We start from the raw sequence: 176,210 nt of genomic DNA, 5'->3' as shown, positions 1-176,210 counted from the left end.
GCTTCGGCGGACCGCAAGGCGCGCTCGTGATGGAGGTGCTGCTCGACGGCATCGCGCGCGAGCTGCGGCTCGATCCGCTCGACGTGCGGCTCGCGAATTACTACGGCGTCGGCGAACGGGATACGACGCCGTACGGACAACGCGTCGAAGACAACATCATCGCGCCGCTGACCGACGCGCTGCTAGATTCGTGTGACTACCGCGCGCGTCGCGCGGCACTCGCCGAATTCAATGCGAAGAGTCCCGTGCTCAAACGCGGCCTCGCGTTTTCGCCGGTCAAGTTCGGCATCTCGTTCAACGTGCCGTTCCTGAATCAGGCCGGCGCGCTCGTGCACGTGTACAAGGACGGCTCCGTGCTCGTCAATCACGGCGGCACCGAGATGGGCCAGGGGCTCAACACGAAAGTCGCGCAGGTGGTCGCGAATCAGTTCGGCTTGCCGTTATCGCGCGTCCGGGTGACCGCGACCGATACCTCGAAGGTCGCCAACACGTCGGCGACCGCGGCCTCGACCGGCAGCGACCTGAACGGCATGGCCGCCGAAGCCGCCGCGCGGACGATCCGCGCGCGGCTCGCCGAACTCGCGGTGCGCCAGCTCGGTGGCGACGCCAACGACGTGCAATTCGCGCGCGGCAGCGTGTCGGTGAACGGCGGCGCGCTGCCGTTCGAACAGCTCGTCAACGCCGCGTATCTCGCGCGCGTGCAGTTGTGGTCGGACGGCTTCTACGCGACGCCGAAAGTGCATTGGGATGCGAAGTCGCTGACCGGTCATCCGTTCTATTACTTCGCGTATGGTGCGGCGGTGTCGGAGGTCGTCGTCGATACGCTGACCGGCGAGTGGAAGCTCCTGCGCGCGGACGTGCTGCACGACGCGGGCCAGTCGATCAATCCGGCGATCGATCTCGGCCAGATCGAAGGCGGCTTCATTCAGGGCATGGGCTGGCTCACCACTGAAGAGCTATGGTGGAGCCGCGACGGCCGCCTGATGACGCACGCGCCGTCGACGTACAAGATTCCCGCGGTCAGCGACACGCCCGCCGCGTTCCACGTTCGGCTCTACGACAACAGCAACGCCGAGCCGACCGTGTTCCGCTCGAAGGCGGTCGGCGAGCCGCCGTTGCTGCTGCCGTTTTCGGTGTTTCTCGCGATTCGCGACGCGATCGCGGCCGCAGTGCCGGGCGCGCGACATGCTCCGCCGTTGCGCGCGCCGGCGACGCCCGAGGCGATAGTCGATGCGCTGGACACGTTGAGTGCGATGAACGCGTCGCAGACCGCAGATCCGACCGAAGCCGCCGCGCACCCCGATAGCACCGACACAAACACGCAACCCGCCGCGGAAACGCCCCACGCGGCCCCCCACGGAGAATCGCCGGATGCAAGCCTGGCTCACTGACCTGCAACATCTTGTCGCGCATGGCGACGCCGCCGTGCTGGTGACGGTCGCGCGCGTCGAAGGTTCGGCGCCGCGCGAAGCCGGCACGAAGATGATCGTCACGCGCGAGGCGGCCAGGCATACGATTGGCGGCGGCCACCTCGAATGGAAGGCGATCGAGACCGCGCGCCAGGTGCTGCGCGACGGCATGCGCGCGCCGCACATGCGCCGGCTCGAACGCTTCGCGCTGGGGCCGAGCCTCGGCCAGTGCTGCGGCGGCGCCGTGATCCTCGCTTTCGAGCGGCTCGACGTCGGCGATCTCGGCTGGCTCACGTCGCTCGCCAAGCGCCTCGCGGCGGGGCAATCGACGGTGCGTAGCGTATCATTCGGCCCCGCGCCGGATGCGGTGATGCTGTCCGAGCCCGAGCCCGGCATCGACGGCGCCGACTGTCTGCTGTGGGACGGCGCCGGTTTCGACGACAGCAGCGCGCTCCTGACCGAAACCATCGCGCCGGGCGAATTCGCCGTCGTGCTGTTCGGCGCCGGTCACGTCGGCGCGGCGCTCGTGCGCGTGCTGGCGACACTGCCTTGCACGGTGCGCTGGGTCGACGAGCGCGACGCGCAGTTTCCGTCGCTCGATGCGCTGCACGCGCCGAACGTGACGATCGACGCGAACGACGCACCCGACGAGGCGATCGATCAGGCCACGCCGAGCACGTACTTCGTCGTGATGACGCACAACCACGCGCGCGATCTCGAACTGGCCGAGCGCATCCTGCGGCGCGGCGACTTCGCGTTCTTCGGCATGATCGGCTCGCATACCAAGCGCAAGCAGTTCGAGCATCGGCTCGCGGCTCGCGGCATCGATCCGGCGCGGATCACGCGGATGAAGTGTCCGCTCGGTGTCGACGGCATCGTCGACAAGTCGCCCGAGGTCATCGCGATCTCGGCGGCCGCGCAGGTGTTGCAGGCCGTCGAAGCGAACGCGGGTGCGCGCCACCCGACGCAGGCGGTTTGATACGCGGCCGGAGCCGCTCGTTACCCAACACACAATTCCAAACCACGATGAACCCGACAACCGCTACCCCTGTTTTCCCCGTTACGCTCGCCGACAAAACCGCGCGCGCACCGAAGGCCGAGCTGCATATCCACATCGAAGGCTCGCTCGAACCCGAGCTGATTTTCGCGCTCGCGCAACGCAACGGCGTGAAGCTCGCCTACGACTCGGTGGAAGCCTTGCGCGCCGCCTATGCGTTCACCGACCTGCAATCGTTCCTCGACATCTACTACGCGGGCGCGAGCGTGCTGCTGCACGAGCAGGACTTCTACGACATGACGATGGCCTACGTCGAGCGCTGTCTCGCCGACAACGTCGTGCATAGCGAAATCTTCTTCGACCCGCAGACGCATACCGAGCGTGGCGTGCGGATCGCGACCGTCGTGGCCGGCATCGAACGCGCGCTCGCCGACGCGGAGAAGCGCGGCATGTCGAGCAAGCTGATCCTGTGTTTCCTGCGCCATCTGTCCGAGGACGATGCGCTCGCCACCTTCGACGAAGCGCTGCCGCTGTTCGAGCAGTACGAGCATCGGCTGATCGGCGTGGGGCTCGATTCGTCGGAACGCGGCCATCCGCCGTCGAAGTTCGAGCGCGTGTTCGCGAAGGCGCGCGCGCTCGGTCTGAAGCTCGTCGCGCATGCGGGCGAGGAAGGCCCGCCGTCCTACATCTACGAAGCGCTCGACGTCCTGAAGGTCGACCGCGTCGATCACGGCGTGCGCAGCATCGAGGACCCGGCGCTCGTCACGCGTCTCGCCGATACGCGCGTCGCGCTGACCGTGTGCCCGCTGTCGAACCTGAAGCTGTGCGTGTTCGACGACCTGACCAGGCACACGCTGAAAGACCTGCTCGATCGCGGCGTCGCGGTGACCGTCAATTCCGACGATCCGGCCTATTTCGGCGGCTACGTGAACGCGAACTATCTGGCGACGATCGACGCGCTGAAGCTCGACGACGCCGAGGTCTACACGATCATCCGCAACGGCTTCGAGGCGTCGTTCGTGACGCCCGAGGAACGCGCGATGCTGATCGGTAAGCTCGACGAGCATTGGCGGCACTGAGTGGCGGCACGGAGCCGCGCGCCGACGGATTTCAACTGACGGGCCTCGACCGACGTCGGCGGCCGGCGGCTTCGCTTCGTTCGGGCAAACGGCAACGACCCGAACCGGGAAGCCGCTGCCGCTGCCTGCGCCGCCCAGCTTTCAACATTCGGAGACAGCTTTTCCATGACTGAATCGGCTCATACCGCGCAAGCGGCGCAAGCGGCATTCCGCGCTCCTCTGCTGACCTTCAACGGCGATCCGGCGCACGCGCCGAACGCCGTGGTGTTTCACGAGGACGGTCTCCTGATCGTGGAAGACGGCCGCGTCGTCGCGGCGGACGCGTATGCGGCGCTCGCGTCGCGGCTCGCGCCCGGCACGCAGGTCGTGGAGCGGCGCGACAAGCTGATCGTGCCGGGCTTCATCGATACCCACATCCACTATCCGCAGACCGACATGATCGCGTCGCCGGCGCCGGGTCTGCTGCCGTGGCTCGACACGTACACGTTCCCAACCGAGCGCCGCTTCGCCGACATCGCGCACGCCCGCGACACGGCGAGCTTTTTCCTCGACGAACTGCTCGCCTGCGGCACGACGACCGCGCTCGTGTACTGCACGGTGCACAAGGAATCCGCCGACGCCCTCTTCGCCGAGAGCGAAGCGCGCAATCTGCGCATGGTCGCGGGCAAGGTGCTGATGGACCGCCACTGCCCCGCGTTCCTGCGCGACACCGCGCAATCGGGCTACGACGACAGCGCCGAGCTGATCGGCCGCTGGCACGATCGCGGCCGCCAGATGTACGCGCTGACGCCGCGCTTCGCGCCGACCTCGACCGAAGCGCAGCTCGAAGCATGCGGCGCGCTCGCGCGGCTGCATCCGGACGTGTTCGTTCAGAGCCACGTCGCCGAGAACACCGACGAGGTGAAATGGGTCGCCGAGCTGTTCCCCGGCCACCGCAGCTATCTCGACATCTACGATCACTATGGGCTCTTGCGCCGTCGCGCGGTGTACGGCCATTGCATCTACCTCGACGACGAGGACCGCAAGCGCATGGCGCAAACCGGCGCGCTCGCCTCGCACTGTCCGACCTCGAACCTGTTCCTCGGCAGCGGCCTGTTCGACTTCGACAAGGCCGACTCGGCCGGCATGCCGATCGCGCTCGCGACCGACGTCGGCGGCGGCACGTCGTTCTCGATGCTGCAGACGATGAACGAAGCGCACAAGGTCGCGCGCCTCGGCGGCCATCATCTGACGGCGACGCGCATGTTCTATCTCGCGACCGCCGGCGCGGCCGAAGCGCTCGATCTCGGCGACAAGATCGGCACGCTGAGGGACGGCTCGGAAGCGGACTTCGTCGTGCTCGATCCGCAGGCGACGCCGCTGCTCGCGCGCCGCACCGCGCGGCGCGAATCGCTCGAGGCGCTGCTGTTCGCATTCGCGCTGCTCGGTGACGATCGCGCCGTGTATGAAACGTATGCGGCCGGCAAGTGCGTGCATCGCCGCGACGACGCGCGCCAGCGCGTGCCGGGGCGCGCGAAGATCGCGGCTTGACACCAGCTTCGGTTGAGACGCCCCAGTCGCAGAAGAAACGCTAGGGTCTGTTTACATATTGAACGCACGTGCGAATGCCCGCTATCGGCCGCAGGGCAAGGAGTAAGGAGCGCTGCGTGGCCGCGCCACGTGAGCGACGCGCGACGCCGCCATGCGGCCGATAGCGGGCATTCCCCTGGAATGAAATTCAGAACTGGGGTTGCCGCGAGAAGGGCCGCTCGCTGCGTCATGCTCCTTGCGAATACGTCGAGTATTCGCGGCGTCGCAATCCTTGCGAGCGGCCCTTCTCGCGGCAACGCACGTGCGTTCCATATGTAAACAGACCCTAGTGCGCGTCTTGGTCCGCGAGTGCTCACAAATTGGCTATTCAGTGTCAATTTCGAGCGTCTCAAATTCGACGGCAATCTCAGCGCCAACTGTTGAGAAAACGTATGCGATATGGTCGGCACGGCGCTTTCCAAAATGCGCGGATTTCTTGAGTACCTCGATTGCCGCGGCATATGCCTCGTCACCGGGTTTCAACACCTCAATCGAATTGACGATGTTCAACAATCCACCGTCAATGATGCTCGCGCGCGTCACTCCAAGAAAGGTAACGGTCGCGCGCCGGCTCTCCTCGTACAACCCAAGTGTTAGTACGTTTGGTGTATTGGCGCCACCTTCCTTGCTGGTCGCAATCGCATCCAGGTACCAGTCATGAAAACCGCCGAACTGTTCCAGTGCATCTGTGATGGTCATGGTGGCTTGTCCTATGGAAGTATGGAGACCGGCCAGCCGTGATCGCGGCCCTGGTCGTCCCAGTTGTGGGCGTGCGGATTTGGCTGGCCATGATGGTTGTCGAAGTCAATATCAACGGTCGGGGTGCCTTGTGAACCGTACATCCGCCATTGCTTCTTTTTCCCCGGCGCGTTCGCAACCCACGTGTTGGGCATACCCTCAAACGGGATTCCAGCCAGTTCCGTCGAGTCCCCCGACAAGTCGTTGGCGTAGTATGCGAACGGCTGGGCATCGCCGAGCAGCGTTGAGGCGCCCGCATCGTGGGCCAGATCGCCGTCGCTGCTGCTGGCTGCCGTGGCTGCGCGTGCAGCGATCAGCCCGGTTTGCGGGGTGGCTGGATCAGCCCGGCCGGACAGCATGGGTTCCCCGTTCGGGAGACCGACGGCCCTCGCCGCGAGATTGCTCAACGGCGTGCTGTGGGGGGATGGAAACAGGTCAGCCCGCGGGCCTTTAATGACAAGACGAGCACCTCGGCGCAGATCGTCGAGAAGCGCATTAATGATCCACCAGCCATCGATGTTGGGGTTCCAGTTTCGCACACCATCAAACGCCAGCAACTGACGATCAATGAGACGCCTGACCAGCGTTAGGTCCTCCTCCCACTTTCTCTGATTCAATCTGACAATACTGAGAAATTCCTGGGTCTCCGCCTTGGCCTTCTGAAGGTCTGCGGCCCTTCCGAGGCACGCCTTGTAGTGCCGCTCATCGCAGATGACATAACAGGCACCAAGGGGCCTTTGACAGCGCAGCTCCACGGAGTGCATTTCAAATACGGACAAGGACATAGGCGTGTCGACGATCTATTTGAAGTTGCTGCCCGGATTGGCAGCATCCAGATAGATACCGTGCTCGGGGTTGTCCATATATGGGCGACAGCCCAAAACCTCAACTGCCCTCGATCCCCTGGGACACGCCCAAAGCGCCGGCCCGCCTCAGCCCGCCTTGCACACCTCGTGCAACGCGTTGAGGCGCCGCACCGGATCCGCGACATACGGATTCGACTCGTCCCACGCGTAACCGGCGAGCACCGCGCAGATCATGCGGCGGATCGGCGTCACCTGTTCCGGGTAGTAGATGATGTCCTGCAGCTCGCCCGTGTACCAGCGCTCGACGAACGCCCGGAACGTATCGATGCCCTTGCGCAACGGCACGTCGTAATCGGCTGACCAGTCGACCGTCGCGCCGTCGAGCTGCCGGTTCAGCGCGCGCGCCGCCAGATGCGCGGAGCGCAGCGCGATCGTCACGCCCGACGAAAACACCGGATCGAGAAACTCGCCCGCATTGCCGAGCAGCGCATAGCCCGGCCCATGCAGACTCGCGACATTCGCCGCGTAGCCGCCGATCTGCCGCACCGGCATCAGGAACGGCGCCTGCCCGATCAGCCGGTTCAGCGTTGGCTCCTGCCGGGTCAGCGCGCGCAGCGCCGCCTCGCGCTGTGTTTCGGGCACCTCGAGAAAACTCGCCTCGGCGACACATCCCACCGAACAACGGCCGCCCGCGAGCGGAATCATCCAGAACCACACGTCGCGACGCTCGGGATGCGTCGCGATGCAGATCTTGTTGCGATCGATGGCGTCGAGCGCGAGCCCGTCGCGCACGTGCGTGAACAATGCGGCGCGCGTCGGCATGCGCGTCGGCGCCTCCAGCTTCAGCAGGCGCGGCAGCACGCGCCCGAAGCCGCTCGCATCGAGCACGAAACGCGCTTCGACCCGATACGCGCCGGCACTTTCATCGACGACGTCGAGCACCGGTGCCGCGCCCGTGCGCACCGCGCTCACGGTGTGGCCGAACCGCACGTCGGCACCCTGCGCGGCCGCGCAGCGAATCAGCACGTCGTCGAACAGCGCGCGCTCGACCTGGTACGTGGTGCCCCAGCCCGGCGAATGCTTGTCGCGAAAGTCGAACGACGAGCTCTGGTCGCGATATACGAAGTGCGCGCCGTTCTTGTACTGGAAGCCCGCCTCGACGACGGCCTGCAGCATGCCGGCCTCTTCGAGGTACGCCATGCTTTGCGGCAACAGGCTCTCGCCGATCGAAAAGCGCGGAAAGTGCTGACGCTCCAGCACCAGCACCGAGCGGCCCACCTTACGCAGCAGCGCGGCGGCCACCGCGCCGGCGGGACCCGCGCCGATGATCGCGACGTCGACCACGGTCCGCTTTGAAGAATCGCTGTTCAAATCACTCCTCCAACGGTTTGCGTGCGTTGCCGCGCCGTATGCGAGCCTCGCCACGCTTCGAACATCAGGCTTGCGCAGCTCCCGCCGAACCCGAAAGAAACCGACATCGCCGTGTCGATGCGCGCGTCGCGCGGCAAGCGCACGAGCGGCATGTCCCGCACTTGCGGCTCCGGCGTATCGACCAGCGCGGTCGCCGCGATAAAGCCGTCGCGCATCATCAACAGCGTATAGATCGCTTCGTGCGCGCCGCACGCGCCGAGCGAATGCCCGGTCATGCCCTTGGTCGACGAAAACGCGGGCAACCCTTGCACCGATGCACCGAACACCTCGCGCAACGCGTGCAGCTCTTCGAGATCGCCGAGCGGTGTGGACGGCGCATGCGTGTTCACGTAGTCGGGACGCCGGCCCGCCTGCTCGAGCGCGCCGCGCATCGCGCGCGCGATGCCGGCCGCACGCGGCGCGACCATGCCCGCGCGATCGGTGCAATCGCCGAAGCCGCTCAGCTCCGCGTAGATGCGCGCGCCGCGCGCGAGCGCATGATCGAGCGCTTCGAGCACGAGCACGCCGCCGCCCGACGCGATCACGAAACCGTCGCGCTGCGTGTCGTACGGTCGCGACGCGCTCCGGGGCGTGTCGTTGAAGCGGCGCGACAGCGCGCCCATCGCGTCGAACATCAGCGTCGTGTTGTCGTGCAGCGCTTCGCTGCCGCCCGCGAGCACGATCTGCTGGCGGCCGGTCTGGACCAGCTGCATCGCCTGCCCGATCGCGAGCGCCGACGTCGTGCATGCCGATGACGGCGAATAGCTGACGCCTTCGAGCCCGAACATCTGCGCGACGTTCGCCGACGCGGTGCTGCTCATCACATGCGGCACCGTGAACGGCGGCACCTTGTCGACGCCGCGCGAGTGCGCGATCGCGAGCGCCGCGTCGTAGCTCGCCATCGTGCCGACGCCCGAGCCGATCACGACACCCGCGCGCGGCGACTGCAATGAAGCGGGGTCGAGCCTTGCATCGTCGATCGCGCGTCGCGCCGCGTGGCACGCAAAGCGCGCGGTGTCGCCCATGAAGCGTTCGAGCTTGCGCTCGAACGGCGCCTCGTGCGCGACCGACGCCACGCCCGCGACTTGCGATGCAAGCCCGCGCTCGCGCCATGCATCGATACGTTCGATTCGCGAGTGCCCCGCGCGCAACGCCGCGCAGACCTGGTCGAGCGTATTGCCGAAACACGACACGATGCCCATGCCGGTCACGACCACGCGTTGCAGGCCTGTGCTCATCGAACGCGCCGGAAAATCAGCGACGTGTTGATGCCGCCGAACGCGAAGTTGTTGCTCATCACGTACTCGGCGTCGATCTCGCGCGCGCCGCCGACGATGTAATCCAGCGGCGCGCAAGCCGGATCGAGGTGGTCGAGATTCAGGGTGGGCACGTACCAGTTGCGCTTCATCATCTCGATCGTCCACCACGCCTCGGTCGCGCCGCACGCGCCTAGCGTATGGCCCACATAGCTTTTCAGCGAGCTGATCGGCATGCGCGCGCCGAAGGTCTGCGCGGTCGCATGGCTTTCGGCGATGTCGCCGCGATCGGTCGACGTACCGTGCGCGTTCACGTAGGCAATCGCTTCGGGCGGCAATTGCGCGTCGCGCAGCGCGAGTTGCATCGCGAGCGCCATCGTGTCGGCGGTGGGTTGCGTCATGTGCGCGCCGTCCGAGTTGCAGCCGAAGCCGACCACTTCCGCGTGAATCCGCGCGCCGCGCGCCAGCGCATGCTCGTACTCTTCGAGGACGAGCGTCGCCGCGCCCTCGCCGACCACGAGGCCGTCGCGCGCGGCATCGAACGGACGCGGCGTCAGATGCGGCTCGTCGTTGCGCGTGCTGGTCGCGTACAGCGTGTCGAACACGGCGACCGCGGGACCCGACAGCTCTTCCGCGCCGCCCGCGAGCATCAGCGTCTGTTTGCCGGACTGGATCGCCTCGTACGCATAGCCGATCGCCTGGCTGCCCGACGCGCACGCGCACGAGGTCGGGATGATGCGGCCTTTGAGGTCCCAGAACAGGCTCACGTTGACGGCCGTCGTGTGCGGCATCATCTGCACGTAGCTGTTCGACGTGACGTTGCTCATCAAACCGGTTTCGAGCATCGTGCCGAACGCGCGGATCGGCTGCACCGAGCCCGACGACGAACCGTACGCGACGCCCATGCGGCCATCCGCGATGCTCGTGTCGTCGGCGAGGCCCGCGTCGGCGAGCGCGAGTTCGCTCGCGCGCACCGAGTACAGCGACACCGGGCCCATCGAACGCACTTTCTTGCGCGGGTAATGCGCGGGGATCGTGAACCCGAGCAGCGGACACGCGAGCCGCGTATGCAGCGACTCGAAGTAATCCCACTCGGAGATGCGCCGCACCGCGTTCTCGCCGCGCTTCAGGCGCGCTTGAACCGCGTCCCAGCTATCGCCGAACGCGGTCACGCCGCCCATGCCGGTGATGACGACGCGCTTCATCAGACCATCCCGCCGTTCACGCCGATCACCTGGCGCGTCACATACGACGCGCCATCCGACATCAGAAAGCTCACCACCGACGCGACCTCCGCCGGCTGGCCGACGCGGTTCATCGGCACGGTCTTCAGCGCGTGATCGAGCGTCACCTGTTCGAGCATGCCGGTTTCGATCAACCCCGGCGCGACGCAATTGACGGTGATGTTGCGCGACGCGAGTTCGACCGCGAGCGCCTTGGTCGCGCCGATCAGTCCCGCTTTCGCGGCGCTGTAATTGACCTGGCCGCGATTGCCCATCACGCCCGACACCGACGCGATCGTGACGATACGGCCGCCCTGGCGCGCGCGCACCATCGGCATGGTCAGCGGATGCACGACGTTGTAGAAGGCATCGAGGCCGGTTTCGATCACGACGTCCCAGTCTTCTTCGGTGAGCGCCGGAAACGCCGCGTCGCGCGTGACACCCGCGCTGCACACAATGCCGTAGTAAGGACCGTGCGCGGCGACGTCGGCTTCGAGCGCCTCGCGGCACACCGCGCGCTCGCGCACGTCGAATTGCAGCACGCGCGCCGTGCCGCCCTGCGCGGCGATGCCCGTCGCGACCGCGTCGGCTTCGCTGCGTCCGGTGCGGCAATGCACGGTCACGGCGAACCCGTCGACGGCCAACTTGTACGCAATCGCGCGGCCGATGCCGCGGCTTGCGCCGGTAACGAGAACTCGCCGGCTCATGAACTCATACTCCCTTCGATGAATGACTGAAAATCGGGCGGTTGAAACACCTTGATCACCGCTTCGGCACAGCGCGCGTCGCCGTCGTCGATCGTGCATTCGTAGGCACTGTGGCCTGCGTCGCTGCGCAGCAGCTCGCTCACGTGAACGCGCAAACGCGCGCCGCTTTGGAACACCGGCTGCAGCGCCTGATAGCTGCGCGAGCCGAGCAGCACGCCGGGACGCGCATGGCCGCCGCCGCGCATCGCGACGAGCGCGATGTGCGCGGCGATCGCCTGCGCCATCAGTTCGATGCCGATCCAGGCGGGCATCGCGCCGGCGGCGTCGGCATACCATGCGTGCGGGTCGACGTCGGCGAAGGCGCTCAGCGTGGTGTCGGCGAACGTGTCGATCGCATCGAGCAGCAGCATGCTGCCGCGATGCGGGATGATCGCTTCGATCGGCTGACGCACGAGTTGCTCGACAGTGAGTGGCGGAGTCGTCATGCGCTTTACCGGGCGAGAATCAGGCTGACATTGCTGCCGCCGAACGCGAACGAATTGCTCATCGCGTACTGCGTGCCCGTGCCGCGCGGCAGATGGCGCGCGCCCGCGACGAGATCGAGCGCGGGCAGCGCGGGATCGGCCTCGCCGTCCCATAGATGCGGCGGCAACGTCGCGTTCTCGCGCGCGAGCGTGAGCCACGCGAAGCCGAGTTCGGTCGCGCCGGCCGCGCCGAGCTGGTGGCCGGTCAACGGCTTGGTGCCGCTCGCGGCGACGCCGCCGGGGAACACGCGCGCCATCAGATGCGCTTCCATTTCGTCGTTCTTCTGCGTGGCGGTCGCGTGCAGATTCACATAGCCGACCGCCGAGGCCGCGATGCCCGCGTCCCCGAGCGCTTCGCGAAGCGCGAGTTCGCCACCGACGCCCTGCGGGTCCGGCGCCGAAATATGATGCGCGTCGCTCGATTCGCCGAGGCCCGCGAGCCGCACCGCCGCTTCGTCGCGGCTCATCAGGAACACGGCCGCGCCCTCGCCGACGTTGATGCCGCGGCGATTGCGGCTCATCGGATTGGTGCGCGCGCTGCTGGTCGATTCGAGCGACGCAAAGCCCTGCACCGTCAATTCGCATAGCGAATCGACACCACCGACGACGACCGCATCGCATAGCTGCAATTGCAGCAGCCGACGCGCCGACGCGAACGCCTTCGCGCTCGACGTACACGCGGTCGAAATCGTAAACGCCGGCCCGTGCACGCCGAGCGCGGCGGCAGCGAACGGCGCGGCGGTGCCGATTTCCATCTGCCGATAGTTGAAGTTGGCCGGCAACTCGCCGGCTCGTGCGTGATAGACGAACGCGGTTTCGGCCGCCTCGATGCCCGACGTGCTGGTGCCGAGCACGACGCCGATGCGCTGCGGGCCGTAGCGCTCGCGCGCGGCTTCGAACGCGGGCGCGATCTGCGCGAGCGCCGCGAGCAGCAGCCGGTTGTTGCGGCAGTCGTAGCGCGCGAGGTCGGCGCGCGGCGCGAGATCGAGCGGCGCGAGCACGCTGCCGACGAACGCGTCGCCGATGCCGGTATGCACGTTGCCCATGCCGGGCGAGCGCGCGGCGGCGAGCGCCGGCACGATCTCGTCGACGTCGCCGCCGAGCGCGTTGATCATGCCTAGCGCGTGCAAATAAACTGTTGGCGCTTTCATGCCGCCCTCCGTGGTTCCGATGACTTGCCCGAGCGCGCTGCCGATGGCATGCCGAGAGGCGCGAGCAGCACCGCCACCGCGATGCCGAGCGCGAGCGTGGTGCCGAAGCTTTTGAGCGCGGGCATCGCGCTCACGCCGAGCATGCCGAACGACAACAACGTGGTCGCCGCCGACAGCAGCACGCCGGTCCACACCGCGCCGAGATCCGCCTCTGCGCGCACGCAGCCTTCGCGCAGGAACACCGCATAGTTTGCGCCGACGCCAAGCACCAGCATCAGCGCGAGCCAGTTGAACAGATTGAGCGGCACGCCCGCGTAGCCGAACACCGCCAGCGCGACGCCGACCGCGAACAGCACCGGCAAGGTCGTGGCGATACCCCCGCGCGCCCCGTAGCGCAGCATCAGCAGCACGCACACGAGCACGAGCGCGCCGCCGAGCCACCAGCCGCTATCCACGCGATACGCGCCGAACAGCCTCGACACGCTCGCGGCCTTATCGACGAACACGACGCCGGGCAGGCCGCGCGCGAGCGCGATCAGCGCGGGCTCGTTGCGCGGCGTCACGCCTTGCGGGATCACGACGGCCGCGTAGCCAGATTGATGAGCCCGATTCTTGTCATTCGATCCCGCCGCGCCGAGCCACAGATGCCGATACGGCTGCGACCACGGCGCCGCGAGCCAGCGCTCGACGGTCAGCGGCGCGGGCGGCTGAGCGAAGCCGGCGAGCCACGCATCGGCGACTTCGTCCTTGAAGCCCGCTTGCAGCAGCGTCGCACGCAACGCGGCGAAGTCGCCGAACACATGCCGCGCGAGCAGCGCGCGATCCTCGCGCTGACGTTGCGCGGACGGCACGAACTGCGCGACCGACTGGTAGCCGCCGACGCTATCGGCGCTGCCGTTCAGCGCATCGAGCTTCGCACCGAGCGCTTCGGCGCGTTGCAGCACCGCTTCCTGGGTCGCGCCGCGCACGACGAAAAACTGCGCGCTGTTATCGACGCCGACCGCCTCGCGCACCGTGTCTTCCTGCGCGGCCAGCGACGCATCGCGCTGGATCAGCAGATGGATGTCGTCGTCGCTGCTCAGACGCAGCCAACCGGGCACCGACGCGATCAGCAGCAGCGCGGCGACCAGCCAGGCGCGCTTGCCGCCGAGCGCATGCTGCCAGCGCGCGAGCAGCCGCGCCGCGCTCGCGAACAGGCGCCGAGGGCTGTGCTTCGGCGCGCGCGTGAGCAGCGCGGGCAGCAGCGACAGTACCGACGCGAACGCGGTCGTAATGCCCACCATCGCGAAGCACGCGATCTGCTTCAACGCGGGGAACGGCACCCACATCAGGATCGCGTAGCCGAGCAGGCTCGTCGCCAGCGCAACGCCCAGCGCGGGCCGTACCCTCCGCGCGCCGAGCCGCGCATCCCAGTCGCGGCCCGCGCCGAGATAGACGACGAAATACTGGATCGAGTAATCGACAGCCTCGCCGATCAGGCTCGCGCCGAACACGAGCGTCAACAGATGCAGCTTGCCGAAGATCAGCAGCGTCGCCGCGAGCGCGCAGACGATGCCGAGCGCGGTCGATACGAAGCCGAGCAGCAACAGACGCGGCGAGCGGAACACCCACATCATCAGCAGCGCGATGCCGGCGAGCGACGCGATGCCGATCACGTGCACCTCGTGTTCGGAAGCGCTGCGCGCGGCCTCGGCGTAGAACACGGCGCCCGTGCGTGCAACCGATACGTCGGGAAACGTCTGACGCAACGCGCTTTGCGCATCGGCGAGCGCCGCGTGTACCGCGCGCTGCGTCTTCGTTTCGTAGGCGGAGCCCGGCAGGGTCGCGATGACCAGCACGCTGGTCATGTCGCCATGCGCGTCGTGACGATGCGACACCAGCAGGTTGTCCTCGACTTCCAGATTCGACGTCGCGAGCGGCAGATTGCCGAGCCAGCGTTCGAGCCAGCCGAACGGATCGTCGGCGAGTTGCGTACTGAGGCCGCCTTGCAGCGGGCTGTAGATGCGCTGCGCGAGCATGTCGTGCAGCGTCGTCGCGCGCGCGGTCGCGAGCGCGGTGCGATCGGCCGGCGCGAGCAGGCCGAAGCGGTATGGCAGATACAGCGCCGAGATCTGCGACAGGTCGAACGGCGGCAGTTCGGCCGTCACCGATGCGAATGCGCCGCTCTTTTGCAGCGACGCGCCCAGCTGCTTCGCGGCCGCTTTCGCGTGCGCATCGTCGCGGCTCGTGACGAGCAGCACGGTGCGATCGCCGAGCGCGCTCGCGAGCGTGTCGACCGCTTTCTCGGCGACCGGGTCCGCTTCGGTCGCGGGCAGCAGCGCGAGCAGATTGGTTTCGAGCGGCGACGCTCCGGCGAAGCGCCAGCCGCAATACAGCGCCGCCAGCAGCGCGAGCACGAGCCATGCGGCGCGCACGCCCCACGCATGTTTCGCGGTTCGCTGCTGCGGCATGTCCATCACGGCGCTCCAAACAGGCTGCGCTCGTCCGGCGTCGGCTCGGCAACGGCCATGCTGTTCGCGAACTCGAGCTTCGTCACGTCGCCGTTCGCGAGCGTGATGCGCAGGTTTTGCAGATAATCGCCGCCGCTCATGTCGAGGCCCTTGATCGATTGCGCGAGCTGCGGTTGATTCGGCGTGAGTCGCATGCGCCATTGCGCAGCGCTGCCTTCGGCGCTCACGTCGAACTGCGAGTACAGCGCCGACAGATCGCCGCCGAGCATCGCGCGCATCATCTTCGACACTTGCGCGACGCCGCGGCTGCCCTGCGCGCTATGCGTGCTCACGCGGCGGCCGCTGGCGTCGAGTTGCGCGACGCCAGCGTCGGTGATCACGTAGGTGGCCTTGTACGGCGTGTCGATCCGCCAGATCACGCCGCGCTCGCGGAAGAACAGCAAGGTGCCGTTGCTGACGAGCGGCTGCTTCATCGCGGCAAGCGTCTGCGTCTGCGTGAACTGCGCGCGCACGCCCTTGGGCTGCGCGAGACGCGCGGCGATCTGCGAGACGAGCGCGGCGTTGGCGTTGCTGGCGGCGTTGGCGGCTGGAGCCGTATTGCTGGCGGTGGCCGCATCGGCCGACGCCGCTGCCAATGCAAGCGCCCCGATTGCGACGATCGCCCCCGCCAGCCGCAACACGAGCGCTCCCAGCGCGCACCGGTTCACCGTCCCCATACGCGCTCCAGCTTTTCGAATACGACCGGCGGCGACACGAACTGCAATTCCTCGGTGGCGGCATCGACGGCGACCTGGACCGTATAGCCCTTCGTGAGCCGCGCGCCCGATGCGCAATCGACGATTTCATAGCCTATTTTCAGGCGGTTTTCGTATTCGAGCAGTTGCGCGCGCACCTCGATCTTCTGTCCGTACACGGCGGCCCGCACGTACCTCAGATGCGCCTCGACGATCGGCCACAGATAGCCGGACGCCCGCATCTCGCGATAGTCGTAGTCGAACGCGCGCAACAGCGCCGCGCGGCCCAACTCGAAGTACTTCAGATAATTGCCGTGCCAGCACACGTTCATTGCGTCGACGTCGTGAAACGGCACTTCGACGGTCGCGCTCGCGGCGAGCACGTGCTGCGTTTTCGCGGGCTCGCTCATGCGTTGACTCCTTGGCGATCGGCAGCGGCACCGGCATCCACATGCGCCGCGGCACTCGTAACAGCGCGTGCGTGCCGCACATCGTTCAGATCATGGTCGGCCATTTGCGCCTCGCTCGGGGCTGGCCCAGAAATCGAAGAAATTGAACCATTGGTAAGGGGCCTTGCGGCAATAGTGTTCGAGGCGCAGCGCGTAGCGTTGCGCCCACGCTGCCAGATGCTGCGCGCGTTCGCGGCGCGGCAGCTCGATGCGCTCGGCGAACGGCTCGAAATACATGCGGTAACCGTCGCGTTCCTTCAGGCAGAAGAACAGGTAGACCGGACAGCCGAGCGCATGCGCGAGCACGTAGGGTCCTTGCGCGAACCGCGCGCTCGCGCCGAGAAATTGCGCGTCGGTGGTGCGTCCCGCCTCGCGCGCCGGCACCCGATCGCCGACGATCACCAGCAGCTCGCCCGCATCGATGCGCTGCTGCATCAGCACCGCCGTCTCGGGACCGAAGTCGCCGACTTCGAGCAGATGCCGCGCGAAGTCGCGATTCGACGACGCCAGCACCTCATTGAAGCGGCGCGCGTGCCCGGTGTAGACGACCGCCGTGACCTTCGCGTGTTCGCCGCGGATGGCGAGCGCGCGCATCATCTCCAGATTGCCGAGGTGCGCGCCGATCACGAGCGCGCCCTTGCCGCTCGCGATCAGTGCTTCGAACGCCGCAGGATCGTCGAACGTGACGTCGGTGTCGTCGACGCGGCCGGTCCATGCGGCGAGCTTGTCGAAGCCCGATTGCGCGAACGCGAGCATATGGCGATACGCGGACAGCCAGCCCGGGCGCGGCGTATCCGCCGACGGCGCGACCGCGCTCAGATGCGCGAAGTAGTTGTCCGACGCGGCGCGCGCCGCGCGGCCCGTCAGCAGAAAATACGCGACGACCGGATGCAGCCACAGCGCCGTGAAGCGGCGGCCGAACAGCTTGCAGCTCAGCGCGAGCAGGCTCATGCCGAGGCGGCTGCCGCGTTCGGCGATGCGCCACCAGGCTTCGGGCCGGGCTTCATCGGCGGCGTCGGCCAGCGCGCCGCGGCGCGGCATCAGCTTGTGCGCGAGCAGCATCGGCAGACGCCACAGCATCCCGAACACGAGCCGCGTATGGCTGCGGCTGATTCGGACGTTGTCCCACAGCACGTCGAAATGCGACACGCCGTCGGCCGCGTAGGTCACGCGCGTCGGGATCGAGCGGAACGCGGCGCGGCGCCAGTAGAGACGCACGAGGATCTCGATGTCGAAGTCCATGCGCGTGGGCAGTCGCACGCTGTCGATCAGCTCGCACGCGAGCGCGAGCGGATACAGACGAAAGCCGCACATCGAATCGCGAATCGTCAGCGACAGCGTCTCGATCCACACCCACACGTGGGTCAGATAGCGGCCGTACAGACGTGCCTTCGGCACGCTGTCGTCGTAGACCGGACGGCCGAGAATCACCGCGCCGGGTTCGACGCGCGCGGCATCGATGAAGCGCGGCACGTCGGTCGCATCGTGCTGGCCGTCGGCGTCGATCTGCAGCGCGTGCGTGTAGCCCGCGGCGCGCGCGGCGCGCAGGCCCGCCATCACTGCCGCGCCCTTGCCGCCGTTTGCCGGCAGACGCAGCAGCGTCATCTGCTGTGCGTATTGCAGCGCGAGCGCGGCGAGTACCCGCCGGGTCGGCGCGTCGCTGCCGTCGTCGACGACGAAGATCGGCAGGCCGTGCACCGCGAGATGCGCGACGCTCGCACCGATCGCGTCCTTGTGGTTGTAGATCGGAATGACGATGCAGGGCGCGAACGTCATCACGCGTCCTCCCGATGCACGAGCAAGCCCGACGCGCATTCGCGTCCGTCGAGCCGGTACGCGAACTGCACACGCCGGCGCGCGGCATCATAGGCGAGCGTGAGCTCGAGCACCGCACCGGGCGACACCGGCGCCATGAACTTCAGGCGGTCGACCGATGCCACCTCTCGCACGCGCGGCCAATGCCCGGCCGCGAGCCGCGCTGCCCAGTCGACCTGCACGACGCCCGGCAGAATCGGCAGACCCGGAAAGTGGCCGGCGAAATGCTGGAGTGACTGCGGCACGCGCAGCACGTAGTGCAGCGTGTCGCCGACGCGCATGTCGCCGACGCGCATGTCGCCGACGCGCGTTTCGGCGACGCGCGTTTCGGCGAGCACTTCCATGCCCTCGGCGAGCGGCGCGAACGCGGCCGCAACCGCGCTCGCGGGCAGCTTGCCGCGCGCGTCGAATGGCAGGCTCACGCGAAAACGCCAATGACGCGGCAGCACGACCGCATCGAAGTAATCGGCCAGATGCCGGCGCAGCGTTTTCGCCAGCGCGACGCGGCCTTCGTCGCGCAACGCAGCGCCGCCCGCTTCGGTCAGCGCGACCACCGCGCCGACGCGTTCGCGCGACGCGCCTATGAGCGGCACCAGCGCCGCCTGCGCGACATACGGATGCAGCGCGAGACGCGCCTCGAGTTCCGGCAGCGAGACGCGCTTGCCGCCGAGCTTCAGCACGCGGTCGAGGCGCCCTTGCAAGCGGAAGCGCCCGTCGGCATCGAACGCGATGCGATCGCCGGTGCGATGCCAGCCGTCGTGGTCGAGATGCGGCGAGCGCACGCACAGCGCGCCGTCGTCGTCGCGGCGCACCTCGGCGCCGGCGACCGGCTGCCACGCGTCGCCCTGATCCTGACGCCGCCACGCGATCCCGCCGGTTTCCGTGCTGCCGTAGATTTCGAGCGGCGCCGCGCCGTAGCTCGCCGCATAGGCCTGCGCGGCGTCGGCAGCGAGCGGGCCACCCGACGAAAAGAACGCGCGCGGCGCGGGCGTAAGCGCGGCGAAGCCCGGCAACGCGGGCCAACGCGACAGCTGCGCGGGCGTCGACACGACCGCCGTCGCGCCGCATTGCGCGATGCGCGCCTGCAGCTGCAGCGGCTCGACGCCGATCGCGCGATCGAAGGCGCGACCGGCCGCGAGCGGCCACAACACGCGAAACAGCAAACCGTAGATGTGGTGATGCGGCACGCTCGCGAGCATCGTCGCGTCGCCGAGCAATGCGCCCCATTGCCGTTCAAGCGTGCGGACTTCGGCGTTGAATTGCGCGAGCGTCTTGCGGATCGGCTTCGGCGTGCCGCTGCTGCCGGATGTGTAGAGCGTCATCGGCGCATGGGCGTCGATCGGGTGGGCGGTGTGAGCCGTGCGATGCGTCGCTGCGACGAACGGCGGCAGATCCGCATCCGTCAGCAGGAAGTCGTAGGCGTGCGCGAGATCGGCGAGATAGCCCGGCGTTGCATTGGCCGGAATCACCGGCTCCTTGCCGCACGCGAACAGCGCGAACAATGCGCAGGCGAACTCGAACGGATCGTCGATGCAGAGCGCGCAGCGCCGCGCGTCGGGCGTTCGCACGAGCTCGATCAAGCCCTCGACGCGCGCGCGAAACGCCGCGCGATCGAGCAGCACGGCGCCATCGCGGCACACCGGTGCGGCGGACGTCGCAAGGGCGGCATCGGCCGACAACAGATCATGCAATGCGAGCATCAGGCGGCCTCCGAATCCGCTCGCGCGGCGCGCGGCATCACGAACAGACGTCGCCATACGTATTCGCCCGCCAGCAGCGCGCCGATCAGTCCATAGGCGATCGCGCCGTTGTACAGCGACCAGGCCGCGCGGCTCCAATAGAGCGCGGTGTAGACGGAAAACGCGCCGTTCAGCACGAAGAAAACGCACCAGACCTGAGTCACGCGCCGCGTATAGCGCACCGCACCCGGCGGCAGATCGGGACTGCCGAGGCGCGCAAATTTTTCGATCATCGACGGCCCGCGCACGAGCGTCGCGCCGAACGCGATCAGCAAACCGAGATTGACGAGCGACGGATAGAAGCGCAGCAGCAGCTCGCTATCGGTGACGACGATGGTCGCCGATGCGCAGCTCAGCATCGCCACCACGCTCCAGTCGAGCGTGGAAAGCTGCCGCAGCGACATCGCAACCGGACCGCCGCCGGCCCAGCGCTGCAGCCATAAAGTCACGAGCAGCATGCCGCCGACGAGACGCGGCGCGTCCCAGCGCCATGCGCACAAGATCAGCGCGGGGTAAGCGAGTTTCAGCAGCACCTGCAGGACGGTCCTGCTCCAGTGAGGCCGCGCGCCGGATTCGCTTGCGGCGGGACGTGGCTGCGACATCTGCGTGCGCGGGTGCGCGACCGGCATCAGCCTTGCGCCGCGAGCAACGATTCGACCGCGCCGATCACGTCGCCGACCGTGCGCACGGATTTGAAGTTCTCCGGCTTGATGCGGCGGCCGGTCATCTCCTGCAGCTTGATCGCGAGATCGACCGCGTCGATGCTGTCGAGATCGAGGTCTTCGAACAGGTTTGCGTCGGGCGTCACGCGCTGCGGCTCGATCGCGAAGTTTTCCTGAAAGATCGCGCGGATGCGCCCAAGAATCTCAGTCTCGGTCACGATTAAACCCCCTTCCTTGCGGTTTCGTTCGCAGTGTGCGCCGCTTCGCGCTGACTCTCGACCAACGCGGCAAGCGTGTTGATCGAGCGAAAGTGCTCGCGCGTGCGTTCGTCGTTCGCCACGATGGTCAATTGGTATTGTTTGCGCAGCACGATGCCGATTTCGAGCGCGTCGATCGAATCGAGACCGATGCCGTCGGAACCGAACAACGGGGCGTCGTCGTCGATATCGGCGGGGCTCAGGTCTTCGAGATCGAGGGCTTCGATCAGAAGCTTTTTAATTTCCAGTTTTAAAGAATCCATAGTCGAACAGGTGCTGGGTAATGTGGGCTTCTACGGCATTCGTCACGCTGCGCGCCGCGATGGCCGCGGTGGTGTCGTGCGCGGCCAGCTCGTCGACGCCAAGCGGCGCGAGCACGTTCACGCGCATCCGGAAAGCGCGCGCCGGCACGTCGTACCAGCGCATCTGCCGCGTGAACGCGGGCGGATCGCAATCCATCAATACCGGCACGATCGGCGCGCCGGCCTTCAGCGCCATGTGCGCGAATCCGCGCGAGAACGCGTGCAGCCGGTTCGGCGCCGGGCTGCGCGTGCCTTCCGGAAAAATGATCATCGTATAGCCGGCCGCGAGCTGCTTCGCGCCGGCCTCGACGAGCGCGATCGCGTCCGCGTTGCTCACGTATTCGGCCGCGCGCACGATGCCCCAGAAACACGGGTTGTGCCAGTGCGTGTGCTTCACGACGCAGCACGCGCGCGGCGTCAACGACAGCAGAACCATCACGTCGAGGTAAGTCGGGTGATTCGCGACGACGATCGCCGGCCCGCCCGCGCACAACGCCTCGGCGCCGGACACCTCGAGTTCCATCACGCCGAGACCGCGCAGCATCGCGACGAGCGCGCGGAAAAACCGCTGAATCACGACGGTCACCGCGCGCTGCCGCGAGGCGCGATGCGGCCACAGCCACGCGAGCGGAAACACGAGCACCGAAAACAGCACGCCGCACACGCCGAACGCGACGAAAGCGAGGCCAGTCGCGCAAAAACGCCACGCGTAATCAAGCCGCGCGCTCATCCCACCTCCAGTGCCACAGCGCGCCGGCGCGCTGCCAGCGCGCGGGCCGGCCGGTTTCGAGGCAGTGCAGCAGCGCCTCGCTCTGGGTCGCAAAGCTCGGGGCGGCGCTCAACGCGGATCGCGGGTCGCCGCGTTGCTCGGCCACCTCCTCGTCAGCGCGGGTCAAAGAGCAAACAACGTGCCCAGCCGACGCATCTTTGTCGAGCAACACCGCGATCGCACCGCCGTGCACTTCGTCTTCGATCGTGCCGTACGCGAGATCGGCCGGTTCGTCGGCATACACGAGCAGCACCGGCGCATCCGGTTGCGTCGCGTATTGCGCATACGCTTCGAGCAGTGCATAGCCGAGCGTCTGCGCGCCAGCCGATACCGCGCTCGCGGCCGAGCGGTCGCCGCGCGCAATCCCGAACACGCCGGTCATCGCGTTCAACACCGACAGGCTGAAGGCGGTCGGCGATACCGGCTCGCCGGCGCTGATGCTGCGCAGGATGTCGGTGGTACGCCGCAACTCCCCGTGCCGCGAAGCGAACACCACGCGCGCGGGTTCCTGCGCGACGCAGTCGTGCGCGACCTTGAGCGCCACCTTGGACAGCGTGCTGAGACGCCGCCGCACGATCGGCTCGATGAAGCCGATATCGGGTGCGGCAGACGAGGTAGCCGGCCAGCTAGACCAGCGACCGACCGGAATGGTCCAGTGCAGATCGGGCATATTGGTGTTCGCGCGTGGAAACGGGGAAGGGGCTCAAGCGCCTGACGGAATACACAGCCGTCACGGCGAGCGCCGCCGCGCGGATCGGGAAGTTCCAACCCGGGACCGACCAGTCTGCCTGTCAGGGAATGCAGCACCGGCGATCGGGCCCGATTTGTCAGGCGCCCCTGACAATCGGTGTAGTGGATAGCGGCTCAGGCTCCGTTTGTGGCCGAATAGTACCGGGTATTTTGAATCAGATCGGCGAGGAAAGACGTATCCATCTGTATCCGCGCCTGTCACGCAACACATTGTTAGACGATTTGACAAGACCGGCCGCGACGACGCACCGGAAGGCGATCTCGTGCGTCGGCGCTGGCGCGACAATGCCGCCGGAACCGACGAAAAACCTTTCATTCGTCTTTCTTCGAATGCACCGCAGAGCGAAAACACCGACGCCGCGTCGTCCGTGCAAACAACATTCGTGGCAACGATGCGTCCGCGCCTGCTATACTCCGGCCCTCATTGGGGAGTAGCCGCCCCGCGGCACGTCCGCACCGCTTCGCCGGTGCGTCGCACGTGTGGTTCGCGGGGGCGCCTGTCAACAGACTTGGCCTGCACGGCCATGGCAGTCGCAGCCTCTGGCCTGGCGAGACCGATGATCCACACGCGCCGCAACAGGGCCCGGCGTGTCGTGGGTCGTCGCTCGTTCATCTTCGGCCCGAGGAATCCATTCAACGTGAATCAAGCTTTTCTGATTTCGACCGGAGCGGTCGCGCTCGCCGAGATCGGCGACAAGACGCAACTGCTCTCGCTCGTGCTGGCCGCGCGCTATCGCAAGCCCGTGCCGATCATTCTCGGCGTGCTCACGGCGACGCTGATCAATCACGCAGGAGCCGGCGCGCTCGGCGCGTGGCTCGGCTCGATGCTGACGCCGACCATCATGCGCTGGGCGCTGGCGGTGTCGTTTATCGGCATGGGGCTGTGGATTCTCGTGCCCGACAAGCTCGACGACGAGGAAGCCAACACGAACCGCACGCACTTCGGGGTGTTCGGCGCGACGGTCGTCACGTTCTTCCTCGCGGAAATGGGCGACAAGACACAGATTGCGACGGTCGCCCTCGCCGCGCGCTTTCACGATTTCTTCGGCGTGGTGGCCGGCACGACGCTCGGCATGATGATCGCGAACGTGCCGGCGATCCTGCTCGGCGACCGCTTCGCGCATCGTCTGCCGACCAGGCTCGTGCACGGCATCGCCGCGGTGATGTTCGTCGTGCTGGGCGCGATGGCGTTGTTCGGGGTCGGGGTCTGAGCTACTGCGCGGCCTTCGGCGCCGACGCCGCGCCCGCGGGGGGCGTGGCCGCCGGCAGCGACACTTCGTTGGCGTCGGCACCGCCACCGCCGCCGAGCGGAATCTTCACGGTGCGCACCGCGCCGTTGGCCAGCGGGAAATCAGCCAGCGCGCTACGCGCCAGATATGGCATTGCCCGCACCAGCGACGACTCCTCGCCGACATTGCGCGCCGTGACGTTGTAGACCTCCCGGCCGCTCGCGCGCTCGGTGATCCGGATGCCGAGCAGATGCGTGAACACCGGATAGCTCTGGTTCACGTACGTCGCCGGGAAAGGTCCCCACGGTCCCCACGGATCGAACGGCCGGCCCCAGTAAGGACCGGGCCACGGGTTGTAGTAGACCGGCTGCGCGACGGTCACGATGTCCGAGCGGATGCCATAGGCGAGCTCGACCAGATAGCGCGCGTCGTCGTGCGAGACTTCGCGGAACGCGTGCAAGGCGAGCTCGTTCGCGACGATCCGCTCGTACGCGCTCAGCTCGAGATTGTTCTTCTGATCCTCGTGCCGCGTGAACGCATAGGTGCGCGTCGCGTCGCTTCCGCTCCAGTCCGAGAACGCCGTGACCTGCGTGGTCACGTAGGTCGTGCAGCCGGACAGCAGCGCCGTCAGCGCGATGAACAGCAGCGCGACGCGGCGGGTCCATCGATCGATGTTCATGGTCTGCCTCGTGATGCCTCTGATTGCATCTATTCTGCTTCAGTTAAAACTCTGCTTCAGTCGAGATTATTCCGTCGCGCGATCCGCTGCCCGGCGGACGATGCCGGCGCTCCGCCACGCGTGGCGCCCGATAATACGCTGACCTCGCCAGCCGGTAAAAGGTTCTTCCCCGGTCCGTCGAAAGCGGCAGCGCTACCCGGCGCCGAGACTCGGCCCCCTTCCCTTCCGCACGATTGCCCGAGGCTTTGTACAATGAGTCGACCAAGCCCGGCTCGCGCGCCGTTTGCGCGCCCGACCGCTCAAGTACACCACCACAGAACGCCATGGCCGATACCGCAACGCCCAATGTGATCCGCCGCGCCGATTACGCGCCGCCCGCCTTCCTGATCGACACCGTCGCACTGGAGTTCGATCTGGTCCCCGAACGCACGGTCGTCAGGAACACGATGCGTGTTCGCCGCAACCCGGATGCGTCGCGCGCCGCGCATCTCGAACTGATGGGCGAGCAACTGGAGTTCGTCAGCGCCGCGATCGACGGCAAGCCATTCCCGAACGCGCACCCCCACGAGCACGGCCTGCTGCTCGACGAGGTGCCGGACAGCTTCGAGCTGACCCTCACCAGCATCTGCAATCCCGCGGAAAACACCACGCTGTCGGGGCTGTATGTGTCGAGCGGCAACTTCTTCACGCAGTGCGAGGCCGAGGGCTTTCGCCGCATCACCTATTTCCTCGACCGCCCCGACGTGATGGCGAGCTTCACGGTCACGCTGCGCGCGAGCAAGGCCGACTATCCGGTGCTGCTGTCGAACGGCAATCTTCTGGAACAAGGCGAGTTGCCCGACGGCCGCCATTTCGCGCGCTGGGAGGACCCGTTCAGGAAGCCGAGCTATCTGTTCGCGCTCGTCGCGGGCAAGCTCGTCGCGCTCGAAGAACGCGTGAAGACCGGCTCAGGCAAGGAAAAGCTGCTGCAGGTCTGGGTCGAGCCGCACGATCTCGACAAGACCCGTCACGCGATGGATTCGCTGATCCACTCGATCCGCTGGGACGAACAGCGCTTCGGGCTCGAGCTCGATCTGGACCGCTTCATGATCGTCGCGGTCAGCGACTTCAACATGGGCGCGATGGAGAACAAGGGGCTCAACATCTTCAACACGAAGTACGTGCTCGCGAACCCCGAAACGGCCACCGACACCGACTTCTCGAACATCGAGGCGGTGGTCGGTCACGAGTACTTCCACAACTGGACCGGCAATCGCGTGACCTGCCGCGACTGGTTCCAGCTGAGCCTGAAGGAAGGCCTGACGGTGTTCCGCGACCAGGAGTTCTCGGCCGACATGGCGGGCGGCGCCACCGACGAAGCCGCGCGCGCGACCAAGCGCATCGAGGACGTGCGGGTGCTGCGCCAGATGCAGTTCGCCGAGGACGCGGGCCCGATGGCGCATCCGGTGCGCCCGGAAAGCTACGTCGAGATCAACAACTTCTACACGATGACCGTCTACGAGAAAGGCTCGGAAGTCGTGCGGATGTATCAGACGCTGTTCGGCCGCGACGGCTTTCGCCACGGCATGGACCTGTACTTCAAGCGTCACGACGGCCAGGCCGTGACCTGCGACGACTTCCGTCACGCGCTCGCCGACGCGAACGGCCGCGACCTCGCGCAGTTCGAGCGCTGGTATAGCCAGGCCGGCACGCCGCGCGTGTCGGTGCGCACGCGCTACGACGCCGCGCAGCAGCGCTACGGCGTGACACTGCGCCAGGGCTACGGCGATGCCGTGCCGGCCGCGCGCGAAACGCAGAAGGGGCCGCTGCTGATTCCGTTCGCGATCGGTCTGATCGGCAAGGACGGCCGCGATCTGCCGCTGCAGCTCGACGGCGAGGCGAAGGCGTCGGAGTCGACCACGCGCGTGCTCGAATTCACGCAGACCGAGCAGACCTTCACGTTCGTCAACGTCGGGCAGGAACCGCTGCCGTCGCTGCTGCGCAATTTCTCGGCGCCGGTGATCGTCGAATACGACTACACGGGCGAACAGCTCGCGTTCCTGCTCGCGCACGACAGCGATCCGTTCAACCGCTGGGAAGCCGGCCAGCGGCTTGCCACGCGCGAGTTGCTCGCGCTGGCCGCGCGCGCGGCCACGGGCGCGGCGCTGCAGTTCGACGACTCGGTGGTCGCCGCGTTCGCGCGCGTTTTGACCGACGAGACGCTCTCGCCGGCGTTCCGCGAGCTCGCACTGATGCTGCCGTCCGAAGCGTATCTCGCCGAGCAGATGGCCGAATCGAATCCGGCCGCGGTGCACGCGGCACGGCAGTTCGTGCGCAAGCGCCTCGCGAATGCGCTGCGTGACGACTGGCTGAAGGTCTACGAGCAGCATCGCACGCCGGGCGCCTATGAAACGACGCCCGAGGCCGCCGGTCATCGCGCGCTGAAGAATCTGGCGCTGTCGTATCTGACCGAACTCGACGACTCCGCGGACGCCGTGCGTCTCGCGGCCGCGCAATATGAAACCGCGAACAACATGACCGACCGCGCGGCCGCGCTGTCGGCACTGCTCAACGCGGCCGCGCCGCAAGGCGGCAGCCCCGAGGCGCAGCACGCGCTCGACGACTTCTATCGACGCTTCGAGAAGGAGCCGCTCGTCATCGACAAATGGTTCGCGTTGCAGGCCACCCAGCGCGGCGGCGCACGACATCCGGTGATCGATACGGTGCGCAAGCTGATGACGCATCCGGCCTTCAACCTGAAGAACCCGAACCGGGCGCGTTCGCTGATTTTCAGCTTCTGCGCGGCCAACCCCGCACAGTTCCACGCGGCAGATGGCTCCGGCTACGCATTCTGGGCCGAGCAGGTGATCGCGCTCGACGCGCTCAATCCGCAGGTGGCCGCGCGCCTCGCGCGCTCGCTCGAACTGTGGCGACGCTTCACGCCGGCGCTGCGCGACAGCATGCGCGCGGCGCTCGAGAAAGTGGCCGCACAGGTCAAGTCGCGCGACGTGCGCGAGATCGTCGAGAAGGCGTTGGCGTGATGCCTCTCTGAGTTCCCGGGTCACATCGGAAAGCCGGCACGCGTTGCCGGCTTTTTTTTTCGCGCTGTTTTCAGCTGCGTTCACGCGCTCGTGTCGCGCCGTTAGCCGTTTGGCCGACTGTTCATCGGACCTCGCCGGGCAGAAAGTATACGTACAGGTTTGATGGTTTACATTTAACGCAGCACGTTATACGATTCGATGATCACGACATTCGCAGACAAGGCCACCGCAAGAATTTTCCAGGGCAGGTTCGTGCATTCGTTGCCACGCTCGATCCAGGCGCTAGCGCATCGCAAGTGGCTGATGATCGACGCCGCGAGCTCCGTCTCGAATTTGCACGCGCCGCCCGGAAACCGGCTCGAAGCCTTGCAAGGCCAGCGCAGCGGGCAATGGAGCATCCGCATCAATGCGCAGTGGCGCATCTGTTTTCACTTCGTCGGCGAGAACGCGCTGAATGTCGTGATCATCGACTATCACTGACTACTGGGAGACCGACATGGTCATCAAACGCTCGGCGCTCAACAGCATCGATTTCTCCGACATCGATACGGGCGCGGCCATTGCCGAGATCCATCCGGGCGAAATTCTGCGCAGCGAGTTCCTCGAGCCGCTCGGCATGTCCGTCAACGCGCTCGCGCTCGCGCTGCGGGTGCCGGCGCCGCGCATCAACGACGTCGTGCGCGGCCGCCGCGCAATCTCCGCCGATACCGCGCTGCGGCTCGAGCGCTACTTCGGCGCCAGCGCGCAGTTCTGGCTCAATCTGCAAATCGCCTACGACCTGCGTGTCGCCACCGCCGCCGCCGGCGAGCAGATCGAACGGGAAATCGAACCGATGCCGCGCGCCGAGCGCCCGAAACTGCCCCGCGTGCCGGCCGGACACGCCCGGGCCGCAGCCCTCGCAGCCAGCGTCAGCGGCACCGTCTCGGCCAAGGCGCGCCGCAAGACCTGAAGCCGGTCGTGCAACCAAAAGCACGGAGCCGACACAAACGAGCGGTTAAAATCCCATCATTCTTCTAGCCTTCCGGAGTACAGCAATGTCTTTGCAACGTCGTACCACTCTCACGAAGTACCTGATCGAGCAGCAGCGCGAAACCAACAACCTGCCCGCCGACCTGCGCCTGCTGATCGAAGTCGTCGCGCGCGCGTGCAAGGCGATCAGCTACCACGTCAGCAAGGGCGCGCTCGGCGATGCGCTCGGCTCGGCGGGCAGCGAAAACGTCCAGGGAGAAGTGCAGAAGAAGCTCGACATCCTCTCGAACGAAATTCTGCTCGAGGCGAACGAATGGGGCGGCAACCTCGCGGGCATGGCCTCCGAGGAAATGGAACAATTCTTCCCGATTCCGGCCAACTATCCGAAGGGCGAATATCTGCTCGTGTTCGATCCGCTCGACGGCTCGTCGAACATCGACGTGAACGTGTCGATCGGTACGATCTTCTCGGTGCTGCGCTGCCCGGACGGCCATCAGGCCACCGAGCAATCGTTCCTGCAGCCGGGCACGCAGCAGGTCGCCGCGGGCTATGCGGTGTACGGCCCGCAAACGGTGCTCGTGCTGACCACCGGTAACGGCGTGAACTGCTTCACGCTCGATCGCGAGCTCGGCTCGTGGGTGCTCACGCAAAGCGACATGCGCATTCCCGTCGAAACGCGCGAGTACGCGATCAACGCGTCGAACGAACGCCACTGGTATCCGCCGGTTCAGCAATACATCGGCGAGCTGAAGGCGGGTAAGGACGGCTCGCGTCAGGCCGACTTCAACATGCGCTGGATCGCGTCGATGGTCTCCGACGTGCATCGCATCCTGAGTCGCGGCGGCATCTTCATGTACCCGGCCGACAAGCGCACGCCGGACAAGCCGGGCAAGCTGCGTCTGATGTACGAAGCGAATCCGATGGCGTTCATCGTCGAGCAGGCGGGCGGCGCCGCAACCAACGGCGAGAAGCGCATTCTCGACATCCAGCCGAAGAGCCTGCACGAGCGCGTCGCGGTGTTTCTCGGCTCGAAGAACGAGGTCGATCGCGTGACCCGCTATCACCTCGAAGCGAAGAAGTGATCTCGAAAGAAAAAAATGCCTCAAGGGGCTTGTCAAGGCACTAAAGTAGTCCCTATAATTTCGGCTCTCCTGATGCCGGAATAGCTCAGACGGTAGAGCAGCGCATTCGTAATGCGAAGGTCGGGGGTTCGATTCCTCTTTCCGGCACCATCAAGTTTCAAGCAAAAAGCCCAGTCCTCGCGACTGGGCTTTTTGTTTTCTGGCGTCTGTGTAGGCGCTGTGTAGGCATTTCACGTCAACTAGATGTGTTTTCGGACGGCCAGGTTCTCGAATATTTCACGAACTGTCGGTCGAGCCTAGCCTGGTGCATCTGGCCGAGTTCGACCCTGCTCTGCCGTTTGCTTGTCCGTCGGCTGAATGGCCGCCTTGAGATGGGGATGCGACACGGCGTCCTGCCGGCAGGATCGGGAAATCTGCCAGTGCCGACAAGTGGGGCCAAGCCGATTTCTATCGAGCATGCACGCTGCTCGCCCGAGGCCATCGTTGACGCGTCCGTGCATTGAAGTCATTGATTAATCGGCTGATCCAGTCGTGCAGTAGTGAGCAAACTTTTCTGCGGAGAGCGCGAAACCCTTCTGCCTGGCGAGTTCCCAAGGACGTTCGCATTGGTGCGTGGATTCACACCAGGAATACCCAGCCGATCCAATACAACCATGTGCATCGCGATCTGCACCGACAACGGGTGACGGGCTGCTGGGCGGCGAGGCCGCGCAAGCGCTTAGCAAGCATGTCATCGTGACAGTGGCCCAGCAAAGAGAAAAGTAGTCTCGGCGCATAAAATGAGTCCCAGATTTGTGTGACGTCGGATTTTGGTCTTTTTGCCGTTTCGCTTGTGGGCTAACCGGGCAGCGAGCCGCTGCCGGTTCCGACCGCGCTCGATGCTAACGGCCAATCTGCTGTATCCCCGCCAGTCGCCAGGCCGGGTCGCCATGTCCGTGGCCCACGATGTTCCAGACCTCCTCGAACGGCTGCGCCGTCTGCGCGTCCTCGTCTTCCCGCATCTGGCCGTGAAAGCGAAGGCTAACCAGTGTTTCGCTGCCATTGTGTTCCGTGCTCAACAATTCCACGTCCAGCTGCGTGATTTCCGTATGGCTCGGCTGGTTGCCCCGATCTTCCAGGTCCCGCTTGATCACCGCGAACATTTCCGGGGTTGTCAGTTCGAAAAGGTCGCCTTGTTCGTTCTGGTCCCAGGCGCGTTGCAGACGCAGGAACAAGGTCCTGGCCGATGCCAGCAAGACCGCCTGATCGAGCCCGACAGGCAGCCCCGGCACTGTCGTTGTTTGTGCCGCTGCGGCGGAATTCATCGCTGTGCGCGGCCAGGCACCGAAATTCGTCTCAGGCGCCGCCTGCCTGCTCTGATTCATGAGCCAGGAGCCGTTCATGCGCTGCCCGTTCGCCGCGTCGTGCCCATAAGCGAGATCCGGACGGCGCCGGTTGGCAATGAAGCGGAACAGCATGATGCCGGCGACAATCACGAGGCCGATCACCACTACGTTCGACAGCATCTGGGCCAGCCCTTCACCCAGCCCCAACGACGACATCAGCGCGGCAATGCCGAGTCCTGCGGCCAGGCCGGCGAGCGGGCCCATCCAGCGGTTGGCTGGCTTCGCGGCAGCGGCCGCCGGCGCGGCCTGCTGCGCCGGTTGAGCTTGCTGGCTCCGTTGGCCTTGCCCGGAGGGCGACGCCGTCTGCGACTGGCGGCCGACACTACTACCACCGCCAATACGCTTCGCTTCGGCATGGTTGGATGCGACAGTGCCCGCGACGAGCACTAGCGCCATGGCCAGTACAGCGGTACCGCGCGTCACGACACGCGCAAGGCGTCGCAACTGATTGATTGTGTGCGAATACATAAGAATCTCTTTCGTGTAGGACAGAAACTCGCGAAGGTCGCCCGAACGCGTCTTTCCATCGCGGACCGCAAATAGCGAGCAATACCGCTCGTACGATGCCACCGTAGCCGTGCATGCATGGCTTGCTTAGACGGCATCAGGCTCAGCGCTCCAGGTGCACTCGCGTTGACTCGCGCGGCGCTTCGCGAGGCGCGCCTGGCGTCTGCGGACGATCGAAGAAACGGCACGGGCAAGCGCGAGATCGAGGGCGCCGCGCCAGTCTTTCGCAATCGACGTCACCACGACCGGATTCGCACCGGGCACCTGCACCTGCACCTGGCAACGCTTATCGAGTCCGCGGCGCGGGCCGTTGACGTCGGAGAGATTGACGGTGGCCCGGGAAACCAGCCAGGCCATCCGGCGGAACACAAACTGGGTGCGTTGGCGCGCGAAGCTGCGCAAGCGTGCAGCTTCAATGTCGCAGGACTTGAACAGGACTTGCATGAGACCTCCATCAGAAACAGAAAGAAAAGACGGGTTAGCGAAACAACGACCGCCGGGGCGGAAGCCTGTGTGCTTAGTCGTTGAAACCAGTTTATCGGTTTAACGCGCCATTACAATCCCCTTTCACCCAATAAATACTTGTCGCGTCTGCAACGTCACCCCAGTGGGCGCAAAGCAATTACAAACGACAAAACGCCGGAGCGAATGACGAATTCGCGCCGGCGCAAAAATGCAATGAAACGCTAATACTGGAACGGGATGGAATGCCGGTCTGCGCGGCTGAATGCAGGCCCGGGTGCAGACGATGAAGCGGCGACGATGCCGCTCGCCGGAGCTCACCGGGCCGGGCAGTTGAAAGCGCCCGGCCATCCGGCTGATAGCCCATCAACTTCCTTTGTAGATCGAATGATCCGAGGCCACCTGGGTCGGTGCGCCGGAAGCGGCCGAGCCCGATTTCACGCCACCGTGGCCACTGAGTGCCTGCTGAGCCGCCACGCTTTTCAGCGCGCCCTGGAGGTGCGCCGGGTAGTGCGCGTCACTGTGGTTGCGGTCGTAGCCCGCCTGCTGCAACTGGACCAGTTCCGCGCGCACCTGCTCACGGGTGAGGGGGCCGTTGCTGTTAGCGGATGCAATCGTCGGCAGAGCGAGGACCGAAACGAGTGCGATAACCGGAATGAATGTTTTAGTCATGGTTAATTCTCCAATTTAAATTTCAGAAACAGAAAATACTGGGTTAGCGAAACAACGACCGCCGGGGGCGGAAGCCTGTGTGCTTAGTCGTTGAAGCCAGTTTATCGGTTTAACGCACCATTACAATCACCTTTCACCAAACAGATACTTTCCGCATCTGCAACGTCATCGGGGTGCCTCGCGGCGCAAAGCAATTACAAACGACGAAACGCCGGAGCGAAACGAATTCGCCCCGGCGCAAGAATGCAATGAAACTGTCGCTAATACTGGAAGGGGGATGGAATGCCGGTCTGCGCGGCTAAGTGCAGGCTGCCGTCACGCGCGTTCGTCAGGCCGCTGGCCGCGACCTGCGCAGTCGTGGTGGTCTCGTGCAAAATCCAGGCCGGTGTTGGTTATCGCCGCAAGACGTTATTCATCGTGGCCCGGCGTCCTGCAACTACGCGCCATCGAATCGCACCCAGTTGGGCGCACTGCCGGACAGCGGTGCGGCAGCCTACAGCAAAAGCAGCGTTGCCGAGACGACGCACGTCGGCACGATGGCAGCGAGCAACAGGCCGAGCAGGCTGACTGACTCATCATGGAATCCCTTGTGCACGATGGCGAGTCCTGCGGGATTCGGCGCGTTGGCGATCACTGTGAGACCGCCTCCAGCCACTGCGCCGGCCAGCAGCATGTACTTCGCCTGGTCCGGAAGGCCCGCGATCAGCGAGCCGAGATAGGTAATCGCCGCGTTGTCCATGATCGCCGTCAGGCCAAGCGCGCCCGCATAAAGTGCGTAAGCATCGAGCGATGCGACGACCGGCTGCAGCCACCATCGCTGCAAACCCCCGAGCACGACCAGGCCTCCGAGAAAGAATGCTACCAGCAGGCTCTCGCGCAACATCAGCGGCGACTGGTACTGCTCGTATGCCTGCGTGAAGCCCAAAAAGAAAAGCAGGAGGCCGATGAAGATAACCGGGTGATGGGCCGACAGCACCACCGCGACGAGAAAACCGGTGTGTATCAGCGTGACGCCCGTCGGAACGGGAACCGCGGCGGCGGGCGCGTCGTTGCGCTCTGCGTGCTTCGGGAGCTTGCGGTGCATGAATAGCAGCAAGCCTGTTGCGTTGACCAGCACGGCGATGGCGGCCTTCCAGCCGAACTGCGCCGCCATGAACGCGCTGTCCCATCCCCAGGCGGCGGCAACCATCAGCACCGGAGGCGCGGCATAGGCGGTCAGCATGCCGCCGACCGACACGTTGACAAACAGCACCGCGAGCGTGAGATATTTCCAGTGTTCGGCGATCGGCGACCTGAAAAGCCGGTCTCGCAGGATCAGCGCTGCCAGCGTCATTGCGGCCGGCTCCGTGATGAACGAGCCGAGCAACGGAACGAGGGTCAGGGAAAGCCAGATGACGCCTGTTTCCGTCTTGACGGGAAGGACACGCGCGATGTGCGACACGAGCGTCGTGACCGCGTCGAGAATGGGCCGGCTCGCGGCGATCACCATGATCACGAAGACAAACAGGGCTTCGGTGAAGGAGCGCGATTCAGCATAGGCCACCGCCTGCGCCGAACCGGCCAGCGCGACGATAGCCAGACACAGGATCAGGGCCCAGAGGCCGAAGACGACTTCCACTTCGCCGAGAAAGTGAAACAGGCCCGCGTGGTGCGGGTGCCGGTGGGCCAGAACCTCGAAGCGTTTCGCAAGGAGCGTATGGAGCAGGGCCAGTCCGAAGATGACTGTGCCGGCGATTTCAACTGAATGTGGCATGTGTTCGCTTTGAATGGCGATGGAACGGACTCTGGAACGCACGCGGTTGGTGTTGCCGCCGGCCGGATCGCTGGCCTCGCTTTTAGGCAGCTCTCAGCGTAGCCACGACATCGTGCCGCGTATCGGTATCGACGCGGGCAAGCAGCCTGACCGTGTGGAGGCCGATCCTGAGCGCGTCGACTTCGAGAAAGTTTCCGGAGGCCGCCATGAGGTTTGTAGTGCAAATTAATTGTGTCAATCCAGAATTCTGGCGACAGGGCCGAGCGGCGCCTGGAATTCGTTGAACTCAAATTCTTATCGAGGGGCTAGCCGGACTCGATCGCCAGTTGACAGTTTCATTTGATCTATGAGGGTTGGCGGCCGAAATTCCCCTCGATTCTGCGCGTGAAGCATGCGCGGCAGCAATTGGCGTGAGGCGTCTAACACGCTCAGCCATTCACATCTGATCGCCTGGCACGGACCCGTTGTTCAATGGAGTGTTACTCCGGCATCGCCGACGAATGGTGATTGAGGATCTTCCACTCCCCATCAACCTTCTTGTACACGAATGTATAGCGCGCATGCACCTTCTGATGCTTGCCGTTCTTCACCAGGTCGAACGTATAGACGCCCGTGTCCAGCGCCGAATCGTCGCTCAGCAAGCGGATCTCGCGGAGGTTGATCGTACCGTGCGGTTTCAGCTTCAGAAACTTCACGAAATAGTCCTTGATGCTGGCGGGAGTCGTGCGGACTTCATTGGAAACCGTTGGCTCCAGTACGGCATCGGGTGCGTACAGCCTGGCAACGGAGTCGGCGTCGCCCGTTGCGAGCGCCTCATTCCACCGATCGAACAGCGACGCGATTTCAGCTTCGCGCTGATTCGTCGGCGCCACGGCGATTTCGCGATAGACCTGCGGTACGAGGACTTCGCCTGCAAACACGCTAGTGCTGAAAACAACTGCGGCGGCGATCAAAATCTTCTTCATTTTTTGCGTTCAATCCATTTAAATGAGAACCAACGAGGAGTCGGGAAACTACAGCCACCAGGCGCCTTAGGCTACAAGGGAACCTTTCAGGTATCGCCGCCTGCCAACGGCCAGCCAGCTATGTCGTCAGTCGACCTGTCCGGGACGTATTGTGATATTACACCCAAAATTGATGCATTCGTCAACTATGACGTTAGAGGAAAGTTTTAGCCTCGTTGTTCGCAAACGCTTCGCGCGAACAGACGCCTGACGACGTTGCAAGCGCGGAAACTCACGCGTCGACGCGCACGACGCAACGCTACGACCAACATTCGAGCGCGATCCAGTTTGAAGAGGTTGAGCGGATTTCTTTATAGAAGTGGACAGATATTCAGCGTCAAATCCACGCCGGACTTCCGCCATTCGATCGTGCAAATCGAATGTCTCTTGATGGCCGGACGCGGCCGATGTGACAGGCCGCATTCCTCGAAAGGTCGCGAAACAAGCCCTCTACGACATGACAGATCGCGCTTCTCATTCGGATCGCCGCTGCTCTTCGAGAATCGCCTGAATGCGCCGGTGCGGTGGTTGTGGGGTCGTTTGCAAAGGACAGCGCAGACCGTCTCTCTGATATCGACCTGGTAGTCTTTTGTCTGGAAGGCGCAGGACATTCGTTACTTCAAACGATAATCAAGCAATTCGCGCCGTCGAAAATTCTTTTCACGTTCGACGGCATGCACGATTTGGACAGAGTGATAGATCGCCTCGCTAATGCGTTCCAGAACGCATTGTTGACAATCCAGCCCGCTGTGTCGAACGACCGAAAGGGCCGGGCCCGGACGGTCGACCTGTGTTGCTGCGGTTGCGCCGCAGCATCGCCGCCAACTTCCGTAGCCGACCCACTTCCGACGTCAGGTCCGGCGTTGCGCCAGTGGCCGTTTCCACGTGGACAAGCGGCGGTCAAACTCTTTGTTCGACCATCGGCGGTCGGTACGTTCTACTCCTGTAGACTGCCGCAATGACCCAAGAAATCGATTACCTCAATCCCAGCCTTCCTTCTGGCCTTCGGCGCGTGTCAATGCCCGTGGTCGATGCGACCCCCACAACGCTTGATGGATTCGGCAGGCTTGTAGCAGACCCGAGCGAGTGTTCGATCGAGATTGTGCAGTGGCCGGCAGTGGGTGCAAGGCCCGTTGACCCTGGAACCGGTGATGAGGCAGGCACGACCGAAGGCACATTTGTGAGCGAATGGCGCGGGGACATTCTGTACGGTCGAAACGAGGCTGTGGGCGGCAACTACATCCTTGCGTACGCAGTGGAGCCCGAAGCAGCCCGTGACGACAACACCAATGTACCGGAGCGCATGTTGCTTTGGCACGCGAACTACCACCCAGACGGTGGACAACTGTTCTTTCCTCTCGACCATCGCCCGTTCTACGTTCCCCTGGCGCTGCCCGGGGACGACATAGCGCCAGAGAAGTTCGTGTGCTTTCGCTTTGATGGACAGCAGGGCCTCTACATCCATCCAAACATCTGGCATGAAGGTGTGTTCACTCTCGAAGGAACCCAGCGGTTCTTTGACAAGCAGGGCGCCGTCCACGCGCGCGTCTCTGTCGACTTTGCCCGCGAGTTTGGTTGTCTCCTCGAGGCACCGATTGCCCGCGACGCCCAACCCCTTCGAGGCGGCGGCCTACAGCTGTAGCGCGAAGGGAACACCCGCTCCCGACGGCGGACATACGTCCTCGGTTCGCCAGTATCGCATCCCTTTATGAGAGTAATGAGGCGCGCGCCACGCGCACGAAGTATCCCTGAAATTAACGGACGTCACCGACAGGCGAACAACGTTAGTCATCGTTCGTCAGGAAAACTGCGAAACGACGTGTCGATTCGAACGTGGAAAACGCAATGACCAGGCCGACGGTGATCGGCACTGCGAGGAAGGCGCCCGCGATGCCCCAGATCGACGACCACACCGCCAGACTGATCAGGATCACCGCGGGGCTCAGGTTCAGTGAGCCGCCCATCAGCCACGGGTCGAGGAGATGGCCGACCACGAAGTTCGCGAGCGTGAGCGAGATAAACAGCACGATCGCCGCGTTCCACTGGCCGAACTGCAGCGCGACGAGCAGCGTCGGCACCGCGACCGAGATCCACGAGCCCGCATACGGGATGAAGTTCAGCAGGCCGGCCAGCACCGCCCACAGCTCCGCGAATTCGAGTCCGACGAGCCGCATGCAGATCCAGCTCGCGATGCCAAGGATCGCGCCGAGCAGGGTCTTCATTGCGAGATAGACGCCGATCTTCGAGTTGATCTCGTCGATTACCGACACGATCCGCGTCGAGTCGCCCGCGAAGTTCACGAGCTTGCGGCGGTATTTCGCGTGCTCGATGAGAAAGAACGTCGCATAAAGCAGCACGACGATGATCGCCGCGAGCAGCGACGACACCGACGACAGCGTGGCGGTTATGATCGCCTGCACGTTGACGCTCGCTAACAGGTCGCGGCGGATCGCAGCCCAGTTGGCCTCCGTTTCGATGTGCAGCAGCGCGGCGAACTTCGTAAACAGTACGAGCAGCGTCGCCTCGTACTTCGGCGCGACGGCCATCAGCCGGTCCCTGTCGGACAGCAGCAGGTCGACCGACAGGTAGACCGTGAAGAGCATCAGCGTCGCAGCGATCGCGTGGCGCAGGCCGTCCCGCAGGCGTGCACCGAGGTAGGGAATGCGGCGCAGCAGGTTGGCGAGACCGAAGACCACGTACGTCGCGATGATGCCGAACGCAATTGGCACCAGCACGGGGCGGCCGACATACAGTCCCCACCCGAGCAGTGTGGCGAGCACGGCCGCACATGTGCATTTCAGCAGACCCGGGTTCATGCGTTTCCTCGCGAGCAGCGCTGCCTGGCGGGTTGTGGGCCGCCGCGTCAGTCGCAGCGGGACTTTTCGTCGGGTAGCGTCGGGTCGGTGGTGCGGCGCTTGCGCCGTCCTCGCCACAGCAGGCTGACGACGAGCGCGACGACACCCGCGCCGATCACGATCGCCATCGCAGCCGGCAGGTGCGAGCGGACCCACGGCACGTTGCCGAAAAAATACCCGGGACCCGCAAGTGAGCATATCCAGATCACCGCGCCGCCGGTCGCGAAGCGCACGAAGCGGCGAAACGGCATCTTCGTCGCGCCGGCGAGCGCGGGCGCGACCGCCCGGACGATTGCGATGAACGGAGAGTACAGCAGCAGCGCGGCGCCGTGACGTACGTAGAGCGCGCGCGTTCGCGCAGTCACCTTGTCGATCCAGCCGCTGCGCTTCGGGTTCCATACCGACGCGACGGCACGTGCCAGCGCATAGTTGAACACTTTTCCTGCAACCGCGGCCGCGACCAGCAACGGCGCGAGCCACACAGGCTGCAGCACGCCGACGGCAGCGAGCGCGCCGGACAGGAACAGGAGCATGTCCGCGGGCAGAATGACGAGCGGCAGTACGCCGACACTGCAGAAGACGATCGCCCCGAGGATTGCGTAGGCCAACGGCCCATGCTGGACCAGCAGCGCTTCGAGGTCCTGGTCCAGTTGCAAGACGAATTGCACGAACGTGGCCATGTGTGCCGGCTACGTGTCCGTTGGTGGAGGGGGAAGTATAGCGGCAAGCGCGCAGCAGTCCCGCGCCGTGTGGCTGGCGGGCGCAATCGCGTTGCGCATCTTGACGTCGCGAGCAGCCGGCCACGCCGTCGCGTGTCTGATCGTGTTCGCAGGAATCGCCATCTTGCAGGATCGTTTTCTCTACTTCCCTGAGAAAGCCGCAATCGAGGAGTTCACCTCCGGTGGACTGCGCGCCTGGCCGACACCTGAGGCGTTCAGGGGCCTCGTGGCGGAGCCGGCCGGGTCCGCGCGCGCCACGGTCATCGTCTTTCATGGCAACGCGGGGCATGCCGGACACCGCTCATTCTATGCCGCAGCGCTCACCCGGCTCGGGCTGCGCGTGATTCTCGCCGAATATCCAGGCTACGGGCCGCGCACCGGTGCATTAGGCGAAGCGAGTCTGGTCGACGATGCTCAACAAACCATCGCGCTCGCACATCGCCTCTATGGAGCGTCGCTGCTGCTCATCACGCCATGGGATCGGCTCGAGCACGTCGCCGCTTACCACTATCCGTGGCTGCCCGTGAAGTGGCTGCTGCGCGACCGATACGACAGCGTGACCCACCTGGCGTCGTTAGGCCGCCCTGTTCTCGTCGTGGTTGCTGAACGCGACAGCATAGTCCCCCCCGCGCTTCGGCGAAGCGCTCTACAACTCGCTGGCCGCGTCGACGAAACCTGGTGGCGGGAGGCGATCGGCTTCCTGCTCACGCCTTCGCATTGAAATATGAAAGCACGCTCCGTCCCGTCGAGCTGGAAACGCTTCTATGTCCTCGATGCGAAGAGCAGGCCTGTCGAGGTGTTCGACCGCGGCGGGTGGTCGCGCTGGATGACTGAGAACGAACTGATCTTCCGCCGCACGCTGCTGGACGAATCCGGCGTGACGGTCACGACCCGCTTCCGCGGTGTGTCCGAACCGAAAACCGGGGAGGTTTCGCTATTCGTGACGCGCATCGCCGGAATGGAAGCGCGAGACAACACGAGCTACGGAGCACGTATGTTCGATGAGGCGCTGGAGCAGCATGAGCGCATCGTGCAGAAAATCCTCCGGATGCTGACCGCGCGGTGATCGCCACAGCGCGACGATTCTCCGCGAGACGCAAATGCCACAGAAGGCACAAGGGCGTGTAGATTAGGATCTTGTTGCGACCCGCCACTGTGTCTTCGAATCGGTCGCCATCCGAACCAGTCCTGAAGTTGCACAGGAGCCGGCATGAACACGAAGCACAGCAAGAAAGGTCATCTCGAAGCCGCGGCGTCACACCACGAGCAGGCCGCGCGACATCACCGCGAGGCGTCGCGGCATTTCGATGACGGTCAAGACTTTGCCCACGCCGCACATCAGGCGATGATGGCCCATGGCCATACGTTGCATGCGATCGATCAGGCACACGACGCTGGCGCGCACAGCGCCAATACGCCATCAATAACGCCTCCATCGACCGGCTCAGGCGCAAGTGCCGCGGACGTGGCAAAACATCATGCGGCGGCCGTGGAGCTTCACACGCAGGCGGCGCAGCATATGCGCCACGCCGTCAAGCTCTTCGATCAGGATCGTAGCGCGGCCTCCCACGACGCACAGCTAGCGCTCTCCCTTGCACTGCGCGCTTTGTCCCTTGGCAACGAAGCAGCCAGACTATTTGTCAAGCTCGCTGCCAGTGGTGCATCGTGAGTTAAGGCCGGTTGAATTCAAGCCAGTCACAACTTATTTGGTGGAGTATTCGGAGTGGTGCGGTATCCGCTTATACCGATTCTTGAGCGCACCGAAAGCTGAATCGCTTTCTGCACGGCATGCACGCCGTACAGCACCAGGTTGTCGCGCGGATCTACGGTCGTGGGCCTGCCGCAAAGATCCGCGCATTGATAGGTATGGCGCAATCCAGCGCGCCACTCGCGACTAGGCCTTTCGCTCCACTCAGGTGAAGCCGGTAAGGAAAGGTGCTCAACCCGCGTAGCGCTGAAACTGGCTCGTTCAACTACACTTCGTCGCCTGAGCGGACGGGCAAGGAGGAACGCGCTGGTCATCTGGGAACGAGCTGTAGATGCGGTGCTGTACGCGCTTAAACCGAGACCGCTAAAAGAGCCGCTGATGGATGTTGGATTCGCTCGTTGACAATGAGCTCAGGACTCAACTCTTGTTTGTTGAACGACCCAAACTGGGCCGAAACCAGAAGTTCCTCTCCCTGCTCGCGCGAGGCCACGCAAGTACTAGTGCATGGTATGCGTGACGTGGAAATAGATTTCAGGCGCCTCATCGCGCCCCGCCCTGCGCTTCGCTGTCCGACGCATCAATGCACGCATATGCGACCCACGTACGAGATTTGCCGAAACCGCCGCATTGGCATCGCGGAGCGCAGTGGCCAGTTCGTGCGCAAATACGCGTTACGCGTTGAAACACCGCCAGCGCTCCTTCGTTTCCTCTACCACCCGTTGCGAATAGCCAGCGAGCGAGTCACGACAACCATTTGCGGTATCGCGCTCGAACAACTCATCCGCTATCCGCTGCGCCGCCGTTTGCCAGTTATCCCGATTCGCCGGTTCACCAGCCTCGGTGGGTAGTTTCGCATCGCACACTGGGAGCGCCATTTCGTCGGGCAAAGTCATCCCAGATGTCCCGCGCCACGCCTGCAACACGATCCGTAGCACACCGAAAGTCACGCGCGACAGCCGGCTCAGCACTCTCGCGCACCGCGAAAACAGAAACAGAACGGCAAACCATTCGGCGCTGATCGACCACGACACGAAGTTCCAGCTTGCTTCGCGACGAAACATCGGCCGACGAACACCAGAAACGTCACCAGATACAGCGGATACACGCGCGCAAACCGCTTGACGATAAACGATCGATAGTCGACCCAGCCGAACGCGGTCGCTCGCGAAGGAAGATACGTATAGGCAAGGATGAAGCCGCGCAGCATGAAAAAGATGTCAACACCCCAGACCCGGTTATCGACGAGTTGCACAATGCCCCGTGGCAGCCCCCTTCGTTGTCGGCAAAGTGATGAACGACGGCGAGCAACGCCGCGAACGCACGCAGTCCAGTCAGGCCGTAGATCTTTCGCATTGAATTGCCCGGCGATCACGCAAGTGAGCACGACGCAGCGCCAGGTAAAAGAGGTGCGGCCACGCGATGCGCGGCTCCCAGCGGCAAATAGTGTTGATGCAACGATGTTGCGAGACAGACCTACCCGCCTCGCGCAGCCGGCCTTCGGTATCGGCTGTTTGCAGACTGATGCGGGTGTGGTTGCCGGTTCGCCCGACAACGGGTGAGAGGCCGACGGCAGCACGGCAATTGCATCGTATAAGTTCGCCGCAACGCGGTGTGTGCGCTAACACCCCACTTGATCGGTAAGGTCTCGAGGGTGCGCCGACGAGTCGCTTCGGGCCTGATACAGCCGTGTGCGGTCAGCGTTGCGCCGCGTCCGGCGCGACGTCGTGGCGCAACGCATGGCCAGCCTGGTCGGGAACGTGGAGCGGGTCGTACGACCGTGGCATCGCGAGGTTGCGCGCAACGACGGTATCGGCCTGTGCGCTCGGCTGCTGGCGTGGCGCGCCGTATGCGGCTATCGCTTGCGCGGGTGCCGACGCGAACCACAGGATCCTGCCGGCGCATTCGATGCCAACCTGACGTCCGTTCCAGTAGACAGCGTTTTCCATCGCGACCTCTCCCCGAACATGAAGAACGTCATCATCCGCGCTGCGCCTCGCGTGTCCGTCTGCCAGCGCACGTCGAGCCATCAGTAGTCGCTTCAATCATAGGTGGCCCGGTGCGCTGCGCATGACTTGTCACCAAATGAGGTCCTTTTGTCACAGCAATGCGGGAATGAGTTTGCCAACCCCTGTCAGTCAGTTGATTAACGACCAGATCTTTAAATAGTGTTTTGCGCGGTCAACGCGATGGGGAATGGGTCGTTTACCAAGAATTAGACTGCGAGTTATGCAATCGGCAAATTGCGTCCGTTCAGTTCAGGAAAAGCGAAAAACCTGTCGATGCGGCAATGCACAAGTTTGTCACGTTTTAGTCATGCGACAACGTTAGATGCAGCGCGGCGACAATATCGATCGGTCGTGCTGAAGCCTACGCTGGGCAAGGCTCAGAGGGACTGGCAGAAGGAGCGGGAAGGAGATGATTTCGCGCTGGCAATTAAGCGGATCAAGCAGACCGCGAAACGCAGGCAATAGTCAGACGATAAATTTTATTCAATCCCTCCGCTGGTGTGTCGGCTTGTGCCGTTAAAGCAACAGAGTGTGTATGACTCGCATCGGACACTGGTGCGATGCAGGGAACGAGGCCGATAATCGATTCGCAAAGGAGAAAGATCATGGATGCCAAACCACCGAAGATTCCGACCCCGGACAAAGTTCTTTACCCGGATCCGGAACCTGTGGCCGTCGAGTTTTTGGGAGCCGAGCTGCCCGAGCATGTTCGCGCTTTCTTTGACGAACAACGCAAGTCGTGCGATCCGAAGTAACGGACCCTTGGCGCGGTGCAGCATTCGCGCTCGCTGATTTCACGTGCGGCGAATACTCGCGCCCTCATTACGCGTCCGACATCTCCGTCATGACGTTGGATCAGCTCGCCTGAGCACAGCAGTTGCACGGGCCACGCGGCTCGAGCGCCTTCATACGCGCGTCCTCCTCTCGCCCACTTCGCCCCGACGATCCGTGTGAATCGACCCGGTGCTCGCAGGTTGTGGCGCATCATTTATTCTTCTGTTTTTCCGTCAACGGCCGCCCGGCCACGTCCACCTCATGAATCATTTGCATCGCTTCGGCGCGTCATGCGCGCTCGTCATCGCCGCCGCCTTCGCCTTCTCGCCCGTCCCCGCCCTCGCCGACGGCGACGACACCGCGCTCACGAGCCTGATCGCGCTGGTTTCGCAGCGCCTTGCACTCGCGGAACCGGTCGCACGCTGGAAGTGGGCGAACCACCGGCCGATCACCGATACGCCGCGTGAAAACGCGCTGCTCGCCGAGGTGGAAAAGCGCGCCGCGGCGGCAAACGTCGACCCGGCGTTCGCCCGCGCGTTCTTCCAGGATCAGATCGATGCGAGCAAAGACGTGCAGAACGCGCTCTTCGCGAACTGGCGTCGCACCCAGCCACCGCAAGGTCCCGCACCCGATCTCGCAACCAGCACCCGACCGCAGCTCGACAAGCTGACACAGTCGTTGATGGCGAGTCTGGCGCGCGTGCAGCCGCTGCGCGCGGCGGACGATTGCCCGTCGCGGGTCGCGCAATCGCTGGCTAACTGGAAGGCGCTGACGCGCTATGACTCTGCGCATTCGAGCGCGTTGACGCACGCACTAGGTCACGTGTGCGAGACGGGCGGAGTCGGCGCCACCGGCTGATTCCGGTAACGCCACGGCGCGCGCACGTCGCATAAGCGTCACGCGACGATGCTCGACTCAGGGCTGTCACGCGACACGCTCAACGGCGTCACGCGCAGGCCTCGCGCCAGATGGCTTTGCAGGATACGGTACGTCGAGAGTTCGAACGACCCAGCCAGCGTCGACGCATGCAGCTGCGCCGCCGCGACGAGCGACGGCGCGTGTCCGAGGTAGCGCCAGCGATCGACCACGTGGAAGATACCCTGCGCGTCCTCACGCTCCTCGAACACGATGGGCCCCTCGAACGGCCACGGCGCGTTCGCGGGATCGCTCTTCGTCACGCGCGGCAAGCGGTTGTGGCCCGGCCGCAGCGTTGCGATCCACTGCGCCTCCGCGAGCATCGCGCCGAGTTCGCCGCCAGTCGCGTGCCATTCGACGCGTCGCACGAGCTGCGCTAGCCGCATATCCTTCGACGAACGCCGCTCGCCAGTCAGATGCGAGCGCAGCCGCTGACGCACGCGCACGCTGCGACCGACATACAGCGGCGCATCGTCTTCGCCATAAAACGCATACACGCCACAGCCAGCCGGCGCGGTGTCGAGCAAATCCTCGGTGATGTCGCCGGCGAGCCGGTAGCGACGCGTCGTGCGCTCGATCTGCGCGCGCAGCGCTTCCAGCGGCACGAGCGTCGGCAGACGCTGCCAGAACTGCCAGATCAGATCGGCGTCGGCGAGCGCGCGGTGGCGGTCGGACGGCACCAGCGCATGGCGTTCGACCAGCGCATCGAGACCGTGGCGCTTTTCGCCGGGAAACAGCGCGCGCGACAGCCGCACCGTGCACAGCACGTCCGGATCGAACGCGATTCCCGCGCGACGAAATTCGCTGCGTAAAAATCCGCGATCGAAACTCGCGTTGTGCGCGACGAACAGCTTGCCGTTCAAACGCTCGAACAACGCGGGCGCGATCGACTCGAACGTCGGTGCGCCGCGCACCATGTCGTTCGTGATGCCGGTCAGCTGCTGGATGAACGACGGAATCGGCTGCTGCGGGTCGATCAGGCTGCTCCAGCGCGAGACGCTAGCCAGCCCGACTTCGACGACGCCAACCTCAGTAATGCGGTGCTCGCTCGTGGAGCCGCCGGTCGTTTCGAGATCTACGAAAACGATGGGTGCATCGAGTGCCGGTTCCGGCGAAAGCAGTTCAGACATGGGACAAGGGATTCGGGCGCATGAATTTGCGGCAAGTATGCACCAGTTGGACGTTGCGCATCCAGACAGCGCCGCGTGCGCAGCTGGAAACTGCGTCCGCACAGGCCGTCGATTTTGCGCTGAAATCCCGCAGACGCTTAAACCAGACCATTAATCCAGACGTAGTCAATTCGTTTCGATGGATTATCTTCCGACAATAATGCGTATTGTTGAACCACGCAGTTACCGAAGATCCGACCTCGGAGACATCTAGATAAAAATAAAAACCCTCGCGCGACGGCGAGGGTTTTTCGCTCCCGACTGGGTGGGCGGCGCGCCCAGCCCAGCGCATTTACAGCGGCTGAATGTTGGCCGCCTGCTTGCCCTTCGGGCTGGTCTTGATTTCAAAAGACACGCGCTGATTTTCCTTCAACGACTTGAAGCCCTCGCTGCGGATCTCCGAAAAGTGCGCGAACAGATCCTCGCCACCCGCGTCCGACGTGATGAAGCCAAAACCCTTAGCATCGTTGAACCATTTGACGACACCAGTTTCCATTTCCTGTTTTCCCTCTGTGATTAATCCAAAGCGGGCGTTGCCCTCGAATCGATCTAACCCCGATTCAGGTGCCTATATCTGATCAAGACAGAAACAGCCAATCAAATTCGGCTTTGCCGTTATACGGGGAACAGAGAATGACCGTCAAGTAAACTTTTCATATGCGTTTAGCGTATAAAAAGATAAGACTTCAAACTACACGGATATAGGTCGGCGCGTCGAATTTACCTGAACGAAAATAATCCGAGTCCGCAAACGGAAAAATTTGCGAAAATATGCAACACGAATGTAACAAAGTCTATCTTTGCGTAAGTGTTTGTCCGACTTGTTGCGGCGCCGCCTCACTCGCATGATGCAAGTCAGTTGTAGCGATGCGCTTCAGGAGGTTGCCATGCTGTCCAAGGAAATTCACCGTCTCTTCACCTGGCTCACTCATTCGCACGCAAAGGTCATATCAGACCAGCCCGCACAGACTGGGGATTCATGCACCGTTTTCGACTTCGATCCGATGTGGCACGGAGACCACTGGCAGAACCTGCTCTCCTCGCCAATGGATGCGCGCCGTTATGTGATGGAAGACTGGAGCGTGCCCGCGCAGGCGGACTGGGACGACGCGGAAGGTACTGCGCCCGCTCATTAGAGACATTCGCGAAACTCGTCCGCCATAAAAAAAGCGCGACTGGAAGGTCGCGCTGACAAAGGTTTGGAGATCTTTTTCGTCAACGAAAAAGTCTGCTTCGGAAAGCAGAAATTACAGTATAGCGGTCATATGCAAGTTCGATTATTCACACGATTAACAATCGTCTATTGCCGCAACAACAACAATCGTTTTCCCGCATTTCTGCCCGTTGTTTTTCCGCATCATTCGGTGTCGCGAATCAGCAACGCGCTTTAGGAAAATTCAGACGCCGAATCCGCCCAGTCGCCGCAAAGCCTTTATCCGTAAGGCTCGAATGGCGATTAACGATCGTTTCTCCTCGCGTAATACTTTATTGCGAGAATCGGAACGCCAACTCCAGGAAGTGTCTATCTACACTCTGCCTAATCGGAAACCGGCGCGGATCTGGTCAACGCGCTTCTCACGCGGATTCCGCTTCTCGCAGCGCTCGCGTGAAGGTCTCCCAAGCCAGGGTTTTATACCTCTCTCGCTCTTGGAGTTATATCAATGAAGAAGACACTCATGGTCGCTGCCCTGTCGGGCGTTTTCGTAACGGCAGCGCACGCGCAAAGTAGCGTCACCCTATATGGCCTGATCGACGCCGGTATCACTTATACGAACAACCAGCATCCGAATCCGAGTAGTAACCAGCACGGCGCCAACGTGGCGATGACGAGCGGCTCGGTGAACGGCAGCCGTTTCGGCCTGCGTGGCGCTGAAGATCTGGGCGGTGGTCTGAAGGCCATCTTCACGTTGGAGAACGGCTTCGGCATCAATGACGGCACGCTCAAGCAGAACAGCCGTCTGTTCGGCCGTCAGGCCTTCGTCGGTCTGTCGAGCGACCAGTTCGGTGCCGTGACCCTCGGCCGTCAATACGACAGCATGGTCGACTACGTCGGCCCGCTGGCACTGACCGGCACGCAGTACGGCGGCACGCAGTTCGCGCACCCGTTCGACAACGACAACTTGAACAACTCGTTCCGTATCAACAATTCGGCCAAATTCCAGAGCGCGAACTACGGCGGCTTCAAGTTTGGCGGCTTGTACGGCTTCTCGAACCAGGCTGCCGGCTTCGCCAACAACCGCGCTTACAGTGCGGGCGCGTCGTATAACTGGGGCGGCCTGAACGTTGCCGCTGCGTACATGCAACTGAACAGCAATGGCGCGAACAGCGCAGCCGCTGCGTTCAACTCGGGTGGCGCGGTGTCGGGCGACAACACGTTCTTCGCTCAGCGTCAGCAAACGTGGGGCGCAGGCGCCAACTACGCGTTCGGCCCGGCAACCGTCGGCCTCGTGTACTCGCAGACGAACCTGCATGGCTTGGCAGGTATCAGCGCGGCCAATTCGGGCATAACGGGCGGCATCGGCTTCCCGACCAACAGCGCTCAGTTCCAGAACTTTGAAGCCAACGCCCGTTACGCGCTGACGCCGGCAATCAGCATCGCTGGCGCGTACACGTACACGCGCGCGAACCTGTCGAGCTCGCACGTGCACTGGAACCAGGTCAACCTGCAAACCGCGTACGCATTGTCCAAGCGTACCGACGTGTATCTGCAAGGCGTGTATCAGGCAGCAAACGAAGACTCGATCGTTAACGCCTACATCAATGGCGTGGGCGGTGCTTCGGGCAACAACAAGCAAGTCGCTGTGACCGCAGGTCTGCGTCACCGCTTCTAAGCACTGCGCAAGGACTGGCAGTAGAGAAGGCGCCGTTCGCGGCGCCTTTTTTATGTCCGTGCCGACGTGGGTTTTTGCCGCTTTGTGCGCAGGCCTGCGTGCGTGCACGTGAGCCCACGTCCTCGCCAGAGGCCTAGCGGCCGCTATCAGGCAGCGGATACTTGACGTCGAGAATATCGATCGGCTGCGGACCGGCCGGCGTGAACAGCGTGACCGTATCGCCGACTTTAGCCTTCAGCAGCGCACGCGCAATGGGCGAAATCCAGCTCACGTGCCCGATGTCCAGGTCCACCTCGTCGACACCGACGATCGTCACCTGATGCTCTTCGCCGTCCTCGGTCGCATAGTCGACCGTCGCGCCGAAAAACACCTGGTCGACGTTTTCCTGCCGGCTGCTATCGACGACCTCGGCTAGATCGAGCCGCTTGGTCAGAAAACGGATGCGCCGGTCGATTTCCCGCAGACGGCGTTTGCCGTAGATGTAGTCGCCATTCTCCGAGCGGTCGCCGTTCGACGCCGCCCACGACACGAGCTTGACAACCTCGGGCCGCTCGACATCGATCAGATGCAGCAATTCATCACGCATACGCCGATGACCGGCGGGAGTCATGTAGTTTTTGGTGCCGGCGGGCACGTCGGGCTGGGCGATGTCGAGATCGTCATCGTTGTCTTCGCTCGACTCTTTGACAAAGGCCTTGTTCATAATCATCCATTAACAGCAACTAGCAACAATCTCATAAAAGGTTACACGATCGGGCCGGCAACACAAATCGCCGTGATGGGCTTCCGTTTTTCAAATCTGTTGGCTATAATCTCGTTTCTGTGTGCGGCTGTAGCTCAGTTGGATAGAGTACTTGGCTACGAACCAAGGGGTCGTGGGTTCGAATCCTGCCAGCCGCGCCACCTTATTCGAGAGCGCCCTTACAGGGAGCTCTCAGGTTTCATCAGTTTTTACAGTAAGCATCACCGTTTTGCGTGCGGCTGTAGCTCAGTTGGATAGAGTACTTGGCTACGAACCAAGGGGTCGTGGGTTCGAATCCTGCCAGCCGCACCACCTATGAAGGGCCTTCCAACCGGAAGGCCCTTTGTTTTTTCTGGCGCACCATGCCGTGCCCGTGCGCCAGCAACTCATCGCGGCGGCGACTGGATATCCCCAATTTGTCCATCCGGGTGCGGCAAGTCCTCGACGACCTCGCCCACCGTTTGCTCGCTGATCGTCTCGGTCCGCATGCCGGTCAGTGCCTGGCGCTCGAGCAGCACGTCGTCGACGGTATCGCCAAAACGGCTCACGACAAACGCCCGCAGCAAAGCAATGCGCAGCGAGTCGCCCATTCCCTCCGAGGCTCGCTGCCCGCCCTTGAACTCAGCGACGCATACCGCGCCTTTATCGCTCTGCTCGCGCACGTCGAGCCGCATCGCGCGCTCGAGCACAACGGCAGCCGCCTCCCATGACGCGGAAGGCGTGAAACGCCCGTCCCACGGACGACCACGATCGTTGCCGCGGATCGCAACAGTCTCGCCGCTATCGGTAAAGTAGATTTCGCGCACGAAGTCGTGCAGGCTGCGCGCCACCCAGTAATCGAGCGCCACGTCAGCGAGGTCGGACACGTTCATCTGCGTTCCCCCTGGAGTTCAGGTGAGACCTGCCTTGAGTTGTATCCTGAGCCGCCGCACGAAAGATGCCTGACTGGCGAGAAGCGCCAGTCCAAGCCGCGCCGACGCCCAGCCGGAAGCCGTTCAGTAGTCCGCGCGCTCGCGGTCGATGCGCATGCCGCCGTCGTGGCGGTGATGCCCCTCTTCGCTCGGCCGCTCACGCGTGATGCGCATCACATCGGGATTCGTGCGCACGCGCCGCATCACATTGGCCAGATGCACCCGATCGCTGACCTGGATCACGAAGCGCAGAATCGTGGATTCCTGCGACAGATCTTCGTCCATCGCGATATGGACGATGTTCGCGTCCGCCGATGTGATGTCGGCCGCTACGCGGGCGAACACGCCCTTGGTGTTCTTGACCAGTACCTTGACCGCGACATCGAACAACCGCCCCGGCTGCGGTGCCCACGCGACGTCGATCCAGCGGCCCGGATCGCGCCGGTGGATACGCTGCGCGACGCGGCAGTCGGTGGTATGAATCGCCATGCCGAGACCGATGCCGATATAGCCCATGATGTCGTCGCCCGGAATCGGACGGCAACACGCGGACAGCTGCACCGACATGCCCTCGGTACCGGTGATGACGACCGGCGGCGCGTGCGGCGTCGAACCGGACTCGGAGCGCGAGCCGTCGTCGTCGGCGTCGCGCCCGCTCATCAGCACTTCGATGCGCTTGGCCATCACCGCGGCGACCCGCCGGCCGAGACCGATGTCCGCGAAAATTTCCTGACGGTTCTTGTTGCCCGTCCACTGCACGAGCTTTTCCCACGCCTCCGGCGTCACATCCGATAGCGCAAGGCCATAGCCCTTCAACGCCTGATCGACGAGACGCTCGCCGAGCTGCACCGACTCGTTCAGACGCATCGTCTTCAGATAATGACGGATCGCCGAGCGCGCCTTGCCGCTGCGCACGAAGCCGAGCCATGCGGGGTTCGGCTTCGAATACGGCGCCGTGATGACTTCGACGATGTCGCCGCTCTTCAGCTCGGTACGCAACGGCAACAGCTCGTTGTTGATCTTCACCGCGACGCACTGGTTGCCGAGGTCGCTGTGGATCGAGTACGCGAAGTCGAGCGCGGTGGCGCCGCGCGGCAGCGCCATGATCTTCGACTTCGGCGTGAACACGTAGACCGCATCCGGGAACAGGTCGATCTTCACGTGCTCGAGAAATTCGCTCGAATCGCCCGCTTCGCTCTGAATGTCGAGCAGCGACTTCAGCCACTGGTGCGCACGCTTCTGCACGTCGTTCAGATCCGCGCTGCCGTTCTTGTACAGCCAGTGCGCGGCAACGCCCGCCTCGGCGATCTCGTGCATCTTGCGCGTGCGCACCTGAAACTCGATCGGTGCGCCGAACGGGCCGACGAGCGTGGTGTGCAGCGACTGATAGCCGTTCACCTTCGGGATCGCGATGTAATCCTTGAACTTGCCCGGAACAGGCTTGAAAAGCGCATGCAACGCGCCGATGCAGGTATAACACTCGAGCGCGCTCTCGACGACCACGCGAAAACCATACACGTCGAGCACCTGCGAAAACGACAGCTGCTTGTCGCGCATCTTCTTGTAAATGCTGAAGATGGTTTTCTCGCGACCGGTGACTTCGGCGTCGAGCTTCGCGTCCGCAATCGCGCGCTGCACCGATTCGAGAATCTTGCCGACCACCTCGCGACGATTGCCGCGCGCCGCCTTCACGGCTTTTTCGAGTGTCGCGTAACGGTGCGGGTTAAAGTTCGCGAAACTCAGGTCCTGCAGCTCGCGATAGGTATTATTCAGGCCGAGCCGGTGAGCGATCGGCGCGTAAATGTCTAGCGTTTCGCGCGCGACACGGCGACGTTTCTCCGACGGCACCGCGCCGAGCGTGCGCATGTTGTGCAGCCGGTCGGCGAGCTTCACGAGGATCACGCGCACGTCGCGCGCCATCGCGAGCAGCATCTTGCGGAAGTTCTCCGCTTGCGCTTCCTCGCGATTGCGAAACTCCATCTTGTCCAGCTTGGACAACCCGTCGACCAGCTCCGCGACCTTCGCGCCGAAGCGCTCGGCGAGCTCCGCCTTGGTCACGCCCTGGTCTTCCATCACGTCGTGCAGCAGCGCCGCCATGATCGCCTGGGCGTCGAGATTCCAGCCCGCGCAGATTTCCGCGACGGCGACCGGATGCGTGATGTAGGGCTCGCCGCTCTGGCGATACTGGCCGAGGTGGGCTTCGTCGCTGAAGTGGAACGCCGCCTTGATGTCCTTGATCTCTTCCGGCTGCAGATAGCCGGACAGCGCAGACGTCAGATTGGCGATGGAGACGACGTCATGCCGGCGCGGCTGCTCCGGCGTGGCGGTCGGCCCGAACAGATGGCGAAACGATTGCTCGAGGACCGCGTCGATGTACTTGCGTGCAGAGGACGGCGAGTCGGTGTCGTGCTCCGCTTCCGTGGCGGTGGGCGGGGTAGCACTCATGGTCGCCTCCGGTAGCGGTCAGGGTTGGACGCAGTTCTGCACGTTGAGCAATCCGGTGTGGCGAATACCGGCAAGTCGAAAACGAAAATCCGTGGGCCTTAGACCGGCACCTTCTTCAGCATTTCGACGCCGACCTGACCCGATGCGATTTCACGCAGGGCGAGGACGGTGGGCTTGTCGCGGCTTTCGATTTTCGGCGTGTGGCCTTGAGCGAGCTGACGCGCGCGATAGGTTGCGGCAAGCGCGAGTTCGAAACGGTTCGGGATCTGTTTGAGGCAGTCTTCGACGGTAATGCGGGCCATGTTGGGTTCCTTCTCAGTATGTTGCTTATTCTACCTTATGTGCTTGACACCACGCCGCGCTCACGCATGCGGCAGGTGGATGCCGAGCTGCATGAAAAGCTGCGTGTGACGCGCGTACTGCGACGCGAAGCGCGAGCGCGTCGCGCCGACGAGGCACTGCAACTCCGCCAGCGCGCGATCGAAGTTCTCGTTGATCACGACGTACTCCGCTTCGGCCGCGTGCGCGATCTCGCCGCCCGCCGCGAGCAAGCGTCGCGTGATTACGTTCGGCTCGTCCTGGCCGCGCTTTTTCAGACGCTCTTCGAGCGCTTCGAGCGACGGCGGCAGAATGAAAATCTCCACCGCGTTGTTGAATTGCTTCTTCACCTGCTGCGCACCCTGCCAGTCGATTTCGAGCAGCACGTCATGGCCGTTTTTCATCTGCTCCTCGATCCACACGCGCGACGTGCCGTAATAGTTGCCGTGCACTTCCGCGCTTTCGAGAAACTCGCCCGCGTCGTGACGCTGCATGAAATCTTCGACGCTCGTGAAGTGATAGTGCTCGCCGTCCTGCTCCTTCGGACGCGGCGGGCGCGTCGTGTAGGAGATCGACAGACGGATCGCGTCGTCGCTCGCGAGCAACGCGTTCACGAGCGTCGACTTGCCCGCGCCCGACGGCGCGACGACCATGAACAGGTTGCCGGGATAAGCGCCGGCGTACGAATGGCGCGCCGCGCCGGTTTCGCGTGGATGGTGGTCGGTCATGATGTGTGGTGCTCCAGCCTTATTCGAGATTCTGTACCTGCTCGCGCATCTGTTCGATCAAGAGCTTCAGCGTCATCGACGAATCCGCGAGTTCCTTCGCCGCCGCCTTCGAACCGAGCGTGTTCGCTTCGCGGTTCAGCTCCTGCATCATGAAGTCGAGCCGCTTGCCGACCTTGCCGCCCTTCTCGATCACGTGACGCGTTTCGTTCAGGTGCGCGGTGAGGCGCGACAGCTCTTCGGCGATGTCGATGCGAATGCCGTACATCGTCACTTCCTGGCGAATCCGCTCGTTGATCTCTTCGCGCGACACGATCGTCGCGGCCGCATCCGGCGCGGCGATGCCGAGCGCTTCCTGCAGACGCTCGACGATTTTCTGCTGATGTCGCGCAATCAGCTCGGGCACGAGCGGGGTGATCTTCACGACGATCGTCTCCATTTCGGTGACGTTGGCGAGCAGCATCGTCGCGAGTTGCGCGCCTTCACGCGCGCGCACGTCGATCAGGTCCGCGATCGCCTGCTTGCCGCATCCGAGCACCGCTTCGCGCAGCGTCTCGGGCGCGATGCCGCTTTCGGCGAGCACGCCCGGCCAGCGCAGAATTTCGCCGGTGCGCAGACGGCCGGCTTCAGGAAACGTGCCGAGCACCGTGCGTTCCAGCTGCGCGAGTTGCGCGAGCGCGTCGCGGTTGATCGCGCCCGCGTTCGCCGACTGCTCGCTGCGCTGCAGATTCACGCGAATGTCGACCTTGCCGCGCGACAGCTTGTTCATCAGCATCTCGCGCAGCGTCGGTTCGACGACGCGCACGTCTTCCGGCATGCGGAAGTTCAGATCGAGAAAGCGCGAGTTCACCGTGCGCAATTCGACCGACACGCTGACGCCACCCGTGCCCGAGGCTGCCACGAGTTCGCGCGTGGCGCTCGCATAGCCAGTCATGCTGTAGATCATCGTATTTCTCGCGATTGCGGCCATGCGGTAGACGATGGCCTGAGAAGCGGATCGCCCGGCGTGTACGAGACGCGGGGCGGGGAATCGGCATTATCCCATTTTTGTCGCAGCCATCCGTATGGGCAACCGCCCTATCCGATCGGCGGTAAAATTAGGGTTTTTCCTCCGCCCTCCTCCAGCCCATCCCGACCCATTCCGACATGAGCAACGACACCCAACGCCCCAGCGGCCGCCAGCCCCACCAGTTGCGCGACGTGCGCATCACGCGTCACTACACGAAGCATGCGGAGGGCTCGGTGCTGGTCGAATTCGGCGACACCAAGGTGATCTGCACCGCGAGCGTCAGCGAGAGCGTACCGCCGTTTCTGCGCGATCGCGGCCAGGGCTGGCTCACCGCCGAATACGGCATGCTGCCGCGCGCCACGCATACCCGCAGCGACCGCGAAGCCGCGCGCGGCAAACAAACCGGCCGCACGCAGGAAATCCAGCGGCTGATCGGCCGCGCGCTGCGCTCGGTGTTCGATCTCGAGAAGCTCGGCGCGCGCACGCTCAATCTCGACTGCGACGTGATCCAGGCCGATGGCGGCACACGCACCGCGAGCATTACCGGCGCGTTCGTCGCCGCGCATGATGCGGTCGCCAGATTGCTTGCCACGGGCCGCATCGAAAGCTCGCCGATCCTGGATTACGTCGCCGCGATTTCGGTCGGCGTGTACGACGGCGTGCCGGTGCTCGACCTCGACTACGACGAAGACTCGCAGTGCGACACCGACATGAACGTCGTAATGACGGGGGCGGGCGGCTTCGTCGAAATTCAGGGCACTGCGGAAGGCGTGCCGTTCTCGCGCGAAGAAATGAATGCGCTGCTCGATCTCGCGAGCGACGGCATCAGCACGCTGATCGCGAAGCAGAAAGAGGCGCTGGGAGTGCAGCAGTGAATGAGGTTCGTCAGGACGGTGGCGGGAACAATGCTCACGGCGTAACGTCGGGAATGCCGCTGAAAAAGGTTGTGCTCGCGTCGAACAACGCGGGCAAGCTGCGCGAATTTGCGGCGCTGCTCGGCGCGGCCGGCATCGAGTTGATCGCGCAAGGCGAGCTCAACGTGCCGGAAGCGGAAGAACCGCATCCCACCTTCGTCGAAAACGCGCTGACGAAGGCCCGTCACGCTGCGCGGCTCACCGGCCTGCCCGCGCTCGCCGACGACTCGGGCCTTTGCGTGCGCGCGCTGCGCGGCGCGCCGGGCGTCTACTCGGCCCGCTTCGCGCAACTCGCCGGCGGCGAGAAAAGCGACGCGGCGAACAACGCGCGCCTCGTCGACGACCTGCGGGACGTGAGCGACCGCCGCGGCTATTACTACTGCGTGCTCGCACTCGTGCGTCACGCGGACGATCCCGAACCGCTGATCGCCGAAGGCCGCTGGCATGGCGAAATCCTGGACGCGCCGCGCGGCGAGCATGGCTTCGGTTACGACCCGTACTTCTATCTGCCGTCGCTGAACGCGAGCGCCGCCGAACTCGAGCCGGCGCTCAAGAACGCGAGCAGCCATCGCGCGATCGCGTTGCGGCAACTGCTCGCGCGTCTGTCGGAGGAAGCGTGATTCCGATCCGATCGACGCCGGCGGACCTCGGCAAGGGTGTCGTCAGTGCGTTCACGTCGCCGGGCAGCATCCGTTTGACGTCGCTGCCGCCACTTGCGCTGTACGTGCATTTCCCGTGGTGCGTGCGCAAGTGCCCGTACTGCGACTTCAATTCGCACGAGTGGAAAGGCGAGACGTTCCCGGAGAACGACTACCTCGACGCGCTGCGCGCCGATCTGGAAATGGCGTTGCCGCTGATCTGGGGGCGCCAGGTGCATACGGTGTTCATCGGCGGGGGCACGCCTAGTTTGCTGTCGGCGGCGGGGCTCGATCGCATGCTGTCGGATATACGCGCGCTGCTGCCGCTCGACGCCGACGCGGAAATCACGCTCGAAGCGAACCCCGGCACGTTCGAAGCCGACAAGTTCGCGCAGTTTCGCGCGAGCGGCGTGAACCGGCTGTCGGTCGGCATCCAGAGTTTCAACGAAACGCATCTGAAGGCGCTCGGCCGCATTCACGACGCGGCGCAGGCACGCCACGCGGTCGAAGTCGCCGCGACCACGTTCGACAACTTCAACCTCGACCTGATGTTCGCGCTGCCCAAGCAAACGCTCGCCGAATGTCAGGCCGACGTGGAAACGGCGTTGTCGTTTGCCCCGCCGCATCTGTCGCTGTATCACCTGACGCTCGAACCGAACACGCTATTCGCCAGGTTTCCGCCCGCGTTGCCCGACGATGACGCGTCCGCAGACATGCAGGACTGGATTCATCAACGCACCGCCGAGGCCGGCTACGGGCGCTACGAGGTGTCCGCGTATGCGCAGCCGCATCGGCAGAGCAAACACAATCTGAACTACTGGCGCTTCGGCGACTATCTCGGCATCGGCGCGGGCGCGCATACGAAGCTGTCGTTTCCTAATCGCATCGTGCGCCAGGCGCGCTACAAGCATCCGACCACGTTCATCGAGCAGGCCAGGGCTGGTGCAAGCGTGCAGGAAGAGCATGAGGTCGGGCCGCGCGATCTGCCGTTCGAGTTCATGCTGAACGCGCTGCGCCTGGTAGAAGGATTTCCGGTGCATCGGTTCATCGAGCGCACGGGCCTGTCGATCACGACGATCGAGCCGGCGTTGCAGGAAGCGGAACAGCGCAAGCTGATCACACGCGACCACGAACGGATCGCGCCGACGCCGCTTGGGCAGGCGTTCCTGAACGACTTGCAGGCGCTGTTCCTGAAAGATCCGCAGTGATGGCGGGTCGGCCGGACTCGCAACGAGGTCTTTTCAGGTTACAATTTGCAGCTTGGAGGTGTGGCCGAGTGGTTTAAGGCACCGGTCTTGAAAACCGGCGAAGGAGCAATCCTTCCGTGAGTTCGAATCTCACCGCCTCCGCCACCTCTCTCCAGGGCGTTGATTTCCCGTATAATCCTGCTCCTTCAACGAGTTAGGGTTAAAAGGTGTGCCGGTTATGTGTGCCGATACCTCACGGGATGACGACGTGTCCGTCAAGCTGATTCCCCATTCCAACGGCCGGAGCCGCAACTGGTACGTCGACATTTCTGTCCCGGCCTCGCTGCAGGATATCGCCGGCACCGACCGTACCCGACGCAGCACGGGCACCCCCGACCGCGTCAAAGCGCTCGCTGAAGGTGCGCGCATCGAAGCGGAACTCCGCGCCGAATGGGCGGAGGATGCCGAGAAAAAGAAAAAGAAAGAGGAACAGACGCAGACGCCTGCGAGACCGCCCCTTCCCGAGGGCTCACTCATTGCCGACCTGGAGCCTCCTCTCGTCTACGACTCTCCCGGGAAACCCACCGCGCTCTCGCCTTCCCTCATCAAGCGAATCTGCGCGATGCGCATGGCCGACTGGGAAAAGACCCTGCACGATGACCGGAACATCAACACCGGGGACAAGCAGAAGGACCGCATCGCGGCGAAAGCACTCGCGCGCGAGATGAGGCCGTTCAGCCGGAGAGTCGACCGCATGACGCGGACGGTGATTGCCCGGGGCAACGTCGCCCGCGCGTGGGATATTGTTGCGGAACAGGCGCTCGAATATGCGGAAGACGCCGCATACCTCGTTGCGCCAGACGACCCGCTCCTGCACGATTTCGTCCTTGCCTTTGCCGAAACCGAACGGGTCGCGCACGAAGTTATCACAACGGTACTCAACGGAAAGGGGTCCGAATTTCCGGTACCTGCATCATCCGGAGCGCTACTTTCCGCCGTCATCCCTGAATATGAAGCCCACAAGCGTGGCTCCATCGAAAAAAAATCAATCTCGAAAAGCGTGTCGGTCTGGGAACGCCTGATTGCGTTCGTTGGCGACGTGCCGGTCAACGACGTAACTGCGCACGACATTTACCGGTTCCTAGAAGACCGCCTTCACGCGAAGGTCAAGCCCTGGTCGCAGTCCTATGCCGACGGATTCGTGCGACGGGCTCTGCGCGAATTTTTTGCACTCGCGCGCACGCAGGGCCACATGCACGCCGACAATCCCATGAATCACCTCGAGACCACGCCGAAAATCTCGAAGCAGGAGGAGAAGGCGCGGAAGAAGCCCCGGAAACCCTTCACAGTCGCCCAGGTCAACGCGGTTTTTGCATCGGACTGGTATGACCCGGATGCCAGACACTGGACCGGAAAAATGTCGACGGACCTGGCCGGTCGCTACTGGTGCCCGCTCATTTCCACCTGCCACGGCATGCGTGTGCGCGAAGTCGTCCAGTTGGTCAACAGCGATTTCAGCTTCATCGACGCTGTCCTTCTGGTCAGGGTCCAGACCGACCTGAACGAGGTTGACGACACGGCCAGTCTGCCTGAACGCAGACTGAAAAATGAGGCGACGTTCCGGACGGTTCCGGTTCACCCGAGACTCTGCACCCTCGGGCTCGCGGATTTCATCCGGGACATGCAGGTCACCCACCCGCCAGGCACGCCGCTGTTCCCGTCAGCGATTCCCAACCCGGGAGGCGAGGCACCGTTGTGGGGACGCGCCTATGAGCAAGCCTTCCTGCGTCATGTCCGCGACCGCCTCGGGTTTGGTCACGGGTTTGGCAATCACAGTTTCCGTCATCAGCACGAAGACCGCGTGCGGGACGCACAAGCCATCAATGGTGCTTGGCCTGCAGGACTGGGCGAGTTCCTTACCGGCCGCCGGTTGCCGCGTGCGTCGGACCAGGAGATTTTCCGCGCGCTGAGCAGCGCTATCGACTATGGCAACGGCTACATGCCAGCGCACATCCAGCGCTTTGTCGCGCAGATTGACTTCGAGGGAGTCGTTTTTCCCCCGGTCTACAGAGAATGGCTGGCGGGCCAGCTCTCGTAAGTCGGGCGGGTCCACCGTCGCACAGCCAGAGACCGTCAGCAATCCGCGACCCGTGTTCTTCCGGTTGCACCGCCCTGCCCTGCCGCAGCATGCGGGACCGGGTGACACACCGACCGGCCATTTGGCCTGACTCAGGTCCGGGTTCGATGTCGTCGCCGGCGCTGCCCAGCGCGATGGCCGCTGTGGTTATCCACACCGGGTCGGCCGGACGTCGCCTTCCCCGGTGCCCATTGCCCGAGCTCGCCCGCACGCGATTACAGCATCCCGGGCGCACCCCGACTGGGCCGCCACGGAGAATGCCTCGCGCAACGCGAGCAGGCACCCGGCGCTTTGCTGACCTCGTCCTGCCTGTAGAGCCTGCCTGCCAGAAAATAAAACCGTCGTCTACACGTTGCCAGAATGACGCGTCTCGCCTCGTTCTGCCATGTACCGTCGTCCTGAGCCCCACACGGCCACATGGCTAGCGACCCTGGGGCAGGGAAACACCATGCAGTTGCTCGATTTGCACGACCTGGCGGCGCTTCTGAAACGCGCGCCGCACACCATCAAACGGGATTTGCGCCGCAATCCGCTGGCCGTTCCGCCCCGGCTCCCTAGGTTCGACGCCGCAATGACCACGGAAGCGTCGGACAGGGCATGGGGTTCAAGGAGCGGCTGAAACAGACAACCAGCGCGGAGAAATCGTGAAGACACCTGGATTGGCGTCACTGACCGCGACGCGCGCGCCGGCGGCGGTCGCGGCTAGCGCTCTTTAGCGCTATTCTTCGATGCAGAGCCTGTGCCACTTTCTCGCGTTCCAATATTGGTTTTCGACAAAGCACAAATTTCTTCTAAAGCTAGAGGTTGAAAAAAATAATATGTCACCAGATGGTGTAAAAAACAGCATCTTCGAACTTGTCACCGACTCTAACAACGCAGTGGTAGCGATGTCCGGGAAATGGGGAACCGGAAAGACGTGGCTATGGCGGTCGATTAAGAAAGACGTCGAGGACAAAATCGGTCGGCCCACGCTGTATGTGTCGCTTTTTGGCATTCGTTCAGCCGACGAGATGAAGCTACGCCTTCTAGCCGATGCAGCGTTGCACGGAGACGAGAGCAAGCTGAAACGAGAGACCATAAAAACCCTATCGACGGGCATGCGGGTTCTACGAAGGCTGCATCCGGGCGCGGCACTCCTAAACGACCTTGCCTTGCTTTCGATGGATGCCGTACTTAAAGACCGATTTGTCGTTATTGATGATATTGAGCGTGCACAATCATCTTTTGCGCTAGATGAACTGCTCGGCTTCATCAATCAATTTGCCGAACATATCAACACTCGATTTCTGCTAATTCTCAATATCGGCGAGCTCAAAGACGTTGAGAGATGGGACGCCCTGCGTGAAAAGGTCATTCAGCATGAAATATCCCTTGAGCCAAGCGCCATCAACGCGTTTGATATCGCTCTCCGTGAGGTACCCTGTCGTTACGCGGAGGAACTTCGCGCGGTAGTTTCGAGGATAAATGTCACTAATATCCGTGTCCTGCATCGTTTGCTGCGCACCGTGAATTCGACCGTGGGTCGATATCCAAATCTGTCGACCGAGATAGCAAGCCGCATGGTCCCTTCTACTGCGCTGCTCGCAGCCATTCATTACAAGGCGCTCGCAGATGGGCCTTCGAAGGAGTTCGTTCTTAGCTTCAATTCCTTCATTGCAGCATTTCACAGGATTGAAGGGCAAAACAATGAACAGACCGGCTGGGAATCATTGCTTGGAGACCTTGGAATCATGGTATCGGATGAATACGAAGTCCTTGTAGCCAGATACCTTGACACCGGACTGCTGGACCGCGAAGGCCTCGATGCCATCGTCTCAAAGTACCAATCGGAGACGGATGTCCAGACACTCCATAGTGAATTCCAGAGCCTAATTGGCGACTATTGGGGCGACCCCGCCGCCTCCTGTTGACGGCGGCGTAAATCCGCACATAAATGGCGGCACAAGGTTCACCAGGACCGTCAACAATGAAGCGCCGTTGACGGCCTCGGTCGGGGTGGCCGGTCCCAATCAGAATGGATCGCCGATGTCGTTGAGATTGGGATCCTCGGGAGGGGAATGCTGTTCGTGCAGCAGGTCATGCAGGGCGAGGTCATAGTGCATGCAGATCCGGGCACGCAGATCCCCGATGAGTTCGACGACGGCGAGCGCCTGTTCCGGCGACCAGTTGTCCGGTATCAGGAAGTCGAGCCCACGGGTGATGCCCGAAGGCAGGTGTGCCAGGCGCTTCATGATTTCTTCTCCGCACGCGCGCTACTGCGTCTGCTGGCGCGTTGCTCGGCCCTCTCGCGCGCTTCCTTGACCCGGTAGGACTCGCCCTCGATGGCAATGACTTCGGCGCGATGGACCAGCCGGTCAACGAGCGAGACGACACAGGCGGCGTTCGGGAACACCTCGTGCCATTCGGAGAACGGTCTGTTGGTTGTGACCACGGTACTTGCCGATCCGTACCTGCGGCTGACCAGTTCGAACAGCAGATCGGCGTGGCGGTTTGAGTACGAGAGGTAACCGACCTCATCAATCACCAGGACGTCAGGGGATGCATAGCGGCGCAGGCGTCGACGCAGCGCCGAATCGCTGTCCAGTGCGGCCAGTTCGCCGAGCATCTGACCGGCGGTAGTGAACAGCGCGGTGTGACCGTGCACGAGCGCCTGATAGGCGAGATTGAGCGCGAGGGTTGACTTGCCGACACCATTCGGGCCGATCAACACGACGTTGGCGGTATCCCTGACGAACCCGAGCGACATCAACTCTTCAACGGCAAGCCGGTCGCAGCGCGTGGGCCAGCTCCAGTCGAAGTCGCACAGCGGCTTGAAGTTGCCCAGGCGGGCATCGCGGATACGTCGCTCCAGTGATCGGCGGGCGCGCTCATCCTCTTCCCACTGCAACAGCGGCGCGACCCACTGTTCGGCGGCCACATCGGTCCAATGCGCGAGCAGTCCGTACAGACGCAGGGCGTTCGCGCGCCCATGAAGGTTCTCAGGCGTGTTCATCGGCGCCTCCCGCAAGCTGGTCGTAGATGTCGAGCCGGTGTGGTGTCACCAGCGTGTCCTTGTTGCGCACGTGTTCGGGCAGGATGAGGGTGACTGGCGGCGGGGCCTGCCGTGCCTCGCGCCGGCGCTCAAGCGCCAGACGTACCGGATTGGGATGAGGCGCCGCGTCGCTGGCAAGGGTTTCCTCGATCGCGGCCTGCAGTTCGGCCGGGCCATAGCGGTCGAGCAGTCGCAGCAGGTGCGTGGTGATATTGCCCAGATTGCCGCCACGCTCAGCGGCGTGCAGCATCAGGGTCCGGCTGGCCGGCGCAGCCCGGGCCAGATGATCAAGACCGCGATGGTGACGGGCCTCGTGCTTCCTTGCGACGAGCGCATCGATGTGTGCGGCAATCTCGATCTGCGCGCCGCGATCGTAACTGCGTTCATGGGTGGCGAGCAGATCGGCGCCGTCGAGAATGCGTACGCGCCGGGGATCAGCTCGTACCGTGAGCGTGCGTCGCACATGGGTATACGGGATCGTATAGTCGTTCAGGTCGAAGCGCACGTAGGGCGTCTTGCCGACCTTCACGGCGAGAAGCAGCTCACACGGGTACGGATTCTCCGGCAACGTGAGCAGGCTGGGCTGTTCGCGCCCGAAGGCCTCGCGCACGGTGATCATGGGTTCTTCGCGGCAGGGCCGCTCAGCAGCGGGTCCCGCGCACCAGATTGCCGCCTGGGCGTTGAGATCGTCGAGGTCCGTGAATCTGCGAGCGGCAAAGAAGCTCTCGCGTACAAAGCGGATTGCCCGTTCAACGCGCCCCTTCTCGTTGCCCCGTGCGACAGCCACCGGACGAGGCTCATAACGATGATGCGCGGCGAACGCGAGCAATGTCGGGTGGAAGCGGATCGCATCGCCCTGACGCTCAAGCACGGCGCTACGCAGGTTATCGTAAAGCAGAACCCTGGGGACCCCGGACCATGCTTCGAAGGCGCCGGCATGTCCTGCCAGGAAACTGTCCATACGGGCATCGAGGAAGAAGCGCAGATAGATCTGCCGTGACCACGACAGCACCATCACGAAGGCCATCAGCGGTCGTCGTGCCCGACCGATCTGCAGGTGACCGAAGCTGGCCCAATCGACCTGCGCCTGTTCCCCGGGCAGCGTGCGCAGGCGCAGGTAAGCCTCAGGTACCGGGCGTGGCCGGTGCAGCGAGATCAGGTGCCGGAAGTGGTGGTGACTGCCCCGGTAGCCGCGCTCATACACCATCGCATACAGGCGACTGGCCGTGAGCGAGGGAAACTTCTTTAGCGTCTCGTGGATGAACGGCAGGTAAGCATCGATCTGTGAGGCTCGCTGCACGGCGCCAATCCTGGGCAGGCCGGCCTGGGCCAGCACGCGCTGGACGGTGCCGCGGTGCACGCGCAACTGGCGCGCGATGGTGCCGCAACGCCACTTCTCCACGTGGTAATAGCGCAGGATCTGCGCCTCGAGTTCAGCTCCAATGGTCATGGGTCGTTTCCTGTTCTGTCAGTAGTAGTACGAACATCACGGAAGACCCGACGGCGCAGTGGCCCGATGCGTACAAGGCCCGAACAGATGCGGCGACAGAAGCAGCAAGGCGTCGATCCGGGCGCGGCGACAGTGGATGTCGATGCGGTGGCCGTCGTCGTCGAAGTCAGTGGCAGTAGAGCATTGGCGACGGGTGTCGGGGAACGCTGATGCGTCACTTTATTGAGGCGCTGACGATAGCGACGCATCCGTTCGGCATGTGCAAAGCGGCCACGACGACTGAGTTGATAGCGTTGGCCAGCCTCGCGCAGGCGGGCGCGGCGCGAGGCCTGTGAGCAGTCGCCACCGCAGTAAATCTGGCCGCGATCGCAACGGCGGCACACGACGACCTGCGCCCGGCAGCGGGCGCACAGAAAGAGGCGGCCAGTGGCCGGCATCGGCAGTCCCCGTCAATGCCGAAGCGGAATCGACGAGGCGGATCAGCCGTGCCATACTGGCCCGGCACCCGTACCCCGTTGTGCGCGTGTGGGGCTCGACACTGGAATGAACTTGGCGGTTAGGACCGGTGTCGGGCCTGTTTCTTCGGCGGTCAGTTGTAGTCGTTCTTCTACCGCATCCCGATTCCCGCGTCATCCCCCTGCCGAACCGAACATCCCCGGTGCGTCTGCGCTCGCCCTACGGGCTCCCTCCGACGCACCCGAATGTGAGCCTCATGAAACGTCCCAGAGTCGCCGGGCTGAACAGCAATCGCGTCGCCCGGCTGTCCGACGCCGCCATCCAATGTCGGATTCCGACCGCCATTCACACCTCCAATTCCGAACTTCGGGAACGCGCCGTAACCCTGTCCCGAAATGTCGCGAAGCTCGATATGTACTCAGTCACGTCATTTAGTAATCTCGCAATCCGGTTGGGAGACCAGGGGTTGGCCAATACGACAATTGACAGTTGGATTCGCGACTTCCAGCAACGCGAAAGCAGCTTGCAGTTTTCACGGTCAGGTGCTGTCGAAACACATGGTCGGGACTTACATCCCCGTATACGCCTAGCGGTCGAGGACGCTTGGCGACGGGCGTTCCCTCGCCCGGAACTCATTGAAATCGGCACTCGCGACGAGAGCGATGGTTTAAGGGAGAGCGACCTAGTCGCCTTGCGAACGGTGACTCTCGACGAGTTTTTGCAGACTCTCCACGCTCTCCGGGGCGACAATGCACGCACATTTCTTCGAGCCGGGATTCGCTGGTTTCATACGGGTGGCCTGCCCGAAATCCCAGCCGCCGGCCGACTCTTCGTAGAGGCTTGTCGCGCGGTAATCCGTGACCAGCCTCAAGCTCGACTCACCTTTGTTATCCAGTCGGTATTCGCAGACAACGGAATGGCAGAGTTGCTAGTAACACAATAGCAATTCCATTTTCGCAACGCGTTGAAGGGCGCAAGCAGGCGCTGCTGCCCCGATTGCAACGTCGTAGTCTTCCGCAATGAGGCGTGCTATCCGCTTCTCGATGTGCCACTTAGGTCGCGCGCGGAAAGCGCTCTAGGAAGCTGGTTAAACATGCCCCTGATTCAGGAACGGCTACACGAAATCTTTGGAGCACGAAGGGTAAAAATCGCGGAACGCGGCAATACGATTATTTCCGAGGGCGCGGCGTGGATTGCGCACGACCGCGCCCGCCTGATGCTGGCCAAGAATGTCGAGGTTATGGTCGCAAGGTCAGACCACTTTCCCGTCCTTAAGCCCGGTACGTTGATGCCCCGCGAAGGCGAATTTCAGGGTTTGCGCGACCCGTTGACTTTGTATTGCAGCGACCCCACCGACGGCGTCGCAAAATTCAGATTGACTGCGCCCATGCGGACCGGAAGAAGCGTTCAGAAAACCGACGAGCGGAATTCGCTGGGTATGCTCGCGGTGGCCGTTGACGCCAGCAAGCCGCCTCTGCTTGAACGTCTCCTTCTGAATGTCTCCATCGATGAAGACCTCGTGCTAAGGGCGACAGCCAATTCGACAATCGCGGGGGAGTCTGACTCCCTAGAACTGCACAACCTCGAATTCGGCCTCAACTTCTGTGCTGAACTGCCGGATGACGGTGCGAAAAACCTTGACGATGAATCGCAGCATACCAGCAGAGAACATGACGCCGGCTCAATTCAATTGCGACCCAATATCGCCGTTCGACCAGACGACCTGAAGGTGGTACCGGGCGAGGTACTTTACCGTTGGAACTCCCACTACTTTGAGTTGAGAAACTCACCCCCGCGCGAACAGGATTACGAGAAGACGAATATACGGGCCGTGCGGTGCGTGTCGGAAAGTCTACTGCGAATGCGCTGCTCTTCGTGCCAGAGCCGCAAAGGGGAACAACGTCGACGCCGGGACTCATGGTGATTTCCAGAAGGGGCGGAGCCGTCTTCCGTAAATGCTCTGCCCCCTGCGTCATCGGAGTAGCGCCAAGGCAAATCGGCCTGCTCGCGAGCCATTTCGCGCTCCGGTTCGGTTCCCATCTTCGAGGCTGCTTGTTACGCGACGCGACTTGACCGGAACCGGAGGATTTAGTCGTTATTTACGAGCTTGCCGAGCATGGCTGGCACCGCACATTCAGCCATTGCGACTTGCGCGGCGCTGACGAAATATCGACTAGCCCAAAACCGCCAACATGGCACCGCACTTAGCTCTAGTAAGAGCCACGTACAGTAGCTTTCTCTGCGTCTCGGTTTCTTCGACGTCGCCCAAATAGCTTTTTGGGGCAACTACCACCACACAATCAAATTCTAACCCTTTGGCCCGGTGCATCGTGGCCAAATGAATCGAATCTAGTGCATCGGCGTGGTTGCTTTGCGCTGTAATCGCGACACATGCGAGCCCCGCTGCCTGTAGCTGAATGGCCATGGACTCTCTCGCCTTTTCGCTCGCGGTAATCACGCAGAACGTCAATGACACGCCGTCGGTCTGCGATGCTGTCCATTGACGAATAAACTCGACGGCCTCCTGGGCCGCGCTCTCCAGTCCGTCCGCTGCTATCACTTCGGGATTCGGTCCGTGCGAAACCGATTTATAGCGTTTCGTCTCGTCATGACCGTCATCCAAATCATCCACGTCGCACCCCTCCAGCAAGGCGACTGCTTTACGCCTGATTTCGTCGGTGGTGCGGTAGTTAAGGTAGAGTTTCTTAGAACGTCCCCGAATATCAATACCGCAGCGACTCATGGCTGCTTTATTTCTGCTGTAGATGCGCTGATGGCCGTCGCCGACAAAGAACAGGTCATTGTTCCCGACGGCTATCAAGGCACGCAAAAGGCGCAAGGCTTGCGGCCCGAGGTCTTGAGTCTCGTCTACCACGATGGCACTGTAAGGTGCTGTAGAGGCGGGTTCGCAGCGCAATATGTCCGCGACCTCGCGATAAGCATCATCTACTTCCTTCAGCTTTCTCGAGGACAGCTGACCTCGGTACTCCTCGAACACAGGCCAAACAGCATCGCGTTTGGCGCGACCAAGAATCACGCCCCTGCCGGTTCTTCGGGCCGTACGGTATTGGTCCAAAGTTGTGATTCCCTGGGCCAGAATCACCTGTTCAAGCTCGTGTTCATAGAAGTTATCGGGTAGGTCAAGGGTCGAGTCTTTGGCCGCCAGGGCCGCTTGCCAGGCCTGGAATGCTGCATCCTGTTTGCGGTCGTAGACAATACGGTGTTCCAGCTTGCGGCTGCGCATGAACGCATTGACCCACGCGTCGAGGTTACGCACTTCCAGCTTCGACATGGTTTCACTACTGCAAAGCGTACGAAGGTTTTGCTCGATGTCGGCCGCAAGATTCTTCGTGAACGTGGTGAACAGCACCTTTTTGCCCACCGGCGTTCTTTCCTCGGCCAACCACTTGGCCCGGTGCATGGCCAGCACCGTCTTTCCTGTACCTGCCCCGCCGAGCACCCGCACGGCGCCGCTACGGTCCCCCACGGCCAGCTTTTGCTGCGTGGGATGCAGAAACACCCGCCACTGTGCCAATGGGGCATTCATGATGGCCAGCATCGTCTCATCATCGTTGACAACCACAAACCTGGACTGTGATTCCGGCGCCGCCAGCGCTGTCGCAAAGTCCGCAGTGTCAATTGTTCGGTCTACCCGAGTTTCGCGAGCAGTGAGTACCTCGCTCACGGTGTCGCCGGCGGCAACCAGGAACAGGCCTTCGTAAGCCTCCATTGGCAGCTTCACCTGGACGGAGTCCAGTTGAGCTTCAGAGTCAATGGAACGCACTGTTGCCAATAGCTCCTCCGGAACCCCGAGACTCATCAACTCGCGGTCGGCGAGATGCGCAAACAACTGCTGGACAGCTGTCGCCTCCGCAGCCGTGGCATCCGCTGCCGCCGATTCACCCAAAAGCGCGACACCCGGTGCCGGAACGGTGGCCTCTTGCGCCAGGTTCTCGACGCTCACCAGCTGCATGGCACCCGTGACCGGATTGATGGTCAGTTTCCGGTTTTCCGCCCAGCGGTAAGCGTCGTCATGGTGGTCAACGTACAGCAGCACGTACACATCTCCCATACTGGGCTTGAAGACGATGCCACGCCAGTCTCTGTCTAGGCGCACCGACTTCAGGTTCGGGTCACGTGCGCTGTTGATGTTCTCGTAGTTGATACCAGGACTTTTCGGGTCTGCCTGGAACTGGATAGCCCATTTCATTACCTTGGAATGCACGCTGACCGGCAACCTCGCCAGCTGCAGAAGGAAATCTTGCGACAGGGCAACCTTGGGTTTCAAGCTCACGAAATCACTCCTGGTTGATTCAATTCAAGCCCCAACGAGGGGGCGACGGCTAACGGCCATGATTGACCGGACACCAACGCGTGGGTGTCATCAAGCAGAACCACTTGCCATTGCGCATGTTGCCAAGTCTCGGCCATATCCTCCTGGTCAGGTCTGAGGACGACCAGCTTGGCATGCGACCACGCGAGCTCGGCATCAGCCAAAACGCGTCCTTTTTCATCGGCGAGTTCAAGGCCAACTTCTGGGGTTAAGGCTCCAGCGTGAGCCAGTTGCGTGAGCCCTGGTTTCAACTCGCTCAAGACCTGGCCCAACACCTCCACCCAGGCATGATGCAACGCTGCCTGGTCACCCGCCTGCGCCGGGGCGGTATCCAGGCTTGCCTGCGTGGTGCTCAGCACGTCGTAATCCCGCGCGCCCAGCCCATCGACTGTCGTCAACAACATGGCCGGCAAACACTGGACCGCGTTGAACACCATCAGCCACCTGCGCCAAGCCAGGTGCAACGCTTCCTCGTCACCGGCGGCCGACTCATCCAGCACCACCACGCCCGGCGCTGACCAGGCCTGCGCAGATAATTGCCCCTTGGCCAGGGCCAAAGGCCACCAACCGACTTGGCTGCAGGCGCCTTGCGGTCTGGACACGCTGGGCGCAAAGCCCTTGCCCGGCTCCCGGACTCCCTCGGGCAGACGCGGCAACCACTGGCCCATCTGGTGGGCACACGCCGACTTGTCCTGCTCCGTGGCCGGCACCATCAAAAAGCCCAGCCACAAGGCATTACGCTGCAATTGCTCCAGCGCAGCATCCTGCCCCTGTGCATCGTTTCCGGCGGCGAGCCACTGCAGCAAACGCGCCACAGCGTGTTGTGTGTAGGCCTTTTCCTGCGCCCGTGGTACGGTGGGCAAGGCTCCATTGCCGTCATGGCGAGACATGGCGACGAGGGGTGACTCCAGGTCGGTATCCAGACTGCCGTCCAATGCAGTCATCACATCGTTGTGCGTCACCGACCAGACCCAAAAGCGCCCACTCGCCACGATGGCGCTGCGTTTTCGGGCATCTTCGCGCAAGCATTGCTTGTGGTATGCCCAGCCGTCGCAAAACACCGCAATGGGTTTGCGTCCGGACGTGACGGACCACGGCCAGATTACGAAATCCGGCTTGCTCGGAATCAACACCCCTTGGTCCTTGCCCAGCTCGCACTGGGGCTCGACGTGGTATCTCTGCTGTCCCACTTCGAGCGTATAGCCGGACTTGCCGTTGACAATGTCCTGCACCAGCTTGACCATCGGAATACCAGCCACGCCCCCCAGGCGCTTGAGGCTCTCAATGAACCGTGCTTCCAGTACCGAATCGAAGTTGGGGTTGATGTAGATGTCGGAGATGGTCTGGACCCGCTCCAGCTTGTCGAGCGAGCCAACCAGTTCGGTTAGCACCGACTTCGCCATATCGCGGGAAACGAGCCCCATGCTGCGCCCGAGGCGGTACTGGTACAGACAGCGGTAACAACCGTCCTTATCCGGGTCATCGTTGCATTGGCAATTGGTCACGGCCCCCAGCGCCAGGCGCAGCACGTCAGCGAGAGTGCCCGCGTCCTGCGCCAGCAACTGGTGGAGATAACCCGTTCCACCCGGCACCGAGTCGTAGAGCATCACGTAGTGCTTGCGCGGTCCACCGTCCTTGCCGGGCTCGTCTTGCAGCACCATCCGCAGATGGTCCACCTTGCCCCCAAAGCGCTTTTTCAGGCCCAACTGCATGGCGGCCATGAAGGACTGCACCACCCGCTCATCGACCCCGTTCTTGGTGTAAGGCACCAGGACGCGCAGCGCCTCTGACTCAAACTCCCGGTACAGGTACAGGCACTCCAGCACGTTCGCTGGGTCCTCGTTCCCATGCTTGGGGCAATCGAAACTGTGGTTTTGCCCAATTGGGTCGCTGTTGCGACGGGCCGGCTTTTGCACCTTGCCACAGTGCCGGCACAACTTGAATCCAGGACGTGAGGTGTCCTTGTCAGCAACCTTGAAAGGCTCGCCCGCCTTTGCCAGCTCCCCAAAGTTCACGTCCCGGAACGTTACCCTCGAGATAAACTCAAAGCCGAAAGGCAACGCCCCCGTGGAGATTTGCCACGCCTCGCGCACGTGCGACGGCGAGAAATCAGCCAGCAACTGCCGGACGTAATACTTGGGCTCCCGGTCCTCGGCGCTGTCATCGATGCGTACGTCGGTGTCGTTGCTGTTGGCAATCGCCTGCCTGAAGCGCAGCAAAGTCCGCTTTTGCGCGGCGTCGGACCACATGGCGTCAGCGCAACGGGGGCACGCCATGTGCAGGTCTGGCTCGACAGCCACGTTTTGCATATGGTGACAGCTCGGGCAGAAGCGCCAGTCCTCGGTCTTGGCCAGATTCATGTTTATCTGGTCCACTTCGACTCGCCGCTGGTTGGCATAGAAGCGGTTCTCCGGCGCGAACTCCGACAGTGCCGAGTTGGCTGGCCGTTCGTACTTGAGGGTCTTAAGCGTGACATACGCGCCCTGCCCTGGTTCGTCAGCACCTCGCTTCCGCCACAGCACCGATTTGAGCTCTACACCTGCCTCGGGGAAGGCATAGTTGGGAATCAGCCCCGCGTCGGTCAGCGTGTTGAGCAAATCTCGGGTGTTGATTTCCTTTATCAGCTCCAGCATCGTGTCGCGCTCGCGCAGCAGGTTATCGATTTCAGCCTGGGTAGCCTCGTCTTTGGGTTTTTGCTGGAGTTTGGTTTTAGCCTTGTCGAGCTCATCCTTACGCTTTTTGTAGGCGCGACGCTCATCCAGCAACTCTCCTAGCGCCTTCATCAACCGGGTGCGCAGTCCATCGACGTCGGTCTGCCCTTGCATGTAATCCCACAAACGGGCGCGTACGACGTCGTCCATGTCTTCGGCCAGCAACTGGACAAAGCCGTCGAATAGCCGTTCCTCGTGGGCCAAAACATAGTCGCAAAAGATATTCGGGAAGCGGTCCTGTTTTGACTGCTCCATTGCGTCGAGAGCTTGCGAGGTCTTGTCGGGCAACGCGGTCAGATTGGTGAGACTGGCGACCCAGTCGTCCATGCAGAATGCAAATAACTGCCGACGCAACACCTCTGCTGCACGCAAGAAGACTCCTGGGGGCGCTACCTCACCGGCAATCATCTCCTCAGTCTCGGCGAAGAAGTAGAGGTCGTGCGGGCTGTTGCCGTCTGCCAGGGTGGTGGTCATGGCGTTGCCGTCGCGTCGCCCCGCCCGACCCGTACGCTGCAGAAAACTGGCCTGGTTGGGCGGGACAGAGCACAGCAACACTGATGAAAGGTCACCGATGTCCACACCCATCTCGAGTGTCGGTGTGGCCGAGAGCAGGTTCTCATACCAAGGCTTTGGGCTTCTGTCCTTGAAGCGACTTTCCAGAGCCTCGCGCACCGGACGCTCGAGCAAACCGGTGTGCTCAGCGGCAATCACACGACGCAGGTCTCCTTCGCTGAAGCGTTGAGCCCACCAGTCGGCGGCGGTCGGGATGAGAGCCTCATAGTGGGACTCCACAGCGTCAAGGCACGGCATGCCGAGAAGAAATTCAGCGTCTCGGCGCGGTACCGCCAGTTTGCGCTTGCTGCCGGAAGTAGCCAGAAAGGCTACGTCGGTGTCGAGCAGCAAGGCGTCGGGGTTGAGCGCCAAAGTGTCGCCCTGTTGGTGCGGAGTCTGGAGCAGGAAGCCCTCTTCGAGCAAGACGGCAAACGCGGCTCGGTACATGTCCGCCGCCATGCCTTTGGCCAGCAGGGTTTGCTGCCCTAGCACCGCTGCTGCCCAGCGGTCGTACCAGGTAGCGCGGGAAGTGCCGGACAACTTGTCGAAGTCGCGCTGCTTTCCGAGCGTCAAAAACACCGGTCGGGGGGTATTTTCGCCCATCTTGGGCATCCATTCGCCACGCCCACCTGTTCTCAGCAAGGCATACACGTTGCCGTCACCTGCATACAGAGCCAACTCCGGGTGCATGACGCCACCCCGCCTGCGCATGTGTGTGAGCGTACCCCACAGCCATTGCGCCACAGTCTTATGTTCGAGCTCGTGGGCGCCGAAGTGTTCGCGCAAAGATGGCAGCAATCGCTGAGCCACCTTATCCACCCCCTCCCAGGGCACGGAAAGCGTCGCCTTGCCAATGCGCTCCAGCGTGCGCCCCCTCTGCCCGAAATAGGTCAGTTCGCTGACCGCCTGCCACAGCAGCCGTTTTTTCACCTTGGCGGGCAACCGGCTCGTGGTCGGCAAGCGATGGTGCTGCATGAGCTCCACCGCCCAGTCGCGCTGCCAGGCCATGTTGGGCCCCAGGAACTCCGAGACCAGGGTCTCCGGGCTCATGTGAAGAATCGAACCGGGCTTGTCGAACTGGTCCTCGGCCCGGGCCAGAAACTGCGACCAGCTCAGACCCGGCTGAGCCAGTTCATCCATCACGTGGGCCAATGCGGTACGCACATTGTTCAGGTATGAACGCGCCCCAAAGAAGCCCGCACGGTGAGCGGCATCCTGCACCGAATCCGAAAACGCAATCAACTTCTTGTCGTCGTTGAAGATGCTCGCCCAACTGCTTTCAACCACCTGCGAGCCCAGAGTGGCAGTGCGCGCACCAAGCAATCGCAACTCCCCCCTTTCGCCACAGGCAGGACAGGTATCGTCATGCCGTGTGTACTGGGCCTGGCCGATGACCTGGGTACGTTGCGCCGTCACGCGAAACACTGACAACAGCTCCTGATGCCCGCATGCCAGACAGGCCGCATCCCCTTGCTGAACATTGCCGCAAGCCACGCATACCTGTTGATTGATGCCTTCGACGTGGGACCGACCGATGCTTTCGGCCGCATACAGCCGGGCGACTTCCGGTCGCCTCGCAAACCAGGTGTTGTAAATCTCGTCGAGCTGAGTAGACGGTTTGCTGCTGCCTTGAACAATCCGAGACAGCCACCCCGTAGTTCGACACTGGCTGCACTGTACCAGGGGCAAATACACTCCGTCGCGCTCTGCCGGAAGGTCACGCTCGCTGCGCAAACAGACCTCTTCCCGGTCGGCACTGAGCTTGCTCACCATGCGCCGCAGCTCCCGCACCCACAACTGGAGGCGCAGGGTCACCAGGGGCTGCTCACCCTCGCGGAGTGCCCATGCAACCATTACCAGCAGGGCGTCCAGCACCAGGTGAACATGTGCCGCGTTAGCGGCGGGCATGCTGCGGGCAAATGCATCACCCAGTTCGCCATAGCTCACCACCGCGCCCTTGAGCAGCTTCAGCAGGTTGACGAAGAGCTGGTGACGTTTAAGCAGCTGCCCCAAGCCCTTGCGCCAGACAGGGTCCGTCACATCGACAGGCTGCGGCTCGTCAGGAAAGAGCAGCCTGAACCAGGCTTGCACCGCCGCCTTAGGAGACGCATATCCAGACGGCTCGAGTACCTCGGCAAGCTCGGGCCGGAACAGGAACATGAAGTCCACCGTGGCGTCTTCCAAGAACACGCCCACGGACTGGCGGTTTTCTGTCACGACCGAATCGGGCGCAAATGGCACCCCAAAAATCTGTCGGGCATACTCGCGCAAGGGGGCGGTATTCGTCGCCCCGCCGAGAGTGGCAGAGGTCCCGGCGCAAATGAGGTGTTCCGGAGGCACCTGCAGGCGGGCCCGCAAGCGTCGCAGCAGCAAGGCCAAATCGGTACCTTGTGCTCCATCGAAGGTGTGCAACTCGTCCACCACCACGTAACGCAAGGTCGTCGGGGTGTTGCCAGACCACAGCTGCCGGTCCTTCGGGCGGAGCATCAGATAGTCCAACATCTTGTAGTTGGTCAGCAGGATGTCCGGCGCGTGTTTGCGCAGCGTGTCCCGGTCCGTGATGACGCTGTGTGGGGTCATCACCATGCCGTCGCCGGGTGTCCCCGCTTGACCGCCCACGTACAAACCAACTCGAAGGCCTGCGAACGCGGGTACCGTGGCTACCTGTTGGGCTATGCGTCGTGCCTGGTCGGTGGCTAGGGCGTTCATGGGATAAATCACCAGCGCCTTGATGCCCGCTTCGCCCGCAGCACGAGCCCGTGCGCAGTGGTCTAGCACGGGGTACAAAAAGCATTCCGTCTTACCGCTGCCTGTCCCTGTGGCCACCAAAGTGTTGGCTGCCAGATGCCGGCTAGACAGGCGGTTCCATGCCTGTTCCTGGTGGCTGTAGCCCGCGTAAGCTGTCTCGAACGCCGAAAAGAAATTCTTGCCCGCCGCCCCCGGCGCGAAGGGCAGCCCCACCTGTACATAAGGTCCCTTCAGCCATGCTGCTTCATCTTCAACGAATCGGCTCATCAAACCGTGCATGAAGGTGTCAGCGGGCTCGAAGCCAGCTACGAGAAACTGTTTCAGGCCAGTCTGGATGTCTTTGGCCAGTAGAGATGGAAGCATGTTGTCCTATTCGATTTTTCTACCCTGACGGAGCCTCCCAAACGGACATCCATGCTGCGGGAGGCCCCGGCTGAGCTATACGCACGACTCAGTCGCTGGCTAGAGAGCCAGGTCGTATTCGATTGGCAGGCCTTGGTTTGACATTCTTTCTGCTCTAACCTGGCTGCCTTGATGCTATGGGTTCGTCGACACTACTGGTTCTTGGCCTGGCTCATTTCTTTTTTCGCCGCGCATCTGCCACCACAGGCCGCCACCCCAACGCTTCCTCCACCTGCTTCCACACAACATTGATGAGTTGACGCTCCGCTTGTACCCGTACACCTGCGCGCAAGTCAGCCAAGGGGTACCAGCGCTGATTCGTCTCTTGGTAAAAGTACTGGGTGTAGACATTCCCCGTATTGGAGATACGGTGTGTTTTCGTACGCGCGAGACAGCAGCGTGAACGCCTGGTTCAGGCTGAGCGCAGTTTTTTTAGGGAAGCCGCTTGGCATCAGTAACGTGCTGCACACGAGCTCCGAACGCTCCAGCCCCTTAAGTCGCAACCACAGCCCCCCTTTATCTGACGCGCCGGCCAACTCCAGTTGTTTTGCACCGAGTTTGCGCGGGCCAATGTGGACCGGTTCAAAGCGGGTGGTCCCGGCGGGCACATTTTCCAGTGAGACGTCCGGCCATGCCCCTAGCCGCGCGCCGCCCTTGCTACGGTCATTCAGCGCTACCATCAAACAAGTGCCTTCCTCCAGGATTTTCACTACTGTTTCCTGGCTAACGAGTTTAAGAAACCGTTCGTCGTTAATTCGGTCGGCATTGATAGTCAACTCGCCCAGCGTGCCGTCTCTAACCGGCACGTCGCCACCACAGAAGAACTCCCAGCGGTCGCCTACCCGCTTTACAGGAATCGTGACCTTTTCGGTCCATTCGGGCTCGAAATAGTTCTCACTCGGCATGAGCGCTCCTTCCTTTATGCTGCAATACGCAGCCCGCGCCCCGACAGTGCAAAGAGCGGCCGATGCTAACAAGCTCGAAGCAATTTATATTTTTGTATCTCAAACTACACTGCATGAACGTGCTCATACCTCGGCACCCTCAAAGAATGCCCATGCCGTTCTATAGTCATCCTCACGATTGGCACGCGTGAACGGGGCTGTGTAGGTACGCTCAACCGTCGTTGCCCCTCCCGGCAAGGTGTTGTCAGTCACCCATTGCGTGATGACGGTACCGTCGGGCACTTTTGGGGTGCCGCCTTGCTTGACGATGGCCTTGCTATCGCCCGTCGTGGGACTGGCATAGGCCCACAGTTCTTCCCAGCCAAAGTTGCCTTCGCGGATTTTGCTGTCTGGCGTCTGAATGCGGGTGCGCGGCGTGCTGCGGCCCCCCTTGCGCGGTAGCCCTACGCCCACCAGCCCCTTACTGTTGGTAAAGACAATGCGACCGTTAATATCGTACCAGGTGTCACGCTCGTTTTGTTGTATCACTGGGAACTGCACGCGGTAAATGAGCAGCAGCTCGTCGAGCTTGAGGCCCAGTGCTTGAGCCACCAGCACGTCAATTTCAACCAGCGCCATGCGGCGAGCGTAATCGCTGCGTAATGCGCAGTTGCGCGTCCATGTTCCGGTGAGGTTTTGCCAGAAATCGTGCGGCAATCGGGGATTATCGGGATGGCTCCAGCACTCATCGGCAAACGCTACGTCGTAGAGTTCTTCCCACAGGGGCGCGTAGTAACAGGTCAGACAGGATAACGCCAAATATCGCAGATTCAGACTGTTGTTCTCGACGATTGGCAAACGGTCAGTAGAATCACTCCGCATATGACCCTTGCCGGTAGTCTTAATAAAAAAGTCCGCAGGAATCGAACTAACACCAGCGGAAAACGAAATCATCGCGCGGTAATCTCTAAAAGATATAGAAAATCCCCCGTCAATGTGCGCGACTTGGGGCGGGATAATTGCTCCTATCGCTGTTCGTTCCATCGATGGACTAATCATCGTCCGGTGAATGTGGCGAAAGAAATCTGTCACCTTCTTTGCATGCGGTCTTTGTGTCGTTACTAAATCACTCCAAGGCACAGACGGAGTACGGCGCAAGTATTCGGCACGGTCGGCCATCGGGCGATAGTTGGTGCGTGGCAGGTAGTCCTCGGGTAAGGTCACGAGGTCGATGGCGTCGTAAGCGAGTGGTGTGTCGCACAGTTGGCGAGGCGATTTATAAAAGGGATTCGCCACAAAGAAATGCGGACCCGAGAGCACCCAATCCGTCGGGCTCATGGCAAACCCAGAGTCAGTGGCGGGGCGGCGACTCATGGTGCCGTCTTTCTGTGCGGCTGTTTCGTGCCACATTTCAGTCGGGAAATAACCGTCCCCCAAATCTGCCAATCTGCGCGGATAGGAAGCCAACTTTGCCAGCACGCTGCTCAAGGTCCCAGCATGTAACGCGGGCAGACGGGCGCGGCGCGGCCGGGTGCCTGGTTCATCGTAAAGTTGGGCGAAAGTCGCCAAAGAGGCATCGTCTACCCTCACGATGCGGTCACGGTGCCCGTCAGTGTTCCACTGACCTTGGTCATTCTTGATGCCACCGGGTAAGCCTGCGCCATCGTGCTGGTAGCTCGCATCCACCGTTGAAGGCAAAAACAAATTGGCTAGGTTGTCAAACGCAACGACACCTCGAATAGGCCCATAGACATTGATACTGTATTTGGCCCGGTGCCCAATGGGGAAAAGCATTTCTTGGTTTTGAAATTGGAAATGTCGCCGCAGTCGTAAGTACATCGCCTCTCGCAGATAACCCCCCTTGGGGTCGTCATACGGTCCTTCCGGGTGTAACAGTGCGCTCACCCCTTGCGGGCTTGAAATTCTCCATGCCAGCGGCATGAAACACTTGTACAAATTCGCCGACATTCCCTTAAGCAGTGGATAGTTCTGCACCCCTGTCAGGAAGTTCTGCGTGCCTTCAGCCTCTTGCAACTCTTCAGTCCAAGCGTCAAGCAAGCCTGCGAAGTCGTTGAATGCCTCACTGCGCAGCTTCGCCAGGTCACTCGCGCTGATTTTACGAATCGCAAAAACCGGGTTGCGTTCTCCGAGAATTCCCGCCTCGTTCCACTCCACCTTTAACCAGGGCGGGTTCCCGAGAATCAGGTCGAAGCCGCCACTTTTGAGCAACACATCAGCAAAGCACAAGTCCCAATGCATGAAGCGACGAGCCTCGGCCACCGCCTCCACCTCGGCCACGCGCGGGAAATGTTGCCGCAGCTTGCTGATGCGCAATTGCCCAAACTTGTCGTGCAGGTTAGGTACCCCCGTCGCCTGACTCAGCGGAAGCTGGTCCTCGAAACCCATCAAGGTGCCCTGCACTTCAGGAATGAGGACCTGTGGCTCTTCCGGCCCGGTCGGTTGCAGGTCCAGTCCCGGCTGGGGGCCGATGTCGATGACGTTACCCTCCAGGATGGCGCCCACTTCCATCCACCACTCCTCGCGGCTGGGCAGATACTGGCTATGCGTGATAGGCCAGAACCACAGCGCGCACCAGTAATCCATGACCAGCTTGAGACGGCGAAACGGCGTCGCGAGGTCGCCGTCTTCATTGAGCAGGCCCTGCCTGCGAATAGCCTCTTTCTGGGCGCGGGAGAAGTTGTGGGCGCCGTCTTCATTCAGACCGCCCTCGTAGGGCCAGACGGACATCGAGTCTTCTGTGCGCGCCCGGTCGCGTGCCAGCGCGGCGGCGTGTTCCTCCCAGAGTTCCTCCACGCGGTGGCTGAGCTGCTGCAGGCGCGCCGTTTCATAGTGGGTCAGCGCCGCCGTCATGGTCTTGCGCCATGCTTTCAGACGCTCAAAATCCTGCGGGTACAGGGCTTTGGCCACCTTGTCGGTGTAATTCGCCATGCCGGGGTCGGGCAGCAAAAAGTGCCAGATTTCGTCCATCCGACGCGGCTCACTCGCGGTGACGCGGCGCGGTGGCTCTTCGTGCCAGGCGGGTTTGGCTCCCTTTTTGAGGGAGGCGGCGCTGTAAACCTGATGGCGCGCGCCGATGAGGCTGTTGCCCGCGAACAGCTGATAGCCAAACCAGGGCACGCGGGCCGGCAAGGGGCGGCCGTTCTCGTCGGTTTCGCCATAGATGGCGTTCAGCCAGATGGAGACTTCCGCGAGTTCCACCGCGACGGGATTCAGGTCCACGCCAAACACGTTGCGGTCAGCCAGATACATGCGCACCTTTTGCAGCTCCTGCGGGTAGTCGTCGTGGGGTACGCGGCGACCCAGCTCGGCCTGTTTGCGCTCCAAGTAAGCTTCGGATAGCTGATTGACCGCCTCGTTCAGAAACGCGGCGCTACCCATTGCTGGCTCGCACACGGTGAGCGTGAGGATGTCATCGGCTTCGTTGACGCGGTCGCTGTCCAGCAACTCCTTGAGGGCGTATTTCACCAGGCAGCTGGTGAGCACTTGGGGGGTGTAGTAGCTGGCGGATTTTTGCCGGTCGCGCCCTGCGAGGCGGTAAATGAAGTTGCCGCGCCCGTGCTTGCGCAGCACCTGGTGACCGGCGTCGTTTGTGTCATAAACACGCTCATCTTCCCTGTAGTCTGACAGGCGGCCGGCAGGTACAAACCAAGCATTTTCGAGCAAATCTGCGTCGTTGCCTTCAGTGCGGCCACGGCGACCCGAGGTCGCTTCCTCGTCGTTGTCGTCGCCCTCTTCTCCATCCTCCCCGCCGCCATCATCGCCAGCGGAGGCACGGCCTTTTTTGGGCGCGGGTTTGACTTCGTACAGGTCTTCGGCGGCAAAGAACCCCCGGTAGCTGAGCAGCGCCTCGTACACCGCACCCAGCTGGTTGATGGACAGCAACTGGTAGCTGACACGACCGCTGCGTTTGCCCTTGCCCTGACCACGGCTGAGGGACATCAGGCGGATGATGCGTTGCCAGACATGGTTGGGAAAGCGCACCTTGACCAGCAACGGCATGGTGCTGTCGTCAAACAGACGGCTGTCCAGCGGTGCCAGGGCAAAAGTATCTTTGGCGCCAGCTACAGTGTCACCAAGCTGGTGCTGGACGGAGTCGACCTGGCCGCACCCCTCCGCCACCAGCCTGAACAGGCGGCGCAGCGTGGCGTCGAAATACAGGCCATCGCGGGCATGCGGGGTGGGCAGAGGCTGCATTTCCAGGTCGCGCAGGCTCTCAAGACTGTAACCTTTGAGGTAGACCTCGCTCTTGCTGATGGGCACATAGCCCAGTTCGGGCCTTGCCTCGATGTAGAACATGAACAGCAGCCGGTACACCATCCGCAGGCATTCGAGGCTGAGGTCGGTGTCGACGAGCTGGTCTTTGCCGCTGAAGAACCCCTTCCTGGCGTCAGCCGCCTGTTGGCGCAGCTGGTTGGCGGCTTCGTTGCCAAGCAGCTCAATGGCTTCACGGAGCGCATATTTAAGGTCTTCGCTCACGCCAAAAGCATGCTTGTGGGCGTTTTCGTCGAGGGATTCAAGCAGGCTGCTGCCCTCGCCCGGAGCCAGGCTGGTTTTGTGCAGCAATGCGGCAGCGGCCTTGAGGGTGTCGGTATCCTTGCGGTCGAGGATGTCCGCCCAGTCAAAGCGCAGGGCACGGTTGTTGGGCCACTTGTACCGGTCCAACAGCAGCCATTGGTCCAGTCCCACCAGCAGCACGTAGCGGGGCGCGGTTTCAGCGCCAAAGACGGCGTCTGACAGCATCTCCGCCCAGGTTTCGCCGTGCAGAGGATTCGGCACAGTTTCGCCGCCGTAGTGCAGGGTGCTCAGGGCATGGTCGAGCAGGTCTTCGCCTTCGGCACCGGGCTTGTAGGCAGGGACAACGGCCAGTTGTGGCAGTTGCAGGTACCAAAACGGAATGGGCGAGCCTAGCACCAGCTCGTAGCTAGTGGGTAGATTGGCGGGTCCGGTGTACCCCAACGCTTGTAACAAGCCCGTCTGGATTTGGGTGAAAACCTGCCAGCGTTCGGCATCGTCACGGGCCCGGTTGATTTGGCTGCGCAAAGCAAACCAGCGCTGTGCCCAGGCAGACAGTCGTTTCGGAGGCGCCCGGTGAGCCTCTTCGCCGGGGTGGACGACTTCGTCAGCGTCCCAAGCGTCGAGACGGGCTTTGATGTCACCCTTGAATACCTCAGCCAGATAGTGGTGGCTGTAAAACTCGTTTTCGTTGGCAATGCCAGCGAAAGTTTGAACGGCTTCCAATACGGGCATCGTCAGGCTCCGACATTCGATGAGGACACCGGGCCAGGATGGCAGACACCGGCAAGCACCTGAATCCAAGGCTGGGGCTCGGTAGTCAGGGTATCGTGCACCCACTGGCGGTAGTCGTCAAAGACGCGGTTGATTTGCTGGCTGCGCTGCTCAAAACGACCTCGCTTGACCGTTTCTAGTTGGCGTTCCAGGTCGAGCGTGAGCTGCTCCATCTGGCGAGCTTGCAGCCGCTGCAGTTCGGTCAACGTACCCGCCAGTCGTCGCTCAAGCTGGCTGGCAAAGGCAGTTTGTTTTTGCAGCATATAAGCGTGCATAGCTTTGACCGCTTCGGGTAAGACGGCTTGCATGGAGGGGATGGCATCTACGAACTCAGGCGTGTGGCCCCGATTGGGCAGGCCGCCAGCTTTGAGGCCGGCACGGGCCACGAAGGCATCGAAGGACTCCAGCGCAAAAGCGCACTGCTCCGCTCCATTGACAATTCGGCTGGCCACCTGCCACTCCACCAGCAAAGGCTGTCCCTTGCGGTTGGGCACCAGGCTCATCAGGATGAACGCCTGTTCGCCCGGTTGCAGCTTGTGACTTTGCAGCAAAGGAGCGCGGTGCCGCCCAAAGTGGGTAAGCACACGGTCACCCAGCCAGTCCATGATTGGGTGCTGCGGCCACAGGTAGTGCAATAGAGGCCAGGTGTCATCTTCGGCCCGAGCTTGACGAGCGGTTTCAATTGCCGCGTCCATGCGCTTCGCGTCGGCACACAGGGAGTAGTGGTCGTTGCTCGCTTGCACCTCACGCGGTAGCTGGCGCAAGCGTTCCTGCAGGTCCGGAGGCGCAGTAATGGCGATGATTTGCTCATCGTCGTCGGGAGCCCACTGGCACAGGGTCCCGCCGTGGTTAAGTTGGGTGAGCGCTGTCTTGGCGTAGTGGAAGTCACTGGCGAACAAGGACGCAGGCTCGTCGATATGGTCCAGGCTGTTGCCTGGCTGTTCCGCAGGGTCAGGGGCGGTGCCTTCGGTCGGGGTAGCGACTGCACCACCGCCAAAGAGCTGCATCAGCCAGTCGCCGTCGTTGTCGTCTTCGACAGCGGCGGCCTGGTCCAACGTGGCTTCGACCTGTTCAGGGCTTAGGCCATCGGCCATGAAGCCTGCGACTTTCTCAGTTTCCTTGTCAGGGTCGTAGACGTTGAGGAAAGCGGATGGGTCACCCAGGTTGAAGTTGGCTTGCTCGTCCTTTTGTTCAAGGATTTCGAGAATACGCAGGTCGCCCTTGATTTTTTCGTTCGCGGTTTCGGTGAACAGGTAAACGATATGCGGCTGCTGTTTTTGCCCGTAACGGTCTACCCGGCCGTTGCGCTGCTGGAAGACCATGAGCGACCACGGCAAATCGAAGTGCACCAGGCGGTGGCAGAAGTAGTGCAGGTTCAGGCCTTCGCTGGCTACGTCCGAGCACAGCAGCACGCGCAGCGGGTCTTCGAGGCGGCAAAAGCGCTCCACCAGTTCCTGCTGTTCGGTGTCGGCCATCTGGCCGTGCAACACCTCGATTTGATTGGGCCTGAGTTTGAGGTCGGTGATGAGCTGCGCTTGCAGCCAGCGCAGAGTTTCAATGCGCTCCGAAAAGATGACCAGGCGGTCAGAAGCGTCCTGCACCTTCCAGCCAAAATCGGCCGAACGCAGTTGCCGCAGGAGACGCTGATATTTGCTGAATCCACTCGCTGTCGAGTCCTGGGTCAAGGCCTGCAGGGCATCAGCCAGCAGTTGCAGGCCTTGCACCTCAGTGGCCTCGTCTGCAGTCGGGCTGGATTTGCTTTGCAGCAGGTCCATGCGCTTTAGTGTGGACTCCAGAGCCGCCGCCGGGCTGGAGAACAAGGCCTTCTGCAGGCCAATGCGCTGAAGCTCGGACTGGCGACCGGCCTTGTGCTGCCCCCCCTGTGTGAAGGACACATCCAGCAAGGCGCGGTAAACCGCTTCTTCGTACGCACTGGCAGGTTGACGCAGGCAGGTGGTCTGGCGCTCCTGGAAGTCGGCGGTCACCTGGTCACGGATGTCCTTTTTGAAGCGGCGAATCACTAGGCCCTTGCTTCGGAAATCGTCCGGGGTATAGTCGTCAGGGTCCGAGATGGCGGTAGGGTCCAGCAAGCTCATCAACGAGGCGAAGCTGCGGGCTGAACCGTCGTGTGGTGTTGCAGACAGGAGGATGAGCGTGTCCGAGCGCGTCGCCAGCAGCCTGGCCAGCCGGGCGCGGCGGGACAGGCCGGTCTCCCCTGCACGGGCGGCCACGTTGTGGCATTCGTCAATGACGATGATGTCCCACCACGCGTTTTCCAGATAGTTGCGGTACTCCAGATTGCTTTTGAGCGTATCGATGGAGATGATGCTGCGGTCAAAGTAATTGAACGGATTGTGATTGGCCGGAATGCGGTTGCGCACCCGTGCCAGACCAACAGAGTCCAGCCGCACCAGCGGGATGGAGAAGCGGCTCCACCACTCCTTCTGGAACTGGGTGAGCATGGCCTTCTGGGTGACCACCAGGATGCGCTTGCCCCGGCCTCGCTGAATCAGCTCAGTGGTAAGCACGCCTGCTTCCATCGTCTTGCCCAGACCAACAGCGTCCGCAATCAGGATGCGCGAACGGGGCTGACGCAGGGCTTGCAGAGCTGGGTCCAGCTGGTAAGGGACCAGATTCATCACGCCCCGGTGCCCCAGGTGAATGCGCTCGTCATTGGCTACGCTGCGACGGCGCAGGCTCTCCAGATACAGGACCGTGGCGTTGTACGTGGGGCTGGCGTCTGGCACCAGCTCAGTCTTCGCCGGGTCGAGGATTTCGATGGCGTCTTCGAGGCTGGTCAGAAACAGCGCTGACTGACCGCGAACCAGGTCAGAGATACCATCGCAGGTGAGGAGCCATCCTCCATCTGCGGCGGGGTCCACGCGGCGAATGAGCCACTCTTCATCACGTATAACGGCGCGTGCACCGGGGGCAAACGGGAGCATATTAATCAGGCCATTTTTATAGTCGTCGCAAATACTAACAAAGAAGTGCTAGTTCCCGAAATTGGACAAGCTGACAAGTAACGTCCACCAACTAACACGCGCGAGGTTGTCGAGGAGGCAGAGCGCCTGCGCCCCGTCGTCACTCTAGGTACCCGATTGTGATGCCCACGTGAGCCTGTCGAAATCGCTTCGGAGGTTCCATTTCGATTTCGTGCTCTGTTGGGGTATCTCGGATGCGTCGTGGAACTCATAGGGGACGCCAAGGGCGTCGCCCACAAGGAGCCCGTACAGTCCGCCACGGATACGGTGGCCTCGCGAGAGCTCCTTGGGAGTTCATTTTTCTGACCTCTTCTGGATAATTGTTGTTCTGCCCGCGCGCCACGTGCTACCCGTCTGAAGCGTCACACGGCCAGGCTACCGATATGCGGACGACTACGTTCTTTAGCTGCGTTATCCGGCGACTATGCCGTAACAGGCCTGGCTTCGTATGCTTCGTCAAAAATGCGTTCGAGCGTAGGACTAACTCCCCGAAGACCGTCCACCACAGCCTTTGCCCAGTCGAAATACTCGCGCTTGCGCTCCGCCGTCCAGTCTGCTGGCGGGCTGCCTGAAATATCGCGGAGATTGCAGATTTTGTCGGCAAGCTTTACCAGCTTTGCCTGACCGCTGATATGTGATGCATGCTCAACCTGCAGGCGCTTCCTTTCCCCCTTCGGCAGAGATTTGTCGTCCGTTACCTCCAGCACAATACCCGCGACCGTATGCCCGAACTGTTCAGCGAGTTCGGACAGGGTTGTCTCAGTGTCTTCGATTGTGTCGTGAAGAATAGCGGCGACCAGCACGTCCTCGTCTTCAATATCGCCCTCGTTTGCGAGCACATCGGCCAGCGCTATAGGGTGATTTATGTACGGCGACGCATCCGCATCTTTCCGGCGTTGATTGCGATGCTTGTCGGCGGCAAAAGCTATGGCGTTGATGACAATGTTCACGAGTAGTTCCTTGATTGGTTGACAAACGCCAGCTTCACTTCCAGCACACAATTCACGGCAATTGGGTCCCGTAAGCCCTCATCTCTGGGCACGGTCGGGACGGAGCTCATTTCTAGCTCGCGATTCTTATCACGCGCAGCTCCGCTATTGAACCCAGCTTTACGATTTATCTCCATTCCAAACCGGTACGGTGTCCCCGCATCCGCGTAGTCTCGCTGGTACGGCGGCATTCCCAAGCTTTTGCCAGTGAAGAAGTGTTCGATTTTTCATGTACTCACATTTGTCTCGGGATTTTCTTTCGACGGGGGCGCTTACTCGAACCAGTGAATTCGGGGAGTTATCGCGTACCTCATGCCGCCCGAGAGGTGCGAAACACGTAAGGTATAACTCCGCTTCACAGCGGGATATCGGCCTGCAGGAAGCGAACTTTAGACCATCATCGTAATTTGACTATTGGCGGCCACAGCGGCGGACCAGTGACTGACCGTATTTTCACGGTAAGGCGCGTCTCCACCATTCCAGTTGCAAGCGTAGACACGTTATGGGACATTTCTTGTCCTGACACAACGCCCACAAAAGTCGATGGCCAAAATCGATTCTGAAATCCTCGCCGTGCTGCCAACCCCACGGTCGCAACAACGCTGGCTGACGACGCCGGGCGTGGCTGAAGCGCTGAGGCGTAAAGGCCAGACAAGACATGCCGCCAAACAGCAATTATTGTGTTTAAATTCCAGTACTCACAAAATAAACTCCTAGGGCCGTCATGCGCATTGAATCAGTTCGCATCAAAAACCTGAGAACAATCAAGGATGCAGTTGTTGCCATTGACCCGTACAACTGCTTCGTCGGGCCGAATGGCGCGGGCAAATCAACCTTTCTGTTTGCGTTGAACGTCTTCTTCCGCGAGACCGACGGCGTATCTACCGATGTCACGGCTCTGTCCGCCGAGGACTTTCACCGAAAGGATACGTCAGAACCAATCGAAATCACGGTCACGTTTTGCGAGTTGGACGACAACGCCAAGCAGGAGTTCAAAGAGTATTTTAGGCAAGACAGGTTGATTGTCACAGCGAAAGCAATCTTTGACCCAGTTACCGGCCGCGCCGAAGTGCGACAGTTCGGCGAACGATTGGGAATGTCGGAGTTCATGACCTTCTTCCGACGTCAGGGCGACAAGGCCAAGGCTGACGAGCTGAAGCAGATATACATGGCTCTCCAGGATAAATTCGAGCTGCCAAAACCTGGCAGCGTAGCTGCGATGGCCGACGCCCTAAAGACCTTTGAGGCGGACCGCCCAGACCAATGCGTACTGATTCCTAGCGAGGACCAGTTTTACGGCGTCAGCAAAGGTGCGAACCGGCTCCAGAAATATTTGCAGTGGGTCTACATTCCCGCTGTCAAGGATGCGACAGCTGAACAATCCGAAGGAAAGGCCACTGCTCTGGGAAGATTGCTTGCGAGAACGGTACGGTCTAAAGTCAATTTCGCTGAGCGCCTGAACGCTCTGGCCCAGCAGGCGCGCGACGAATACCAGAAACTGCTGGATGAGAGTCAGGGCGCACTCGAAGGCATCTCCGATTCGCTACAGAACCGGTTAATGCAGTGGGCGCATCCGGACACCAGTCTGCGGGTAAGTTGGCAGCAGGACCCGGACAAGTCAGTCAAGGTTGAGGAGCCGTTCGCGAAGATTATCGCCGGCGAAGGCACGTTCGAAGGCGAGTTGGCTCGCTTTGGCCACGGTTTCCAACGCTCCTTCCTCCTTGCTCTGCTGCAGGAACTAGCAAGCCAAGGAGAGTCCACCGAACCACGACTCATACTCGGCTGCGAAGAGCCAGAACTCTACCAGCATCCTCCTCAGGCGCGACACCTCGCGGGCGTCCTGCACAGTCTGGCCACCGGTGGCTCTCAGGTGTTGGTAACGACCCACAGCCCGCTGTTTGTTTCGGGCGACTCCTTCGAAAGCGTACGGCTCGTACGTCGCGATTCAGCCACGAAAGCATCGTGCGCCACGCGGCCGTCGCCGACCGAAATCGGACGTCACTATGCGGAACTGACTGGTGAGGCCCCTCTCGCCGCAAGGGGGAGCCTCGCAAGAATCGCGCAGATATTGCAGCCAACACTTTCCGAGATTTTCTTCGCCCAGAAGCTCATTTTGGTCGAGGGAATTGAAGACGTTGCCTATATTCACTCGTGGCTGACACTGACCGACCGCATGCATGAATTCCGGAAAGCCGGTTGCCACATCGTCCCGGTCGACGGCAAGAGCCATCTGCTCCGTCCCGCAATCATCGCTCGGCAGCTGGCGATTCCTCTTTATGTCATTTTCGACGGCGACGCTGATTGCGAAGATAAGCACAAGGCGCACCATCAGAAAGACAACACGGCTCTGCTCAAACTACTGGGCGGCGATGAGAAGACGCCGCTCCCAACCGACACGGTTTGGACCAAAGACTTCACCATGTGGCGCACAAATCTTGGTCAAACCGTTGACTCAGAACTCACAGCGTTCGTGGGAGCTGCTCAGTACGAGCAGGTAAAGAACAGGGCGCACGCGTTCTACGGCAACGCAAAGGGTATACATAAGAATCCCCTGCTTATCGGTGCAAAGCTCGCCTTCTCACTCGACGACGGAGCGAAATCGGCGTCGCTCGACAAACTCTGCGTCCAGATTCTCGAATTCGGGAACAGGTAAATCTCGGTCGGTCAGCCTTGCAAGCCGCCCACTGGCCGATGACTACCAGGCTAGGGGCGCGTCCTCGTATCACAGAATCGTTGTTCCACACTGTCGTCCCTATGCGCATCCTTCATACCTCAGACTGGCATTTGGGCCAGCACTTCATTGGCAAGAGTCGCCAATCCGAGCATCAGGCGCTCATCGACTGGCTTCTCGTGCAGGTGGATGAGCACGCAGTAGACGCAGTGTTGATAGCGGGAGACATCTTCGATACCGGAACACCGCCGAGCTATGCGCGCGAGCTTTACAGCCAGCTGGTCGTACGGCTGCACGCGGCGGGCGTGAGCTTGTTGTTGCTTGGGGGCAACCACGACTCCGTGGCTACATTACGCGAAAGCAGTGCCCTGCTCGCACAGTTGAGTGCGACCGTCGTTCCTTCGACTGAGGACTCGACTTCGCAAGTTCAGGTCTTGCTTAAACACAGTGACAACGGGAGCCGTGAACCCGGGTGTGTCGTGTGCGCCATTCCGTTCATTCGTGCGCGTGACGTTCAGCAAAGTCAGGCAGGGCAAAGCGCGGAGGACAAGCAGCAATCTCTGCAGACCGCGATTCAGGAACATTACCGCGCAGTGTTTGACGCTGCCAACAAGCGGCGAGCCGAACTGGCGGCACAGCTGGGTCGCTCTCTGCCGTTGATTGCGACCGGCCATCTAACGACCGTAGGAGCCGTAACCAGCGAATCGGTACGCGAAATCTATGTAGGTTCGCTTGAGGCTTTTCCCACGTCAGCCTTTCCACCGGTTGATTACATTGCCCTGGGTCACATTCATCGACCACAGAAAGTTGGAGGACTGGACCACATCCGATACAGCGGGTCGCCAATCCCCCTAAGCTTCGATGAGGCAAAACAGCAGAAGGAGGTGCTGCTCGTTGACGTGAATGCCGATGGGTTAGCGGCGGTGACACCCTTGCGGGTGCCCCGGTTCCAGCCACTTATGGCGATTACCGGTAACCTCTCCACGCTCGCGAAGACATTCGCCGAACTCGCCAGTGAAGCTACGGCTGAGCGGCCCGTGTGGGCTAGAAGTGACTGTGGCTGAGGATGACTACCTCGTCGATTTGCCAGCACGCATCCAGACCCTAGCCGAGGGGTTACCGGTGGAAATCTTACGCATTCGGCGCGACCGTGGGAACTCCGCCCCACATCTCGTTTCCCAAAGCCATGAAACGCTTGATGAGTTGAGTCCTCACGACGTGTTTGCGCGCCGGCTTAAGCAAGAGGAACTGACAGACGAATTACGGTTGAAGTTGACGGAACATTATCGCGACGTTGTTGCAACTGTGACGGAGGGAAAAGCATGAAAATCCTGACCCTTCGACTCAAAAACCTTAATTCGCTGAAAGGCGAGTGGCATATCGACTTCACCAAACCGCCCTTCTCCAACAATGGCCTTTTCGCCATTACCGGGCCAACCGGCGCAGGCAAGTCGACGCTTCTCGATGCTATCTGCCTCGCGCTCTATCACGAGACTCCACGGTTGAAGAACGTATCCGCATCGTCCAACGACATCATGACGCGACACACAGCCGAGTGTCTGGCAGAGGTCGAGTTCGAGGTGAAAGGGACGGCCTACCGCGCCTTTTGGAGTCAGCGACGCTCCCGGGATAAGGTCGACGGCGCGCTGCAGCAACCGAGAGTCGAACTTGCGTCCTCTGATGGCACCATCATCACGACGCAAAGCAACGAAAAGGTGAAGCGCGTCGAGTCCATCACCGGTCTCGATTTTCCACGCTTTACTAAGTCGATGTTGCTTGCACAAGGTGGATTTGCTGCGTTTCTAAACGCAAATGCCAATGACCGCGCCGAGCTTCTTGAAGAGCTGACCGGCACGGTTATTTACGGCGAAATTTCACGTACCGTGTTCGAACAGACGCGGGAAGCAAAGCAAATACTCGACCAGTTCAAGGCACGCGCGGACGGAGTCGAACTTCTGACCGACGAGCAGCGCCAGAGCGTGCAGGAAGATATCAAAGGCCTCGAAGTCCAGCTGATAGACGTACAACAACAGCAACAGGTCTTGCAAACTCGTCGTCAATGGAGAGCCGACCTGACAAAGTCAGAGCAGGAGCTGAAGACGGCAGAGGCGAGGTCGACCGGAGCCAATGAGGCGCTCCGGGCGTCATCGAGCGACCTGCGGCGCCTAGAGGAAAGCGAGCCGGCTGAAGCCCTGCGGCCGCTATATCAAAACCAACAGAGGGCCGAGGCCGAGTACCGTAAAACCGATGAAGCCATCAAGAACGCTTCGCGAGAATATGAAGAATTTCTACGCAAACAGCATCGGTGCCACCGTGCAGCTCGAGCCTTCGCTGACCAGGTTCGCGATAATGCTCAAGCCGCGCTGCAGCGGCTTGAACGTGAACGAGAGCAGCTCGACGATTTCTGTGCAGCCAATCCAAAACGGGCTGCATTGGGAGAGCGCTTGGGAGTGTGGCACGGACAAATCGCGCGTCGGGCGCAGCTCGCATCGGAAATCACGGTGTTGCGAAAAGCGCAGCAACAGCTGGACCAAGAGCAACTCAAACGCAACAGTGACCTGACCACGCGTGCCGCCGAACTCCTGCGCGCCCAGACGTCGAAAGCTGCATCAGACGCCAGGCTGCAGACAGCGCAGTCGGAGCAGCAGCAGCGAATGGACGGCCGCACCCTAGCCGAAATGCGTCACCGATGGCAGACCGAACAAGCGGCGGTTAGTCGCTGGCAGCAGTTAGAGACGCTCGGGCAGCGCCTGCGTGAGCTCACCGAACATCGCGCCGAGCTTTTCCGCCAGATAACCGAGGGACGAGCCACAATTGTAGAGCAGGAAACGGCAATCAAACGTCTGCGCGAGCAGCACGAAGACCTACAAAAGCAGGTGGCCGATAAGCAGAAGCTGCTGGAGCAGGAGCAGCTCATCCGTAGCCTCGACGACCATCGCCAACGTCTTCAGCCCGGCGCGGCCTGCCCCCTTTGCGGCTCGCTGGAGCATCCAGCGGTTGCCAGATACCAAAGCCTCGACGTCTCGCTCACCGAAGCCAGCCTGAGACAAAAGACCGTCGAGCTTAATGCCCATGGGGCCCAGATTCAACGTGCCGCCGATGAGCAATCCGCACGACGCGCAACACAGACGCAATGGGAACTCCAGCACGAGAAGGTCGAGTCTGACGCAGCGAAAATGCAAACGCAATGGGACGCCGACATTCACGCCGACATTCTCGACTTGCGCACGGAAAACACGCTCCGTGCAGATAACTGGCGGTTTCCGGAAACCCTAACTGCCGGGCGCCAGATTGCCGAGCAAGCCGTTGCACGTGTCAAGCAGGAACTCGACGTCGTAGACGGGTGCGAATTGTTGCTTGGGCAACTTCGCCAAGTCAACCATAAGGATGGCGAAGCCGTCCAGGCCGCGCAAAGCCGAGTTGATTTGCTGAAACAGTGGATTCAGGCCGGAGATATTCGGCAGGCTGAGTTGCTGCGGGATGTTCAGACGCGCGATATTGAACTGCGCGACGTTTGCGACGCATTAGAAAATTCACTCCTTGACGGTGGATTTGCCCTCCATGACCTGCCGGAGGATACGGCGGCGTGGTTGCAGGAACGCGCCGGCGAATGGCAGGGCTGGCAACAAACGCAGCGCCGACTGCAGCAACTTGCGGAAGAACTGACGCGCCAGAGGGCTTTATGCAGGACGGCGGAAGTCGAGGCTGAGCAATGGCACGACAGATGGCTCGCTCTCTCGTCGACGGACGAAGGGGAAGCTGACGACATCGTGCTACCTGGCGACATCTCCGACCCTGCAGTGTCGCTGTCGCGCTGTGCCGCAGAAATCGGCGAACTGAAAGACTATCTTGCGTCGCTGCGTGGGCGGCAGACGCAGTTAGCGACAAACCTTGCTGCGCAGCAAAAAGCGATGGATGAGACATCGTCCGCGTGGCAGACTGCATTGACCGAGAGTCCCTTTGTCGACCTTCCCGCGTTTTTGGCAGCGCTACTACCGGTTGAAGAGCGCCAGCGCCTTAGGCATCTTAAGGAGCAGCTGCATCGGGCGAAACAGCAGGCAGATGCCGTGCTCACCACCACTCGTGAAAAGCACAATCACCTGGTGTCGCTCGCTCACACCACGGCCCTCCTCGGTGAACTTGACGCCCAATTGATGGAAATAGATACCCAACGCCGGACACTAAGCGAAAAGATTGGTGGAAAGCGGGCGACTTTAACCAGCGATGAGCAGCGGCGGCAGAATCAGCAGGCTCTGTTTTCCGAGATTGACGAGCGCACGAGAGAAGTTGATGTCTGGCAGCGCCTCGACGGCCTGATAGGCTCTGCGAAGGGTGACAAGTTTCGCAAATTCGCACAAGGGCTCACTCTCGACCATTTGCTGGCGCTCGCCAACCGCCACCTAGACCGATTGCACGCGCGTTACCTTTTGAAACGGAAGGCGACCGGAGAGCTCGAGTTAGAGATTGTCGACGGCTGGCAAGGCGATGTTACGCGCGACACCCGCACCCTCTCTGGAGGCGAAAGCTTCCTCGTTAGCCTGGCATTGGCATTGGCCCTGTCCGACCTCGTCAGCCATAAGACCTCCATTGACTCTCTCTTCCTCGACGAGGGATTTGGGACGCTCGATGGCGACACGCTGGAGGTTGCGCTTGATGCTCTGGATACGTTGAACGCGAGCGGCAAGATGATTGGTGTCATCAGCCACGTTGAAGGTCTGAAGGACCGCGTCGCCACGCAAATTCGGGTCGAAAAAGGCGGTGGTGTCGGACACTCCCGACTTTTTTGGTGAGTTGGTGGGCACCCACTATGGGTTGGCTGAATCCGACCACTTAATCAAAACAAAACATGCTCACTGCGATACTCGGGGGAAAGCGTCGGGGCTCAGGGCTCGACGGGCAGTCTCTCCAAATGGAGGCCGCCGTCGGCTCGGAAGACCTTCTCACATCCATCGTCTTCGAGCGGATAGCGTACTTGGATGCAGAGAGCTTTAAGGCCCTCTTCGCTCAGCTGTGTCCTCGTGTGCCGTCTCCTGGCCGCCTCGACTCAATCGACTTTTGGCCGCGACTTGAACTTGCGGAACACATTGTCGAACCCGACGTCGTCATGACCTGCGAGTCCGCCGTTGTGCTGGTGGAAGCGAAACGTTGGGACACAGCAGACATGCAGTCCGTCACGCAGGTGGCGAGCGAACTGTGCGCGCTGCGTGAGAACGAGCCATCCGCGACCAAACTGCCGCTCATTGCACTGCTGGTCGGAGGGCGGCAAGACATTTCGGAACGGGCGACGCATGCATTCCAAACAAATGTCGAGACCGTTCTCGCCGAGCAAGGAGTCGCACTCAATTTTTCGCTCGTCGCCGTACGCTGGACGAATGTCCTCGCGGCCCTGCGCCGAATACCGAACTCGCAAGAGGGCTCGCGGCGGCTCGTCGACGATATCGAACGAGGTATGGCGTTCCACGGCGTAGCCGGCAATGGTAACACTAGGCTCTTCGACCTTCAGCCCTGCGGCATTGAGTCGGCGCGGTGTCCGCTTCTTGTTGAAAGCAGCTTGGTCAACAGGTCTATTGTCCCGGCCGCAATGCGAACGAGCGCCGCATGTGGACACCTGTGGCAGCTGTCGCCTCTCTCCATTGATTCCAGTTCCTTCCAGCTCTGCACAAGATGACGACAAACGAAAACCTCGGCGCCGCGCTACTCGATGTCCGAAAAGCGTATCGCCTCATTGCTGATTATCAGACGTCGATGCTCAATCTGGTCAATGACGTCGCGAGCAATCTCGACGTCCAGTACTACAGCGCCCACCATAGGTACACGCCGCCTCGGAACTACAACAACCCGCCTTTTGGGCTCCGTACCGGCGTTGACTATCTTCCGCTGCTCGATGTCACATATCTCTATCTCAACCGGGAGGCGTACGAGCAAGGGAGAATCAATGGGCCGCAGGCGGGTGACTACCTAATCGACTTCCGCCTCGTGTCGGACTCGAAGTTGCTTGACGAAGAGCAAGGCCGCGAACCCTCTCCACCGGAGAAATCGGCAAGCCTCCTGATTACTTACCTGTTTCTGGCACGCGAGTCCTTTCCTCAAGACACGAACTGGTACCACAAGATATGGGACAACGCCCGCTACCCAGTGAGCGACGGAATATGGGAGTCCGAGGGCAACATGCCCTTGGCTGTCTGTCGCATCCCGATTCAGCTGGAGCGCTTCGTCGACGCGTCACAGCCAGCAATGGCAGCGGCGGAAATAAGGAACGCTCTGACGTCCGGCCAGCATCTTGTGGCGGACCATTGATGGCAAGCCTGAAATGCTACGTCGGCGCGCACATGCGCGCCAAATGCCTGATACGGAAGAATTATTCGCTATGTGCCGAAATGCAGGCACGAAGACCTGCATCTCGACAGTAATCCCGCGTTACGAATCTCGCAGGGCCGTTTCACCTGTGTCCAACATTGCCTCCTACACTCCGAACCGTACTCACTGACATTGCACGCAACGTGCGAGGAGAAGGGAAGATGAACAAGACAATCCTTGGTGCGGCTCTCGGTCTGGCAGTGCTGGCAGCATCAACAGCGGCATCGGCCCACGTCGACGTCGGCATCGGTATCGGCATCCCGGTCGGAGTCTATGCGCCGGCTGAGCCAGTGTACGCGCCCCCTCCTCCCGTCGCGTATGCTCCCGCACCGGTCGCCGTTGCCTACGGTGGCTACGACGATTGGCGCGCGCGCGAATGGCGCGAGCGTCGCGAATGGCGCGAACGTGAGTGGCGTCGCGACCAATGGCGTGAACACGAGTGGCACGACCGGGGCCGCTGGGGCGGCGATTGAATCGGCGCCGAACGGCACCACATCTGGAAAACACAACCTGAGCCTATCCGTCGTCATCCCTTGAACTCGTCAACCGCAAGCTCAACGGGCTCACCGTCTCCGACTCTCTTGTCGGTGTACATAGAAACGTCACTGCGGTGCAGCAGAGAGTCGATTGTGTCGCCTTCTTTGGCTTCGGCGACGCCCACGCTGATTGACACGCGAAGGTCGGCTGCGATTGGCTCCCAGTCGAAGTTGCGCACTTCCAAAACAATGCGCTTGCAAATCTTCACGGCCGGCTCTTTATCAATACGAGTGAGCATTACGACAAATTCGTCGCCGGCGAGGCGAGCGGGCAGGTCGTGTTCGCGCACATGTGCCGATAAAATGACTGCCAGCGTTTTGAGAACGCGGTCTCCAACAGCGTGACCAAAGGTGTCATTGATGGACTTGAATCCGTCAATGTCGATGAACGCGATGCTTAGACTTTGCCCCGTCTCGGATGTCAGCCGCAGTTCGGTCGACAGACGCTGCTCGAAGCAGCGCCTGTTCGCGATGCCAGTCAACGTGTCTTCAAGGGACCAACGTTCGAACTGCCGGGAACTCTCCCTTAGCTTGTGGAGGTGCGCTTCCGATTCGCGTGCCGTCAATTGCCATTCGACCACGCGCGCACGGCTGGCGAGACTGTCCGCACGCACCCGCCTTTCGAGCAGTCGTAGGTTGCATAGCGCTTGGCGCGCAAGATGACGCTCCCCTTGTCTTTCGTATATGTGATGCAAGAACAGGTAGCCGACCTTGGCCAGCTGTTCGTGGTCGCCCCTACTCGATACGTCGGTCATACGCTCGAGTAATGCATATGCGCTCGAATAGTCCCGTCCAGCACAAGAAATCTCGGCCTCAAGCCAGTTGGCGTAGGCGTCCAGCCAAGTTGTGAAGCCAAGCCTGATTAGATACTTTCGAGCAGACTGCAGTTCGGCTTCCGCCGCATCTACATCGCCGCGCCAGCACTCCATGAACCCTGCAACGAGGCAGGCCAGAATTAGCCCGGTCAGATGGAACCCTTGCGCAAGGAATAATGCCGTGCCGGTTTCTTCCTTCTCCCGATATTTCTCGACCAGACGGGCCAGTTGCCCGACATCAGGCGTCAATCCCAGTTCGTAGCGGTCGCGCGCGAGACGTATTTTCTCGGCCCACGCCTGGTTCAGGCGCGGCTGGTAGGTGCTGAGCTGCCGGCCTGAACGAATTGCCGCCTCAGTAGAGTGCACATAGGCGTCATCCGCCTCTGAGAAATTTCCGCTCCACGTAAATGCGACCCCAAGATAGTTGTACGCCAGAACCACTTGCTGATTTGACCCGTGCCGCTCAGCCAGTTTGACGCCTAACAACGCCGCCTCGACCGCCTCGATTTCGCGGCCGAGCATGATGGATGAGTGCGCGAGCGTATTCAGCGCGTCTATCTCGCCCGTGACGTCGCCCGCTTCCTGATAAAGATGGACAGCGCGCTGGCTCGTGTCCGCAGCGCGTCGCATGCGAAATGACAGACGGTCGCAATGTGCGAGGCACGCTAGCGCCTGCGCCTCCATGGGGGTATTTTCTGTGGCCTTTGCGAGGCCCAGCAGCGATTGGGCAAGCTCGTTTGCCCGTCCGAATTCCCCGGCGTCGAGCGCGGCTCGCACGCCTCGTAGAATTAGCTCGGGGTCGTGACCGAGCGTTTCGGAAGTCGCGACGATGCTCATCGGCCTATACCCCGGGTCATGACGCTTCTTGAAAGCAGATGTTTCCGATTCGGCTCGTGCTCTGGCACGGCGGCGAATATCCCGCACTGCATCCGACTTACCCCTAGGAATAACTATGGACCCAAGTAGGCGGGGTGCGTCCACCGCTACCTCGTCTCATCTCTTTTTTGAAATAATATCAGGGCAGCGTCCTTTTCGAGGCGACAGAAGTCATCGAGTCGCCGCTGGGTACTCACCAGATTGCGGTGTCTACGGGCACTTGACAGACGAGCACAGTGCATAACGGCATCTGTAATTGAAACTTTAGAATCTCGCCGCGAACAACGAGTGCGCGGTGGTCCCGTGCGTAACAGCAATTTCCCAGTCGGCGTTTCCTTCCGGTTGTCAGCCGCGCGCCCATCATCGGAAGACAACGATTCGTTTGGCAAGCGAAACCGCGCTCGTGCCGGACGCGAGCTATCGCAACACGTTTCGCAAGCTTGTACGAAATCTGAGTCCAACGGGAAAGGAGTTCGAGAGCCTTGAGTTCTATTCGGCCGGGTCGAGGAGATGGCGTGCATCAACGCCATTGCGCGGACGAAAATTTCAAGGGTAATTCGCGCCGAGCAACCGAAGCCCGCTGCCGGCGAATATTCCATCGAGCTTACAGGGAGTTTGCGCGCAGTCGACCTCAACGACGACTGGTTGAAAATCCATGTGCCTGACCAAGGTGAAGAGAAAGTAGCCACTCGGAGACACAGGTTGCCCAAGTCTTCCGGTCGTATCACTGGGACGTCGCGTGTATCGCCGCACGGGGTGTCGCGATGCTGAAGTTTGCTGAAGAGCGTTGGGATTTCCGCCGCACCGACAAGCCAGGCGACTACAACTCGTATCTGCCATTCCTGTTCGGTGAGAAGGCAGATGAGAATCGCCAAGGTTACGCAAGTTCGGGCAAGAAAATCGACGGACGCAACATCAATGCGTTGGTTGACAGTCTGCTTGCCTGAAGTCCGTGCAGCGGTGGGCAACTTGCGACTGCAGTTGCCCACGGTTTTTGCGACACCCAACAGCTTGGGCACCGCTGCACAAAGCAAAGCAGGTTAGTCGTTAAGAACGTTCCACTTTTTCGCGACTTTGACGTACGCACTTGCGACGAGGACAGTCACTGCACCCGCTACAAAAGCGATGGCATGTGACTTGAGGTATTCCATAGGGCCAGGAAACATTTCACGCTCCTTGAAATGAGTGCCCGCACTCGGCACAAAAGCGAGACGCCCGCTCATTCCTTGCGCCGCAGGATGGGCAAGCCTTGGTGTGAGCCTCTACGATGGCCTTTTGGCGCATGTAGGCGATTTGAATGACGCATGGCACAGTGACCCGATAGGCCGGACTCGCCATGTCTGCTAGCGTCCATACGCCTGTAACGACCCAGCCAATGGGGCCGAGCAGCACGCCGATTGTGCGCGCGACCGTCGCGTTCACAACAAGGGGAAGCCCCCGACCAAGCAGCGCCTTCGATACGGCATTGGCCACGATTAGTGAGAGCTTGTAGGTGGCGAACCCACCCACGCGGCCCGCCGCAATGAACGCAGCACCCGCCGCAGGCCCAAGCATTGAAAGGTCGGACACGTTCAGCTCTTTCAACACCGCAGCCCTTTCATCCGGGGACATTTTCTCGAACGAGTCCCGGAGAATTTTGCGAAGAATTCCGTCCTCGATTACGAGGATGTCATCGCTCTTGTCGAACGGGACCTTCAGGTGTGAGGCCACGTCCTTGACGACCTCGTCATAGGTGATAGTCGCATCCACGTCCGGAAGAACCTTGTCCAGTAGCGAGCCAAATGGAATGCTGCTGCGGACATCACGGTACACATTTGTCAGCGTGTTGCCACCGAACGCGCGTATTTCCTGGGACACAAGTTTTCGGTCGAGTTCTGTATAGGCCTTCCGAGCCTTACACTTGACCAGTCTCTCGCAAACGTCATTATTCAAAGAGATGCGGCCTTTGCCGCTATCAGTAATGTAGTCTCCAAGAATATCTAGGTCGGCGATGTCCGCCTGCGCGAGCAAGTGTGAGAGGTTGCCGGGGTTCTTGATGAAGTCGTCGCTCATTGGGTTAGCCTAGCGTTTGTAGTTCCAAGAATGCTGCAGATGGTCAGCAGCGCAGGGAGATGAGAGGTGGTGACTCCGTCCATTCGGAATGGAATCGATGCAGCGGTCGTCGATATGGACACTTTTGTAGCGTGCCGGAAATCCCTTACCTCCTGAGAAACTTTGGAGTCACGTTCGTCCTCGACGGTATTGAGCAGTCTGCCAATGCGCAAGGCGGCTTCCGCCACGCGCTGAGAAGTTGTCGAATCCATGCCCTGAAGCTCCGCTGCCAACGCGGTGAAAGTCGAATCCCTCATAGCCTGCTGAAACGTCAACATCCCGCTTCCCAAGCTGGCCCAGTCTTGAGGCCTCATCAGCAAGATTGCTGGCGGGACTCCGACTGCCTCCGCGAGTCGGCAGATAATGTCCAAATCAGGATTCGCTGGCGTTTCGTCAGAGCGACCACCAAGGTACTTTGCCAAGGTTGACCTGCCCATTCCCGCGCGCTCGGCCAACTGCGTTTGCGACAGAGCATCCAGGGCTCCGTCTTCATCTTCCGACGCAACCCGCATGCTGCGTCGCAGAGCTTCCACGAAGCATCGCGAGACGTCGCGGAAGGTGGTGCTTTCTTCTATTTCGTCGCTCACATCGTCCTCCGTCTTGTTGGATGGGAGTCTAGGGGAAAGAAGTTTCTTGCTCCAACAAAACTTGTCTGCGGCGGTGAACACCACTTGGTTGCATAATGTCGTCCGGAATGGTAGACCGCAGGCGAAAATGCAGTGAGCCTCGAGGCGCTGCAGGTCGGGACTGCACATGTCTATGCACGTAGACAAGCTCGCGGAACCAGCGTGTGTGTGTAAGTTTGTCGTGGCATAGTAGGCCGACTATCTGTGGATGAGCTGTCCAATGCCAGACTTACGCAACGTTGGCGAGCATCCTTACCGATAGCGCAGCGCGAGGGATGAGTCGTCTATTCACTATATCTCGCGATTCGGCATTGCCGTAATTCTGGCCGGCGGAGGTCTCCGATGTTTTTCGCCAGGAGCTCACGTCGCTGGATTGGATTGGCCAGGCGGCGCTCGAACATCCTCAGTTTCAAGGACACGCTTATGTTTCAAGACTCACAGAGTACGGTGCCTCAAGCAAAGCCGTCGTTGCCACATGCCATCGTTCTTGGCGACGATACCCAACGACCCGCAATCCGCATCGCCCCCCTTTCGGACGAAGAGCGATATCGCACGGCGAACGCGTTGCCAGGGGATTCAATGTTGACGTCCAAGCTGAGCGCGGGACTTCAGGGCGTTCCCTCGCTGCTCGTGGAAGAGGGGCATCGCGGCAAACGCCTGATGGAGGTTGTCATCAACGGTGACCTCGTTCGGGCGAAAGACGGCGTCGGTCTCCGGGCATGGACGGTGGATGCGAATAACAAAATCTCGGAACACGCAAAGCTTTTCGAGGCCGATAAGTTGCAGACGATGGTCAATGCTGCTGCGGTCTGGCAAGTGGCATCGGTCGTGGTAGCTCAGAAGCACCTGGCTGATATCTCCGCCAAGTTGGACGACATTCGCAAGGGTGTGCAAGGCGTGTCAGATTTCCTCAGTGAGGAGCGCCGCGCCAAGGTCACAGGAACTTACGAATATCTCGAAGTGGCTGTCTCCGCCATCAGCAAGGGCGAGCTGTCACCAGCAGTCCGTACGCAGCTTGAGAGTCGCGACCTGGAGCTCATTCAGGTGCAACACCATCTTCAGCAGGAGTTGCTCCGGCGGTGCAGTCAACCGGTCGAGCACAAGGAGATGTTCGGAACCGACGACCTTCAGATGGATACGGTGACCAAGTATGAGAACCTCACAGACCTTGCGAAAGATATGCGTCTCACCCTGAAGACGCGAGCGCTGGCTTGGTACGTGCTGTCACTCTACCCCGGGGAAGCGGCGCTAAAGCAGGCCCGCATGGAGCGCCTGCTGCGCAGTGTTGAAGAGGTTGAGGCTCACCTGCAAACCATCGAAACGAGTGCAGAGCGTGACTGCCAGAACTTCTCCTCTATCTGGAACAACGGTACCACGCTGGCCATTCGCAAGACCAATGTGCGTGAAGCGGCGCAAGCGCTGTCTGAGGACCTGGTTAGCGGAACCCACGAGGCCAAGAAAGATGTCAAAACGTCTAACGCTTTGCTCTTGACGCATGACGCACCTACATACCTCGTGTTCGAAGTTGAGGATGGATGCATCGGCGAGCTTCGAATGTGTGTGAGCTAACAAAAACACAAACGACCGAACACAGGTCCACTCTCCGCCCTCCCGCACGGATTCGAAATTTAATCGGTCATCTGAGGTGCATCCGTGCTGGTTGTTCCGCGTCGATGCGGTTGCGGGGCCAGCCCGTAACAGTCAGCACATGGGCCCGGCGTACGCAAGCAACCGACTATGCCATCTCATCACGCCCGGTTACTCAGGTGACTGCGAGAGTTCCAGGAGCACGCAAGGAGTTGTTTGGTCTTGGCGTCAGCGTATCCGACCGTTGAGCCATAGAGGCAAGCCAAGTTGGAAAGTGTCTCGCGTCATTGCTTCCGAGTGTACAACGCTTCGCTTAGTTCGTCCGCCTTCGAAAAAAGAACCATCTCGACCATTTGGTTCGACACGCCTTGGCCAAGACTCGTCGCAATGTGGGCCAACATATCCCTGTACGTGCTGTAGCAAGACCTATTATCAATTTTGGCCGACGCCTGTTGACGAGCCATCGATGCGACTACCTTCTGCGCAGCTACAACCCGCCCATTCCGGCTTGGTAGCTTTGGGAAAAATACTGGAGCGCTCACCCCGTTCAGAATCTGTATCGCGTTGAGTGATATCGACGTTCGCGCGTCGAATATCGCAAACCTGTAGGGGTCGCGAACGGTTAGAGCCTTCGACCAGGAAGCAATGCCCGTGATTCCCCGCGACATAATTTCGTCTTCGTCACCGACGGAATAGAATGTAATATTCTGCTCACTATTCGTATGAATTCCGCCCCAATCGGCGATATACCAATTACACAGTCGCACGCGCTCAAGCGGCGACCCAACCAACCAGGCATCATGCAGTCGCGTTTTCAAAGACAGATTTTTGTCCATCAAAGATGTTTCGCCTTCTGTCCATTCAAACTTACAGGGGACGCTATCGGGAATGCTCCAACCATAAGTCTCGGGAAGTGAAGGAAGGTTTTTCTCGACGTACTCGAGGATGGCTTTGTGCATATTCTATATTTCCACATGGTGTTGAGCCAGCATCACCGCGATGCTTCGCCAATTCTTTCAACCTGATGTTGAGCAATCTATTTCGTCTCGCGGCCATCAACTTAACGGCAGTAAAGAGACTTTCTTTAGAGCGCGACGTTGGGAGGTCATCACCCTGCACTTAGTCACGTTGTGCGCCCGGAAGACGTTTCTTCGGTGATGCCGGTATCAGCCGCCATGTTCTCGTTGCTCGCAACTGTCACTCTCCCTGGAGCGCTCTGCTGATGCCCGTTCTGCACCACAGCACTGCCGGCAGCTAGAATAAGGTCAATGATATGTTCGAGAGGGGTTACAAGACGCCTCTCCGCCTCGGCAAGAAACATCTCTTTTGTGATTGGCGGAAACTTTCCTTTATGATTAACAAATTGCCTCGTAGGGTTCTCAGCCGATTTCCAATTCCAGGTCTTCGGGTCCGTGCCGAAAAAGAGTGGATATATGTGCGCGAAAAGCCCTTCCGTCGGCCTCGGAAGCTTGCGCTGTCCTGGTGCGGACTTACCATCAACACGGTTGACTTTGCCTTTAGTCCAATACCTCTGCTCGACTCCATTCCCGTTGTTTGACGGTTCTTCAAATATGTAGATTGCGTGTTTGTCGAGAATGCCGAAGTTCTTCGCTGCGTCGCTCAGCCGTCTAAGATAGACAGCCTCGTTTCCATGAATCCGTTTGTAGCCGACAGTCGTTTTCACTTCAATGATAAAAAATGGTGTCACGGCACCTGACGCCAATTTTTTCGATATCAGAATGTCGACTCGAGTGGGCTGTCCGCCGCCCGGTGGCTCTCTGGATGCCTCAAGCGCTACATCGTATCCCTCGGCGCCGAGTACTTTCCGCAAGTAGTATGCGAGAAGGTCCTGGAAGACATCGGCCAATCCATGTCTGCGCTCTCGCTGAAATTCCACTGCGTGTTTCCAGCCCACGTAGCGCAAATATGCCAGGTGGTAGAAGAGAGCCTTGCTGAGGGCGTATTTATCGCCGGGTGGTAGTCTTAGGGGCGTGCGGCACGTGAGGTCCTCATACATCCTTGCGTAATGGTCAGAGAAGCTACAAGCTTCTATAGCTTGGTCGATAGCCGATTTGGTCATTTTCATGTGAGTCGCCGTTTCTTCGTCCTCGGGCCATGCGCCATACGTGACAACCACAGGGTACGGGCGGTGCAGTGACGGGCAGCGGAGTTTGCTTAGTAGATTATGAGAAAATTCAATGTGAGAGTAGCACGCTGAAGCTCATTGCCAAACACGTCCGTTCATTGCGTGAACAAGCCAGGCGGCACGGGCAACACCTCTACGCAATCGAAATGTATAACGCCATTGAACCATATGGCGCGCGCCTCAGGCCGCAAGTTGGGCCCGCGTGCATAAGAGCGCATCACTCCATTCACTTCCAGATACGGCGCAGCGAGCAGAGAGAAAAATCCGTCCTCAATTGGGGGTTTCGTACGAATACGGAGCAAGTACGACGGGGAATCCGAAAGCTCGTTCAGGGTGTTCAAGGCGTGGACCGTATCTCTGTCATACATCTGCATCACCGTCTCGAAAACGAGGGGAGCAAACTGCCGAGCGAAATCCACCAAAGCTTGAGCCTTACGGTTCGGCTCAGACCCAGCCTCTGCACCGAGACACGCGTCCTCCTGCGTAAGTGTGAGAAGTACCGCGCTGAAATGAGAGGGGGCAACCGCGAGCTGTTCCCACAGGCTGAGCTCAAGGGGGAAGTAGGATTCCTGAGTGCGGTCGTACCGATTACGTGCCGCCTCCAGCACTGGCGCCAGATGTCTCTGGAGCCTCTCGATAAGCCGGTGAACGGAGTACGTTCCAAGCGCATTCGCACGCAGCCCCTTCGCACGCAGCTTTTCGACCGGTGTTCTAGTTGCATGGAACAGGCCGTAGGGCGATTCCTCACCCGCGATAATTTGTGCAATCGCGACCATAGCGTCCTCTTATGTCGTTAGGCACTATGCAGATGAGCGTCCAGCTCTGCCACCAACGTTTTGACATGGGCTGGCGATATCCGAACCGGACCGTGCCATGGAAAAACCTTCGGCAAAAGTTGGCTGAGCGCGAAGCTCCACTGCTCGAGCGAGCCGAATAGGAACGCCTCACCGCTTTTTTGGGCTTCAAACGCTTCGGTCAGCAGCCCCATCACGCTTGTAAAGCAGCTGCTAACGCTTATCGGACTATTGAGTAGTTGGTCAATCCTCTCTTCCTCGGGACTGTCGCACGAGTTAAGAACCGCAGCCGTTCTCTTCGTTGAGTACTCGTCCGTAGTCAGCACCACATCGACCTCGCAGCAAAAGCGCCTTGCGACGATAGTCGCTAGGACCTGCTTCCCGTCTCTTTCGTGGCTTTCCCAAACCAGTTCACCCTGCTCGACGGTGACGCCAGGCAGCGAGCCTTGATAGACAGCAATTGACGACATCGCGTTTCCTTTGATTCACCTAGACCTCACCGCAACGTCGTTATCAGACGCTTAAGGAGAGCCGCTCATCGATAAGTTTCAGCGCCTCTTGTGCTCCGCACGGGATTCCTAGGCCGAACTTTGGAGAAATCTCATCCTCGCGGGGATTGATGCGGATGACCCTCGGCCCATGTTGCTCACTGAAGTGGCGAACTGTTGGTAGAGCGCGCCCGGCGCCGAGTTCGATAACAACCAGTCTCTCGACAGCGGGTACCCACGACGTGAGCCTTGCCAGTTGACGCTCGGAGTATTTCTCGACCCATGCATGGTCCCAGAACATCAGGATATTTGGCCGCGCGAGCTTGCCACAGTTAGGACAGACCGGCAACGCGTTGACGAGTCGGCCCGACTGTTCGTCGACCATTGGTTCAAAATCGCTCGAATCCCAAGCCGTTTCCTCGCAAGGCGCCGTGCACTGAAGCGAGTGAATCGTCCCGTGCACTTCCGCCACCCTGTCCAGCGCGAAGCCCGCTTTCTGAAACTGACCGTCCACGTTGCTGGTAAATACAAACGCTCCATGCTCCATCTTGTCAGTCCAACCACGAAGAATCTTGAACCCTTCATGCGGGACGGTTTCGCGGTAAAGCGCGAGGCGGTGTCCGTAGAAACCCCATGCAAGAGTCGGGGTGGCGGTGAAACTCATCGGATTTGCCATATCTTCGAACGAAAGCTTTGCCCTCTTGAGCGCAGGATAGGCTCGCCACAAGCCTTCCGTACCACGGAAGTCAGGCAATCCGGAATCCACGCCCATGCCAGCCCCAGCCGTAACGAGCAGACCATCGGCTGCGCGCAACCAGTTCGCGGCCGCGTCAATCTTGTCCTTGAAATCCACTCCCGTTCTCCGTTTTCGAGGCGTTACTTTTGAGCGCGCCAAATCAGAGCAGACAACTGATTATCGGTGCCGACCTTGCGCATGATGCTGTCCCGAGTCAGGTCCGGTTCTGGGTCGTATTCGCCTAGAAGATGCGACGTCGCATTATAGGCAACCTGCTTGCCTCGGCAATCTGTGTCAATGCTGCCAATGATGCGGTACCTGCCATCTCGAATATATTCTTTGCTCATGCGAAAGTTTTCCTGACTAAATCGACGTTTTCCCCGTCACTGGGCCTAGGCGGATGTGCTGCGATTGCTTGACACGTTGCTCTTTGTATCGACGCTCCGCTCTCAACCGCAAAGCCATGTTAAATGCTCCGTGAGACAAAAACTGTCCCACGCTGAACGACTGTCGGTTGGCGAGTCAGAAGTTACAATTTTGGTCGCAACTCCGGATACTTCCGAGTACATCAACTTGAAAGCGGGCACACACGATGGCATCAAAGGTTCCACTGGACGAGGCAATCCTCTCGATATTGCACGATGAAAGGCACCCAGAGCCATGGATGTCGACATCGGAAGTCGTGCAGCAGCTCAGGGAGCGCGGCCACGCGATTAAGTGGACCAAACTTGTGCTCCGCCATTTGAAAAGCCTTGAGAATGAGCACGGGTACGTGCTCTCGCGGGAGGATGACGCCGGCCGATTGTTGTTGTGGCAGAGACGACCGTGGCTTTATGGTGCCCGCCGTGACGCCAACTTGATGACTGCGTCGGAGGCAGTGGCGTTCTCTGTATTTGGCAGGTTCGCGGGCAACAAGCTGCCGGAAACCATTACCCAAGAAATCGCACCACTCTTCAAAGCGGCCGACATCAGGCTGTCACAGGACAGGCGCGACAGCCGTATCTATCGAGCGTGGCCGGATAAGGTCGCCTCCGTGGATGGCACTTTTGCTCTGGTGCGGCCCAAACCCGCGCCTGATATCGTGCAGGTGGTAGCAACAGCAACGTTTTACGAGCGCGAGCTTTTGGTGACTTACCGCGCCGCCTACAAAAGAGAAAACGCCGAGGAAGCGCCACCCAAGCGTCTCTGCCCGCTGGGTCTTGTCGAATCAGCAGGCGTGATGTTCATGGTCGCACAAGACCCGACGCGCCCCCCCCGGCCGGAGGCTGGCAAGCCCAACTGGCTGCGGACACTTTACCGTCTAGACCGCATCAGCAAAGCCGTCGACACCGGGCAGTCGTTCTCATATCCAGCCGATTTCAAGCTGACTCGGTATATCGAAACCGAGCAGGCATTCGACTTCGTCACTGAGGAGCCGGTCTGGCTCGAACTCGCATTCGAAGGCAACGCGGGAAACCACCTGAAGGAATCGAAGATGGCAAGGGACCAGGTGGTAGAGGAACTGCCAGATGGCCGACTCAAGGTCTCAGGGACCGTGATTCCGAGTCTGAAGCTTAGGTGGTGGATTCGGTCTATCGGCTCAGGCGTGGAAATACTCGCGCCGGCTGAGCTTCGGAACGAGTTTGCAGCCGAGTTCAAAAAACTTGCGGTGCGCTATCGCTGAGTCTCGGCGCCACCAACTTAGCCGTCACGCTGTCTTGCGGGGCAGCGCGGCCTCCCCCGACGGGGGACTAATCTGCAGCAGAATTCGCGCTACGCGCGCGCGTTGCGTAGGCGTAAGCGTGGGAATGGCCGCAAGTTCCGAGGCACGCACACGCCAGTACGCCGGCGTCAACACAGTGGTCGCGCCATCGACCGACAGGACGTACTCGAGATGAGCAATCGCCGAATCTGCGGTTTTGCCGGTGTACGCGCCCGCTAAAGACTTTTCGGGTTTGCCGCCATCGGCTGTCGGGTGTTCCGACCGCAATGTTTTCTTGGCCCTCAGGGTCATTCATTCGCTTCCGTGAACGCAACCCGTTCATTCTCAGAGGTGTAATGGACATTTTGTGTCCCATGACCATCCGGTCGCACGGGTACTCGCCAATCCAGCGTTTGCCAACTGACTACACGGCCCATTTCGGCGAACCTAGTCTTTGATTCGAGCACATTTCCGAACTAGGCGGGAATCCACGCCTGCGTGCAGTCGCGTCGACTATGGTTGACGGCGTTAGCGCATCCTCCCGCCGTGGGGAAACTGACCTTGCCGGCCAAAAGCGCGGGACGAAGACGCTGCGTAGGCAGCATCGGAGCCCGTAATCCTCCGTGACCAATCTCGCACGGCCGTTTCACCTGTGTCCAATATCCCCTCATCCCGCCGGAGATGCCGTGCTGAGAACCGTCGCACAGCGCCTGAAGAAGACGCTACGCCACGGCGAGACCATAGTCCGGCTCGGCGGCGACGAATTCGCCGTCATTTTTGAGCACGCGACGCGTGCTGCCGGTGCCGAACTTGCCCAGCGCATTATCCATTTCCTGTCCGAACCGTATCCTCTGTCAAAGGGCGCAAGCGCAACGATTGGCGCGAGTGTCGGCATTGCCCTGGCAATAGCAGGCGAAACTTTGAAATCGCTGATGAAGCGGGCCGACGCGGCGCTCTACGAGGCGAAAGCGGAGGGTAAGGGCACGTTTCGCTTCGCGACTATGGACATTGCGTGCAGGGACGCCGCCGAAAGCTGCGACAACCCATCTTCGCCGCAAATGTCTGAATAGGGTCGAGGGCAAACGTCACAGAAAGCCTTGCAGACCGCCCGTATGTTCTTTGCCCCTTCATCCGGCCACAAATGCGGCGCTCACGAAGAGCAACTGCACGCCACGCGGCCGTGGCTCATTGACGACCGAGCGCTGTCAACGCGGCGGCGTTCGACGGCCGGACGCCAGGACCTTCGAAATAGCACAAGTCGCATCCGGCATGCGGGTCATATTCCGACAACTGGCCGACCGGGGACGACGTGTCCGGTACTGATGCATCAAGAAGCAATTGGGACACGTGGGTCTCGCCGATAGCGGGTAGAGACCTGCCCCGCGCCAACGTGCCGCCGACCACCGACCAGGACAGCGCAGACAGGACGAGTCATTGCCGCCGCTTCTGCGAAAGCAGACGGTCGAATTCCTCACGTGCATCGCGCAGTTCCTGCATGGCGGCGGCAAACCGTGCGAGTTCAAGCGTCGACGGCTGCGCGCCTCCATTGCCATCAAAATGCTTTTCCAGCGCTGCTGACGCTGCCTGCACTTCCCGTGCGGCACCAGCGATGCGCTCAAGTGCTGCGGCCTCCGGCGAGGCCTTGATTTCTGCCATCATGTCCAGGTGGCCCGCGCGGCTAATACCGCAAAGTCATGTTTGATTGGACATCACAGTTGCCCGACTTCTTCTCGCTCGGGCACTCGCCCGCTGCCGGGACGCGCTATTTCCTCGGGTCGAAGTCATCGACGGTCAGCACGATGCGCTCGCCCGGCCGCGCGCGGGCCTTTCGTTCCGCCAAAGCCACGATGCGCCTGCGGCCTTCGGAGAAGGCCTTGAGAACGCGTGCATCAGTTGCTCCGGGTTGCACCCAGAAATGCTGCTCGAGTGTCTCACGCGTCACGACGCACGCGATGTCGCGACCACCGAGTGACAGCGCGAAAACGACGCCGTCCGTTGAAACACTGGGTTCAAGTTCAAGGGCTTCCACGATAAGCGCTCAAAAGGTTGTTTCCACGTATTGCCCTATCGTACGGGCGAAGCGGCAGAAGTTTCAACAAAACCTGAGCGGCACTCGTCGCTTTTGCCCAGCATTGAGCGTTGTGGGACCGGACACGGCATCTCGACGTTGCTTGCCAGAAAAAAAAGGCCGGCACAGCGGGAAAGGAGAAATCGCCGCGCCGTGTTCGACGGATACTGTCGAACACCCGCAGGAAAAACCAGGGCAAGCCGCTAGTGTCGCGTGCGGTCTGGCAGGGACTGAAGTAGAGCGGTGACGTCCATCTCTTCATCCAGTTCCGGCCAGTACAACTGCTGGCGGTCCAAAGAGATGGCAAAACACCCTCGCTCCGCTGCCGTGGCTGTCAGCAGCACAGGAAACCAGCCTAGCGGGAATTCAACGGCCTGGCCGTCAGACAGGTCGAGAAAGAGGTGCCCGCTGTCGAAATGCACGCTTACCGCCCCGCTGTCCATGGCCGTCTCCTGACTGAGAAGCAACTTAAAGATAGCCCTCCGCAAGGCGCCATACAAGAAAGAATGCTGGTAACCGGGACTGCGTCCGCGTTGGGGCCGAAGTGATGCTTTTCCTTAATTTCAACGCGATGTCGCCGGTCAGCGGTTTGCCAGGTTTGACCGGTGAAGTTACGGCAAAGGGGACCTGATGGGATATTTAATCGCTCGAACCCATGAGCCGGCGCTCCTGAACCGCGTCCGTTCAGCAGCCGGCATGTCTTTCCGCCTAGTTCCGACAGGCGTATGTTCGCCACGCCCCGTCCATCGGGGCAGCCGTCGTCTTCCTCCAACGAAACGGCGGCTGGGTTCACAAAAGTAAACTCAACGGAAGGCCCGAGCTGCAAACAATCGCCTGCTTTTAGCGTGTGGACGACCTCACCTTCCTCAAGAGTCAGTGCCCAGAAGTGACTCCCCAATGCGAAAATAGATGTAGACGAAAAGACCAAAATCGATAAACTCTATTTGCATGCCAAAGACCTCTCGTGCACTTCAGCAACTACCTCCCGCTACACTTAAAGCCATCGAAAAATTAGGGGCTGACTTAGCGGTAGCACGATTGCGCCGCAAGGAATCCCTGAAAACCTGGGCCAAGCGCATGGGAGTTACAGTTCCCACCCTGCAGCGACTTGAGGCGGGAGACCCTGCAGTGAGCATAGGCATCGTGGCAACGGGGCTGTGGCTTATCCTGCGGGACGGAGAGTTAGCCCAACTCGCCGCTCCGGAACATGACCGTGGCGCGATTGAAATGGACGTTCGCAAGGCTATCGACCTAGGGCGCGCGCGTGCACGAGCGTCCGCCGAAAAGCGTGTGCGCAAGGCTCACACGAAGGACTGAGATGCGCCTAAACAATCGCCACCCTTGGTATCAGGCGGACCAAGCCTTGCGTCGTTACGTTGGTGCGCTGAGATTGGATTCGGCCGCTAGAGTCCCTGCATCACATTTGCTATGGAGGGAGTCCTTCCATCATCGAAGCGGGTAAGTCATTGATTTCACGAGATTGGCCGTATAAAAATCAAATTTGAGTTTTATACGGCCAATCGGGGTCAAACCAGCATCTCTGCGTGGCGGCGATTCGTCGAGCTCATAAGACCGTCGAAATTGGCCCGGGACATATGCAATGCGAGCTTGGCTTCATCGCCAGGATAGCTGCCGGCGTCAATTTGCTCGTTTTATCAGCTCAGTATCTGCTCGCGTTTGAGCAGATACTGAGCTGATTGCCGAACTAGGCAGGAAACCTAACAGTCGTCTACCGTCAGACCACAGTGACTAAAAATTCAGCGCCGAGTCTGCTCTCAATCCCTACACACCCGGCATAACTACCGGCATGCTGCCGCGTAGGAACTCGTTGGCCGTTTCTGCTTCGTCTTTCATTGAGGTAATCCCGCCCAGAAAATATTGCGCGCGACGGCCACTACGTCATCGCCATAGCCCACCGGTATCGGCGCATGCTTGATGCGCGGGACGTTGTCGACAACAATCCACGCAATCGCGCCACGCCATGGGACGTTCACATCAAAGCGTGCGGTCAGGCGCCCATCGTCGGAAACAAACATGGTTAGCACGGCACTTCGAGGATAAGGCCCGTCTGGTTGCGCGTGCTGCAGAGCGCGAGCAGTTCGTTCCCATCATGTCTCACCAAGCAATCCCGTTCTCGCACCGGTACAGATGCGAGGCATTGCCGGCGCGAGGTCATGCGCGAGGTACGCCCCGGCATGCACCGATACTGTAGTCAGAGGTGGCGCCGGACTTGTCGGCGACGAAGGCAAGTTGTCATTTAGCATGGACGATGCCCTCCAACATCTTGCGCGCAGTCGTGACAACTTCATCATCCGCTGTATAAGGGACGCACTTCCCAGAGCGCTTGCTTATCAGTGAGGCCAGCATACCGAGCGCAAAAGGTCGACTGCACGAAAGGAAGATGTACGTCCCTACGATGCCCATGGTGATAGTCCTTGCCATCGCCTTCTCGCCGGCGTGTACGGCAGCGTAAGGCGCTGATTTATGGGGATTGCTGCGTAAAACATAAATTCTGGCGTTACACGGCCAATTTCGGCAGACCTAGTCTGAGGACATGCCAGTTGCGCTCGTTTGCAATCGGTCGAGTTCCGCGTCGTAGAGTCCCATGCGGTCTGTTGATTCCACCATTTTATCGATACCTCTCCGTTGCCGTTTCTTTTGTCTCTTCTTGTATAAAAGCACTTCCGTTCTCGAAAACAGTTGATGAGGTGCCGTAGGACTACAACTCGTGGGTGTCACTTTGCCCGAACGAACCAGCGCGTCAAAATGCGAGCGCGAAACGAATAACAATCGTGCAGCCTCATTCCTATCGATTTTTGGGTCGATATTGGAACGGCGCGCTCGCTTTAGATTACGAACCTTCATGGGTCTTCCTTCAATGGCCGTAGACCTCCAGCCTCAAGCGACGTTGGTCAACGAAAGGCTCAAGTAGACGGCTCACCGAATCGTTCGCGAAGCCGTGACCGAAGCAGGGCAACGACGGCAGGGTCGCCTAGCCCTACTTCGGTCTGACAATGAATCAGGCGGTCGCGGTAGCTTCCGAATCCGTCTTTCCGGTCATCAATAGCTAACCATCGCTCCAACGAGTGACGTCGAACGTAATCAAGAACTTGGCCCCCCCGAGACAACCTCGGCCAAAGCAGCTCGTTTTCACAACCCTGATAAGTCGCCCCAATCACTTTTCTACGCAACAATGAGTCCGGCAACATGTTCAGCGTGGGCTCGACGCCGAAACGAAAAGTCCAGTCTGAAGACAGTACAACCTCGACATCGGGATAGCAACGCAGCAGGCCGTCAAGCGTTGGCACATATTCAAACAATTCAATGCGGCCGGGCGCGCTGCTGACAATTCGACCTCCCACGGCGTAGCTATCGCCTCGATGCAGAACGCCGTCAATATCCACAAAGAGCACCCGCCGCAACAGCTGTCCCATCAGCGGTCTCCGTCCGCGCGGGCACGGTCTCTGGACTCTTCGCGGTCTAGTTCGTCAAAAAATGCGTCACCGTCGCGATAGTTTCCTTGCGCTATATCCCTCCGGGCGAGCTCAAGGATAAGCGGCAGTGTGGCTGTGTTGAAACGGTCTTGCGTGCAGGAGGCACGCATGCTTAATCTATTACGCGATGTTGGCATTTCTGGCTCCTGAAATCGTGCCCGGAGATTGCATTCAGGATTCTCCTCAGCTCATCATCAATGCAAGCGCTATAACCGCTAAAGCGACAGTTTTCTGACGGCTACAACGACATGGAGTACCACGCCGACGATGTCTTCGTCAGCGACCCGGATTGCGTCTAGCTTGTAGGTCGACACCTCGTGACAAACGACGTTTGCGTGTGCAACGCCGTCAACGATACTCACAGCAATACGTGCCTCAGGAATGGGCGGAGCCTGACCGGCGGGCTGCCGAGAGACGAATACCGTTGCCTCACTTGCCGTGGCGTAGGGTCCACATGGTTGGATATACCCGCCTGACAGTAGTGCATCCTCTGCACGCATCCAGAGATTGACCCTCGGGTCCACCTCATGCGCCGCTGTCAACGTAGGTTCGATATCACGTGGTTCCACCTCGTAGCTGCCGACATAAATCGTGACAACAGTCCGCACCCATTCCGCCGCGTACGCCCGAGCCATTTGGCGCAGCAATCGATATTGCCTCTCCTCGCGGAGTGCTTCGAGCGGCGAAATGCCGCCAAGGTTAGCGTGTCTTGATGACAGATATCCGAGCCTACACGATGGCGGCGCCGGCACGAGTATGCGGCAGATTGAATACAAACGCCTGAGGTCAAGTCCGAGCGTCGCAAGAAGCGCAGGCAGATAAGCCACTCCGTCGACTTCTATCGCGAATACGTCCCCCCTCTGAAGCATGCGCGCAAGTTGGCTTTCGCTGAGGCGGAGTCGTTCGCGGAATTCGTCCTCACCCAACAGCTCGCCGGAACGTACCATCTTCCGCCTCGCGGCAAGTGCCTGTTGCTCGATTTCATCCCAAAAGGTCATCGCGATTCAACTCCCATGTCGACAAACTAATGAACTTGAAACGATTACCGACGCATTTGTCTTCGGAACTCATGCGCAACAGCGCCAATGGGCAAAGGCGGAACTACAATTGCGGACCAGTCTACGGCGCGTATCGGTCGGATTTTTCGCCAGTCGAGGGTTGGAGAGCGCCGCGTTGATGAGCGCCCGTCGTCGCTTGTCGGCTTGAGAAGACGCCGTAATATCTGAGATTTGTTGGACCGTTCGACAAGACAACCACGTGCTCGCTCGTATGAGTGACGTCGCAGCAGTCAACATCAGCGCGTGGATGGCCGGGGTACCGTACTTCATACCTGCTGCCGAAGGAATAGCCTTTTTCGTGTATCCACAACTCGGAAGGGATTAACACTTCACAGATTTCCTCCGACCCGTCACTATCGGCATGCGAGTCGAGGAATAGCACCACGCTTTCCGGGTCGGCGTCGGCTAACAGTGTTACGAGTTCACGAACTTTCATCGGTGTCTCCGCTCTAGCCTCTTCATGCGCGTGCATGCGTTTAGTAACCAAGGAGCCAAGTGCGTCGGAAATATCGCAGCAACGCACTGACCACGATGTCGGGAGCCATCCTTCGGATGTGACCTAGAACGTCTTTTCGAAGCTCGTTCTCAACCCTATGGCCTGCTAACACGGAACGCCCAACCAACACAATGTCGAGTCGCCCGACGGGCGCGTTGTGACAGCAGGCTTCCTTCCGGTCAGGAAGCCCCGCTCTGCTCGCCGAATTGCTCTGCCAGTCGGCGTCGCAACACTTCGACCGTCTCAAAATCGCTGAGCGCTGATTGCTCATTGCACTTCGCGAAGTGTTGCTCGTGGCCCTCGAAACCGTCGTTTTGGTCGTCAATCGCGAGCCATCGTGTCAGGCGGTGCACATGAACGTATCGCAGCACCTGTATGCCTCGTCCGATTCTTGGCCAAGCCCGCGCGTCAGCGTACCTCGAGTGATAAGTTGCGCCAGCAACGCGCCCTCTTTCGGCCCGATTGCCCGATTTCCAGTTGCAGCGAATACTCTAGGAGGACTTGGCGTGCACTGCCACGACGAAGTTGCGGACCGCCCGAAGCCGTCTATTTTGGTGCAGCGAGCCAACCAGCCGAACCACGAGCAATCAATTCAATAATCTGACCATCGGGGTAGTGCCGTAGCAACCTTATTGCCTCTTGACGCAGGGCGTCCATGTCTTCCACTGCACTTATCTGTGAGAGCGCAATCAGCAATTCCCTTGTGCGCAACAGCGCACGCGTACGTTCATCTGGCATCGTCATCGCTGCCTCCCATACACACGTTAGCGGTGTTCAGGGTCCGCTGAAAGCAGGGCACTCGGCGCGCAGCAGCCGCAGCACGATGTCCCAGACGCAGTCGCTCGATTTGCACATAACTGGGCCGATGTCCATACGCGGCGCCTCAGTGAGGATGCTCGCAGAGGCAGCACTGTCCTCGATAACAATATCCAGTCGCGCCACGAGTACTCCCTCGTCGGCACACCGGTTTAGAACTCGCTCGACAAACATGGTCATGTGAGGTGTCGGTAACGCAACTGGCTCAAGCGGATAGTAGTACCTCGCAGAAATGCGGAGAGTCACCAACATTGCGGACAGGCAGCGCACAGCCACTGATGACGCTACCGGACTGATATGCGTCTCTGCCTCTCCACTCGTCACCGTGAGCAACGGCAAGCTCTGACCGGCATGCAGATACTCACCTGCATGAACACGCGCACGCCATAGGACGGACGGAGTCTCGGGATTGGAATTCATTCGACAAAGCCTGTTAAATGCGCGGGCCTGTTTCTCGGAGACAACGCCATCGCAGAACCGGGTGTCGCGAGTTCATGCCGCAGGTCCGAGGCGACTCGGATTCGCATCTCGCGGTCACCCTCAGTCATTCGGCAACATGGCGCATCTTGACGCGGCAAAGTGTGCCTTCATCAACGCCACCATACGTCGGTCGCCAGATATGAGAGCGAGTTCGCGGCGCGTCGGCGCTTCAATGGCGACCCGACCGAACGAGTCGATGAGGTTCGCAAGCTCAGAACAAGCGGAGTCAATCTCGCTTGCGTCGCCGGCAAAGGAAACAACGCGGGGTCTATGTTCGGACGGAAACGAGTCGCTTCTGTCCGCGATAGCTACCCATTCGCCGGGACGCGTCGAAAGATAATCACCAATAAACTCGTATGGCGACTCAGCAATCGTGTTGACTGAGTCAAATATCTTCGGCTGAAGCCTCCCTAGGGATGGAGCCACCTCTGCGAGCCTTCGTCCCCTCATGCGGCTGGTGGCAAGAACGCCGACAGAACCGGCGAAGCCCTCAAGGCAATTTGCAAGCTTGTCAATGCACTCGTGCCAGGCGTCGGTCGGATGCAATGACGCCAGATTATTCCCCTCGGCACCATGCGTCGGGCGCGGCGGCGGAAGCCAATCAAGGCATAAAAATACAAAAATCATGTTTTCTTTCCAGGCTCAAATTTAGACGTGGCGAAGAGATTGTCGCCATCATCAGCGCCCCCAGACCCAAGCGCAACGGAGGTCTACCGGCTTATTGTATCCATTTGACTTGTAAAGCTCAACGTTTACATCGTTTGACTTTACAAGGCCAGTGTTGTAGACGATTAGCTTGCAAAGACGAATAGTTACGGCTTTTCAATTCGTCTTTAAAAAATGCGCGACCTTGCAGAAGTTTTCGCGAAGGAGATGCGACGCCGCCGTGACGCGTCAGGGCTTGCACAAGAGGCCTTAGGTGTAATGCTTGGCCTCGATAGAAACAGCGTCAGTCGAGTTGAGCGTGGCGCGCCGAATATACCCATTGAGAGAGCTGCTGCCATCGCCGAAGCTCTAGGAACAAGTCTCGCAGAAATGCTCGGCGGCGAAGGGCCAGGAAAGACGGCGTCTGAAATGCGCGACGCGTTCGCCGGGCGGGTGCGCGCATTGCGGTTGGGACTCAACCTCAATCAGCGGGAACTCGCGAAAAAGATGAAGGTAGATAGAAACTGGGTGAGCGCCGTGGAGTCTGGAAAGCAGAACATAAGGTTAAGAACGCTACAGAGTTTCGCGCGAGCGTTGTGTGTGAAGCCGGCAGACCTGTTATAGAGCGCCGTCGGTACCAACTATAGCTCGCCGCTGTTACGCAGAGAGCGCTAGGTCGTACCTAGTTGAAAGCCAGCCCAGCCATTTGGGCGGCCGACATTTCGTATCGCCGGGCCGCAGTGCTTCCACTACTGTCCACATGCAGGTAATCAGCGGGCATTTCCTTCGATAACTCGCATCGAAAATGCACTAGGCCTAAAGCGGGATGCCCTGCGAAACTTACTAAAGCAGCCGGATGCGCCCTCGCAACACGAATATATTGCACCTGCGAAGATTCCGTATCGCGAGCGGCAGCAGTCACGAAGGATGGACCCATACGCGCTACCCGAGTCGGAGCTGTCGCCTATATTTTTGAACGAATGGCGCGACCTGTTCGACTATAAGACCGCGACTACCCGCACTCGACTAAAGCGAAGAAAGCGTGGTTACTGGAGGTTATTACGCAAATCCAAAATCGCGACCCCCCTTTCCTCTGCCGCGCAAAAAGGAGAGCTCGGGTCCGTCACGGCCAACATTGCACTCGACGCAATAAGACGTTACCTCGGGTTTTTATGCAAACCACGGACCGACGGCGGCTTGGGAATTGCAAAGTCCGATGTTATGACACTTGCATGGCTAGCCGTCCCCGACGCCGTGAACGCTTTTCTCGAGTTTATGACACAACGGTCCGACGGAATCGTGCATTGGGGACAAAGGGGTTTTGCAAGCTTTGTATGCAGCCTGACCTCGAAGGAATATGGATTTCTGACGCAGCAACCCCATTTTATCGAGCGCCTCAACATTCCGATTGTTCACGGCTCGTTTCAGGAAATGTGCGCGGAGACTCACGAGATTGCCAGCGAATGGAGATGCAAGGCTGCTAACTTTTCTCGAAACCCAGAGGAGCCGATACGCGGGCTTCTCGCGCTAGAAGAACCTCTGGCCCCTCTCTTGAGAGCGATTGCAAAGCTCGACTCGGCTGCAGCAGAATCTCTGCCTGGCAGCGTCGACGAAGCGGTGCATAAGCGGGACGCGCTGTTGCTGACAATATTGACGGCCAACCCGTTAAGACGTCGAAACTTGATGCTTATGACCTACTTTGAAGACGGCTCTGGCAATCTATACCGCCGAGAGGACGGCTGGAGGTTACGATACGAGCCAAGCGACTTCAAAAACGAGAGAGGGGCCGCTAGCGGACCTTACGACGTTCCCTTGCCGCCGGATGCTTCTTGGCGTATCGAGGAATATCTAGATGAATTCCGTCCACGGCTCCTCCAACACAATCCTGACGCGCCATGGGTGATGCCTAGCCGACGGTCAACGCTTTGGCAGAGCCTTACCAAGCAAGTCGAAAAGATTACGAGGCGATTTGTCGCCGAGACACCGGGGTTCGGTCCGCACGCAGTGCGACACCTTGTTGCGACTGACTACCTTCGAAAGCACCCGAACGACTATCCCACGGTCGCTCAACTGCTGAATGACCGGCTTGAAACTGTGATAGCAGAATATGCGCATCTGAAACACGACGACTCCTTTGGGCGCTGGCAAGAACATCTTCGGGCAATACCAAAAAATTGAACGATTCTAATGGTCTTCGACTCGCCTGAGTGCTAGCCAAATTCACGAGAGGGTACCTTTAACGACTTGGCGAAAAAATAAAGATGTAGGCACTGCTTCGTCTCGAATACGTGCCTACACGATAGTATGAGCCAAGGAGAGATGAGGTCGCTCCCAAGACGCTCGCGGTGGTGCACTCAGGTGCAGATAGCCCCGGTTTCTGGAATGAATCCGCGTCGTCTCTCATTGATTGAGGCACCAGCTCGAAGACAGCCCAAGCCCTTGAACGGCCGTGGGCTGCGCTTCTGCCCGGACATAAGACATCGTCCACCTTCGCTCCCTAGTTTCACGCGCTCGCTGGAACTGGCTGGGATGCGCGCCTTTCCTTCGCAACACAGTCCTCTCGCAGAGCACGCGTCGCGCCGTGAGGTCTGCGAGAGTGGAGATGACACACTACTTGCCGCGACCTTGTTTGACAGGAACTGTGAAAAATGGAAATCAGAGTTGAGAAAGTCATCGCATCCGACGGCGAAGAGCAATGCGATATAGATTTAGGCCAACACCTCGGTAAAAAGGCGCTATCCGCCGGAGAAAAGTCCGAATTAGCCTGGGACCTATAGAACGTTCTCGGCAACGAGGCCTACAATCAAAACGCCGACTAATTCACGGATTAACCACGTGAGACAGTTTCATGGTCGAATGGAGTGATGAACGGCAGCATCGTCCTTCGCGTACGCGGCGCATCGGCGCAGGCGCGAGGATTCAGTTTCCTTGTTGACGTCACAGCCGAAAGCAAGCCGCGCCTCGACTGACGGTACTGGTATACCCAGTGCACGCGGAAACTGCCATACATCAGTACGGAAGTGAACAGACGCTGTGGCCCTCCTGCTCCAACACTGTTTTGCGCGCTTGGGCCCCATCACCGAGAACTTCCCACGAATCCGGGCGACCTGTGATGTTCTGGGTTCATTACAACCCATTGAAGAGGGCGCTATGACGAAAATTCGGCGGATGCATACCTCACGGAGGTTTTGGTGGCCGGAGGACGACCGAAGGGAACCCATGCCGACCGAATCGCGGTGGTCTGGCCACGCGACATCATTCGCCGAATTGGAACGGCGGGGGTTGCAGATTCCGGAAGCCCTTAAGGGCGAGGTCGCGCGCCACTCTAACGCGATGGTTCGGGTTTCAGCTCTTGCCGACCGGATATTTGTCACCTTTGCTTTACCGACTGGTGGTCGTTCAAGGTCGGTGCCTGAACATGACTCAGAATCGCCTGATGTAGCCATCGACCGCCTTGAAGCAGTTGGCTTCAAGGATGTGATGCGGCTTGCGTCGGGTATATCGGCAGCGGGAACTATCGAACTGGTTTCTCGCTTTCTAAATGTCGTTTTATCGCTACGGTACGCAGGCGAGGTTAGCTCGGAGTGTGAAAAACCGGACCCGTCGGAACCGTTCGACCGCCACAGACTGTTCATCGCACCCCCAAAGCTGGTTGTGCCATGTCCCGAAAACTCCGGATTTGGATATGCGGCTTTCGCGCCTCCCCCCAGGCTGGCCCACGAGATGCGGAACCCACCACCAGTCAGTTACTATAGCCCCGCTTCCGCCGATATAGCCTCACTGCTCGGGAAGCCGAGCGGACTCACTGGCGCGGGCGTTACCGTTGCCATTGTAGACACTGGCTTTTACCGTCACCGGTGCTTTAACGGCTACGACTACCATCCAATGACAACGGGTGACGAATCCGACCCGGATATCGACGACCGTGGCCACGGCACGTCGATGGCGTGGAACGTTTTTGCGGTGGCCCCTCAAGCCAGAGTATTGGGATACAAATTCAGTGACCAGACGCCCGCATATCGCGCCTTCGGTGATGCAGTGAACTCTGGCGCAGATATCATCTGTTGCTCGTGGTGCTATCTGGAAGAGGATGCGGATGCACTTAAGACGTCCCTCAGAGACCCAATTTTGAACGCCATCAAGCAAGGCACGATAGTTATTTTCGCCGTCGGAAACAGGTCCAATTACAGTATTCTCAACAACCTTGCCGTTGCTAAAACGTGGCCGGCATCCATGCCTGAGGTTATTGCGGTGGGTGGCATACACGCGGACCCAAATCGAGTTCTCCGAAAGAGCAATCTGTCAAACGAGTTCGTGAGCAGTCTCAATCCTGGCCGGGTCGTGCCTGATATAGGCGGCCTCTGCGGGCTAGCTCCGCACGGTATTTACTTCGTATTGCCAACTCAGCCAAGAAGCGAAAAAGATAAAGAACGTCCGGGACGTCCTCACCCCAATTTCGACGAAACAAAGAAGGATGACGGCTGGTGGGGTGGCAGCGGTACAAGTTCTGCTACAGCACAGATGGGAGGAGTCGCTGCCCTCCTTGTGCAGGCTGCACGCCAACAGGGCTACATGCATCTAATTAACCAAGCCTATATCAAGCATTTGGTTTGTTCCTCTGCAAAGTCCGTGCCGCCGGGCCCGTCAGGAATTCACTATGGATTGGCAGATGTGACAGAAGCCGTCAAGCAGATATAGCGCTTATAGTCAAGTCTATGTAAAATAAATTGGCGAAAATTTTGTATTGCCTATAATTTTCGCACTTGGTAAGGAGAATCGTATGACAATCTGGGCCGTTGTAAGGGTTATGCCTGACGCGCATCGCGGCTCGGGTCTGGACGAACCGTCCGCCGAAAAGCTGCAGGCAACTGTCAGTGTGCTGGCGCGCCTCGGTTTTTCCCGGGTTCGCCCTATCGCATTTGGTGTGTCCTTTGCAGGCCAATCGCAAGACTTCAAGCGCGTCTTCAATATTGAACTGCGTGACGGGCAGGTCTTCGGCAAGGACATTCGGCCCGCTGGCGAGCTAGCGAACCTGGTTGACCGTCTCGAAGTCGCACCGACGGCCACGTTGTGCGCGTAGCGACTGGGGCTCGTGCTGTACTCCCACCTCGCGGTTAGTCTTCATGCTTTAGCAGTCTCCAACGGACCGCCGTCTGTTGGCAAAACGTGGTGAACACGGCTGACGCAAGCCCGCAAGCTCCTTCATCTCCGGTCTTTTCAAGACGCCTGGACTAGACGTACACCTGAACACCAGCCTCACTTTGCTGCCCGCGCCCATGCGCAGGCCCGCTGCGCAGTGTCACGCGAGACCATCGCCGGAAACGTCTTCTCCCGAACTCGCGCGCGCATTACACGGTAGGAGGGTTCACATGTCACCTGCGTTCTATATCGTCGCGGTTGTAGCAATTGCGACCGGGTCCGCCCTCGCCGCCCAATACCTGGCAGCAAAAGCGGCAATGATTGCCAACGAATGGGAGAAGCCTCGCGATGCCTTTTTGGCATCGGACTCGCTGCCGGTCAGTGGTAAAGCCGGGTTTTTCAAACCTGCTTCGTGGACATCGGTCGCTGCGGCCGTAGTGACGACTGCCATCGTGCTTGGATACGTGATTTCAGTCCAGTCGGTGCTTGCTCCGCTGGAAGAAGCCCGACACGAGGTAATGACCCGTTTACCGCTCTGTACCAACGCGTCGACGAAACCCGCAAGCCCTCAGGCAGAGCCGACGTGTACCGAGGAAGTGGCGCGAATCACGCAACGTTTTGCCGAAGGCCGAGCCAAGCTCGCAGGCAACCAGGGCATCCTCCTAGGCTTTGCTGCCTTTGTGGTTCTTGCATTGTTGTTCGTCCCACACGGTGCGTATTGGTTGCACAGAAAATGGCTTCACAACGCCAGGCACGTCCTGACGCCCAAGGTCTTCATTCACCAGACTCATCTGGCGACAATGCTAGGCCTTTTGGTATGCTCGTTTGGGGCGTTTCTGCTAACGCATTTTGGCAACTCGTTGATAGAAGCAGGTAATGGCATAGCGGACATCGGCTCGAACGTCATCAGCCCGCTCGCGTTCGACTCCGAGCAATATCTAAAAACGTTGACGGCCTACGGGCCTTTGACTCAAAGCAAGATGGTCGTTGACGACATTACCCATATCACGAGCGGCTTGCACATTATTGCGGCCCAAAGTTTTATCGTGTTGCTTGTGCTGTTCGAAATCGTAAAGGAATCCTTTATCAAGCCTGTTTTGAAGGAAGGCGTGAGCGAGTTCCGTCACGTGCCGCCGCCCCCTGCGCCGGCGAAGAAAAGTGAAAATAAAGACAACCAAGTCCAGCCTCAACACACGGCCACCGAGCGGCCTCGCGTTTCGAATCCAGCTTCGACCGGACCCGCCGCCGAATTGACCTCAAGAGGCGCAATTCTCCCGGCGAACGGCGCTCCTACGGAATCCCCGGCGCCCGCTGGCGCTCTGGACAACCAGGCTACACCTGCTCCGGGAAACGGTTCGGATGCCGCAACAACAACCGTGCCGAAGGATGCCAAAGGCGCGGCCACTGCTGAGGGCCCTGAAGCTCCGCAAAAGGACGGGCATTTCTGAGCTGACAGTCAGCGAAGTACCCTTCGCAAGCAGATACGACTACGTGTAGCAAGTCGGTTCGGCAGAGCCCGCTTACGCCAATAACGTTGCGTGCCTTATCTAGGCGTCGGCATGACAACTTCGGCCTCAGACCGGGATGAAGGTCGCGGGATGAGCGACAACTATGTGCATGTATTCCGTACGACTTTCACACGGAAAGACCGGAAATCCTCCTCCGTCGAACGAACCTGCGTGCTGGGCAAAAGGGAGGGTATTGATGCCTTCGGCAAGGGGGTGGTTCCTGTCGGCGACCTCAATAGCACGGTCGAGAAAATTCGGATGAACGCCCGTTATGGAACTCACCGTGTCGGCCTGAACGCCCACCTTTCGCGATTCCTGCCTCGTGCAACTCGAGTCCGCAGATGACAGGCGCCGCAGAACCGAGGTCTGCACGCAAGCAACGGTGCGGCGACGGCGTCTCCTAACCGGACTAGCCAGCTGTTGGTGCCGGCAGGCCGAAAGTCGCATCGCATCAAACAACCCCGCATTGCGTGTGCCGGCGAGGTGTGCCAGTATGACCCTGTGGACTTGACCTAAGTCCTTGATTTGACTGGTCCGGTTTTATACTGAGCGAGAATCTCACCGCCTCCGCCAGGACACAAGCAAGGACGGGCCTCTTGGCCCGTTTTTCGTTTCTACCCGCACCGCTACCCGCACGCCATCGAGCGGTGCCAATCGCGCGTCTCGACCAACCTTGATTGGCGTGGCACCAGTCTTGATCCCTCCATTTTTTGGAGGATCTTGGCAAATGCCAATACGACATTGTCTTAATGTCGAATTGTCGAGAGCGTTTGTTTAGGGCTCTCCGCCGATTGTGATGTCGCATTTTCTGGACTGGCTACCCTCGGTCAAATCAGATTTGAAATCCGACTTAATCGAGAAGGCTCATCGACCGAGTTCGCCGTGCTCACCATCAGTCCGCGATTCGATGCTGCCTGTCGATGAGGCGACGGTGGAAGCGACTACCGGGCTTGCGCAGATGCTGTGAACAAACGGGCTTTATCAGTCGGGCACGGCCGGGTCGAACAGGGCAACTCCCATGAATGCATGGAAATCAGGAGAATGACCACCACAGTGCCCCGGACAACGAACGCACCACGGCCGTGCGGATAGCACCATTATGGTTTTGAAGTGGGTGTCGTACGTCCCGGTATCTTCCGCGGGTCCAAGGCTCCGTACGACACAGATGGCTTCTGACCAGGACGCAAGACAGCGTCATCGACAACACCGACGAGCTGGCGACGCAATGCTTCGAGACCACGGGCGACGTCTGCGACGTCCCAGTTCAACTCCCTTGCGATGAAACTCGGAAATGTTTGCAGATACGACACGGCTTCTGCCGCGGTCCGGACGCCTTGGGCCGACAATGCTTTTGCAACCTGTTCAGGCAACAGAAGCTCCGACTTCGTCACCTTTGCGCCGAAGTCGCCGGACCTCACTGGGCGAGCTGAATGGGTCGCCTTGATCAACACTGCGGGCATATGCCACTCCTACCGTAACACACCACTAGACTACCACTTCCTAAAAGCCGATCGCGCTTCCAGACAAGGAGGATGTTGATAAACAACGTCCGGTGCACCACATTCGGAACGCAACGGCATTACAGGACCAGCATCTCCCACATGTAAGTATCTACATAAGTAGCAGACAGGTCACCGTATCCGGGGGCGGGGGAGTAGCTGTTGCCCGGCGAGGGTGCTTGTGCCGCCCAAAGAGTGTCCCAGCTGTTCCGGAATACAAACCAGCCTCCCAGCGGCTCATTCGGATCGGGCTCGTAGCCAACGACGCAGACAGCATGCCCGTCCTTTGCCACCGAGGTCGGTGGTGGATTCAATACGCGGCCATACGCCCAGGCGACAGGCGTCGTCCAGTTGTTACCGGCAACCATCGGGTCGTCCGAAAATACCGGCACCCCTATCGCAACAGGGCGGCCGTTTTGCAGTTGCTGGAGCACTGCGGCTGCACCCGTTCCCGGAACCGTAAACTGTTGATATGAATGCGCAGCGGGTTGATTGGCCGCAGCATTCGTTTGTGCGCCTATGCTTGGGTTTCCGTTGCCTGCTTGTGACACATTGCCGGGTATGAACGTTGGATTGTACGGCCAGTCGGCTTCGTTGCAGATTCCAATTTGAGCCAACGCATCGCGTGCGAATTCGAGGTACGTCCCGTCCTGGTTCGGCCTAGGGTCCGCTGTTCCCGTTTTGATTGCCCAGTAGAGAAACTGCTCCGAAAAGTCTTGAGGAGCAGCGCCTGCCCCGGCCTGGGTCAGTTCGACGCACGCGGTAGACGCAAACGACACGCACGTTCCCCGCTGCCCCTGGTTCATGATCCGCCAATTGATGCCTTGGCGCAGATCAATGGCCGTCGCTCCGGCCGGTTGGGCCACCTGAGCCGACGTCGACCCTGCTGGCAACGCCTGAACGACGCTATTGATGTTCCATTGGGTCCCTGGCGGGTGCACAGCGCCAAGCGAAGGTAGCGGCTGCGTAGCAGCCGCGGTCATACCCGCGGCGTAGGAGCCTGCCAGGTGGCGCACGGCAATTGATGAGAGAAGTGGCACCCGTACACCAGCACGGGCAAGCGAATGTCGGAACCCGACCGTCAGGCTGTGCAGGTCTTCGTGCGATGTCACGCCGGCCTGGGCCAGAACGGCCTTCTCCTCCCCAGTGAGTTGAACAGAAGCGGAAAGGGAATCCAGGAAACGTGACATGATCGTGCCTCCGGCCAAAAGCCCCGTGCTTCGCGCTCTTTTTGTTCGCAGATCTACACTTTGTCGACGGACCGACCCATTGCCCCAGCAGCACAATTGAGCACTGTGCGTCACCGCTCATCAGCTACGGCAACGTTTTGTGACTATAGGGGACAGTATTTACTCGCGCAAGTAAAAAGGCGGGTCGTTTTTACGACTCGATCGTCATGGGTGGTCCTGCTCAGGGTCATCCGTTACGTGCCGGAATTTATGGACCATTCTCTCGTTTGTCCGATTTTGCAGCGGATCATTCTGATTCAAGTGCACGCTGGACGTTCAACGCGTTCCAGCATGCACAATGTGGGTACATGGTCAGGTAGAGGCGTAAAGCTCCTCGCCAGCCGTTGCAGGACAAGGGGCAGAAGCGGACAGACGCTCCGCGCTGCTCCGGTGCACTAGCGCGCGCCGCAGCTCTTGCTCCTGCAATGCCTCGGCGCGCTTACGCTCGTTCGGATCGTCGCTTTCCAGCATTCGCGGAAGATCGGCCATCTCTTTCGCGTACGTTGCATCGAGCAGGTCAGCCAGCGTCATCTTCTGCTCGACTTCCACCCGCTCGACGTAAAACCCGGCCGCCTTGCCGCCCTGCTTACGACATCGGATCGGCCTTCCTTTAGGAGTTCGCCCATAGCACCTATGGCAGCCGCAAAGCTAGAGCTCCCATTGAATCAATGCAGCGTCGGCCATCCCACTGATCGTATGCCGCCGGACTCCGCAGCCCTCATTTTTTACAACTCTAGAGGTATGCCACATGTCGAAACTGCTATTCGACGGACAGACACATCAAATCTCGTTTGTTGATGCCACCGGTAAGACGATCGGTACTTGGGCGGCTTACAACAACGTCGACAGCCACGCGGCAATCCGCCATATTCCGAATGGAACATATAGCGTGCAGGACCAAGCCACCCCGCACCATCATGTGGCATCTGCCAATGGTCCGTACGGCTTGTATGGGATCATCCGTTTCAACGTGCCAGGCCATACCGGCATTGGCGTGCATTCGGGCAGAGCTAATGCCCGCTATTTGCCGGGACCTCAGCACCCGACAAAGAGCTGCATCCGCACGTCCGACGACGCCATGAGAGAAATCCGCGAACAGCTGCACCGGGACCCGATCACGGCTGTAGAAGTCAACCACAATGATTCCGTGGCCGCGCGCACGGCAACTGAGCGCAATCGAGCCAGGAATCTTGCGGGACATACTCATGGATAGACGCAAGTGCACCTATTTTTTTGGTTCATCCGACTTTCGTGTGGGTCACGACAGGCGGATATAGATCGAGGCCGCCGCAGTGGAAATAGACGGCGATCTTGAAATGGTCGGGATTGCGATAGCCGCAGGCGCGCTTTTGGACGGTAGCGATCTTGGAGTTCAGGCCTTCTGCGACGGCATTGGTGATGCGATGGGCGAAGTAGGTCAATACGTTGGGCAGGTGGCGAGCGATCAGCCTGGCAGCCGCGATCATCGGTGCCAGGCGGCTGTGTGTTGCCCAGAAGTACCAGCGCTTCCAGAACTTCGTTGCCCATGTGGCAGAAGTGTAGTTCCACAGCGCCCGCAGCGCCTCCTTGAGCGCCCAGGCCCGGCCCGTCTTCAGTTCCGCGTTCCTGAGAGCGTCAAAGCGTTGTCTGGCCTTGTCCGTCATATTCTCTGGATTGGTCAGCCACAGGTACTTGCTCTGGACCAGTGTTGCGTTGCCCGCCTTCATCAGCGCCTTGTGTTCCTGCTTGCGGACCTTGTCCACCGCGTCGAGCACATGGCGCATGATGTGAAAGCGATCGAAGACCATCTTCGCGTCTGCGTCCGGAAGCTTCTCGCGGCAGGCATTGATGAACGGCGGCCACATGTCCAGGCTGATCGCGTCCACGTTCTCACGGTACGACGGCGGGAAGGCGTCGAAGTAGGCGCCAAGGCTCGCCTCCTTGCGCTCGTCACCAATATATTCGACCGTCGATTCCTTCAGGTCGCAGACCAGTGTCATGTAACGGTGCCCCTTGGCAATCGCCTTCTCGTCGACACCCAGCAGCGTCGGCATGGTTATGCCCCTGGTTGCCCGGCCGCGCACGACCGCACGTGTCATCACGCCCCAGGCTTCATCCCAGGTGATGCGCAAAATCTCGGCTGCACGCTTGATATTGGCCGCGAGCAGCACGTCGATAGCCAGCGCCTCGAACAGATTCGTAAAGCGGCTGCCCGGCTGCGACCAGGGAAGCGTCACTTGCCGCACGCCATGCTCGGGGCACGACACGCGCGGCGGCCGTGCATGCAGGTAGGTCAGGAACTGACAGCTGTCCAGGTGGCGCCATCCCCGCTCGGCAAGGTGATCATAGACGCCCAGTTCGCGCCCGCATTCCGGGCACGCAAACCGCTCCCCCAGCCCGTGTCCGACATGGACCTCAACGTGTTGATGCGCCATGTCCAATTCGACCCGCTCCACCGTCCAGGGCGCCGTCAACCCAAGCAATTGTCGGTACAACTCCACGCTGTCCATCGCATCCTCTGCTGCCAGACCATGCGCGACAGCGTACTACCGACCCACAGAAGTGTCTGAAGAACCATTTTTTTACGCGTCTCATGGGTGTGGTCGCCTTCATTGCACTAGCGTGGATGCCGGTTGCGTATGGCATAACCTGCACGGAGCGTGAGGCAAGTGCGGCGGATGCAGCAATCGATCACCTCGACACGTGGGCAAAGGTGAATGAGGCGTTCAACAAGTACGCGCAGTGTGACGATGGCGAAATCGCGGAAGGCAACTCAGAAGCTGTCGCGCGTCTGCTAGTGGATCACTGGCACACTTTGCCGCAACTGGGTGTATTGATAAAACGTAATCCGTCGTTGAAAGCCTTTGTGCTCCGCCACATCGATACGACGCTAGACACTGACGATCTTTCCAGAATCGCCAAGCTTTCAACGTCATCTTGCCCGATCGGCATGAGTTCTCTATGTCGAGAATTAGCGGCCGCCACAGAGAAAGTCATGCCGTAGTTGCTATATGGCTGTAATGTCGAATTCAAACCACCGCCACCGCCTCAACCTCGATCTTGAACCCATAGTGCAACTGCGGCACCGGCACGACCGCGCGCGCCGGCCTTGCCTCGCCGGCCCAGCCCGCATAGATCTGATTGAAGCTCGCCCAATGTTCGACATCGACGACATACACGCGCACCTGCACCAGTTGCGCGACGCTGCTGCCGACGCTTTCGAGCGCCGCCTTCACATTGGCCAGAACCTGTTCGGCCTGCGCGTCGAACGACGCATCGGCGAGCTTTTCGCCTTGCGCGTTGATCGGCAATTGCCCGGACACGAAGACGAAGCCATTCGCGACCGCGACATGACTGTAGTGGCCGCCGGGTTTCGCCAGCGCGGCCGGATTGTCGGTGTGGGGCAAACGTGAGGCGTGCGTGCTATCGGTCATCCACCACTCCAGAAGTGAAAATCTCGGAGCGATTCATCGCCGTGCTTCATTCAGCACGAACCCGCGCACGACGCAATACGCATCACGCGTCCGCCATCTCGAGCTTTTCGCGCGCATCCGCGCAACGACGATTCAGATCGCGATGCATCAACTGGCTATCGAGCAGAGCCGATACATCCGTCAAACCGTGATCAAAGCGCAACACGTATTCGATGTCGGTGTAATCGTAATAAGCGCCGCTGTCGGCCAGCCGTTGCGCTTCGGCGAAGGCGGCAAATTGCCGTTCGCCGTTCATCAGGTCTTTGATCGCCATGAGTGCCGCTCCGAGGAACAGTGACTTCATCATAGCAATGCATACCGCGACGCACGGTGGTGCGCGCGCAACACCAGGTGTTTTCCGGAGACGCGTCCGATGAACTCACGCGTCGGCCGATGCCCACAGCCGCAATAGCACGATCGTCATCCAGTTTTCACGCCGTTTTCACAGCGCTCGCGCAGTGCTCACCCTCGATATCCGAACAACACGCTCACACAGCCGCAACCGGCGACTTCGTCCCGTGCCAACGCATCACGAGCATGCGTCCGACAAAGCACAGACAGCCCGCCACGCCGACCACGATACCCATGCCCTTCGGCGTGCCGTCCTGCCACAGTCCGACCGCGAGGCTCGACAGTGCGCCGAGCGCGAGTTGCACCGCGCCGAACACGGCCGCCGCGGCGCCCGCGTTGGCGGGATAGCGATGCATCAGATCGGTCGTGCAGTTGGCGGACAACACGCCCACCACGCTGACGACGAAGAACAGCCCGAACACGATCGACCATAAGCCGCCCCACCCCGTCAGCGACACGACGGACACGAACAGCGACGCGACGAAGCTCACGGTCGCCGCGAACGAGATGATCGGCACCGGCCCGAGTCGGCCGACGAGCCGCGTGTTCAGGTAATTGCCGAACATGATGCCGACGATGTTCAGCGCGAACAGGAAGCCGTAGTGCTGCGCGGACACGTGGAAATACTCGATGTATACGAACGGCGTCGCCGTGATGTACGCGAACATCGACGCGAACGCCATGCCGCCGCACAACATGTGTCCCCACGCGACCGGATCGCGCAGCAGCGTGCCATACGCGCCGAACGACTTCAGCAGCGCCGACTGCGCGCGCATCTCGCGCGGCCACGTCTCCGGCACCTTCAGGAATGCGGTCACCGCGCACACGGAACCGAACAGCGTCAGCGCGACGAACACGGCGCGCCAGCCGCCCAGCAGCAGCAACTGTCCGCCGATCAGCGGCGCGAGCAGTGGACCGATCGCCGTGACGATCGCGATCATCGACAGGACGCGCGCCGCGTCGCCCGGCTCGTGCGCGTCGCGCGCGATCGCGCGAGCCAGCACCGACGCCGCGCCCGCGCCCAACGCCTGCACGAAGCGGAAACCAACCAGCGAGCCGATCGAGACCGACAGCGAGCAGGCGATGCTCGCGAGCGCATACATGATGATGCCGCCAAGCAGGATCGGCCGACGGCCATACGTATCGGACAGCGGACCGTACAGCAGCATGCCGATCGAAAAGCCGAACATGAAGCTCGTGAGCGTCGATTGCGCGGCGCCCGTGCCGACCGCGAAGGCCTGCGCGATGGTCGGCAGGCTCGGCAGATACATGTCGATGGAAATCGGGCCGCACGCGGCCAGCGCGCCGAGCAACAGGATCAGCCGGCCATCGGGCCGGCGTCTGACGACGTGAGACATGGGAAATCCGGATGGAACGCCGCGCCGGCATCGGCAGCGGAACGGGTGAAGCGGGAACGGCCATCAGTTGACCGGCTCGATTGTACGCGACGGTTAATCCGCTGACGGCGCTCGTGGCCCGCTGCGTGGACGTTGCGCGACAGCGCCGCGCGGCGCAATCAGCCTCGATCGGTTAAGCTGCCGCCAGCATGCCCAACGCGCTTCCGTATGCGCAGCTTGACGGCCCGACATAAACGCTCGACCTCGCGCAACGCCCCTCCCCTGATCCCGTTCGAACCCGCGATGACCGCCTTCCTGCTCATCTGGAGCCCCAAAAAATGGCCGTGGCCCGAGTTGCCCGACATCGCGAAACGCGTGGCGGCCGGCGACGCGGTGGCCGACGTGTGGGGCTGCGGCTTCGCGCGCGGCATCCTGCCCGGCGATCGCGTGTTCCTGCATCGCGTCGCGCAGGAGCCGAAGGGCATCTTCGGTTCGGGCTACGTGACGCGCGCGCCCTACGAAGTCCCCGACGCGTCGACCAAACGCGGCTACCGGCTGTGCATCGATTTCGTCTACGACTGGCTCGTCGATGCGCATCACGCGCCGGTCATCACGCGCGATCAGCTGCGTGTGCATCCGTTCTCGGTGCAGACGTGGGATGCGCAAAGCTCGGGCACGATCATCAAGCCCATCGCCGAAGGCGCGCTGGAGAAGCGCTGGGCCGAATTGACCGGCAGGCGCAAGCCGCCGACGACACCCGCACCGGGCAGCTAGGCGAAACACGCGCCGCCGCGACCGCCCGCCCGCACAGCCCGCCGGCGCCGACTCCGGTACAATTTCTCGATCCACCCCAGCATCGCGCGAAGGGTCCGCGGGAATCGTCCGAGGCCCTTTGCGCCGCTGCGCAACCCCTGCTCCCTATTCCAGCCATCGCCATGTCCAGAAACGAAACCCTCTTCGAACGCGCGCAACGCACGATCCCCGGCGGCGTGAATTCGCCGGTGCGCGCTTTCCGTTCCGTCGGCGGCACACCGCGTTTCATCGAGCGCGCGCAAGGCCCGTACTTCTGGGACGCGGACGGCCAGCGCTATACCGACTACATCGGCTCGTGGGGCCCCATGATCCTCGGCCACCTTCATCCCGAAGTGCTGGAAGCCGTGCAGCGCGTGCTCGTGAATGGCTTTTCGTTCGGCGCGCCGACCGAGTCGGAAGTCGAGATCGCCGAGGAAATCTGCAAGCTGGTGCCGTCGATCGAACAGGTGCGCATGGTGTCGAGCGGCACCGAGGCGACGATGAGCGCGCTGCGTCTCGCGCGCGGCTTCACGAACCGCAGCCGCATCGTCAAGTTCGAAGGCTGCTATCACGGCCACGCGGACAGCCTGCTCGTGAAGGCCGGCTCGGGCCTCCTGACCTTCGGCAATCCGACCTCGGCGGGCGTGCCGGTCGATATCGCGAAGCACACCACCGTGCTCGAATACAACAACGTCGCCGAGCTCGAAGAAGCGTTCAAGGCGTTCGGCAACGAGATCGCCTCGGTGATCGTCGAGCCGGTCGCTGGCAACATGAACCTCGTGCGCGCGACCCCTGAATTCCTGCAGGCGCTGCGGCGCCTGTGCACCGAGTACGGTGCGGTGCTGATTTTCGACGAAGTGATGTGCGGCTTCCGCGTCGCGCTCGGCGGCGCGCAGCAACTCTACGGCATCACGCCGGACCTCACCTGCCTCGGCAAGGTAATCGGCGGCGGCATGCCGGCGGCGGCGTTCGGCGGCCGGCGCGACATCATGGCTCACCTCGCGCCGCTCGGCGGCGTCTATCAGGCGGGCACGCTGTCGGGCAATCCGATCGCGGTCGCGGCCGGCCTGAAGACGCTGCAGCTAATCCAGGCGCCCGGCTTCTACGACACGCTCGCCGCGCGCACCACGCGTCTCGCGCAAGGGCTCGCGCGGGCGGCACGCGAAGCGGACGTGCCGTTCGCGGCCGATGCGCTCGGCGGCATGTTCGGCATCTACTTTCGCGAATCGATCCCGACGAGCTTCGCCGACGTCACGAAGAGCGATGTGCCGCGCTTCAACGCGTTCTTCCACAAGATGCTCGACGCGGGCGTGTACTTCGCGCCGTCCGCGTATGAGGCCGGCTTCGTGTCGAGCGCGCACGACGACGCGGTGATCGACGCGACGATCGACGCCGCGCGCGGCGCGTTCGCAGCGTTGAAAGGCTGAAGCCGGGCCCGAAGCAAAGGCCGCAACTCGCACGACCCAGACACCGCACCACAACGGACACCGATGTTCTCGCAAACCGATTTCGTCCACATGGAACGCGCGCTCGCGCTCGCGAAGCGCGGCATGTACACGGCCGACCCGAATCCGCGGGTCGGTTGCGTGCTCGTCAGAAACGGCGAGGTGATCGGCGAAGGCTTCACGCAGCCGGCCGGCCAGGATCACGCCGAAATTCGCGCGCTGAAGGACGCGCGCTCGCGCGGCCACGACCTGCGCGGTGCGACCGCCTACGTGACGCTCGAACCGTGCAGCCATTTCGGCCGCACGCCGCCGTGCGCGAACGCGCTGATCGAAGCGCAGATCGGCCGCGTGATCGCGGCGATGGAAGATCCCAACCCGCAGGTCTCCGGCCGCGGTCTCGCGAGGCTGCGCGAAGCCGGTATCGAAGTGCGCTGCGGGCTGCTCGCGAACGAAGCGCGGGAGCTGAACATCGGCTTCGTGTCGCGCATGACGCGCGGCCGTCCGTGGGTGCGCATGAAAGTGGCGGCGTCGCTCGATGGCCGCACCGGCTTGCCGTCGGGTGAGAGCCAGTGGATCACGAGCGCGGCCGCGCGGGCCGACGGTCATGCGTGGCGGGCGCGCGCGTCGGCGATCCTGACCGGCATCGGCACTGTGCGCGAGGACAATCCGCGCATGACCGTGCGCGCGGTCGATACACCGCGCCAACCGCACCGCGTGCTGATCGACAGCCAGCTCGACGTGCCGCTCGACGCGCAGATCCTGGCCGGCGCGCCGACGCTGATCTTCTGCGGCGAGCTCGACGCGCGTCTCGAAGAACGCGCGAGCGCGCTGCGCGAGCGCGGCGCCGAGATCGTGCCGCTGCCGAACGCGTTCGGCAAGGTGGATCTCCCGCGCATGCTGAGCGTGCTCGGCGAGCGTCACGTCAACGAGCTGCACGTCGAAGCCGGCTACAAGCTGAACGGTTCGCTGCTGCGCGAAGGCTGCGTCGATGAACTGCTGGTCTATCTCGCGCCGAGCCTGCTCGGCGTGGACTCGATGAGCATGTTCAATCTGGACGCGCCCGACCGGCTCGAAGACCGCGTTAAGCTGAATTTCCACACGGTCGAGCGGATCGGCGACGATCTGCGGATCCTCGCGCGTTTCGCGCCGACAGCCTTACCCGGGACCGACACCGTGTCTCCCACCGTTTCGAAATGATCAAGGACTAGCACGATGTTTACAGGAATCGTCGCGGCAGTGGGCCGCATCGAATCAGTCAAGCCGCTCGGCACGGGCGGCGACGCGGGCGTGCGCCTGAACGTCGAGGCGGGCGGGCTCGACCTCGCCGATGTGCAGCTCGGCGACAGCATCACGATCCAGGGCGCCTGCATGACGGTGGTCGCGAAGACCGCTCATTCGTTCGAGGTCGACGTGTCGCGCGAGAGCCTGAACCGCACGGCCGGTCTCGGCGAAACCGGCGAGGTCAATCTCGAGAAAGCGCTGCGCGCGCATGACCGGCTCGGTGGACACATCGTGTCCGGACACGTCGACGGACTCGGTATCGTCACGCGTTTCGCGCCGGTCGGCGAATCGCACGAGCTGCGCATTCTCGCGACGCGCGACATCGGTCGTTATCTCGCGTACAAGGGATCGATTACGGTCAATGGCGTGAGCCTGACCGTGAACTCCGTCGTTGATCGCGACGACGGCTGCGAGTTTTCAATCAATCTGATTCCGCATACCGTGCAGGTGACGGCGCTCAAGCATCTGCACGACGGGGTAAAAGTGAATCTGGAGATCGATCTGATTGCGCGCTATGTGGAGCGGATGCTCAATGCGCCGCGCGATGGCGATCCATCCTCGACGTAACCTGGACACTTCCCTCGAGACCGTTACGCGATACCAGGAGCGCATGCTCGGTGCGTACCGGCAAAGCCATCGATCTGCGCAGCAAGCCGGTTTGGGCGAGGCGAATCCGGGGCCGTGACCCAGCGCGCGTGCACGATCCGAAGCTGACAAACCCAATGAAAGAGCCGCACCTGCTCCGTCGCTGGAATCCGCTGCGTGTGCACCTGACGAAAGCGTCGCTGATCCTTGCCTGCATCGTCGGTACGGGCGCAGCCAGTGCCACGATCACGTCGACACCGCAATTCGCGGCCGAGCTCGTCGAGCTCCTGCACCTGGCCGGGCGACGTGGAGCTGGTCAGCCACAACACACCATCGGCGCTATCGGTGAAGCGCCGCGTCAACGCGGCGTTGTCCGGCGTCACAACTCCTCGACACTTCAGGGATTCGGCCGGCAAGACCGCCGGCCGTTGGCAACGAAAGGCGGCGGCCGTGTCGCCACGGCGCCGCCTCGTGCGATTACGCTTCGGCCGAAGCGCGCAGACGATGGACGAGCTGGTTGTCCTTACCCTGGACCAGCGGCGTGATCGTGAAGTTGAACTCGATCTCCTTGTACGTATCGGCCTTCAGGCCCAGCGCCGCGCCACCGGATTTCTCGACGACCGGCGGAATCAGCTCTTCGCGCGTTGCATACGCGAAGTCGTCCCAGATCAGCGGATCGCCTTCGATGTTGAACTGCGTGGTCAGCTTGCGATGGCCGTCGCTGCTGACGAAGAAGTGCACGTGCGCCGGACGGTTGCCGTGACGGCCCAGCACGTTCAGCAGCTGCTGCGTCGAGCCGTGCGGCGGGCAGCCGTAGCCTACCGGCATCAGCGTGCGGACCTCGTACTTGCCGTCGGCGCCGGTCTTCACCGCGCCGCGCAGGTTGAAGTCGCTCTGCGCGCCGGTCGGATCGAAGTGCGAGTAGAAGCCCTTCGAGTTCGCGTGCCAGCACTCGACGACCGCGCCGGCGACCGGCTTGCCGTCCAGATCCTTGACCGTGCCGCGAATCACGAGCGGGCCCGCGTCTTCGTCCGGGTTGACGTCGATCTTCGAGACGCCCTCGCGCACCGTCGCGCCGGCGACGTACAGCGGGCCTTCGATCGTACGCGGCGTGCCGCCTTCGAGACCGATCTTCTTGTCCTCGGCGTCCATGCGGATGTCGAGATACTTCTCGAGACCGAGGCCGGCCGCGAGCAGCGCCGCTTCGCCGTCCTGACCGAGCTTGTTCAGATAGTTGACGCCGGCCCAGACTTCGTCGGGCGTGATGTCGAGGTCATCGATTGCCTTGAACAGGTCGCCCAGCAGACGGAAAACGATCTGCTGGAAACGCGCGTTGCCATTCCCGGCATCGACGTTGGAAGCGGCTTTCAGCAGATCCTGCACTTCTTTGGTTTCAAATACTTTGACGCTCACGATGACTGTCTCCAGTTGGTATAGGGGGAAAAGATGGCTTTGGATGCGCTCGCCGTCAAAAGCGCCTGGCCCCTGGGCTCAGATGTCGCCGTCCCGAATCGACGACGGGTGACGACACAGAGGCGTCACCGAAATCTTCATGTACGGGAACAGAGGCAAGCCGGACAGAATGTCGTGAAGTTCGGCATTGCTCTCTACATCGAAGATGCTGTAATTCGCGTACTCGCCAACGAGGCGCCAGATATGACGCCACTTGCCGCTACGCTGGAGCTCCTGCGAGTAAGCCTTCTCGCGGGTCTTGATTTCGTTCGCCACTTCGGCCGGCATGTCGACCGGCAGGTGCACGTCCATTCGTACATGGAAAAGCATCGTTGAATCCTCTTGATCTGAATCCGTTTAGCGGGTGACCTTCATCAGCCCGTCGCGCGTGAATCGTTCGACCTTCGCCTCGTCGAGTTCGATGCCGAGACCCGAGCCGTTCGGCACGGTCAGTTCGAAGTCGCTGTAGTCGAGCGGCGTGGTCAGAATGTCTTCGGTGATCAGCAGCGGCCCGAACAGCTCGGTGCCCCATTGCAGATTCGCGAAGCTCGCGAACAGATGCGCCGACGCCACCGTGCTGAACGCACCTTCGAGCATCGTGCCGCCGTACAGCTCGATGCCGGCGGCATCTGCGATCGCGGCCACGCGCTGCGCGGCGAACAGGCCCCCGCTCTGTTCGATCTTGATCGCGAACACATCGGCGCCGCCGTTCTTCGCGATCTCGAACGCGCTGTCCGGGCCTTGCAGGACTTCGTCGGCCATCAGCGCGACCGGGAAGCGGCGCATCAGTCGCGCGAGCGCCGCGGCGGACGCGACCGGCTGCTCGACCAGATCGCAGCCCGCGTCGGCCAGCGCCGGAATCGCCCAGGCGGCCTGGGTCTCGCTCCACGCCATGTTCACGTCGACGCGCACCGCGGCGCGCTCGCCGACCGCTTTCTTGATCTCGGCGACGTGCTTGATGTCGGTCTTCAGTTCCTTCGCGCCGATCTTCAGCTTGAAGACCTTGTGGCGGCGCACGTCGAGCATGTGCTCGGCTTCGGCGATGTCCTTCGCGGTATCGCCCGACGCGAGCGTCCACGCAACCGGCAGGCGCTCACGGCGACGGCCGCCGAGCAGTTCGCTCACCGGCACGCCGAGACGTTTGCCTTGCGCGTCGAGCAGCGCGGTTTCGAGCGCGCTCTTCGAGAAATGATTGACCTTGACCAGCTTGCCGAGGTGCGCCATCAGCGCCTGGATCTGCGTCGCGTCCTTGCCGATCATCGCCGGGGCGAAGTAGGCGTCGATCGCGAGCTTCATTGCTTCGGGGCTTTCCGGGCCATAGGCCATGCCGGCGATCGTGGTGCCTTCGCCAATCCCGACGATGCCGTCGCTGCAGTACACCTTGACCAGCATCAGCGTCTGCCCGTACATCGTGGCGACCGACAGCTTGTGAGGGCGGATCGTCGGCAGATCGACGAGGCGGGTTTCGATACGTTCGATGGTCGCTTGGATCATGGCGGCTGCGTCGAGAAATGAGTTCATTGGATGTTTTTATACCCTTCGCCCGTTTGGCCCGTCCAATACTTTTCCTGTCCTATTTCATACCTGCAGGGTATGGTGAGGTCAGCAAGCCCGGCCTTTCTATGGATTTTGCATTGCACCATGCAGGTGGGGCATCGAAAAAGAGGCCGCTTTTGCGCCTCAAACATGACTTGGGTCAATGTTCGATGCATGGAGAGCATGTTGTGTAACCAGCCGGATCGCGCAGTGAGTACTCCATCGTTCCGGACTGTGGCTCATGCGCGTGGGCAACACTCCCGCTACAACTCGCCGCGCGCGGCCAGCGCGGCGATGCGCTCGGCGGTGCGACACGCGATCGCCTGAATCGTCAGCGACGGATTCACGCCGCCCACGGTCGGAAACACCGAGCCGTCGCACACCCACAGGTTGCGGATGTCCCAGCTGCGGCAGTCCGCGTCGACGACGCTCGTCGACGGATCGTCACCCATGCGCGCGGTGCCGTTCAGGTGGCAGGTGTCGTCGGTCTCGCGCCAGATCTCCTTGCCGCCGGCGGCCGCGAGCGCCTGCTCCATGAAGTCGAGCGAATGCGCGATGAGCCGCTTGTCGTTGTCGCACCATGAATAGGTGACGCGCGCGATCGGCAGCCCGTACTGGTCCTTCTCGTCGGCAAGCGTCACGCGGTTGCGCTGCTGCGGCAGCATCTCGCCGACGATCTTCAGCCCCGCCTGGTGGTTGTACTTGAGCATCTCCGCGCCGAGCGCGTCGCCCCACAACCCGCGGCTGTTCTGCACCGCGACCCATCCGTTCGGCAGCGGACCCTGGCTCATGTAGCAGTAGCCGCCGAAAAAATCTTTGCCCTTGTCTTCGTAGTTCCAGTGCTCGGTGAGCGCGAGCGACGGCGGCCCTTTGTACCAGCGGATGTCTTCATCGAAGGTGCCGTAGACGGCCTGATTCGACTGCGCCATCAGGTTTTTGCCTACGAGTCCCGAACTGTTCGCGAGTCCGTCGGGAAAGCGGCTGTTGGCCGACATCAGCAACAGGCGCGGCGTTTCGATCGCGTAGCCGGCCACCACCACGTGCTTCGCGCGCTGGAATCGCCAGCGTCCTTCGCGCAGATATTCGACGCCGGTGGCGAGCCCCGCGTCGTTGGTGACGACGCGGCCGACCATCGCCAGATCGCGCACCTCGGCGCCGGCTCGCAGCGCACGCGGGATCCACGTGACAAGCGCGCTTTGCTTCGCGTTGGTCGCGCAGCCGGACACGCAAAAGCCGCGGTACACGCACGGATGCGCGCGGCCACGCGGCGCGGAGAGGGTCGCGAGCGGCGTCGGGCTCCAGCCGATGCCGAGCGCCTCGGCGCCGCGCGCGAGCACCAGCGCCGCCGCGTTCAGCTCATGCGCGCGATACGGATAGCGCGGCCGCTTCGGCCCCCACGGATAATTCACCGGTCCGGAGATTTTCAGCGCGTCCTCGACCTCGCCGTAGTAGTGCCACATCTCGTGCCAGTCGAGCGGCCAGTCGGCGCCATAGCCGAGCACGCTGCGCGACTTGAACCACTCGGGCCGAAAGCGCAGCGACACCATCGCGAAATGGACCGTGCTGCCGCCCACCGCCTTGCCGCTGTTGTTGTTGCCGAGCTTCAGCGGATTGTCGCCGTCGCAGATGCGCTCGTCGGTCCAGAACAGTTTTTCCTGATGCGCTTCGTCAGACGCGAACTCTTCGAGCGGACGCCACCACGCGCCGGCATCGAACGCGACGACCTTGAAGCCTTTTTCCGCAAGCCGGCACGCAAGCGTGCCACCGCCGGCGCCGGTGCCGACGATCGCGAAATCGACCTCCTCGCCGTCAGGGTACGTGCGCATCGGCACCCAGCCGCCGCGCTGGAACACGTCGGGTGCGCGGCCGTCCTTGCCGCGCGGCCGTTGCTGCGCGTCATCGGACACGGCGGTTCTCCTTCGCGGCCTGCTCATGGGTGTCGGGCGTCGCTTCGACCGCCTCCCACGGATCGCGCCGGTTCAGGTACATGCGCACATAGCCGCGCGGATTCGCCGGGCCGCCGAAGCCGATCTCGCTCCACGCGTGCGGGTGCGAGTAGTAGAGGCCGCAGATGTCGTGCAGCACGCGCTCGCCGAAGAACAGCTTCGACGGCATGCCGCGCCACGCGGGGTTCGTCAGTTCGCCGCGCTGCATCTCGCCGAGCAGCGCGATCTGCGTGTCCTCCGCGAGGCTCGCGAACGGCAGGCCGCCGCGCTCGCGGCACTCGGCATCGAGCGCGGCGAGGCCGATGCGCCAGGCGTCGCGCATCGGCGGCAAACGGGCGTCGCGGTAGCCGTCGTTGCCATTGCCGGCGAGCCGCGCGTCGAGCAGCGCGGCGAGCGGCACCACCGGCTGCGCATTCGTTTGCGGCACGATGCGGGCGCACAGCGACGTGACCGCGAGCCATTCGACCGCGTTGAAAAAGCGCGGCTCGAGCGGTGTCGCGAGGCGTTCGGCGATCACCGCGCGGGTGTGCGCGTCCCACGACGGCGTCGTGCGTTTGTCGAGCACGTCGTAGCCGGGATAGCGGGTGGCTCGGGTCGAGCGTGGTCCGTCGGTCATTTTTCAGTCTCCCGCAGACGCAGTGCGGCGAGCCCGGCGAGCGCCAGCGCGGAAAAGCTCGGCGGCGCGGGCAGCGGCGGCCCGTCGAACAGATTCTGGCTCCAGTTGCGCCAGCCGCCCTGACGACGCGCGATCCCGCGCGCGTGAAAACCCGCGCCGACAAAGCCGAGCACGGTCGTGATGCGTAACCAGAGCCGCGTGTACCAGCGCTCGCGCGGAGCGGACAGCGCGGCATGCGCGAGCAGCGCAGCCGTGATCGGCGGAATGCTGACCGGCGCGTACATCGCGCGATGCTGAAACGCGCCACGAAAATGCAGCAGCGCGGCCTCCCCCACCGTGCCGACGAGACCCGCCGCGACCAGCAGACCGAGCGCCTGACCGGCCGGCATGCCGAGCAGTTGCGGGTCGACTGCGGGCTCGTCGCGCAAGCGTTCGGCGACGGCACCGAGCGCGCCTGACAGCAGCAACGCGCTCGGCGCGCCGAGCGGTGCCGCGTGAAACAGGTTGTTCCAGCTCCAGCCGCCCGGCCGCTTCATCACGTTGTAGAAATGGAAGCCCGTGCCGGCGATGCCCGTCGCCGCCGCGGGTCAGATAGATCGCACGGCGCGCGCGATGCGTCTGGCCGCGACGATCCGCGCCACCATGCAGGCCCGCGGCGAGCGACAGACTCGCGCTGACGAGTGGCGTGAACATCGCGGGGTTGTCGAACGAGCCGCGGTAGTGCTCCATCGCGCTGTCGGCGAGCACCGACAGCGCGAGCAGCGCGGAGCTGTGGTTGAAGGTGCGGGCCGCTTCGACGTGTGCCTCCGCCTCGGCGATGGGTTCGCTCGCGTGCACGCGCGCCGGCGCGCGCTGATGGCTGCGGGCGGCACACGTCGGGAACGTCACGGATGCCCGACGCTCGTGGTGTTGCGGGCCGCTCTCACGCCGTTCGCGATGCGACTCCGGTCTTCCCGCGCCGCGCGCGGCCAACGCCGCGACGGCCGTCACCGCCGCCGCCGTGTACAGCAATCCGGGTACGCGTGAAGAGCCCATCGATATCGCTTCCTTGTCGTGGCCTGTTTTATTTGATGAGATAGCGCTCGGCGTCACCATGCTTGAACTCGAGCCCGCAACCGGGCCGCGACAGGTCCGGCTCCATCTGGCCGTCGCGCAACCGCGGCGCACCGTCGAACAGCATGGCTTCGATCCGGGCGTGGTCATGGAACCACTCCTGATGGCGCAAGCGCGGCGCCGCGCACGCGACGTGCAGATGCAGCGCCGGTGCGCAATGCGCGGACAGCGGCACGTGATACGCGTCGCACAGCGCGGCGGCCTGCAGGAAGCCGGTGATGCCGCCGCAACGGCTCGCGTCGGCCTGCAGCACGTCGACGGCCCCCGCCGCGAGCAGGTGGCGGAAGTCGTCGAGCGTGTAGCCGTATTCGCCGGCGGCGATCTCCATGCCGGCCGGCACGCGCTCGCGTACGCCGCGCAGGCCCGCTTCGTCGTCCGAAGACACGGGCTCCTCGAACCAGCTCACCTGGTGCTCGGCGAAACGTTGCGCGTAGTACAGCGCCCGTTGCGGCGTGAACGCGCCGTTGGCGTCGACGAACAGGCCCGCGCCGCCGATCGCCGCGCGCGCCGCCGCGACGCGCGCCGGGTCCTTGTCCGGCTCGCTGCCGATTTTCATCTTTACCCACCGGCAGCCGTCCTGCGCGACCCAGCCGGCGAACTGCTGCTGCAAGCGCTGGTTCGTATACGTGGTGAAGCCGCCGCTGCCGTAAGCCGGCACGGCCGGGCGCAACGCGCCGAGCAGCCCGACGAGCGGCACGCCGAGCAGCTTCGCCTTCAGGTCCCACAGCGCGCAGTCGATTGCCGAAATGGCTGTCGCGGCCAGTCCCGCGCGGCCGAGATTGCGCACCTGGCGCTGCAACCGTTGCCAATGCGCGCCGACGTCCAATCCGTCGTGATTCAGCACGCAGGCGGCGAGCGCGCCCTGGATCAGCGCGACGATGCAGGCATCGCTGTACGTGTAGCCGATGCCGGTGTCGCCGCCCGCGTCGACCTCGACGACGACCAGCGTGGTCGCGTCCCACGCGAACGTGCCGTCGGCCTCCGGCGCGTCGGTCGGAATGCGGTACGCGCTCGCGCGCAGCGCGCTCACGGGCGCTTGCGACGAGCCCCCGCTCGTGGCGCCGCGCTTCATCGACGCGCTCCTTGCGCGCACGCGTGACGCCCTTCATTGATGCAACAGCCGACGGTCCCCGACATTCCGGTCTCCGGGTGGTAGTGAGACGAAGCTGCCTGCTGCGTCGCAAGTACCGTTCCGCACTATTGCAATCCGTAAAGCGGGCCGCGCTGGAGCACTCTTCGCGTTGCCGCCAACGCCACTCGCGCGCGCGCCCACCGTTTCGACGAGCATGGCAACCCCGCCCGGCTCGTCACAGTCGGCCAAACGGCCTATGTCGTCTGGCGGAGGCGACTTGGGCTCGCGCGTGGCGTAAAATACGCGCTTTCCCGAAAAACTCGCCAACATGACGCTCGCCTCCACCCAAGAGATCATTGCCGAACTGAAAGCCGGCCGGATGGTGATCCTCGTCGACGAAGAAGACCGCGAAAACGAGGGCGACCTCGTGATCGCCGCCGAGTTTGTCACTCCGGAAGCGATCAATTTCATGGCTCGCTACGGCCGCGGCCTGATCTGCCTGACGCTGACCCAGGATCGCTGCCAGCAGCTGAACCTGCCGCTGATGACCTACCGCAACGGCACGCAGTACGGCACCGCGTTCACGGTCAGCATCGAAGCGGCCGAAGGCGTGACGACCGGCATCTCGGCGGCCGACCGGGCCCGCACGATCGCGGCCGCGGTCGCGCCGGACGCCAAGGCCGAGCACATCGTGCAGCCGGGCCATATCTTCCCGATCATGGCGCAGCCGGGCGGCGTGCTGGTGCGCGCCGGCCATACCGAGGCCGGCTGCGACTTCACGAGGCTCGCGGGCCTCACGCCTGCCGCGGTGATCTGCGAAGTGATCAAGGACGACGGCACGATGGCGCGTCTGCCGGACCTGCTCGAGTTCGGCAAGGAGCACGGCCTGAAGACCGGCACGATCGCCGATCTGATTCACTATCGCAGCCGCACCGAGTCGATCGTCGAGCGTGTTTGCGAACGTACGATGCAAACCGCGCACGGCGCGTTCCGCGCGGTCATGTATCTCGATCAGCCGAGCGGCCAGCCGCACATCGCGCTGGTGCGCGGCACGCCGATGCCCGATCGCGACACGCCGGTGCGCGTGCACGAGCCGCTGTCGGTGCTGGATCTGCTCGAAGTCGGCGAATCCACCCATTCGTGGACGCTGGACGCGGCCATCCAGGAAATCGCAGAACGCGATCTCGGCGTGGTCGTACTGCTGAACTGCGGCGACTCGAAAGACCATCTGATCGACGTCTTCAAGGCGTTCGACTCGAAGGAAAAAGCGGACGCGCTGAAGCGCCGGCCGGTCGACTTCAAGACCTACGGCATCGGCGCGCAGATTCTGCGCGAACTCGGCGTCGGCAAGATGCAGGTGCTGTCGAACCCACGCAAGCTCGGCAGCATGTCGGGTTATGGTCTCGAAGTCACGGGCTTCATTCCGATGCCCGGCAGCAAAACGCAAGCCCCGCAACTCTGATCCGGCCACTCACGCGCCTCGCGCCCACTCAAACACTACGGAATTCATATGGAAATCGGACAATACCAACCGAATCTCGACGGCGACGGACTGCGCATCGGCATCGTCCAGGCGCGCTTTAACGAACCCGTCTGCAACGGCCTCGCCGACTCCTGCATCGAAGAACTCGAACGCCTCGGCGTGACCGGCGAAGACGTGCTGCTCGTCACGGTGCCGGGCGCGCTGGAAATCCCGCTCGCGCTGCAAAAGCTCGCGGAAAGCGCGCAATTCGACGCGCTGATCGCGCTCGGCGCGGTGATCCGCGGCGAGACCTATCACTTCGAGCTGGTTTCGAACGAAAGCGGCGCGGGCATCACGCGCATCGGCCTCGACTTCGGCATTCCGGTCGCGAACGCGGTGCTGACCACCGAGAACGACGAGCAAGCCGTCGCGCGCATGACCGAGAAGGGTCGCGACGCCGCGCGCGTGGCTGTCGAAATGGCGAACCTCGCGGTCGCGCTCGAGCAGCTCGGCGGCGATGACGACGAAGATGAAGACGAAGACGACGAGGAAGAGGCATGAAGAGCGCACGCCGACGCTCCCGCGAACTGGCCACGCAGGGGCTTTACCAGTGGCTGCTGTCGGGCTCGCCCGGCGTTGAGATCGACGCGCAACTACGCGGCGCGCAAGGTTACGACAAGGCCGATCACGAGCACCTGGACGCGATCCTGCATGGCGTGATGCGCGATTCCGAAGCACTTTCCGCCGCGATCGCGCCGTGCCTCGACCGTCCGATCGATCAACTGTCGCCGGTCGAACGCGCGGTGCTGCTGGTCGCCGCGTTCGAACTGAAGAATCACGTCGACATTCCGTATCGCGTGGTCATCAACGAAGCGGTCGAGCTGACCAAGACGTTCGGCGGCTCGGACGGCTACAAGTACGTGAACGGCGTGCTCGACAAGCTCTCGGCGCAACTGCGCGCCACCGAGACTCAGGCGGCTCGCAAGAGCTGAGCGCGGCGCCGGTGGGGCCATGCCGCGCATCGGCTCCCTGCCACGTCGCACTGCACAGGGCGAAGCACCTCGATCGCCCGCAAGGACGGCGCTGCGCGCATCGATGAACGCATCATTTGATGGGTAGGCGCCGTCCTGCTTCTGAACTGGACTGACCGTATGAACTCCGTGACCGAACCTCTCGTGCGGCTTGCCGCGCGCGTCGACGCCATCCAGCCTTTCTACGTGATGGAACTGGCCAAGGAGGCCGTGCTGCTCGAACGCGCGGGGCGCGACATCATTCACATGGGCATCGGCGAGCCGGATTTCACGGCGCCCGAGCCGGTCATCGAGGCGGCCGCGAGCGCGCTGCGCCGCGGCGTCACGCAGTACACCAGCGCGCTCGGCGTGCACGCGCTGCGCGATGCGATTTCCGCGCATTACGCCGAGTTCTACGGCATCGACGTCGATCCGGCGCGGATCGTGGTGACCGCGGGCGCATCGGCCGCGCTCTTGCTGGCGTGCGCGGCGCTCGTCGATCGCGACGACGAAATATTGATGCCCGACCCGTGCTATCCGTGCAACCGCCATTTCGTGATCGCCGCCGAAGGCAAGCCGGTGATGGTGCCGAGCGGGCCGGCCGAGCGCTTCCAGCTGACCGCCGCCGACGTCGAACGCCTGTGGGGCGAGCGCACCCGCGGCGTGCTGCTCGCGTCGCCGTCGAATCCGACCGGCACGTCGATCGAGCCGGCCGAACTCGAGCGCATCGTCAAGGCCGTGCGCGCGCGCGGCGGCTTCACGATCGTCGACGAGATCTACCAGGGCCTCAGCTACGACGCCAAGCCGGTGTCGGCGCTGTCGTTCGGCGACGACGTGGTCACCGTCAACAGCTTCTCGAAGTACTTCAACATGACCGGCTGGCGCCTCGGCTGGCTCGTCGTGCCGCCCGCGCTGGTCAGCGCGTTCGAAAAGCTCGCGCAGAATCTGTTCATCTGCGCGTCGGCGCTCGCGCAGCACGCGGCGCTCGCCTGTTTCGAGCCGGCGACGATCGCGATCTACGAAGCGCGGCGCCTCGAATTCAAGCGACGCCGCGACTTCATCGCGCCGGCGCTCGAATCGCTCGGCTTCTCCGTGCCGGTGATGCCGGACGGTGCGTTCTACGTGTACGCGGACTGCCGTGGCGTCGCGCATCCGGCGGCCGGCGACAGCGCGGCGCTCACGAAGGCGATGCTGCACGATGCCGGGGTCGTGCTGGTGCCGGGCATGGACTTCGGCACGCACGCGCCGAAGGACTACATCCGGCTGTCGTATGCGACCGCGTATCCAAAGCTCGAAGAGGCGGTCGAGCGGCTGGCAAAGCTGTTCGGGCAGCATTGACGCATCGGGATTGATTCGGCAGCAACCGGCCCGCCAGACGCAAAAAAGGACACCCTCGGGTGTCCTTGTTTTCATGCGGCACGGCAACGTCTAACTCAAGCCCCCAGCTCCGACGCCGACGCCACGTGGCGCGTCGTCGAATTGGCGTTCGCGTCGTCCTGATCGGCCGGCTGCGTGTGCACCGCCGACGTCGCCGGGCTCAGCGCGTGACCGCCTTGCAGCGTCACCTGAACGCGCTTGCCGTTGCCACCACTCGTCGCCGCGGCTGGCGCCGGCGTGGCCGACGCGGTCAGCACCGGAGCTTGCGGCGCATTGATCGGCACCTTACGGCCGCGCGCGACGTCGCGCAGACGACCGCGCTCGGCCATCACCTTCGCGCCGTAGCCGCCGTCATCCGGCGCGGTCGAGCCGACGTACAGACGCAGGCCGCCCGGCAGCGAGCCGCCACGCGCGATGCAGTCCTTCAGCACGAGCGCGCCGACCTTGATGTTCGCGAGCGGTTCGAGCGCCGCGCGTTGGCCGCCGAAATACTGGAATTTGTCCGAATGCACCTTCGACATCACCTGCATCAGGCCCTGCGCGCCGACGCCGCTCTCGGCGTACGGATTGAAGCCCGATTCGATCGCCATCACTGACAGCAGCAGCAGCGGATCGAGGCCGACTTCGCGGCCGGTGTCGAACGCGGCTTTGACGAGCTCGCCGACGGGCTCCTGTGCGACGCGATAACGCCGCGCGAGGTACGACGCGACCAGGTCCTGCTCGTGGCTCGACACGAGCACGCGGTCATCGCGTGCATCGGCGGACACGCGCTGCTGCGGAATCAGACGTGCGAGCGCGCTGACGCCCTGCATCGTGCGCGGATCGAGGCCGTTGAGCGCGGCGGCGCTCGTGCCCGACGTGCCGGCGCCGTCGAACGCGCCGTCGAAGCCGGTGGTGGCCGCGGTGAGGGTCATGCTGCCGTCGTTCGAGCCATCGGTGGGACTCGGCGTGGTCAGCATGTTCGGCGAATTGGCCGACAGCGATTCGTCGGAGGATGCGTCGGCGTTTCTGGTCGGTCCAATGGCGGGCAGCGGATTGCCTTGCAGCAGGCGGGCGGGGCCCGCTTGCACGGCAGCGGAAATGACCGGCATCAGACGCGCGGCGAGCGCGCCGCGCCAGGTCGGCATCAGCCACAGTGCGAGAGCCAGCACCACGGCGATCCCGCCGACAATGCTGAACAGGTGATGACTCAGTCGCGTCCCGCTGCGCAGCGCAGCGCGCACAACCTGCGCAATACGCCCATCGGGACGCCACGATAACCAGGCGTTCATTCAGATCTCCCATCTTGCATGATCCGCGAACTCCGCCGGGACAAATCAGGCGGTACAGCGCGCTCGCAGAGTCAAGACATCGCGTGCTCTCTGGTTGGGCAGCAGCGACGTCGGGAAAACGGCAACAAATACCGTTTGGGGAGCCATCTCAAAAACAGCCCACACATACTCGATGTGTATCGGGCTTGGCTCCCACGCGAAAAACCAGCGTTGGTGGACGCTGGTGAGGGACTTCAATAATGCCGTTCTACCCTGCAGGGAAGCAAAACGGTGACGCGTTGCGTCTGAGGACCGGGGGCGACGGTAAAAAGGTTAACGCCCTGCAACCAATGTGGACGGATTCTATGCACGGTTTTATAGATCGTCAACACTATAGAATTCAAGAATGATAACTTTTTGTAATTATGAACAGTGTTCAGTCATCCGAGAACCGCGCTCAATGCGCGTTTCGGGCGATCCGACCCTGGCTGTTTGGACCAGGCCATTTGGTTGATCTACGTGCGGTGGCTAACGCAGGTAAAATCGACAATCGTTTTTTGCGTCAGATAGGTACCAACGCCGTTCCTCCTGCCCTCCCCGTCCTATGCGCCGTGCATGCGGCCCTGAACCGTCACAGATGAAATACAAAGACTTACGCGATTTCATCGGCCGCCTCGAGGCGATCGGTGAATTGCGCCGAATTTCGCAAAAAGTGTCGCCGAATCTCGAAATGACCGAACTTTGCGACCGTGTGCTCCGCGCGGGCGGCCCGGCTCTGTTGTTCGAGAACACCGAGCGGCACGCGTTCCCGGTGCTCGGCAATCTGTTCGGCACGCCGCGCCGCGTCGCGCTTGGCATGGGCATCGATGCCGAAGCGGGCGCGGGCGACGAGGCGGCGCTCGAATCGCTGCGCGATGTCGGTCGGCTACTCTCCGCGTTGAAGGAACCCGAGCCGCCGAAAGGGCTCAAGGACGCCGGCAAGCTGCTGTCGCTAGCGAAGGCCGTGTGGGACATGGCGCCGAAGACGGTCAACGCACCGCCCTGCCAGGAAATCGTCTGGGAAGGCAATGACGTCGACCTTGCCAGATTGCCCATTCAGACCTGCTGGCCCGGCGATGCCGGGCCGTTGATCACCTGGGGTCTGACCGTCACGAAAGGGCCGAACAAGAGTCGACAAAACCTGGGTATCTATCGCCAGCAACTGATCGGGCGTAACAAGCTGATCATGCGCTGGCTGGCGCATCGCGGCGGCGCGCTCGATTTTCGTGAGTTCGCGCTTAAAAATCCCGGCAAGCCGTATCCGGTGGCCGTCGTGCTCGGTGCGGACCCGGCGACGATTCTCGGCGCGGTCACGCCGGTACCCGACACGCTGTCCGAATACCAGTTCGCCGGCCTGCTGCGCGGCGGGCGCACCGAGCTCGCGAAATGCGTCACACCGGGCGTCGACGGTCTGCAGGTCCCCGCGCGCGCCGAGATCGTGCTCGAGGGCTTCATCTATCCGCAGGAAGGCGCACCCTCGCCCGCCCCGGCCGGCGCACCGCCGCGTCCGTCGAAGGGTGCGTCGGCCACGTACGAACACGCGCTCGAAGGCCCGTATGGCGATCACACCGGGTACTACAACGAACAGGAGTGGTTCCCGGTCTTCACGGTCGAGCGCATCACGATGCGCCGCGACGCGATCTATCACTCCACCTACACCGGCAGACCGCCCGACGAGCCGGCGGTGCTCGGCGTCGCGCTGAACGAAGTGTTCGTACCGCTGCTGCAGAAGCAGTTCACCGAGATCACGGACTTCTATCTGCCGCCCGAAGGCTGCAGTTACCGCATGGCGATCGTGCAAATGAAGAAGAGCTACCCCGGCCACGCGAAACGCGTGATGTTCGGCGTGTGGAGCTTCCTGCGGCAGTTCATGTATACGAAGTTCATCGTCGTCGTCGATGAGGACGTCAATATCCGGGACTGGAAGGAAGTGATCTGGGCGATCACCACGCGAGTGGACCCGACGCGCGACACGGTGCTCGTCGACCGCACGCCGATCGACTATCTCGATTTCGCGTCGCCGGTAGCCGGCCTCGGCTCGAAGATGGGGCTCGACGCAACCAACAAGTGGCCGGGCGAAACCGACCGCGAATGGGGCCGCCCGATCGTGATGGACGACGCAGTCAAACAGCGTATCGATAGCTTGTGGAACGAGTTGGGCCTCGGCCTGTAACGCGCGCGGGACAACACAATCAATAACGGATGGAGCGCTCGCGCGGATGCACGCTTTTTCAATGATGTCGGACGGCTTTTTTCTGTCCTTGTCGCTGTGCCTCGATATCGGTCTCGTGAACGTCGCGATCATTTCGCTGACGCTGTCGCACGGCTTTCGGCCGGGCTTCTGGCTCGGCCTCGGCTCGTGCGTCGGCGATCTCATTTACGCGACGCTCGCGCTCGCGGGCATGGCCGCGCTGCTGCAGTTCGAATCGGTGCGCTGGGTCGTATGGATCGGCGGCGCGGCGATCCTCCTGTTTCTCACCTGGAAGATGGCGCGTGAAGCGATGTTCCCGGCCACGGCGCAAGCTGTTGCCGGCGAAGGCGACGCGGCTGCGCCGCATCAGTCGGCATGGCGCGGGTTTCTGCGCGGCGTGCTGCTCGCGGTGTCGTCGCCGTCGGCGATCCTGTGGTTCGCAGCAGTCGGCGGCGCGCTGATCGCGAAGGCCGGCGCAACGAGCCCGACAACCGCGCTGATCTTCCTCGGCGGATTCTTTCTGGGCGGCCTGTGCTGGACGCTTTTCATCTGCGGGCTCGGCAGCCAGGGACGCAAGCGCGCGGGCGCCGGTCTGCTGCGCGCGTGTCACGTTCTGTCGGCGCTGCTGTTCGCCTATTTCTCATACAGCGTGATCGTCAACGGGTATCGCGATCTGATCGTGCAGAGCACCGCGCAAGTGGCAAGCTGAGGCGGCTCGCGAACAAAAAAACGGCTCGCATCGGCGAGCCGTTTTTCTTCATGCGACTCGACGTGAGCCGCTCATGCGAGGTACTGCGCGAGCTTCGGCAGATCGACATTGCCACCGCTCACCACCACGCCGACGCGCTTGCCCTTCACCGGCACGACGCCGTTCAGCACCGCCGCCGCCGCGAGACAACCAGTCGGTTCGACGACAATCTTCATGCGCTGCGCGAAAAAGCGCATCGTCTCGATCAGTTGCGCATCGCTGACCGTTTCGATTCGCGCGACCAGCTGGCGGATGACCGCGAACGTGTAGTGGCCCAGATGGGTCGAGGCGGCGCCATCGGCAATCGTGCGCGGCGCGTCGATATGAACGATCTCGCCGCGTGCGAGCGACTGCCGGCCGTCGTTGCCCGCCTCGGGCTCGATGCCGATCACCGTGCAGGCCGGGCTCAGCGCGGCCGCCGACAATGCGCTGCCGCTGATCAACCCGCCGCCGCCAAGGCACACGAACAACATGTCGAGCGGGCCGGTTTCGTCGATCAGTTCTTTGACCGCGGTGCCCTGGCCGGCGATCACGTGCGGATGATCGTACGGCGGGATCAGCGTCATGCCGCGCTCTTCGGCGAGCCGGCGGCCGATTTTCTCGCGATTTTCCTTGTAGCGGTCGTAGCTGATCACTTCGCCGCCGTAGCCTTTGGTCGCGGCGACCTTGGCCTCGGGTGCGTCGTGCGGCATCACGATCGTCGCGTGAATGCCGGCGAGGCGCGCCGACAGCGCGATCGCCTGCGCGTGATTGCCCGACGAATAGGTCAGCACGCCCGCCTTGCGCTGCTCCGCGTCGAAATGCGAAATCGCGTTGTACGCGCCGCGGAACTTGAACGCGCCCATGCGCTGGAAGTTTTCGCACTTGAAGAACACCGACGCGCCAGTGCGCTCGTCGAACGTGCTCGATGTCAGAACGGGGGTGCGGTGCGCGACGCCTTCGAGACGCGCGGCGGCGTCGAGGACGTCATCGAAGGTGGGAGCGGGAAGCGCTTGCATCGGCGAAACTCTCCTGGAGCGGTGGCGAAGCAGCCATTCTCCCAGCTTCCTCGATGCTTTGGAACGGCGCTCGCGCGAGCGCGCGACACCAGCCAGGAACGCTGCGGAAAGCAAAAACCAGCGACACAAAAAGAAACGACGTAACCCGGCACAAGCCGGCGTTACGCCGTCGACGTTCCCACGCGCGTCAAGCGCGCCCGCACTTCTTAATGACGATAGTACGAGTGCCCGTAACCGCGATAGTAGCCACGGTAGCCACGATAGTAAGGGCGGCCATAGGCGTAATAGCCTCCGACCACCACCGGAGCCGGTGCGAACACAACCGGCGGCGCGTACACCGGCGGAGGCGGCGGCGGGGCGTAATAGACAGGCGGCGGCGCCGCATAGACCGGATAGGCCGGCGCGATCGGCACCCCAAGGCCGATACCGACGGAAACACCTGCCTCAGCGGCGCCGGTAAGTCCCAAGCCGAGTGCGGCTGCAACGACAAACGGAACGATCTTTTTCACTTCTATTCTCCTAGCGCGGCCTGCCAAGGTCGCCGACTGCGCATGCCTCGCATGCTGTGAAATCAATGTATCTAAAAAGCCCCGGCCGAAATGTTCACATTTGTTGCAAATTGCAAGGGCGAGCCGAAGCGTTTTGCCGAGCGCGGCGCGAGCGCGCCTACGCGCCGCCGCGACCAAAGCGAAATCAGCCGGGAATCAAGGGGTTGCACGCGGGCGACGGGCCGCGCGTCACAGGTCTGATCGAGCGCAGGGGTTTGAGTTCGCGCATCGGTAATCTTTAATTACAAATTCGCTTCAATCCTGACAGCCGGAAGCAAATTCCCAACAAAAAATGCCCGGCTCAATTGCTCGAGGCCGGGCATTTTCTCATCTGCGAAGACCGCGCGACTAGCCGACCTTCACATACACGAATTCGCGGGACACGTTGGGCGGCACGTATGCGCCGCTGATCCGCACGCGCGGCGTAAGGCGCTTTTTCTGATCCCACCAGCGACGGCGCTGGGCGCGCGTCAGGAACCGCAAGTGCTTTCGGTAAGAAAAAATACTCATCTCGACCCTCCCGAATTTCTGACTGCGAACGAAGTACGGAAAATACGACTGCCAAACCGGCTCATCGACCACTGTTCCTGTCATGTACGATTGTGAGCAGTTTTCACAACCGCGGGCGTCACGCCACCCGATGACCGACCGTTGGCGCCATATCGCCCGCAAACTCATCCGACGACCGCTGTCGAACCGTGCAAGGGGCCGGATCGCGGCCGCGCTTCGCCGGATGCGAGATACTGCTGCTTTCCCATTCACACGATCCGTCTGGAGCAGGTGACCATGTCCCAGTCTTCCTTGCCGCGCGTCGGCTTCATCGGCGCGGGGCGGCTCGCGCGTTGTCTCGCGCTCGCGTTTGCGCGCGCCGGCTATCCGGTCACCGCGGTGGCGAGCCGCTCGGCCGATTCCGCGCGCAGGCTCGCCGCCCAGATCGCACACTGCGCGGCCACTGACGACCCGCAACAGGCCGTCGACGCCGCCGATATCGTTTTTTTAGCCGTTCCTGACGACAGCATCGGTACGACAGCGCACACACTCCGCTTTGGAGGCGATGCGGCAAGCCACCCCGGCAAAGCGCTCGTGCACTGCAGCGGCGCCTCGCCGGTCGAACTGCTCGCGCCAGCGCGCGATCAGGGCGCGGCGATCGGCGGCTTTCATCCGTTGTATCTATTTAGCGGCGAGCTCGCCGATCTCGAGCGTATCGTCGGCTGCTCGGTGACGATCGAAGCCGACGGCGAACTGAAGGAGACGCTGACCGCGCTCGCGCTCGCGCTGCGCTGCCATCCGCTGTCGATTCCGCCGGGCGGCCGCATGCTGTATCACGCCGCCGCGCACTACGCGGCGAGCTTCGCGCTCTGCAGCCTCGCCGAATGCGTGGCGTTGTGGCGCACGCTCGGCTTCGCCGAAGACGACGCGCTGCGCGCGCTGCTGCCGATGCTCGCCGGCACGATCGAAACCGCGCGCGACAAAGGCCTGCCGAACGCGCTCGCGGGGCCGGTATCGCGCGGCGATACGGGTGTCGTCGAGAAGCAGCTCGCGCTGCTCGAAGGCTTTGGCGGCGACCATGCCGCGCTGTATGGTCTGCTGACGCGCCGCGCGGTCAACCTCGCCCGACGTCGCGCAACGCCGGCCGCGACGATTGAAGCGATCTCCGAAGCTGTGGAAGAATCGCTGGGCCGCTCGCTGAATCAGGCCGCGGCAGGTGCAAGGGTCAAGTAAGCCGTGATAATGTGACGTCCGGCACGCCGGGCGAACCACGCGACGACCCGCGCCGCGCTTCGGGACCAACAGACGAGAAAGCACAATGATCAAGGTCAGCATCCTCTACCCGTACCGGGAAAACGGCCGCTTCGACATGGACTACTACTGCGCGACCCATATGCCGTTCGCGGCGAAGCTGTTCGGGCCGGCGCTGAAAGGCTGGTCGGTCGACGCGGGCCTGAACGCCGGGCCGCCCGGCACGCCACCGCCTTACGTGGCCGCGGGACACTTCCTGTTCGATAGCGCGGACGACTTCTATAAAGTGTTCAAGCCCGCGTCCGAGCAACTATTAGCGGATATCCCGAACTACACCGACGGCGGCAACGGCACAATCCTGATCAGCGAGGTCCGGATTTCCGTGTGATGCCGGACAGACAGCCATCGGGAGGCGGCGCGCAATGACGTCGAACCTCCGGTTGGCTAACCGGGTAAATCCAGAAAACCGCCGGCACGCACCGATCGGGCGACGCCGGCAGCCCGCGGCCGGTCGGCGGCCGTCATCAGAAGCATAAGGACACGAGATGTTTGGCGATATCGCCCGTTTTCTGCTCAATACCGTTTTCACGCTGTTTGGCGCTGCGCTGCTGTTGCGCGCGTGGCTGCAGGTTGTGCGCCTGCCGCCGTACAACCCGGTCTCGAACGCCGTGCTGCAGGCGACCAACTGGATCGTGCTGCCGCTGCGGCGCATCCTGCCGAGCACGCGCAACATCGACTGGGCGAGCGTGGTCGCAACGCTGATCGCCGCGATCATCTACGTCGTCCTGATGATCGTGCTGACGGGCGCGGATCCGCTGACGCTCGTGCCGACGCTGCTGATCGTGGCGGTGCTCACCGCGATCAAGTGGGCGCTCAATCTGATCATCTGGATGACGATCCTGATGGCGCTGCTGTCGTGGCTCAATCCGCGTTCGCCCGCGATGCCGATTCTGTATCAGCTGACCGCGCCGTTTCTGAATCCGTTGCGTCGCGTGCTGCCGAAATTCGGCGGTATCGATCTGTCGCCGATCCTGCTGTTCGTGATCGTGCAGGTGCTGCAGATGGTCGTCACGCGCGCGGCGGTTCAGCTGACTTATTTTGTGATCTGAGCTGATTGCGCGGGAAAGTTGGGCTGACGCGCGGCGGCCGCTTGAGTCGGCGCGGCTTCTACACGGCTGCCGCGAAACCGCGGCTCTCCCCCGTCCGGAACACCGACACCGTCTGCTTCATCTTGCGCGCCTGCGTCTCGAGCGATTGCGCGGCCGCCGCGGCCTGTTCGACGAGCGCCGCGTTCCGCTGCGTGGTCTCGTCCATCTGCGTGACGGCCTGACCGACCTGGTGAATGCTGCGGTTCTGCTCTTCGGAGGCCGTTGCGATCTCGCTGACGATATCCGACACGCGATGAATCGCGGCCTTGATATCCGCCATCGTCGTGCTGACTTCGGCTGCCTGCTGCGTGCCGCCTTCGATGATCGCGACCGACGTCGTGATCATCTCCTTGATCTCCTTGGCCGCGCTCGCCGAGCGCTGCGCGAGGTTGCGCACCTCGCTCGCGACCACCGCGAAACCGCGCCCCTGCTCGCCCGCGCGCGCGGCCTCGACCGCCGCGTTCAACGCGAGAATATTGGTTTGGAACGCAATGCCCTCGATCACGCCGGTGATCTCGGAGATTTTCGTCGAACTGCCGCTGATATCACCGATCGTGCGCACCATGCCCTCGACGGCAGTGTTGCCGGTGTTGGCGACCTGTGCAGCCTCAGTCGCGAGCGCGCTCGCGTTGCGCGCGTTGTCGCTGTTGCGGGTGACGGTCTGCGTCAATTCCGACATGCTCGCCGCGGTCTGTTCGAGCGAAGCGGCCTGCTCTTCGGTGCGAGCGGACAGATCGATGTTGCCGCTCGCGATCTGCTGCGAAGCGATGCTGACCGACTCGGCGCTTTCGCGAATCGAACCGATCGTCGCCGCGAGACGCTCCTGCATGTGCGCGACCGCGCGCAAGATACTGCCGTCGTCGGCGGCGCCGGTGTGCAGTCGCTGGCTCAAGTCGCCGCCCGCGATCTGCTCGACGACCTTCGCGACTTCGGCCGGTTCGCCGCCGATCTGCCGCACGACCGCGCGCGTCACCAGCAGCCCCAGGCCGATCGCAACCGCGACGCCGACGACCGCGCAGCTCGCGATCCACCACGTCACCGAGCGAACCATCTCGACGCCGTTCGCGACACGCTGCCTGGCCAACTCATCCCGCACATCGGACAGCTTGATCATCAGCGTGCGCAGCTTGACATGCAGCGGGTCGGTGGTCGATTTGAGCTCGGCGAGCGCGCCGGTCTGATCGCCCTGATCGGCCAGCGCCATCACCTTCGCGACCGAACTCATATAGGCCGGATAGGCGGCGTCGAAGTCGCTCAGCAATTGCTTCTGCGCGTCGGTGGTCGCATGCTTGCGCTCGTAGTCGAATGCCGACAGGATCGCCGCTTCACCGCCGTGATTCAGGCGCACCGTATCGGCGCGGCCTGCCGGCTCCGGATTCAGGATGTACGAATAGAGGCGCCGGAAGTGCGAAGCGGCCTGCCACGCGGCGGTGCCGTCGTCGCGCACAGGCACGAATTCGCGGTCGTACATTTCGGTTTGCATCGTCGCGACTTCGCGCACCTTCAGCACACCGACCGTGCCGACGATGGCCGTTACGAACGCGCACAGCATCAACGAGCCGACAAGCTTCTGGCTCAGTTTCAGATTGGAAAGCCACCGCATCTTGGGAAAATCTCTTGATCGGGATGGGAAGCGCCGGGTTCGTGCCGGCTTGCGGGGTGCGCAAGCGCACGGTGTTGGGCAGTATTCGGATTAACGGCAGGCGCAGACAAAGTCTGAAGGCTCGCGCCGTTCGAACCGCAGAAGCGAAAAGACGGGTCGGCTGCTCGTGCGCGCGAGCCATACCCCTGCCCAAACGGCCCAAAAGCCTGTAAAATAGCGCGCTCTGCGGGCGTCGTATAATGGTAATACCCTAGCTTCCCAAGCTAGAGCCGTGGGTTCGATTCCCATCGCCCGCTCCACTTTCCCGCTGAGTGTTCAGCGGAATCCAGCAAGAGCCGCCTCCCTGAAGGCGGCTTTTTTGTAGTGGCAACGGCCCGGCACAGCGCGCAAGCCGCGCAGCCCCCACCCTTGCAGCAGCATCGACGATGATCCACGATCCAAACGACTCCGGTCTCCCGGACGACGCCCCGACCCCCACGAGCGCAGCCGACCAGCCCGCCGGCACCGAGACGAACGACGTCGACGGCACGCCGGGTGCAACGCCGGCAGACACGCTTCATCACCGCCGCATCCGCAGCTTCGTCACGCGCGCGGGTCGCGTGTCGACCGGCCAGCGCCGCGCGCTCGATGAGTTCGGCCCGCGCTTCGTCGTGCCCTATGCACCACAACAACCCGACTGGACCGGCGTGTTCGGCCGCGAAGCGCCGCGCGTGCTGGAGATCGGCTTCGGCATGGGCGCCACCACCGCGGAGATCGCCGCGCAGCGTCCCGACGACGACTTCCTGGGCGTCGAAGTCCACGAGCCCGGCGTCGGCGCGTTGCTGAAGCTGATCGGCGAGCAGTCGCTGACGAACATCCGCATCATCCAGCACGACGCGGTCGAAGTGCTCGAGCACATGATCGCGCCCGACAGCCTCGACGGCGTGCACATCTTTTTCCCCGACCCGTGGCACAAGGCGCGCCATCACAAGCGCCGGCTGATCCAGCCGAAGTTCGTCGCACTGCTCGTGTCGCGTCTGAAGCCGGATGCGTATCTGCATTGCGCGACCGACTGGCAGAACTACGCCGAACAGATGCTCGAAGTGCTCGGCGCCGATCCGCTGCTCGAAAACACCGCCGACACCTACGCGCCGCGGCCCGACTATCGTCCGGTGACGAAGTTCGAACGGCGTGGCCTGCGGCTCGGCCACGGCGTGTGGGACCTCGTGTTCCGCAAGCGCGGCGCCGCGTAACGCGACGAGACGGCAAGCCAACGAAAAAAGGTCCGCACATACGCGGACCTTTTTTCATCGCACGGCAAATCTCAATCGGCCCAGCTCAACCCGCCGCTATAACCGATCAGCAGGATCAGCAGGCCAAAGCCGATCCGATACCACGCGAACACCGTGAAGTCGTGCGACGCGACATAGCGCAGCAGCCAGCGGATGCAGACGAACGCACTGACAAACGCGGCCGCGAAGCCGAGCGCGAAGCTGCCGAGCGCGTCGGTGGTGAGCAGGTGCCAGTCCTTGTACAGCTCATAGGCCGTCGCGCCGAAGATGATCGGAATCGCGAGAAAGAATGAAAACTCGGTCGCGGCGCGGCGCTCGATGCCGAACAGCATGCCGCCGATGATCGTCGAGCCCGAGCGCGAGGTCCCCGGAATCAGCGCGAAGCACTGTGCGAGGCCGACTTTCAACGCATCGAGCGGGCTCAGATCGTCGATGCTGCGCACCCGCACCGCCGCCTCGCCGCGCGCGCGCTGACGCGCCTCCGCCCACAGGATCACGACGCCGCCCGCGACCAGCGCAAACGCGACCGGCACCGGTGAAAACAGCACCTCCTTGATCGACTTCTCGAACAGCAGGCCGAGCACGACTGCCGGAATCGTCGCAATGATCACGTTCAGCGCGAAGCGGCGCGCCTCGGGCCGGCTCGGCAGCCCCACGATCACGTTGCCGATGCGCCGGCGAAACTCCCAGCACACGGCGAGAATCGCGCCGAGCTGGATCACGACATCGAAGGTCTTCGCGTGCTCGTCGGTGAAATCCAGCAGACTGCCGACGACGATCAGATGCCCGGTGCTCGACACCGGCAAGAACTCCGTCAAACCCTCGACCACGCCGAGAATCAGCGCCTTGCAAGCCAGTAACCAGTCCATCCGTGCCCCTTATCGCGGTAGGTTGTCGCAACGAAATGGGCCCGCACGGTCATGACTGGCATGCGCGGCCCACGTGGCCGCGCGTGCCAGTCATCTTTCGACGATCTGCACGCGTATGCCGTTTGTAAGGATCGTGATTGTACCGGGTTCGTAGTTGACGCCGGCAAATTGCAGTTGCTCGGGCTTGAACGTGTAGATCGGATAGTTGGTCAGCAATTGGGTCGCGAGCAGCGCCGCGGCCGCGTTGATCTGCTGCGTGTACATCTGCGCCTCGCCGCTCACGCTGACGTTGTCGACACGCGGCGACTTGAGGATCACCGAACGGCTCGCCGCGTCGTATGCAAGTTCACTCGACAGCGTGAACACGCCATCGACCGGCTGCTGCAGGAACGGACTCGCGAAACGCGCGTCGAGCTTCACCTGCACGCGGTTCGCATCGGGCAGCATGCCCACCACCGGATTGCTCAGCGCGACATCGAACACCTGCGACACTGTGCGCTGATACGGGAACTTGCGCTGCACGGCCTCCTGCACCTGCTTCTGCGAGAACGTGTAGTGCGACGGCATGAACGGAAACGTCGGGCTCGCGCAAGCCGCGAGCGACACAGTGATGCCAAGCGCGCTGCAGCCGGTCAGCGCAGCGCGCAGAAAGCGGCGCCGGGCCGGCGCTGCGGGTCGAGTCATGCGAAATCTCCTGTGGAAGCCCTTGCGGACATCGGCTTGCATTGACGGGTGTGGTCAGCGACGGCGTTTACCGCATGCCGCGCGTCATGGATGGGATGCCGGTTGTGTTTGCGCCTCGAGTTGCGTGAGCCACGCGAGCGCTTCGCCGCGATTCGCGCCGCACATCTCGAGTTGCGGCTGCAGACCCGAGCAGCATGCGGGCCGCTCCGGCCGGCCGAAGATCGCGCAGCGCAGATCGTCACCGAGTTGCACGCAGCGCACGCCCGCCGGCTTGCCATGTCGGGAGTTTTTTTGGTCCACGGCCATGCTAGATGTCGACTAGGCACGACGACGACGCGCTGGTCAATCGCCTGCCTAGTCTTTTAGTTCGATGCTTTCCCTTTCTTGCCCTTAGTTGAACGTCCGCGCGCAATGTCGTCGCTATCGAACTCCAAGCTCTGCTGACTGGGCACATTGCCCCCTTCGAGCAGGTGGCGAGCCCGGTTAGCCAGCGTCACAAACTGCGTCAGAGCGGCTTGCAGGTCTTTCTCGCGAGCACTGTCGTGGGGTAACCTAGCATCCGAGTCCGGCGAAGAACCAGTCGCCAAGCGAAATTGACATGCCGCGCCAGGGATGGCTTCGATTGAGATGACTCGGGGCAAGAGCTTCGGGAGCAAATTGAATGCATCGGGCCCGTCGAAAGTGCTGGCCATCCATGAATACTCAATCCAACATAAGTCGAATCCAGTAGACTCGGACCAATCGAAACGCTGCCGCACTTGCCGCTCTACACCCTTTACAGCCTTGGACCACCCAGCATCCCACGTCGACGGACCTGCCAGCCCGGCAATCAGCCCGTACCATGCTAGTGCGGTAGGGAATCGCTTGCTTACGCGACGCAGCAGGAATTCATGGGACGTGCTCCGACCTACTAAAAATGCGGCTGCCGCGAGCAGGACAGAAGGCAGCCCGTTGTTGGCACCGTGTGCCTCTGCATTTGTCAGTTCCGTCGAAAGACGTTGAAAAGCAAGAACCCGTTCCTCGATAGAATCGCTTGAGAGACCTGGGATGTTCCGCAGTTTCATCGACGTAGGAAATAACGCAGCGCGCGCGGAGTCGCGCATAAACTTCGACGCAGCGTCGAGGACCAAGTTAGCGGTCTCCTCGGCGGAGACGGGCGTTCCGAATTGCCCTCCCGCCATCGCCCAGATAGGCATCAAATCGCTAACCGTAACTGAGCGCCGCACGAAACGTCGGTCTGCTTCGACCTGGCTCAGCCGGTCACCACAAATCTTGGTCGCCTCACCCGTCCCATGCATACAGGCAGCCCGCGCGATTGCCATTGAGAAGCACGCTCCAGCGCGCGATAGAGGAACAGACGCCAGTTCGACATCGGTTTCACCCTGAGCTAAGACTTCACCCAGAATGACAGACGACCAAATATCCTCGCGCAAATCGCGCATGTCTCCCTGCGTCCTGCCGAAAATCCCCCAATCTTGACTAGATACTACGCGTGCGTACTGACTCAATGGTGCCGTCTCAGGGGCATATGTTCTGAGCCACGAAAGTGTTTCGACGGCCGACGCATCCCCCAGCACTAAGAGGACGGGCGGATTATAGTCGGCTCTCATTCTCGAATCACAATACCCAACGGCTACACGCGAATCTTTTAGGTCATAGGGTTCAATCGAGAATTGCGCGGGACCGCTTAAAGTATGGCGTCCACCAAAAAGCACATCGGGAACAATATCCCGTGGAAGTATTTGCCAACGAATGGTGGGTTCATTCATGCTGCGTCACCTGGCAGTAAATCTTCAAGGTCAAAGTGCGTTGGCTCAGAAAATGCGTTTTCGAGCGGTTTGTTTGTCTCGCCTGTGCGATAAGCGTTCAGCGCAGTTTTTGCACGCGTTATTGCTGTGAACCCCAATCGTGAACGATTTAACGGAAAATCGGCAAGCTCTTCGGTGGCGTACATATGCACCGCTCTAAATTCAGTACCCTTAGCACCATGAATAGTTAAAACATGAATTGGACGCCCACCCATAAAAGTAGAATCAGCGTCCACTCCGTGGACTGCCACTTTATCGGCAAGGTCAGTAGCATTGAATCTTTCACGCAACTCGATTCGAGTATCTTTTTTCCCGCAAAAAATTCCGATTGTATCACCAGCAAAAGCGTCAAGCTGGACACGTATTATCTCTAGCATCTTTTCGAACTGTTCATCTCTGCTTTTCAGGAGATGCATCTTTGCGCTAGACTCCCCTTGCTCTTTGGGATTGTAGTTCGATGTTGCCTCTAGGCTGTTAGCACCCGACGCGGGTGGCAATAGTCGGTCAGCGACACGAGCGATACGCTGACCAATACGAAAATGGCGCTTTAAAGTGTGTTGCTGCAAACCTAGCTTTTCAGCGACAGCCAGTCCGTCGCGATTATAAATTCCTTGTCGGCCATCGCCACAAATACAGACGTTGTCGCTTAAACCTAAGAGAGCTTCCAGCTCCTCGGATGTTAAATCTTGTGCCTCGTCTACGAATATTGCACTAAAGAGCTTGGGCGCGGGAATTTTGAGATTAGCCTCCTTCACCAACGCCAGCACTTCGGCGCGTGACTGGTCGTCAAAATCAATATTCTTTTGCAATGCCGGCCGACCCAAATACTGAAAAATATGGTCCGATGCCCAAGAATGATAGGTTTTAACTTGGTCTGGCGATATTAGGCCTGCGGCTCCGATACCTGTTCGAATGAAATCGGCCAGCGCACGAGTATAGGTAACAATAAGGACATTCTTCTCACCGGTACCTGCAAGAAACTCTGCACGAAGCAATAAGAGATTTGTCTTCCCCGAGCCAGGCGGCCCAACCAATGAATGTTTGCCATATGGAGGAAGCTTGATGAACGCCTTCTGGTCGTCATCAAGTTCTTTTACTGACCTAAACCAACCCTTGTTCATTTTTTTGCTCCTTGAGGGTTAAGCAACCAAGTCGGCGTCGTGGAGTGTGCTCGCATCCGCTGCGCCCTCCAGGCGGTCAAGAGCAGAGCCAGCCGCATTCGCGACAGCACCGGCAGCCGACGCGGCCCCCTCTGCTTCATTTTCCCCGATGGTAGCTACGGCGACCAACCGCGTGCTAGTTCCGACCTTACCAACGGCCTGCGCCGCTCGCACCAGCTTTGCCCGGAGCGACACGTTGACGGTTCTTTCATAAAGCTGCTGCTGCCAGTCGAAATGTAGCTCACACTCAACCGTCCATTCGGCGCTTACAGCCAAGAGTAACTGCGCAACCTGCACATCTCCAGGAGCCGACGGACGGAGCGTGAGGGGCATATCAGTTCCGCATACCTGCAAGAGTTCGGTCCGCACCATTTCGCAAAAGCGCCGGAAGAATTCGCCTCTATCGAACTCTAGCCGGGAAGCGTTTGCTGCGCTCATTTGGCCCCCGGCATTCACCTTGCCTTTCGCAAGCCTAACTCGCAATGTCGCAAGGGGGTCCTTCGCATCGCCCAAATTGAAATCCTCCCAGCCCACCAATTGGAGGCGGGATTCCAAATCCTTCACAAGGCAACGCGAAGCAAGTGATTTGAGGCTCGCCAATCGAGCAGGATTTCCGTCAGAGAATACGGGCACCTTTGAGAGCACCGCTCGCGCGACAAGCCATCTGTTTTCCAGGCTCATCTCGTACTGGAATAGAGGCTGCTTTGCTATGAGGTCGTGCAACACAGCGCCAAGCTGGTAAAAGTTCAAACCTTTCCATAGCTTCGGCGACGGCTCGTCCAGTCGGAACAGGTACTCCGGCGAACTGTACTGCGCCGTAGCAAGAAACGGTCGGGTACTTCCATGGTCCGTTATAGCGCCATCCGGCGCGTCGCTCTGCTCAACCTCTCGCACGACGCCAAGGTCGAGCAGCTTGAGCGTCGTGAAATCCGCTGAAACGTGGATGTTTTCGGGCTTGATGTCACGGTGCACTATCCCGAGCGTGTCCAAAAACTTAACTGCGTCGACAAGCTGGGTGAACAAAGGAACCACAGCTTCATCAGGTACCGTGCCGAGCGCCTCCGTGAGCGGCGGCCAGTCCAAGTACTCCATTTCGACGAAAGCGGTACCCTCCGCTTCGACGACTTCGAATGTCTGGACTAGTGAGGGGCAGCGATGCCCTATTAGCTTGCGTTGCACATCTAAGCGCTTTCGCTCGGCAGCCCCAGTGAGTCCGTCAAAGAATTTCGGGTTAAAGCCCTTGAACACGCGCTGGCCCGCAGGGGATGGAACCAAAAACACTGCTGCGGAACCACCGGACGTCAAGTATTTCGCTTCCCCATATCCCGCTTTACCCGCGAGGTGTCGGCGAAGCCGTTCGGCCACGTCGGCGACGATTTTTTCGTCGAGTGCTGGCATGACAGTTCCCCCGTGAAGACGTCGTCAGTTTTCTTTCTATCGCCCTGTAACCGCCGAAAGGTGCAGTGCATCATTATAGCCACGCTCAATTGGGAGAAGTCTGTCGTTCCACTCTATCGAGCCAGCGAATAGCTTGCTCTCGGCTCTCCCCGCACATCTCATCGCTTGGCCGCAAAGACTGACAAACGACTGGTCTCTCCGGACGGCCAAAAATCATGCATCGGTCATCTTCGTCGAGCTGAATGCAGCGTGCTCCCGCTGGCTTTCCACGAGCCATGCCAGGGATGGGGCTAGATATGGACGGGGAGATGCAACATGCACCGCAGTTGGGGCGACAGTTCATGGTGTAATTACTTGACTGACGGCTTGCCGTTCGGCATGCCCGGAATCGGGCTCGAAATCGACGGCGCGATACAGCACGCGCCGCAATCGGGACGGCACGCGTGAGCGTCCACCCATGCACTGTTCAACCTTTGATCCACGTCATCTTTCCTGAACTCAAACCTTGGCAACGTATTGCCAGACCCGCATTGTGCCACTGCCTGTCCGTGCGACCCTTTTACACAATCGGGTCCCGTGGGCACGCACGTAAACTCGAAGCTGCTGACTGACCATGACACGCGGCACGCGGCGAGAGCCGCCCACCGTCCGACACCGCTCATGTCCCAAACCGACACCCTGTTCCGCCCCGACCTGCTCGCGCGCTACAGCGCGAACGGTCCCCGGTATACGTCCTATCCGACCGCGCCGCAGTTCCGTGAGTCGTTCGACACCGCCGACTATCACCGCGCCGCCGCCGACCCGGGTACCGCGTCGACCGATCTGTCTCTGTACTTCCACATTCCGTTTTGCGACACCGTGTGCTTCTACTGCGGCTGCAACAAGGTCGTGACGAGAAATCGCGCGCATGCGCGGCCGTACCTTGAGCGGCTCAAACGCGAAATCGGTTTGCAGGCCGCGTGTTTCGATACGCAGCGGCCCGTCTCGCAATTGCATTGGGGCGGCGGCACGCCGACGTTTTTGTCGCATGACGAGATGGCCGAGCTGATGGCCGCGACGCGCGAGCACTTCAAACTTCTGCCCGACGATCGAGCCGAATATTCGATCGAGGTCGATCCGCGCGAGGCGTCGCCCGACACGGTCGCGCTTCTGCGCCGCCTCGGCTTCAACCGGCTGAGCCTCGGCGTGCAGGACTTCGATCCGCGCGTCCAGCAGGCGATCAATCGCATCCAGCCGTTCGAGATGACCGCATCGGTGATGCAGGCGGCGCGCACGTACGGTTTTCATTCGATCGGCGTCGATCTGATTTACGGGCTGCCGCATCAAACCGTCGCGAGCTTCAGCCGCACGCTCGACACGATGCTCGAACTGGCGCCGGACCGGCTGTCGGTGTTCGCGTATGCGCACATGCCGCAGCTCTTCAAGATGCAGCGCCAGATGGATCCAGCGACGCTGCCGTCGAGCGAGGAGCGGCTGGCTCTGCTGCAACGGGTCGTCGAACGGCTGACTGAAGCGGGCTATGTGTACATCGGCATGGATCACTTCGCGCTGCCCACCGACGAGCTCGCTCGCGCGCAGGCGCAGCGCACGCTGCATCGCAATTTCCAGGGCTATAGCACGCGGGCCGAGTGCGATCTGATCGGTTTTGGCGCCTCGTCGATCGGCAAGGTCGGCGACGTGTACGCGCAGAACGCGCGAGAGCTGCCCGCTTACACCGACTCGATCGATGCGGGCCGGCTCACGATCGCGCGCGGCATCCGCCTGTCCGCCGACGACCGTCTGCGGCGCGACGTGATCACGCAGCTGATGTGCAACCTCGAACTGCGCTTCGACGAATTCGAAGCGGCGTACGGCATCCACTTCGCCGACACGTTCGCGCCGGAACTCGCGCGTCTGCGTTCATTCGAGGACGACGGGCTGATCTCGCTCGGCGCACGCAAGCTCGAAGTGCGAATGGCCGGCCGCATGCTCGTGCGCAATCTCGCGATGGTATTTGACCGCTATCTGGGCGAGCAGACGCTCACACGATTCTCGCGCACGGTCTGAGCACCGCTCGCCGCGAACGCGCTGTGGCGGGTGAAGGCAATCGACTTGCCCGTCTACCGATTTTCGGCCATAATCTACGTCTTCCTTGCGCGCTGAACTCCCGATGCGCGCGCTGCAGTATCTGCCCAGGTGGTGAAATTGGTAGACGCAGGGGACTCAAAATCCCCCGCCGCAAGGCGTGCCGGTTCGATTCCGGCCCTGGGCACCAAACACTCATCAACCGGTTTCAACGGTTCACCACGAAGCCCCGACAGCTAGCGCTGAGCGGGGCTTTTGTTTGCTGTAGTCTCGAAGGGTTCACCAGCGATTACAACCCCCACCAGGGGGTCGTTTCGGGGGTTGCCACGATTCAAGCGCCCGTCGGATGGAAAACGCCCCCAGCAGCGGCGCGACAACCGGAGACGCAAACATGGCGCTGACCGATGCCACGATCCGTAACACGAAGCCGGGTGAAAAACAGCAGAAGCTGTACGACGGTGGCGGCCTGCTGCTGCTTGTCACGCCAACGGGCAGCAAGCGATGGATTTTCAAGTACCGTTTTGCCGGAAAGGAAAAGAGCCTCGCACTTGGCGTCGATCCAGGCGTGCCGCTTGCCGATGCCCGCAAGCGTCGGGACGACGCCCGCGAAAAACTGGCAGCAAACATTGATCCGGGGGAAGCCAAAAAGGCCGGGAAACGCGCCGCCCGCCTTGCTGCTGCCAATTCATTCGAAGCCGTTGCGCTCGCCTGGATGGAAGAGCGCGGCCAGTCCGTTGAAAGCGGGCAGTATGAAAAAACGCTTGCGCGTTTCAGGAATGACGCGTTTCCCTGGCTTGGCAAGCGACCCATCGCGGAAATTGACGCACCCGAGATTCTGGCGGTCCTTAAACGCGTGGATAGCCGGGGCGCTCGCTTTACGGCTCACCGTCTGCGCAGCGAAATAAGCCGCGTGTTCCGTTTCGCGATCAAGGAGGGCTATTGCAAAACCGATCCGGCACGCGATCTGGTTGGCGCAATACCGCCTGCACAGACAACGCATTGCGCCTCGATCACCGAGCCCGCCAAGGTCGCGGAGATGTTGCGGGCCTTCGATGCCTTTTCCGGCACGTTCCCGGTTTTGTGTGCGCTCAACCGCACAAAATTCATTCGCGAGCGCCGCGAGATGATGCAGGAGTGGGCCGATTACCTTGACCGGATCAAGGCCGGGGCCGAAGTCATTCCGATCAAAGGCGGGACGGTCGCCTGACTACCTCAGCGGGACAACCATTTGGAACAGCGCCGCCCGATGATGGAAGCGTGGGCCGTGCATGTTTGCGGCATAGAGGATTAGTTCAGAAGTGCGGCCCATAACACTTGCGCTGTGCCTTACAAGCTCGCACAAAAAAGCCGACTCGCGAGGATCGGCTTGTGCATTCGAGCGAGGCTCTATCGATATTCATCAATCTCAACCGTGCCGCCCATGACTTCCATCAAGGTGCGAATATCGTCGGGCACATCAGGCACGCGGTCGCCGCTCTCGTTGTCCCAATAACAGAAGAAACGCATCTGTGCGCCCTTGTCTGCGAGTAGCTGGCGCAAGTCGTCTCGCGGCAAATTCAGGCGATCAATAAGATAGCGGAGATGCGGTTCCAGCGAGTCGCTATGAACGGCGGCTTTGCTTCTCACCCCCCACACGCCGGTACGCCCCGGCATGCTGCTCAATCGCCCCGACGGAGTCATAAACCGCTTCCCCTTGACTATCGCCGTGTCGGGCGGAACGCCGAAATATCTGGTCCAAACCTCGGGATCTAAATCATCCCCGGCTATTGAAAATGATGCATGTGCGAGTTGATGTGCGTTCATCGTATGAAGATCAGTTTGCATAGTCGTGCATATTGCCGATGATGTTTTTTCTAAATTCAACGTCCCCACTATCGTGCCAAATGACATTGTCATCGCCTCGCAGCTTGAGGTCATATTTCATCGCATGGACCATGTCGCCAAACGTGTCGCGGCCATACCCCAGCATCTTCGCCGCGTAGTTTGGATTGTTCGTGCTCGCGGCGAGTTCAACGACATCGCCGCTCAACGCATCAGGCACATACTCAAACGGCTGCGCGTCGCCGAGCAGCGTTGATGCGCCTCTATCGCCAGCCCTGGCTGCGCGCGCAGCGTTCAGCCGGGTTTGCAAGGTGGCCGGATCATACTGGACAGACAGCACAGGTTCGCCGTCCGGGCGATTACCGGCCCTCGCTGCGATATCCCTCAACGGCGTGCTGCTGTAGGGTGACGGAAACAGGCTATCGCGAGGGCCTTTAATGGCAAGCAGGGCACCGCGGCGCACCTCTTCGAGAAGCGCAAGGATGACCCACCAGCCATCGGTGTCAGGGTTCCGGTCCCGTACATGATGAAAAAACAGCCAGTGACCGCCAATGAGATTCCTGACCAGTTTCCGGTCCTCCTCCCACTTCCTGTGATTCAGTTGGGCAATGTCAAGAAATTCCCCGGTCTCCGCACTGGCCCTCTGAAGGTCTGCGGCCTTGCCGAGACACGCTTTATAGTGCCATTCGTCGCAGATGACATAACAGGCACCCGGTGGCCGCTGGCAGAACAGCTCCACGGAGTGCATTTCAAATACGGACAGGGACATGGGTGTGTCGATGGTCTATCTGAAGTCGCTGCCGGGGTTGACAGCAGTCAGATAATTACCGTGCGACAGGCAGTCCGTACATGGGCAACAGCCCAAAATCTCCACGGCTCTCGATGAAACGGAAAAAAGCGCCCGCAGGAACATTGCGGTTTTTCGCGCCCGTAGCGCGGATGCTCGCGGGCAGCGACCGTACCGCGGGTCTATGACCTTTCCAGCCGTTGGCGGCACTCGCGCAGCAGATCATTCGCCCGAAGCCGCTGCTCGCGCCAATACGGCGCGTACGTCCGCGAGCGCATCCTCGAAGAGCATTCGAGCGAGGCTCTATCGATATTCATCAATCTCAACCGTGCCGCCCATGGCTTCCATCATGGTGCGAATATCGTCGGGCACATCAGGCACGCGGTCGCCGCTCTCGTTGTCCCAATAACAGAAGAAGCGCATATGCGCGCCAGTGCGCTTGAGCAATTCGGGCAGGTCTGATCGGGGCAATGCCAAGCGTTCGACAAGATAGCGAAGGTGAGGCGCAAGAATATTACTCTGAACATGCCCCTTGCTATCCACACTCCATACACCAATTCGAGCGGGGTACTTGCTAGTGCGCCCAGATGGTGTAGTGCGGAATTGCCCCCGAACACTCTGCATGTCCGGTTCAACGCCAAAATAGTTTGTCCAGAATTCGGGCCGCTCCACGTCCTGATAGATAGTGAAAGAAGCATGTGCAAGTTGATGGGTCGTTACCATAACATTCCTTTAGGGTGTCCAACTGTGCATGTTGTCGATAATCACGCCGTTAAATTCCACGTCTCCATCGTCATGCCAGATTACGTTGTTGTCGCCGCGCAATTTGTTGTACTGCTTCATAGCGTGAAGCATGTCGCTGAACGTGTTTTGATCGTATCCAAGCATCTTGGCGGCATAGCGTGGGTTATTGGTGCTCGCGGCGAGTTCAACGACATCGCCGCTCAACGCATCAGGCACATACTCAAACGGCTGCGCGTCGCCGAGCAGCGTTGATGCGCCTCTATCGCCAGCCCTGGCTGCGCGCGCAGCGTTCAGCCGGGTTTGCAAGGTGGCCGGATCATACTGGACAGACAGCACAGGTTCGCCGTCCGGGCGATTACCGGCCCTCGCTGCGATATCCCTCAACGGCGTGCTGCTGTAGGATGACGGAAACAGGCTATCGCGAGGGCCTTTAATGGCAAGCAGGGCACCGCGGCGCACCTCTTCGAGAAGCGCAAGGATGACCCACCAGCCATCGGTGTCAGGGTGCCGGTCCCGTACATGATGAAAAAACAGCCAGTGACCGCCAATGAGATTCCTGACCAGTTTCCGGTCCTCCTCCCACTTCCTGTGATTCAGTTGGGCAATATCAAGAAATTCCCGGGTCTCCGCACTGGCCCTCTGAAGGTCTGCGGCCTTGCCGAGACACGCTTTATAGTGCCATTCGTCGCAGATGACATAACAGGCACCCGGTGGCCGCTGGCAGAACAGCTCCACGGAGTGCATTTCAAATACGGACAGGGACATGGGTGTGTCGATGGTCTATCTGAAGTCGCTGCCGGGGTTGACAGCAGTCAGATAATTACCGTGCGACAGGCAGTCCATACATGGGCGACAGCCCAAAATCTCCACGGCTCTCGATGAAACGGAAAAAAGCGCCCGCAGGAACATTGCGGTTTTTCGCGCCCGTAGCGCGGATGCTCGCGGGCAGCGACCGTACCACTGGTCTATGACCTTTCCAGCCGCCGGCGGCACTCGCGTAGCAGATCATTCGCCCGAAGCCGCTGTTCGCGCCAATACGGCGCGTACGTCCGCGAGCGCATCCTCGAAGAGACCAAAAATCGACACCTGCGCAACCGTTGCCGCTTTGGAGAAAGTCGAATGCTTGTTGTGGGTCGGGCGCTGCCCGTCGTGGCGAGTAGCCAGCGGCCAGGAGCGGCGGCAATGCATCTGCGCAGTCGCCAGTAGATTTGATTTGAGTCGCCTCCCCCTCGATCCCTTTATAATCCGGCATGACTTCCTTCACTCCCCATGCTGCAACCCGACGAGCGGAACCGCCCACGCGATTCATCGGTTCGCCGATTCCGCACACCTCAGCGACCCATTCGCCTTCCACGCATTTCGAACGCACGCGCCACGAGCCGCACTGGTCGGTCGTATGAAAATACCCAAACGGCTTGCACCGCTTCTTGACGAAGGACTCATCGACGAAGTGATCGGTCAGTTGATGAGCGGCAAGGAAGCAACCGTCTACGTCGTGCGCAGCGGCGACTCGATGCGGTGTGCAAAGGTCTACAAGGACGCGAAGCAGCGCAGTTTCCGGCAAGCCGCATCGTATCGGGACGGCCGCAAGGTCAAGAACAGCCGGCAGGCGCGTGCGATGGAAAAAGGTACTCGCTATGGGCGCCAGATGCAGGAGGAGTTGTGGCAAAACGCCGAAGTCGACGCACTGTTCCGACTTGCCGACGGGGGCGTGAGAGTGCCGCAACCCTATATCTGTACCGATGGGGTGTTACTGATGGAACTGGTGGTCGACGCAACGGGTGACGTCGCGCCACGCCTCAACGACGTCCATCTGACTGAAGCGCGCGCCCTTGAACTGCACGCCCTGCTGCTCAACCAGGTTGTCCGCATGCTCTGCGCGGGTGTGATTCACGGCGACCTGTCCGAATACAACATCCTGCTGGCGGCTGATGGACCGGTGATCATCGATCTGCCTCAGGCCATCGACGCCGCCGCCAACAACGAAGCCGCCTCGATGCTCAAGCGTGACGTCGACAACCTGGCGGCGTACTTCGGACGGTTTGCACCGCAAATTCTCGGCGCGGACTACGGAACGGAGATCTGGGCGCTGTTCGAAGCAGGCGAGCTGAAAGTCGATGTCAAATTGACCGGCCGCATCGAGCTCGACACGCGACCAGTCGACCTCGATAGCGTGCTGCAGGAACTCGAAGAGACACGTCTTGACGAAGACGCGCGAGTGCGGCGACAGCAGGAACTGAGCGCGAACTGATAACCCGTGCTCGATGTACCCCGAAAGGTGCCCCGAAACAAGGTCTTCGACGAATGTTGCACCGGGAACCGGTTGCGCACCGTCAGAATAGTCGAGTTCGGCCAGTTTCCGTCGCTGGACCGAGCGTCGCGTTCGGTTGCCGCGCCACCGCAAATCCGTCCATGATTCGTCCCGAATCTAATTAAACAGCCATCGGCGCGTTAGCGACCGTCGCCAGTGCGGGCCCATGCGAGCCTGTCTGACCGCATTTTGATGTATGCCGGATCAGAGGACAGCGCGGGAGAGAGTTCACTCCAGGTTAACTCGGAAGGCGGCCCAAGATAAAGGATGGCGTCGAACTGCTCCTGCATCACAGGAGAGCGGACAGGATCGACATATATCTCCACCATGACGTCGTCGTGCCTAGTGAACATGGCGTGCGGATAATACGATCGAAAGCTCGCCTCTCCGAGCGGAGTGCCGAGAATGAGCGCAAGACTTGGCGTCAGCCAGGAGCTGACGTCGGACTGTAAAGTCGCCGGATCACCAAACACCGGGGTCCAAACAGAATAGACTTTGACGCCTTGGCTTTCCAGCAACGAAACGATGGTATTCGGCAACGGGTCGAATCGTTGCTCTGCCTTCTCTGGGAATTTCAATTGCCAGTACAGGTTCTTGCGCAAAAGGTGCATGCCGCCATAGACGACCAAAGCGCGGCGCTGCCTGGCCAGCACTTCACGTTGGATAATTTCAACCGCACAGGTGTTGCGGTCGCCCATGGCTTTCCAAGCCTTATCGAGATCGTCGGCGCTATTGATTTTCGACCAATCTATCGGCGGATCGCCTAACAAGATGCGAATCTGACGGTCTTTAGGGAGCGAGGCATTCACATCGCGGACTTCACGAAAAAGCCCTTCAAAGACAGGACGATCCCACACATCGTGGGGCTGCGTAGTGTTTTGCCAAGCTTGGCGGAGTTGATCTTCGGGTACGTCATCCCCCGCAACGAACCGGTCCATCATCTCCTGATAAAGAGAATTGCCACTTTCAACTACGATGTCGTTCACGATGTAAGCAAATCGGGGGTCCCGGATCAGCGAAACCCGAAAAGCATATGCTTGCTCACAGCCGTGGCCGCCGTCGCAAAGCGCGACGACATTGTGGGATTTGAAAGCGTCAAGAATAGCGGCGATCGGATCAATCGGACTTGCAGCTATTGTCATCGTGTGGGCTCCATCACTCTGGCGGCGAACGTTACGAATCGTTGAACAAGCATTTATGACGGTCGGACAGGCGGCAGGGTTCTGCGTGATGCATCTGGTTGGGTGTCTGGGTCCAATCAACGCGACCTTCCCTTGTGGGTCGACATGAGCTGGATGCCTTAAGCGGAAGTCAGCTCGGACGCGCCCTCCCGATCTCACCCGCCAGTGCATTCCCCAATACAGCTCCTGTCGATGATGATGGGCCGCCCGGTTTAATCGGCGATCGGCTCTTCATGCTCCATCGTATCGGCGGAATCAGCATTCTCGACCCGAGTCAAAACGAACTCGGCGACCGAGTTCCAGTGCCTCAATGCGGCCACGCGCCCGTTTTCCATCACGAACTCGAATGTCCTTTGTGGCCATTTCGGGTTGCGAAACTGAAGACCCTTGAGCGGAGTTAAAACTTCCGCAGGAGCCTCTGGAAAGTGCAGCATGAGCTGGTTGTCGCGCCGCAGCTTGATCGTGCACTTGGCGCCGAAAGCAGCCTGGTACGTGCCGGTAAGCTGCTTGAGCACACCTGGCGCAGGCGCGTCCGGAATCCGGACGAACACGGCATCCGTCGCGTCGAGCCACAAACTGACGCGGTCGATATCGCCGAGTGGACTGGTCAGAAACGACATGGACCACGCGCCTTCGGCCTCGTCATCGTCGGTATCGAACCGGTCGTAGTGGTAATGATGCAATGGCAGCTTCGTTTGACGGAAACGAAACTGAAGCTGGAAATCGTTGAGTGAGATATGTAGTTGCCCGTAGGCAGGATGCTCGTAGCGACCGACGTAGTCTGCGAGATCGTGTGAGGGCCGCGTGTCTGGAATTGCGCTTGGCCTTACCCGTTCGCGCGACTCGCGCGTGTTCTGCTTTGCTTTCAAATGGAACTCGCGCAATGCGTCCATCGAACTCGACTCACCCAGTCCCAGCAGGCGGTCGTAGACGTTGTAGCCGACGGCATTTCGCAGCATCGAGCAGTGGTCCCCGATCACGAACACGACTACGCCCAATTTCTCGCGCGGCAAATACGAGACCTGCGAATGGAAGGCGCGGAGATCGCCGCCATGACTCGCAAGCAGATGTCCCCGATACGAAGAGGTTTGCCGGCCCATCCCATAGATTGAATTAATCTCCGGCTCAAAACCAAGGACGTCGCCCAGCGGGTCCGGAAATGCGAGCCCAGGCGCCAAAGTAGCCTGCAGTATCTGCTCCGGAATCACCTTCTTTCCAGCCATCACCCCGTTGTTCATCAACACGGCCAGCCAGCGACTCATATCATCGAGGCTAGAGACAATGCTCCCCGCTGGACTCGACCAGTTCAATTCCGGATACGGTGTCTGCCAGAGCGCCTCACTATCGCGCCTCTCCGTGAACGGTACCGCGTGATTCGGATGAGCCAGCATGTCGGCAATGGTGAAAGCAGTCTGGGGCATACCCACAGGACTCAGAACCTCGTCGCGGACGAATTGATCCCACGACTTGCCGCTTAGCAACTCGATGATGTGGCCCACAGCCTCGTACATCATATTGTTGTAGATAAGCTTCGATCGAAATGGAGCGATAGGCTTCATGAATCGGATCCGGTCGAATAGTTCCTTCTTTGAGAACTCGGCTCTATGCAGGATCATGTCGTACCGGGGCACGCCGGTACGATGGCCGAGCATATCGCGTAGTGTCACCGCGGCATCGAGCGACTTGTCGTAAAAGCGCAAACTCGGGACAACATCGCGGATCGGCTGATCGAAGGTCAGCGCGCCCTTTTCGACCAAAATGCCGGCGGCAATGGCCGTAAATAACTTGGTGTTCGACGCGATAGGAAACAAGGTTGACGATAAAAACGGCAGTCTGTTTGCATAGTCACGATAACCGTAGCCTCTCGTGAAGATGACTTTTTCGTCTTTTACAATACTGACGCCTATGCCGGGCGCGTTCCATTCATGCACCCGTGCTTTTATGTAATCGTCGAAATCGCCCAGATCGCTTAGCATCTACCGTCCTTTGATTCGAAGATCAATTGTCGAGAGAGAGGTTGCTCTCATGCTCTTGCCCGATCGCTGAATACAGAGCAAAATCCGTCGCGCTCATTTGCCAGAGGATACTCAGGAAGCCTCTTTGGAGGCACTCACCCTGTCTTGAACGGTATGGCTTTTTGATGTGAAGCAGTGAAGACTGGAGCAAGTCAAAAACCGCAAGAAATTCTACAGGGAACAATAAAAAAGTATTCGATTAGTGAATCGCTAATGCCACGACTGCGTTCCTGAACGAACGGCCGTTATGGAGAAAATTGAACGACTTTTGCGGATCGGGTATCGCCCATCGAGGTTGGCGCAGACTGATTATCTCTTCACTTGAAAGAAGAGTCGAAATGGACGCGATCTTGAGATGGCCGAACAGACGGAAGACTGAGTGGTGATCGCCGGACAGCAATCGGACGCTGTCCGGTCAGGATGAGACATTCGACACACGTTTCTGATTCGTCGACAATCGGTGAATATAGACAAACCTCGACGGAAGACTTGAGATGATGCTGCGGCCGACAGAAATCCAGATTGAATCAACCCGGCTCTTGATCAAACCGTTCTCGGCCAACGACGCGGATGCTGCGTTCTCGTTCATCACCCCTTCGCTCACCCGTCACATGGCGTGGGAGCCGCCAGCATCCCGGCAGGATTTTGATGGTGTTTGGCGATCCTGGGTACCGTCGATTGACGATGGGTCAGACTATGTGTTCGCGATACGTCAACGCGCCGACGGGAGTTTCCTTGGGTTAGCCGGGCTTCACCGCGTCCGCACCGAGAGCCCGGAACTCGGTATCTGGATTCGTGAAGATCGTCATCGAAATGGGTTTGGTTGTGAAGCTGTGACCCTTGTTGCACACTGGGCAACGCGAACCATTGGTTGTGAAAGCTTTACCTATCCGGTTGCCGAAGAGAACCGTCCCAGCCGGCGCATCGCCGAATCGCTAGGCGGCGTCATTGTGGAAAGCCGCGCGACGCCAAAGTACAAGTCTGTGGTTTACAGAATTCCTCGCCAGCCAGTCGCAAGCGAGGTATAGGCGATTCTGCCTGTGGACTGGCTTCCGTCGGGCAAGATCGGTCAGTCAAGGTCAACGCCCAGATCGTCAACTGCGTGCGTGTCGGTCGACGCGAGTGTTAGCGACCCGATAACGATGAACTGCTCCAGCGTTCATACAATGCTGCGATATCCGTGGCACAGAGCAACTTCATCGACTTGCCGATCTCGTCCAGCGGCCAGTCCCACCAGTTCATCTCGAGGAGCATCCCGATCTCATCGTCCGAAAAGCGCTTTCGGATCGGCTTTGCCGGATTCCCGCCGATGATCGTATAGGGTTCAACGTCCTTCGTGACAACGGCGCAACTCCCGATCACGGCACCGTGACCGATGTGAACACCTGGCATGATCATCGCTTCGGAACCGATCCAGACGTCATTCCCGACAACCGTATCGCCGGCGGGTTCGAACGCATCGCAGGCGTCAGCAAACGCCGGTTCTTCCGTCATGTAGAAGAAGGGAAATGTGGTTACCCAATCGTTCCGGTGCCCCTGGTTGCCCGCCATCATGAACGTCGCACCACTTCCGATAGAGCAGAAGCTACCGATGATCAGCCGGTCGACACCTGTGCGGTTTGGCAACAGGTAGCGTGCACAGTCATCAAAGGAGTGTCCGTGATAGTAGCCAGAGTAGTAGCTGTAACGCCCCACGATGATGTCGGGATTGGTTACCTGCTCTGAAAGCGGCTTCCCCTTGAAGGGGCTGTCGAAGTAATT

At 61.3% G+C, this 176,210-nt stretch carries 160 protein-coding genes, 6 tRNA genes, 4 pseudogenes and 1 riboswitch (1 of these 171 cut by a window edge); of the genes and pseudogenes, 69 read left to right on the top strand and 101 right to left on the bottom strand.

Annotated features, from left to right (window positions below; translation table 11 throughout):
* The 4 genes from OKW30_RS23535 to guaD all read left to right on the top strand — a co-directional run.
* A partial coding sequence (locus OKW30_RS23535) for a molybdopterin cofactor-binding domain-containing protein (protein WP_429347722.1) occupies nucleotides 1-1,391 on the top strand: 1,391 nt, incomplete at its 5' end.
* Nucleotides 1,372-2,388: a xanthine dehydrogenase accessory protein XdhC gene (xdhC, locus tag OKW30_RS23530; RefSeq protein WP_429347721.1), complete on the top strand. Its 1,017-nt coding sequence runs from the start codon at nucleotides 1,372-1,374 to the stop codon at nucleotides 2,386-2,388. The genes OKW30_RS23535 and xdhC, both read left to right, overlap by 20 nt.
* A 47-nt stretch (nucleotides 2,389-2,435) precedes the next feature.
* Nucleotides 2,436-3,485 carry an adenosine deaminase gene (locus tag OKW30_RS23525; RefSeq protein ID WP_429347720.1) on the top strand — a complete coding sequence of 350 codons (1,050 nt, stop codon included), beginning with the start codon at nucleotides 2,436-2,438 and terminating at the stop codon, nucleotides 3,483-3,485.
* Nucleotides 3,486-3,650: 165 nt separating this feature from the next.
* On the top strand, nucleotides 3,651-5,015 hold the full coding sequence (gene guaD, locus OKW30_RS23520; protein WP_429347719.1) for a guanine deaminase: 1,365 nt from the start codon (nucleotides 3,651-3,653) through the stop codon (nucleotides 5,013-5,015).
* Between the two features lie 363 nt (nucleotides 5,016-5,378).
* Here guaD and OKW30_RS23515 read toward each other — a convergent pair whose 3' ends face one another.
* From OKW30_RS23515 to OKW30_RS23430, 18 genes are all read right to left on the bottom strand, one after another.
* Nucleotides 5,379-5,753: a hypothetical protein gene (locus tag OKW30_RS23515; protein ID WP_184070771.1), complete on the bottom strand. Its 375-nt coding sequence runs from the start codon at nucleotides 5,751-5,753 to the stop codon at nucleotides 5,379-5,381.
* Nucleotides 5,754-5,764: 11 nt separating this feature from the next.
* Nucleotides 5,765-6,577 (bottom strand): hypothetical protein, encoded by an 813-nt coding sequence (locus tag OKW30_RS23510; RefSeq protein WP_429347718.1) that lies wholly within the window; start codon nucleotides 6,575-6,577, stop codon nucleotides 5,765-5,767.
* Between the two features lie 147 nt (nucleotides 6,578-6,724).
* A complete protein-coding gene (locus OKW30_RS23505) occupies nucleotides 6,725-7,969 on the bottom strand; it encodes an NAD(P)/FAD-dependent oxidoreductase (RefSeq protein WP_429347717.1) in 1,245 nt (414 codons plus the stop codon).
* Complete coding sequence (locus tag OKW30_RS23500) at nucleotides 7,966-9,246, bottom strand: beta-ketoacyl-[acyl-carrier-protein] synthase family protein (RefSeq protein ID WP_429347716.1); 1,281 nt, start codon at nucleotides 9,244-9,246, stop codon at nucleotides 7,966-7,968. Before OKW30_RS23500 ends, OKW30_RS23505 begins: the two co-directional genes overlap by 4 nt.
* Nucleotides 9,243-10,469, bottom strand: coding sequence for a beta-ketoacyl-ACP synthase (locus OKW30_RS23495; protein ID WP_429347715.1), 1,227 nt, complete (start codon nucleotides 10,467-10,469; stop codon nucleotides 9,243-9,245). The genes OKW30_RS23500 and OKW30_RS23495 overlap by 4 nt, the downstream gene beginning before the upstream one ends.
* Nucleotides 10,469-11,194, bottom strand: coding sequence for a 3-ketoacyl-ACP reductase FabG2 (locus tag OKW30_RS23490; protein WP_429347714.1), 726 nt, complete (start codon nucleotides 11,192-11,194; stop codon nucleotides 10,469-10,471). Before OKW30_RS23490 ends, OKW30_RS23495 begins: the two co-directional genes overlap by 1 nt.
* Entirely contained in the window at nucleotides 11,191-11,679 is a 489-nt protein-coding gene (locus OKW30_RS23485) for a hotdog family protein (protein WP_429347713.1), read from the bottom strand. Before OKW30_RS23485 ends, OKW30_RS23490 begins: the two co-directional genes overlap by 4 nt.
* Before the next feature lie 5 nt (nucleotides 11,680-11,684).
* A complete protein-coding gene (locus tag OKW30_RS23480; RefSeq protein WP_429347712.1) occupies nucleotides 11,685-12,869 on the bottom strand; it encodes a beta-ketoacyl-[acyl-carrier-protein] synthase family protein in 1,185 nt (394 codons plus the stop codon).
* Entirely contained in the window at nucleotides 12,866-15,325 is a 2,460-nt protein-coding gene (locus OKW30_RS23475; RefSeq protein ID WP_429347711.1) for an MMPL family transporter, read from the bottom strand. The genes OKW30_RS23480 and OKW30_RS23475 overlap by 4 nt, the downstream gene beginning before the upstream one ends.
* Entirely contained in the window at nucleotides 15,325-16,035 is a 711-nt protein-coding gene (locus OKW30_RS23470) for an outer membrane lipoprotein carrier protein LolA (RefSeq protein WP_184070788.1), read from the bottom strand. Before OKW30_RS23470 ends, OKW30_RS23475 begins: the two co-directional genes overlap by 1 nt.
* Nucleotides 16,023-16,463: an acyl-CoA thioesterase gene (locus tag OKW30_RS23465; RefSeq protein WP_187628936.1), complete on the bottom strand. Its 441-nt coding sequence runs from the start codon at nucleotides 16,461-16,463 to the stop codon at nucleotides 16,023-16,025. Before OKW30_RS23465 ends, OKW30_RS23470 begins: the two co-directional genes overlap by 13 nt.
* Before the next feature lie 90 nt (nucleotides 16,464-16,553).
* Nucleotides 16,554-18,278, bottom strand: a complete 1,725-nt coding sequence (locus OKW30_RS23460) for a glycosyltransferase family 2 protein (protein WP_184070792.1) — start codon at nucleotides 18,276-18,278, stop codon at nucleotides 16,554-16,556.
* Nucleotides 18,278-20,017 carry an AMP-binding protein gene (locus tag OKW30_RS23455; protein ID WP_429347710.1) on the bottom strand — a complete coding sequence of 580 codons (1,740 nt, stop codon included), beginning with the start codon at nucleotides 20,015-20,017 and terminating at the stop codon, nucleotides 18,278-18,280. Before OKW30_RS23455 ends, OKW30_RS23460 begins: the two co-directional genes overlap by 1 nt.
* Nucleotides 20,017-20,685 (bottom strand): hypothetical protein, encoded by a 669-nt coding sequence (locus OKW30_RS23450; RefSeq protein ID WP_429347709.1) that lies wholly within the window; start codon nucleotides 20,683-20,685, stop codon nucleotides 20,017-20,019. Before OKW30_RS23450 ends, OKW30_RS23455 begins: the two co-directional genes overlap by 1 nt.
* Entirely contained in the window at nucleotides 20,685-20,936 is a 252-nt protein-coding gene (locus tag OKW30_RS23445) for an acyl carrier protein (RefSeq protein ID WP_429347708.1), read from the bottom strand. Before OKW30_RS23445 ends, OKW30_RS23450 begins: the two co-directional genes overlap by 1 nt.
* Before the next feature lie 2 nt (nucleotides 20,937-20,938).
* Nucleotides 20,939-21,238 carry a phosphopantetheine-binding protein gene (locus OKW30_RS23440; protein ID WP_429347707.1) on the bottom strand — a complete coding sequence of 100 codons (300 nt, stop codon included), beginning with the start codon at nucleotides 21,236-21,238 and terminating at the stop codon, nucleotides 20,939-20,941.
* The gene (locus OKW30_RS23435) at nucleotides 21,213-22,007 is read right to left on the bottom strand and encodes a lysophospholipid acyltransferase family protein (RefSeq protein WP_429347706.1); all 795 of its coding nucleotides are present in this window, start codon (nucleotides 22,005-22,007) and stop codon (nucleotides 21,213-21,215) included. Before OKW30_RS23435 ends, OKW30_RS23440 begins: the two co-directional genes overlap by 26 nt.
* Nucleotides 21,991-22,716, bottom strand: coding sequence for a beta-ketoacyl synthase chain length factor (locus OKW30_RS23430; protein ID WP_429347705.1), 726 nt, complete (start codon nucleotides 22,714-22,716; stop codon nucleotides 21,991-21,993). Before OKW30_RS23430 ends, OKW30_RS23435 begins: the two co-directional genes overlap by 17 nt.
* A 494-nt stretch (nucleotides 22,717-23,210) precedes the next feature.
* Nucleotides 23,211-23,424: riboswitch (yybP-ykoY riboswitch) on the top strand.
* 10 nt (nucleotides 23,425-23,434) lie between these two features.
* Between OKW30_RS23430 and OKW30_RS23425 the strand changes: the two genes are divergently transcribed.
* Entirely contained in the window at nucleotides 23,435-24,007 is a 573-nt protein-coding gene (locus OKW30_RS23425) for a TMEM165/GDT1 family protein (RefSeq protein WP_429347704.1), read from the top strand.
* A 1-nt stretch (nucleotide 24,008) separates the two neighbouring features.
* Here OKW30_RS23425 and OKW30_RS23420 read toward each other — a convergent pair whose 3' ends face one another.
* The gene (locus OKW30_RS23420; protein ID WP_429347703.1) at nucleotides 24,009-24,704 is read right to left on the bottom strand and encodes a DUF4136 domain-containing protein; all 696 of its coding nucleotides are present in this window, start codon (nucleotides 24,702-24,704) and stop codon (nucleotides 24,009-24,011) included.
* A gap of 323 nt (nucleotides 24,705-25,027) precedes the next feature.
* On the opposite strand from OKW30_RS23420, the gene pepN reads away from it, so the two are divergent.
* From pepN to OKW30_RS23395, 5 genes are all read left to right on the top strand, one after another.
* Nucleotides 25,028-27,724 (top strand): aminopeptidase N, encoded by a 2,697-nt coding sequence (gene pepN, locus OKW30_RS23415; protein ID WP_429347702.1) that lies wholly within the window; start codon nucleotides 25,028-25,030, stop codon nucleotides 27,722-27,724.
* Between the two features lie 198 nt (nucleotides 27,725-27,922).
* The gene (locus OKW30_RS23410) at nucleotides 27,923-28,204 is read left to right on the top strand and encodes a type II toxin-antitoxin system RelE/ParE family toxin (RefSeq protein WP_429347701.1); all 282 of its coding nucleotides are present in this window, start codon (nucleotides 27,923-27,925) and stop codon (nucleotides 28,202-28,204) included.
* Between the two features lie 16 nt (nucleotides 28,205-28,220).
* The gene (locus OKW30_RS23405; RefSeq protein WP_090801406.1) at nucleotides 28,221-28,673 is read left to right on the top strand and encodes a HigA family addiction module antitoxin; all 453 of its coding nucleotides are present in this window, start codon (nucleotides 28,221-28,223) and stop codon (nucleotides 28,671-28,673) included.
* A gap of 85 nt (nucleotides 28,674-28,758) precedes the next feature.
* On the top strand, nucleotides 28,759-29,775 hold the full coding sequence (locus OKW30_RS23400) for a class 1 fructose-bisphosphatase (protein ID WP_429293729.1): 1,017 nt from the start codon (nucleotides 28,759-28,761) through the stop codon (nucleotides 29,773-29,775).
* Nucleotides 29,776-29,849: 74 nt separating this feature from the next.
* Nucleotides 29,850-29,925: transfer RNA gene (locus OKW30_RS23395), tRNA-Thr, on the top strand.
* 362 nt (nucleotides 29,926-30,287) lie between these two features.
* Here the strand turns inward: OKW30_RS23395 and OKW30_RS23390 are convergent.
* From OKW30_RS23390 to OKW30_RS23360, 7 genes are all read right to left on the bottom strand, one after another.
* Complete coding sequence (locus OKW30_RS23390) at nucleotides 30,288-30,551, bottom strand: hypothetical protein (protein WP_409340048.1); 264 nt, start codon at nucleotides 30,549-30,551, stop codon at nucleotides 30,288-30,290.
* Between the two features lie 105 nt (nucleotides 30,552-30,656).
* On the bottom strand, nucleotides 30,657-31,628 hold the full coding sequence (locus OKW30_RS23385) for a Tim44 domain-containing protein (RefSeq protein WP_429347700.1): 972 nt from the start codon (nucleotides 31,626-31,628) through the stop codon (nucleotides 30,657-30,659).
* A 126-nt stretch (nucleotides 31,629-31,754) separates the two neighbouring features.
* Complete coding sequence (locus OKW30_RS23380; RefSeq protein WP_184027342.1) at nucleotides 31,755-32,111, bottom strand: HPF/RaiA family ribosome-associated protein; 357 nt, start codon at nucleotides 32,109-32,111, stop codon at nucleotides 31,755-31,757.
* Nucleotides 32,112-32,495: 384 nt separating this feature from the next.
* The gene (locus OKW30_RS23375; RefSeq protein WP_429347699.1) at nucleotides 32,496-32,801 is read right to left on the bottom strand and encodes a DUF4148 domain-containing protein; all 306 of its coding nucleotides are present in this window, start codon (nucleotides 32,799-32,801) and stop codon (nucleotides 32,496-32,498) included.
* Between the two features lie 493 nt (nucleotides 32,802-33,294).
* Nucleotides 33,295-34,554: a putative Na+/H+ antiporter gene (locus OKW30_RS23370; RefSeq protein ID WP_184070919.1), complete on the bottom strand. Its 1,260-nt coding sequence runs from the start codon at nucleotides 34,552-34,554 to the stop codon at nucleotides 33,295-33,297.
* A gap of 82 nt (nucleotides 34,555-34,636) precedes the next feature.
* A complete protein-coding gene (locus OKW30_RS23365; protein WP_143037115.1) occupies nucleotides 34,637-34,762 on the bottom strand; it encodes a PliI family lysozyme inhibitor of I-type lysozyme in 126 nt (41 codons plus the stop codon).
* A 271-nt stretch (nucleotides 34,763-35,033) separates the two neighbouring features.
* Nucleotides 35,034-35,519, bottom strand: coding sequence for an SgcJ/EcaC family oxidoreductase (locus OKW30_RS23360; RefSeq protein WP_184070813.1), 486 nt, complete (start codon nucleotides 35,517-35,519; stop codon nucleotides 35,034-35,036).
* 503 nt (nucleotides 35,520-36,022) lie between these two features.
* Here OKW30_RS23360 and OKW30_RS23355 point away from each other — a divergent pair.
* Both OKW30_RS23355 and OKW30_RS23350 read left to right on the top strand, forming a co-directional pair.
* Nucleotides 36,023-36,520, top strand: a complete 498-nt coding sequence (locus OKW30_RS23355; protein WP_410452422.1) for a nucleotidyltransferase domain-containing protein — start codon at nucleotides 36,023-36,025, stop codon at nucleotides 36,518-36,520.
* A complete protein-coding gene (locus tag OKW30_RS23350; protein ID WP_187628911.1) occupies nucleotides 36,517-37,200 on the top strand; it encodes an ureidoglycolate lyase in 684 nt (227 codons plus the stop codon). The genes OKW30_RS23355 and OKW30_RS23350 overlap by 4 nt, the downstream gene beginning before the upstream one ends.
* A gap of 142 nt (nucleotides 37,201-37,342) precedes the next feature.
* On the opposite strand, the gene OKW30_RS23345 is transcribed toward OKW30_RS23350, so the two are convergent.
* Entirely contained in the window at nucleotides 37,343-38,374 is a 1,032-nt protein-coding gene (locus OKW30_RS23345) for an AI-2E family transporter (RefSeq protein WP_184070819.1), read from the bottom strand.
* Nucleotides 38,375-38,421: 47 nt separating this feature from the next.
* The gene (locus OKW30_RS23340; protein WP_187617165.1) at nucleotides 38,422-39,093 is read right to left on the bottom strand and encodes a DedA family protein; all 672 of its coding nucleotides are present in this window, start codon (nucleotides 39,091-39,093) and stop codon (nucleotides 38,422-38,424) included.
* Nucleotides 39,094-39,235: 142 nt separating this feature from the next.
* Here OKW30_RS23340 and OKW30_RS23335 point away from each other — a divergent pair, with 142 nt between their 5' ends.
* The 3 genes from OKW30_RS23335 to OKW30_RS23325 all read left to right on the top strand — a co-directional run bounded on the left by OKW30_RS23335 (nucleotide 39,236) and on the right by OKW30_RS23325 (nucleotide 40,801).
* On the top strand, nucleotides 39,236-39,853 hold the full coding sequence (locus tag OKW30_RS23335) for an alpha/beta hydrolase (protein WP_429347698.1): 618 nt from the start codon (nucleotides 39,236-39,238) through the stop codon (nucleotides 39,851-39,853).
* 3 nt (nucleotides 39,854-39,856) lie between these two features.
* Entirely contained in the window at nucleotides 39,857-40,198 is a 342-nt protein-coding gene (locus OKW30_RS23330) for a hypothetical protein (protein WP_429347697.1), read from the top strand.
* Between the two features lie 144 nt (nucleotides 40,199-40,342).
* Nucleotides 40,343-40,801 carry a hypothetical protein gene (locus OKW30_RS23325; protein WP_184070824.1) on the top strand — a complete coding sequence of 153 codons (459 nt, stop codon included), beginning with the start codon at nucleotides 40,343-40,345 and terminating at the stop codon, nucleotides 40,799-40,801.
* Nucleotides 40,802-41,511: 710 nt separating this feature from the next.
* Here the strand turns inward: OKW30_RS23325 and OKW30_RS23320 are convergent.
* Nucleotides 41,512-41,733, bottom strand: a complete 222-nt coding sequence (locus OKW30_RS23320; RefSeq protein ID WP_429347696.1) for a hypothetical protein — start codon at nucleotides 41,731-41,733, stop codon at nucleotides 41,512-41,514.
* Nucleotides 41,734-42,534: 801 nt separating this feature from the next.
* On the bottom strand, nucleotides 42,535-42,786 hold the full coding sequence (locus OKW30_RS23315; RefSeq protein ID WP_184053110.1) for a hypothetical protein: 252 nt from the start codon (nucleotides 42,784-42,786) through the stop codon (nucleotides 42,535-42,537).
* Nucleotides 42,787-43,451: 665 nt separating this feature from the next.
* On the opposite strand from OKW30_RS23315, the gene OKW30_RS23310 reads away from it, so the two are divergent.
* Both OKW30_RS23310 and OKW30_RS23305 read left to right on the top strand, forming a co-directional pair.
* Complete coding sequence (locus OKW30_RS23310) at nucleotides 43,452-43,601, top strand: hypothetical protein (RefSeq protein ID WP_018421453.1); 150 nt, start codon at nucleotides 43,452-43,454, stop codon at nucleotides 43,599-43,601.
* Between the two features lie 280 nt (nucleotides 43,602-43,881).
* Entirely contained in the window at nucleotides 43,882-44,478 is a 597-nt protein-coding gene (locus OKW30_RS23305; RefSeq protein ID WP_184070829.1) for a chorismate mutase, read from the top strand.
* Nucleotides 44,479-44,516: 38 nt separating this feature from the next.
* Here OKW30_RS23305 and OKW30_RS23300 read toward each other — a convergent pair whose 3' ends face one another.
* Nucleotides 44,517-45,665, bottom strand: a complete 1,149-nt coding sequence (locus tag OKW30_RS23300) for an exonuclease domain-containing protein (protein ID WP_429347695.1) — start codon at nucleotides 45,663-45,665, stop codon at nucleotides 44,517-44,519.
* Nucleotides 45,666-45,996: 331 nt separating this feature from the next.
* Complete coding sequence (locus OKW30_RS23295; protein ID WP_008921209.1) at nucleotides 45,997-46,200, bottom strand: cold-shock protein; 204 nt, start codon at nucleotides 46,198-46,200, stop codon at nucleotides 45,997-45,999.
* Nucleotides 46,201-46,591: 391 nt separating this feature from the next.
* On the opposite strand from OKW30_RS23295, the gene OKW30_RS23290 reads away from it, so the two are divergent.
* Together OKW30_RS23290 and OKW30_RS23285 are read left to right on the top strand one after the other, a co-directional pair.
* Entirely contained in the window at nucleotides 46,592-46,840 is a 249-nt protein-coding gene (locus OKW30_RS23290; protein WP_184070833.1) for a hypothetical protein, read from the top strand.
* A gap of 525 nt (nucleotides 46,841-47,365) precedes the next feature.
* Nucleotides 47,366-48,535 (top strand): porin, encoded by a 1,170-nt coding sequence (locus OKW30_RS23285; protein WP_184070835.1) that lies wholly within the window; start codon nucleotides 47,366-47,368, stop codon nucleotides 48,533-48,535.
* A 133-nt stretch (nucleotides 48,536-48,668) separates the two neighbouring features.
* Here the strand turns inward: OKW30_RS23285 and greB are convergent, their stop codons facing one another.
* Nucleotides 48,669-49,238: a transcription elongation factor GreB gene (greB, locus tag OKW30_RS23280; RefSeq protein ID WP_184023299.1), complete on the bottom strand. Its 570-nt coding sequence runs from the start codon at nucleotides 49,236-49,238 to the stop codon at nucleotides 48,669-48,671.
* A gap of 123 nt (nucleotides 49,239-49,361) precedes the next feature.
* Here greB and OKW30_RS23275 point away from each other — a divergent pair.
* Both OKW30_RS23275 and OKW30_RS23270 read left to right on the top strand, forming a co-directional pair.
* Nucleotides 49,362-49,438 (top strand) — tRNA-Arg (locus tag OKW30_RS23275).
* 74 nt (nucleotides 49,439-49,512) lie between these two features.
* A tRNA-Arg gene (locus OKW30_RS23270) sits at nucleotides 49,513-49,589 on the top strand.
* 74 nt (nucleotides 49,590-49,663) lie between these two features.
* Here the strand turns inward: OKW30_RS23270 and OKW30_RS23265 are convergent.
* The 5 genes from OKW30_RS23265 to OKW30_RS23245 all read right to left on the bottom strand — a co-directional run bounded on the left by OKW30_RS23265 (nucleotide 49,664) and on the right by OKW30_RS23245 (nucleotide 54,622).
* Nucleotides 49,664-50,149 carry a phage protein NinX family protein gene (locus tag OKW30_RS23265; protein ID WP_429347694.1) on the bottom strand — a complete coding sequence of 162 codons (486 nt, stop codon included), beginning with the start codon at nucleotides 50,147-50,149 and terminating at the stop codon, nucleotides 49,664-49,666.
* A gap of 123 nt (nucleotides 50,150-50,272) precedes the next feature.
* Nucleotides 50,273-52,633 carry a RelA/SpoT family protein gene (locus tag OKW30_RS23260; protein WP_090801451.1) on the bottom strand — a complete coding sequence of 787 codons (2,361 nt, stop codon included), beginning with the start codon at nucleotides 52,631-52,633 and terminating at the stop codon, nucleotides 50,273-50,275.
* A 98-nt stretch (nucleotides 52,634-52,731) separates the two neighbouring features.
* Complete coding sequence (rpoZ, locus tag OKW30_RS23255; RefSeq protein ID WP_008921215.1) at nucleotides 52,732-52,935, bottom strand: DNA-directed RNA polymerase subunit omega; 204 nt, start codon at nucleotides 52,933-52,935, stop codon at nucleotides 52,732-52,734.
* Between the two features lie 60 nt (nucleotides 52,936-52,995).
* Nucleotides 52,996-53,679 (bottom strand): guanylate kinase, encoded by a 684-nt coding sequence (gene gmk / locus OKW30_RS23250; RefSeq protein ID WP_090801453.1) that lies wholly within the window; start codon nucleotides 53,677-53,679, stop codon nucleotides 52,996-52,998.
* 19 nt (nucleotides 53,680-53,698) lie between these two features.
* Entirely contained in the window at nucleotides 53,699-54,622 is a 924-nt protein-coding gene (locus OKW30_RS23245) for a YicC/YloC family endoribonuclease (protein ID WP_184070839.1), read from the bottom strand.
* Between the two features lie 200 nt (nucleotides 54,623-54,822).
* Between OKW30_RS23245 and rph the strand changes: the two genes are divergently transcribed.
* The 7 genes from rph to OKW30_RS23210 all read left to right on the top strand — a co-directional run bounded on the left by rph (nucleotide 54,823) and on the right by OKW30_RS23210 (nucleotide 61,471).
* On the top strand, nucleotides 54,823-55,560 hold the full coding sequence (rph, locus tag OKW30_RS23240) for a ribonuclease PH (protein ID WP_090801456.1): 738 nt from the start codon (nucleotides 54,823-54,825) through the stop codon (nucleotides 55,558-55,560).
* The gene (gene rdgB / locus OKW30_RS23235; protein ID WP_429347693.1) at nucleotides 55,557-56,219 is read left to right on the top strand and encodes an RdgB/HAM1 family non-canonical purine NTP pyrophosphatase; all 663 of its coding nucleotides are present in this window, start codon (nucleotides 55,557-55,559) and stop codon (nucleotides 56,217-56,219) included. Before rph ends, rdgB begins: the two co-directional genes overlap by 4 nt.
* Nucleotides 56,216-57,445: a radical SAM family heme chaperone HemW gene (gene hemW / locus OKW30_RS23230; protein ID WP_429347692.1), complete on the top strand. Its 1,230-nt coding sequence runs from the start codon at nucleotides 56,216-56,218 to the stop codon at nucleotides 57,443-57,445. Before rdgB ends, hemW begins: the two co-directional genes overlap by 4 nt.
* Nucleotides 57,446-57,499: 54 nt before the next feature.
* Nucleotides 57,500-57,589, top strand: a tRNA-Ser gene (locus OKW30_RS23225).
* Between the two features lie 103 nt (nucleotides 57,590-57,692).
* Nucleotides 57,693-59,522, top strand: a complete 1,830-nt coding sequence (locus OKW30_RS23220; protein ID WP_429347691.1) for a DUF6538 domain-containing protein — start codon at nucleotides 57,693-57,695, stop codon at nucleotides 59,520-59,522.
* A gap of 487 nt (nucleotides 59,523-60,009) precedes the next feature.
* Nucleotides 60,010-60,180 (top strand): hypothetical protein, encoded by a 171-nt coding sequence (locus tag OKW30_RS23215; protein WP_429347690.1) that lies wholly within the window; start codon nucleotides 60,010-60,012, stop codon nucleotides 60,178-60,180.
* 109 nt (nucleotides 60,181-60,289) lie between these two features.
* A complete protein-coding gene (locus tag OKW30_RS23210; protein ID WP_429347689.1) occupies nucleotides 60,290-61,471 on the top strand; it encodes a hypothetical protein in 1,182 nt (393 codons plus the stop codon).
* 99 nt (nucleotides 61,472-61,570) lie between these two features.
* Here OKW30_RS23210 and OKW30_RS23205 read toward each other — a convergent pair whose 3' ends face one another.
* The 3 genes from OKW30_RS23205 to istA are packed head-to-tail and all read right to left on the bottom strand — an operon-like array spanning nucleotide 61,571 to nucleotide 64,042.
* Nucleotides 61,571-61,792 carry a hypothetical protein gene (locus OKW30_RS23205; protein ID WP_429345678.1) on the bottom strand — a complete coding sequence of 74 codons (222 nt, stop codon included), beginning with the start codon at nucleotides 61,790-61,792 and terminating at the stop codon, nucleotides 61,571-61,573.
* On the bottom strand, nucleotides 61,789-62,553 hold the full coding sequence (istB, locus tag OKW30_RS23200; protein WP_429345679.1) for an IS21-like element helper ATPase IstB: 765 nt from the start codon (nucleotides 62,551-62,553) through the stop codon (nucleotides 61,789-61,791). Before istB ends, OKW30_RS23205 begins: the two co-directional genes overlap by 4 nt.
* Nucleotides 62,540-64,042, bottom strand: a complete 1,503-nt coding sequence (gene istA, locus OKW30_RS23195) for an IS21 family transposase (RefSeq protein ID WP_429345680.1) — start codon at nucleotides 64,040-64,042, stop codon at nucleotides 62,540-62,542. Before istA ends, istB begins: the two co-directional genes overlap by 14 nt.
* 66 nt (nucleotides 64,043-64,108) lie before the next feature.
* Between istA and OKW30_RS23190 the strand changes: the two genes are divergently transcribed.
* The 3 genes from OKW30_RS23190 (at nucleotide 64,109) to OKW30_RS23180 (ending at nucleotide 66,422) form a co-directional block, all read left to right on the top strand.
* Nucleotides 64,109-64,252, top strand: coding sequence for a hypothetical protein (locus OKW30_RS23190; protein WP_176133875.1), 144 nt, complete (start codon nucleotides 64,109-64,111; stop codon nucleotides 64,250-64,252).
* Nucleotides 64,252-64,377 (top strand): hypothetical protein, encoded by a 126-nt coding sequence (locus OKW30_RS23185; RefSeq protein ID WP_256211476.1) that lies wholly within the window; start codon nucleotides 64,252-64,254, stop codon nucleotides 64,375-64,377. Before OKW30_RS23190 ends, OKW30_RS23185 begins: the two co-directional genes overlap by 1 nt.
* A gap of 1,214 nt (nucleotides 64,378-65,591) precedes the next feature.
* Nucleotides 65,592-66,422, top strand: coding sequence for a hypothetical protein (locus tag OKW30_RS23180; RefSeq protein ID WP_429347688.1), 831 nt, complete (start codon nucleotides 65,592-65,594; stop codon nucleotides 66,420-66,422).
* 249 nt (nucleotides 66,423-66,671) lie between these two features.
* Here the strand turns inward: OKW30_RS23180 and OKW30_RS23175 are convergent, their stop codons facing one another.
* The 7 genes from OKW30_RS23175 to OKW30_RS23145 all read right to left on the bottom strand — a co-directional run bounded on the left by OKW30_RS23175 (nucleotide 66,672) and on the right by OKW30_RS23145 (nucleotide 85,369).
* Nucleotides 66,672-68,792 carry a UvrD-helicase domain-containing protein gene (locus OKW30_RS23175; RefSeq protein ID WP_429347687.1) on the bottom strand — a complete coding sequence of 707 codons (2,121 nt, stop codon included), beginning with the start codon at nucleotides 68,790-68,792 and terminating at the stop codon, nucleotides 66,672-66,674.
* Complete coding sequence (locus OKW30_RS23170; protein ID WP_429347686.1) at nucleotides 68,789-75,205, bottom strand: DEAD/DEAH box helicase; 6,417 nt, start codon at nucleotides 75,203-75,205, stop codon at nucleotides 68,789-68,791. The genes OKW30_RS23175 and OKW30_RS23170 overlap by 4 nt, the downstream gene beginning before the upstream one ends.
* 332 nt (nucleotides 75,206-75,537) lie before the next feature.
* Complete coding sequence (locus OKW30_RS23165) at nucleotides 75,538-76,149, bottom strand: hypothetical protein (protein WP_429347685.1); 612 nt, start codon at nucleotides 76,147-76,149, stop codon at nucleotides 75,538-75,540.
* Between the two features lie 123 nt (nucleotides 76,150-76,272).
* Complete coding sequence (locus OKW30_RS23160) at nucleotides 76,273-81,396, bottom strand: class I SAM-dependent DNA methyltransferase (RefSeq protein ID WP_429347684.1); 5,124 nt, start codon at nucleotides 81,394-81,396, stop codon at nucleotides 76,273-76,275.
* A gap of 2 nt (nucleotides 81,397-81,398) precedes the next feature.
* Nucleotides 81,399-84,380 (bottom strand): helicase-related protein, encoded by a 2,982-nt coding sequence (locus OKW30_RS23155; RefSeq protein ID WP_429347683.1) that lies wholly within the window; start codon nucleotides 84,378-84,380, stop codon nucleotides 81,399-81,401.
* Between the two features lie 144 nt (nucleotides 84,381-84,524).
* Nucleotides 84,525-84,671 (bottom strand): hypothetical protein, encoded by a 147-nt coding sequence (locus OKW30_RS23150; RefSeq protein ID WP_429347781.1) that lies wholly within the window; start codon nucleotides 84,669-84,671, stop codon nucleotides 84,525-84,527.
* Nucleotides 84,672-84,841: 170 nt separating this feature from the next.
* The gene (locus OKW30_RS23145) at nucleotides 84,842-85,369 is read right to left on the bottom strand and encodes an HD domain-containing protein (protein ID WP_429347682.1); all 528 of its coding nucleotides are present in this window, start codon (nucleotides 85,367-85,369) and stop codon (nucleotides 84,842-84,844) included.
* A gap of 763 nt (nucleotides 85,370-86,132) precedes the next feature.
* Between OKW30_RS23145 and OKW30_RS23140 the strand changes: the two genes are divergently transcribed.
* From OKW30_RS23140 to OKW30_RS23115, 6 genes and pseudogenes are all read left to right on the top strand, one after another.
* Nucleotides 86,133-88,061: an ATP-dependent nuclease gene (locus OKW30_RS23140; protein ID WP_429347681.1), complete on the top strand. Its 1,929-nt coding sequence runs from the start codon at nucleotides 86,133-86,135 to the stop codon at nucleotides 88,059-88,061.
* A gap of 101 nt (nucleotides 88,062-88,162) precedes the next feature.
* Nucleotides 88,163-89,405, top strand: a pseudogene (gene sbcD, locus OKW30_RS23135) (exonuclease subunit SbcD).
* Nucleotides 89,402-92,869 carry an exonuclease subunit SbcC gene (gene sbcC, locus OKW30_RS23130; RefSeq protein ID WP_429347680.1) on the top strand — a complete coding sequence of 1,156 codons (3,468 nt, stop codon included), beginning with the start codon at nucleotides 89,402-89,404 and terminating at the stop codon, nucleotides 92,867-92,869. The pseudogene sbcD and the gene sbcC overlap by 4 nt, the downstream one beginning before the upstream one ends.
* Before the next feature lie 119 nt (nucleotides 92,870-92,988).
* Nucleotides 92,989-93,747 carry a hypothetical protein gene (locus OKW30_RS23125; protein ID WP_429347679.1) on the top strand — a complete coding sequence of 253 codons (759 nt, stop codon included), beginning with the start codon at nucleotides 92,989-92,991 and terminating at the stop codon, nucleotides 93,745-93,747.
* Complete coding sequence (locus OKW30_RS23120) at nucleotides 93,744-94,376, top strand: hypothetical protein (RefSeq protein WP_429347678.1); 633 nt, start codon at nucleotides 93,744-93,746, stop codon at nucleotides 94,374-94,376. The genes OKW30_RS23125 and OKW30_RS23120 overlap by 4 nt, the downstream gene beginning before the upstream one ends.
* A gap of 221 nt (nucleotides 94,377-94,597) precedes the next feature.
* The gene (locus OKW30_RS23115) at nucleotides 94,598-94,909 is read left to right on the top strand and encodes a hypothetical protein (RefSeq protein WP_429347677.1); all 312 of its coding nucleotides are present in this window, start codon (nucleotides 94,598-94,600) and stop codon (nucleotides 94,907-94,909) included.
* Between the two features lie 53 nt (nucleotides 94,910-94,962).
* Here the strand turns inward: OKW30_RS23115 and OKW30_RS23110 are convergent, their stop codons facing one another.
* Entirely contained in the window at nucleotides 94,963-96,624 is a 1,662-nt protein-coding gene (locus OKW30_RS23110) for a diguanylate cyclase (protein WP_429347676.1), read from the bottom strand.
* Nucleotides 96,625-97,427: 803 nt separating this feature from the next.
* Here OKW30_RS23110 and OKW30_RS23105 point away from each other — a divergent pair.
* Entirely contained in the window at nucleotides 97,428-97,610 is a 183-nt protein-coding gene (locus OKW30_RS23105; protein WP_429347675.1) for a hypothetical protein, read from the top strand.
* Between the two features lie 220 nt (nucleotides 97,611-97,830).
* On the opposite strand, the gene OKW30_RS23100 is transcribed toward OKW30_RS23105, so the two are convergent.
* Nucleotides 97,831-98,715 carry a ubiquinol-cytochrome C chaperone family protein gene (locus OKW30_RS23100; protein WP_429347674.1) on the bottom strand — a complete coding sequence of 295 codons (885 nt, stop codon included), beginning with the start codon at nucleotides 98,713-98,715 and terminating at the stop codon, nucleotides 97,831-97,833.
* The gene (locus tag OKW30_RS23095; protein WP_429347673.1) at nucleotides 98,712-99,341 is read right to left on the bottom strand and encodes a helix-turn-helix domain-containing protein; all 630 of its coding nucleotides are present in this window, start codon (nucleotides 99,339-99,341) and stop codon (nucleotides 98,712-98,714) included. Before OKW30_RS23095 ends, OKW30_RS23100 begins: the two co-directional genes overlap by 4 nt.
* Nucleotides 99,342-99,803: 462 nt before the next feature.
* Between OKW30_RS23095 and OKW30_RS23090 the strand changes: the two genes are divergently transcribed.
* The gene (locus OKW30_RS23090; protein ID WP_429347672.1) at nucleotides 99,804-100,949 is read left to right on the top strand and encodes a hypothetical protein; all 1,146 of its coding nucleotides are present in this window, start codon (nucleotides 99,804-99,806) and stop codon (nucleotides 100,947-100,949) included.
* Between the two features lie 302 nt (nucleotides 100,950-101,251).
* Here the strand turns inward: OKW30_RS23090 and OKW30_RS23085 are convergent, their stop codons facing one another.
* The 6 genes from OKW30_RS23085 to OKW30_RS23060 all read right to left on the bottom strand — a co-directional run bounded on the left by OKW30_RS23085 (nucleotide 101,252) and on the right by OKW30_RS23060 (nucleotide 105,478).
* Entirely contained in the window at nucleotides 101,252-101,926 is a 675-nt protein-coding gene (locus tag OKW30_RS23085) for a hypothetical protein (RefSeq protein WP_429347671.1), read from the bottom strand.
* Nucleotides 101,927-102,090: 164 nt separating this feature from the next.
* Complete coding sequence (locus OKW30_RS23080) at nucleotides 102,091-103,053, bottom strand: hypothetical protein (RefSeq protein WP_429347670.1); 963 nt, start codon at nucleotides 103,051-103,053, stop codon at nucleotides 102,091-102,093.
* A gap of 155 nt (nucleotides 103,054-103,208) precedes the next feature.
* Nucleotides 103,209-103,889, bottom strand: a complete 681-nt coding sequence (locus OKW30_RS23075; RefSeq protein ID WP_429347669.1) for a hypothetical protein — start codon at nucleotides 103,887-103,889, stop codon at nucleotides 103,209-103,211.
* 17 nt (nucleotides 103,890-103,906) lie between these two features.
* Nucleotides 103,907-104,377: a hypothetical protein gene (locus OKW30_RS23070; RefSeq protein WP_429347668.1), complete on the bottom strand. Its 471-nt coding sequence runs from the start codon at nucleotides 104,375-104,377 to the stop codon at nucleotides 103,907-103,909.
* 43 nt (nucleotides 104,378-104,420) lie between these two features.
* Nucleotides 104,421-105,248: an SIR2 family NAD-dependent protein deacylase gene (locus tag OKW30_RS23065; RefSeq protein WP_429347667.1), complete on the bottom strand. Its 828-nt coding sequence runs from the start codon at nucleotides 105,246-105,248 to the stop codon at nucleotides 104,421-104,423.
* A gap of 23 nt (nucleotides 105,249-105,271) precedes the next feature.
* The gene (locus OKW30_RS23060; RefSeq protein WP_429347666.1) at nucleotides 105,272-105,478 is read right to left on the bottom strand and encodes a hypothetical protein; all 207 of its coding nucleotides are present in this window, start codon (nucleotides 105,476-105,478) and stop codon (nucleotides 105,272-105,274) included.
* Nucleotides 105,479-105,795: 317 nt separating this feature from the next.
* Between OKW30_RS23060 and OKW30_RS23055 the strand changes: the two genes are divergently transcribed.
* Entirely contained in the window at nucleotides 105,796-106,794 is a 999-nt protein-coding gene (locus OKW30_RS23055) for a helix-turn-helix transcriptional regulator (RefSeq protein ID WP_429347665.1), read from the top strand.
* Between the two features lie 24 nt (nucleotides 106,795-106,818).
* On the opposite strand, the gene OKW30_RS23050 is transcribed toward OKW30_RS23055, so the two are convergent.
* Nucleotides 106,819-107,124: a hypothetical protein gene (locus tag OKW30_RS23050; RefSeq protein ID WP_429347664.1), complete on the bottom strand. Its 306-nt coding sequence runs from the start codon at nucleotides 107,122-107,124 to the stop codon at nucleotides 106,819-106,821.
* A 311-nt stretch (nucleotides 107,125-107,435) separates the two neighbouring features.
* Here OKW30_RS23050 and OKW30_RS23045 point away from each other — a divergent pair, with 311 nt between their 5' ends.
* Nucleotides 107,436-107,882: a diguanylate cyclase domain-containing protein gene (locus tag OKW30_RS23045; RefSeq protein WP_429347663.1), complete on the top strand. Its 447-nt coding sequence runs from the start codon at nucleotides 107,436-107,438 to the stop codon at nucleotides 107,880-107,882.
* 361 nt (nucleotides 107,883-108,243) lie between these two features.
* On the opposite strand, the gene OKW30_RS23040 is transcribed toward OKW30_RS23045, so the two are convergent.
* The 10 genes from OKW30_RS23040 to OKW30_RS22995 form a co-directional block, all read right to left on the bottom strand.
* Nucleotides 108,244-108,471 carry a hypothetical protein gene (locus OKW30_RS23040; RefSeq protein ID WP_429347662.1) on the bottom strand — a complete coding sequence of 76 codons (228 nt, stop codon included), beginning with the start codon at nucleotides 108,469-108,471 and terminating at the stop codon, nucleotides 108,244-108,246.
* 103 nt (nucleotides 108,472-108,574) lie between these two features.
* A complete protein-coding gene (locus tag OKW30_RS23035) occupies nucleotides 108,575-108,841 on the bottom strand; it encodes a DUF1488 family protein (RefSeq protein WP_429347661.1) in 267 nt (88 codons plus the stop codon).
* A 242-nt stretch (nucleotides 108,842-109,083) separates the two neighbouring features.
* Entirely contained in the window at nucleotides 109,084-109,323 is a 240-nt protein-coding gene (locus tag OKW30_RS23030) for a DUF2442 domain-containing protein (protein ID WP_429347660.1), read from the bottom strand.
* A 1,407-nt stretch (nucleotides 109,324-110,730) separates the two neighbouring features.
* Nucleotides 110,731-110,916 carry a hypothetical protein gene (locus tag OKW30_RS23025; protein WP_429347659.1) on the bottom strand — a complete coding sequence of 62 codons (186 nt, stop codon included), beginning with the start codon at nucleotides 110,914-110,916 and terminating at the stop codon, nucleotides 110,731-110,733.
* A gap of 888 nt (nucleotides 110,917-111,804) precedes the next feature.
* Nucleotides 111,805-112,314 (bottom strand): HAD domain-containing protein, encoded by a 510-nt coding sequence (locus tag OKW30_RS23020; protein WP_429347658.1) that lies wholly within the window; start codon nucleotides 112,312-112,314, stop codon nucleotides 111,805-111,807.
* Between the two features lie 275 nt (nucleotides 112,315-112,589).
* Complete coding sequence (locus OKW30_RS23015; RefSeq protein WP_429347657.1) at nucleotides 112,590-113,372, bottom strand: hypothetical protein; 783 nt, start codon at nucleotides 113,370-113,372, stop codon at nucleotides 112,590-112,592.
* Between the two features lie 735 nt (nucleotides 113,373-114,107).
* The gene (locus OKW30_RS23010) at nucleotides 114,108-114,416 is read right to left on the bottom strand and encodes an HAD domain-containing protein (protein WP_429347780.1); all 309 of its coding nucleotides are present in this window, start codon (nucleotides 114,414-114,416) and stop codon (nucleotides 114,108-114,110) included.
* Between the two features lie 58 nt (nucleotides 114,417-114,474).
* Nucleotides 114,475-114,672 (bottom strand): BPSL0761 family protein, encoded by a 198-nt coding sequence (locus OKW30_RS23005; RefSeq protein ID WP_429347656.1) that lies wholly within the window; start codon nucleotides 114,670-114,672, stop codon nucleotides 114,475-114,477.
* Nucleotides 114,673-114,702: 30 nt separating this feature from the next.
* Nucleotides 114,703-114,924 carry a hypothetical protein gene (locus OKW30_RS23000; RefSeq protein WP_429347655.1) on the bottom strand — a complete coding sequence of 74 codons (222 nt, stop codon included), beginning with the start codon at nucleotides 114,922-114,924 and terminating at the stop codon, nucleotides 114,703-114,705.
* Between the two features lie 360 nt (nucleotides 114,925-115,284).
* A complete protein-coding gene (locus tag OKW30_RS22995) occupies nucleotides 115,285-115,851 on the bottom strand; it encodes a hypothetical protein (protein ID WP_429347654.1) in 567 nt (188 codons plus the stop codon).
* A 213-nt stretch (nucleotides 115,852-116,064) separates the two neighbouring features.
* Between OKW30_RS22995 and OKW30_RS22990 the strand changes: the two genes are divergently transcribed.
* The 6 genes from OKW30_RS22990 to OKW30_RS22965 all read left to right on the top strand — a co-directional run bounded on the left by OKW30_RS22990 (nucleotide 116,065) and on the right by OKW30_RS22965 (nucleotide 122,861).
* Nucleotides 116,065-116,493, top strand: coding sequence for a helix-turn-helix domain-containing protein (locus OKW30_RS22990; RefSeq protein WP_429347653.1), 429 nt, complete (start codon nucleotides 116,065-116,067; stop codon nucleotides 116,491-116,493).
* Between the two features lie 303 nt (nucleotides 116,494-116,796).
* The gene (locus OKW30_RS22985) at nucleotides 116,797-118,047 is read left to right on the top strand and encodes a hypothetical protein (RefSeq protein ID WP_429347652.1); all 1,251 of its coding nucleotides are present in this window, start codon (nucleotides 116,797-116,799) and stop codon (nucleotides 118,045-118,047) included.
* Nucleotides 118,048-119,088: 1,041 nt separating this feature from the next.
* Entirely contained in the window at nucleotides 119,089-120,567 is a 1,479-nt protein-coding gene (locus OKW30_RS22980; protein WP_429347651.1) for a S8 family serine peptidase, read from the top strand.
* Nucleotides 120,568-120,649: 82 nt separating this feature from the next.
* Nucleotides 120,650-120,949, top strand: coding sequence for a hypothetical protein (locus OKW30_RS22975; protein ID WP_429347650.1), 300 nt, complete (start codon nucleotides 120,650-120,652; stop codon nucleotides 120,947-120,949).
* 289 nt (nucleotides 120,950-121,238) lie between these two features.
* On the top strand, nucleotides 121,239-122,456 hold the full coding sequence (locus tag OKW30_RS22970) for a hypothetical protein (RefSeq protein ID WP_429347649.1): 1,218 nt from the start codon (nucleotides 121,239-121,241) through the stop codon (nucleotides 122,454-122,456).
* A gap of 150 nt (nucleotides 122,457-122,606) precedes the next feature.
* A complete protein-coding gene (locus OKW30_RS22965; protein ID WP_429347648.1) occupies nucleotides 122,607-122,861 on the top strand; it encodes a hypothetical protein in 255 nt (84 codons plus the stop codon).
* Between the two features lie 1,234 nt (nucleotides 122,862-124,095).
* Here OKW30_RS22965 and OKW30_RS22960 read toward each other — a convergent pair.
* Together OKW30_RS22960 and OKW30_RS22955 are read right to left on the bottom strand one after the other, a co-directional pair.
* Nucleotides 124,096-125,205, bottom strand: coding sequence for a C1 family peptidase (locus OKW30_RS22960; RefSeq protein ID WP_429347647.1), 1,110 nt, complete (start codon nucleotides 125,203-125,205; stop codon nucleotides 124,096-124,098).
* Between the two features lie 351 nt (nucleotides 125,206-125,556).
* A complete protein-coding gene (locus OKW30_RS22955) occupies nucleotides 125,557-125,775 on the bottom strand; it encodes a hypothetical protein (protein WP_429347646.1) in 219 nt (72 codons plus the stop codon).
* 217 nt (nucleotides 125,776-125,992) lie between these two features.
* Here OKW30_RS22955 and OKW30_RS22950 point away from each other — a divergent pair, with 217 nt between their 5' ends.
* Complete coding sequence (locus tag OKW30_RS22950; RefSeq protein WP_429347645.1) at nucleotides 125,993-126,457, top strand: hypothetical protein; 465 nt, start codon at nucleotides 125,993-125,995, stop codon at nucleotides 126,455-126,457.
* Between the two features lie 25 nt (nucleotides 126,458-126,482).
* On the opposite strand, the gene OKW30_RS22945 is transcribed toward OKW30_RS22950, so the two are convergent.
* Nucleotides 126,483-127,733, bottom strand: coding sequence for an ISL3 family transposase (locus tag OKW30_RS22945; RefSeq protein WP_429347054.1), 1,251 nt, complete (start codon nucleotides 127,731-127,733; stop codon nucleotides 126,483-126,485).
* 83 nt (nucleotides 127,734-127,816) lie between these two features.
* On the opposite strand from OKW30_RS22945, the gene OKW30_RS22940 reads away from it, so the two are divergent.
* Nucleotides 127,817-128,227 (top strand): hypothetical protein, encoded by a 411-nt coding sequence (locus tag OKW30_RS22940; RefSeq protein ID WP_429347644.1) that lies wholly within the window; start codon nucleotides 127,817-127,819, stop codon nucleotides 128,225-128,227.
* Between the two features lie 25 nt (nucleotides 128,228-128,252).
* On the opposite strand, the gene OKW30_RS22935 is transcribed toward OKW30_RS22940, so the two are convergent.
* The 3 genes from OKW30_RS22935 to OKW30_RS22925 all read right to left on the bottom strand — a co-directional run bounded on the left by OKW30_RS22935 (nucleotide 128,253) and on the right by OKW30_RS22925 (nucleotide 130,405).
* Nucleotides 128,253-128,657, bottom strand: coding sequence for a RidA family protein (locus OKW30_RS22935; RefSeq protein WP_090801464.1), 405 nt, complete (start codon nucleotides 128,655-128,657; stop codon nucleotides 128,253-128,255).
* Nucleotides 128,658-128,739: 82 nt separating this feature from the next.
* Nucleotides 128,740-128,970 (bottom strand): hypothetical protein, encoded by a 231-nt coding sequence (locus tag OKW30_RS22930; protein ID WP_090805429.1) that lies wholly within the window; start codon nucleotides 128,968-128,970, stop codon nucleotides 128,740-128,742.
* A 214-nt stretch (nucleotides 128,971-129,184) separates the two neighbouring features.
* A complete protein-coding gene (locus OKW30_RS22925; protein WP_090801465.1) occupies nucleotides 129,185-130,405 on the bottom strand; it encodes a Bcr/CflA family multidrug efflux MFS transporter in 1,221 nt (406 codons plus the stop codon).
* Nucleotides 130,406-130,687: 282 nt separating this feature from the next.
* Here OKW30_RS22925 and OKW30_RS22920 point away from each other — a divergent pair, with 282 nt between their 5' ends.
* The 4 genes from OKW30_RS22920 (at nucleotide 130,688) to OKW30_RS22905 (ending at nucleotide 134,469) form a co-directional block, all read left to right on the top strand.
* On the top strand, nucleotides 130,688-131,158 hold the full coding sequence (locus tag OKW30_RS22920; protein ID WP_429347779.1) for a hypothetical protein: 471 nt from the start codon (nucleotides 130,688-130,690) through the stop codon (nucleotides 131,156-131,158).
* Between the two features lie 161 nt (nucleotides 131,159-131,319).
* On the top strand, nucleotides 131,320-132,603 hold the full coding sequence (gene hemL / locus OKW30_RS22915; RefSeq protein WP_429347643.1) for a glutamate-1-semialdehyde 2,1-aminomutase: 1,284 nt from the start codon (nucleotides 131,320-131,322) through the stop codon (nucleotides 132,601-132,603).
* Between the two features lie 63 nt (nucleotides 132,604-132,666).
* Nucleotides 132,667-133,818 (top strand): bifunctional diaminohydroxyphosphoribosylaminopyrimidine deaminase/5-amino-6-(5-phosphoribosylamino)uracil reductase RibD, encoded by a 1,152-nt coding sequence (gene ribD, locus OKW30_RS22910; protein ID WP_184070869.1) that lies wholly within the window; start codon nucleotides 132,667-132,669, stop codon nucleotides 133,816-133,818.
* A gap of 15 nt (nucleotides 133,819-133,833) precedes the next feature.
* A complete protein-coding gene (locus OKW30_RS22905; protein WP_429347642.1) occupies nucleotides 133,834-134,469 on the top strand; it encodes a riboflavin synthase in 636 nt (211 codons plus the stop codon).
* Between the two features lie 495 nt (nucleotides 134,470-134,964).
* Here OKW30_RS22905 and catA read toward each other — a convergent pair whose 3' ends face one another.
* The 7 genes and pseudogenes from catA to OKW30_RS22870 all read right to left on the bottom strand — a co-directional run bounded on the left by catA (nucleotide 134,965) and on the right by OKW30_RS22870 (nucleotide 142,222).
* Nucleotides 134,965-135,900, bottom strand: a complete 936-nt coding sequence (catA, locus tag OKW30_RS22900) for a catechol 1,2-dioxygenase (protein WP_429347641.1) — start codon at nucleotides 135,898-135,900, stop codon at nucleotides 134,965-134,967.
* A gap of 78 nt (nucleotides 135,901-135,978) precedes the next feature.
* Nucleotides 135,979-136,269: a muconolactone Delta-isomerase gene (gene catC / locus OKW30_RS22895; protein WP_090801477.1), complete on the bottom strand. Its 291-nt coding sequence runs from the start codon at nucleotides 136,267-136,269 to the stop codon at nucleotides 135,979-135,981.
* A 27-nt stretch (nucleotides 136,270-136,296) separates the two neighbouring features.
* Nucleotides 136,297-137,433: a muconate/chloromuconate family cycloisomerase gene (locus tag OKW30_RS22890; protein WP_429347640.1), complete on the bottom strand. Its 1,137-nt coding sequence runs from the start codon at nucleotides 137,431-137,433 to the stop codon at nucleotides 136,297-136,299.
* A gap of 305 nt (nucleotides 137,434-137,738) precedes the next feature.
* Entirely contained in the window at nucleotides 137,739-139,382 is a 1,644-nt protein-coding gene (locus OKW30_RS22885) for a GMC family oxidoreductase (RefSeq protein WP_429347639.1), read from the bottom strand.
* The gene (locus tag OKW30_RS22880) at nucleotides 139,372-140,037 is read right to left on the bottom strand and encodes a gluconate 2-dehydrogenase subunit 3 family protein (protein WP_429347638.1); all 666 of its coding nucleotides are present in this window, start codon (nucleotides 140,035-140,037) and stop codon (nucleotides 139,372-139,374) included. Before OKW30_RS22880 ends, OKW30_RS22885 begins: the two co-directional genes overlap by 11 nt.
* Nucleotides 140,034-141,072 (bottom strand): annotated as a pseudogene (locus tag OKW30_RS22875) (hypothetical protein). Before OKW30_RS22875 ends, OKW30_RS22880 begins: the two are co-directional and overlap by 4 nt.
* Nucleotides 141,073-141,100: 28 nt before the next feature.
* The gene (locus tag OKW30_RS22870; RefSeq protein WP_187630788.1) at nucleotides 141,101-142,222 is read right to left on the bottom strand and encodes an enolase C-terminal domain-like protein; all 1,122 of its coding nucleotides are present in this window, start codon (nucleotides 142,220-142,222) and stop codon (nucleotides 141,101-141,103) included.
* 328 nt (nucleotides 142,223-142,550) lie between these two features.
* Between OKW30_RS22870 and ribBA the strand changes: the two genes are divergently transcribed.
* From ribBA to OKW30_RS22850, 4 genes are all read left to right on the top strand, one after another.
* Nucleotides 142,551-143,684: a bifunctional 3,4-dihydroxy-2-butanone-4-phosphate synthase/GTP cyclohydrolase II gene (ribBA, locus tag OKW30_RS22865; RefSeq protein WP_184023248.1), complete on the top strand. Its 1,134-nt coding sequence runs from the start codon at nucleotides 142,551-142,553 to the stop codon at nucleotides 143,682-143,684.
* A 48-nt stretch (nucleotides 143,685-143,732) separates the two neighbouring features.
* The gene (gene ribH / locus OKW30_RS22860) at nucleotides 143,733-144,245 is read left to right on the top strand and encodes a 6,7-dimethyl-8-ribityllumazine synthase (RefSeq protein WP_013090228.1); all 513 of its coding nucleotides are present in this window, start codon (nucleotides 143,733-143,735) and stop codon (nucleotides 144,243-144,245) included.
* On the top strand, nucleotides 144,242-144,676 hold the full coding sequence (nusB, locus tag OKW30_RS22855) for a transcription antitermination factor NusB (RefSeq protein ID WP_184023246.1): 435 nt from the start codon (nucleotides 144,242-144,244) through the stop codon (nucleotides 144,674-144,676). The genes ribH and nusB overlap by 4 nt, the downstream gene beginning before the upstream one ends.
* Nucleotides 144,677-144,835: 159 nt before the next feature.
* Nucleotides 144,836-146,032 (top strand): pyridoxal phosphate-dependent aminotransferase, encoded by a 1,197-nt coding sequence (locus OKW30_RS22850; RefSeq protein ID WP_429347637.1) that lies wholly within the window; start codon nucleotides 144,836-144,838, stop codon nucleotides 146,030-146,032.
* Nucleotides 146,033-146,127: 95 nt separating this feature from the next.
* Here OKW30_RS22850 and OKW30_RS22845 read toward each other — a convergent pair whose 3' ends face one another.
* Entirely contained in the window at nucleotides 146,128-147,342 is a 1,215-nt protein-coding gene (locus OKW30_RS22845; RefSeq protein ID WP_429347636.1) for a transglycosylase SLT domain-containing protein, read from the bottom strand.
* 616 nt (nucleotides 147,343-147,958) lie between these two features.
* Between OKW30_RS22845 and OKW30_RS22840 the strand changes: the two genes are divergently transcribed.
* Together OKW30_RS22840 and OKW30_RS22835 are read left to right on the top strand one after the other, a co-directional pair.
* Nucleotides 147,959-149,533 (top strand): UbiD family decarboxylase, encoded by a 1,575-nt coding sequence (locus OKW30_RS22840; RefSeq protein WP_184070887.1) that lies wholly within the window; start codon nucleotides 147,959-147,961, stop codon nucleotides 149,531-149,533.
* Nucleotides 149,534-149,579: 46 nt separating this feature from the next.
* Entirely contained in the window at nucleotides 149,580-150,260 is a 681-nt protein-coding gene (locus OKW30_RS22835) for a LysE family translocator (protein WP_184023233.1), read from the top strand.
* A gap of 71 nt (nucleotides 150,261-150,331) precedes the next feature.
* Here OKW30_RS22835 and OKW30_RS22830 read toward each other — a convergent pair whose 3' ends face one another.
* From OKW30_RS22830 to OKW30_RS22820, 3 genes are all read right to left on the bottom strand, one after another.
* Nucleotides 150,332-151,297: a threo-3-hydroxy-L-aspartate ammonia-lyase gene (locus OKW30_RS22830; protein ID WP_429347635.1), complete on the bottom strand. Its 966-nt coding sequence runs from the start codon at nucleotides 151,295-151,297 to the stop codon at nucleotides 150,332-150,334.
* Nucleotides 151,298-151,503: 206 nt separating this feature from the next.
* A complete protein-coding gene (locus OKW30_RS22825) occupies nucleotides 151,504-151,806 on the bottom strand; it encodes a hypothetical protein (protein ID WP_184070891.1) in 303 nt (100 codons plus the stop codon).
* Nucleotides 151,807-152,193: 387 nt separating this feature from the next.
* Nucleotides 152,194-152,355, bottom strand: a complete 162-nt coding sequence (locus tag OKW30_RS22820) for a hypothetical protein (protein WP_167368604.1) — start codon at nucleotides 152,353-152,355, stop codon at nucleotides 152,194-152,196.
* 276 nt (nucleotides 152,356-152,631) lie between these two features.
* On the opposite strand from OKW30_RS22820, the gene OKW30_RS22815 reads away from it, so the two are divergent.
* From OKW30_RS22815 to OKW30_RS22805, 3 genes are all read left to right on the top strand, one after another.
* Nucleotides 152,632-153,567, top strand: coding sequence for a Rossmann-like and DUF2520 domain-containing protein (locus OKW30_RS22815; RefSeq protein WP_429347634.1), 936 nt, complete (start codon nucleotides 152,632-152,634; stop codon nucleotides 153,565-153,567).
* A gap of 85 nt (nucleotides 153,568-153,652) precedes the next feature.
* Nucleotides 153,653-153,973 carry an EthD family reductase gene (locus tag OKW30_RS22810; RefSeq protein WP_187630795.1) on the top strand — a complete coding sequence of 107 codons (321 nt, stop codon included), beginning with the start codon at nucleotides 153,653-153,655 and terminating at the stop codon, nucleotides 153,971-153,973.
* Between the two features lie 157 nt (nucleotides 153,974-154,130).
* On the top strand, nucleotides 154,131-154,694 hold the full coding sequence (locus OKW30_RS22805; protein WP_018421532.1) for a YggT family protein: 564 nt from the start codon (nucleotides 154,131-154,133) through the stop codon (nucleotides 154,692-154,694).
* A gap of 58 nt (nucleotides 154,695-154,752) precedes the next feature.
* Here the strand turns inward: OKW30_RS22805 and OKW30_RS22800 are convergent, their stop codons facing one another.
* Complete coding sequence (locus OKW30_RS22800) at nucleotides 154,753-156,336, bottom strand: methyl-accepting chemotaxis protein (protein ID WP_429347633.1); 1,584 nt, start codon at nucleotides 156,334-156,336, stop codon at nucleotides 154,753-154,755.
* A 225-nt stretch (nucleotides 156,337-156,561) separates the two neighbouring features.
* Between OKW30_RS22800 and OKW30_RS22795 the strand changes: the two genes are divergently transcribed.
* Both OKW30_RS22795 and trmB read left to right on the top strand, forming a co-directional pair.
* Nucleotides 156,562-156,635 (top strand) — tRNA-Gly (locus OKW30_RS22795).
* Nucleotides 156,636-156,761: 126 nt separating this feature from the next.
* Nucleotides 156,762-157,568, top strand: coding sequence for a tRNA (guanosine(46)-N7)-methyltransferase TrmB (trmB, locus tag OKW30_RS22790; protein WP_429347632.1), 807 nt, complete (start codon nucleotides 156,762-156,764; stop codon nucleotides 157,566-157,568).
* Nucleotides 157,569-157,639: 71 nt separating this feature from the next.
* Here the strand turns inward: trmB and OKW30_RS22785 are convergent, their stop codons facing one another.
* The 8 genes and pseudogenes from OKW30_RS22785 to OKW30_RS22750 all read right to left on the bottom strand — a co-directional run bounded on the left by OKW30_RS22785 (nucleotide 157,640) and on the right by OKW30_RS22750 (nucleotide 164,008).
* Nucleotides 157,640-158,476, bottom strand: a complete 837-nt coding sequence (locus OKW30_RS22785; protein ID WP_429347631.1) for an undecaprenyl-diphosphate phosphatase — start codon at nucleotides 158,474-158,476, stop codon at nucleotides 157,640-157,642.
* Nucleotides 158,477-158,566: 90 nt separating this feature from the next.
* Nucleotides 158,567-159,160 carry a DUF1439 domain-containing protein gene (locus OKW30_RS22780; protein WP_187630798.1) on the bottom strand — a complete coding sequence of 198 codons (594 nt, stop codon included), beginning with the start codon at nucleotides 159,158-159,160 and terminating at the stop codon, nucleotides 158,567-158,569.
* An 84-nt stretch (nucleotides 159,161-159,244) separates the two neighbouring features.
* Nucleotides 159,245-159,439 (bottom strand): annotated as a pseudogene (locus tag OKW30_RS22775) (YkgJ family cysteine cluster protein); the annotation flags it as partial.
* An 83-nt stretch (nucleotides 159,440-159,522) separates the two neighbouring features.
* Nucleotides 159,523-160,929: a hypothetical protein gene (locus tag OKW30_RS22770; protein WP_429347630.1), complete on the bottom strand. Its 1,407-nt coding sequence runs from the start codon at nucleotides 160,927-160,929 to the stop codon at nucleotides 159,523-159,525.
* Nucleotides 160,926-162,089, bottom strand: a complete 1,164-nt coding sequence (locus tag OKW30_RS22765; protein WP_429347629.1) for a UvrD-helicase domain-containing protein — start codon at nucleotides 162,087-162,089, stop codon at nucleotides 160,926-160,928. Before OKW30_RS22765 ends, OKW30_RS22770 begins: the two co-directional genes overlap by 4 nt.
* Nucleotides 162,090-162,107: 18 nt before the next feature.
* Complete coding sequence (locus OKW30_RS22760; RefSeq protein WP_429347628.1) at nucleotides 162,108-163,526, bottom strand: protein kinase domain-containing protein; 1,419 nt, start codon at nucleotides 163,524-163,526, stop codon at nucleotides 162,108-162,110.
* An 85-nt stretch (nucleotides 163,527-163,611) separates the two neighbouring features.
* Complete coding sequence (locus tag OKW30_RS22755; protein ID WP_429347627.1) at nucleotides 163,612-163,869, bottom strand: YkgJ family cysteine cluster protein; 258 nt, start codon at nucleotides 163,867-163,869, stop codon at nucleotides 163,612-163,614.
* 7 nt (nucleotides 163,870-163,876) lie between these two features.
* Complete coding sequence (locus OKW30_RS22750) at nucleotides 163,877-164,008, bottom strand: hypothetical protein (protein ID WP_429347626.1); 132 nt, start codon at nucleotides 164,006-164,008, stop codon at nucleotides 163,877-163,879.
* A gap of 178 nt (nucleotides 164,009-164,186) precedes the next feature.
* Between OKW30_RS22750 and hemN the strand changes: the two genes are divergently transcribed.
* The 3 genes and pseudogenes from hemN to OKW30_RS22735 form a co-directional block, all read left to right on the top strand.
* A complete protein-coding gene (hemN, locus tag OKW30_RS22745; protein ID WP_429347625.1) occupies nucleotides 164,187-165,572 on the top strand; it encodes an oxygen-independent coproporphyrinogen III oxidase in 1,386 nt (461 codons plus the stop codon).
* Between the two features lie 123 nt (nucleotides 165,573-165,695).
* Nucleotides 165,696-165,780 (top strand) — tRNA-Leu (locus OKW30_RS22740).
* 201 nt (nucleotides 165,781-165,981) lie between these two features.
* Nucleotides 165,982-166,737: pseudogene (locus tag OKW30_RS22735) on the top strand (tyrosine-type recombinase/integrase); the annotation flags it as partial.
* A gap of 239 nt (nucleotides 166,738-166,976) precedes the next feature.
* Here OKW30_RS22735 and OKW30_RS22730 read toward each other — a convergent pair.
* The 4 genes from OKW30_RS22730 to OKW30_RS22715 all read right to left on the bottom strand — a co-directional run bounded on the left by OKW30_RS22730 (nucleotide 166,977) and on the right by OKW30_RS22715 (nucleotide 169,707).
* The gene (locus OKW30_RS22730; RefSeq protein ID WP_429347624.1) at nucleotides 166,977-167,393 is read right to left on the bottom strand and encodes a DUF4279 domain-containing protein; all 417 of its coding nucleotides are present in this window, start codon (nucleotides 167,391-167,393) and stop codon (nucleotides 166,977-166,979) included.
* Between the two features lie 10 nt (nucleotides 167,394-167,403).
* On the bottom strand, nucleotides 167,404-168,180 hold the full coding sequence (locus OKW30_RS22725; protein ID WP_429347623.1) for a hypothetical protein: 777 nt from the start codon (nucleotides 168,178-168,180) through the stop codon (nucleotides 167,404-167,406).
* Nucleotides 168,181-168,501: 321 nt separating this feature from the next.
* Nucleotides 168,502-168,921, bottom strand: coding sequence for a DUF4279 domain-containing protein (locus OKW30_RS22720; RefSeq protein ID WP_429347622.1), 420 nt, complete (start codon nucleotides 168,919-168,921; stop codon nucleotides 168,502-168,504).
* A gap of 9 nt (nucleotides 168,922-168,930) precedes the next feature.
* Entirely contained in the window at nucleotides 168,931-169,707 is a 777-nt protein-coding gene (locus tag OKW30_RS22715) for a hypothetical protein (RefSeq protein WP_429347621.1), read from the bottom strand.
* Between the two features lie 631 nt (nucleotides 169,708-170,338).
* Here OKW30_RS22715 and OKW30_RS22710 point away from each other — a divergent pair.
* A complete protein-coding gene (locus tag OKW30_RS22710; protein ID WP_184051664.1) occupies nucleotides 170,339-171,193 on the top strand; it encodes a PA4780 family RIO1-like protein kinase in 855 nt (284 codons plus the stop codon).
* A gap of 200 nt (nucleotides 171,194-171,393) precedes the next feature.
* On the opposite strand, the gene OKW30_RS22705 is transcribed toward OKW30_RS22710, so the two are convergent.
* Both OKW30_RS22705 and OKW30_RS22700 read right to left on the bottom strand, forming a co-directional pair.
* Nucleotides 171,394-172,395, bottom strand: coding sequence for a hypothetical protein (locus tag OKW30_RS22705; protein WP_429347620.1), 1,002 nt, complete (start codon nucleotides 172,393-172,395; stop codon nucleotides 171,394-171,396).
* A 251-nt stretch (nucleotides 172,396-172,646) separates the two neighbouring features.
* Nucleotides 172,647-174,410 (bottom strand): serine hydrolase, encoded by a 1,764-nt coding sequence (locus OKW30_RS22700; protein WP_429347619.1) that lies wholly within the window; start codon nucleotides 174,408-174,410, stop codon nucleotides 172,647-172,649.
* Between the two features lie 533 nt (nucleotides 174,411-174,943).
* Between OKW30_RS22700 and OKW30_RS22695 the strand changes: the two genes are divergently transcribed.
* Nucleotides 174,944-175,477, top strand: coding sequence for a GNAT family N-acetyltransferase (locus tag OKW30_RS22695; protein ID WP_184023198.1), 534 nt, complete (start codon nucleotides 174,944-174,946; stop codon nucleotides 175,475-175,477).
* Nucleotides 175,478-175,574: 97 nt separating this feature from the next.
* On the opposite strand, the gene catB is transcribed toward OKW30_RS22695, so the two are convergent.
* Nucleotides 175,575-176,210, bottom strand: partial view of a type B chloramphenicol O-acetyltransferase gene (catB, locus tag OKW30_RS22690; protein WP_429347618.1) — the 3' portion only. 6 nt of this gene lie beyond the right edge of the window; the window shows 636 of its 642 coding nt (coding positions 7-642); the start codon falls outside the window, past its right edge — the gene reads right to left on this strand; the stop codon is at nucleotides 175,575-175,577.

The sequence above is a fragment of the Paraburkholderia sp. Clong3 genome (assembly GCF_050436485.1).
GTDB lineage: Bacteria > Pseudomonadota > Gammaproteobacteria > Burkholderiales > Burkholderiaceae > Paraburkholderia > Paraburkholderia tuberum.
This window is presented reverse-complemented; position numbering and strand designations above follow the sequence as displayed.

Coding starts and splice junctions, on each gene's coding strand:
- xdhC (WP_429347721.1), top strand. CDS start 1,372: ATGCAAGCCTGGCTCACTGACCTGCAACATCTTGTCGCGCATGGCGAC.
- OKW30_RS23525 (WP_429347720.1), top strand. CDS start 2,436: ATGAACCCGACAACCGCTACCCCTGTTTTCCCCGTTACGCTCGCCGAC.
- guaD (WP_429347719.1), top strand. CDS start 3,651: ATGACTGAATCGGCTCATACCGCGCAAGCGGCGCAAGCGGCATTCCGC.
- OKW30_RS23515 (WP_184070771.1), bottom strand. CDS start 5,753: ATGACCATCACAGATGCACTGGAACAGTTCGGCGGTTTTCATGACTGG.
- OKW30_RS23510 (WP_429347718.1), bottom strand. CDS start 6,577: ATGTCCTTGTCCGTATTTGAAATGCACTCCGTGGAGCTGCGCTGTCAA.
- OKW30_RS23500 (WP_429347716.1), bottom strand. CDS start 9,246: ATGAGCACAGGCCTGCAACGCGTGGTCGTGACCGGCATGGGCATCGTG.
- OKW30_RS23495 (WP_429347715.1), bottom strand. CDS start 10,469: ATGAAGCGCGTCGTCATCACCGGCATGGGCGGCGTGACCGCGTTCGGC.
- OKW30_RS23490 (WP_429347714.1), bottom strand. CDS start 11,194: ATGAGCCGGCGAGTTCTCGTTACCGGCGCAAGCCGCGGCATCGGCCGC.
- OKW30_RS23485 (WP_429347713.1), bottom strand. CDS start 11,679: ATGACGACTCCGCCACTCACTGTCGAGCAACTCGTGCGTCAGCCGATC.
- OKW30_RS23480 (WP_429347712.1), bottom strand. CDS start 12,869: ATGAAAGCGCCAACAGTTTATTTGCACGCGCTAGGCATGATCAACGCG.
- OKW30_RS23475 (WP_429347711.1), bottom strand. CDS start 15,325: ATGGACATGCCGCAGCAGCGAACCGCGAAACATGCGTGGGGCGTGCGC.
- OKW30_RS23470 (WP_184070788.1), bottom strand. CDS start 16,035: ATGGGGACGGTGAACCGGTGCGCGCTGGGAGCGCTCGTGTTGCGGCTG.
- OKW30_RS23465 (WP_187628936.1), bottom strand. CDS start 16,463: ATGAGCGAGCCCGCGAAAACGCAGCACGTGCTCGCCGCGAGCGCGACC.
- OKW30_RS23460 (WP_184070792.1), bottom strand. CDS start 18,278: ATGACGTTCGCGCCCTGCATCGTCATTCCGATCTACAACCACAAGGAC.
- OKW30_RS23455 (WP_429347710.1), bottom strand. CDS start 20,017: ATGCTCGCATTGCATGATCTGTTGTCGGCCGATGCCGCCCTTGCGACG.
- OKW30_RS23450 (WP_429347709.1), bottom strand. CDS start 20,685: ATGCCGGTCGCGCACCCGCGCACGCAGATGTCGCAGCCACGTCCCGCC.
- OKW30_RS23440 (WP_429347707.1), bottom strand. CDS start 21,238: ATGGATTCTTTAAAACTGGAAATTAAAAAGCTTCTGATCGAAGCCCTC.
- OKW30_RS23435 (WP_429347706.1), bottom strand. CDS start 22,007: ATGAGCGCGCGGCTTGATTACGCGTGGCGTTTTTGCGCGACTGGCCTC.
- OKW30_RS23430 (WP_429347705.1), bottom strand. CDS start 22,716: ATGCCCGATCTGCACTGGACCATTCCGGTCGGTCGCTGGTCTAGCTGG.
- OKW30_RS23420 (WP_429347703.1), bottom strand. CDS start 24,704: ATGAACATCGATCGATGGACCCGCCGCGTCGCGCTGCTGTTCATCGCG.
- pepN (WP_429347702.1), top strand. CDS start 25,028: ATGGCCGATACCGCAACGCCCAATGTGATCCGCCGCGCCGATTACGCG.
- OKW30_RS23410 (WP_429347701.1), top strand. CDS start 27,923: ATGATCACGACATTCGCAGACAAGGCCACCGCAAGAATTTTCCAGGGC.
- OKW30_RS23405 (WP_090801406.1), top strand. CDS start 28,221: ATGGTCATCAAACGCTCGGCGCTCAACAGCATCGATTTCTCCGACATC.
- OKW30_RS23400 (WP_429293729.1), top strand. CDS start 28,759: ATGTCTTTGCAACGTCGTACCACTCTCACGAAGTACCTGATCGAGCAG.
- OKW30_RS23390 (WP_409340048.1), bottom strand. CDS start 30,551: ATGCGCCGAGACTACTTTTCTCTTTGCTGGGCCACTGTCACGATGACA.
- OKW30_RS23385 (WP_429347700.1), bottom strand. CDS start 31,628: ATGTATTCGCACACAATCAATCAGTTGCGACGCCTTGCGCGTGTCGTG.
- OKW30_RS23380 (WP_184027342.1), bottom strand. CDS start 32,111: ATGCAAGTCCTGTTCAAGTCCTGCGACATTGAAGCTGCACGCTTGCGC.
- OKW30_RS23375 (WP_429347699.1), bottom strand. CDS start 32,801: ATGACTAAAACATTCATTCCGGTTATCGCACTCGTTTCGGTCCTCGCT.
- OKW30_RS23370 (WP_184070919.1), bottom strand. CDS start 34,554: ATGCCACATTCAGTTGAAATCGCCGGCACAGTCATCTTCGGACTGGCC.
- OKW30_RS23365 (WP_143037115.1), bottom strand. CDS start 34,762: ATGGCGGCCTCCGGAAACTTTCTCGAAGTCGACGCGCTCAGGATCGGC.
- OKW30_RS23360 (WP_184070813.1), bottom strand. CDS start 35,519: ATGAAGAAGATTTTGATCGCCGCCGCAGTTGTTTTCAGCACTAGCGTG.
- OKW30_RS23350 (WP_187628911.1), top strand. CDS start 36,517: ATGACCCAAGAAATCGATTACCTCAATCCCAGCCTTCCTTCTGGCCTT.
- OKW30_RS23345 (WP_184070819.1), bottom strand. CDS start 38,374: ATGAACCCGGGTCTGCTGAAATGCACATGTGCGGCCGTGCTCGCCACA.
- OKW30_RS23340 (WP_187617165.1), bottom strand. CDS start 39,093: ATGGCCACGTTCGTGCAATTCGTCTTGCAACTGGACCAGGACCTCGAA.
- OKW30_RS23330 (WP_429347697.1), top strand. CDS start 39,857: ATGAAAGCACGCTCCGTCCCGTCGAGCTGGAAACGCTTCTATGTCCTC.
- OKW30_RS23325 (WP_184070824.1), top strand. CDS start 40,343: ATGAACACGAAGCACAGCAAGAAAGGTCATCTCGAAGCCGCGGCGTCA.
- OKW30_RS23320 (WP_429347696.1), bottom strand. CDS start 41,733: ATGACTTTGCCCGACGAAATGGCGCTCCCAGTGTGCGATGCGAAACTA.
- OKW30_RS23315 (WP_184053110.1), bottom strand. CDS start 42,786: ATGGAAAACGCTGTCTACTGGAACGGACGTCAGGTTGGCATCGAATGC.
- OKW30_RS23310 (WP_018421453.1), top strand. CDS start 43,452: ATGGATGCCAAACCACCGAAGATTCCGACCCCGGACAAAGTTCTTTAC.
- OKW30_RS23305 (WP_184070829.1), top strand. CDS start 43,882: ATGAATCATTTGCATCGCTTCGGCGCGTCATGCGCGCTCGTCATCGCC.
- OKW30_RS23300 (WP_429347695.1), bottom strand. CDS start 45,665: ATGTCTGAACTGCTTTCGCCGGAACCGGCACTCGATGCACCCATCGTT.
- OKW30_RS23295 (WP_008921209.1), bottom strand. CDS start 46,200: ATGGAAACTGGTGTCGTCAAATGGTTCAACGATGCTAAGGGTTTTGGC.
- OKW30_RS23290 (WP_184070833.1), top strand. CDS start 46,592: ATGCTGTCCAAGGAAATTCACCGTCTCTTCACCTGGCTCACTCATTCG.
- OKW30_RS23285 (WP_184070835.1), top strand. CDS start 47,366: ATGAAGAAGACACTCATGGTCGCTGCCCTGTCGGGCGTTTTCGTAACG.
- greB (WP_184023299.1), bottom strand. CDS start 49,238: ATGAACAAGGCCTTTGTCAAAGAGTCGAGCGAAGACAACGATGACGAT.
- OKW30_RS23265 (WP_429347694.1), bottom strand. CDS start 50,149: ATGAACGTGTCCGACCTCGCTGACGTGGCGCTCGATTACTGGGTGGCG.
- OKW30_RS23260 (WP_090801451.1), bottom strand. CDS start 52,633: ATGAGTGCTACCCCGCCCACCGCCACGGAAGCGGAGCACGACACCGAC.
- rpoZ (WP_008921215.1), bottom strand. CDS start 52,935: ATGGCCCGCATTACCGTCGAAGACTGCCTCAAACAGATCCCGAACCGT.
- gmk (WP_090801453.1), bottom strand. CDS start 53,679: ATGACCGACCACCATCCACGCGAAACCGGCGCGGCGCGCCATTCGTAC.
- OKW30_RS23245 (WP_184070839.1), bottom strand. CDS start 54,622: ATGATCTACAGCATGACTGGCTATGCGAGCGCCACGCGCGAACTCGTG.
- rph (WP_090801456.1), top strand. CDS start 54,823: ATGAGCAACGACACCCAACGCCCCAGCGGCCGCCAGCCCCACCAGTTG.
- OKW30_RS23215 (WP_429347690.1), top strand. CDS start 60,010: ATGCAGTTGCTCGATTTGCACGACCTGGCGGCGCTTCTGAAACGCGCG.
- OKW30_RS23210 (WP_429347689.1), top strand. CDS start 60,290: ATGCAGAGCCTGTGCCACTTTCTCGCGTTCCAATATTGGTTTTCGACA.
- OKW30_RS23205 (WP_429345678.1), bottom strand. CDS start 61,792: ATGAAGCGCCTGGCACACCTGCCTTCGGGCATCACCCGTGGGCTCGAC.
- istB (WP_429345679.1), bottom strand. CDS start 62,553: ATGAACACGCCTGAGAACCTTCATGGGCGCGCGAACGCCCTGCGTCTG.
- istA (WP_429345680.1), bottom strand. CDS start 64,042: ATGACCATTGGAGCTGAACTCGAGGCGCAGATCCTGCGCTATTACCAC.
- OKW30_RS23190 (WP_176133875.1), top strand. CDS start 64,109: ATGCGTACAAGGCCCGAACAGATGCGGCGACAGAAGCAGCAAGGCGTC.
- OKW30_RS23185 (WP_256211476.1), top strand. CDS start 64,252: ATGCGTCACTTTATTGAGGCGCTGACGATAGCGACGCATCCGTTCGGC.
- OKW30_RS23180 (WP_429347688.1), top strand. CDS start 65,592: ATGCCCCTGATTCAGGAACGGCTACACGAAATCTTTGGAGCACGAAGG.
- OKW30_RS23170 (WP_429347686.1), bottom strand. CDS start 75,205: ATGCTTCCATCTCTACTGGCCAAAGACATCCAGACTGGCCTGAAACAG.
- OKW30_RS23165 (WP_429347685.1), bottom strand. CDS start 76,149: ATGCCGAGTGAGAACTATTTCGAGCCCGAATGGACCGAAAAGGTCACG.
- OKW30_RS23160 (WP_429347684.1), bottom strand. CDS start 81,396: ATGCCCGTATTGGAAGCCGTTCAAACTTTCGCTGGCATTGCCAACGAA.
- OKW30_RS23155 (WP_429347683.1), bottom strand. CDS start 84,380: ATGCTCCCGTTTGCCCCCGGTGCACGCGCCGTTATACGTGATGAAGAG.
- OKW30_RS23140 (WP_429347681.1), top strand. CDS start 86,133: ATGCGCATTGAATCAGTTCGCATCAAAAACCTGAGAACAATCAAGGAT.
- sbcC (WP_429347680.1), top strand. CDS start 89,402: ATGAAAATCCTGACCCTTCGACTCAAAAACCTTAATTCGCTGAAAGGC.
- OKW30_RS23125 (WP_429347679.1), top strand. CDS start 92,989: ATGGAGGCCGCCGTCGGCTCGGAAGACCTTCTCACATCCATCGTCTTC.
- OKW30_RS23120 (WP_429347678.1), top strand. CDS start 93,744: ATGACGACAAACGAAAACCTCGGCGCCGCGCTACTCGATGTCCGAAAA.
- OKW30_RS23115 (WP_429347677.1), top strand. CDS start 94,598: ATGAACAAGACAATCCTTGGTGCGGCTCTCGGTCTGGCAGTGCTGGCA.
- OKW30_RS23110 (WP_429347676.1), bottom strand. CDS start 96,624: ATGAGCATCGTCGCGACTTCCGAAACGCTCGGTCACGACCCCGAGCTA.
- OKW30_RS23105 (WP_429347675.1), top strand. CDS start 97,428: ATGCTGAAGTTTGCTGAAGAGCGTTGGGATTTCCGCCGCACCGACAAG.
- OKW30_RS23100 (WP_429347674.1), bottom strand. CDS start 98,715: ATGAGCGACGACTTCATCAAGAACCCCGGCAACCTCTCACACTTGCTC.
- OKW30_RS23090 (WP_429347672.1), top strand. CDS start 99,804: ATGTTTCAAGACTCACAGAGTACGGTGCCTCAAGCAAAGCCGTCGTTG.
- OKW30_RS23085 (WP_429347671.1), bottom strand. CDS start 101,926: ATGCACAAAGCCATCCTCGAGTACGTCGAGAAAAACCTTCCTTCACTT.
- OKW30_RS23080 (WP_429347670.1), bottom strand. CDS start 103,053: ATGAAAATGACCAAATCGGCTATCGACCAAGCTATAGAAGCTTGTAGC.
- OKW30_RS23075 (WP_429347669.1), bottom strand. CDS start 103,889: ATGGTCGCGATTGCACAAATTATCGCGGGTGAGGAATCGCCCTACGGC.
- OKW30_RS23070 (WP_429347668.1), bottom strand. CDS start 104,377: ATGTCGTCAATTGCTGTCTATCAAGGCTCGCTGCCTGGCGTCACCGTC.
- OKW30_RS23060 (WP_429347666.1), bottom strand. CDS start 105,478: ATGAGCAAAGAATATATTCGAGATGGCAGGTACCGCATCATTGGCAGC.
- OKW30_RS23055 (WP_429347665.1), top strand. CDS start 105,796: ATGTCGACATCGGAAGTCGTGCAGCAGCTCAGGGAGCGCGGCCACGCG.
- OKW30_RS23050 (WP_429347664.1), bottom strand. CDS start 107,124: ATGACCCTGAGGGCCAAGAAAACATTGCGGTCGGAACACCCGACAGCC.
- OKW30_RS23040 (WP_429347662.1), bottom strand. CDS start 108,471: ATGATGGCAGAAATCAAGGCCTCGCCGGAGGCCGCAGCACTTGAGCGC.
- OKW30_RS23030 (WP_429347660.1), bottom strand. CDS start 109,323: ATGGACAGCGGGGCGGTAAGCGTGCATTTCGACAGCGGGCACCTCTTT.
- OKW30_RS23025 (WP_429347659.1), bottom strand. CDS start 110,916: ATGTTTGTTTCCGACGATGGGCGCCTGACCGCACGCTTTGATGTGAAC.
- OKW30_RS23020 (WP_429347658.1), bottom strand. CDS start 112,314: ATGGGACAGCTGTTGCGGCGGGTGCTCTTTGTGGATATTGACGGCGTT.
- OKW30_RS23015 (WP_429347657.1), bottom strand. CDS start 113,372: ATGACCTTTTGGGATGAAATCGAGCAACAGGCACTTGCCGCGAGGCGG.
- OKW30_RS23005 (WP_429347656.1), bottom strand. CDS start 114,672: ATGACGATGCCAGATGAACGTACGCGTGCGCTGTTGCGCACAAGGGAA.
- OKW30_RS23000 (WP_429347655.1), bottom strand. CDS start 114,924: ATGACCATGTTTGTCGAGCGAGTTCTAAACCGGTGTGCCGACGAGGGA.
- OKW30_RS22995 (WP_429347654.1), bottom strand. CDS start 115,851: ATGATTTTTGTATTTTTATGCCTTGATTGGCTTCCGCCGCCGCGCCCG.
- OKW30_RS22990 (WP_429347653.1), top strand. CDS start 116,065: ATGCGCGACCTTGCAGAAGTTTTCGCGAAGGAGATGCGACGCCGCCGT.
- OKW30_RS22985 (WP_429347652.1), top strand. CDS start 116,797: ATGGACCCATACGCGCTACCCGAGTCGGAGCTGTCGCCTATATTTTTG.
- OKW30_RS22980 (WP_429347651.1), top strand. CDS start 119,089: ATGCCGACCGAATCGCGGTGGTCTGGCCACGCGACATCATTCGCCGAA.
- OKW30_RS22975 (WP_429347650.1), top strand. CDS start 120,650: ATGACAATCTGGGCCGTTGTAAGGGTTATGCCTGACGCGCATCGCGGC.
- OKW30_RS22970 (WP_429347649.1), top strand. CDS start 121,239: ATGTCACCTGCGTTCTATATCGTCGCGGTTGTAGCAATTGCGACCGGG.
- OKW30_RS22965 (WP_429347648.1), top strand. CDS start 122,607: ATGAGCGACAACTATGTGCATGTATTCCGTACGACTTTCACACGGAAA.
- OKW30_RS22960 (WP_429347647.1), bottom strand. CDS start 125,205: ATGTCACGTTTCCTGGATTCCCTTTCCGCTTCTGTTCAACTCACTGGG.
- OKW30_RS22955 (WP_429347646.1), bottom strand. CDS start 125,775: ATGACGCTGGCTGACCTGCTCGATGCAACGTACGCGAAAGAGATGGCC.
- OKW30_RS22950 (WP_429347645.1), top strand. CDS start 125,993: ATGTCGAAACTGCTATTCGACGGACAGACACATCAAATCTCGTTTGTT.
- OKW30_RS22945 (WP_429347054.1), bottom strand. CDS start 127,733: ATGGACAGCGTGGAGTTGTACCGACAATTGCTTGGGTTGACGGCGCCC.
- OKW30_RS22940 (WP_429347644.1), top strand. CDS start 127,817: ATGGGTGTGGTCGCCTTCATTGCACTAGCGTGGATGCCGGTTGCGTAT.
- OKW30_RS22935 (WP_090801464.1), bottom strand. CDS start 128,657: ATGACCGATAGCACGCACGCCTCACGTTTGCCCCACACCGACAATCCG.
- OKW30_RS22930 (WP_090805429.1), bottom strand. CDS start 128,970: ATGGCGATCAAAGACCTGATGAACGGCGAACGGCAATTTGCCGCCTTC.
- OKW30_RS22925 (WP_090801465.1), bottom strand. CDS start 130,405: ATGTCTCACGTCGTCAGACGCCGGCCCGATGGCCGGCTGATCCTGTTG.
- OKW30_RS22920 (WP_429347779.1), top strand. CDS start 130,688: ATGACCGCCTTCCTGCTCATCTGGAGCCCCAAAAAATGGCCGTGGCCC.
- hemL (WP_429347643.1), top strand. CDS start 131,320: ATGTCCAGAAACGAAACCCTCTTCGAACGCGCGCAACGCACGATCCCC.
- ribD (WP_184070869.1), top strand. CDS start 132,667: ATGTTCTCGCAAACCGATTTCGTCCACATGGAACGCGCGCTCGCGCTC.
- OKW30_RS22905 (WP_429347642.1), top strand. CDS start 133,834: ATGTTTACAGGAATCGTCGCGGCAGTGGGCCGCATCGAATCAGTCAAG.
- catC (WP_090801477.1), bottom strand. CDS start 136,269: ATGCTTTTCCATGTACGAATGGACGTGCACCTGCCGGTCGACATGCCG.
- OKW30_RS22890 (WP_429347640.1), bottom strand. CDS start 137,433: ATGATCCAAGCGACCATCGAACGTATCGAAACCCGCCTCGTCGATCTG.
- OKW30_RS22880 (WP_429347638.1), bottom strand. CDS start 140,037: ATGACCGACGGACCACGCTCGACCCGAGCCACCCGCTATCCCGGCTAC.
- OKW30_RS22870 (WP_187630788.1), bottom strand. CDS start 142,222: ATGAAGCGCGGCGCCACGAGCGGGGGCTCGTCGCAAGCGCCCGTGAGC.
- ribBA (WP_184023248.1), top strand. CDS start 142,551: ATGACGCTCGCCTCCACCCAAGAGATCATTGCCGAACTGAAAGCCGGC.
- ribH (WP_013090228.1), top strand. CDS start 143,733: ATGGAAATCGGACAATACCAACCGAATCTCGACGGCGACGGACTGCGC.
- nusB (WP_184023246.1), top strand. CDS start 144,242: ATGAAGAGCGCACGCCGACGCTCCCGCGAACTGGCCACGCAGGGGCTT.
- OKW30_RS22850 (WP_429347637.1), top strand. CDS start 144,836: ATGAACTCCGTGACCGAACCTCTCGTGCGGCTTGCCGCGCGCGTCGAC.
- OKW30_RS22845 (WP_429347636.1), bottom strand. CDS start 147,342: ATGAACGCCTGGTTATCGTGGCGTCCCGATGGGCGTATTGCGCAGGTT.
- OKW30_RS22840 (WP_184070887.1), top strand. CDS start 147,959: ATGAAATACAAAGACTTACGCGATTTCATCGGCCGCCTCGAGGCGATC.
- OKW30_RS22835 (WP_184023233.1), top strand. CDS start 149,580: ATGCACGCTTTTTCAATGATGTCGGACGGCTTTTTTCTGTCCTTGTCG.
- OKW30_RS22830 (WP_429347635.1), bottom strand. CDS start 151,297: ATGCAAGCGCTTCCCGCTCCCACCTTCGATGACGTCCTCGACGCCGCC.
- OKW30_RS22820 (WP_167368604.1), bottom strand. CDS start 152,355: ATGAGTATTTTTTCTTACCGAAAGCACTTGCGGTTCCTGACGCGCGCC.
- OKW30_RS22815 (WP_429347634.1), top strand. CDS start 152,632: ATGTCCCAGTCTTCCTTGCCGCGCGTCGGCTTCATCGGCGCGGGGCGG.
- OKW30_RS22810 (WP_187630795.1), top strand. CDS start 153,653: ATGATCAAGGTCAGCATCCTCTACCCGTACCGGGAAAACGGCCGCTTC.
- OKW30_RS22805 (WP_018421532.1), top strand. CDS start 154,131: ATGTTTGGCGATATCGCCCGTTTTCTGCTCAATACCGTTTTCACGCTG.
- OKW30_RS22800 (WP_429347633.1), bottom strand. CDS start 156,336: ATGCGGTGGCTTTCCAATCTGAAACTGAGCCAGAAGCTTGTCGGCTCG.
- trmB (WP_429347632.1), top strand. CDS start 156,762: ATGATCCACGATCCAAACGACTCCGGTCTCCCGGACGACGCCCCGACC.
- OKW30_RS22785 (WP_429347631.1), bottom strand. CDS start 158,476: ATGGACTGGTTACTGGCTTGCAAGGCGCTGATTCTCGGCGTGGTCGAG.
- OKW30_RS22780 (WP_187630798.1), bottom strand. CDS start 159,160: ATGACTCGACCCGCAGCGCCGGCCCGGCGCCGCTTTCTGCGCGCTGCG.
- OKW30_RS22770 (WP_429347630.1), bottom strand. CDS start 160,929: ATGAATGAACCCACCATTCGTTGGCAAATACTTCCACGGGATATTGTT.
- OKW30_RS22765 (WP_429347629.1), bottom strand. CDS start 162,089: ATGAACAAGGGTTGGTTTAGGTCAGTAAAAGAACTTGATGACGACCAG.
- OKW30_RS22760 (WP_429347628.1), bottom strand. CDS start 163,526: ATGCCAGCACTCGACGAAAAAATCGTCGCCGACGTGGCCGAACGGCTT.
- OKW30_RS22755 (WP_429347627.1), bottom strand. CDS start 163,869: ATGAACTGTCGCCCCAACTGCGGTGCATGTTGCATCTCCCCGTCCATA.
- hemN (WP_429347625.1), top strand. CDS start 164,187: ATGTCCCAAACCGACACCCTGTTCCGCCCCGACCTGCTCGCGCGCTAC.
- OKW30_RS22730 (WP_429347624.1), bottom strand. CDS start 167,393: ATGAACGCACATCAACTCGCACATGCATCATTTTCAATAGCCGGGGAT.
- OKW30_RS22725 (WP_429347623.1), bottom strand. CDS start 168,180: ATGTCCCTGTCCGTATTTGAAATGCACTCCGTGGAGCTGTTCTGCCAG.
- OKW30_RS22720 (WP_429347622.1), bottom strand. CDS start 168,921: ATGGTAACGACCCATCAACTTGCACATGCTTCTTTCACTATCTATCAG.
- OKW30_RS22715 (WP_429347621.1), bottom strand. CDS start 169,707: ATGTCCCTGTCCGTATTTGAAATGCACTCCGTGGAGCTGTTCTGCCAG.
- OKW30_RS22710 (WP_184051664.1), top strand. CDS start 170,339: ATGAAAATACCCAAACGGCTTGCACCGCTTCTTGACGAAGGACTCATC.
- OKW30_RS22705 (WP_429347620.1), bottom strand. CDS start 172,395: ATGACAATAGCTGCAAGTCCGATTGATCCGATCGCCGCTATTCTTGAC.
- OKW30_RS22700 (WP_429347619.1), bottom strand. CDS start 174,410: ATGCTAAGCGATCTGGGCGATTTCGACGATTACATAAAAGCACGGGTG.
- OKW30_RS22695 (WP_184023198.1), top strand. CDS start 174,944: ATGATGCTGCGGCCGACAGAAATCCAGATTGAATCAACCCGGCTCTTG.